The organism is Pseudomonas neuropathica (genome assembly GCF_051174785.1).
Taxonomy (GTDB): Bacteria; Pseudomonadota; Gammaproteobacteria; order Pseudomonadales; family Pseudomonadaceae; genus Aquipseudomonas; species Aquipseudomonas neuropathica_A.
Genome location: NZ_CP195111.1, coordinates 5,509,710 through 5,740,395, shown reverse-complemented (window position 1 = coordinate 5,740,395; position 230,686 = coordinate 5,509,710). Strand labels below are relative to the sequence as shown.

The following is a 230,686-nucleotide window of genomic DNA, read 5'->3' as shown; positions in this document are numbered from 1 at the left end:
CCAGCTCCTGCATCTGCCCGGCGCACAACGCCGGGACGGCACTGACGCCCAGACCGCTGGCGACCATCCGCCCGACCGTTGCCAATTGATGGCTTTCAAACTCCACCGGCAACTTCATGCCGCGCGCCTGCAAGTGCTCTTCGAGCATCACCCGTACCGTCGAGGGTCGCTGCAAGGTGATGAACGGCTGCTGCAGCAGCGTCTGCCAATCGATCTCACCGCGCTGCGTCAGCGGCGAATCCTTCGGCACCACCGCGACGAAGCGATCCATGTACAACGGCGTGAATACCATTGAGGTGTTTTGCATCGGCTCGAACGCGACGCCCAGTTCGACTTGGCGATCACGAACCATCTCCAGCACTTGCTCGTTGATCACGTCGTTGACCGTGACATTGACGTTCGGATAGCGCGCGCGAAAGGTCTTGAGGATGGGCGGCAGCAGGTTGCCAGCGAACGACGGCATCGCCGCCAGCGTCACCCGCCCGCGCTGCAGGCTGAAGCGTTGGCGCATTTCGTCTTCGGCATTGTCCCAGTCAGCAATCAGGCGCCGGGCCAGCGGCAGCAGCGATTCGCCTTCCGCTGTCAGCGCGACATTGCGGGTGTTGCGGCTGAACAGGCGCCCGCCCAGGCCCTCTTCCAGCGCTTTGATGGTCAGGCTCAACGCCGATTGCGACAGGTGCAGGCGCTCGCAAGCCACGGCGAAACTCAAGCTCTGGGCCACGGCGAGGAATGCGCGGATCTGTTTGATGGTCATACTCAAACCTCAGGACATGAAACTCGGTCAGGTAGGAGCTGCCGCAGGCTGCGATCTTTTAATGTCGGTTTTATAAGATCAAAAGATCGCAGCCTTCGGCAGCTCCTACAGGGGATGAATACCTTTGTTGAGTTTTATCTATCAATCAACCTTAAAAATCAACTTAACAAATATATCTTCCAGCGAGACACTCCAACCATTCGGCTAGCCAGCCGCCCGCAAATAATAAAAGAGGTGCATATGGCAGGTTTCGACAAGCGCGTGAGTTCCTACGAGGAAGCCCTGGCCGGGCTTGAGGACGGCATGACCGTCATCGCCGGCGGCTTCGGTCTGTGCGGCATTCCGGAAAACCTGATCGCCGAGATCAAGCGCAAAGGCACCCGCGACCTCACCGTCGTTTCCAACAACTGTGGCGTCGACGGATTTGGCCTCGGCGTACTGCTCACTGATCGTCAGATCAGCAAAGTCATCGCCTCCTACGTTGGCGAAAACAAGCTGTTCGAAGAGCAACTGCTCAAAGGCGACATCGAAGTCATCCTGACCCCGCAAGGCACCTTGGCCGAGAAGATGCGCGCAGGCGGCGCCGGCATTCCGGCCTTCTTCACTGCCACCGGCGTCGGCACCCCGGTTGCCGAAGGCAAGGAAGTGCGCGAATTCAAAGGGCGCAAGTACCTGATGGAAGAATCCATCACCGGCGACTTCGCCATCGTCAAAGGCTGGAAAGCCGACCACTTCGGCAACGTCGTCTACCGTCACACCGCGCAGAACTTCAACCCGCTGGCCGCCACCGCCGGCAAGATCACCGTGGTTGAAGTCGAAGAAATCGTCGAACCCGGCGAACTCGACCCCTCGCAGATCCACACCCCGGGCATCTACGTCGATCGGGTCATTTGCGGCACGTTCGAAAAACGCATCGAACAGCGCACCATCCGCAAATAATTCAGGCTGACGGAGAACAAGAACATGGCACTTACCCGCGAACAAATGGCTCAGCGCGTCGCCCGCGAAATGCAGGACGGCTTTTATGTGAACCTCGGCATCGGCATTCCGACCCTGGTCGCCAACTACATCCCCGAAGGCATGGAAGTCATGCTGCAATCGGAAAACGGCCTGCTCGGCATGGGCCCGTTTCCGACTGAAGAGACCATCGATGCCGACATGATCAACGCTGGCAAACAGACCGTGACCGCGCGCATCGGCGCGTCGATTTTCAACTCCGCCGAATCCTTCGCGATGATCCGTGGTGGCCACGTCGACCTGACCGTGCTCGGCGCGTTCGAAGTCGACGTCGAAGGCAACATCGCCTCGTGGATGATCCCCGGCAAACTGGTCAAGGGCATGGGCGGCGCGATGGATCTGGTGGCCGGCGCCGACAACATCATCGTGATCATGACCCACGCATCGAAGGATGGTGAGTCCAAGCTACTCGCCAAATGCAGCCTGCCGCTGACCGGCGCCGGTTGCATCAAACGTGTGCTGACCGACCTCGCCTACCTGGAAATCGAAAATGGCGCTTTTGTCCTCAAGGAACGCGCACCTGGCGTCAGCGTCGAGGAAATCGTCGCCAAAACCGCTGGTAAACTGATCGTCCCGGATCACGTACCGGAAATGCAGTTCGCTGCCCAGTGAGGAATTCGAAAATGCAAGACGTCGTAATTGTTGCCGCCACGCGTACCGCGATCGGCAGTTTCCAGGGTTCGCTGGCCAGCGTGTCCGCCGTTGATCTGGGCGCGGCGGTGATCCGCCAGTTGCTCGAGCAGACCGGTCTGGACGGTGCGCAGGTCGATGAAGTGATCATGGGCCAGGTCCTCACGGCCGGCGCCGGCCAGAACCCGGCGCGTCAAGCGGCGATCAAGGCCGGCCTGCCCCACGCCGTACCGGCGCTGACCCTGAACAAGGTCTGCGGTTCGGGCCTGAAAGCCCTGCACCTCGGCGCGCAGGCGATCCGTTGCGGCGACGCTGACGTGATCATCGCCGGTGGCCAGGAAAACATGAGCCTGTCCAACTATGTCATGCCGGGCGCTCGCACCGGTCTGCGCATGGGCCACGCACAGATCGTCGACACCATGATCAGCGATGGTCTGTGGGATGCGTTCAATGATTACCACATGGGTATCACCGCCGAGAATCTGGTCGACAAGTACGAGATCAGCCGTGAGCAGCAAGATGCTTTTGCCGCCGCTTCCCAGCAGAAAGCCGCCGCTGCGATTGAAGCCGGTCGCTTTGTCGATGAGATCACGCCGATCCTGATTCCACAGCGCAAGGGCGATCCGGTGGCGTTCAAGGTTGACGAACAACCGCGTGGCGACACCACTGCCGAATCCCTGGCGAAACTGCGTCCGGCTTTTAAAAAGGACGGCAGCGTCACGGCTGGCAACGCTTCGTCGCTGAATGACGGCGCCGCTGCGGTCATTCTGATGAGCGCCGAGAAAGCCAAAGCCCTCGGCCTGCCAGTTTTGGCGACCATCGCCGCTTATGCCAACGCTGGTGTTGATCCAGCAATCATGGGTATTGGCCCGGTGTCGGCCACCCGCCGCTGCCTCGACAAGGCCGGCTGGGACATCGGCCAGCTCGACCTGATCGAAGCCAACGAAGCGTTCGCCGCGCAATCGCTGGCGGTGGCCAAGGATCTGCAATGGGATCTGGACAAGGTCAACGTCAATGGCGGCGCCATCGCCCTCGGTCACCCGATCGGTGCATCGGGTTGCCGCGTGCTGGTGACCCTGCTGCATGAAATGATCAAGCGTGATGCGAAAAAGGGTCTGGCGACCCTGTGCATCGGCGGCGGTCAGGGTGTGGCGCTGGCGCTGGAACGCGCATAACCAGAGTTCAACAGTGAATGGTGGATCCACGACATCCGCCGCTTGCTGGCAACAAAAACCCGGTGCGACTTACGTTGCACCGGGTGTTTTTTTGCATGTTCGAAATGTGCGTTGAATGTTCCGACGCCTTCGCGAGCAGGCTCGCTCCCACAGGGAAATGCATTTCAAAATGTGGGAGCGACGGTGCGACGATTCGACCTGCTCGCGAAGAGGCCCTCCCAGTCAGCGAAAATCTAGGGCTTGCGCAGCAAATACGTATCCATGATCCACCCATGCTCCGCCCGCGCCTTCTTGCGCACCCGCTCGATCTCATCCGCGACATCCGCCAGCCTGCCGCTGATCAAAATCTCGTCCGGCGTGCCGAGGTAAGCCCCCCAGTAAATCTCGGTCTGCTGATCGGCGACTTGGTGATACGAATCCTCAGCATCAAGCATCACCACCAGACTGTCCGTATCACTCACCTGCCCTGCCGCCAAACGCCGCCCGGTGGTGATTTCGATGGAACGACCGATCGTATTCAACGGCACTTTGTGCTGCGCCGCGAGCGCCTGCACGCTGGTAATCCCAGGGATCACTTCAAACTCGAAGGCACATGCACCCGAGGCCAGAATCGCCTGAAGGATGCGCACGGTGCTGTCGTACAACGCCGGATCGCCCCACACCAGGAAACCGCCGCACTGGCCGTCAGACAATTCGTCATTGATCAGGCGTTCGAAGGTCTGCTGCTTGGCACGGTTCAGGTCATCGATACTGGCCGTGTAGTCGACATCACCGCGTTCGCGCTCCGGGCTGTGGGCTTCGACGAAGCGATAGTCGGGGTCGCTGATGTAGCGTTCACAGATCTCGCGGCGCAGGTCGATCAGTTTGTCTTTGCTCTGGCCTTTATCCATCAAAAAGAACACATCGACGCGATTCAGCGCCTTCACGGCCTGCATCGTGATGTAGTCGGGATTCCCGGCACCGATGCCGATCACCAGCAGTTGTTTCATCAAAGTGCTCCTTTAACGTCCAGGCCTGGCAGACGCAGACGCCAGCGCCCGGTGAAGCGTAGTTCGACCATCGACAACGGTTCGACATCAATGTCATGAAACGCCGCGCCGCCCATCGTGTGGCTCAGCGCAGCGCGGATAACAAAGGGATGCGTCACCGCTACCACATGTCCCGGCGTGGTTTGCAGGCTGCTCAGCCAAATCGCCACGCGCTCGCATAACTGCGCCACCGACTCACCGCCGTGAGGTGTCGCGCAGGGATCTTCGAGCCAGGCGTGCAGCGCTGCGCCTTCAGAGTTTTGCAGGGATTTGATCGATACCCCGTGCCAGCGTCCCCAGTCACAATCGCGCAGCGCCTCATCAACCTGCGCATCCGTACCAAACCACGCCGCTGTCTGTTGCGTGCGCAATTCCGGCGCGCAAATCAAGCGTCGCGCGGCATCGAAACGCTCGGCCAGTGCGCCTGACGCCAGGTCGATATTTTCAACGGGTTCATTCGTAGGAAAACACGCCAATTTCTGTGCGACGGTTCGAGCATGGCAAATCAATGTCAAACGAGTGGTTTGCACAGGCATGGCTCCGATAGACCCTGATGAAAATCAACGGCGCAAAGCCGCTCTGTGGGCAATTGTGCCGCAAACCGAGGGTTGCGGGGCCGTCGGATAGCCACCGACGAAAACCGACTACGCCAGGAATACGGCAATATCTGACAGCGTTGTGGGCGATGGACTACAAGGCCGGTCGAAATCCGTGTAGCCCTTGTTACACGGGCACCGCGCCCCATTTTGGCGCCGTTTCAACACGCTGAAAAATTCACTAGACATGTAACGTCAGTTACATAAATACTGTTTTAACGGATTATGAAGCGAATTCAACACCCTCATCCAGCAGGAGCCCGGATGCCCCCTCTCAGAGACCTGATCACCGATCCCGGCCTGGATCTTACGCCGTCGGAGCGCAAAGTCGTTCGCGCCTTGCTTGATCAGTACCCACGCAACGGTCTGGGGCCGATGGCGCGTCTGGCCGAACATGCCGGCGTCAGCGATCCGACCATTGTGCGGCTGGTGAAAAAACTCGGTTTCGGCGGTTATGCCGAATTCCAGGATGCCCTGCTCAGCGACATGGACCACCGCCTGCGCTCGCCGCGCACGCTGCTGCAACCGCGCGCTCATCAACACAAGGACGACGCCTGGAGCCACTACCTGGGCGACAGCCATCGCCTGCTGGTCGAAACCCAATCGCTGACCCAACCCGAAGATGTGCGCATTCTCACCGACTGGCTGCTCGACGCACGGCATCAGGTGTATTGCTTTGGCGGGCGCTTTAGCAGCCTGATGGCCACTTACCTGCTCAATCACCTGCGCCTGTTGCGCCCCGGATGCTTCGCCCTGGAAGACAACGCGCAACTGCCTGATCGACTGTTTGATCTGCAACGTCAGGACGTGGTGCTGCTGTTCGACTACCGCCGCTACCAGACTCAGGCCCTGCGGGTCGCCAGTGCGGCGAAGAACAACAACGCCCGCGTGGTGCTGTTCACCGACATCTACGCCTCGCCGCTGCGCGAACTGGCCGACTTGATCATCAGCGCCCCGGTGGAATCGGCCTCGCCGTTCGACACCATGGTGCCGGCGCTGGCGCAGGTCGAAGCGCTGATTGCCTGCCTGACCTTGCGCACCGAAAACCTCGCCGATCGCCTGGAAGGCATCGATGCCCTGCGCAATGACTTCAACACCCACCTGCTGGAGGATAAATAAGGATGTTCAGCCTTCCCCACCGCTCGCCGCGGGATTTGCCGTATGTCACCGATCACACCGCGCTGTTGCTGGTGGACATGCAGCGTGCCTGGCTCGAACCGCAGTTCGACGCGCACCTTAATGGTCCTGAAGCCGAATATTTCCTGACCCGCGCGCACATGCAGGTGGTACCCAACCAACGTCGCCTGCTCAGTGCCTTTCGCGAAGCGCGGCAGAACGTGCTGCACACCATTATTGAAAGCCTTACCGCCGATGGTCGCGACCGCTCGCTCGATCACAAACTCTCGGACATGCACCTGCCCAAAGGCAGTGTGCAGGCCAGGATCATTGAAGACCTGACCCCGGTAGAAAACGAAATCGTCCTGCCGAAGACGTCGTCCGGGGTGTTCAACTCGACCAACATCGACTACGTGCTGCGCAACCTGCAAACCCGTCATCTGATCATCGCCGGCATCGTCACCGACCAGTGCGTGGACATGGCCGTGCGCGACGCTGCTGATCGCGGCTATCTGGTCACGCTGGTCGAAGATGCCTGCGCCACCTACAGCGCCGAACGCCATCACGCCTGCCTGAATGCGATCAAGGGTTACTGCTGGATCACCGACACCGACACCGTGCTCGGCCGCTTGCAGGAGATGCGGCCATGAGCACGCGCCTTACGCCACTGCCGATGACCACTCTGGTCACCACTGATTTGATCGGCATCACCCGTGGCCGCTCGTTTCCCACCGATGAGCTGGAGCATTATCAGGCCGCCGGTTGCGGCTGGGTACCGGCCAACAGCGCGTTGACGCCGCAGGACATCATTGCCTCGACCAATCCCTGGGGCGCTTATGGCGATTTGCGGCTGATTCCCGATCTGGGCAGCCGCGTCACTGTCGGCAACGGCCCGGATGCCGATGCCCCGGCGCTGGATTTCATCCACGGCGATATCCGCGAAACCGATGGCCGGCCGTGGGGCGCCTGCCCGCGCACACTGTTGCGCGATGAAATCGAACGATATCGCGATGGGTTGGGCTTGCAGGTCAACGCCGCGTTCGAGCACGAATTCAACCTGCACGCTGGCTTCGCCGAGCATCTGGCGTTCTCCCTCGAAGCCCAGCGCCAAGGCGCCGCGTTCGGCGGCTGGCTGCTCAGCGCCCTGCGCGCCGGCGGTGTCGAGCCGGAAATGTTTCTGCCCGAATACGGCAAGCACCAGTACGAAATCACCTGCCGCCCGACACTCGGCGTGGCGGCGGCCGATCGCGCCGTCAACGTGCGCGAGATCAGCCGCGAGATCGCCCGGCAAATGGGCCTCGACCTGAGCTTCGCGCCGAAGACCGCCGCCGACGCAGTGTGCAACGGCGTGCACCTGCATGTCAGCCTGCTTGATCTGGGCGGTCAGCCGATGCTTTACGACGCTGGCACCAGCAATGGACTGTCGAGCCTCGGCCAGCATTGGGCAGCGGGAATCCTGCATTACTTGCCGGCGCTGTGTGCGTTCACCGCACCGACGCCGGTGTCGTACGAGCGCTTGCAGCCGCATCACTGGAGCGCGTCTTACGCCTGCCTGGGCCAGCAGAACCGCGAGGCGGCGCTGCGCATCTGCCCGACGGTGACCCTTGGCGGCAAGTCCGTGGCCAACCAGTTCAACCTCGAATTCCGCGCCATGGACGCCACCGCTTCGCCGCATCTGGCCATGGCCGCGCTGCTGATTGCCGGACGGCTGGGCATCGAACAACGCTTGGCGCTGAACGCGATCACCAACGAAATTCCCGATTCACTCAACGACGAGCAACGCCAGGCCCGGGGCATCGTTGCCCTGCCCGCCTCGCTGGCCCAGGCGCTGGATTGCCTGCGCAACAGTGGTGCCTTCACTGCATGGCTGCCCAAGCCGCTGCTCGACACCTATTACGCCCTGAAAACCGAGGAACTGGCGCTGACGGAACAGCTCTCGCCCGCTGACTTGTGTGAGCACTATGCACGCCTGTACTGAATCCGCCGAACTGGGGTTATACACCCGCCCGGCCTACAACCTGAGCCGCGCCGATTCGACGCACCCGGTGATTCTGGTGTGCGAACACGCCAGCCGCTACATCCCCGAAGCCCTGAACAATCTGGGCCTGGACGCTGCCGCCGCCGCTGAACACATCGCCTGGGACATTGGCGCGTTGCAACTGGCTGAACAGCTATCGGAGAGGCTCGGCGCCACCCTGTTGAGCGCCAATTATTCGCGGCTGCTGATCGATCTGAACCGGCCACGCCACGCCCCGGACAGCATTCCGGCGCAGAGCGAGATTTATCAGGTGCCGGGCAACCGCGAGCTGGACGAAGCCACCCGCGAATACCGCCGTCAGACCCTGTTCAAGCCGTTTCACGCGCGCTTGCAAACGTTGATCGACGAACGTGTTGCTAAAGGCCAAGCAGTGCGTGTGGTGGGGATTCACAGTTTCACTCCGGTGTATTACGGCCAGCCGCGACCGCTGGAAGCCGGCGTGCTGTTCGGTCAGGCCAAGGCTTACGCGCAACGTTTGCTCGATGGCCTCGGCGAACATCCGCTGAAAGTGGCCGGCAATCAGCCGTACAAGATCGATCCGCTGGGCGACATGACCGTGCCGGTGCACGGCGATGCCCGTGGCCTCGACTCGGTGCTGATCGAGGTGCGCAATGACTTGCTGCGCAGCCCCGAAGCCGTATCGCGCTGGGCTGGATACCTCGCGCCATTGCTGTAATGAATGAAAGACTGCTGACGCTGTAAACGATGGACCGATAACAACTAAAACGACCGACTGGCTGACAAGGAGTTGCGCTTCATGGAAATTGAAGAATTCGGCTACAAGCAAGAGTTGAAACGTAGCCTGACGCTGACCGACCTGGTGGTGTACGGGATGATCTTCATGATCCCCATCGCCCCGTTCGGTGTGTATGGCTACGTCAACGCCGAGGCCCCGGGGATGGTGCCGCTGGCGTACATCATCGGCATGGTCGCGATGCTGTTCACCGCGCTGAGCTACGGCAGCATGGCCAAGGCTTTTCCGATCGCAGGTTCGGTGTATTCCTACGCGCAGCGCGGCCTCAATCAACACGTCGGCTTTATCGCCGGCTGGCTGATGCTGCTCGATTACCTGCTGATTCCACCACTGCTTTACGTCTACGCGGCGATGGCGCTCAACCATTTGTACCCGGACATCCCGAAAGTCGGCTTCATTCTGGCGTTTCTGGTCAGCGCGACCTTCGTCAACTTGCGCGGCATCACTTTCACCGCACGGATGAACATCATCTTTCTGCTGGCGCAACTGGTGGTACTCGGCCTTTTCCTGTTCTACGCCTGGAATGCCCTGCACAACGGTGGCGGTAACGGCGAGCTGACCCTGGCGCCGCTGTATCACCCGGAAACCTTCAACTTCGCCCTGCTGATGCAAGCGGTGTCGATTGCCGTGCTGTCATTCCTCGGCTTCGATGCGATCTCCACCCTCGCTGAAGAAATCAAGGGCGATCCGGGCAAAAGCGTCGGCAAAGCTGCGTTGATCACTCTGGTCGTCATGGGGGTGATTTTCGTTGCACAAACCTGGATCGCCACCGATCTGGCGGCAGGCATGGGCTTCAAATCCGCCGACACCGCGTTCTATGAAATCGCCGAAATCGCCGCCGGCAGCTGGCTGGCAACCCTGACCGCTGTCGCGACGGCACTGGCCTGGGGCGTGGCTGTAGCGATCACCTCGCAAGCCGCTGTCTCGCGTCTGCTGTTCGGCATGGCCCGCGACGGCAAATTGCCGAAAGTGCTGGCCAAGGTGCACCCGAAACACAACACGCCGTACCTGAGCATTTATCTGGTGGCGGTGCTGTCGCTGGTGATCTGCTACCTGTTCATCAACTCGGTCGACACCCTGACCTCGCTGGTCAACTTCGGCGCGCTCAGTGGTTTCATGCTGCTGCACCTGACAGTGATCAACTACTACTGGCGTCGGCAGAAGTCCGGTCAGGTCGTGCGTCACCTGATCTGCCCGCTGATCGGCTTCATCATCGTCGCGGCCATTATGTACAACATGGGCGTCGATGCGCAGAAACTCGGCCTGATCTGGATTGCCCTGGGTCTGGTGTACCTGTTCTTCCTCAACAAACTCGGCGCCAGTACCGCGCTGCCTGACCCGAGCAAAGGCTGACAAGAAAAAGAGCGGCGTCTGACAACAAATCAGGCGACCGCCGATTTATCGCGTGGAAACCGACAGTGATAGTCAGGTTCGGCGACTTTGCCGAACCTTTTGATACAGGAGTACATCCATGCTGGTCTTACGCCCAGTCGAACAGACTGATCTGCCCCAGCTCCAACAATTGGCCCGCGACAGTCTGGTGGGCGTGACCTCCCTGCCGGATGACAGCGAACGCCTGCGCGAGAAAATCGCCGGTTCCTGCGCCTCGTTCGCCAGCGCGGCAGAGGCTAACGGCCCGGAGAACTACTTCTTTGTGCTGGAAGATCTGGATGATCATAGCCTGCGCGGCTGCTCGGAGATTCTTGCCACTGCCGGGTTCAACGAGCCGTTCTACAGCCTGCGCAACCGCCACTTCACCAGTGCGTCCCGCGAGCTGAACATTGAACACGGCGTGCCAGCGCTGTCGCTGTGCCACGACCTCAATGACCATACGCTGCTGCGCGGTTTCCACATCAACGCTGAGCTGGTGCGTACACCGTTTGCCGAGTTGCTGTCCCGCGCGCGGTTGTTGTTCATCGCTGCCCACGCGCCGCGCTTCGCCGAGGCGGTGATTACCGAAATCGTCGGCTACAGCGACGAGGAAGGCCATTCGCCGTTCTGGGATGCACTGGGCAAACACTTCTTCGACCTGCCCTACGCGGAAGCCGAACGCCTCTGCGGGTTGCAGAGCCGCACCTTTCTCGCCGAACTGATGCCGCAATACCCGATTTACGTGCCAATGCTGCCGCAAGCAGCGCAAGACTGTATCGGTCGGATCCATCCGGACGGTCAGGAAGCATTCGATATCCTTGCGCGCGAAGGCTTTGAAACCAACAGCTACATCGATCTGTTCGATGCTGGCCCGACCCTGTATGCGCGTACCTCGAATATCCGTTCGATTGCCCGCAGCCAGACGGCAACGGTGCAGCAACGGCCACACATCGATGCCCGTGGCCGTTATCTGTTGAGCAACGACGCACTGCACGGCTTTCGCGCGATCATGGCCGAACTCGATTATCAACCCGATCAACCGCTGGCCCTCACCCCCGCAATGTGTGCGGCGCTGAACGTGACCGATGGCAGCCCGATCCGGCTGATTGCCCTGTGAAACCCGCGCGGTTGCGCAGCCAACGACAGTGCCCGAACAGGCGCGCAGAAGGAGTTCCAGCATGATTGTCCGCCCGGTCAAAGTCAGCGACCTGCCAGCCTTGATGGCGCTTGTGCAACAGGCCGGCCCGGGGTTCACCACCCTGCCGGCCAACGAAGATCGCCTGTCCCACCGGGTCCGCTGGGCGCAACGGGCGTTCGCCGAACAGGTGGAACGGGCCGATGCGGATTATCTGTTTGTGCTCGAAGACGACGACATGCGCGTGGTCGGCGTCAGCGCCCTGGCCGGGGCGGTCGGCCTGCGCGAGCCGTGGTACAACTATCGGGTCGGGTTGACCGTCAGTTCGGCGCCGGATCTGGGTATTCAACGGCAGATCCCGACGCTGTTCCTCAACAACGAACTGACCGGCCAATCGGAGCTGTGCTCGTTGTTTCTTGGCCATGATCAGCGCCACGGCAGCAACGGTCGTTTGTTGTCGCTGGGACGTTTGCTGTTCGTTGCCGAGTTCCCGCACCTGTTCGGCGAGAAGATGATTGCCGAACTGCGCGGCAGTGCCGATGAACACGGTTGTTCGCCGTTCTGGGACAGTCTGGGCCGGCATTTCTTTCAAATGGACTTCAGCCATGCCGATCACTTGTCGGGGCTGGGTAACAAATCGTTCATCGCCGAACTGATGCCGCGCCAGCCGCTGTACACCTGCATGCTCACCGAACAAGCCCAAGCGGCAATCGGCCAGGCCCACCCGAATACCGAGCCGGCGCTGAAAATCCTTCAGGCCGAAGGTTTTACCCACAAAGGCTACATCGACATCTTTGACGGCGGCCCGGTGATCGAGGCGCCGGTGCGCAATATCCGCACCGTACGCGAAAGCGTCGAACTGACCCTGAGCCTCGGCAGCCCCGATGAACAGGCGCCACTCTGGCTGATTCACAACCGGCGTCTGGAAAACTGCCGCATCACCGTCGCCCGCGCCCGCCGGGTCGGCAGCAGCCTGTTGATCGACCGCCTCACCGCCAAGCGCCTGCAACTGCAACCGGGCAATTCGGTGCGTGCGGCGATGCTGCCCAATCAACAGCAACAGGCGGTGGCGGCCTGACGGTCATCACCGCAAAAAGGTAAATCCTTTCAGCAAAAGAGTCCGCGACAACCTGTCCCTTGCAAATTCGTCATGATCATTGACCCATTCGCGTGATAGCCTTTTCATTCTTCGGCGTTGACACCTTTGTTCAAGCCTTTCCATTCCTTTGTATTGGTGGAACTCGTATGACCAGGCTTTCCCATCAAGATTTGCGCCGTAACTTCCGTCAACTGCTGGCTTCCGACACCTGTTATCACACGGCTTCGGTGTTTGACCCGATGTCCGCGCGCATTGCCGCGGACCTCGGTTTTGAAGTGGGGATCCTCGGCGGTTCCGTGGCCTCGTTGCAGGTGCTGGGTGCACCGGACTTTGCCCTGATCACCCTGAGCGAGTTCGCCGAACAAGCCACCCGCATCGGCCGCGTCGCCCAATTACCAGTGATCGCCGACGCCGACCACGGCTACGGCAACGCCCTCAACGTGATGCGCACCATCGTTGAACTGGAACGCGCCGGCGTCGCCGCCCTGACCATCGAAGACACCTTGCTGCCGGCGCAATTCGGCCGCAAATCCACCGACCTGATCACCGTTGCCGAAGGCGTCGGCAAGATCCGCGCAGCGCTGGAAGCCCGGGTTGATACGGAAATGGCGATCATCGCCCGTACCAATGCCGGCATTCTGCCGAATCAGGAAATCATCAGCCGCACTCGCCAGTATCAGGCGGCCGGGGCTGACGGCATCTGCATGGTCGGGATTCAGGATTTCGATCAGCTTGAGCAAATCGCCGAACACCTGACTGTGCCGCTGATGCTGGTGACCTACGGCAACCCGGCGCTGCGCGACGACAAACGTCTGGCCGAACTCGGTGTGCGTGTGACCATCGATGGGCATGGCGCTTACTTTGCGGCGATCAAAGCGACGTATGACAGCTTGCGTGAACAGCGGCAGATCTTTACCCAGGCGTCCGATTTGAGCGCGACCGAGTTGACGCATACCTATACCCAACCGGAGGAATACATTCTCTGGGCCAAGGAATACATGAGCGTCAAGGAGTGATGCACACGCTTCACCGGCCCTTTCGCGAGCAGGCTCGCTCCCACATTTGATCGGTGTCGAACACGAATATTGTGTTCACACAAGATCCACTGTGGGAGCGAGCCTGCTCGCGAAGGCGTCGGCCGCTACACCGCTAAACCGGCGTCTTGTAAGCCTCCTCCCGCTGCACCGCCCGCGCCTGAATCACATTCAGAATCGCACAGCCCTCACGCATCAACAGATACCAACTTTTCCCACAAAAGCCCCTCACCCTAGCCCTCTCCCAGAGGGAGAGGGAACCGAGTGGGGGTTGCTCGAGAGCTACGCCGACTTGTGATACCGCGCCGAATCCGATCTTGAGTTCAAAATTGATCTTTCAGGCCGCCGCGTTAACCCCAAACAACACAGTCAGTCCTCTACCAGAGGGAGAGGGAACTGATTGGGGGTTGCTCTGGATCTACGCCGACATGTAACACCGCGCTGAATCCGATCTTGAATTCAAATGGATCTTTCAGGTCGCCGTATTCATCACAAACAACGCGGTCAGTCCCCTCTCCCTCTGGGAGAGGGTTAGGGTGAGGGCAAATGCACCTGACACCCACCCGCATCAGTCACACCACAAACCCACTCACCGCGGCTTGGCCAACTCCATGATCATCCGCGACAACAGATAAATCCGCGGCGCCACACTCGCCACTTCGGCGTACTCCTCCGGTGTGTGAATATTGCCGCCAACAATCCCGAAACCATCCAGCGTCGGCGTGCCAACCCCGGCAGACAAACTCGCATCCGCCGCGCCGCCACTGCCCTCCTCGGTCAACTTGCGGCCAATCTCGCCGTAAATCCCCTGGGCCATGGCCATCAGGCGATCCGACTCGGGCGTCTGCGGCATCGGTGGCAGCCCGCGTTGCAACGAAGTCTTCACTTCCGTCTCAGCAATCAATTTGTCCTGCGACACCCGCGCCAGATCCTTCTCGATCCGGTCAAATTCCTCCGGCACCGCCGCGCGCACGTCAGCCTTGGCCGTGGCTTGATCGGGAATCACGTTGGTGCGGTCGCCGGCCTTGAGCACGGTGAAGTTGATGGTGGTTTTCTTCGCCTCATCGCCGAGTTTGCCCAGTTGCAGAATCTGATGCGCCGCTTCCATCGCGGCATTGCGTCCCAACTCCGGCGCGACACCGGCGTGTGCGGCTTTACCCTTGACCTCGACCAGCGCTGTCGCGCTGCCCTTGCGCCACACCACCAGGCCATCGGCCGGACGGCCCGGCTCCAGATTGAGGGTCACGTCGTGCTGTTTGGCGGTTTTCTTGATCAGGTCGGTGGCGACGTCCGAGCCGGTTTCTTCGCTGGCGTCAAGCAGGAAGGTGATTTGCGCGTAGTCCTTGAAGTCGAGGTTTTTCAAGACTTTCAGTGCATAGATCCCGGCGACGATGCCGCCCTTGTCATCCATCACCCCCGGCCCGTAGGCGCGGCCATCCTTGATGTGAAACGGCCGCTCGGCCGCCGAACCTTCCTTGAACACCGTGTCCATGTGCGCCATCAGCAGGATTTTCGCCTTGCCGGTGCCTTTCAGCGTCGCGAGTACATGGTTGGATTTTTCCGGCGTATTGGGCACCAGTTCGATGGTCGCACCGAGTTTTTTCAGCTCATCGATGGCGATGTCGCTGACTTGCTTGAGGCCTGGCTCATAACCGGAACCGGAGTCGATATTGACCAGCCGTTCCAGCAATTTCAGCGCTTCTGGCTGGTACTGCTCGGCATCAGCGAGTACTTGTTTGTGCGGCTCGGCAAACGCGTGGGCAGCGGAGAAAGCGAGAGACAGACCGAGGCTGGCGGCCAGCAGGGAGCGAGAAAATGAGAACGTCATGAAGCGATCCTTGTTTCGCGTCGGGGGGATTTAACCGTACCCGACATCGGCGCGCAGCTCTACACCGAATGCGACACTGATCTAACCGACAACACAAAACCCTGTGGGAGCGAGCTTGCTCGCGAAAGCGGTGGATCAGTCAACATTGATATCGTCTGGCAGGACGCCTTCGCGAGCAAGCTCGCTCCCACAGGGGATCTATGGTGTAGCAGTCAGACCGAATCCAGCAACGTCCGCCGCGGCTTGCCATCGCAATTGCAGATCACCCGGTTACGCCCGCCTGCCTTGGCTTCATACAACGCCTGATCAGCATCATTGAGCCAGCGTGTCGCGTCAGCATGCGCCGGATCGTACGCCGCCAGGCCAATACTCAAGCTAACCTTCAACGCCGGATTCTGCTCATAGCCCAGAATCGCGAAGCGCTCACGCAACGCCTCCATCGCCTGCGCAGCATTGAACAGCGGCAGATCCGGCAAAATCACGCAGAACTCATCACCGCCATAACGCCCGGCAACGTCTGTCGCCCGCAGGTTTTGTTTAAGCAACTTGCTCAGCTGGCGCAACACGATGTCACCCGCGACATGGCCGTAGGTATCGTTGATTGCCTTGAAGTGATCAATGTCGATCAACGCAATCGCCGCGCCCTGCTTCTGCCGCTTGCAGCGCTGAAAAGCGATCTCCAGTTGATCCTTCCAGGCGCCGTGATTGAGCAACCCGGTCAGGCTGTCGGTACGGCTCAGGGCAAGCAATTCGCGTTTATGCCGACCCAAGGTGTAAGCCTGGCGAAAGCAAATCCAGCCCAGCGCCAACGGGTACAGCAGCAGTAACGGGAAACAGGCATACATTTGCGCCGGCGTGGTCTGCGGAACGAATGCCGGAGCAAACACCACCAGCCCAACGCCGACCCCGAGCAGCTGCGCCGCCGAGCCGGCCAATAGAAAACGTGAACCACCGATAGCGACGTTGTTCATCGCCATCATCGAAATGGTCGTCGCCGTGGGCAACGGATTGAAATGCATGGCGGCAAGCCAAAAGCCGCCGAAAAAGGCGTCGATCAACAGATTGCGATGTTCAGCGTGGTAAGGAACCCGGGCGCGGCGCGCCCATTGAAACGCCAGATGCGGCCAGACCAGGCCGTTGAAGAACATCAGTGCCCAGACCCACAGCGGCGGATCGAGCGAGTACATCGCCACGCTCACGCACACGAGCCCGAGAATCAACCCGAGGATGCGCGATGTATAAAGCCTCCTGGCCAATGAAAGTCCCTTTCCTCCGGTATTTCCCATAAGGACCTCGATCACGCACACCGCAGGACGGATGTGCTGGAAGTCTAACAGGGCGACGTTAAATAGCCATCACCGGCCAGCGGGCTGAATAGAGCGACATCAGGGCCACACGCCGTGCAAATATTTGGCTATACATGAAAGGAGCAAAATGGAAAAACAACTATAAGAAGGAGGCCCATGCACACCTACCACGTGTTGATCATCGGCAGCGGTTTTGGCGGTCAATGTGCTGCGGTCAACCTGCTCAAGGCCGGGATCGACGATTTCCGCCTGCTGGAGCGACGGGACTTCTTTGGCGGCACCTGGTGCCAGAACACCTACCCCGGCGCGGCGGTTGACGTGCCGTCGCCGCTGTATTCGCTGTCGTTTGCGCCGTACCGCTGGTCGCAGATGTTCGCCGGACAGGCCGAACTGCAGCGCTACACCGAGCATGTCATCGAGCAGTTCGGTTTGCGTGACCGCGTGGAGCTGGAGGCCAATGTCGAGCGCGTCGAATGGGACGACACGGAAAAACGCTGGGCCGTGTATACCGCCAGCAAAGGCACCTTTTATGCGCAGTTCCTGATCAATGCCACCGGGCCATTGAGCCAACCGGTTATCCCGCACTTTCCCGGCCTGGATCGCTTTCAAGGCAAGACTTTTCATACAAACAATTGGGATCACCGCTACGACTACCGCGCTAAACGCGTGGCGATTGTCGGCAGTGGTGCCAGTGCGGTGCAGGTGATTCCGGCGATTGCGCCGCAGGTCGAGCAACTGCACGTGTTTCAACGCACGCCCCATTGGGTGCTGCCCCGCGCCGATCGCCAGTTCGGGCCGTTGCAACGCTGGCTGCTTGGCCGCAAACCCGCCTACAAACTATTGCGCTGGCTGATTTACTGGCAATTCGAAACCCGGGTCATCGCCTTCAAATACTCGAAAGCGGCGATTCACATGGTCCAGCAGCACGCCCTGCGTTTTCTCAAACGCCAGGTGCCGGACCCGGTGCTGCGAGAAAAACTCACCCCGGACTTCACCATTGGCTGCAAACGGGTGCTGGTGTCCAGCACCTATTACCCGGCGCTGAGTCGCGCCAACGTCACCTTGCACACCCGCGAGCAAGGCATCGCTTCCATCGACGAAACCGGGATCAACACCGAAGACGGCCAACACATCGATGTTGACCTGATCGTCTGGTCGACCGGTTACGACGCCACCGACGGGGTGATTTCCTACCCGGTCAGCGGAAAAAACGCCGTGCAACTCAGAGATGTCTGGGCGCAATACCCGCGCGCCTATCTGGGCACCAGCCTGCCGGACTTCCCCAACCTGTTTATCGTCACCGGCCCCAACACCGGCATCGGCCACACCTCGGCGCTGTTCATCATCGAATCGCAGATGAACTACATCCTCGACTGCATTCGCACCGTGCAAGCCAAAGGCCTGCGCAGCATTGAAGTGCGCCGTGAAGCGGAACGTACCTACACTGAGATGATTCATCGGGAAATGCAGCGCACGGTCTGGAAGTCCGGCGGCTGCCACAGTTGGTATCAAAGCAAGAGCGGTCATGTGATCGCGATGTTTCCCGGCTTCAGTTTCAGCTATCACGGCTTGACCCGGGCGCTGAAACCGGCCGACCACATTCTGTCCTGAATACGTAAAAGGAAGACGTCGATGCTTTTGCTGTTTGTCGCCCTCGCGGTTTTCGTGGCCTGGAGCTGGTTGAGTTATCCGGCGGTCGGTCATTGGCTGTACGACCTGAACATGGCCATCGAGGCCAAGTTGTACAAATTGCACAAGATCGAAGTGCCGATCGCCGAGATGACCGTCTCGACCTGGCAGGGCGGGCCGTACGAAGCGGCCAGCGCGATTCTGATGCTGCATGGTTACAGCGGCGACAAGAACCTGTGGCTGCGCTTTTCCCGGCACTTCGTGCGTGAGTATCGGGTGATCATCCCGGACCTCGCCGGCCACGGTGAAACCGGCTTCAAGGCTGGCGGCGGGTACGACATCCCGCTGCAAGCCAAACGCATGATCCAGTTGCTCGACGTCTGTGGTGTGGAAAAAGTGCATGTGATCGGCAACTCGATGGGCGGCTACATCGCCGCGTGGCTGGCGGCGACGTATCCGGAGCGGATCGCCTCGCTGGCACTGATCGACCCGGCGGGCGTCACCGCGCCCGAGGTCAGCGACATGGAGCGGCATCTGGCGCGCGGGCATAACCCGTTTCTGATCAACTCTCGGGAAGAGTTTCGCCGCTTTTATGCAATGACCATGGAGTCGCCGCCGTGGGTGCCGAACCTGGTACTGGACGCCATCGCCCAGCGCTACGAGCAACAACGCGATGAACTGGAAGAAATCTTCCGTGATTTCCGCGCCAGCCCGCCGATGGAGCCGAAACTGCCCGACATCAAATGCCCGGCGCTGTTGCTCTGGGGGCGCAAGGATCGGCTGATCGATGTCAGCAGCGTACCGGTGTGGAGCAAGGGCATCGCCGATTTGCGGGTGGATGTCTGGGATCATGTCGGGCATATGCCGATGGTTGAACAGCCGGGGAATACTGCGCGGCTGTATCGGGAATTCCTGGGCACCCAGCAATGAACTTCTGTACATCCCCTGCAAGAGATGTGAGGCGCAGATGAACATTCTTTATGACGAACGCCTCGACGGTCCGTTGCCGCAGGTGAACAAGGCCGAATTCCTCAAGGCATTGCAGCAAGCGCTGCCTGACCTCGACATCTTGTGGCGAGACGAAGAACTCAAACCCTACGAATGCGACGGCCTCTCCGCCTACCGCACCACGCCAATGCTGGTCGCCCTGCCCCGTCGACTCGAGCAAGTGCAAACCCTGCTCAAACTCTGCCATGAGAAAAACGTCCCGGTGGTTGCCCGCGGTGCCGGCACCGGCTTGTCCGGCGGCGCCTTGCCGCTGGAACAGGGCCTGCTGCTGGTAATGGCGCGCTTCAATAATATCCTGCACATCGACCCGGCCGCCCGCACCGCGCGGGTTCAACCGGGAGTGCGCAATCTGGCGATCTCCCAGGCGGCCGCACCGTTCGGTCTGTATTACGCGCCGGATCCATCGTCGCAGATCGCCTGCTCGATCGGCGGCAACGTCGCCGAAAACGCTGGCGGCGTGCATTGCCTCAAGTACGGCCTGACCGTGCACAACCTGCTGAAAATCGAAGTGCTGACCATCGAAGGCGAACGCCTGACCCTCGGTTCGGATGCCCTCGACTCAGCCGGTTTCGATTTGCTCGCCCTGTTCACCGGCTCCGAAGGTCTGCTGGGGATCATCACCGAAGTCACGGTCAAACTGCTGCCCAAACCGCAAGTCGCGAAAGTCCTGCTGGCCAGTTTCGATTCAGTGGAAAAGGCTGGTCGGGCGGTCGCCGAAATCATCGCGGCGGGGATCATTCCCGGCGGCCTGGAAATGATGGACAACCTCGCCATTCGCGCCGCTGAAGATTTCATTCACGCCGGTTACCCGGTCGATGCCGAGGCGATTCTGCTGTGCGAACTCGATGGCGTCGAAGCCGATGTCCACGACGATTGCCAACGGGTGCGCGAGGTCATGACCGCGGCCGGCGCCACCGAAGTGCGTCAGGCCCGCGACGAAGCCGAGCGCGTGCGCTTCTGGGCCGGGCGCAAAAATGCCTTTCCGGCCATCGGCCGTCTATCACCTGACTATTACTGCATGGACGGCACCATCCCGCGCCGCGAATTGCCCGGTGTCCTGCAAGGCATCGCCCGCCTCGGCGAAGAATATGGATTGCGCGTGGCCAACGTTTTCCATGCCGGCGACGGCAACATGCACCCGCTGATTTTGTTCGACGCCAATCAACCGGGCGAACTGCACCGCGCCGAAGCCTTGGGCGGCAAGATCCTCGAACTGTGCGTGCAGGTCGGCGGCAGCATCACCGGTGAACACGGTGTCGGCCGCGAGAAAATCAACCAGATGTGCGCGCAGTTCAACAGCGATGAGTTGAGTCTGTTTCACGCAGTAAAAGCCGCGTTCGACCCGCAAGGCTTGCTCAATCCCGGCAAGAACATTCCGACCCTGCATCGCTGCGCCGAATTCGGCGCGATGCACATTCACGCCGGGCAATTGCCGTTCCCCGAACTGGAGCGTTTCTGATGGCTGACGTCGACGCCGCCCGCGCCCTGCTCGATCAGGTCAACGAGGCGCGGGCCAATGCCACGCCGCTGAAAATTCAGGGTGGCAACAGCAAAGCGTTTCTCGGCCGCGAGGTGGCCGGCGAAGTGCTCGACACCCGCGCCCACTGCGGCATCGTCCGTTACGAGCCGACCGAACTGGTGGTCACGGCGCGCGCCGGTACGCCGCTGTCCGAACTGCTGGCGGCGCTGGATGCTGCCGGACAGATGTTGCCGTGCGAACCGCCAGCATTCGGTGAAGGCGCCACTGTCGGCGGCATGATCGCCACGGGTCTGTCCGGGCCTCGGCGGCCGTGGTCTGGCTCGGTGCGCGACTTCGTCCTCGGCACGCGGGTGATCACTGGCCTTGGGCAGCACCTGCGTTTCGGCGGCGAAGTGATGAAAAACGTCGCCGGCTATGACCTGTCGCGGCTGATGGCCGGCAGTTATGGCTGCCTCGGCGTGCTCACCGAGGTCTCGCTGAAAGTCCTTCCAAAACCGCGCCAGTGCCTGAGCATTCGCCTCGACATGGACTGCGCGCGGGCACTGGCCAAGCTTGCCGAATGGGGCCAGCAACCGTTACCAATCAGCGCCGCGTGTCACGATGGCCAGAGCCTGTATTTGCGTCTCGAGGGCGGCGAAGGCTCGGTGACGGCGGCGCATCAACGACTCGGTGGTGAGCCGCTGGATTCAGGGTTCTGGCGGGATCTGAATGAGCAGCGTCTAGGGTTTTTCAACGAAGGTCTGCCGCTGTGGCGCTTGTCGTTGCCGAACAATCTCGGGCCACTGGATCTTCCCGGCGAGCAACTGATCGACTGGGCCGGTGCACAACGCTGGCTGAAATCCGACGCGGCGCACATTCATATTCTTGCTCAGGAACTCGGCGGCCATGCCACCTGCTTCACCCACGGCGCCAGCTCTTCGCCGTTCCAGCCGCTGGCCTGGACACTGCTGCGTTATCACCGGCAACTCAAAGCGCAACTCGACCCGCAAGGGCTGTTCAATCCCGGTCGCATGTACGCGGAGTTTTAGTCATGCAAACCACTCTCAGCGAACAATCGCGACAACTGCCCCGCGCCGCCGAGGCGGAGAAGATTCTGCGCACCTGCGTGCATTGCGGCTTTTGCAATGCGACCTGCCCGACCTATCAGTTGCTCGGCGATGAACTCGATGGCCCGCGCGGGCGCATCTACCTGATCAAGCAAGTGCTCGAAGGCGCACCCGCGACGGCGCAGACGCAACTGCATCTGGACCGCTGCCTGTCGTGCCGCAACTGCGAAACCACCTGCCCGTCCGGCGTCGACTATCACAACCTGCTCGACATTGGCCGCGCGGTGGTCGATCACGCGGTGCCGCGTCCGGCGGCGCAGCGCCTGTTACGTGAGGGCTTGCGCGCATTGGCGCCGAATCCAGGGTTGTTCAAAGGCTTGCTGCAGGTGGGCGCGACGTTTCGCCCGCTGCTACCGCGCTTGCTTGAAAGCAAACTGCCGCAGCATCTGTCGTTTTCCGGTTTGCGCCCCGCCCCGCGCCATGCCCGGCAAGTGCTGCTGCTTGAAGGCTGCGTACAACCGGGATTGTCGCCAAACACCAATGACGCGACGGCACGGGTGCTGGATCGCTTGGGCATCAGTGTCACTCCGGTGGCCGAGGCCGGGTGCTGCGGCGCGCTGGATTATCACCTCGATGCGCAAGCCAAAGGCCTCGACCGCGCCCGGCAGAACATCGATGCCTGGTGGCCGCACTTGCAAAACGGTGCCGAAGCGATTGTGCAGACCGCCAGCGGTTGCGGCGCATTCATCAAGGATTACGGGCATTTGCTGGCAGACGATCCGGTGTATGCGGCCAAGGCCCGGGAAATCAGCGAGCGGACGCTGGATCTGGTGCAGATACTCGCGCAGGAACCGCTCGAACAGATCTGCGCCGCCGCTGAACGACGGATTGCTGTGCATTGCCCGTGTACCTTGCAGCACGCTTTGAAACTGGGCGGCGCGGTGGAAGCCGTGCTGACACGCCTCGGTTTCAATCTCACCGCCGTGCCCGACGGCCATTTGTGCTGCGGCTCGGCGGGTACGTATTCGTTGACGCAACCGGTGCTGGCTCGGCAACTGCGCGACCACCGCCTGAATGCGCTGGAGAGTGGCCGCCCTGAGCTGATCGTCACTTCCAACGTCGGCTGCCAGAGCCATCTGGCCAGTGCCGGACGCACGCGGGTGATGCACTGGATCGAACTGGTGGATCAGTCGTTGGCAGAATGAAGTTCGTAGGATTCTTCGTTTGCCCGCGTGCGAGAAGGCTGCGATCTTTTCTCTCATCCATTCCGTGACCGTGGCAGGAATTTTTTTCATGACCGTGCAGCCGTTCGTCAGCCCCGACCTGATCCGTCAACGCTTCTCCAAAGCGATGTCCGACATGTACCGCGAAGAAGTGCCGCTGTACGGCGCGCTGATGGAGTTGGTGGAACAGACCAACCGCGAAGTGCTTGCACGTCAGCCGGACATCGCCCGGCAACTCGACAGCACCGGCGAAATCCAACGGTTGGACATGGAGCGCCATGGCGCCATTCGCGTCGGCACCGCCACCGAACTGGCCACCCTCGCCCGCCTGTTTGCGGTGATGGGCATGCAACCGGTGGGTTATTACGACCTGACCCCGGCGGGGGTGCCGGTGCATTCCACAGCGTTTCGCGCGGTGCATGAGCAGGCGCTGCAAGTCAGCCCGTTTCGGGTGTTTACGTCGTTGTTGCGCCTCGAGTTGATTGAGGATGCGCAACTGCGCGCCTTTGCCGAATCCGTGCTGGCCAAGCGTTCGATCTTTACCCCGGAGGCGATGCGCCTGATCGCGCAAGCTGAAAACGCGGGTGGACTGAATGAAAGCGAGGCCGAGACATTCGTCCTGCAGGCACTGGAAACTTTTCGCTGGCATCACAGCGCTACGGTGACCGCTGCGCAATATCAGACGTTGAGCGCGCAACATCGCTTGATCGCCGACGTGGTGGCGTTCAAAGGCCCGCACATCAATCACCTGACACCGCGCACGCTGGACATCGACCGCGTGCAGGAGCAAATGCCAGCCCATGGCATCACCCCGAAAGCGGTCATCGAAGGCCCGCCGCGCCGGCGATGCCCGATCCTGTTGCGCCAGACCAGTTTCAAGGCGCTGGATGAGCCGATCGCCTTCACCGATCAGAACCAAACCCGTGGCAGTCACAGCGCGCGCTTCGGCGAAATCGAACAGCGCGGCGCGGCCCTCACACCCAAGGGTCGGGCGCTGTACGACCGCTTGCTGAATGCCGCGCGCGATGAACTCGGTGACTTCCCCAACGAGGCCAACGCCACACGCTACAACGCGCTGATGACTCAGCACTTTGGCGAATTTCCTGACAGTGTCGAAGGCATGCGTGAACAAGGGTTGGCGTACTTTCGCTATTTCGCCACGGAAAAAGGACTGGCTGCGGAAGGGCTTGGGCAGTCGTCTCTGGAGGACTTGTTGCGCGATGGTTATGTGAAAGCGGAACCGTTGGTGTACGAAGATTTCCTGCCGGTGAGTGCTGCGGGGATTTTTCAGTCGAACCTCGGCGATGCCGCGCAGGCGCATTATGGCGAGCATTCCAATCGGCAATCCTTCGAGCAGGCGCTGGGGCGCACGACCATTGATGAGTTGGGGTTGTATGCGGCGACGCAGCAGCGTTCGATTGATGAATGTCTGACACAGCTCACGCGTTGAAAAATCAAAAGATCGCAGCCTTCGGCAGCTCCTACAGGGGAAATGCATTCCAAATGTAGGAGCTGCCGCAGGCTGCGATCTTTTGATCTGAAAGCTCTGAGATAGCCATCTCAACCAAATGAAGGCATCTGGCCACTGTGCGCAAGAAGTTGCGCACTTGATTTGCAAAACAGACCGATAAAACAGCTGGAAGCTGCGCCGTACAAGGCCTGCAGCCAAGTGCGCAAGAAGTTGCGCAGTACTGCGCAACTTCTTGCGCACTTTTGCATTGGGCGAGCGCTTTTTTTCGCACAAACAGCTGAAAAATCAGACAAACACCCCGGCCCGCATGGCCTGCACAATTGTTGGCACGCTCCTTGATAACAGTCAGGCACCCACCGGGCGATTTCGCCTCCCGGGCACCTTAAATTATTCCGCAAGGAGAGCACCCCATGGCAACACCAGCGTACATGTCGGTTACCGGCGAAAAACAAGGCCTGATCACTGCAGGCGCTTTCACCGCTGACTCCGTAGGCAACACCTACCAGGAAGGCCACGAAGACCAGGTTATGGTTCAGGCTTTCAGCCACGACGTGATCATCCCGCGTGACCCACAATCCGGTCAGCCAACCGGTCAGCGCGTGCACAAGCCAGTTGTGATCACCAAGGTCTACGACAAGGCTTCGCCTCTGCTGCAAGCCGCTCTGACCTCCGGCGAGCGCATGAGCGAAATCGTTATCCAGTGGTTCCGTACTTCTGCTCAGGGCACCCAAGAGCACTACTACACCACCAAACTGGAAGACGCGATCATCGTCGCCATCAACAACAAAATGCACAACTGCCAGGATCCAGGCAACTCGCACTTCACCCACCTGGAAGAAGTGCAGTTCACCTACCGTAAAATCACCTGGACCCACGAAGTATCCGGTACTTCGGGTTCCGATGACTGGCGTGCTCCAGTCGTTTAATTACGGCTGATCGTTACAAGCATCGGCCAGCTCTGCTGGTCGATGTTGTTTTCGCCCTCCAGAATTTCGCGTAAGTTGAGCCGCTTTGCGGTCGTCGACGTACGCCGCTGTACAGCACGAGGAACAAGGGATGTTCGCGCCGGCCAATGAAACCCACTTTGCCCTGACCATCGAAGGTCTTTCTGCTGACTTTCAGGTATTCACCCTGCAAGGTCGCGAAGCCATCAGCCAGCCTTTTGTCTTCGAGGTGGAGCTGGTCAGTGAGCAGCCGTCGCTGGACCTCGAAACCCTGCTGCACAAACCGGCCTTCCTGCAACTGTCGCCCGACGGCAGCGGCATCCACGGCCAGATCTACCGCGCCGCGCAAGGTGATTCCGGCAAACGCCTGACCCGTTACTCGGTGACCCTGCGCCCGCAATTGTCCTACCTTGCGCATCGCGTCAATCAGCGCATCTTCCAGAACCTCACCGTGCCAAAAATCATCGGTATGGTCCTCGAAGAGCACGGCATTCAAAGCAACGCCTACGAATTCAAGACCGGTTCGATTTATCCCGAGCGCATCTATTGCGTGCAATACGATGAATCGGACCTGCATTTCATCCAGCGCCTGTGCGAGGAAGAAGGTATTCACTACCACTTCCAGCACACGGCGACGGCGCACAAACTGGTATTCGGCGACGACCAGACGGTGTTCCCGAAACTCAAGCCAGTGGCCTACCAGCAAGACTCCGGCATGGTCGCCAGCGACCCGGTGATCAAGCGCTTCGACCTGCGCCTGGAAACCCGCACCAGCCGCACCACCCGCCGCGATTACGATTTCGAAAAACCACGCCTTACTCTCGAAAGCGAAAACCGTGGCGACGCCCTGCCCGACCTTGAAGACTACGATTACCCCGGTCGCTTCATCGACCGCGAGCGCGGCAAACACTTGGCCAAACGCGCCCTCGAACGTCATCGCAGCGACTTCCAGTTGGCCGAAGGCAAAAGCGATCAGCCGTTGCTGGTCAGCGGCCACTTCCTCGCCCTGACCGCGCACCCGAAAGCCAAGTGGAATGACCTCTGGTTGCTGACCGAAGTCCTCCACGAAGGCAAGCAACCGCAAGTCCTCGAAGAGTCGGTGACCAGCGACACCACCGCACTGAAAGACGATTTCCACCAGGGCTACCGCAACCGCTTCCAGGCCACGCCGTGGGACGTGCCCAACCGCCCGCCCCTGCGCCATCCAAAACCGCGCATCCTCGGCAGCCAAAGTGCCGTGATCACGGGCCCGAAAGGTGAAGAGATCCATTGCGACCAGTACGGCCGCGTCAAAGTCCAATTCCACTGGGACCGCGAAGGCCAGGCCGATGACAAAACCAGCTGCTGGCTGCGCGTCTCCAGCGCCTGGGCCGGCGCCCAGTACGGCGGCATTGCCATCCCGCGTATCGGCATGGAAGTGCTGGTCACCTTCCTTGAAGGCGATCCCGATCAACCGTTGATCAGCGGCTGCCTGTACCACAAGGAAAACACCGTCCCGTATGAGCTGCCGGCGAACAAGACCCGCAGCACCTTCAAGACCCTGAGTTCGATGGGCGGTGGCGGCTACAACGAACTGCGCATCGAAGACAAAAAAGGTCAGGAACAGATCTACCTGCACGCCCAGCGCGACTGGGACGAAAACATCGAGCACGACCAGAAAATCCGCGTCGGCAACGAACGCCACGACACCGTCGAAAAGAACAGCTACAGCGAGTTCAAGGCCGAAGAACACCACACCGTCTACGCCGACCGCAAAGTCGAAGCGCGCGCCAACGACCACCTCACCGTCGGCGTCAATCAGCACATCAAGATCGGCACCGGCCAGTTCATCGACGCAGGGCAGGAAATCCACCTCAGCAGCGGCATGAAAGTGGTAATGGAAGCCGGTGCGGAGCTGACCCTGATCGGCGGCGGCAGCTTCATCAAGATCGACGCTGGCGGCGTGACCATGAGCGGCCCGGTGATCAACATGAACTCCGGCGGCAGCCCCGGCAGCGGCACCGGCGCCGCCCCGCTGATGCCTGGCATCCTGAAACAGGCCGACGCCGACAAGGCCGGCCAGGTCCTGACCCCGGCCCAGATCAACACCCTCAAACGTAACGCGCCGTTCTGCGAAGAATGCGAAAAATGCAAGGCAGGTGCCTGTGCCATCTGATCGAATTACGCCCAAGGATTGGCTGGCGCAACAGCCGTTGCAGACTGGTGAGCGTTTGTATCTGGTGATCAGTGCGGCGAGTGATTCCGACGCGCTGAAAAATCTCTACCTGACCGAACCCACCGCCCAGCTCCTACCGATCTGGGGCGGCACGCCCTACTCCACCTGGCAACCGGTGATGCCCTACGTCACCGAACTCAAAGCCAACTCGGCATTCTTGCCGTGGATCGCTGAAACCGATGCCCTTGATTGGGGCTGGCTGGCGGTGTCGCGTTCCGAGCCGAATGAAGTGTTCGAGCATCTGCGCAGTCTGACGCAGGTGAAGATGCCGGACGGGACCGAGGTGTTTTTCCGGTTTTGGGATGGACGGCATATCTACCCGATTCTGCATGGGCTGGGGGAGAAGGCTGGGGAGGTGATGCCGATGTTTGAGCGGTATCTGATTAACGGGCAGTCGCTGGAGGTTGGGACGCGGGTTGTGCCGAAGGTGAAGGATTGGCCGTGGTGGGAGGTGCCGAAGGATTTGCTGGATGGATTGATGGCGGAAAATCCTTCGACCGTCATCGGCAACATGATGCAGTGGCTGTTGGACGAACATGCCGATCTGTACTTCTCGTTCCCCGAATCAAATCTGAAACAAAAAGTGGCGCGTTTCGTAAAGCGCACGCCGCTCACGGAAGAAAATTTTGCCGGGCTGCTGAAAGCCCATCTGGAAAATGAGGTGGTTGTATGAGCGTTTTGATGGGTGGGATCGTTGGTGGCCTCACGGCAAAACAACCTGATGCTCAGGCGATCATTGCCGACTTCAAGAAGTGTCTGAAAGACTACCGTGAGCATGCCGAAGCCTGGTATGGCGGCATTCTGGACGCCGAGCAGCAGTTCAAGGTCGGGGACGAAGTCGGCACGGCAGACAAGGACAGCAAAAAGGAAAACACCCTTTATGCCAACTGCCCGGCGAACGGCAAGCTCGTACTGGTGCACAGCTTCGAATCCGCACGCTTTGTACCGATCGGTAATACACCGGTCCGTCTGACACCAGTGGTAGATGGCCGCTTTATTGGCAAGAACGAAGTCGGTCCAACCATCAACAAAACCATCGACTCGACCGGCATTCTGGAAGTTTCCGGGCTTACACCCAATCAGCAATACAAAATTACTTTCTTCCCGAATCCCACGCCGGCTCAAATCGATAGTCTGTTCAACTCCTACCAAGGTGTGATCGGCGAGCTCGGTGGCTGGCTGCAAACCGAGTGGAGCACAAGTTTCTTGCCGCTTTGGCAGGCACACACTGATGCATCACTGGGCGGTCGTGCCCTGCAGGAGTTGGAAGCCGCATGGGAAGGCTTCATGAAGGCGATCATGGGTTTGTGGGGCGATATCAAGAGCCTCTACGACCTGGTCGCGCACCCTCGGGAAAACTACGAGAAGCTTAAAAACTTCTTTACTGAGGAGCAGATCAAGAAGATATATGACGCCTCGGCAGAGGCTATCCAGACTGCCCTTCTGATCGCCAGCGATGAGCCACTAATGTGGATCTATGTCGCTGCCATCGTGGCGTGGATACAGATGTTGCCGCCACAGACCTGCACGGAAGTGCTGGCGCAAATGAGCACGGAGTTCTTGCTGAACATCTTGGTCGGTGTGGTCTTGACGGGTGGCCTCGGCTTGGCCGTTCGCCTGGGGACGAAGGCAATCAAAGGTGTGCAAAGCAGCGGCAAGGTCATAAAACTGATCGAAGACTTCACCGGCATGCTGATGAAAGTCAGCAAATCCAAGGCCACGCCGCACACCGAAGCGTCGAAACCTTTGTTGCTTAATGGCGATGCGCCGTTCAACCCGGCGCGTAAGACTGATGTTCAGATTGCCAGCCCAAAACCTGCAGAAACGGCAAAGGTTTCTGAGCCAAAACATCCTGTCAGCGGCGGGAAAGTGAAATCCGACGCGCAGATTCAGGCACGTAAAAAAGATGCGCCTGCCTCACGTATCGAACAAGTGGAACCTGTCGATAACGCGCCAAAACAGTCAAAAAACCCGGCCGACAAGCCCGCCCAATGCGTCGACAAAACCTGCTCAGATGGTGAACCCGTGTCGATGGTGACCGGTGAGGAATTACTCACGCTGACCGATGGTGAAATGGGGGGGGTGCTGCCCTTCGAGTGGACCCGCCTATACCGTAGCAGTGCGGTAGAGATCGACAACCGTCTCGGCCATGGCTGGAGCCATTCGCTTTCTCATCGTTTGCATCTCGATGATGAAGGTGTGCTGTGGACAGACAACGAGAACCGGCAGACCCGATTCCCGATGCCCACTGAACAGCGCCCCGCCATTACCAATAGTCTGGCGCAAGCGGCGATTTATCTAGGCGATGCTCCCGGTGAACTTGTCCTGACTCAGGCCGGGGCAAAAACACGCTTCTACCATTTCCGAGCCGGTCGCCTAACCACGATCAGCGACGCCTACGAAAACCGCTTACATATCAGTTATGACTTCGTTGACCGTATCCAGCGCATCGATAACGGTGCAGGCCGTGCCCTGCTAATGCGTTACGACGACCGACACATTGTGGCCGTCGATCAGCAGCAACAACGCCAGGAATACAATGACCGCGGTGAACGTCAGGATCCATGGCTGACCATTCAGACGCTCGTCACCTACCAATACAACGCACGCAATCAACTGGTGTCCTCTACCAATGCGGCGGGTGAAGCCGAGCATTACCGATACAACGATCAGCATGTCATCCTCGAACGACAAATGGCCGGCGGCGCCAGTTTCTTCTGGGAATGGGAACGTGAAGGCAAACACTCCCGCTGCATACGCCACTGGGCCAATTACGCGCAAATGGAAGCGCGTTACGAGTGGGACGACAAAGGCACGGTGACCGTCTACAACGCCGACGGCAGTGAGCTGGTCTACGTGCATGACGAAAATGCGCGTTTGGTCTCGGAGACCGCGCCCGACGGCGGTGAAACGCAAAATGCATACGACGATCAGGGACGTCTGGTCGCCGTAAAAGATCCGATGGGCGCGATCACTGAGTATCAGTACAGCGAAGCTGGACGTTTGATCGCCGTTATTCCGCCAGAAGGTGTACCGACCCGTTACAACTATTTCAACGGTCAACTCATTGATGTCCAGCGCGGCAAAGCCCGCTGGAAATACGAGCGCAACCGTCAGGGCGACATCACCCAACAAACCGACCCGGACGGCAACGAAACCTACTACAGCTATGACCGTCAGGGTCGACTGCTGGAAATTCGTCATCCCGATGGCAGCCGCCATCAATTGGGCTGGAACAATCTCGGCCAACTGCTGGAAGAGCGCCTGCCCGATGGCGGCCAACGCAGATATCGCTACGATGCTTTGGGTCGGCAGATTACCCGCCAGGATGAATTCGGTGCTATTACCCAATACCAATGGGATGCTGCTGATCGTCTGACCCAAGTAACCCTGCCCGGCGGCGCCTCCCGCGCCTTCAGCTACAACCCATATGGCCGCGTCACCGCCGAACGCGACGAGCTTGGGCGAATCACTCGTTACGAGTACGCCGACAACCTGCACCTGGTCAGCCGCCGCATTAATCCTGACGGCAGCCAACTGCGTTATCGCTACGACAACTCGCAACTCAACCTCACCGAGATCGAGAACGAGCGCGGCGAACGCTACCAACTCGACTACTACTCGAATGGCCTGATCCAGCAGGAAACTGGTTTTGACGGTCGCCGCACTGCCTACGAGTACGACCTCAACGGCCAGTTGCTGAAGAAAATCGAGTTCGGCGATGACGGCAGTGAACTGGTCAGCGAATACCAGCGCGATGCGTCCGGACGTCTGCTGGTCAAAACCTTGCCAGACGGCGAAGAAATCCACTACAGCTACGACGCATTGGGGCGCCTGGTAAACGTCGACGACGGTCACTGGCCGCTCGCGTATGAATACGACGTGCAGGACCGCCTGATCACCGAACACCAGGGCTGGGGCACTACACGTTACGAATACGACAGCGTCGGCCAACTGAGCCGCTGCCGCCTTCCAGATGGCAGCACACTCGATTACCGTCATCTACCCGGCGGACGCCTGAGCAGCATCGACCTGAACGGCTCACGCCTGACCTCTCACCAGTTCAGCGCCGGTCGCGAGCAACAGCGACAACAGGGTTTGCTCCTAAGCCAATACCAGTACGACGAACAAGGTCGCCTGCAGGCGCATAGCGTTAGCCAACGCGACAAAAATCTGTTCCAGCGACGCTACAACTACGACGCGAATGGCAACCTAGCCGGCGTAGATGACACCCGCAAAGGTAATCGCAGCTATCACTACGACCCGTTGGATCGACTGATCAGTGTGCGTGGTGCGACACCGGAAAGCTTCGCCCACGATCCAGCAGGCAACCTCCTCGGTCAGAATGACCTGCCCGCAGCCAATTTGGCTAACGTCAAAGGCAACCGCCTGCTGATGCAGGGCGACCGCCATTATGATTACGACGCTTACGGTAATTTGAGCCGCGAACGTCGTGGCACCGGCCAGAAACTCGTTACCGAATATCGCTACGACTGTCAGCATCGTCTAATCGGCGTCAGCCTGCCGGGCGGCAGCACTGCAACTTACAAGTACGACGCCTTCGGCCGTCGTATAGAAAAAACCGTCGACGGCTACACCACTGAGTTCCTGTGGCAAGGCGAGCGCTTGATCGCTGAAAGCGCCGAGAACCGCTACCGCAGTTACATCTATGAACCGGGCAGCTTCCGTCCGTTGGCCATGCTCGACGGCGAAGGCCCACGTAAAGCCACCCCGTTTTACTACCAACTCGACCACCTCGGCACACCGCAGGAACTCACCGATTACAGCGGCGAGATTATGTGGTCGGCCAGATACCGAGCTTATGGCAACCTGGCGGCACTCGATGTCAGCGAAATCGATAACCCGTTGCGGTTCCAAGGTCAGTATTTCGACGCCGAGACGGGGTTACATTACAACCGCCACCGCTACTACAATCCAGGCACTGGGCGGTTTTTGACACCGGATCCGATCAAGCTTGCGGGTGGGTTGAATAATTACCTGTACGTATCAAACCCTACAGGTTGGGTGGATCCTCTTGGGCTTCAGCAGTGTCCGGGTAGCGATTCGGCCAAACCTGCCACGCCTGTCAAAACTGGGAATTACCTAGACAAGCCCGCAAATGCTGATGGTTCCTTAAACATTGGTGCTGGTACGAACCCGATTGAAGGCTATTACAATATCGATATTGACCCTAAAGCTCCGGGCGTACACGCTGGCAATGCAACGGATTTATCGAGTATAAAATCAGGATCGCAAAGTCATATCAACATGGATAACCCATACGGTTACGACCCTTTAAACCCAGAAATATTAAGGGTATTAGCCGACAATGGACAAATCACCCTTACAGGCAGCGCATTCGCGAACAAATACATAAAAAAATCATTGAAAAAAATAGAAGAGCTAGGATTAAGAATAGTCTCGCAAACAAAAGTCGACCCAAAAGGTTTTAAAACCATTGACGGCAATCAAATAGAATCAAAACAACTTGATCAATTTATAATCGAGAGAGCAAAATGAATTTTTTAATTGACATTACAAAATCCTTTGGCGCTATCGATTTCGACAATGCCGGCGGAGTCATATCCTATATAAATATCCCTCCTACTGAAAACATTCATAATAGCTTTCAACTCGAAATTTTTAATGTCGTTCTTAACTTAATAGACGAACCAGTAGTCTCTTCAATAAAACTTCAGAATTCAAAATTCCTAGACAACATGGACGAGGACGGCTTCCTAATACTCAAGAAAGCAATCATTACATTTGAGAAGATGAAGGGTCATGAAAAACTAATACGCCTATTAAATCAAGATGACGGTTACTTGACGCACGAGTCTTACGGTCCCAAATTAGCGAACGAAGATAAAATCTACGACGTCGGAGGGAGATCATTCTCAACACCACAGTTATTGATCAATCTTGCCATAATCTCACCAAAAAAAGTAACTATCGAGTTCACCCCTTCGAACCACACTTATATAGCAACATACGAAGAACTTCAGAACTCAGTAGAACTCTTAAATTTACAAGCAAATCGTGTCCAACCTCCAATTCAGGGAATATTCGACACAACCTACAGCAATATGCACACCGTTAGCGATTTTGATGCGGGTTATCGAGTATACAAACACTAGAGCAATGGTAAGTGGGGGCAGTCCATATCTACCCTGAACAGCCAAAAAGATTTTTTCACTTCACCTAACAAATATTTAAAAATAGAAGCCCTAACGCGTAAACGTGACCAGGAACATTACGTTTCTTTTCCATAAAAAAAAAAGACTAAAAAAAGGGACAGATTTGTTTTCTGTGGGGTAACGATCCAAGCGTTCCACCCGGAGACAAAGTGAAAGTCACATGCAAAACAAACAAGATAGGCGAAAACTTCTCGGCAGAAACAGCATCAAGACTAAAGCGCTACATTTCAATTGGCGACGATGAACTGGAAATCGAAATCGGAAAAGAATATGTAGTTTATGGCATTGAGCTTTGGGATAACAGCCCCTGGCTTTACATTTGCGCAGAACCCTATGACGAATATCCGAAACCGTTTGCCCTGGATTTTTTTGAGATCTCCGACAAGAAACTTTCATCTCACTGGATTTTGAAATCCAAGGAGACTCAAAACAATAAAAACAAAACTCAATTTGTTTTTCAAGAGTGGGCTGAAGACGACAGCTTTTATGAAAACCTAGTTAACGAAGATCAAACCTGCATAACTATATTCAACCGATACAAAAAACTCATTGATACAGAATAAGATCAAAAACGATATATGAGCAACCTTTTCACTTGCGAGCTCCGCGCAATAGGAGACAGGCTATATTTTTCCGTTTCGCACTTTAAACGTGGTCCGGCCCTGATTAATTACTTTAAGAAAGAATAATCATGAGAACTTTTTACATATGCGAGTCAGGAGTTAAGCTTTGCGAGCAACCCGAGTACACGCTTTCTCCTGACTTTGTGAGTTTTACACTTATCTCGGCGTCTTTGCAGGACATTTGGTCAAATTGGGAAAAAATCAGCCATTCTCTGGCGCAGGAATGGCCTACAACTATAAAGTGGCGGACTGTTGGCTACTCCCTGGAAGATCAAAAAATCCAGGAGATTCGTCTACGCAAGGACATTGAATCTACTCTAGGCGCTAATGGAGTAATAAAGAAAAATGAAAATACAAAAATATACTCTTACTTAGACCCGACCGACACTCTTCAAAACAAACTTAGGCCAGACGAACTAACACAACACAGAAATACTTTTCTAGTTCTAAAAAAAATCGAACCAGATAAATACCTCCTATGGGATAAACTAAGCAAAGGCGACAAGGCTGTCACTTCAAAAAGCGTTTTTGATTTTATGACCATTGACAAAGAGACGCTTATCGCTCGATTTTTAGAAAGCGACACTCATTCAACCTTACAACTTATAGCGCCAGCAGAAAGCCTAAACAAAATCACATCACTACTTGAAAATCTAAAAATCAAGAAAATTAAACACACCGAACTCTCCCAAACAATAAACAACCTTTGACATTACGCAAGACAACGGCGTGAACGGGGACAGACCACGGTTTCTTTTTTGTATCTATAATCTACCCTCTAGAAACTCACCTCTTCCTCGCTATTTATAGTGGTCTGTCCCTGAATAACAATCCAAGTTCAGGATAACAATCGTGTCTACGTGGAACCTGCCAACAAAAAGCCATTGAGCCAACTAGACGCTGAATATAAGTATCAAATTGGCAGAGGACGTGGCAGAGACTACATTGAAACAGACGTGCCGGACTCTCAACTTGAATGGGTAAAAAACCCTAGATACGGCACAATGGAGCTTACGATCAAAGGAAATGTGAAGCTAGAGAATCCAACATTCAACCGGCGGAAATGATGCTAGAAAAAAACAAACAGATAGTTCTTAATGGAAAGGATGCACTCGAAGTTCTAGCAGACATCGAGTTCATCCTAATTTCACTACACAAAATGGGAAGCTACTACGCGGATAAACCCGTCGAAGATTACCGGAAGGCCACCACTGACTTTATTGATAATGAAAAGGTTACTCAGCGCCTTGCCAAAGTAAGGAAAATCATCAGCAAGAACTTTGACTCAACACTTGGAGATGATGACATGGATGATATAGAGCGCCACCTGGAAGAAATTAAATTCTGGAAGCCCTAAAAGCCATAATCGGTCGCAATCGGGGAAAAACCCTGTTGGTTCCCCACAAATCCACTACAGGTTCTGCGGCTGATGATGCACCTCATCGCGCAGAGCTTTCTTCAATCTTCCCCCAGTCTTCGCTGCCTCCGTAAGACGGGGACAGACCACGAGAAAACGGCGACAGACCACGGTTTCTTTTTTGCATCTATAATCTGCCCTCTAGAAACCCTCCTATTTATCGCTATTTATAGTGGCCTGCCTCTTAACAACACAAGATATATGTTTTATAGATCAGAAACCCCCGTTGGCTACAATAATGGCGAGCTAACAAACTGGGTTAGGATTGAACTTTCAAAAGCTGGCGAACCTGTCATACACAGCTTTCCAGCCTCACCCGAACAAGTTAAAAAATACATGGGTAATGTAAAATGAGACCCAAGCTTAAGTACGAACTTCAACCAATTCGAGTACCAAGCGGTTGGACGATAACAATCAACAACTTTTTTGAGGTTGAGTTAACCCCAGAAACTAACGACTGGTTCACCTCCTCAGTACTATTAGGGGGCGTAAGGCGTAGTAGTGGGCACTGCTTCGATTCTAGAGTAGAGCCAGAGGGAGACCCCGACGGAGAGTTTGTAATTGATTTCCTAAAAATCGAATATGATCACAAAGGAAAACCGGTGAAAAACTCCGAAGTTTTTCTCGGCGAATTCAGAACTAAAAGCAAGATTGAATTCATTAAGCAGATCGAATCATTCATGATCGAAGCATAAAATACAGATAGAGAAAAAAGGGGATCACAAAGGGACAGATTTATTTTCTACTGATAAAAATCTGCCCTTTTTTTTAATTCAAGATGAAAGCTTAGGGCTGGATGAGAAATTCAGTCACCAACTGAAATAGTAAAAGTGTAACAGGGGGAGCAGGCCACGTTTTATTTTTTCTGAAGGTGGTCTACCCGAACTGCCATCAATCTTTCCGCGCTCTAAACGTGGTTTTTTCTGATTAATTACTTATGCAAATCCATCTCAACATCGAAGGCCTACCGGCCTACCCATACCCTACAAACTTCCTCCATTTTGCATCCACTGACCCAGAAACAGACATCGAACCTTGGTGGCTGCTGGTATACAACGAAGGTAAAATCAACAACTGGTACAAAACACTCAAACAGCTTTATCCAAAACGCACATTGATCCCCTTCGCCAAATTCAACGCGAATGATGACATCGCCTGTTTTGATGGAGAGGATTTTTCTGGGCAGCCCCATGTATTGATAATTCATGCCTATGCGTCAGAGGGCTGGGAACTTCACGCCACCTACGCTAGCTTCGATAAGTGGCTAGAAGAAGCCATGATGCAAAATTCCGAGTGGCTCAACGAGGACTAAAAACTTTAATCCCGACAAGCCTGGTATTTGCTTTAGAAAAAATGAGAGAACCGCAGGCAGCCCCTGAGAAATCTCGTTGTTTAACCTCTACTCCCCCGGACTGAACAATCAAAGGACTGTAGCCTTGAAACGCCTGAATCGCCCATTTTCCATCCTCCTCGCCCTCACCTTCTCCCTTAATGCGACTGCACTGTCCCTTCGCTCCGAACAACGCCCCGACGGCACCACTGCCCTGTTACTTTCAAACGAACCCGCCGCAGAACGCGCGCCAAAGCTCAATCAGGATCCCGCGGTGCGCTCTGCACTGGTCGATTTTTTTGGCTATCAGACCGGTAGCTACACCAACGACAACACAATGATTGTGCAGCAAGTTCTGGAAGCGCTTGATTCGGAAATGTCGACGTTTGCGGACGGTGTGCCGGCCGGCAGCAAAATGATTACTGCCATGGATGATGGCAACAATGGGTTTGAGCGCGGCGCATTGTTGCTTAACGACAAAGGCCAGTTGGTCGCTGTCGGGTTGGTCAATGGCCACTGCACGGTCAAGTCGCGTGAGGAGGCTTTGACCTGTAACGATGCCCCGCAAACCGTGCTGACCATTTTCCAACCGCAAGGCGCTAAACAAGCTGATGCCGAATCTTTGATTGGCTGGAGTAAACAACTGCCTCCGATGATGGCGATATGGGCGGAAAGTGATGACCCGGAACGCCGAGCCAACGCGCAGAAAATTGCCAGCGTTGAATACGCTGCAACCAAACCGGAAGAGGGAGCGTGGACAGCGGCACAGTTACCTTCCGACTTTCCCAAAGCCATGCTGGCGATGCTTCCGCAGCGGGCTCACCTGATAGGTGCTGGCGCCCACGGTGTTTTCACGACGCCGGGGATGGAGGGCACGCCGATTGAAGGTGATTGGGACAAAATAGCCGGCCGTCCACAACATGAATTCGAAGTCATTCTCCGGACTTTTACAGAGTACGCGGACGTCATCGACTTCTATCAGCAGCATGCGAAGGATGCCGAAATCAGCGGCAACCAGAGAAAGGCACTCGTTGAAGGCTATATTGGTGGCGGCACCTACAAGATTGAAATCAGTAATAGAAAAGACGAAGGCACAGTGATCACGCTCTCTGCTTGGCGACAAGAAGTCTGATTTATCCAAATAAAAAAAGGGCGATACCACGATCGCCCTCTTTCAAATCAAGATACCCTTCCTTTGCACATTAAAGCTTTTGCAGCTCTTCTTTAGCTCCCGGGGCACTGCGGTCAATTGCTTTGAGTATCCAGTATTTGGCCTTGGATTTGCTCTTGGGCAAGCCGCCGCGCCCTTGTGCGTACATTTTCCCAAGTGCCAGTTGCGCCGTGCCAAGATCTGCATCCGCTGACTTGCGGTAAAGCTTGGCCGCGTCACGCTCGTTCCGCGCCGTACCACGTCCCTGCTCCAGCATTTGCGCCATTTCGAACTGCGCGTATTTATCGCCTTGAGCTGCTGATTTACCGAACCAGCTAAACGCCTGGGCCTCGTCCTGGCTTATGCCACGCCCTGCAGCGAGCATCTTGGCGAAGTAAAACTGCCCTGATTTATCACCAGTCTCAGCGTATTTTCGATACCACTTCGCCGCAGCTACATCATCCTGCGCAACCCCATCGCCTTCTTCATAGATGCTTGCGAGCAGCATGTAGGCCAGGGCATACCCACCCTCTGCGGACTGATGGTAATACGCTAATGCCTTGTCCATATCCTTCAGATTCTTAATTGATTGACCACCTCTGTGGTAAAGCTGCGCCAAGCTGAACTGCGCTTTGGCGTTCCCCTGCTCCGCAGCTTTCAGATCCCAGTAAACACCTGCGTCTTCACCCTCAACGCTTCGATCCCAACGAAGTTCCTCAGCCAGTCCGACTTGCGCTTCAGCATTACCTTGCTCTGCAGCTTTGCGGAACCACACTTCCGGCATGCCTGGCGACCATTGCTCAACCACCCCGCAGAGGTTCTCCTGAATGGCTTTGCCAAACTGAGTCTGCGCGTCAAGATCGCCCGCAACTGCTTGCTCATGCAGACGTTCCGAGTTCGGTGCGCATTTGCCTGCCTTCATGCCGTCATACAAGTCGCGCGGCGCTTGTGCCCATGTGTTGCAAGCGATGACCATTGAAAACAACGCAGCACCCGCCGCACCGACGGTTTTGAAACAGTTACTCATTTTTTACTTCCTTGTGGCTTAAGAATTCCAACAAAAAATATGGCGAAAAATACTACTTCGTTTCTAACATCTGTTCTTCAACTTCGTACTTAACCACCACCCGATTCCGATACAACCTAACCCTCTCGACCAATTCCCCAACCTGCCCCTTCTCCCGCACCTCTCGCCAAATCTCATTCTCCCGATACACCCGCGCACCCTCCCTTACAAACCGATGCGCCTCTTGAAACACGTGATAGCGATATTCCCTCACCCGATCACACAACAACTCCCCTTCGAGTTGTGTCTCACCGACGTTCAACTTCAGCTGAAAGCTCCGATCCGTTGGGTTGTGCAGCACCAGATCAACGTAGTTATAGAAAATCGCCGCCCCGGACCCGAACGGCAGTACCCGCCCTTCATCCGGAAACGGGTCGAAGCTGTGGTTGGAACGCTCTACCACTACCAGCGGTGAATGAATGGCCATCCAGTGAATCAGGTTGCTCAGTTGGCAGATGCCACCGCCTACCCCGCGTCGAGCCTCGCCAAAGGACAGTTCCATGCCTTCAACGTAGCCGCGCTTCAAGGTCGGGCGGCCGACCAGGCGGCAGAAGGAGAAGTGTTCGCCGGGGGCGATGATGACGCTGTCGATGGCGGCGACGGCGAGTTTGAGGTTGGTGACTTTGTTGTGTTGCAGGGCGAGGTCGGAGTCGCCGAGTTTGCGGATGAGTTTCGAGGTGTGTTTGAGGTAGCGAAATGGCAGGCGCTCAGCCATGGCGACGGGGCGTGCGTAGCGTTTGCTGGAACAGCGCCAGGCGATCTGGCGGAACAGTCTTTTTTGCCACACGCGCAGCCAGTACAAGGCCGGGTGGTAGAGGGAAAGTGGTTTCATCCGTGACACAACGGCGTGCGCCGTTTCTTCCTTGAACCGTGAGAGGGGCGCGCATTTTATCCGGTAATGACCGGCTGCACCCTATGCATTTCATAAGACCAGCGGTCTCAATTCGACACACTCTGCCTGCCACCCCATTCGCAAATTAAGGTTCGACTAAGGTTGCCTCGCTACGATCGCTGCCAAGAAACCTTGTTGCCTTTGAATCGCAGATGAGTCCTTCCGACATGAAAGCGTTTGATTTACCAACCCAGCCAGCGTCGAATTTCAGCCTTGTCTTGGTAAATTACAAAACCCCGGACATCACCAGAATGTGCCTCGAGCTTTTGCGTGAGCACGTCCAGGAGCAACGCATTCCGGTGTGGGTGGTCGATAACGATTCGGCCGATGCCAGCCTGGATTACTTGCGCTCGCTCGACTGGATCAACTTGATCGAACGGCCTTCGCCGGGCAAGGAAGCCGGGCATATTGCGCATGGCAAAGCACTGGATCTGGCGCTGGAAAAAGTCGACACCGATTATCTGTTTCTGTTGCACACCGATACCTTTGTCTACGACAAGGAGGTGTTTGCCATGATGATGCGCGAGTGCACGAAAACTCCGGACATGGCTGCAGTCGGTTGTGTCGAACAACTCAATCGAGGAGTTTTGCGTGATACGTGGCGACTAACTTCGCGCTTTTGCAAGCACTATGTTCGTAAAGCGAAAGTGCGTCTGGGCCTACGCTCGAAAATGCCAAGACCTTACAAAGAAACCCATCTGAAAAGTTTCTGTACATTGTGGAATGCGCGTTTGATGAAGTCCCAAGGCTTGCACTTCTGCATGGATGAGCAGGTGCCGGGTTATGCGCTGCAAGATCGAATGAGCAGCCTGGGCTATGGCATCAAGTTTTTGTCGCCGCGCAAGATTTTCAGTTATCTGGACCACATCCAGTCAGGAACCGTCGCCGCTGCAGGCACCTACGGGAAAAATCACCGCAGGACGAAAATGTATCAGGCGACGTTGAAGCGCTTTCAAGGCCAGCAGGCCTGACGGACAGACCTCGGTTTAATTCACTGCAAACAAAAAGGGCGACTATACAGTCGCCCTTTTTGTTTGCAGAAATTGTATACAACTAGTCCGAAGAGGTGTTCGCCCAGTGTAATGGCCTGGCAATCCATGCACCGGTAAAGAGCCCTGACACTGGGCGAACGGGGAGGATTTTAATTGAAGTTGGCAGATATGTCCTCATGCTTAAACATGAAATTTTTGTACTGAAAAGTTAAAAAGTGTTGCCCACCGATATTTACCGGGAAACTTCCTACAGTTTCTTTTATATGATTGTTCTCATACATAAACCTGTACAAGAACAATCATTCTGTAGAGCTAATGCTCAACTTTCGTGTTGACTAGTCACTTTCAAGATATCGGTGTAAGTGACAATAACGCTCTGCCCTTCTTTCAGATCTTTCAGCTTGGCTTGAATTTCAGGCTTTTTCACGTCGAGAACTTTCGATACGCCCGCCGGGTTTTGCAGGGTCACCTGATTGGTCTTCAAATCAATTTTGGTGATTTTCAGTTGCACCTGAACCTGACGGTACGCTTCGCCACCGGGGTTATCGCTGCCCGGGGCCTTACGCAGCTCACCGGTACGTTCGGTGGTGCCAGGCAGACCTTTATCCACATCGGTGTCGAGGTAAGCGGCGACGGATCGCTGCACTTCGATCTTCACCTGATCGCCGGTCTTGAGATTGGCGAGGTTTTTCGCCTTGTCGCTGAGCTGAACATGAACCGGCTTGCCTTCAGCGCCTTCGAGCACAACCTGATGGTTGGCGGCATCGACGGAGATCACTTTGGTGGTGACCTCATCTGCTTCAACAGTGGCAGACAGCGGAATATCTTCAGCCAGAGCGCCGAAGCTGGTGGCGGACAGTACGGTTGCGAGGGTGATGGCCTTGGCCAGTGCGTCGAGCTTCATAAGCAATACTTTCCCTGTGATGAATATGGCAGCACCCGACGCCAACGTGCAGTCGACGCCGAATGTGCCACTGAGCATAGACGCTGTTCAGGGCTTGGCTTTGGTTTGTGTCGAGGCGGTCTGCTGTTTGGCGGTGTCCTGCGCGGTGGATTCGCCGCTGGGCGTGCCTTTGCCACTGTGTTCACGCTGTTTCGGGTCGGTGGGCCGCAGGGCGTCGTTGTCACGTTCGGTTTCGCCCGCTGGACGGGGTTCGTCGGGGTGTTCGCCTTGGGTAATCGGTTTCATGGGGGTAGTCCTCAGGCTTCGGGGTCGTCGAGTTCACGGGTGACATTGATGGCGGGGGAATCCTTGTGCAGATCGTCGGCTTTGGCACGCAGGATCTGCCATTGCTCAAGGTCGATGGCGCCTTGGCCGAGCAGGTCATCGGCGATGCGTTGCAGGTCGAAGTAATGCGCATCGGGGGATTGCTGCCAGTAGGTCTGGTCGTCGAATAGGCGTTGCCAGGAATTCAGGTCTGGGGGTTTCAGGTCGTCGCTCATGGCTAATCCTCGGCAGATTTTTCTGTAGAGGACAACACACCAACCCAAGTTCAAACCGATCCATTGTAGGAGCTGCCGAAGGCTGCGATCTTTTGATTTTGCTTTTAAAAAACAAGATCAAAAGATCGCAGCCTTCGGCAGCTCCTACAGGGATTTGCGGATACCTTTCAGTACCCGGTCATTTCCAGATAGCCCCGGCCGGGATGGCTGCCGCTGATGTGCACCGGGCCTTCCCAGTACGGGATGCGCAGGTTCATCCAGGCATTCGGGTTGAGCGCGCCGAGGGTGATGTCGAGGCGTTTGTCGGGGATGCTGATCGACCATTTCACCGGCATCGCCCGACCGGCGACTTTTGCGGTGGCTTGCGGGGTGAGCTGGATCTGCGAACGGCGCAGGGTTTGCGTCTGGCCATCGGCGGCTATCCACGTGCCGGTGAGATACGGCGCGCCCTCTTTCTGGCGCATGCGGTACAGCATCACGTGTTCGCCGCTGTCCAGATGCAGGGAAAACCAGTCCCAACCGGTTTGATTGGCGGTCAGTGGCTGGCTGCTCCATTCGCGATCGAGCCATGCGGGGCCGCTGACGGTGTAGCTCTGACCGTCGATCTGCAACGTGCCGCTGGCCTGAAAAAACGGCTGACTGTAGTAATACGACGCCTGACCTTCTTCGGATTTCTGGCTGAAACCCCTGTCGCCCTGCAACACCAGCGGGCGGCTGGAAGTCAGGTGCAGTTGATAGGCGAAATCCTTGTCGCGAGCGCTGAGTTGTAAATCGCTCATGGGATCCTGCGCCTGACTGGCAAACCGCCAATCATCAATCCACGCCTCGAACGGCGCCAGCCGCACACCGGCCTGCCCTACTCCACCTCGGGCGTAACGTTCGGCGGCGTGGTGCACCGTGCTGGAAGTTACCGCCGCATGCCCCAGCCAGATCGTCTGATCAGCCCACCCGGCCTGCTCCGCCACAGGTTTCAAAGCGCTGCGAAACAGCGTCCACTGCACACCGAATTCATTGCCCTGCTGATCCTTGAGATTGGCGGTGACGTACCACCACTCGATACGAAACCCGTCATGCGCAGCGTGATCCGCCGGAAAACTGAACACTCGCCCCGGCACCACCGGCGTAAACGCCAACGCCTGATCGCCCATCCCGGCGAAGCCCTTTTGCTCCGGCGCCGATTGATCGCAACCGCCGAGCAGCAACAAAACCATGAGCACAATGAAGTTAATCCTCATGGGCAAACGTCCTCAGCAGATCCGCCGGTTGCGTGCGGTACAGCGAATACAGCGGCCATGCCGACGCCAGCAACGTCGCCAGCAACGCCAACCCCATCAGTTGCAGCAATTGCCACGGAAACACCCGCAACGGCAGCCGCCAGCCAAACGCTTGCACGTTGATCACCGCGTCCAGACACCACGCCAGCGCGATTCCCAGCGGCAACGCCAACACCAGAGTCAGTACCGCCAGCAGCCAGGTCTGACCGAGATTGAGCAGCATCAGTTGCCGTCGCGTCACGCCCAACGCCCATAGCGGTGCAAGTTGGCCGAGGCGACTTTGACTCTGGGTCAGCAGGCTGATGAACAGCGCCACACCCGCCACCGCCAGGGTCAGGCTGTTCAACGCCGCCGTCGCCGCAAAGGTGCGTTCGAAAACCTGCACCGACCAGCCCTTGAGCCGCGCCTGATCAACGATGCGGCTGTCATCCAGTTGAAAGCGCGCCTGCAAGCCATTCAACAACGCCGCAATGTGCTGCGGCTCGATACGCAGATTGAAACGGTTCGGCGTCAGTTGCGGCCAGCCGCGCAGCAGGTGGTTGATGTTGACCAGCAAGTGCCCCTTGGGATTGCCGTAGTCGGCGTAGATGCCGACGATGCGCGGCGACCACGCACCATTCGGCGCAGGAATCGTCAGTCGATCACCCGCCCGCACCTTCAGCCGACGCGCCAGTTGTTCGCTGAGCATCACCGCATCGTCGGTAGCCAGATGCGCCCACGGGTCGCTGCCACTGACATCGAGCAACGGCCAGTGCTGGCGATAATGCGCGTGATCGATGATGCCGAACACCTCCGCCGGCCAGCCTTGCAACGTCACCGCGACCTGCCAGTTGGGCAGAATCGCCGCGATATTCGGCTGCTGCTTGAGCCAGCTGTACATTTCCCGCGACTGCGCCGGATTGCTCGGGTTGATATACAGCTCGGCGCTCAAGCGTTGTTCGAGCCAGTCATCAAAGGTCTGGCGAAAACCGGCGGTCATGCTGCCCGCACCTATGTTGGCGGCGAGCGCCAGAAGCAACGCCATCAGCGCCAGACTCAGCGCTGGCAATTGCTGACGGCAGTCGGCGAGAAACCATTGACCGAGCACCGAGCGACTGCGTCCGAGCAACTGATTCAACAGCGCGCTGAGCAACACCGGCAGCGCTAATGCGGCGCCGATCAGCAATCCGGCCATCAGGACAAAACCGCTGGCCAGACTGTCGCCCCAGATCAACGCCGCCAACGCAATCAAGCCCAATACCGCCGCCAGCCAACCTTGTCGGCGCAACCAGCGCGCATATTGCTGATGCCAGGCTTGCGGATCGGCCACCGCCAGCAACGGCAAGCGTGCCGCGCGCAGCAGACTGTTGGCCCCGGCGAGCAAGGCGCCGAGCAGGCTCAAGCCGATGCCACTGAACCACCACCAGGGACTGAGGCGCAACTGCCCCGCCACTTCCGCGCCGTACAAACCGCGCAAGCTGGCGGCGACATCCGGCAGCAAGACACTCGCCAGCCAATAGCCGCTGATCACGCCGAACAGCCCGCCGATCAGCGCCAGCACACCCAGCTCAACGATCAAGCACAAGATCAACATCCGCGCGCTGACCCCGCAGGCGCGCAGCGTGCGCAACAAGCCGCGCCGTTGCTCCAGTGCGAGGCCGATAGCGGCGTGGACGATGAACAATCCGACCAGAAAGGAAAGAAATCCCAAGGCATCAAGATTGAGGTGAAAACTCTCGGTCAGACGCGCCAGGTTGTTTTCTTCGCCGCTGCTTTTGAGCTGCAACTGACCTTTGAATAAGGCTGGCAATTCACCGTGAAAATCCTTCGGCAGCAACAGACGCGAGAGTTGGCCAGGCTGCTCGAGCAGGTTTTGCGCGACGCCGATATCCACCAGCAACACACCCGGCGCCATGTCCTTTTGCGCCAGCAGCGGCGGCATACGCAGCCCATTGGTCGTCTGCGGCGTGGCGCCCTCACGTAACCCTAACGCCTGCAAGGTTTCCGGAGAGATCCACGTAGTGCCCGGTGGCGTGAAAAACTCGACGATCCGTTCGATCGGCATCGCCTGCCCGGCCACCGCAGAATCAGCCGGCAGCGACACCGGTTCGATGCCCATCAATTGCAGCCGCTGATTTTCCTGGCCCTTGAGAGTCAAGCGGCCCTGCAACAGCGGCGACACCGGCCAGCCCTGCCGACGCAGATCAACGAACCATTGCTGCGCAAAAGTCGCACCGTTCGGCGTGCTGAGACTGGCCTGCGGTTCGCCGCCGATCAATTGGCTGGCCCGCGCGTAACTGTCGCGCGCCTGACTGTTCAGCGCTTCAACACCGGTCAATAGACTGGTCGCCAGCCACAACCCGGTCAGCACACTGAAAAACTGCACCGGATGGCGCCGCCAATGGCTGAGCAGCGCACGCAGGGTCTGACGGAAAACGTTCACGTCAGCCGCCCGTTGGACAACACCACCCGCTGGGCTAAACGGGCCGCGACCCGTTGGCTGTGGGTGACCATCAACAACGTGGTCGGTGTGTCGTCGAGCAACTCCAGCAACAGGCGCAGCACTTCATCACTGGTCGCCTCATCGAGGCTACCGGTGGGCTCATCGGCCAGCAGTAATTTCGGCTGCGACGCCAATGCCCGGCCCAACGCCACCCGCTGCTGCTGACCACCGGAAAGCTGCTCGGGATAGCGCTTGAGCAAATCGCCGAGCCCCAGACGCTGCACCAGATGCGCCTGCCAACGCGGCTCATGGCGCCCGGCCAGACGCGCCTGAAAAGCCAGGTTGTCTTCGACGCGCAAGCTACCGATCAGGTTGAACTGCTGGAACACCAGACCGATTTCTGTGCGCCGCCAGTTCGCCAGTTGCGCTTCGTTCATGTTTTCCAGCCGATGCTCGCCACTGCGAATGCTGCCGCTATCAACTTTGTCGAGACCGGCCACCAAGTGCAGCAAGGTGCTTTTGCCACTGCCGGATTCGCCCATCAGCGCTAGGCTGCCGCCGGATTCGAGCGTCAGGTCGATGCCTTGCAGCACCGGCAATGGGCCTTGCGGGGTGAGATAGCTTTTGAAGACGTTTTCAACACGAAGCATGCCGCCACCTGATCGGTCAGTGTGGGGCAAGGATAGCGGATGGCGATGACAGACTTGAACTCAGCGTTGAATTGGCCGCCCCCTTCGCGAGCAGGCTCACTCCCACAGTTAGAGCGCGTTCCAAATGTGGGAGCGAGCCTGCTCGCGAAAGCGTCAGCCCAGCCAACTCAGAACTTACTGCCCGACAGCCACACTCGCCGGCGACTGCGACGGCGTGACAATGCTGCCCAGATCAATGTGCTTCCACTCAGGCTTGGCCCCCAACCGCGCGTTGAAGCGGTAGTTGAACGTAAATTCATCCGCCGTCGCGACACTCAGTGGCTTGCCATAAACAGCCTCGATCCCCGCCAGGTCGTAGCCCATCAACTGCAGCAGGGTCGGAAAGATGTTGTAGTGACTGGAACGATCCTTGTTCGCCGCCAGTTGCGCCGACCAGTCCAGCGTCTTCAACTCGCTGCCGGAAATCACCACCAACGGCACCAGCCCTTCCTCCTCCACCGGATCGCCACCGCAGTGAGTGTTCAGCCCCGGATTACCGCGCTCGTGCAAATCCTGGCCATGATCAGACGTATAGATCAGCAACGCATTGTTCAGATTGCCCTGAGCGAAGACCCGCGCAAAAAACTCGCCGACATTCCACAACACGGTGTTCTTGTAGGCATTGCGGTACAGCACCCAATCATCCGGTTGACCGTTGAAACCGTTGCGCTCGCCGGTATCGGCCACCTCGGTGAATTGCCCGCGCGGCAAGGTCGGGCGGTAGGCCATGAACGCATCCGGGTATTTGTCATGCACCGGAAAGTGCGCGCCGACCTTGTTGATCACCACCAGCTCTGACTTGTCGTCGTTGAGCAATTCGATCAGCTTCGCCGCTGCCGCCATATCGCGATCGCGCACGCTGGTCTGGTCGAATTGCACGAACTGATCGATGTCCTTCTTCTCAGTATCGGTCATCAGATTCTGCAGATTGCCGGCGGTGCGTTGGGCGTCGATGTAGACGGTGCGCAGCCCAGCCTTCTTCGCGTACTGCCAGATCGACGGCAACGTAGTGTTGATGCGCATGTAGTCGGCACGGGTGCCGCCGTAACGCAGGGTCACGTTGGTGTCGGCGCTGCAATTGGCGATCGACGCCGCGTAGCCGTAATTGAAGATATCGACGCCGGGACGCGCCTGTTTGAGATTGCTGTGCACACCGAACGGCGCGTTGATGTCCAGATAATTGCCGGAGATGCTTTCGTCGATGATCAGCACGATGTCATGCCCAACCGCTTGCGAGGTACGCGCCAGCGTTACCGGTTCACGCGGGCCAACCGTGTTGTGCAGCGCTTCATAAGCAAACAGGTTCAGATAGGCCAGCGGCGTGTACATGATCGGCAAACCGCGAGCACCCTCACCCGCACGCAAAAACAGCACGGCACTGAGCAGCAGCACACCACACAGTGGCGCCGCCACACGCAAAGCGTTGGGAATCGCCAGCCCGTGGCGGGGTTTCAGGCCGATGCCGAACAGCAACAGCAAACCGCTGAGCACGCCACGCAGGATCGCGTCCCGGTACTGGTACGCCGCCTCCTGGATGAAACCGCCGGAGTAAACCATTGAGACGAAACCGCTGTAGGTCAGGTAATCCGCTGTGACCCGGGTATAGACATCGAAAAATACTGCCGAGACAAACATTGCCAATGCGAACACGTGGCGAATGAGAGTCTGCCTTATATACGCCATTAGATATAACGCAAAAGTAAGCGCCAAAAACATCGCGCCAAAAAGAAGTACAGCAAAACTGAGGCCGATAGCATTTAACCGATCAATGTAATATTCGGAATAAATCAACAAATAAACAATTAAGAACATTTCTTTGGCATATCTGAACATGGCGATACCGATCGGGCAAAACGGCAGGGAGTCAAAGGTTTGTCAGTCAGAACCTGACACTAGCACCCGGCCATCAAAGCGCAAGAATTGACTGTTTTTTGTAGAAAGCGTCAAAAAAACGGTGACTCAAATCTGACACAGCCAAGACGCTATAAGCCTTTAAATTAGCGGCTTACGACCGTTTATCGCTTATTTAAAATCTGAACAAATCTGCACAAAAGCAACAAATTCAATCGCAGCAATGACTTGATGGCCAATCGCCAAAAAACACTCAAGTGTTATACCGATGCAACATGTCATTTTGCTGACACGCTTTTCAAACGCTGCGCTATACCCCTTTAACAATCTCATTCCGTAGTTAACTTTTGGTGTTATTGAGGTGCGCAGATGGACGTGAGCGTATTTGGCACTGGCTATGTCGGACTTATACAAGCCGCCGCACTTGCAGATGTCGGTCATCGCGTTTTATGCGTGGACATTGACCCAAACAAAATTAAACAACTGCAACAAGCGGTGCCGCCAATCAGTGAGCCCGGTTTATCCAGCACGCTCGAAGAAAACATCAAGGCCGGCCGTCTGCTGTTCAGTACTCAGGCCAGCGACGCGGTCGAGCATGCCGAGCTGATCTTCATCGCCGTCGGCACCCCGGCCGACGAGGATGGCTCTGCCGACCTCAGTCACGTACTCAACGTTGCCCGCCAAATCGCCTCGCACATGGAAGCCGATCGCACATTGATCATCAAATCCACGGTGCCGGTCGGCACGGCGGATCAGGTGCTTGCCACCGCCACCAGCGAACTGCTGCGCCGCGGCAAGGCTCATCTGCAAGTGCGGGTGGTGTCCAACCCGGAATTCCTCAAGGAAGGCAGCGCCCTCGCCGACTGCATGCGCCCGGACCGGATCATCGTCGGTACCGGCGACGACGCCGCCCGCGAGCAGATGAGCGAGTTGTACGCGCCGTTCTGCCGCAACCGCGAAAAACTGATGTTCATGGACAATCGCAGCGCCGAGCTGACCAAGTACGCCGCCAACGCCATGCTCGCCACGCGCATCAGCTTCATGAACGAGTTGGCCAATCTCACCGAACTGCTTGGCGCCGACATCGAAGCGGTGCGCAAAGGCATCGGCTCCGACCCGCGCATTGGCTACCATTTCATCTATCCGGGCTGCGGCTTCGGTGGCTCGTGCTTTCCCAAAGACTTGCGCGCCCTGCTGCACACCGCCGAACACAACGGCATGCCGCTGAAACTGCTGCGCAGCGTCACCGACGTCAACGACCTGCAGCGGCACATCCTCTTCAGCAAACTCAAAGCACAGTTCCCGCAAGGTCTGGCGGGTAAATCGATTGCTGTGTGGGGTCTGGCGTTCAAACCGAACACCGATGACATGCGCGAAGCACCGAGCCGTTATCTGATGGATGCGCTGTGGGCAGAGGGTGCCAGTGTGCAGGCCTACGACCCGGAAGCCATGTCCGAATGCCGGCGCCTCTACGGCTACCGCAACGATCTGCACCTGTGTGCGACCCGCGACGACACCCTTGAAGACGCCGATGCGCTGGTGATCTGCACCGAGTGGAAAAACTTCCGTGTGGTCGATTTCGAGTTGCTCGCCGAAAAGCTGCGCTCGAAGGTAATCATCGACGGACGCAATTTGTACAACCCGGAACAGGTGGCGGCCGCCGGCCTGCATTACAGCGGCATCGGCCTGCGCCACATTGCCCCTGATGAAGGGCTGCGGCCATGAAGATCCTGGTCACCGGTGCGGCCGGTTTCATTGGTGCCCATTGCGTGCTGCGGTTGCTGCGCGACGGGCACTCGGTGGTCGGTCTGGACAATTTCAACGCCTACTACGACCCGCAACTCAAGCACGACCGCGTGCAGTGGGTGCGCGAGCAGGCCGGTGATTTCCAGCTCGATACGGTTGACCTGGCCGATGCCTCGGCCATCGAAGCGCTGTTCGTCCGCGAACGTCCGCAAGTGGTGGTTCACCTTGGCGCGCAAGCCGGGGTGCGCTACTCGCTGGAAAATCCACGGGCGTATCTGGACAGCAACCTCAACGGGTTCCTGAATATTCTGGAAAGCTGCCGGCATCACCCGGTCGAGCACCTGATTTACGCCTCGTCGAGCTCAGTCTACGGCGCCAACCAGCACACACCTTACTCGGTGCAGGACGGCGTCAATCACCCGCTGTCGCTGTACGCCGCAACGAAGAAAGCCAATGAACTGATGGCGCACAGTTACAGCCATCTGTTCGGCATTCCCTGCACCGGCCTGCGTTTTTTCACCGTGTACGGGCCATGGGGCCGGCCAGACATGTCGCCGATCCAGTTCGCCCGGGCGATCAGCGAAGGCACGCCGCTGAAGCTGTTCAACTACGGCGAGCACCAGCGCGATTTCACCTACATCGACGACATCATCGAAAGCATCGCCCGCCTTATCGAGCAGCCACCGCAGGTCAATCCGCAGTGGGATCGCGAGCAGCCCGACCCGGCCAGCAGCATGGCGCCGTGGCGCCTGTTCAATATCGGCGGGCAGCACCCGGTCGAGCTGAAAACCTATCTGGCGCTGATGGAAAAACACCTTGGCCAGAAGGCCATTGTCGAGTTGCTGCCGCTGCAACCGGGCGACGTGCTCAACACTTGCGCCGAGGCCAGCGATCTGGCCCAGGCCACCGGATTTCAGCCCCGGATAGAGCTGGATGAGGGACTCGGGCGCTTTATCGCCTGGTTCCGCGACTACTACCCCACTGCCTATCGCCCACGCGCCGTACGCGGCTGAATTCATGTGGAGGACTCCATGACTGGACATGAGAAAGGTGTACCGATCCTAGAAATGCGCCGCGACAAGCGCGTGGATCCCGAGCACCGAATGCGTCTCGACGCGGCGATTCATCGCCAGGGTCGCGGCTGGTTCACCGGTCGCGACGGCGGTCGGCCATGGCAACTGTCACGCACCAATCGCGTGGTCGCCTGCCTCGGCGCCTTACTGATTCTGTTGCTGATTTCGCCGTTGTTGATCGGCCTGGCGCTGACCATCAAATTCACCAGCGAAGGCCCGGTGATGTTCGTGCAGAAACGCACCGGTTATCGCGGGCGCAAATTCGGCATGTACAAATTCCGCACGATGGTGGCCAACGCCGAAGACTTGAAAGAATCGCTGCGCCACCTCAACAAGCACGGTGCCGACGCGATCGATTTCAAAATCGACCACGACCCGCGTATCACCCGCATCGGCGGTTTCCTGCGGCGCACCAGTCTTGATGAGCTGCCCAACCTGATCAATGTAGTGACCGGCGACATGCGCCTGGTCGGCCCGCGTCCGACCTCGTTCAACGCCTATCGCTACAAGGACAATCACCTCGCGCGTCTGGCGATCTACCCCGGCATGACCGGCCTGTGGCAGATCTCCGGACGCAGCAATATCGACTTCGACCAGCGCGTTGAGTTGGACCTCAGCTACATCGCCGAGCAGAGCCTTCTGCTTGATCTGAAGATTCTGTTGAAAACCCCCTTCAAAGTATTCAGCGGCCACGGAGCAAGCTAATGGACGGTTCAACCAACAAAAGCCTGAGCATCGCCACCCCCAGCGAATCGAACCTGACCTCGACCGTGCTGGATCTCGATCTGCGGATCCTGTTCCTGACCGCCGCCAACCCCGGCTCAGGCACCACCACCAGTGCGCTGGCGCTGGCCGGCCAACTGGCACAAATGAGCAGCGGCCAAGTGCTGCTGGTCGATGCCAGTCAGTCGGCGAGCAATCTCACCCAGCAGTTGAACCTGAGCAAGGAGCGCGGCCTGCGCGACTTGCTGTTCAACCCCGACAAACCGCCGCTGTTGCAGGACTGCGTAGTGCAGGTCTCGAGCCTGCCATTCCACGTGCTGCCCAACGGCCGGCCGATCCGCACCCTGGAGCACCTGACCGCCGAGCGTCTGAGCCCGTTGCTTGATCAATTGGGCAGCCAGTACCGCTTTGTGGTGATCGACGGCGACGCGGTGTACTCCGACGCCGACACGCTGGTGATCAGCACGCAAGTCGATGGCGTGGTGCTTGTCGTACGCGCCGAAGATACCCGCTGGGAAGTCGCCCAGGCCGCCGTGCAACGCCTGACTCAGGCCGGGGCAAAGGTGGTCGGTAGCGTGTTCAACCGGCGCAAGTACTACATGCCCAAATGGCTTTACAAAAACCTGTAAGCAAACGCAAAGGATGACGCCATGAACGCCAAAATGCTTGTCCTGCTGTTGCTGCCGCTTGCAGGCTGCTCCAGCAATTCCGACACCCGCAACATGCCGGTGAATATCCTCACCGCCACACCGGCCAATGCGCAAGCCACCGACATGCCGAGGGTCGAGCAGACCCTGCGCCCGAAAGACGTGCTGGATGTGATTTTCCACATCAGCACCAGTGGCTCGGACGCTTACCGCGTGCAGTCGGGTGACCAGATCGGCCTGAACTTCACCGCCGCCAGTCAGCTCAACGGCACGCAACTGGTGCTGCCTGACGGCACCATCGAACTGCCGGGCGCCAACACCTCAGTGAAAATCGCCGGACTGACCAGCGACGAGGCGCGGCAGGAAATCCAGCGCGCCTATCAACGCAAGCAACTGTTCCAGCCCAACCGCAATCAGCTCTCGGTGCAGATTCTGAGCCCGCTGAGCAACGAGCAAAACCTCAAAAGCGCGCTGAACCACCCGGCCACCGGCATGAGCCGCGAAATCACCGTCGGCACCGATGGTTATGCGAGTTTTCCGGAAATCGGCGCCGTGCCGCTGCAAGGCATGACCGTCAATCAACTGGAAACCTTCCTCAACAGCAAATACGCGCAACTGCCAGGACGGATGACTGTGGATGTGCTGCTGAAATCCACCGCCGGCAACGAGATCTACGTGCTCGGCGAAGTCGCTCAGCCGGGCTCGTACCCGATCCGCCGGCCAGTGTCGGTGCTTGAGGCGCTGACCCTGGCGCGCGGTACCAATGTCAAGGCGCGTCTCGATTCGGTAGTGATCATGCGGCGCAACGGCAATCAGGTGCAGGCCATGAACTACGACGTGGAGAAAGCACTGTCGGGCGATGCCCCACAGATCGCCTACCTGCAACCGGACGACATGCTCTACGTGCCAAAAACCAAACTGGCCAGCGCCGGCGAACTCGCCCGCCAACTGGCCGACGTGGTGCTGTTCCAGGGCGTGGGTTTCAGCTTCGGCTACCGCGTCGACAACAAAGGCAGTGACAACTGACTCTCAGGTGAACGACATGAACCCAAAAGAAAATTACCTGCACGAGTTCTTCAGGATTTTCTTCGCCAACAAGCAACTGGTGAAGCGCATCTTCCTGATCTTTGCAGTGATCGCGCTGTTGCTGCCGCTGTTGCTCAAACAGAGCTTCGATATCACCGCGCAGGTGATCGTGCAGTCGAAAAAACTCTCCCAGGGCGATGCGACCACCTCGCTGACCCAGGACAACGCCACCTTCATTCCGCCATCGCTGGCGGACATGGAAACCGAAAGCAATATTCTCCGTTCGCCGGCGCTGATTCGTCAGACCATCAGCGAACTGCGCGATCAGGGTCAGTACAACCCGCCGCCGGGGATGCTCAGCAAACTGGCCGAACCGTTCAAGCGTTACGTCAGCACGCCACTGCGCGAATATGTAATCAATCCGCTGCGTGATGCACTGAGCATGGAAACCGATCCGGTGCGCGACACGGTGCTGGATGGCTTGACCCAGGAGGCCATCGACAATCTGAAGATCGAAACCCTGCCGGGGTCCAATGTCATTTCGATCGTCTACAGCTTCCCTGATCCCGCCCAGGGCACGACGTTCGTTGCCACGCTGCTGCGCAACTATCTGGTCGATCGTCAGGCGTTGCAATCGATCGAGCTGCCGCAATCGTTCTACGAGACCAAGAAGCATCAGTATCAGGTCCGCCTCGATGGTCTGGAAGGCGCGCGCCTGAGCCTGCTGGAAAGCGTCGGTTCGTCCGATCCGAAAGAGGAAATCACCTTTCGCCTCAACGCGATCAACACCGAAGAGCAGGCACTCAACCTGTATCGCGACCGCTTGCTGCAAAGCCAGCGCTGGCTCGATTACCTGAAAACCAGCCTGGCCACCGCCAACACCAACAAGCTTAACGACTACACCTTTCCGTTCACCTTCACCACGACGGTGGACAACATCGCGTTCGAAGACCGCGAAATCCGGCAGATGGGCGAGGCGCTGACCACTCAGGTCAGCCGCTATATGAATGACCTGGCGATATTTCAGCCCAGCAGCGAACCGATGTTGCTGGCCCGCGAGCAAATTGCCCGCACACGCCAGCAGTTCCTCAAAGTGGTCAACAACCGCATCCAGGAACGCACGATCGACCTGTCGGTGGTCAGCCAGGTCATCGAGCAGAAAACCGCGCGCATTGCCGAGTTCAAGAATCGCATCCATCAATTGCAGCAAACCCAAAGCAAGCTGCGCCAGATGGACACTGAAATCGGCGCATTGCACGCAGCGTTTTCAACCTATGCGCAACGCTTTGCCGAAAGCAGCACGACCCGCGCGCTGGATAACGACTTGTCCAACGCCCGTGTCCTGAGTCCGCCGTATGAACCGACCGAGGCGGCGTTTCCCAAGCCGATGCTGATCATTCCGTTTGGTCTGCTCACCGGTCTGCTGCTGGCCATCGCCTTCGTCTATGTACGTGAGTTCTTCGATCATCGCTTCAAGCATCCTGCGCAAATCAGTCATGAACTGGGCCTGCCGGTGCTGTTGGTGCTCAACGAAGAAACGTCGCAGCCGGGTAATCCGCACAAGAACTGGACCGTGCCGAGCCTGGTTCACTGGGTGCGCAATTGAACGCGGCGTCCACCCCGTGCGTCGCCCTGCCGATCATTCATTTGCTCAGCAGCGGCGGCTTCTACGGAGCCGAGCGGATGTTGCTGGATCATTGCCTGGCGACGCCGGGGCAGCACCAGGTGCTGTTCCTCGACGCGCCAGCCGAGCTGATCGAGCGCTTTCGCGAGGCCGGGGTGGACGCTCGCGCCTGTGCCGGGCTCGGCGGGCTGCTGAGGCATTTGCATCAGCGCCGTGGTGACAAGCCGTTGCTCAACACACACAACTTCAAAGGGCTACTGTTCGGCTGGGTCGGCGCCACTGTGTCGAGCCTGCCGCTGGTGGTCACTCAGCACGGTTTCACCCCGCGCAGTCGCAAGCAGAAGTTCTACACCTGGCTAAGCCTGCAACTGTGCCGCACGGCCTCAGTGAAACGGGTGGTCTGCGTCGCGCAAAGCATCGCTGTGTTGCACCGTCAGGCCGGCGTCCGTGCAGAGAAGTTGCAGGTGATTGCCAACGGTTTGCCAGCGGCGCCAGCGCTGCCGCCGGCACTGGAACGACAACGCTGGCTGGTCGGTTACGTCGGCCGGTTGAGCAGCGAGAAAGGCCCGGATCTGTTTCTCGATGCGCTGATTGCGTTGTGTCACCAGCATCCGCAACTGGACGCCGTGATGCTCGGTGACGGTCCGGAACGTGAGGCCTTGCAGGCGCGTATCGACGCTGCCGGTTTGCAACAGCGGATTCGCTTGCCGGGCTATCAGACGGCGATGCAAGGCTGGTGGCAGCGACTCGATGCGCTGGTGATCAGCTCGCGCACCGAGGGCACGCCGATGATTCTGCTCGAAGCGATGCAGGCCGGTGTGCCGGTGGTGGCGTTCGCCGTCGGTGGCATTCCCGATGTCTTGCAGGATCGCCACAACGGCCTGCTCGCCGCACCGACCGATACCGCCGCCCTCGCCCGTCAGCTCGACACATTGCTGGCCGAACCGCAGCTGGCCGCACAACTACGCGACAACGCCAGACGCACACAACAGGAACGCTACGACCTCAAGGCTTTGGCTGAACGCTGGTCGCAGCTGTACATCCACACGGCACGGGAGGCACGCGCATGATTTTCCCGCTCTCGATCGTCAGCCTGCTGGCACTGGTCTGCATGGCTTTGCTGGTCAGCCCTTATCCGTATCTGGCGCCGGGGGCAGTGCTGGGGCTGCTGGGTTTCACGGTGCTGTACCGCAAACCGTCGTGGGGCCTGCTTGGTATTGCCGCGCTGGTGCCGTTTGAAGGGTTCTTCAAGGACAGCATGTTTTCCGGGAGCAAATTGCTCGGTGCTTCGCTGGCGCTGATCCTGGCGTTGCAACTGGCATTGCATCAGATTCCATCGCAGCGCCTGCGCAGTAATCTGTGGCGCTACCTGATCGGCTTCATGGCGCTGTACCTGCTGAGTCTGCTCGCCACCGACAACATGGGCATGTCACAGAGTCATTTGCGTGAACTGAGCGTGGGCCTGATTCTGTTCGTGATCACCTTGTTGATCGGCCGCGAGCTGAACCTCGATCTGTTCGCCCGGCTGGTCACGCTCAGCGTCAGCGCGACCTGCGCGATGGCGATGTTTTCCAGCAGATTCCAGGACAAGGGCCGCGCCGCCGGCCTGCTCGAAGACCCGAATGCCTTTGCTCTGCTGATCGCCTTCGCCGTGCCGCTGGGCCTGCTGCTGGTGATTCGCAGCCCGAACCTGCTGCAGCGTTTGTTCTGGGCGGGCTGCTGCCTTTTGCTGCTCGGCGGCATGACCAAAACGGAGTCGCGCTCAGGGCTGGTGGTACTGGCCTTGAGTCTGGCGATCGGGGTCTGGCATTACCGCCAGCACCTCAACCGCATCCGTCCGCGGCATTTCGGATTCGCCATGCTCGGCGCCGCCATCGTGCTGCCATTGGCGATCTATGCGATGCCTGCCGGTTATCTGGCGCGCATTCAGTCGCTGAGTATCTTGAGCGCCGGGGCCAAGGCTCAGGATGAATCCCTCGGCCGTCGCGCCTCGTACATTGTCGTCGGCAGCCAGATCATCCGCGAGCATCCGCTGCTCGGCTCGGGCCCCGGGACCTTCCCGTTGCACTATGCGACCACCGGTTATGCCAAGGCATTCTCGGCCAACCGCAAGATCGGCGACCTGTATCGCCGGGCGCATAACACTTATCTGGAGATTTTCAGCGAGTTGGGGATTCCCGCCGGCCTGCTGTTTGTCGGCATGCTCGTGCAGGGTTTCTACAACCTGATCCGCGCACGACGCGAATGGCTGCAACGGCGCGAGTGGCAGCACGCCGACCTGATCACCCATCTGGGAATGAGTTTTCTGTCGTTGACGTTGTTTCTGATGTTTCTCAGCGCGCCGAACCTGAAATACCTGTGGATCATGCTTGCACTGACCTGGGTGCTGCGCCTGAAAGCCGAACAAGCGCCGCTGACGGAGGCCAGAGCATGAGCCGGATCAGCGTCGTCATTCCGATGTACAACGAGGCACGGCACATCGGCCGCACCCTCCTGGCCGCTCGCAAAGCTGCGAACGCCGCCGACATCGACTGTGAACTGATTGTCGTCGACAACGGCTCCACTGATGACGGGCCACAGATCGCCCGCGCATTCGGCGCTCAGGTGCTGGTGCTGCCCGGCCTGCTGATCGGCGCCTTGCGCAATCGTGGCGCAACGGTTGCCAGCGGTGAATGGCTGGCGTTCATTGATGCCGATATCGAAATGCCCGAAGACTGGCTGAGCGAGTTGTTCGCTCTCGAAGCGCAGAATCAGGGCGACATTTTTGGCCTGGACCTGCACACCCCCGCCGCCGCGCCGTGGTACGCGACCGCCTGGCAACGGCGCATGTTGCGTCCATCAGCGCACGCCAGTCGCACCGTGGACTGGCTGCCCAGCGCCAACCTGTTGATGCGCAAACGCTGGTTTGACGTCGTCGGCGGATTCAACGAAACCCTGCGCACCGGCGAAGACAAGGAATACACCTTGCGTCTGAGCACACAGGGCGCTCGGCTGCTGTCGACCAGTAACAGCATCGCCCTGCATTGGGGCTACGAAATGAACTGGCGCGAGTGGATGGGCAAGGAGCTGTGGCGCCAGGGCAGCCACCTGCAGTTGCTGCGCACCCATGGCATGAGCCTGCGCCTGCTACGTTTTCCGCTGCTGTCGTTGCTGGTCTGGATGACGGATTTTCTACTGATCGTTGCCTTGCTCGCCGGCCTCGCGCAGCTCGCGGTGATCCTGCTGGTGCTGACCCTGCTGCCGAGTCTGATGCTCAGCGTGCGGCAGAGTATCAAGCACCACAATGCTCGCCTCACCTTGCAACTGTGGGGTCTGCACTGGTTACGCCTGCACCTGCCCAGCGCGGCACTTATTCTCAGTCTGTGTCATTGGAACGCCAGGAGGCCCGCCCGTGGCTGAATTCATTTTTTGCCTGTGCCTTGTGCTGCCGGCGTACGCCTACATCGGCTATCCGCTGCTGCTGACCTTGCTGGCGCCGCTGTTCCCGGCCTGGCGGCACGCGCCGGCGCCGCCGCTGAACGTCAGCATCGTCATCGCCGCGCACAACGAGGCGCGGCACATCGAGCACAAGTTGCGCACCCTGCTGGCCCAGGATTATCAACCGGCGACGCTGCAGATCATTCTCGCCAGCGACGGTTCAAGCGATGACACCGTGGCCTGCGCGCGCAAAGTGATCGATCCGCGCATCACCGTGCTCGACCTGCCGCGCCAGGGCAAAGCCGCCACGCTGAACGCCGGCGTCGCCGTGAGCAGCGGCGACATTCTGGTGTTCACCGACGCCGACAACCAATGGTCGCGCGACACCCTCGGCCATTTGCTCGCACCGTTGAGCGATCCGCAGGTCGGTGCCTGCGCCGGGCACATGGTGATCCCGGTCACCGGTGGTGGCCTGAGTATTGGCGACAGCCTCTATCGGCATTACGAAGGCTGGTTGCGCCGGGTCGAGAATCGCACCGGCTGCATGGTCTCCGCCGACGGCGCCCTGCTCGCCTTGCGCCGCGAGCTGTTCCAGAACGTACCGGCCGAGGTCAACGACGACTTCTTTATCAGTACCTGCGCGCCGGTCGCGCACAAACGCATCGTTTACGTACCCCAGGCGCAGGTGATCGACCAGGGCGTCGACGAAGCGGGCAAGCAGTGGCGCCGCCGCCAGCGGGTCACCGTCGGCGGCCTGCAAAGCCTGGCGCAACGCAGCGCCCTGCTGAACCCATTCAAGTACGGCCTGTATTCCATCGCCCTGATCAGCCACAAACTGATCCGCCGCCTCGCGCCGATTCTCTTGCTGCCGCTGCTGCTGAGCAATTTCTGGCTGTGGAACGAACACGGTTTCTATCGCCTGAGCCTGGTTGCGCAATTGCTCGGTTACGCGGTTGCCATCGCCGGCCTGCTGGATTCGCAACACCGTTTGCCCAAACCGTTCCGCCTCGCAGCATTCCTGCTGGTGACGCTGGCCGGCATGAGCGTAGGTCTGTGGCAGTTCCTGCGCGGGCAACGCTACGCACAGTGGAATCCTGACCAGAATCGTTGAGAGGACTCATGCCATGGCGATCAAACAACTGCTGAAACGCACCAGCGGCTGGCTCTATCTCAACTCGTCAGTGGGCCGCAACCAGTTGCACGGTGCCGGGGTCATTCTGATGCTGCACCGGGTGCTGGCCAACGACCGTGCCGCCAACCTGCCGCACCGCAATGAATTGTGCGTCGGGCCCAAGGCCTTCGAGCATTTACTGCTGTGGCTGCGTCGGCATTTCGATTGCGTGCCGCTGATGGAAATCCTCCAGCCCAATTCGCTGCGCAGTGAGCGCCCACGGGTGGCGTTGACCTTTGATGACGGCTGGCGCGACAACGCCGTCAACGCCTTCCCGCTGCTGCGGAAACATCAGGTGCCGGCGAGCATTTTCCTCTCTACCGATTTCATCGGCAGCCGCCAGCGTTTCTGGTGGGAAAGCCTTGGCGAAACCCTGTGGGGCAGCCACGGTGAAAAAGCGCGGATGCACTTGATCGAGTGCCTGCAGTTCATGCATCACCCATTGCCGGTACTGCTCGATGACATCGATGTCGACCGCCGCAGCCTGGCGCTGCTGCATTTCCTCCAAGGGTTGAAGACGCTTGACCCGCAGGAACTGGAAAAACTCACCGATGAGTGCCCAGCCGAATCACAGCCGCAAGCGCTGGACTGGCATCAAGTGCGCGCGCTGGAGGCTTCCGGTCTGGTGCGCTTTGGCCCGCACGGTGCCAGCCACGCCATTCTCACCGGCCTTGATGATCAGCGCCTGAACGAAGAAATCAGTCGCAGCCGCGATGCCTTGTACAACGGCTGCAACCGCCCGCTGCCGGTGTATTGCTACCCCAACGGCGACAACGATGAACGCGTGCGCGAGCAGATCGCCAATCACGATTATCCGTTCGCCCTCGGCACCGGCACCGGCATCTATCGCGGCGCAGGCGACCCGCTGAACCTGCCGCGCTTCGGCGTCAGTCAGCGCATCGCGTGCAATCCGGCATTGTTGTCGTGGCGCATTTATCGCGGGGCACGGCCATGAGTCGCGGCAGCTACCTCAAGCATCTGGCCCTGAGCATGGGCACCAAACTGGCAATGATTGCCTTGCGCCTGCTGCGCAATGTGTTGCTGGCGCGGATTCTCGGCCCGAGTGAACGCGGTTTGTTCGCCCTGCTCAGCACTCTGCCGGATCTGATCAGCGCGGCGACTAGCGGCGGTTTGAATTCGGCAGTTGGTTATCAAGCGGCCAATCAGCGGCCGATGGGTTTGTTGCTCGCTCAGGTGTTGGTGTTCGGCTGTCTTCTGGCCGGGCTGCTGACCCTGCTGGTGGTCGCGCTGGCACGAGAATTTGGTAGCGAACTCGATGTGACGATGCAGCTCGGTCTGCTGGCGTGGCTGTTGCTGCTAGCGGTGCCGTTGACCGTCCTTAAGAGCGGCTTGCTGACCTTGCACAACGCGTCGGGCGGCGTGGTCGCCTTCAATGTTCTGCGTCTGATCGAATCCCTCGCGCCGCTGTTGTTGTTTGTTGGGCTGTTCTGGATGTGGAAAGAGGCAGCACTCGAAGCCGCGCTGATCAGTTGGCTGGCCGGCATCAGTCTGGTGGTGCTGGTGGGCTGGATGTGGCTCAAACGCGCGCAACCGCTGCAACTGCAATGGGATCGTGCGAGCCAGAACGAGCTGCTGCGATTCAGTGCACGCAGCCATCCGGACCTGCTGTTTCAACAGATCATTCTGCGCTCCGACTACCTGTTCATCGGCGCCCTGCTCGGCAGTACCGCACTCGGCCACTACGCCATGGCCAGTGCCGCCGCCGAACTGTTGCTGATCGTTCCGGAGGCAGTCACCACACCGCTGATGAAGCGACTGCTGCAACAGGACAAAGGCATGGACAAGGTCACGCCGCTGGCGCTGCGCCTGACCGCCACGGTGATGCTCGGCGCTTGCCTGACCATGGCAGTGATCGGCGAATGGTTGATCGTCACACTGTTCGGCGCGGCGTATCAACCGGCGTATCCGGCGCTGCTCGCGTTGCTGCCCGGCCTGCTGGGCCTGTGCTATGCGAGCATTCTGCGCCTGGATCTGATTGGCAAGGATCGCCCCGGCACGGTGTCGTTGCTGATGGGCATCGGCGCGCTGTTCAACCTGGCGCTGAATCTGCTGTTGATTCCTGCCTTCGGCATTGTCGGTGCAGCGGCGGCTTCATCAATCGCCTATCTGGCGGTGACGGTGGCGATGCTGGTGCTTTACTGCCGCTTGAGCAACGTGCCGTTCTGGCAAACCTTGATCATCCTGCCAAGCGACATCACCCCGATGTGGTTGATGCTGCAACGTCGGAAGACAGCATGAAACGCCTGGGCCTGCTGTTCGGACTCGGCCTGACGCTGAACGCCTACGCGGCGTCGATGCGCTGGGGCGATATCCGCGACGGCAGTTTGTATCTGCAGGCCGATCGCGCGGACACCGTGACCGTCAGCTGGGTGCCGGCGTGGCAGGCAGAGGCTAACGAAGAGCATCTTTACCTGCTCGACGGTCAGGGCAATTTGCAGGGCGAACGGTTGATCAAGGCCAATGAAACCCGTGGCAGCCAGAGCTGGCCGCTGGCACCTGGCGCTGCGAGTTATCAACTGGAGATTCCCGGCTACAGTTTCCGCGGTTACCGGATCGAACATGACGAAAAAACCGTGGCGCTGTTTGCCCCGGCCAAGGTGCATTTCAGCGCGGAAGTACGTAACACCACTGAGCTGTATTTCAGAGTCGCACCCGGCGAACACGCGGTGCTGGCCGGCAAATTCCATGGCGGCGTCAGCGGTTTACAGGCACAGCGGGTTGGCGATGGACAGCAACTGTCATTGGCACTGAAACCCTATCGTGCCTATTGGCAGTTCGATCAAGTCGCGCTGCCCGTCAGCGAACAACCGCAGGTCTGGCGCCTGCTTCTGCAAGGTAGGGGCAAAGCAGCATTCTGGCTCGATGGCACGGCGAATCTGTTTGCGCAGAATCCGCAGCAGCTCAAACCCTTGCAGTCAGAACCGGGGCAGACGCGTCTGACCCTGCACGACAAAGTCCTCGGACGCACGCCGGATCTGGGCATTGCTTTGCCGTACCTCGTGCCGCCACCCGCCAGTCATGCCTTACTTGATGCGCTGAGGCCGGCGGCAGCGAGTTACTACAGCTTCGTTGACGTCACCTCGAAGAATCCACATTTCGAAGACGCGTTCCGACAGCTTTATCAAAATCGCTTCGGCATTCGCCAGGACATCACCCTGCTCGCCGGCACCGGGCGTCAGGCCGATCTGCGTGCCGATGGACAAAGCAACAGCGGCCTCGACGCCTGGCTCGCCGGCACCCGCGCCCTGGGAGGCAAAGGCACGCATTACATCGGTTTCGCCGACGAGCCTAATCTCAACTATTCAAGCTACGAACAATACCGGGCGATCTTCAGCAGCATGGCGCGGCAGGTGCGCAGCGACCCGGCCAACGCCAAGGCCGGCGTGCGCATCGCAATGCCGGCCAGCTCGCGGCTGGTCAACGGGCCGTTCACCGAAAACGCAGCGGACAAGCGCGGCATCGATTGGGCGCGGCGTCTACTCAGTGAATCCGCCGATCAAGTCGATGCATTGGCCTGGCACGAATGGATGATTCGCGACTTGCTGGCGACCCGGGTCTACCGCGACAGCGTACGCCGCGCAGCGGATCTGGTGGGGCTGGACGCTAGAGGTCAACCACACAAAGCGTTGCTGCTGGATCAGACCAATCTGTCCAGTGGCTCAGCCCTGAGCCCCTACGATCAGGAAACCCATTACACCTCTCTGTGGTGGGCCTCGGTGGTCATCAACGCTTCTCAGGATGGCCTGCTGAGCATGCTCAACTGGTTTCAGGCCGCCGACGAACCGCCCTACGGCAAGGGCATGGTGCGCATACATGACGATGGTCGCTTCGAGCTGAAACCGGTGGGTCTTGCCCAGCAATTCATCGCCCGGCATTGGCTGCCGCAAGTGCTGCAACTGGATAACGACGCTTTTGAGGTGGATGTCCTGGCGATGGCCGGCGACGAGCAGCGCGCACTGCTCGGGGTGAACAAAGGCACGCGCCTGCAACGGGTTGATCTGAGCGGCGCCCGGTGCCCGCTGAACCAAAGCGCCCTGCGTTTCTTCGGCGCTGACAATCGTAGCCGCGACGCATCGTTTTCCTGTGAAAACGGGCGCGTGCGTTTTGAATTGCCGGGGCAAACCCTGTTTGCCCTGAACTGGAGCGCTTCATGAACCGCCCTTCGATGTTCTGCCCCGCGAGCTTCTTGCTGTGCGTGGGATCCTCAACAGGAGAAGAGACCATGGATGTATTGCGAAGACTCAGCGGACATATCCGTCGTAAAGGCCTGCGAGCGACCTTGGCGAAGATCCGCAGAATGTACATTTTTGCCCATCAGGAACTGCTGTGGATGGAGCGCGATCTGGTCAGCCCCGTGCCGCCGCACAGCCTCAAACCCTACCCGCCACTGCGCATGCTGAAGATCACCACAAACAACGTCAGCGCCTTTACCCGCTACTTCGGCAACCGCGTCGGTGTCATGGCCGATTTGGCCAGTGACGGTCACACCGGGCATATGCATGTCGACGACAAAGGCGATGCCGTGGCGTTTATCTGGGGCACGCCGCGCGACTATTTCGATCGGCATTACTACCGTTGCCGGTTCCCGGTTAAACCCGGCGAGTTTTTCGAGTTCGGCGGCGAACTGACCCGTGCCTACTGGGGCACCGAATTGTCGGTAGATCTGCAACTGCTTCTGTGGAAAGCCATGGCCGCCCAAGGCTGCCGCAAAGTGGTCGATGTCTGTGACTCGAGCAACATCCCTGCACTCAAGCTGCACCTGCGCATGGGCTATACCGAACAACAGCGGATCATGAATATCTACACGCTGTTCGGCCGCTGGCGCTTCTATCGCGAAACCCGCTACAGCGACTCGCGTCTGGCGGCGCTGGGTAAAACTTCCCGTCCACCTGTCAAAGCAACGGCGGCCTGAACCCATGGTGATGCGATTCGAATGGCGCACGTCCCTGTGCGCTGCAGACTTCCCGGCGACGGCCTACGAGACACTGCGCCTGCGCGTGGCCGACCACACGCCGTTCAACAACCTTGGCTGGTTGTGCGCGGCAGAGCAGGCCCTGGACGAGGATCAGCGCCTGCACATTCTGCTCGGCTGGGAAGCAGAGCAATTGCTGCTGTGCCTGCCACTGGTGGCCAGCCGCGAACGCTTCGCTGGCGTACCGTTTCGCGTTTTGCATCACTTGGGTTATCCAATGGCCGATCGCCTGGCCCTGCTGTCGTTGCTCGGCAGCGAAGACATGCACAAGGCACTGGTGCTGATCCGTAAGCATCTGCCCCATGCGCTGCTGCAACTCAATGAACTGTCGGAACCTGCCGGTGAAGAAAGTGCGCTCACCGAATGGATGGCGCGCAGTTCCACGGCCGAACGACGCCTGAGTTGCCGAGTGCCGGTGCATCTGATCAGCGACGCCGATCATCAGGAGATCTCCGGCGACCCGCGCTACAAGTTGCGTCGGGCACGCAAACGGATTGCCGCATGCGGTGCGCAAGTGCGGCGAATCACTCCCGATGCGCTGTCGATGCCTACGATTTTGCAAGCGCTGCAGGAAGTCGAGTCGGTCAGTTGGAAAGGCGATGAAGGCGTGGGGATTTTCGCCACCGAATGCAGTCGTCAGTGGATGCAAAGCGCTTTCACCGCCCTCGCCGCTCAAGGCCTGGTGCGGGTCGTGACGCTGGAGCTGAACGGCCGCTGCATCAGCTATCGCCTCGGCCTGCTCGAACAGGGCCGGCTCTACGATTACAACCTGGCATTTTTGCCGCAATACGCCGACCTCGGTAGCGGCCGGGTATTGCTGGAGGAATGGATTCGTTGGGGGCTGGATGAACACTGGCGCTGGATCGATGCGTCGCGGGTCAGCCTGGAAAACTCCAGCCATCAACTACACGAACGCATGACCGGGCAACTGGAACACTGGCGCTGGAGTTTCTACTCGTGGCGCCCGAGCGGTCTGCTGCTGGGCCTGGGGCTACGCCTTTGGCACCACATCAAACCGGCCCTGCAAAAATGGCGCGCACCGCGTGCCGGAAACTCGACGGCGGCGAACACATCCGAAATTCAACCGGCAACACCATCCAACACACCTGGGCTAGCGCCTCGGAGGGCATCATGAGCGTCATCGAAAAACTGCTTCTGCGCATCAAACAAAAAGGCCTGCGCCGCACCCTTGGCGCGCTGTGGAAACGTTACGTCTTCGCTCACCGTGAACTGCTGTGGATGGAGCGCGATCTGGTTACGCCGATTGCCCCGAACAAACTGCGCCCCTGCGAAGGTTTGCGCAGAGTCGACATCACCGAGGACAACGCCAAGGCATTCGCCAAGTACTTTGGTGACCGCGTGGAGACCATGGCCGAATTGGCCGCTGAAGGGCATACGGGGCATATGTACCTGGACCAGGACGGTCACACCGTCGGGTTCGTCTGGGCCAGCACTCAAGACTATTACGACCGCCATTTCTACCGCTGCACGTTCCCGGTCAAGCCCGGTGAATACTTTCAGTTCGGTGCAGAAATTACCCGGCACTATTTCGGCAGTAGCTTGACCGTCGATGCACAGACCGCACTGTGGCAAGTCATGTCTGCCCGAGGCTTCAAAAAAGTCGTGGATATCTGCGACAACGCCAATGTACAGGCGCTGAAGATGCATATTCGCCTGGGCTATCAGGAACAAGGGCATATCACGCATGTTTACGACCTGTTCGGGCACTGGCGTTTCTTCCGCGAATCGGACTACAGCAACTCGAGACTGGAGGCGCTGCGCAAGCCGGAAAGACCGGCAGTGACGGTGGCGGCGCAGGCTTGATTCAATCTCAGGATTTGTAGCGGTGGCGAGGCCGCCTTCGCGAGCAGGCTCGCTCCCACACTGGATATGTGCAGTACACAAAACCAATGTGGGAGTGAGCCTGCTCGCGATGAGGCCGGTTGCCGCACCGATCAATCACGCCTTGGTGGCGACCAGGGTAAAACACATCGGCATCTGCGCATCCCGATTCAGATACCGGTCATAAACCTCTTCCCGATTCGAATGCGCATACTCCTTGAAGTGCGCAATGTTCAGCCCCGCCGCAATGGCACCACTGAAAATCGCCCCCAGCGTATGCACAAACCAATACGACTTTGCCGACTGCAGCTCAACCTTGCCGACATAGACAATCGGCTCTTCCTGCACAAACGGCTCGGCGCGGAAGTACGAACTGGCGAGGCAGTAGGGATCTTCCGCATCCGGATCGACCATTTCCAGAAACGGATGGGTTTCGTAGATCACCAGTTTCCCACCCGGTTTAAGGGTCGAAGCGACATGGCGGAAGAACTCGCCGATGTCCGGCATCCAGTTCAAAACACCAATGGTGATCAGCGCCACATCGAAGCGGTTCTGCAACGACGCCGGCAAATGATGGATATCGCTTTCGATGAACTCGGCGCTGTGCGGTGAACGCTTGTTCAGCTCACGCGCCTGCTCGAGAAACGCCGCCGACTGATCGACACCGACCACGCTGCGTGCACCGAGGGCAAACAACGACAGACTCTCGCGACCATTGTTGCAACCCAGTTGAATCACCTCTTTGCCGTCAACCTCCAGCAACCCGCTCAATGTCTCATCAAGGCAAGAGAAATCCGCCTCCGCGACCTCGTTGAGCAAAGCCTGCCAGTCAGGCGAGTCCTGGTGATGGCGTGCGGAATCGTTCCACGCCTGTCGATTGCTCTCGATGGCGGTTTTATTGTTGGGCACTTCCATGGCGCGCTCCGGACGATGCTCGTGATTGAGCGGATCCGAGTCTAGATCAGCCTGCCAATTCTGGTTGTTGCAAACTTGTAAGCCAAACCCTGCGGCAACTCCTACAAAAGTGGAAACTCTTGCCTACAAATACCGAAGATTTTTCAAGGTTTATAGAAGACTTGGCTGACTGCTCACCTGTATCTACTTGGATACAGTCGAGCAATGAATTATCTTATTCGACAAACAGCCGTCTTCCAGGCTTGGCACCAATCGGTTCGAGACCTGCGGGCCAAGGTGGCCATCGCCCGCCGCATTGATCGTGCCTCAACAGGAAATCTCGGCGATGTTAAATCGGTGGGTGATGGCGTATCTGAAATGCGCGTAGATGTGGGTGCAGGCTATCGGGTGTATTTCACGATGCGTAACGGTGCAGTCATCGTTCTATTGGCTGGAGGCGACAAGTCTTCACAAAGAGCAGACATCCGACGCGCACAAAAAATGGCTAAGGAGGTTTAACCATGAGCCAGACATTAACGAATTTCGACGTGGCAGCACTGCTGGACAGTGACGAAGCCATCAGCGAATACCTGTCCCAGGTTCTTGCAGACGGGGATAACGAAGAGTTTCTTCGCGCAATCGGCTATGTGCTCAAGGCGCGCGGGATGACGCAGGTAGCCAAAACTTCTGGCATGGGTCGCGAAAGTCTGTACAAGGCGTTCGCGCCCGGCGCAAAGCCGCGCTTCGAAACGGTTTTGAAAGTTATGCATGCCCTCGGCATCGATCTTTACGCACAACCGGGGCACGTGATCCATCCGGTTTCCTGAACGGAGGAGCAGCCTTCGGCAGCTCCCGTATCGATTCGTGTTGGGCATCCATAAACGGCAATCGCGAGCCAGCAAAGACCTATAGTTTGATTGGCTTGGAATCAGAGCGCGACGTGGCTCTCGTTCAGGCGTTCACGCAAAAACTCGACCAGCGCCTGCACCGGCCTTGAGGCCTGGCGATGCTGTGGGTAAACGGCTGAAAGTGTCAGCGGTTCCGGGCGCAGGTCATCCAGCACCGGCACCAGCCGGCCATCTTTCAACGCCGCGCCAACGATGAAGGTCGGCAGATAAGTAATGCCCATCCCCTGCACTGCCGCATCCCTGAGCAACTCGCCGTTGTTCACGCGCATACGCCCGGTGACATTGACCAACAGCGGCTTGCCCTGCCCCGCATTGAAGCGCCATTGCACCGAACGCCCATGCCCATACGGCAGGCAGTCATGGCTGTGCAGGTCTTCGGGTTGCTGCGGCGTGCCGCGCTCGGCGAGATACGCCGGGCTGGCGCAATACACCCGTTCGATCGACGCGATGCGCCGGGCTATCAGCGTCGAGTCTTCAAGCACGCCGATGCGCAGTGCCAGATCGTAGCCTTCTCCGAGCAAATCCACCGGGCGATCACTCAAGTCCACCTCGACCGTGACCTCGCGATAACGCTGCAAGAACAGCGGCAGCAAACAGCCCAGATGCGCCACGGCAAACGACAGCGGCGCACTCAAGCGAATCGTACCGCGCGGCTCGGCAGTCTGCCCGGCGATGCCTTGCTCGACCTGTTCGACTTCGCCGAGCAGGCGCAACGCCGATTCGTAATAACTCTGCCCCAGCGGGGTGACGTCGAGGCGCCGCGTCGAGCGGTTCAACAAGCGCACGCCGAGGCGCTCCTCCAGTTGCATCAAGCGCCGACTGACGAACTGCTTGGACAGGCCCAGTTGATCGGCCGCTGAGGTGAAGCTGCCGGAGTCCATGACCTGGCAAAAAATACGCATGTCTTCGAACGGGTTCATTGTCACTCTCTGGTGGACAGTTAAACGCTTTATAGCCGCTTTTTCACTTTCAAGCAGCTCATTAATCTGTGCTCACGGTGTTGCTGAGGCCTGAAACCCGGCGCCACAGCAGCCCGCAACTCAGGCAAAAATCAAAATTATTCAAAAGGATTTCCACCCATGAACATCGTCAAAAAAACCCTCGCCGCGTCCCTCCTCGCTCTTTCCGTCAGCAGCGCTTTTGCCGCCGGCAGCCCTGGTGTGGAACACAACACTCAGGCGTTCCTCGATGCCCTCGCCGCTGGCGGTGGTCGCCCCCTGGAGCAACTCAGCCCGAAAGACGCCCGTGCAGTGCTGACCGGCGCGCAGGCTTCGGTGAAGGTGGACTTGTCCGGTGTTGAAGTCAGCGACAAGGCGATCAAGGTCGATGGCCAGACCATCAACCTGAAAGTGGTGCGTCCGGCCAAGGTCAAAGGCGAGTTGCCGGTGTTCATGTTCTTCCACGGTGGCGGCTGGGTGCTCGGTGATTACCCGACGCACCAACGCTTGATTCGTGATTTGGTGGTGGGCTCGGGCGCCGTCGCGGTGTATGTCGATTACACGCCGTCGCCGGAAGCGCAGTACCCGACCGCAATCAACCAGGCCTACGCCGCGACGAAATGGGTAGCCGAGCACGGCAAAGATATCGGTGTCGACGGCAAGCGTCTGGCGGTAGCGGGCAACAGCGTCGGCGGCAACATGGCGGCGGTCGTGGCGCTGATGGCCAAGGAACAGAAAGCTCCGGCGCTGCGCTTCCAGTTGCTGATGTGGCCGGTGACCAACGCGCAGTTCGACGACGGTTCGTACCAGCAATTTGCCGAGGGCCATTTCCTCACCAAAGGCATGATGCAGTGGTTCTGGGACAACTACACCACCAACCCGGCCGAACGTGCGCAGATCCACGCTTCGCCGCTCAACGCCAGCGCCGAACAACTCAAAGGTTTGCCCGCCGCACTGGTGCAGACCGCCGAATTCGACGTACTGCGTGACGAAGGCGAAGGTTATGCGCGGCACCTTGATGCGGCGGGTGTAGCGGTGACCTCGGTGCGCTACAACGGGATGATTCATGACTTCGGTTTGCTTAATCCGCTGAGTCAGATTCCTGAGGTGAAAGCGGCAGTGCGTCAAGCGGCGGCTGAGCTGAAAACCCACTTGCAGCCTTAACAGCAAAAGATCGCAGTCTTCGGCAGCGCCTGCATTGGAATACGTTCTTCTGTAGGAGCTGCCGCAGGCTGCGATCTTTTTATTGGCAGACACTTCGGAGCACCGGCCATGACCCTTTTCTACACTCACTTGTTGTCGTGGAGCGCCGCCCTGCTGCTGCTCGACGCTGTGCTCTGGCACTTCTCGCCCTTCAGCCATCGCGCCCCAAGAGTCGGTGTTCGTTTGGCGCTGTTTCTGGCGTTCACGGCGCTGGTGATCAACGCCGGCGTCAGTCCGTTGCAAGCACCACAATTTACCGATGATCGCGTGGCGCAGTTGGGTGCGACGGCGTTGGGGATTCTCTGGTGGCTGTACGCGGCGCGGGTGCTGACCGAAGTCATCGGTTTGGCACTGATGCGCCGCATCGGCCACAGCGGTCGTTTGCTGCAGGACGTGATCGGCGCTCTGGTGTTTCTGGTCGCCACCGTCGCCGCGGCCGGTTACGTGCTGGAGTTGCCGGTGAAAGGCTTGCTGGCAACCTCGGGCGTGGTGGCGATCGTTGTCGGTCTGGCGCTGCAAAGCACCTTGGCCGACGTGTTTTCCGGGATCGTGCTCAACACCACCAAGCCGTACCAGGTGGATGATTTTGTGGTGATCGACGGCGTCGAAGGCAAAGTCTTCGACATCGACTGGCGCGCCACGCACCTGCTGACCAGCGCCGGGACCATGGCGGTGGTGCCGAACTCGGTCGCGGCCAAGGCGAAGATCGTCAACCTCAGCCGCCCGAACAACATGCACGGCGTGTCGATCAGCATCAAAGTGCCGAATCACATCCGCCCGCGTCGGGTACTCGATGCGCTTGATCGCACCTTGCAGGGCAGCAGTTCTCTGCTGCTGACGCCAGCGCCGAAAGCCGTGTTGAAAGAGGCCGGTGAAACCATGTCGGAGTACGTCGCCAGCGGTTTCATCGCCGAGCTGGGCAAAAAAAGCGAAGTGCGCAATCAACTGTTCGACCTCGCCCATCGGCATCTCGAAGCGGCAGGTATTTCGCGGCATCCGGACGGGGTGATCGAACCGTCGACCCGCGCCCGCGCGTTGCTGGATGAAGTGAAAATCTTCCGCTCGCTGAGCAGCGAAGAACGTGATCGTCTGGCGGAATCGATGGTTGCGCAGCAATACACCGCAGGCCAAGTGGTGCTGGATCTGGATGAAGTGCCGGACAGTCTGTTCGTGATTGCCACCGGCGTGGTCAGTGCGACCGTGGCGGACGGTGACAGCAAGGTCGAGGCCGGGCGAATGGGGCCGAGTGAGGTCATGGGTGAACAGAGCATTCTGGCCGATACACCGTCGCAGGCGACGTTCACGGCGTTGACGTCGAGCATCATTTATCGTCTCGACAAGAGCCTGACTCGTGAGTGCATGGAACAGCGCACGGAGGTGGGTCGGGCGTTGAATAAATTGCAGGCAGTGCGTCAGCAGAACAGTCGCCTCGCGTTGATGGGCAAACCGGTGGCGGTGAGGAAAGGTGGTTTTCTCGGTTGGTTGCAAAAGCGGTGATGCGAAGATTTCAAGATCAAAAGCCTACCCCCTCACCCCAGCCCTCTCCCCCAAGGGGGGCGAGGGGGAAAGGGAGCCGATCTCCGTATGCTTCAAGTCCGGAGTTCGGCTCGATTTCCCCAGGTCGGTGTATCCCGAAAAACCCCTCGGTCAGTCCCCTCTCCCCAAGATCTCAGAGGGAAAGGGAGCCGATCTTCAAGCTGTTCAAAACTGAAGTTCGGCTCGGTATTGCACGTCGGCGTACCTCGAAAGAACCCCTCGGTCAGTCCCCTCTCCCCTAGACCTCGAAGGAAAAGGGAGCCGATCTTCAAGCTGTTCAAAACTGAAGTTCGGCTCGGTATTGCTGATCTGGTCAAACGATACTGGACAAAGTTATAGGGTTTAGGTCATTTCTCATGCTGCCAAGGCTTCCATTGCTACCGGAGTCCGATATCCGTTGTAACTGTGCAGCCTGATCCGATTGTAATAATGGGTCAGGTAGCGCAACACATCGGTACTGGCCTCATCTTCGTTTCGGTAGCCAGCCTTGGGTATCCATTCAGATTTCAAACTGCCAAAGAAACGCTCCATCGGGGCGTTATCCCAGCAGTTTCCTCGTCGACTCATGCTTTGTTTTATGCGCATGTCCGCCAGCGTTTCACGAAACATTTTACTGCTGTAATGACAGCCCTGATCCGAATGGAACATTAGGTTTTCAGGGCGTCCTCGCGACTCGAAAGCCATCTTTAACGCTCGACAGGTCAGAGCTGAATCCGGACTTCTGGACATCGCCCAGCCGACGATGCGGCGGGCATGCAGATCAAGTACAGCAGCCAGATAAACCCAGTAAGTACCGGCCCAAATGTAAGTCACGTCGCCACACCACACTCGATTGGGGGCCTCGACATTGAATTTACGCTCCAGATGATTGGGGGCGTATTGAGCCTCCGCGCCGCTAGGTTTGTAACGATGCCTGCGCCGTTGCTGGCTCTTCAAACCGAGCTCGCGCATCAGGCTACGAGCCATGTAACGACCTACCGACTCTTTTTCGTTACACAGCGCTTTTGACAGGCTGCGCGCGCCCATTGAGCCGCGACTTTGCTCATGTAATTCAGCAGCCTTGATCTTTAGGCGATCGCGCTCGACATCCACTTTCGCCCGCTGTTTCAGACGCTCGTAATAACTGCTGCGGCTGATTCCAAATACGACGCACAACTCGGATCTTGGATATTGCTCGCTTAACTCCTCGACCAGCCTTACCGATCGAGGGAATCCGACATCAAGAGAGCTGTAGCCTTTTTTAAAATTTCCTTTTCGCGCTCAATCCGTCGGATTGTTGTTTCCAGCTCCTGAATGCGTTGTTGGTCAACGGTCATGGCCTTGGACTTCTCAGGCGTCTTGCCGCTGCGCTCCGCACGCAGTTGCTCAACCCAGCGGCGCAGAGCTGTAGGGCCCACGCCCATTGCTTCACAGGCTTCGCTCACCGAATAGTCTTTATCCAAAACCAGGCAAGCCGCGTCCCGTTTGAAATCTGTCGAAAAATAGCGTCTGGTCAAATCACACCTCGTCGTTGGGCGTAGATTACCGCCCTTTAGGGGTGTCCAGAATCATTAAGCCAGATCATGCACGTCGGCGTACCTCGAAAGAGCCCCTCGGTCAGTCCCCTCTCCCTCCGGGAGAGGGTTAGGGTGAGGGGCTTTTCAAACTCACACCGAATTACTTGGCAGTGAACTTGGTATAGCTGTTGATCAGGTTGCGATAGTTGGGCAGACGCTCCGACAGCAGATGCGCCAAACCTTCCATATCGTTGCGCCAGTCGCCCTGCAGCTCGCACGCCACCGAGAACCAGTTCAGCAGATGAGCACCCGCCGCCGACATCCGCGCCCACGCCGCTTGCTGCACGGTAGTGTTGAAGGTGCCGGACGAGTCAGTCACCACAAACACTTCATAACCTTCAGCAATCGCCGACAAGGTCGGGAACGCCACGCAAACGTCCGTCACCACACCGGCGATGATCAGTTGCTTGCGACCGGTGGCCTTGATCGCTTTGACGAAATCTTCGTTGTCCCAGGCATTGATCTGCCCCGGACGCTGAATGAACGGTGCATCCGGGAACTGCTCACGCAGCTCAGGCACGATCGGGCCGTTGGGACCTGCGTCGAAACTGGTGGTCAGAATGGTCGGCAGCTTGAAGAACTTGGCGATGTCGCCCAGCGCCAGCACGTTATTCTTGAATTCGTTCGGGGTGAAATCCTGGACCAGCGAGATCAGACCTGTCTGGTGATCGACCAGCAGTACGACCGCATCATCTTTGTTCAGACGTGTGTAAGGAACGCTCATGGGAAAACTCCTGATGGACGGATGGATGAAGCGTTGAGCGCCGACCGGATGGCCGGCGCTTCAGGGGAAATCAGAAAGCGAAGCAGGAACAGCCAAACGCGCCCCAGAAACCGGCGAAGTCGCTGACCGGTGCGTTCGACATCCGCGCCTTTTCATGGCTGTGGGTGTGCACCGCGCACGGGCCGCTACACTGGTGAACCTGCGCCTGCAACGGCGAATTCGGCCGCCAGTGGCCTGGGACTTTCACCACCGGTGACCAGTCCGGCAGCACAGGAATCGAGCGCGGGCCGAGGTCTTCGAAATCGCCGGCGGCGTAGACAATTTTGCCGCCGACCACGGTCATGACCGATTCGATCCACTTGATCGCTTCTTCCTCGACATGGAAGAAGTCCGCGCTCAGCGCCGCCAGATCCGCCAGTTGCCCAACCTTGATCTGGCCCTTCTTGCCCTGCTCCGAGGAGAACCAGGCGCTGCCATGGGTGAACAACTCCAGCGCGGTGGCGCGCGGCAAACCTTCTTCGTATAAAGCCAGGCCGCCGACGGTGCGACCGCTGACCATCCAGTACAGAGAAGTCCACGGGTTGTAGCTGGACACCCGCGTCGCATCGGTGCCGGCGCCGACCGGTACGCCTTCGGCGAGCATACGTTTGATCGGTGGCGTGGCTTCGGCAGCTTGCTTGCCGTAGCGATCGACAAAGTACTCACCCTGGAACGCCATGCGATCCTGGATCGCAATGCCGCCGCCCAGCGCTTTCACCCGCTCGATGTTTTGCGGAGTGATGGTTTCGGCATGGTCGAAAAACCAAGGCAAACCGTTGAACGGAATGTCCCGATTGACCTTCTCGAACACGTCGAGCATACGGCTGATCGATTCGTTGTAAGTGGCGTGCAAACGGAACGGCCAGCGTTGCTCGACCAAGTGGCGCACCACCGGCTCCAGCTCTTCTTCCATGGTTTGCGGCAGATCGGGGCGCGGTTCAAGGAAGTCTTCAAAGTCCGCCGCCGAGAACACCAGCATTTCGCCGGCGCCGTTGTGGCGGAGGAAGTCATCGCCCTGATGCAACTTGACGCTGCCGGTCCAGTTCTGGAAGTCGGTCAGCTCTTCTTTCGGCTTCTGGGTGAACAGGTTGTAGGCGATGCGCACGGTCAACTGGTCGTCTTTGGCCAGTTGCTCGATCACCTGATAATCGTCCGGGTAGTTCTGGAAACCACCGCCGGCATCGATCGCACTGGTCAGGCCGAGGCGATTGAGTTCGCGCATGAACTGGCGGGTCGAGTTGACCTGATATTCCAGCGGCAGCTTCGGTCCTTTGGCCAGCGTCGAGTAGAGGATCATCGCGTTCGGCCGCGCAACGAGCATGCCGGTCGGGTTGCCGTTGGCATCGCGGACGATCTCGCCACCCGGCGGGTTCGGCGTGTCGCGGGTATAGCCGGCCACGCGCAGCGCGGCGCGATTGAGCAGCGCACGGTCATACAAGTGCAGGATGAACACCGGGGTGTCCGGCGCGGCCTGGTTGATTTCTTCGAGGGTCGGCATGCGTTTTTCGGCGAACTGGAATTCGTTCCAGCCACCGACCACGCGCACCCATTGCGGGGTCGGCGTGCGGTCGGCCTGATCCTTGAGCATGCGCAGCGCGTCGGCGAGCGACGGCACGCCTTCCCAGCGCAGTTCGAGGTTGTAGTTCAAACCACCACGGATCAGGTGCAAGTGCGAGTCGTTGAGACCGGGGATGACGCAGCGGCCGTGCATATCGACCACTTGCGTGTTTGGCCCGCGCAGGGCCATGGCCTGGTTGTCGTTACCGACGACCACGAAGCGGCCGTCGGTGATCGCCACGGCACTGGCCAGTGGTTTGGTGCGGTCTACGGTATGAAACTGGCCATTGAATAAAATCAGATCGGCGCTCATCGCAGTTCCTCAAGCAAAGTGAAAAGGAGCAAACCTCGCGCGCTCAGCGTGGCGAGGTTTCTTGGGAATCGAGGTGTTCATGGGCCTGGCTGGCTTCGAGCCACGGCGTAAACAAACGGGTGACCGGTGGCATCACCACGTACACCACCGACAGAACGATGGTCAGGGTGATCAGGAACGTGGCGATCACGTAATTGGAAAGGAGCGGATGCAACGCCAGCAGCGGCCCCCAGATCAGCGGCACGAGCAAGGTGTGCGGCAGAATCACCAGCAGCGAGACCACGGCCTGCTTCCAGCGTGGCGGCGGCGAAGCGGCATCGGCCAGTGGCGAGAACCAGAATTCATTGATCGGCGCGACTTCAGTCTGATCGCCGTCAGCCAGCATCGGCGCGGCTTCGGCGACCAGTGCCTGACGCTGCGGCGACTCCAGCCAGCCTTGCATCGCTTCGGTGCTGCTGAAGCGCAGCACGCAGGTATAGAAATCGAGACGGCCGCGCTTGCCACGCACCACGTCCACGCCCAAATGCCCTTCACGCTGCCCCGCCACCCGCACGATATTGCGCAGCCAGGCTTCATACGCCGACTCGAAACCGGCCTTGACCCGGTGTTTGATGATCAATGTGACCGTCTCATCGGCCCCCGGTGACTGTGGATTGAGGACTTCAGGCATAACGCAACACTCCGGGCAAACGAACAGAAATCGCCAGCCGTCCCGGCCCGGCGATCAACACAGTGGTAAACAGGATCAGCAGCAACCAGCCGAACTGCCCCTCGGCCACACTCCATTGCGGATGCACGACCAGCAACGCCACCAGCAGCACAAAGAGAATAGGCAAGCACGCCAATCGCGCCAGCACCCCGGCGACAATCAGTAGTGGGCAGAGGACTTCGGCGAAGATCGCCAGGATCAAGGTGAGGTGAGAACCGAGGTGAAACGGGTCTTCGATCAGTTGCAGCTGCGCGGTGAAGTCGAGCAGCTTGGGCAAGCCGTGCACCCACAGCAGAAACAACCCGCCGCTGACCCGCAGGAACAGCAAACCGATGTCGCGCGCCTGTTCATCTGTTGAGGCATTCATGACCCGACCCTTGAAATGTCATTGGCTGGAATCATGCCAATGATGGTCGGGAGGAAATTGGATGGGTGTGCTCAGTTCCACGGTGTTCCGGGATTCGTGAAACACCGCAGAACACTGTGGGAGCGAGCCTGCTCGCGAAGGCGTCGGGTCAGTTGATAAATGCTTTGAATGACACACCGCTTTCGCGAGCAGGCTCGCTCCCACAGGGGGTGTGCTTAGGCCGGTGGCTCGAGGTTATCCAGCACCCGGTTCACCGCCAGCTCACCGAGCATGATCAACTGCGCAATCCCCATCAACGCCCGGCGCTGCGGGGCGGGTAACAGGTGGGCGACGTCCTGGGCGATGGTCTTGGCCGAGGCGAGTGTTTCGCTGGCGTCGGTCAGCAGTTCTTCGTTTTTGGTGTCGGAGGTCACGGCATACATGCCACGGGTTCTGCGTGGCGGTGGCGTGGAACCGGGTGGAAGGAGGTAATGGTCGAGGGCGCGGTCGGCGGCTTCGTGGAGCTTTCTCGAATCGATGGATTCGTAGGGGGATGTGGGGTCGATGTCTGGCGGGTTGGGTGTGACTTTGAACATGGTGAATCTCCTTTTTAGAGCCGAGATCACCACGTCCTGTCGCTAAACAGGATGGGTGGCGACCGTATGCAGGTTAGCGAACCGGAAAAAAGGCAACCCGGTAGACCCCGAAGGTCTCCCGCATACAGCCGCCATAGCGAAGTGCAGACGATAGCCTGCAACGAAGCATGGGGCGCTGATGCACTTTTTTGGTCCGAGTCGCTAAACCCGATCGCTGAGTTTTCAACGACCACCAAACGATAGAGACCCGACCACAAGCGCACAAGCCGGCGGATTCTGGCGTAGCTGTAGGCAACGGCGCAAGGTTGCGTAGCCTGAAAGAGTGTCTGAGGGTGTTGCTTAAACAGCGGCGTTTAAACCACCAAAAACTCAAGAATCACACCGTCCCAATGTGGGAGCGAGCTTGCTCGCGAAAGCGGTGAGTCATTCGAAGTATTTATCGACTGACACGACGCCTTCGCGAGCAAGCTCGCTCCCACAGGGGATCAGTGCTGTATTTGAGATTTGCGCAGGGATTCAAATCACCGGGATATTCAGCGGCGCCGCCATGAACTGGCTGATCCGCGCTCTGAGCCATTTCTCCGCCGGATCGTTGTCATGCACCCCGCTCCACGCCATCGACAGTTGCGCTGCATCGATCGGGAACGGTGGATCTTCGGCGCGCAACGCACACCCTTCAACCAGTGCACAGGCGGCGTAATCCGGCACCGTGGCGATCATCTCGGTGCCGGCGAGCAAGGCGCGCAAACCGCTGAACTGCGGCACTCCCAAGACCACGCGGCGCGTACGGCCGACCTTGGCCAGATCCATGTCGATATTGCCGCTCAAGTCGCCGGAGAACGACACCATCGCATGTGGACGCTCGCAGTATTCGTCAAGCGTCAGCGGCCCCGGTCGGTCATCGCCGCGCAAGACTTTGCAGGGAATATCGCGCAACGTCTTGCGCTTGGCGTTGGCCGGCAGATCGGTGGTGTAGCTGACGCCAACGGAGATTTCTCCGGAGGCCAACAGTGCCGGCATCAGCAGGTAGTTGGCACGGCGTACGACCACGACGATCCCCGGCGCCTCTTGCTGAAGCTGACGTAGCAACGGCGGAAACAGACCAAATTCGGCGTCGTCCGACAGGCCGATGCGAAACACATCACAACTGCTTGCCGGTTCGAACTCCTTGGCCCGGCTGACCGCACCGGAGATGACATCCATCGCCGGCTGCAACTCCTTGAGAATCGCCAGTGCCCGTGCGGTCGGCTCCATGCCGCGACCGTTGCGCAGCAGTAACGGATCGTCGAACAGATCGCGCAAACGGCCCAACGCAGCGCTGACGGCCGGTTGCCCCATGAACAGTTTTTCGGCGACGCGGGTCAGGTTTTTTTCGAACATCAGCGCTTCGAAAATCACCAGCAGGTTCATGTCGACGCGACGCAGATCGTTACGGTTCATGGGCACGTTTTCCTTTTCGGTGTCAGCTGCTTTGGCGAGTGGGCGCTGCGCACTTTACTCGATTAACGGCACTTTGGCCGCGCGCTTGTACGGACCGTATTCCACGGGTACCCATTGAAAATGTTTGCCCTGCGCGGTGATGTGACCGATACCCGGGAACGGCAGGTGCGCCGCCGTCACCCACGTTTTGCTCGCGACCGCCGCGCTGAAGACCGCCTGACGAGCGTTGATCGCTTGTGCACTGTTGACGTCAAAGCCGATTGACACTTCCGGATGCTCAAACTGCACAGCGAGGTTATGCACCAGATCGCCCATGAAGACGATGCTCTGGTTCTGCGAGGTGAAACGGTAGGTGGTGCTGCCCGGCGTATGGCCGGCTTCGAGTGTCGCTTCGACTAATCCCGGCAACGGTGACTGGCCAGCGGCGAAGGTCTTGAAGCGCCCGGCGGCGACGTAGGCCGCAGTGGAGTCCTGGGCGATCTTGAAAAACTCTTTGGCGCCGGCCGGCGCTTTGGCCAGCGCGGCCGGATCGAGCCAGTAATCCGCTTCTGCCTTGGCGGCGTACACCGTGGCATTGGTGAACAACGCTTGCTTGTGTGCATCGACCAGACCACAGACATGATCGAGGTGCAGGTGCGTCAGCAAGATCGTATCGACCTGCTCTGGCTGGTAGCCGGCCGCCCGCATGTTCGCCAGGAGCTGCCCGGCGGTTTCGCCAATGCATTGCCCGGCACCGCTGTCGACCAGAATCAGTTGCTTGCCGGTATTGACCAGAAACGCATTGAACGCCGTTTGAACACCCGGAGTTTCAATCGAACGGCGTGCCAGCAGTGCGCGGATCTGGCCCTGACTCATGCCCTGCAACAGCTTCGGCGACAGGTCGTTGTAACCATCGAACAACGCGGTGACTTCGTAATCGCCCAGGGCCAGGCGGAAATAGCCCGGCACCTGAGTGCCCTGCTGTGGTGCCTGTGCCATCGCGCTGGACGTTACCAGTGCGAACGTCAGCGCCGCCGCTGCTTTGGAAATGCCTGTCATTTGATTCCCCTTGGACTTGCCGATTGCGGCGCCCCATCGGTTCGCCACGCTAGCAGTCATCGTGCCGCAAACTGCGGAGCGCAGACTTGCAGGGATGTGCTGAGTTCAGGTCGATGCGCTGGAATTAACAACGATTAACTCGTCAGCCTCGCGCCCTCGGCCAACAATGAAACCCTCTGCGCAGCTTGTTTTTTTGACCTGAGGGGATGCGCCGACCGTGCATTCCCCATCGACACGGACTTTGGCCATGGCTCACTTACAGCACAGCGTCGCCCTCGCCCCTGCCAACGAACCACGCAAGACCGGGGTCGGCGGACTCAGTCCGCAACGTGAACGACAGGTCAAACAACTGATCCTCGAACGCCTCGGCGAGAGCCTTGAGGTCACCGAACTGGCCCGCGCCTGTTCACTGTCACGCAGCCATTTTTCCCGCGCTTTCAAATGCAGCACCGGATTGTCGCCGCAGGACTGGATTCGCACCCAGCGCCTCGCGCGGGCCAAGCTGCTGATCCAGCACACCGACCTGAGCCTGACGCAAATCAGTCTGGAATGCGGGTTCTGCGATCAGGCGCATTTCTGCCATATGTTCACCCGCAGTGAAGGCATCAATCCGTTTGCCTGGCGCTGCCAGATCATGCGCGAACCCAAAGCTCACCGTGCACAGCTCGCCGTGTTTTGATCGCGGCCCCCGTTGCACTGACGCTCAAACCTGAGGATTATGCCGGGACACCCCGGAATAGAAGGCCTGCGCACGCGCTCGGCGCTACTCCGCTCTGTCCGTCGCTGCACCGCAGGAGTGAGCTGTTGAGTCTTTCCCCGAATCAGGCCCTCGGGTTTGGCCCCTATCGGATTCATCCCGGACAACGACGGGTGCTCGAAGGTGAGCAGCCGTTGCGCCTCGGTCGACGGGCGATGGACATCCTCCTGATCCTGCTGGCCCATGCCGGCGAAGTGGTGAGCAAGCAGCAACTGATGGCCGGGGTCTGGCCGGACAGCGTGGTTGAAGACATCAACCTGCGGGTGCACATGGCGGCGCTGCGCAAGGCGCTCGGTGACGGTCAGGCCGGCCAGCGTTACATCATCACCGTGGCGCAACGCGGTTACAGTTTTGTCGCGCCGGTATTAATGGAATCCATGGAGGAGCGTCCTGTGGGCGATGCTGGCGGTCGGCACAATCTGCCCTTGCGGCGCACGCGTATGATCGGCCGCCAGCCGCTGGTCGACAGTTTGATGACGCAGTTGCCGCGCCAACGCTGCATCACCCTGGTCGGTCCTGGCGGGATCGGCAAAACCACGCTGGCCCTGCGCGTGGCCGAGCAGTTGATCGGACAGTACCGCGACGGCATTCGACTGGTGGACCTGGCACCGCTTAACGATCCCCGGTTGATTTACTCGCACCTGGCTGCCCTGCTCGACCTGGCGTTACTCGAGGGTGATCCACTGGCGGCGCTGGTCAATGGTCTGCAGCAGCGACAAATGCTGTTGCTGCTCGACAACTGCGAGCACCTGATCGATGCCGTCGCGGTGCTCAGCGAAAGCATTCTGCGCGGCGCACCGAAAGTGCATATCCTCGCCACCAGCCGTGAGAGCCTGCGGGCCGAAGGCGAATTTGTGCAGCGCCTCGATTCCCTCGAATACCCACAAGTGAGTGCAATGCTGAATCGTGAGCAGGCGCTGAAATATTCGGCGCTGCAACTGTTCATCGAACGAGCCACGGCCGTGCAGGAGAGTTTCGAACCGGGCGACGCGCAGTTGCCGCAAGTGATCGAGATCTGCCACCGACTGGACGGCATTCCCCTGGCATTGGAGCTGGCAGCAGCGCAAGTCGCCGAACTGGGTCTGGACGGTCTGTTGAGCCAGTTACAGGGCCGCTTGCCGCCGCTGGCAGCGGGCAATCAAAACAGTCTTGAGCGCCATATCACCCTGCGCGCCACGCTGGACTGGAGTTTCAATCTGCTCGACCGTTGCGAGCAAACCTGCCTGCGCCGTCTGGGCGTGTTTCGCGGAGGTTTTACCCTGGAGTCGGCAGCGGCCGTCATCATCGGGCAACAGATCGACCCCGGCGTAGTGTTTGTGTCGATCACCCGGCTGGTGGCGAAATCCCTGCTCAGCGTCGAGGTCGGTGACGAAGAGGTGTTCTATCGCCTGCTCGACACGACCCGCCGCTACGCCCTGGAAAAACTCGAGCACGCCGCTGAATGCGCGCAAACCCGCGAACGCCATGCCGAACGCTGCCTGGCGTTGATGCAGCAGGCGCAAAACGAATGGGAAAACACCCCCACGGCGTTGTGGATCGAGCGCTATGCCCGAGGCCTGGAAGATTTGCGCGCGGCACTGGACTGGAGCCTCAACGGTGTCGGCCCGGGCGGCTTGGGAATTCGCCTGGCGGCGGCGTCGGCACCCTTGTGGCAAGAGTTGTCGCTGCTCAAGGAGTACGGCAGCTATGTACGGCGGGCGCTGAGCCTGTTTGACGAACTGGGCGAACCCTGTCCGCGTCTGAAAATCTCCCTGAAACTGGCCCTCGGCAGTGCTTGCTATCACACCTGGGGCGGCACACCGGAAACCATCGAAGCGTTCGCCGAAGCTCGTCAGTTGGCCCATGAACACGACGACGTCGCCGGGCAATTGCGCGCGGTGTCCGGGCATATGGCGGTCAACCTCAGTTGCGGCCACTACCGCATGGCGCTGGCACAGAGCGAGCACTTTGACCGCCTCGGTCTGCACGGCGACCCACTGCTGTCGCTGAGCACCCACCGCTTGCGGGTTCTGGCCCTGCACTATGCCGGCGACCAACCGCAGGCGCGCCTGCATGCCGAACAGGTGCTGCAGCGCATGGCGCACAGCGGCCACGTCAATCGCTTCACTCACGGTTTTGGCGTGCAGTACGACCAGAGTGTCGCGTCGCTGACAGTGCTGGCGCGCGTGCTATGGCTGCAGGGCTTGCCGGAGCAAGCGTGGCATACGGCGCGTCTGGCATTGGATATCGCCGTGCAGATCGACCATGGCACCTCTATTTGTTACACCCTGGCGCTGGCCAGCTGCCTGATCGCCCATTACAACGGCGATCAGCAGAACGCCCGGACACTGCTGCAACTGTTGCTGGAGCAATCGCAGAAGCATTCGGTGCTGCTGTTCAACAACTGGGCGCGCCACTATGCACAGGTGATCGAACCGCAAGCCAGTGCGCCGGTGTCGACGAACAGCGGCGGGCTGATTGGTGAAATCATGGTGACGCTGGATGACCGCTTTGTGAACGAAGCGCTGCTTGAGCGAGCGCTGAGTGGTGATGCAGGGTGGAGCACGGCGGAGATTCTGCGGGCTCGGGCGAATGCGTTACTGAGTGAGGATCCGAGTTGTCTGATCGGCCCCCTTCGCGAGCAAGCTCGCTCCCACAGGGATTTTGGGTGTACGCAGACCCCATGTGGGAGCGAGCCTGCTCGCGAAGGGGCCATTCAGGAAGCCGAAGAACTCCTGCAACAATCCCTGACCATCGCTCGCGCCCAAGGCGCACTTGCCTGGGAACTGCGCAGTGCCACGTCACTGGCGCAACTCTGGCAGCGCCAGTCATGCAGCCATGAGGCGTTGGATTTGCTCATGCCGATCTATCAGCGCTTCACCGAGGGTTATGCGACCCCGGACTTGCGCAAGGTGCGCTTGTTGATCGACGAACTACGCGAGCACGTGCACACCTGAGGCCTGGCGAATCCGGTTGATGTAACGCGTGTGCCGACGTTCAAGATCAACCCCTTCACCGCTGCGTTCGAGCTGCTCGCGGGCATAGCATCGAGTGGTATTGAGCATGCGGTAGCGGCCCGCACTGGCGCCCCGCTCTACCGTCAACAATGACTTTTGCACCAGCCCTTCAATGAGCGCAGCAAGCCGCGACGACGCCAGTTGCGGGCAACTGATCACCGCCAGCGCCGCCTCCAGCGTAAATGCCATTTTGAATACCGATAAGCGCTGCAGCACGATTTGTTCCTGCTCACTCAAGCGCTGATAGCTCCAGTCGAGGGCCGCCTGCATGGATTGGTGCCGCGGCACAGCCGTGCGCCGGCCATGGCTGAGCACTTGCAGACCGTTGGCCATTTGCGCCTGCAAGCCGACCAGCGCCAGTGCATCGATCTGCGCCGCCGCCAGTTCGATCGCCAAGGGTAAACCGTCGAGTTGGCGACAGATTTCAAGAACAGCTTTGACATCCTGCTCACGCAAGCGGAAATCATGCTGTCGAGCCCGCGAACGGCTGACGAACAACTGCACCGCAGAATGGCTCATGACCGCAGTGATGCAATCGTCTGCCGAGCGTTTCGGGATCGCCAGCGGTGGCACGCACTGAAGGGTTTCCAGACTGACCTGCAAGGCCTCGCGACTGGTGGCGATAATCGACAGCCGAGGCGCCGCCTCAAGCAACGTATCAATCGCTGCTCTGCAGGCATCGCGCCGGAGGTCTGTGTTATCCAGTATCAGTAATGCATGGCGAGTCGACAGCCCGGTAAAGTCGCTTTTCAGGGTGCGCAGCACATGATCGAGCAGTGGCACGTCGTCATCGATCATGCTCAGATCGAGCCACCACACACCGTCTCGGTAGTACTGCAACAGCAGCTCCGCCACGCGCAGCGCCACGGTGGATTTACCCACACCGGCCGCCCCCGTGACGGTCATCAGCCGACACAGCGGCATTTGCCGCACCAGCCCGCCGACCAGCGAGTCGCGTCCGGCGACCGGTGTCAGTCGCGCAGGCAAATTATGCTGGGGCGTTTGCAGGCCCTCGAGGACCACTTGCGCGGCACTGTCGCAACGAACCGGGGCAATAAAGCTGTAACCGCATTGCGGCACGTTAACGATGTAACGCTGACCGTTTTCACCATCACCCAAGGCGCGCCTGAGCGCGGCGATGTGCACGCGCAGATTGATCTCTTCGACCACCGACGTCGGCCACACCAGAGCGATCAACTGCTCTTTGCTGACCACTCGACCGGCACGCTCGACCAGCACTTGCAGAATGTCCAGCGCGCGCCCGCCCATGCGCAATGGCCGATCTCCATCGAGTATCAGCCGCTGGCGCAGGTGGAACGCGTAAGGGCCGAAATGCAGCACCGACGCCGTGTTCAAATCATTGAGGCTATCCATGCCAACTATCTTGGCAGCCTCAGATGACGCGACAACCGCTCCACGGGGCGCAGCACGGACATACGGGTGCGCCAGACGGACACAAGCGCTCTAGCTGAACTGTTCGCGGTATTGCACGGGGGTCAGGCCGAGCTTTTCCGCGAACAGCGAACGCATGTGCCGCACACTGCCGAAACCACTTTTGTAAGCCACGGTTTTAAGCGGCAGATCGCTGGTTTCCAGCAGATTGCGCGCGCAGTCGATGCGCGCACTTTGCAGAAACTCCATCGGCGTCATATTGATGTCGCGGGTAAACACCCGCGCGAAGTGCCGCGCGCTCATGTTGGCAATGGCCGCCATGCGCTCGACCGTAAAGGCTTCATCGAGGTGTTCCAGCACGTAACTCTGCGCGCGGGTGATCGGCGTTTCCTGCGGTGCCACGGCAGCCATCAGCGGACTGAACTGCGCCTGCCCGCCCTGCCGCTTCATCACCACCAGCAGGACTTTGGCCACATCCTGGGCGAGTTTCTTCCCGTGATCGCGGGCAATAACGGCCAGCGCCATATCGATGCCGGCAGTGACTCCACCCGAGGTGATCAGGTTGCGATCCTCGACATAGATCTGATCGGTCGTGACCTGGGCTTTCGGGAATCCCTTGATCAGGCGCTCGGTGTAGTTCCAATGCGTGGTCACACGATAACCATCAAGCAAACCGGCATGCCCCAGGACAAAGGCGCCGGTGCAGATCGAACCGTAATAGTCAACGCGCTGAACAGCACCCTTGAGCCAGGCAAACAACGATGGAAATTGTTGGTTGTAGGCACCTGGGCCGCCCGGTACCAACAGCAGATCATAATGTTCACTGTTGCCGTCGATAGTCCGGTCGGCCTGCACCATCACACCATTGGACGCCCGCAGCGGGCCATCTTCGGTGCCAAGGGTGATCAATTGATAATGCGCATCGGGTTTCAGGTAGCGATTGGCAACCGAAAAAACCTCCAACGGCCCGGCCATGTCGAGCAAAAGAAAGTCGGGAAACAGCACCATTGCCACGGTTTTCATGGGAAGACATCACTTAAATCAGAGAGACATGATACAGACCAGACATTATGGCCAACTGTAGCCGTTTGAGCGCAAAAGTTTTGTGTGACAGCTATCGCAAAACTGTCAACTTGAAAGGGACAGTCTTTCAATTTTCATCTACTTATTGCGCAATCCAGTAAACAGTAACCTTCTCCTCACTCGGACGAATTCACGTCCCGCAAGGAGATTTCATCATGCTGACCCTTCGCAAAGCCTCCGATCGTGGCCTCGCCAATCATGGCTGGTTGAAGTCCTTTCACACCTTTTCCTTCGCCAGCTATCGCAACCCTCGCGAACAGGGTTTTTCCGACCTGCTGGTCATTAACGACGACCGCGTTGCCGCCGGTAAAGGCTTCGGCCAGCACCCGCATCGCGACATGGAGATTTTTTCCTACGTGCTGGAAGGTGCGCTGGAGCACAAGGACACACTGGGCACGGGTTCGGTTATCCGCCCGGGTGACGTGCAATTGATGAGCGCCGGCAGCGGCGTGGCGCACAGCGAGTTCAACCATTCGGCGAGCAAACCAGTGCATTTCCTGCAGATATGGATTGTGCCGGAGGTTGCCGGTGCCAAACCGCGCTATCAACAGGAGCATTTCAGCGCCGAGAAAAAACGCGGTCGTCTGCAATTGATCATTTCGCCGGACGGAAAGCACGGCTCGCTAAAGGTGCGTCAGGATGCACGCGTCTTCGCCGGGTTGTTCGACGGCAAGGAAAGCGCCACGCTGGAACTGCCGACCAACCGCTATGCCTATGTGCATGTCGCACGTGGCAGCGTTGAGCTCAATGGCCAGCCACTGCGCGAAGGTGACGGCGTGCGGGTTCGCGAAGAACAGTTGCTGACCTTGAGCAACGGTGTCGATGCCGAGGTGCTGGTGTTCGACTTGCGGCCGCAGGAATTGCCAGAGATGCCATGACGCGGTGTTTCAATGCTCACCAAAAACGGCCTTCCTTGAAGGCCGTTTTTTACTGTGGAGATTCGGGCGCGTGTGGCGGCGCCGGTCTTGGCGCGCTTATATCCTTGCCTATCTGGATCGCAGCGAGTGTCGTCTGCAAAGTGGTTAACACCGCTGCTTGATTGGCGAAGTGCGCCCCCACGACGACGGTGATCATTCCGAGAAAATGGACAGCGGTCGTCGCCCAGTAATGCGCCTTTATTGTCGAGGCATGTTTGATGGCTTCTTTTGATTCTTCGGCGATTCGTTGTACACCGTCCCACATCAGATCGTATCGTTTATCCCTCTCCACTTGAGTCTTTTCTCGCTCAGCCTGAGTCAACAGGTAAGCATCGATTCTCGCCGACACACCCTCGACCCGAGCGTCCATCCTGGTCTCGATGGTTTCGATCCTGGCATTGAACTCTTCACGACTTATAGCGTTCATGGCTTTGGCATTCCGACTTTTACTCGACAGATCACTGACTGGACTTTGACTGAACTCCGTGGTTTTCAACTCGACACCTTCCTGGCTCTGCCCCTACCGTCCCTGGTATTAACATCAGTGAAAACCTGACGTCCTTCACCGAGCTGACGAAAACAATAGGCCCCATCAAGTATGCTGGCAAGCCGGGAGATTCTGCCTCTGGTGTAGGCCGTTTCGTCAGAGGTTGTAGCCCTGCAAAAAGAATGTCTGCCTAGTGATTCTCCGACGCGAAAACGTCGACAATCTGCTCAATCACCGCCCTCACCCGCGCGGTATGCCGCAGATCCGCGTGGGTCACCAACCACACTTCGTACGGCAGTGGTCGAGTGCGTTGTGGCCAGAGCCTGACCAAACCATCGCGCTCGCCCATGTACACCGGGATTTCTCCTACACCCAACCCCGCTGCAATCGAACGGCGCACCAGGAGGCTGGAACTGAGGCTGGCAACGATGCGTCCGCGACTCAACGGCTCCGATACCAGGGTCAGGTCCTTTTTGCTTTGCAGATAGGGTTGATAGACCACCAGATCATGCCCCTCGAACGCCGTGTCGGGCTGCGGCGCGCCATTGGTGTCTATGTATGTGTGAGCGGCGAACAGTCCCACCGGCCATCGGGCAATGCGCCGGGCGATCAGGTCAGGGTTGTCCGGCCGCGTGTTGCGCACGGCGATATCCGCCTCGCGCTTGGCCAGGCTGAGGATCTGCGTGGACGCATCCAGTTGCACTCGTACGTCCGGGTGCTGTTCGTGCAGACGAGCGATGGCCGGGATCAAAAAATCGATGGCCAGCGAATCGGTGGTACTGACGCGCACCGTGCCGGTCAGGCGATCGTCCAGGCCCTGAATCTGCCGCTCCAGCTCCAGTGCCGAATGCTCCATTTTCTCCACACTCTTGAGCGCCGCCTCACCGACAGCGGTCAACGCGTAGCCATCGGAAGTGCGCAGGAACAACGTTGCGCTCAGGGACTTTTCCAGCGCTGTGATCCGTCGCCCGACGGTGGCCTGATCCACCCCTAAAACCCGTGCTGCGCCGCGCAGCGTCAACTCGCGGCAAACGGCTAAAAATACCCGTGCGTCATCCCAATTCATGCTGCCTCCCCGGTGATGCATATTCGCATCGAAGTGCCGCTTAATCGCTGCATTAACGCTGCAACGATAGCCGATATGCTGGGCGGCATAAACCTTCTGTGAGATCGCTATCATGCGTACTTCAACATCTACCGGTATCTGGCTGCCGATCCTGGCCGGCCTCTGCGCCAGCCTGGTCAGCATCGGGCTGGCGCGTTTCGCTTACACCCCGTTGATTCCTTCGCTGATTGAGGCGCAGTGGTTCAGCGCCAATGATGTGGTCTACCTCGGCGCCGCCAATCTGGTGGGCTATCTGATCGGCGCCCTGCTTGGCCGGCCGACAGCGCGCCAGCTCGGCAATAAAAATGCCTTGCGGCTGATGATGCTGGTGGTCACCGCGGCATTTTTTGCCTGCGCGTTTCCGTTGTCGGTGAGCTGGTTCTTTGGCTGGCGACTGCTGTCGGGAATTGCCGGTGGCGCGATCATGGTGCTGGTGGCCGCGACGGTATTGCCGCATGTCCCGGCGGCGCGTAAAGGGCTGGCCAGCGGCGCGATTTTTCTGGGCATCGGCCTCGGCATTGCCGGTTCCGGGACGCTGGTGCCGCCGCTGTTGAGCCTCGGTTTGCAGGCAACGTGGCTGGGCCTGGGGGCTTTGGCGTTGTTGCTGACGGCGATGAGCTGGTTTGCCTGGCCGTCTGATTTCCTGCACCCGGTCGTTGCACAAGAAACGGTGTCCGCAGAACCGACACCGCGCGGTGTCTACTTGCTGTTCGCTCAATATGCCTTTATGGCCGCCGGCCTGGTGCCCGCCATGGTGTTTCTGGTGGATTACGTGGCACGTGGACTCGGTGCCGGGGCGCATATCGGCGCGTTGATCTGGGTGATGTACGGCTTGGGCGCGATTGTCGGCCCGGTGAGTTATGGCTTTCTCGCCGATCAACTGGGCGCGCGGTCCGGCATTCGCCTGGTGTTAGTGGTACAGGCAATTGCCCTTGGGCTACTGGCGCTGACACAGTCTTTTCTGGCGCTGGCGTTGCTGGCGGTGATACTCGGTTCGTTTCCGCCCGGCATCGTGCCGCTGGCGCTGGCTCGGGTACATGAACTGGTGCCGGAGCACCATCGCCAGCAAATCGCCTGGAGCCGGGCCACGGTGTCATTCGCCACCTTTCAGGCGCTGGCTGGATTTGCCTATTCGGCGCTGTTCAATGCCAGCGGCGGTCACCACGCGCTGTTGTTCGTGATTGCCGCTGGCGCGATCGTCGTGGCGCTGCTGCTGGAGCAAGTCATGAAATGGCTGCCTGCCCCTATCGAGCCGCGCTGCTGTGCAAACTGAAGGGAATCATTGCTTGCGCAGCACGCTCCCATCTACAGAACTTATGCCAAGAGGAATCGATATGTCCCTGCCCAACGAAATGACCCGAATCGAAATTACTGAACCCGGTGGCCCCGACGTCTTGCGACCCAAACGCGTGCCGCTTCCAACTGTCGCGGAAGGCGAAGTGCTCATCCGTGTTCACGCCGCCGGAATCAACCGGCCGGACGCCTTGCAGCGTGCCGGCAAATACCCGATGAAACCCGGCATGAACCCGATTCCCGGGCTGGAGGTCGCCGGTGAAGTCGTGGCGCTCGGGGCCGGTGTCAGTCAGTTCAGCCTGGGCGACAAAGTCTGCGCGCTGACCAACGGCGGCGGTTATGCCGAATACTGCGCAGTCCCGGCCGGCCAGACCCTGCCGATTCCTGATGGCGTGGACTGGGTCCAGGCGGCCGCGATCCCGGAAACGTTTTTCACCGTGTGGGCCAACCTGTTCGGCCTCGGTGGCGCCAGCCGTGGCCAACGCGCGCTGATTCACGGTGGCACCAGCGGCATCGGCACAACCGCACTGATGCTGTGCCGCGAATTCGGTATAGAAGCGTTCGCCACCGCTGGCAGCCCGGACAAATGCGCAGCGATCAGCAAGCTTGGCGGCTTGCCGATCAACTATCGAGAGGAGGAGTTTGCCCCAGTCATCGCCGAAAAAACCGCAGGACAGGGCGTCAATGTGATCCTCGACATAATGGGCGGTTCGTACCTCAACGCTAACGTCAGCGCTTTGGCAATGGATGGCCGTCTGGTCATGCTCGGTTTCCTCGGCGGCGCACGGGCCAACGACTTTGATCTGCTGGCAATGATGGCCAAGCGCGCGGTGATCACTGGCTCCCTCTTGCGCGCCCGTACCGCTGCTGAAAAAGCCCAGATCGCCGCTCAACTGCGCGAGCACGTGTGGCCGGCGCTGGCAGCCGGGAGGTGTCTGCCGATCATCGACAAGGTCTACCCACTCGCCGACGCCGCTCAGGCTCACGCGCACATGGAGGCTGGCGACCATATCGGCAAGATCGTGCTGCGGGTCGTGTGAGTCTTTGCAGCATTTGGTAATCGTTGCGCCGGGGTGGTGGTCGAAAAACTCACGCGCAGACCGAGGCATCTGGTAAAAAGCGTTCTTTGTCTGTGCCTTGGTGAAACGTTTAATGTTCCTGACCTTCATGACGCGTCTGCGCCGCCGCCGTTTGGCGTTCGCCTGTATGGCCGCGCTGATAATCGGCGTGCCGACCAGTTGTGCCGTACTGGAACACACCGAACGCAAATTGCTGTTTCGCATCGAACCGGGCACCGCCGGCTGGTATCACGGCTTGCCCGGCAGCGTGCAGGAACTCGATCTGCAACCAAAGAGTTTCAAGGCTGGGGAAAACATTCATGCCTGGTGGTGGCCGGCAGAAAAGGCCAATGCGCCGGCCATTCTCTATCTGCATGGCGTGCGCTGGAACCTCACCGGGCAGTTGTTCCGCATCGAACAATTGCGCGCGGCGGGTTATTCCGTGTTGGCCATCGACTACCGTGGTTTCGGCAAGAGTCACGGTGATCTGCCATCGGAAAGCAGTGTCTACGAAGACGCGCGGGTGGCGTGGGAGCGCTTTAAGCTGCTGCAGCCGGATCCGGCCAAACGTCTGATCTATGGACACTCCCTCGGTGGCGCTGTGGCCATCGATCTGGCCGCAGAACTCGGGCAAACCGCCGCTCGGGATCATTCCGCGTTACCGGTGCGCGGACTGGTGATCGAGTCGACTTTCACCACGCTGGCGGATGTTGCCGCGTCCGTGGCCAACACTTCGCTGCCGGTGCGCTGGCTGCTGTCGCAAAAATTCGATTCGATCGACAAGATTGCCGACATTCACATGCCGCTGCTGGTGGTGCACGGTCTGGCTGACGCTTTCGTTCCACCGCGTTTCAGCGAGCAACTGTTCAACGCCGCGCAACAACCCAAGCGCCTGTTGCTGGTGCCGGGCGCGACGCACAACAACAGCATGGCGCTCGGCGGGCAGAATTACCGCAAGGCGCTCGACAGCCTGATGCAAAGCAAGCCCGCACCTCGGGTGGCCGGGCCGGCAACCGTGCGCAGCGGGCGGGACACTTAACGGTAACCGCGAGCCTGCAAATCGAACAGTTGCGCATAATGCCCCGCAGCAGCAATCAGTTGATCGTGGCCACCCTGCTCGAGAATCCGGCCTTGTTGCAGGACGATGATGTGATCGGCATTGCGCACGCTGGAAAAACGATGGGAAATCAACAACGTCATGCGTTCTTCGCTGTGCTGGCTGAAATGCTCGAACACCGCCGCTTCGGCCGCCGGATCAAGGGCGGAGGTCGGCTCATCGAGGATCAGAATGTCGGCCTCACGGCGCATGTACGCTCGGGACAAGGCAATCTTCTGCCACTGCCCACCGGACAATTCCTGGCCACCGGCAAACCAGCGCCCCAACTGCGTGGCATAACCCTTGTCGAGCCCTTCGATGAAGGGCGCCGCCATGCCTTGGGCGGCGGCCTCTTGCCACCGCTGATGGTCGTTGAACGCCAGGGTATCGCCAACGCCGATGTTTTCTCCGACGCTGAACTGGTAGCGGATGTAATCCTGAAAAATCACGCCAATTCGCCGACGTAACGCGGTCTCCTGCCAATCCTGCAAATCGCTGCCGTCGAGCAGGATGCGCCCTTGATCGGGGCGATAGAGCCGGGTCAGTAACTTGATCAGCGTGGTCTTGCCTGAACCGTTCTCGCCGACCAGCGCCATGCTCTTGCCTGGCACCAGTTGCAGATCAATGTTTTCCAGCGCTGGCCGACTGGCACCCGGATAACGGAAACCGACGTTCTCGAAACGCAAACCATCGCCCGGGCACGCTCCAACGGTCAGGTGGCCGGTATCCAACTGCACCGGTTCGGCCAGATATTCATACAGACTGGTCAGGTAAAGACCGTCTTCGTACAGGCCGCTGATCGCACTCAGACTACTGCTCACGGCGCTTTGGCCTTGTTTGAACAGCACCAGATACATGGTCATCTGGCCGAGGCTGATCTGGCCATGCACGGCATCGATCACCACCCAGGCATAGGCCGCGTAAAAAGCCGCAGTACCGAGCAGGCCGAGGCCGAACCCCCAGCCGTCGCGCCGCAACGTCAGACGCCGGTCTTCGGCATACAACCTAGCGAACGTGTCACGGTAGCGTTGCAGCAACAGCGGAGCAAAGCCGAACAGTTTGACCTCTTTGATATACGTTTCGTGGGACAGCAAGGTTTCGATGTAATTCTGCTGCCGACTCTCCGGCGCGCGACGGGTGAACAGACGAAAGGCGTCACCGGAAAAATGCGCCTCGGCAAAGAACACCGGCAACGCGCCGACCACCAACAGCACCAGCGCCCAAGGGGAAAAGTGCACCAGCAGCACACCAAAGCTGATCAGCATGATCAGGTTTTGAATCAGTCCCAACGACTTCATGACCAGCGCCAGGGGCCGGGTCGAAGCCTCGCGACGCACACGCACCAGTTTGTCGTAGAACTCGGAGTTTTCGAACTGCACAAGTGACAGGGTCTGTGCTTTCTGCAAAATCAGCGTATTGACCTTCTGCCCCAGTTGCACCCGCAACAGCGACTGCTGCACCGACAGTGCCCGTTGTGTGCCGGACAACAACGCCAACACCCCGGCCTCCAACAAAACGTAACGCAACACTGGCCACAGCGGCGCGCTGCCGTGTTGCGCGTGCAACTGCATCGCGGCAACCACGGCATCGACAATCCGCTGCCCCAGCCATGCCGCCAGTGCCGGCAGCAAACCGGCCACCAACGTTGCCAGCACCAGCCCCAGAAACAGGCCACGCGATGTCCCCCAAACCAAACGCAAGGCGCGCTGCGCCTGATCGAACAAAGAGCTGAAACGCGATAGATCAGGCATGGGTGAATTGAACTCGGCTGGCGATGGCGGTGCGTTATGGTACTCCAGCGCTACGACTGAATTTCACACGACGACCGCGTTATCGTCGACACGCTTTTCAGAACAAAAACATCTGGAAGACTCTGGCCTTTCCTGCGTCCAACGCTCTGCTATGTTTTAACCGCCCAACGCGGAACCCGGCGAACACCCGCCACGCTCCGCGCCTGACTGCCGGGAGCAGAGACATGAGAATCGACCCGTACCTGATCTTCAATGGTGACTGCCGCGAGGCGTTCACCTTTTACGAGCAAGCCTTGCAAGGGAAGCTTGAGGCGATGATGACGTTCGGCGAGACGCCCGCCGCCGAGCATGTGCCCAAAGAGCATCACTCTCTGATCATCCATACCTGTCTGAAGGTCGGAGACCAGATGATCATGGCCTCGGACACCACACCCGACCGTCCGACCCAAGGCATGAGCGGCTGCTCGATCTCGCTGAACGTCGACAGCATTGCCGAGGCCGAGCGAGTGTTCAACGCACTGGCCAAGGATGGTCGCGTCGATATGCCGCTGGAGGTGACTTTCTGGGCGGTACGTTTTGGCATGCTGGTGGATCGCTTCGGCGTGTCGTGGATGGTCAATTGCGAGAGCGAAAAGCAACCCTGACATTTCCTCAGGCATGAAAAAGCCCAACCTGAAAAGATTGGGCTTTTTGCGTTATCGCTGGGCCAATTCGTGGCGTACGCATTGTTCGTAATAGGTCTGCTTGACCGCCGCCGGCTTGAGCTTCGACGTGCTGTTGTAGGTTTGCTCGGTAATCCCCATCGCGGTCATGCGCATCCACGGTTGCTGGAAGCGGCGCACCTGCAATTGTTTGCGTGCGCCGTACAGCGAGACGCCCGACAACTTCGATTGCTGGGCACCGGCAGCAATGTCCGAGCCCCAGGTGCAGGCAAAGCGATGGCTTTTGCTCAGTTCTTTCGCCTGCACTCCCACCGCGAAAACAGCCAGGGAAAGCGTTGCAACGGTGATGACAATCGTCCGCATAGAGCCAACCTAACCTTTTGAAAAAAGGCGATTTTGCCGGGGAAGCAAAATTCCGGGGGCCAGCAATTTGCCGCCTTTCGCGAGTTTTTTGCGGACGTAAAAAAGGGCGATGGGATTTCCTGATGAAATCCCACCGCCCTTGGCCTGACGATCAGTGAGCGATGACCTCAATGCGCAATCGATCAGCGCCCTCCTCCCGACAATCAATGCGAACCGGTAAAAACAACTCGATCACCGCGATATTGCTGTGCAGATGCTCGGTCATGCGTGGCGTGGTGAACGAGCCGCCACCGGCCAGCGCCATCGGCAACAGCAACTGATCGGCAAGGTGCTCGGCCACCGCAGCACCACTGCGCAACCAGTCGGCGGCCTGATTGATCGCGGCGTCGGCGACCTTTTCAGCCCGCAGCGACACTTGGCCAAACGCGCTGAATACCTCGGTGACGTGCTCGAATGCATACTCCAGCAACAACACATTGCCCGGCCCCCGCGCCGGATCGAGCGTGACATGTTGCAGCGCTGCAGGCGGCAGACTCAAGCGCTTGGCCACTTGGCTCAACTCACGTTCGGCCACCGTCGGTGCCAGCCCAGCGGTCAGCGCAGATGCGTGTTGCGAAATGGCCTCGCCGCGTTCACACAGGTCCAGCCGCGTCAGGCTCGACGGTTGCACGTTCACTTCAATCTCGCCACCGCCTGCCGGGACAAATCCATGTCGCAGCAAGTCCAGCTCGACGTTGGCGCCCATACGCCGCAACAGCGGCAGCCAACTGCGCACGAGGAAATCGGTCGGCGGCGCCAGCGGGTTATGCGTGCCACCCGAGATGCGCACCCGACTCGCCTGCGGTGCCCGCAACAGGGCCGGCAACAAGGTCTGCAACACCAGCGTGCAACTGCCGGCGGTGCCGATGGCGAACTGGTAATCGCCAGAGCGAATCGCGCCGGGTTCAAAACTCAACGCTTGCGAGCCCAATTGCGCACCGGAAACCGTCGCGCCGCAGACCTCAGCCGCCGCCATGACGGCCGTCAAATGTTGCCTCAGCAGTCCCGGACGGCTGCGTTTGGCGCGAATCTGTTTAATGCGAAACGCCCGGCCTGTCACCATCGACAGGCTCAAGGCACTGCGCAATACCTGGCCGCCACCGATGGCGCCGTCCAGTTCTATCACTTCCTGTTTCATTGCATTCCTTACGCGTATCGCCCGACGGTATCCCTGAGGTACCGATCCAGACGTCGCGAGTCTTCCTGAGTTCTGAGTAATGTGGGCACTTCGCGCTCAAGCTCGGCGGCGATGAACCCGTGCAGCGCCGGACGACGCGGCCCGTAGGCGCTCTCGTCGGCATTGCGTTTAAGGGCCAGCAATTCGTCGACTTCGGCGAGCAGCGCGCGGTCGTCGACCGTGGTCAGCAGGTCGGCGAACGTCATCGGCGGCCGGCCGCGGCCCTGGTCGATCCAGCGCACCGCCAGCAGTGGTCGTAGCACGTAGAAGTACTTCTTGAAACGTACGGTTTCCCCTTGCAGGTAACCGCGAAAGTTCTTCTTCGCCATCGACAGATAGTGATTGCGCGCCGCTGGCGGGCTGTAGAACGCTTCGGCGAGTTCGCGCAGCTGTGCCACTTGCGCGGTTTCACTGCGATAAACCAGCGGCGAGTCGAGCCACTCCAGCAAGGTCGGATTGGATTTGCGCAACAACCCGAGAGTCTTGCGCAGTTCCCAGCCACTGACGTCGAGTTCATCGTCCAGCGGACGCTCGATCACATCACGCGGCGTATCGACCTGAACGAACCAATCTGGCTTCTCCACGTAGACAAACCGCACATCGTAGTCGCTGTCGGTCGAGGCAAAACCCCAGGCCCGGCTGCCGGACTCACAGGCATACAACACCGTGACATTGCGTTCACGCTCTATGCGCGCCAGCTCTTCCATTACCCGCGCACGCATCGTGGCGCACAGCGGATGACGCTCTTGCAGTTCCATGACTTGCTTTTCCTTTTATCCTTTGACGCACACCACCTGACGCAAGGTGTGCAGCACTTCCACCAGCTCACGCTGGGCGTGCATGACTTTGTCGATGTCCTTGTAAGCCATCGGAATTTCGTCGATCACCGCTTCGTCCTTGCGGCACTCCACATGGGCAGTGGCGCGAATCTGATCCTCAACGGTAAACGTGTTCTTGGCCTTGGTGCGGCTCATGGTGCGGCCGGCGCCGTGGCTGCAGGAGCTGAACGACTCTTCGTTGCCCAGACCGCGAACGATGAAACTCTTGGCGCCCATCGAGCCCGGAATAATCCCCAACTCGCCCTTCTTTGCCGACACCGCGCCTTTGCGGGTAACCAGCACCTCTTCACCAAAATGCCGCTCTTTCTGCACATAGTTGTGATGGCAGTTGACCGCTTCCAGCGCCACTTCGAACGGCTTGCGAATAATCTGCCGTGTCGCCTGAATTACCGCGCGCATCATCAGTTCGCGGTTCTGTTTGGCGAAGTCCTGCGCCCAACCCACCGCTTCCACATAATCATCAAAGTGCTGGCTACCCTCTTCGAAGTAGGCCAGGTCACGGTCCGGCAGGTTGGCGATGTGCTGACGCATGTCCGCCTGAGCCATCTGGATGAACAGGTTGCCGATGGCGTTGCCGACACCGCGCGAGCCACTGTGCAACATGAACCAGACCCGATTGGCCTCATCCAGGCACACTTCGATGAAGTGGTTGCCGCTGCCGAGCGTGCCGAGGTGCCCACGGTTGTTGGTGTTGGCGAGTTTCGGGTACTTGTCGGTGATCAACTTGAACCGTGGCTGCAACCCCGCCCAGGCCTGATCGGCTTGCTGAGGGATTTCATCCCAGGCGCCCTTGTCGCGCCGCGACCGGTTCGAACTGCGGCCATGCGGCACCGCTTGCTCGATAGCGCTGCGCAGCCCGTGCAGGTTGTCCGGCAAATCAGCAGCCGTCAGTGACGTGCGCGCGGCGATCATGCCGCAACCGATGTCGACGCCCACCGCCGCCGGAATGATTGCGCCGACCGTTGGGATCACACTGCCGATGGTCGAGCCCTTGCCCAGGTGAACGTCGGGCATGACCGCCAGATGCTTGAAGATGAACGGCATTTTTGCAGTGTTCATCAACTGCTCGCGAGCCTCGTTTTCCACGGGCACGCCTTCGGTCCAGAGTTTGATCGGTTTGCCGTTGGCGACTTCGAGCAGTTGGTAAGTGTGTTCTTTCATGTCTTCATTCTTTATTCATTGGCCGATGATTCGGCGTTGTTCTGTAAGTTGCAGCGACAAAAACCCAGACACTCTGGCTCTGCCAGTTGAGCCCCCGTTGCCGGGGCGGGAGTCGAATCCGCGTTCCGATGTAGTGCCTGTCGCATTCGCTGCCAATCACTGCAAAAAAGTGGCACGACAAAAGTTGATGACTGTTGCGCGTTGCCGCGCTCCGGACTTAACCGGCCTAAGATGTACAGCCATCAGGCATTCGTGCCGTCACTGGCGCTGACAAGGGTTTGATGAGACGTCTTGGATGTAGTCCCATCGGCATTCAGCGCCGGTGATCAATCAATTCATGACGCGCTTTCGATCGCCTCGACCCAGTGCTGCGCACTGTATTGGCCACCGGTAAACTGCTCGATCACATCGAACACCGCATCGCTGAAACCGCCGACATTCAAAATGTCATCGCGATCCGCCGCCTGTGTTGCATGGCCTGGCTGGATGTCGATGCACACCAGCCGTGCCTGTGGGTTGAGCTTCTTGATCCGCTCCCATTGGCGCATCGTCTCGCTGGCACCGTAACGCTGCGAATCGATCCACGACTCGTTGTCCGAGACCATGATCAACGTATCGACCCTGGCCTTGCTGTCCGCCAACCTCTTCAGCGGTGCCGAGCAGTTGGTGCCGCCACCAAAAATTCCGGCGAGCTTCTCGGCGTTGCTGATCACACTGTCACGCGGGTTGAGTTGGATATCCACCACGTTGATCTCGAACGGCATCACCCGCGCAGCCGGCTGCTTGCGCAATACCGCTGCGGCCACCAACGCCGCCACGTCGATGCAGCGCACCTGCGAGGTCGCACCAGGGCGATAACCGGTTACCGGGCTGCCCATCGAACCCGACACATCCGGGCAAACCACCACCGCGCCCTCAAGCGTGGGCACGTTGGCCAGCGACAACTCCAGCGCCTCCTGCAAGGCGTCGCGGATCGCTGCCGGGGTGTTTTCTCCCATCATCCGATAAGCCGATAACAACTGGTACGGATACACCCGCGCCTTCGCCACTTCCTGTGGATCGGCCAACCGCGCCGCGACATATTCGATGCAACCGGGCACTTCAAATGCACCGTGGCGCGCCAATGTGTTGAGATTGATGCGCAGACCCTGCCAACCCATGTTGCGGGCTTGATTGGCCCATTGCTCCTTGCTCAGTGTTTCGTTGCCGAGCAACTGAAACGGCACCGCCGGCACTTCATCACTCGCGCCGCTGCGAAACGCCAGCAAATCGCGGGTCAACTCCGGCAAGGCCTTTGCCTCCACCGGTTTACCGATCAACCAGGCGAAAAAAGCTTCGCGCCACGCTTCGGCAGGTTTGGGGTGAACCATCTTCACCACGTCCGCCAACGACGGTTGATTGCCGATCGACGCTTGCAGCAGTTGCCGCTCGGTCGCGCTGTTCAGCCAGTTCTGCAGCAGACGCTTGGGTTGCGAGCCAAGGGATTTACGCCCGGTGGCACCACTACGGAGGATCTGTACAAAGTTGCGCAGCATCTTGCCGCTGTCGATCACTTGCTCGAAAACCTCTGGTACCAGACTTGAACGCTGCGCGGTCAATGCCGCCAGCAACAATGCCGGCATGTCCTTCATGTGACCTTTCTTGCGAGCGTAGATCGCGGCTTTCGCCACGAAGCGACTGTCCAGTTCAGCTACCAGCTTCAACACTTGATCCAGCTGGCTTTCTGCGGAGGCGTAAAAGGTCTGGTTCAGGCAACCGGTGACAGCCAATTGCGCCAGTTGGTGCTTCGGGCTGTAGGCATAAGCGCTGGCACCGGAAGCATTCAAGGTGTCGCAAGCCGGCAGGTGATTCGATTGCGTGTTGAAGAGAGTTGAGTTGGCCATCTTGGCGTCTCGCTGTGTTGTCCTGTTCGTTGAAAGAGGTATTGCAGCGGCTGTGCCAGTTTTTGATTTCCCTCGAATAAAATTTCTATCTTATTGATTTGTATAGTTTTTATTTATTATTTTGCTTTTCGTCGAATGAACTGACGACAACCCCCCCGCCGAATAACTATCATTGGATATCGTCTTTTATCTTCTGAGATAAACATGCCAAACAAGCAAACCGTCGCTATCGGTTTTATCGGCGCTACCCTTGATCGCGTCGGCAAAGGCGCCAATCGCTGGAGCCATTGGCGTCCCAGCGTTGGCTTGTGCCAACAGCAGGACGTGTTGATCAACCGGCTTGAGCTAATTCACGGCGTCGACGCCCGCGACGTCAGCCTCGCCGAGCGGGTGCGCGCCGACATCCAGCAGGTTTCGCCGGAAACCGAAGTGCGCCTGCACCCGATGTCACTGCGCAACCCGTGGGATTTCGAAGAGGTCTACGGCGCGCTGCACGACTTCACCACCGCCTACGATTTCGACACCGAGCGCGAGGACTACCTCGTCCACATCACCACCGGCACCCACGTCGCGCAGATTTGCTGGTTCCTGCTGACCGAGGCGCGCTACCTGCCGGCGCGGCTGATCCAGACCTCCCCGGCCAAGCGCAACAGCGAAAGCGATCACGCCATCGGCACTCATGCCCTGATCGATCTCGACCTGTCGCGCTACGATCGCATCGCTTCGCGCTTCGCCAACAAGCGCCTCGAAGGCCTGGAGTTCTTGAAGTCCGGCATCGCCACACGCAACGCCGCCTTCAACCGCTCAATCGAACAGATCGAGCGCGTGGCCGTGCGCTCGAAGGCACCGATGTTGCTGATCGGCCCGACCGGCGCCGGCAAATCCTTCCTCGCCCGACGCATCTACGAACTCAAACGCAGTCGCCATCAGATGCAGGGGCGTTTTGTCGAGGTGAACTGCGCCACCCTGCGTGGCGATGGCGCAATGTCGGCGTTGTTCGGCCATGTCAAAGGCGCCTTCACCGGTGCGCAGAACGCTCGTGACGGCCTGTTACGCGCCGCCGATGGTGGAATGCTGTTTCTCGATGAGATCGGCGAGCTGGGCGCAGACGAACAAGCGATGCTGCTCAAGGCGATTGAAGAAAAACGCTTCTTTCCGCTGGGCTCGGACAAGGAGGTCGAAAGTGATTTCCTGATCATCGCCGGCACCCACCGCGACCTGCGCAGCCGAGTGGCTGACGGCTTGTTCCGCGAAGATTTGTACGCGCGCATCAACCTGTGGACGTTCGACCTGCCCGGCCTCGCCGGCCGCCGCGAGGACATCGAACCGAACATTGATTTCGAGCTGGAACGCCACGCCCGCGAACACGGGCAACTGGTGCGCTTCAATCTGGAAGCCCGGCGCAGTTATCTGGCGTTCGCCAGCTCTCGCGAAGCGGCGTGGCTGGGTAACTTCCGCGAATTGTCGGCGTCGATTACACGCATGGCGACACTGGCCGACAGCGGACGTATCGACGAGGCACAGGTGCAGGAGGAAATTGATCGGCTGCGCTACGCGTGGGGCTTGGCGCAACCGCAGGCGATTTCAGGAGAATTGCCGGGAGACGCCGAAAGCATGGATCTGTTCGACCGCTTGCAATTGAAGGCAGTGATTGAGGTGTGCCGACAGGCGGACAGCTTGTCCGATGCCGGCCGCCGGCTGTTCGGAATATCGCGCCAGGCCAAGGCACAAGCCAACGATGCCGATCGACTGAGGAAATACCTCGGCCGGTTCGGGCTTGATTGGAGCCAAATCGTCGACCCTACGTGATGAGAACGGCAGCGATTGACCGCCCGTCCAGCAGCAGGCACCTTCGCTTGCCGGGCGCTTCCAATGAATCACCATCCGCTTAGACCGGAAGACGACCATCATGAACAGCAAAATTGCAGCGATCACCCTAGCCGGCCTGCTCGCGGCCTGCCCCCTTTTCGCCTCGGCAGCCGGGCAGTCAGCTGACGAGTCTGCCGCGCCACCGACCGCGCTTCCCGGCGTGAATCAGGCCGGTAAAGCTCAGTCCAACGCAGACAAGGCCGACAAGAAAGGTGAAGAGGCGTCGGGTTCAAACTCCGGCGCCGAGTCGCATGAAACGGCAAAAGATGCTGCTACTTCGAGCGACTCGGAAGACCTCGGTAAATCACCGAAACCTTGATCTGGTTCTGCAAGGGTGGCGGCTGCACATCCTTGAACGTCAGTCCGACACTCCCGGTGACTTGCCACGGGTTGGCAGCGCCGTGCTGACTGAACGACAAATGGTCGAACAGCGACTCCTTCAGCCCGTCGATCTGTGCCTGACCCGACAGACGCCTCAAGGCGAAGAACACTACCGCCAGGTATCAGGTCCACTGGATTAATGTTTGGGCGATATTGCGTATTGCCCTGACACGCACAGCGACTGTAACGTCGAAAGTCAGTTACCGAGGAAATCTCATTGCACGACTCTAAACTTCTCGAAGATCTACGCGCTCGCTTCAACGCTGGAGAGCCTTTGGATTTCACTTTTTTCTGGGGACACCAGCGAAGCAAAGACGCCGTCACGGCCTCGTGCTTCAGCCAGTGGTATGAAGCCGAATTCGTTGTCGAGGGGCTACGCTACCCGACAGCCGAACACTTCATGATGGCCGAGAAGGCAGCCTTGTTCGACGATCAGGAAATTCGTGCACAAGTACTGCAGGCCCCGACCCCGAACGCCGCCAAAGCCCTCGGCCGCAAGGTGCGCGGATTCAACGATCTACTCTGGCTGCAACACCGATACGACATCGTCGTCCGGGCAAACCAAGCCAAATTTTCCCAAAACCCGGAGCTGGACGAATACCTGACGCGCACTGGATCTCGGGTCATTGTCGAAGCGAGCCCGGTTGATGACATTTGGGGAATCGGACTCGCGCAAGATCACGCAGATGTGAATGATCCGAATCTGTGGAAAGGCCTGAATCTTTTGGGATTTGCACTGATGCAGGTTCGGGGCGGCAGGGTCGGATCGTCCTGAGTTTTATCGGCGGTGGCGTCAGCAACGAAAAAGCCTTGGCGCATGCCAGGGCTTTCCTAGGGGGGGGTACACCGCTTTAGGTTGCACTACCCGCAAGTCATAAATTGCAGGTGTATTGATATTCGAAGGGGAAGAATACGGTATCGACCACCAATGAAAATGGCGTGTCGATCAGTAAAAAGGGAATCAATTGCCTCTGGATGTACCGACCCCACGTAGAGTCCTACGCCGACCACCGAGGCCGATCGTAAGAACAATGAGAAATCTCAACCAGATTGGAACTGGCAAGATGCATGGAGCATGCAGGCGAGGATGCAGATCTGATGGATTTTATTGATTTCGTGGGAAACCTTTGCAGCGCATTCAGTAACTATCAAGGCTATGAAAAGCCTCGCCGGGTGTTTACCCGAGGATTCGTTGCGCTCTGCGTATTTGTGGCTGTGTTTGAGCTGATTGCGCTGAACCTCTACTACGCATAGATGGGATGGAATCAGATAATGAAGACATCAATTCTCGCGCGTAGGGCGATGCATGGTTTTTAATGGTGTTTCACGCTTGCTGAATGCCAGCAAAGATCGTCGGGCCGGGGTGAATCCAGGCCCTCTCAACGAAATTACCGGGTAGTTTTTCGCAGGTACAAAAAAGCGGATCTTGGGGAGAAAAACGGGATGAACCCCGCAAAAGTCCCCACGCATGAAAAAGCCCAACCTTTTCAGATTGGGCTAAGTCATTGAAAAATATGGTCGGGACGGAGTGATTCGAACACTCGACCCCTAGCACCCCATGCTAGTGCGCTACCGGACTGCGCTACGCCCCGACTGGTCTTGCAACTCGCTCTTCACCTCGAAGAACGCACAAGAATATAGCGCAAGCTTTTGAAAACTGGAAGTATTCAAACGCTGCTTTTTATTTCTTGAGAACCACCAGCACATCTTCCAATTCGGCAATCATCTGCCGAATCATCTGCTTGTACTGAGTCGTGTCGTCTTTGGCTTCATCGCCGGACAGACGCAAGCGTGCGCCGCCGATGGTGAAACCTTGATCGTAAAGGAGTGCGCGGATCTGCCGGATCATCAGCACGTCCTGGCGCTGATAATACCGGCGGTTTCCGCGGCGTTTGACGGGGTTGAGCTGAGGAAACTCCTGCTCCCAGTAGCGCAGCACGTGTGGCTTTACGGCACACAGCTCGCTGACTTCACCGATGGTGAAGTAGCGTTTGCCCGGGATGACGGGTAGTTCGTCGTTATGACTTGGTTCCAGCATAAGCCTCAACTCGGGCCTTCAACTTCTGCCCTGGACGAAAGGTGACCACACGGCGAGCCGTGATCGGGATTTCTTCCCCCGTTTTCGGGTTGCGGCCAGGCCGCTGGCGTTTGTCCCGAAGGTCGAAATTGCCGAAACCGGACAATTTGACCTGCTCGTTGTCTTCAAGAGCGTGCCTGATTTCCTCGAAAAACAGTTCGACCAATTCCTTGGCTTCCCGCTTGTTCAGGCCCAGCTCTTCATACAGACGTTCCGCCATCTCAGCTTTCGTCAAAGCCCCCATACGTCACTTCCTTAACGTGGCGTTCAACCTTTGTTCGAGCGAGGTGAGGATATTTTGCGTCGTCGAATTCACCTCATCGTCATTAAGAGTGCGCGATGGATGCTGCCAGGTCAAGCCAACTGCAAGGCTTTTTCTATCAGGATCAATACCTTTACCCTGATACACGTCAAACAGCCTGAGATCTGTGAGCCATTCGCCTGCATTTTCACGGATTACGTCCAGTACGGCTGCGGACGCGACGTCTTTGTGCGCAATCAATGCAAGGTCACGACGCACTTCAGGAAAGCGCGACAACTCGTGGAATTTCGGCATTTTACCGAGTGCCACTTCAGCCAGAACCAGCTCGAAAACGAAGACTGGACGATCCAGACCCAAGGCTTTCGACAATTCCGGGTGGATTGCGCCGATGAAACCGACTTCACGCCCTTCCCGCTCGATGCGCGCGGTTTGCCCCGGGTGCAACGCCGGGTGTTTGCCCGGTGCGAAAGTGAACGAATCCAGTGCACCGGCAAAGCCCAGCACCGCTTCCACGTCAGCTTTGACGTCGAAGAAATCGACAGTGTCGCGACCTTGCGCCCAGCCTTCCGGCAGACGGCTACCGCAAACCACACCGGACAGCATCGGCTCTTGCTTCAGGCCTTCCAGCTGACCAACGAAGCGCAGACCGCTTTCGAACAGACGCACGCGATCTTGCTGACGGTTGAGGTTGTGCTGCAGCGCCTTCACCAGACCCGGCCACAGCGACGAACGCATGGCAGCCATGTCATTGGAGATCGGATTGGCCAGCAACAACGGCTCGACGCCCGGATTGAACAGTTCGAACTGACGCGGATCGATGAAGCTGTAAGTGATCGCTTCCTGATAACCACGCGCCACCAGCAGACGGCGCAGCTCCGGCAGATCGCTACGCGCTTCAGCTTTGGCTTGCGGCGCCAGACGCGCTTGCGGATACCGAACCGGCAGACGGTTGTAACCGTACAGACGGGCCAGCTCTTCGATCAGATCAACTTCCAGGCTGATGTCGAAGCGATGGCTTGGCACTTCTACGCGCCACTGGCCTTCACCGTCGGCGGTAATGCCCAGACCCAGGCCGCCGAGCAAACGCTCAACCTGGGCGGAATCCATTTCCATACCGAGCATCTGAGTGATGCGCTGGGAACGCAGAGTGATCGGCGCGATCGACGGCAGATGCTGCTCGCTGACGGTCTCGATGATCGGGCCGGCTTCGCCGCCAGTGATTTCCAGCAGCAGGCCAGTGGCGCGCTCCATGGCTTCACGGGCCAGTTGCCAGTCAACGCCACGCTCGTAGCGGTGCGAAGCATCGGTGTGCAGGCCGTAGGAGCGAGCCTTGCCAGCGACAGCGATCTGATCGAAGAATGCGGATTCCAGGAATACGTCGCGAGTGGTCGCGGACACACCGCTGTGCTCACCACCCATGACACCGGCAATCGCCAGCGCGCGGGTGTGGTCGGCGATCACCAGCGTATCGCTACGCAGACTGACTTCCTGACCGTCGAGCAGCACCAGCTTCTCGCCCTCTTCCGCCATGCGCACACGGATGCCGCCATTGATTTCGGCGAGATCGAAGGCGTGCAGCGGCTGACCCAGTTCGAGCATCACGTAGTTGGTGATGTCGACGGCAGCGTCGATGCTGCGTACGTCGGCACGGCGCAGACGTTCAACCATCCACAGCGGCGTCGGCTTGGACAGATCAACGTTTCGGATAACGCGACCCAGGTAACGCGGGCATGCCGCTGGCGCCAGCACTTCTACCGAACGCACTTCATCGTGCACGGCAGGAATGGCCATGACCACCGGACGGGTAACCGGTGCGTCGTACAGCGCGCCGACTTCACGGGCCAGACCGGCCAGGGAGAGGCAGTCGCCGCGGTTCGGGGTCAGGTCGACCTCGATGCTGGCGTCTTCCAGATCCAGGTACACACGGAAATCTTCGCCCACCGGCGCATCGGCCGGCAGCTCCATCAGACCGTCATTGCCTTCACCGACCTGCAGCTCGGACTGCGAGCAGAGCATGCCGTTGGACTCAACGCCGCGCAGTTTGGCTTTCTTGATCTTGAAATCGCCTGGCAGTTCAGCGCCAATCATGGCGAACGGAATCTTCAGGCCCGGACGCACGTTTGGCGCTCCGCACACGACCTGGAAGGTTTCCGCGCCATTGCTGACCTGGCACACGCGCAACTTGTCGGCATCAGGATGTTGCTCGGTGCTCAGCACCTCGCCCACCACTACGCCACTGAATACACCGGCGGCCGGGGTCACGCTATCGACCTCAAGACCGGCCATCGACAGACGAGCAACCAGCTCGTCGCGATTTACCTGCGGGCTAACCCAGCCACGCAGCCATTGTTCACTGAATTTCATCCTGCTCTCCTAAGAATTCGTTACGACTAGCGAAATTGCGCGAGGAACCGCAAGTCGTTGTCGAAGAACAGACGCAAGTCGTTCACGCCGTAACGGAGCATGGCCAGACGCTCGACGCCCATGCCGAAGGCAAAACCGGAGAACTCTTCCGGATCGATGCCGGACATACGCAGCACGTTCGGGTGAACCATGCCGCAGCCCATCACTTCCAGCCAGCCGGTCTGCTTGCAGACGCGGCAGCCTTTACCGCTGCACATCACGCACTCCATATCGACTTCAGCGGATGGCTCGGTGAACGGGAAGTACGAAGGACGGAAACGTACGGCCAGCTCTTTTTCGAAGAACACCCGCAGGAATTCTTCGATGGTGCCTTTGAGATCGGCAAAATTGATGTCGCGATCAACCAGCAGGCCTTCGACCTGGTGGAACATCGGCGAGTGGGTAATATCGGAGTCGCTGCGATACACGCGGCCTGGGCAGACGATGCGGATCGGCGGCTGCTTCGATTCCATGGTGCGGACCTGTACCGGCGAGGTATGGGTGCGCAGCAGCATGTTGGCGTTGAAATAGAAGGTGTCATGCATCGACCGGGCCGGGTGATGGCCTGGGATGTTGAGCGCTTCGAAGTTGTGATAGTCATCTTCAACCTCAGGGCCTTCGGCAATGCCGTAACCGATGCGGGTGAAGAACTGCTCCACACGTTCCAGAGTCCGGGTCACCGGATGCAGACCACCGGAGGTCTGGCCACGGCCCGGCAATGTCACGTCAATGGATTCGGCAGACAGTTTGGCAGCCAGTTCGGCTTCTTCAAACACAGCCATGCGCGCATTGAGAACGCCTGTAACACGTTCCTTGGCAACGTTGATCAGCGCACCGACTTGCGGACGCTCTTCTGCCGGCAAATTCCCCAGGGTCTTCATCACCTGAGTCAATTCACCCTTTTTGCCAAGGTATTGAACCCGGATTTGCTCCAGGGCATTGATATCTTCAGCGCTTTGCACAGCCTCTAGTGCTTGAGAGACCAGCGCATCCAGGTTTTCCATGTACAGACTCCAGATACAAAATAGGGGAAGAGCTTGAAGGCTCTTCCCCTATTTAAGACGTTTACCACCTGGCCCCACGGAAGTGAGGCCGGGTGATTGTCGGGGGTACTTAAGCCAAGGTGGCTTTAGCTTTCTCGACAATCGCAGCAAACACCGCTTTTTCGTTCACTGCCAGATCAGCCAGAACCTTACGGTCGATCTCGATGGACGCTTTTTTCAGGCCAGCGATGAAACGGCTGTAGGACAGACCGTTAACACGAGCACCAGCGTTGATACGAGCGATCCACAGAGCGCGGAACTGACGTTTTTTCTGACGACGGTCACGGTAGGCGTATTGGCCTGCCTTGATTACCGCTTGCTTGGCAACACGGAATACGCGGGAGCGTGCGCCGTAGTAGCCTTTAGCAAGTTTCAGAATTTTTTTGTGACGCTTACGGGCAATGACGCCACGCTTTACACGAGCCATGAGTTACTTCCTCTATTCTTGACTAAAATTAACGAAGGCGCAGCATGCGCTCGACTTTTGCCACGTCAGACGGATGCAGCAAGCTGCTACCGCGCAGTTGACGCTTACGCTTGGTCGACATTTTAGTCAGGATGTGGCTCTTGAAAGCGTGCTTGTGCTTGATACCGTTAGCAGTTTTCAGAAACCGCTTAGCAGCACCACTTTTGGTTTTCATTTTTGGCATGTTCGGATACTCCGCATTCAGTTGATAAACATAATCAGAAGGCCTGCCGTGCCCTGTTGATTACTTCTTCTTTTTCGGGGCGATGACCATGATCAGCTGGCGTCCTTCCATCTTAGGATGCTGTTCGACCGAACCGTACTCGAGCAGGTCAGCTTCAACCCGCTTGAGGAGTTCCATCCCCAGCTCCTGGTGGGCCATCTCACGGCCGCGGAATCGCAAGGATACCTTGGCCCTGTCCCCATCACTCAGGAAACGTACCAGGTTGCGCAGTTTTACCTGGTAATCCCCTTCCTCCGTCCCTGGACGAAACTTGATTTCTTTTACCTGAATCTGCTTCTGGTTCTTCTTCGCCGCGGCAACCTGCTTCTTCTTTTCGAAGATCGATTTGCCGTAATCCATCACACGGCAAACCGGTGGGATTGCGTCTGCGGAGATTTCTACCAGATCAAGCTTTGCTTCTTCAGCAATACGAAGCGCTTCATCAATCGAGACGATGCCAATCTGCTCGCCATCAGCGCCAATTAACCGAACCTCGCGTGCCGAGATATTCTCGTTGATCGGGGCTTTCGGTGCAGCTCGTTTATCTTGTCTCATTTCACGCTTAATAATAATTACTCCGAATCTGGGCGACCACGCCGGGAAACCGCTTGCGCGAGAAACTCAGCGAACTGGGCGACGGGCATCGAGCCCAGGTCAGCACCTTCACGAGTACGCACAGCGACAGTCTGCATCTCGACTTCCTTATCTCCGATAACCAAAAGATAGGGAACCTTGAGCAAAGTATGCTCGCGGATTTTAAAGCCGATCTTTTCATTTCTCAAGTCGGACTTGGCACGAAATCCGCTTTCGTTGAGAGTTTTTTCAACTTCTGCAACAAAATCTGCCTGCTTATCAGTGATATTCATGATCACCGCCTGGGTTGGCGCGAGCCAGGCAGGGAACGCACCTTCGTAGTGCTCGATCAGAATCCCGACGAAACGCTCGAAGGAACCGAGGATCGCACGGTGCAACATCACTGGGTGTTTGCGGCTGTTGTCTTCAGAGACGTATTCAGCGCCCAAACGGACAGGCAGGTTAAAATCGAGCTGCAGAGTACCACATTGCCAGACCCGACCAAGGCAGTCTTTCAGCGAGAATTCGATCTTCGGACCGTAGAAAGCACCCTCACCCGGCTGCAGATCGTACGGCAGGCCCGCAGAATCAAGGGCTGCAGCCAGTGCGGCTTCAGCGCGATCCCACAGCTCATCGGAACCGACGCGTTTTTCCGGACGAGTGGACAGTTTCATCTCGACATCGGTAAAGCCGAAGTCGCGGTACACGTCCATGGTCAGCTTGATGAATGCTGCGGATTCGGCCTGCATCTGCTCTTCGGTGCAGAAGATGTGGGCGTCGTCCTGAGTGAAAGCACGTACGCGCATGATCCCGTGCAGCGCACCCGACGGCTCGTTACGGTGGCAGGCGCCGAACTCGGCCAGACGCATCGGCAGCTCGCGGTAGCTTTTCAGGCCTTGATTGAACACCTGCACGTGGCACGGGCAGTTCATCGGCTTGATGGCGTAGTCGCGGTTTTCCGACTGCGTGGTGAACATGTTGTCGGCGTAGTTGGCCCAGTGCCCGGATTTCTCCCACAGACTGCGGTCAACGACTTGAGGGGTCTTGATTTCAAGGTAGCCGTTATCGCGCTGAATCTTGCGCATGTACTGCTCGAGCACCTGGTACAGAGTCCAGCCGTTCGGGTGCCAGAACACCATGCCCGGGGATTCTTCCTGAGTGTGGAACAGACCAAGACGCTTGCCGATCTTGCGGTGATCGCGCTTTTCAGCTTCTTCGATGCGCTGGATGTAAGCCGCCAGCTGCTTCTTGTCTGCCCAAGCGGTGCCGTAAACGCGCTGCAATTGCTCGTTCTTGGCGTCGCCGCGCCAGTAGGCACCCGACAGTTTGGTCAGCTTGAAGGATTTCAGGAAGCGGGTGTTCGGCACATGCGGACCGCGGCACATGTCGACGTATTCTTCGTGATAGTACAGACCCATGGCCTGCTCGTTCGGCATGTCCTCGACCAGGCGCAACTTGTAGTCTTCGCCACGGGCCTTGAACACTTCGATCACTTCGGCGCGCGGAGTGACTTTCTTGATGACGTCGTAATCTTTTTCGATCAGCTGCTGCATGCGCTGTTCGATAGCGGCCATGTCGTCCGGAGTGAAAGGACGTTCGAAGGCGATGTCGTAATAGAAGCCTTCGTCGATGACCGGCCCGATGACCATTTTCGCTGTCGGGTACAGCTGCTTGACCGCATGCCCCACCAAGTGAGCGCAAGAGTGGCGAATGATCTCCAGCCCCTCTTCATCCTTAGGCGTGATGATTTGCAGGGTCGCGTCGCTGCTGATGATGTCGCTGGCGTCGACCAGTTGACCATTGACCTTGCCGGCCAGAGTGGCTTTGGCCAGACCGGCACCAATGGATGCGGCGACCTCGGCTACGGAAACCGGGTGATCGAATGAACGTTGACTGCCGTCGGGAAGAGTAATAGTTGGCATGGCGCCTCCTCTCCTAGTGGTGACCCCTACCAAAGGTCACGTGGGTTGGGATGAGCCAGTACAAGATCCGATCCAGGCCATTCAATGACGAACGCCTGCCTTACAGCGGCAGGAGCCTTGCGGCCAACCGGAAAACCGAACCAGAGTGACTGGGATTCAAATCGAAATATTCGCACGTTGACCGCTGCCGGGACTGAAGGTCATCGGAGCCTGAGAACGCTTGAGCCCGGCATGCTAGCACAGATGAGCGGTCACTTATGCCTCTGTTTGAACAGAAGGCAAATCGTCTGTTTTTATGCCAGAGTGCTGAACTTGATTGGCCTTTCAGCCCTCAGATAACAAGACATTGACCCACAAGGAGCATCCTCGCATGCGTCTGAATACCCTGTTCGCCGTAGTCGCCCCCCTCGTTATGCTGCTGCCGCTGAGCGCCCACGCCGATTGGCCGAAGGGCGAGCGCGAGAAGTACATGGCGCAGTGCACCCAGGCGGCTACTCCGCAAATTGGTGCCGCCGCGGCCAAATCGCACTGCGCTTGTGGGGCTGATGCCATCAAGTCCTATCCTGCTGCTGACATTCAGGCCCTGATGGACAACAAGGCCTCCCCTGAATTGCAACAGAAAGCGTTGGGCCAAATTGCCAAATGCAAAGCAAATACCCCGGCTAAAAAGTGATCAAAAAGGTCTTTTGAATCGGCTCAGCGCCTCTAAAAAGGGCTGAATTTGAGCCTTTTCAAACCATTTATGCAGGTTTTACAGGTTTTTTTATTGTCTTTACGTTCTGCTAAAAGCCTTGTAAACCGGGGCTTTCAGCCGAACAAGGCAGTAAAGAAAACACGACTGATTGGCAAACAGCACGTCCGGGGGGCTACCAAAGCGAACATTTCGACTATGATATCCGGGTGTGCCCAGTTGGCCTGAGCAGCACAGTACTGAAAAATATATGTTTCTTGGAGATACACCATGTCTAATCGCCAAACCGGCACCGTTAAGTGGTTCAACGATGAAAAAGGCTTCGGCTTCATCACTCCTCAAGGTGGCGGTGACGACCTGTTCGTACACTTCAAAGCTATCGAATCCGACGGTTTCAAAAGCCTGAAAGAAGGCCAGACCGTCTCCTTCGTGGCTGAGAAAGGCCAAAAGGGTATGCAAGCTGCACAGGTTCGCCCAGAGTAATTTCTCGGCGCACTAAAAAAACCCCGTCCATGTGACGGGGTTTTTTATGCCTGCAACAAAAGGGCTGCCTGATTAGCCGCAGTTGACGCGAGTAATCACCAGATTGTTGTCGGTGTTCAGATTCAAGCGATCAGAGCGGTACTCGAGCGTGATCATGTCGTTCGGCTTGAGGAAGCGGGCATTTTGCGCCCCGGCTTTGTTGCGTGCCTGCTCCAGCAACTCTGGCGAAGCTTTCTTGCCGATGGCGAACTCCGCCGCCGTTGCTTCACAGCGGCTGTGACCGGCTTCGGTCGCCGCAGATTCCTTTGCCGACTCGCTGGAGGTCGTGCTGCAACCGGCCAACATGGCAGCGGCCATAAGTGCACCCAGTGTCGCGAACTTCAAAGGCATGAAGCCTCCTTGTTTTCAAAATGGTTAAGCTGAGATCGTGCGACCGCCGTTCCGGCATTTGGTTTCACGGCCAAGGCCATCACCCTGTCCCACGATTGGAAAAACGCCGAGTGTGCCTGAGCGGCATGCGTCACTTCATCAATCAATCGTGACTGAATATTAACGGCGCTCAGTAGACGTCAATGTAGTCATACGGCGGATTCGGCCAGTTATCCTTCAGCGCGTTGAAAATCTGCATCACCCACACCTCGTCACTGGCCGCGACATTGCCCACGTAGCCCGAACCCTTGGCCCAGGTTTCCAGGCGAAACAGCAGGCCGTCGATATCCTGCCCACCGGTAACGCCGGAAGAAATGTAAGCGATACCGCCCTTGGTCACGCGCAGCTGCGTGTGTTCGTCATCACTGGCTGAGGCAAGCAACTGGCGCACTGCGTCGAGCGTGAGGCCGTCAGGGGTGTTCAAATCGATCTGCACAGCACGATCCTTGAAAAGCCTTAAAAGACCAAGTGTCGCATAGCGCTCCGCTCATGCCTAAGTCGCAGTGCCAAATGCCCGACAAAATGGTTAACTCGAATCCTGGATCTTCCGACTTTTCGAGCGCTCTCATGACCACCATCAGCATCGACGCCGCCATTAATGCCAAATGGGCAGACGGACACAGCTCTTACAGCCCAGGAACCACCGAGGAGCTTGCGCTGATTGGTATCGATCTATTGGTCAAAGAGTTGGGCACGGAAGCGGCCAAGCAATTCATCAAGCAGATTTTCGAACGCTACCCGACCGAACAAGCCGAGAGCCCTGAGAGGGTGTAAAACCCGCAGGCTGGCACCTGCGGGCGCATGATTTACTTCAGACGCTTCAAACGCTCGGTCAGCAAGTCAAAGAAACCCTGAGCATCGCCATTTTCAACCCAGAAGGCGTTCTTGGGTGCCTTCAGGCCGTCGTACCAATCGACAATGGTCTGGCCGAAAGTCGGCCCTTCGCGGCTATCAACAACGACATTCACCGAACGGCCGGTGAACAGCTCCGGCTTGAGCAAGTAAGCCACGACAGTCGCGTCATGCACCGGGCCACCCGGAATACCGTAGTGCTCCATGTCGCCCTTGATGTACTCGTTGAGAATGTCGCCGACAATCTTGCTCGCGTTATTGTTCAGCGCAGCGATCTGCTTCAGGCGCGCGTCACTGGTGAGAATCTTGTGGGTCACGTCCAGCGGCAGGTAAGTCAGTTTCACGCCGCTTTTCAGCACGACTTCAGCCGCTTGCGGGTCAGCAAACAGGTTGAATTCGGCCACCGGAGTGATGTTGCCACCGTTGAAGTGCGCACCACCCATGATCACCACTTCCTTGATGCCCTGAACGATTTCAGGCTCCTGGATCAGCGCCAGCGCCAGGTTGGTCTGCGGACCGAGCATGGCGATAGTAATGCTGTGCGGCTTGGCTTTTTTCAGCGTATCGATCAGGTAGTTGACCGCATTGCCTTCAGCCAGACCCTTTTTCGGTTCGTGCACAGTGACACCCGACAGGCCTTCCTTGCCATGGATGTTCTCGGCGTAGATAGGGGTGCGCATCAGCGGCTTCGGCGCACCGGCATAAACCGGTACGTCCTCGCGCCCTGCCCACTCGCGCGCCAGTCGTGCGTTACGCGAGGTCTTGTCGAGACGCACGTTGCCGGCCACGGTGGTCAGCGCGCGAATACTCAGTTCGTCCGGCGAGGCCAGCGCGAACAGCAAAGCGACTACGTCGTCGGCCCCCGGGTCGGTGTCGATGATCAGGTCGATTTTTTCCGCCGCGTGAGCGCCGGTGGCAGAGATAAAGGACAAAAGCAGCAGGCTCCGGAGCAGTTGGTGCAGTTTCTGAGCATAGCGTTGCATGGCGCATTCCTTGTGCTTGTGAAATCAAAAGTTAAAAGGTGACCCCAGCGACCAGCACGATGTTGCAGTACGGCTGACATTCGCCTGTACGAACAATCGCCCGAGCCTGTCGGCTGAGCACCTTGAATTGCTCATGACTGAGCAGATCGCGACGCCCCAAAGCGCCCTCTTCATGCAACTCGCCCAGCGCAGTCAGTGCGGTCGGTTGCTTGTCGAAGATTTCTTTGGCCAACGCATGGCTTTCCACCTGCATCTCGCTGAGCACGACTTTCAGGGTGCTGACGAAATCCGGCACACCGTGGGTCAGCGCCAGATCAATCAACTCAACACCTGGCGGCACTGGCAGCCCGGCATCACCAATGACCACCATGTCGCCATGGCCCAGGGATGCGATCAGCCGCGACAGTGCGACGTTAAGCAGAGGAGTCTTTTTCATGCGGGTTTAAAGGCCTGTACGTCGGATTGAGTTGGAATGGACGGTTGCGCACCGGCGCGGGTTACCGACAGCGCGGCGGCAATCTGTCCGTAGCGAATCGCCTGGGCCTCGGACTTGCCATTGGCCAGCGCCGCCGCAAAGCCACCGACAAAAGTGTCTCCGGCGGCAGTGGTGTCGACAGCCTTCACTTTCGGCGCCGCGAAATGCTCAAAGCGCTGGCCATTGGCGAACAGCGAACCTTGAGCACCGAGGGTAATGATGACTTTCCCCGCCCCCATGGTGATCAATTGGCTGGCGGCACTTTCTGCGCTTTCCAGCGAGTCCACTGGCAATCCGCTCAACACGGTCGCTTCGCTCTCGTTGGGGATCAGGTAATCGACTGCGGCAAACCAGTCTGCCGGCAGTGCACGACTGGCCGGTGCCGGATTGAGAATGACGATTTTACCCAGTGCGCGCGCACGTTTGAGCGCATGTCCCACTGTGGCATCGGGAATTTCGAGCTGGCAGATGATCACGTCGGCGGCTTGCAGTACTGCGTCAAATTGATCGATCACAGCGGGCGTCATTGCTCCGTTGGCACCAGCGACGATGACAATGGCGTTCTGACTGTTGTCATCGACCACGATCAGCGCAACGCCGCTGGAGTCATTGACTGTACTCACTGCCTGACAATCGATCTGCTCGGCCAACAAGGCATTACGCAATTGCACGCCATAGTCGTCATTGCCAACGCAACCGACCATCGCCACCTGCGCCCCTAACCGCGCCGCGGCCACTGCCTGATTGGCGCCCTTGCCACCGGAAACCGTGGCAAAGGAATGACCGATCAGCGTTTCACCGCCTACCGGAAGCCGCGGCGCCCGGGTCACCAGATCCATGTTCAGGCTGCCTATTACCACTACATTTGCTGGCATACATCATTACTCGTCAATTCGGTTTCAGCGGTATTCGGTGAACACGCCGGACAACGGTGCGGTCGATTCGCGCAAGACAATACTCGGGGTCACGATTCGCTGATCAGTGCCCAGGTTCGGCGTAGCGATCCTGCGCAACAGTACTTCGGCGGCCATCTCTCCCAACTGCAGGATCGATTGCCCCACGGTGGTAAGTGCCGGATACACGTAACGACTCATCTGGATATCGTCGAAGCCGATCACCGACAGCTCGCTCGGCACGCGAACATTTCGCTCCGCCGCCGCACGCAGCACGCCGATACCGATCATGTCGTTACCGGCGAAGATCGCGCTCGGCGGATTGCTTTCAAGCAGCGTCGCCGCCGCGTTGTACCCGCCAGTACTGGTGAAATCACTTTCCAGCATGCGCTCCGGGCGGACTTCAACGCCCGCCTCTTTCAGCGCACGGCAATATCCCGCCAGACGCATCTGCGCCACGCTGGTACTGGCCGGACCGCCGATGGTGGCAATGTCGCGGTGACCCAATTCCAGCAAGTGCCGGGTTGCCAGGTAAGCGCCGTACTCGTGATCGATGCGCACCAGATCCGCGTCGACACCGTCCAGACCACGGTCGACGATAACCATCGGCGTTTTCACGCCAGCCAGCCCTTGCGCCAGACCGCTGTCACCGCCAGCAGAAGCAACGATCAGACCGTCGATGCGCTTCTCCAGCAATACGCGTAAATAGCTGCGCTGCTTGTCAGGGTTATCGTCGGAGTTGCAGAGGATCACGCAGTAGCCATTACGCTCGCAATAATCCTCGATGCCCCGCGCCAGTTCCGCAAAGTACGGGTTGAGACTGTTCGGCACCAGCAGGCCGATGGTTGCAGTGGTCTTGGCCTTCAGCGAGCGCGCCACCGCGCTCGGCACATAGTCGAGGCTTTTGATCGCAGCCTCGACTTTCAGCCGCACTTCCTGACTGACCGGCCGGGTGTTGTTCACCACATGCGACACCGTCGTGTAGGAAATCCCCGCGAGGGCTGCCACGTCCTTGATCGTTGCCATGTCTTAGCCCCGGCGACTGGCGCGCTGACTGCGATAAGTGTCGAGCACCACCGCGATCACGATAACGGCGCCGGTAATGATTCGTTTGGTCGGTTCGGTTGCACCGATCTGCGCCAGACCCGCCGCCAGTACCGAGATGATCAATACGCCAAAGAACGTGCTGATCACTGAACCGCGTCCGCCCATCAGGCTGGTACCACCGATCACCACCGCGGCGATCACTTGCAGCTCCAGACCGGAACCGGCATTCGGGTCAGCAGCTTCCAGACGAGAAATCTGAAACAGCGCGGCGACACCGGCCAGCAGGCCCATCAGGCTGAATACCAGAATCTTGTAGGGTTTCGGATTGATCCCCGCCAGACGCACCGCCTCTTCGTTGGTGCCGATGCCGATCAGGTAGCGACCGAATACGGTGCGGGTCAAAACCGCTTGAGCAATGATGATCACCAGCAAGGCAATGATGAACGATGGCGAGATGCCGAACGCGATCGGGTTCGACAGCCAAGCGAACGAATCACCAATATACGCGGTGCGCGATCCGGTCATCTGATACGCCAGACCCCGAGCCATTTCCAGCACACCAAGAGAGACGATGAACGATGGAATCCGCCAGGCGACGGTGATCGACCCGGTGACCGTACCGGCCAAAGCCGCCACCGCCATACCGAGCAAGGCTGACGGCAAAACGCCCCAGCCCCAACCGAGAATGGCGACGCTGACCGTCGAAGCGGCCAGTGCCAGTACCGAACCCACCGAAAGGTCGATGCCGCCGATGATCAAGACGAAGGTCATGCCGACCGCCAGCACCATCAGATCAGGAATCTGATTGGCCAACGTGCTGAAGGTGTTATAGGACAGAAAGTGGCTGCTCAAGACCGAGAACAGCGCAATCATCGCCAGCAAGGCACCGGCCAGGCCCAGATAAGTGCCCAGACCATAGAAGTTGCCACTACGTTTGCCGGCAGGAGATGCAGTTTTCATGGGAGATCCCTAGGCGCCGCTTCATTGAGCAACGCATCACGTTTTTGGTAGCCGGCGAACGCGGCGGCAAGCAAATCATCCTGGGTCCAACTGTCACGTTCGAAGGTGTCGATCAAGCGCCCGGCCGACAGCACGCCGATGCGGTCGCAGATCAGCATCAGCTCACGCAGGTCACTGGACACCACCACCAACGCTTTGCCCTGGCGCGTCAGCTCGCCGAGCAGGGCATAAATGTCAAACTTGGCGCCGACGTCGATGCCGCGGGTCGGTTCGTCGAACAGCAGCACCGAACAGTCACGTTCCAGCCAGCGGCCAATCACGACCTTCTGCTGGTTGCCACCGGACAACTCTGAAACCAGTTGCGTCGGACTTGAACTGCGGATGCGCATGGCGTCGATCTGACGCTGCGCCAATGCGATCTCGTCGCCGTTGTTGACGACACCGCCACTGGAGATTTCCGGCATGTTGCCGAGCGCGATGTTGGCGCTGATCGACTGACTCAGCAGCAGTCCTTCACCCTTGCGATCCTCGGTGATCAACGCAATACCGTTGCGCACGGCATCGACTGGCGAGCGCACACTGACGACTTTGGCTGGCGAGCCGAGGGCAATGCTGCCGCTGTCGGCAATGTCTGCGCCGAAAATCAGTCGCAGCAACTCTGTGCGCCCTGCCCCGATCAATCCGGAAATCCCGAAGATCTCACCGGCACGGACTTCGAAGGAGACATCGCGCACTTTGTCGGAGCGAGTCAAACCCGTGACAGTCAGTGCCGGGGCACCGATCTTGCGCGGGCCCATGTCGATATGCTCGCCCAGTTCACGACCGACCATCAGCGTAACCAGTTGCTCGCTGTTGTAATTGGCCATCGGTTCGACACAGACCAGATTGCCGTCACGCAGCACGGCAATGCGCTGTGCGACGCGGGCCAGCTCTTCGAGGCGGTGGGAAATATAAATGATCGAAACGCCACGCGCCTGCAACCGGGTGATCTGCTCAAAGAGCATTTCGACTTCACGCGCCGTAAGCATCGCGGTCGGCTCATCGAGAATCAGCACATGGCAGTCGCCGATCAGGTTGCGGGCGATTTCGACCATCTGCTGATGCCCGATACCCAACTCGCCGACCAGCGTATCCGGATCGATCGCATCAAGACCGACTTGCGCCATGGCTTCGATCGCGGCTTTGCGCAACTGCTTGCGGCTGATCCAGCCACCGTTGCTCGGCAGGTTGTCGAGAAACAGGTTCTCCGCTACCGACAGGGTCGGCAACAGATTGAGTTCTTGCATGACCATACGCACGCCGAGGTCTTCAGCCTGGGTGCGACTGCCCGGTCGATAGTCCTTGCCCTGGAATTGCATCTGGCCGGTGGTCGGGGTGACCAGTCCGCCAATGATCTTCGACAGGGTACTTTTGCCGGCACCATTCTCGCCGGTCAGCGCCAGTACTTCACCGCGCATCAGCGTCAGATCGATGCCGGTGAGCACCGGTTGCGCATAGGTCTTACCGATACCGCTGACCGAGAGGACAGCGTTCGGGGCGGAAACTGACATAAAAACTCTCCATGCGCTCGCCCGGACGGACGAGCGCCGTTGTGTCGCCAGAAGACTTACTTGGTGACCAGCTCGACCGGGGTTTCGATCACGCCGTTGGCGCCGCTGTCGACTTTCTCGCCCTTGATGATTTTCAGCGCGGTTTCGATGCCGAACACAGCCTGCTTGGCAGCGAACTGGTCAGCCGTGGCCAGCACGCGGCCGTCCTTCAACATTGGCTTGATGGCATTGATGTTGTCGTAACCGACGACCTGTACCTGACCGGCTTTGCCCGCGGCACGCACTGCGGAAACGGCACCAACGGCCATGCTGTCGTTGCCGGCCAGCAGCGCTTTGACATCCGGGTATTCACTGAGGATCGAAGCGGCAACCTTGTTGCCCTTGTCGATTTCCCAGTCACCGGATTGCAGGGAAACGATCTTGATCTGCGCAGCATCCATCGCATCCTTGAAGCCAGCGGTACGTTGCTGAGCGTTGGTCGTGGTGGACACGCCTTCAATGATGCCCACTTCGTCACCGGCCTTGAGCTGCTTGGCCAGGTATTCACCGACCAGACGCGCGCCTTTACGGTTGTCCGGGCCTACGAAGGGCACGCTGATGTTTTTGCTTTTGACGATGGCCGGATCGAGCTGGTTGTCGATGTTGATCACGGTGATGCCGGCATCGACGGCTTTCTTGATCACCGGCACCATGGCCTTGGAATCAGATGGCGCGATCACCAGTGCATTGACCTTGGCCAGGATCATTTGCTCGACGATGCGGGTCTGGCCAGCAGTATCGGTTTCATCCTTGATGCCGTTGGAGATCAGGTCGAAATCGGCGGAGTGTTCTTTCTGGTAGGCCTTGGCGCCATCTTCCATGGTCAGGAAGAATTCGTTGGCCAGAGACTTCATGACCAGCGCGACTTTAGGTTTTTCGGCGGATTCGGCGAATGCCGAGGAGACAGGTAGTGCGGCGGCTGTGGCAGCCAGCATAGCGACAGCAAGAAGACGTCCAGCGAATGGCAGCTTCATGGGTTCACTCCGATCTTATGATTATTGTGAGCAACGTTTGCGCTGGCGTAAGCTACATCGCTCTCTTCCGGGCCATACAATGCCGGGAGAGCCGCGCAAACGTTTGCGTAGACCGAACTATGCGAATCCCGCCGACATTTGTCAACAATCAGAAATCGTCATTTATTGTAGGGCGAATCGGTCCGACTCACCCCTTCGCTACTTATGCCGTGGTGCTGACCAGATTCCCGCTGGTGGAACTCTTCGTCATTTCCTTGACCAGTGCACCGGCCACTTCTGCCATCGCAGCGCTGGTTTGCGCGATTTGCCCCTGAATGGACATCACCGCTTGCGATTTGGCCTCTGGCGTCGGATAGGTCTTGGCTTGTGCGGCCGCCAGTTGTTGTTGCTGCTCCTGAAGTTGCTTCTGCAATTCCTGCATGCGCTTGAGCAGCATCTTGACGGTAACGCTCAGGTTACTGCCGCTTTCAGCCTTGCTGTCTTCTTGCGCAGCACCACCGGTCCTGACCTGATTGCTCTCATCTTTTTCGGTGCCCAACGCCTTGGTTGAAGCATCCGCTTCCGCCTCGCTCATTGCATTGATGGTCGCTGCGGTTTTGCCGCCGATCGTGACTGCGCCAGGATTTGAAAAACCGACCGTCAGTGACATGTGAACTCCCTAAAATTCAGTTTCCTTGAACACCCATCGGCCCGCGCGAGGGTTTCTTTAGCAGAAAAGCCGAAACCGGCAACTCGAATCACTCGACAAAAGCAGTAGTCCCTTTCGGAGAGCCGAACGCGAAAGCATCCATTGTTCGGAAACCCGGATAAACGATTCACCCAACAATTTTCCAACTTATAAAATCTTGATGTAAATCATCAAGTTAAACATTTCTCTGACGCAAAGTACGGCTGGTACAGATCCTGCTCCCTCCATCGCACTCCGGGCATCCAGATCGGCTTGGGGTGCATCTAGATGAACCTGCATCAGCACCGTCTCACTACTAGAGAGAAAAATAATGAAATCTGCTTTCAACACTTTGGTTCCGGGCGCTTTGGCCCTCCTCCTGCTCCTGCCCGCCGCCCTTCAGGCAAAAGAAGTCGAAACCCAGACCAAGCTCGCGAACGTCGTGGTCCTTGCCACGGGCGGTACCATTGCCGGTGCCGGCGCAAGTGCCGCAAACAGCGCCACCTATCAGGCGGCCAAGGTTGGCGTCGAACAATTGATTGCCGGCATTCCCGAACTGAGCAAACTGGCGAACGTGCGTGGCGAGCAAGTCATGCAGATTGCCTCGGAAAGCATCACCAACGAAAACCTGCTGCAACTGGGTCGCCGCGTGGCAGAACTGGCTGATAGCAAAGACGTCGACGGCATCGTCATCACCCATGGCACCGACACCCTGGAGGAAACCGCTTACTTCCTCAATCTGGTGGAAAAAACCGACAAGCCGATCATCGTCGTCGGCTCGATGCGTCCGGGTACCGCCATGTCTGCCGATGGCATGCTCAACCTGTACAACGCCGTGGCCGTGGCCAGCAGCAAAGAAGCGCATGGCAAAGGCGTACTGGTGACCATGAACGATGAAATCCAGTCCGGTCGCGACGTCAGCAAAATGATCAACATCAAGACCGAGGCCTTCAAAAGTGCCTGGGGGCCACTGGGCATGGTGGTTGAAGGCAAATCCTACTGGTTCCGCTTGCCAGCCAAGCGTCACACCATGGATTCGGAATTCGACATCAAAAACATCAAGAGCCTTCCTGACGTAGAAATCGCTTATTCCTACGGCAACGTCAGCGATACTGCCTACAAGGCTCTCGCCCAATCCGGTGCCAAGGCCATCATCCATGCCGGCACCGGCAACGGCTCGGTATCCTCCCGCGTTGTGCCGACCCTGCAAGCGCTGCGCAAGGATGGCGTGCAAATCATTCGTTCGTCCCACGTCAACGCTGGCGGCTTCGTTCTGCGTAACGCCGAACAGCCAGACGACAAGTACGACTGGGTTGTGGCTCACGACCTGAACCCGCAAAAAGCCCGCATCCTGGCGATGGTCGCACTGACCAAAACCAACGACAGCAAAGAGCTGCAACGGATGTTCTGGGAATACTGATTCGCCTCCGCCCGATCAATTCTCGATCGGGCACCCTGCGCACCACTCGCCCCTTAGGCGGGTGGTGCGTCGCTTACAGCGATCTCGCATTTTTCCTACAAAAAAATCGACACGGCCCACACCAAAATCTGAAAACCGCTGTCAGAGGATTTTCTTGAATTTTAAGCAGTTGCGAAAATGCTTACAGTTAAATACTGTATGCACGTACAGCTTAATAAGGATAACCTCGTGGCCACCTCCCCTGATGCTCCTGACGCTTACGAACGCATGGGCATGCGCGTTCAGAAAATCATCAATTCCCCCACCGCACAGAAAGCCAAAGCCGCACTGATCTTCCGTCTGCCGGACGAGCCGATGGACGAGTGGGAGCGCCTGCTCGAGGAAATCGACGAGAACGACAACGTCACCCTCGCCTATCGCGACGACGGTGGCGTGCAGATTTTTTGGGTTGTACCGAAGGAAGATTGATTCAATGAGTGTCCGCTGTTTTGCTTTGCTGCTTTTGTTCATTGCCATGGGTGCCCAGGCTGGCGCACCCCGCACCTTTACCGAAGCCAAGAAGGTCGCCTGGAAGCTGTATGCGCCGCAGTCCACAGAGTTTTATTGCGGGTGCAAGTACACCGGCAACAAGGTTGATCTGAAGGCCTGCGGTTATGTACCGCGCAAGAATGCCAAGCGTGCGTCACGCATTGAATGGGAACACATCGTGCCGGCCTGGCAGTTCGGCCATCAGCGGCAGTGCTGGCAGGACGGTGGACGCAAGAACTGCACGCGTTACGACCCAAGTTATCAGAAGGCCGAAGCCGATCTGCATAACCTGGTGCCGAGTATTGGCGAGGTCAACGGAGACCGCAGCAACTTCAGCTACGGTTGGCTGCCGGTGCAATCCGGGCAGTATGGCTCATGCCTGACCCAAGTCGACTTCAAGGCGAAGAAGGTCATGCCTCGCCCGTCGATTCGCGGCATGATCGCCCGGACTTACTTCTACATGAGCAAGCAATATGGCTTGCGCCTGTCGAAGCAGGATCGACAATTGTACGAGGCCTGGGACAAGACCTACCCGGTGCAAGACTGGGAGCGTCAACGCAATCAAAGCGTGGCGTGTGTGATGGGGCGCGGTAATGAATTCGTCGGCCCGGTGAACATGAAAGCCTGCGGCTGATCGACCACTTGGAAAAAAGGCCTCGAACGTCATGTCCGAGGCCTTTTTTGTGGCTAGCTGCCCGCCTTGTTGTAGCGCCAGTACCCCATGAGGTTGAGCGACTGCCGCGCGATTCCGCATTCTCTGATCAGGTACCTGCGCAGGCTCATCACCGCAGCGCTTTCTCCAGCGATCCAGCCATAGCAACCCTCACTGGCTGTCTCGGCTATCTCCCAAAGAATCTCTTTGTCGATATCGACCTCGGCCAACTCGTCAGCCTCACCGATGGATGAGGCATGAATGGCTGGAACGGCTTTCTGTACCGCCGCCACCATCAACGTACCGGCGCTGGCCTGATCCCGGATCAGCCACTGCACCGTCAGCCCGGGCCAATCGGGAACTGTCAGCATATCCTCAGCACTGTCGACTTCGAAAAACGCCTGCGTCAGCGGTGGCTCGGCCATAGCGGCCAACTCATCGAGAATACCCATGGCCGCAGGTAGCGCCGTGCCGTCGGCGACCAGTAGAACCTGTTTGAGAGCCTGCGGCGGCTTCCATTCGAATCCTCCGGCGTCGTGCGCTGAAAAGCGGCGATCCGGAGCGAGAATCTGCATCGAATCACCGGGCTGGGCCCGAAGCGCCCAACGCGAAGCCGGTCCGGTTTCACCGTGCAGGACGAAATCGATATCCACTTCGCCTTGTTCGGCCCGCAAATGGCGAATGGTGTAAGTGCGCATGGCCGGACGCCGATCGGCAATCATTGCCTTGAAGCGGGCGTACCAACCCTCGCCCTGAGCAAGCCTGGCAGGCGAACCATCAGCCGCAGGAAAAAACAGTTTCACCCTTTGATCCGGCGCCCAGGTGGCCATTTCTTTAACAGCAGGACTGGCCAGCGTGATCCGCATCATGTGCGGGCTGAGTAAGGTTTTGCGATGCAGGATGACGTCGAACAGCTTGTAAGGATTGGCGGAGGCCATGCGGAGCTCCTTCGGAAAATCGTGACTGACTCGTATAAGACGAGCCACATCCGAGGTCCTTTAGGTTGCTCCGCTGAAACGCAGCGCTTACGGCGTGAGCGGGTGCTCGATCACCACCGATTCAATATTCTGCTTCTTGGCTTTCACCAGAGCAGCATCCACTTGTACTTTTCGGGCTTCAGCTTCGGCTTGCGAGTTGAAAGGACCAATCAGAATTCGCGCTTTGCCACTGCTGTCCTTGATCACCGTAGGTACGAAGGCGTGCTCGATCAACCAGCCACTCAGGTCGCTGACAGCCTGCGGGGTTTCGCCGCGCACTTCGAGATCCCATTGTGGTGCAGCGGCCGCAGCCGGCGCCGTCACTACAGCCGATTGTGGTTTTGCTGCGTCTGCATTCTTGCCTTCACCACACCCAGTCAATACCAGTGCCGCGACCAACCAAACCAATTTGCGCACAACGCTTCCCTCGAAATTCTCAAAGCCGCGATCTTATCATTCATAAATACTTCGCGAGGCCCGCAAAATGGGCACAAAACAACGAGATTGATGGTTGCAGCCTCTGTATAGTTACGCCCTGGGAATTAATGCCGCTTCTGCGCGTCAGAAAGAGGCACCCAAACCGTGAGACTTCGCACTAATCTATACGTACCACCGACCTCTGCACTGTCTGAATCAGGTGCCCTACAAAGCAATCAAGGAGAAGACCATGCTGATACTCACCCGCAAAGTCGGTGAAAGCATAAACATCGGTGATGACATTACTATCACCATTCTGGGCGTAAGCGGCCAACAGGTTCGCATTGGTATCAACGCTCCGAAAAACGTTGCAGTGCACCGTGAAGAGATTTACCAGCGCATTCAGGCTGGCCTGACCGCCCCGGACAAGCCACAAACTCCCTGAGCCGCCTCGCAGTCAGTAGCCAGTCCGTTTACCTTGTGGAATGACTGGCTAGAGATTCACGCGCCGTTTTGCCATCCGCTCCCCAAGCTCCTTGGGCACGGCGCCTGACACATGATCCTTCCGCGTTACCCTCCCGCCCTTTCTGCTGATCGATACTACCGAGCATTCTCAAGGCTGGCTGTCGGACATTTCCGATAGAGCGAAGGGAATTCGCCTTCCTACCCGAACGTCACACCACGTGCCATGCCTGTAGCTGCAACCATCATCAGCACCAGCAGCAGCGCTTCGACGTGACTGATGCGTGCAAACAACTTTGCTCTCCCGGTATCGAGTACCGCCCCCCGCGCCTTGGCGATCCGCCATTTGATCAGCGTGATCATCGGCGCAAGCTCCATCAACAGAATCAGAACGAACAACGTCATCTTCAGATGAAACAGCGGCTGATGAAGATAATAGTCAGTGCCTTTTTCGTAACCACCAAAGGCACGCATCCCGCCGGTGATCAACAAGATCAGCGCGCAAATTCCCCAGAGATTGTCAGCCAGCAGAACCCGCCCGGCCTCCCCCGTCCCGGCCGCCAGGCGACTGAACGCCGTCCCACGCGTCAGCACCGCCCAAAAACCCAAGGCAAATGCCAAGAGATGAATAGCTGCTAGAAACCAGTGAACCAGCATCGATACCCCCATCAGAAAGAGTTGAAAATCGGCCAGTCAGTAGTAGTCGAAAAAACAAGGATTTGCCTGCGAGTAATCGCCAGGCAATTACGAAGCATCGAGAGGGAAATGAAGCGGAAAAGCCAAATCGCAGGCAAAAAAAATCCCAAGCAGCTGATGGAAGCTTGGGATTTAAAAATGCATAAACCGTGGTGGTGAACGCGGGGCGGATCTTACTGAATCAAGCTGCACCTAACAACTTATTTTTGATAACCGGTCGGTTAAAAATCATCGTAAGTCATTAAATATCCACAACATTTCAAAGTACGATGGCGACAGACGGTTACTCTTCGGCCGCCACAAAGCATCAGAATTGGCAACAACCACTTCCGCCCGGCCTGAAGATTCGTGCGCAAATCAGTAACGATCGCAAATCAACAGCGCGCCACGAAAACACCATCCAGATTCAGTCAATAAAAAAGATGTAACAATTGTTAACCATGATTCGAAATAGTAGGATCTTCTGCGTACGAACTTACATGGACGGTTCAACTTGATGCACTTTAATCCTATGGACAGGTTCCTCCCTGCCGGCGCCCGCTCCCCGCCGCTTCCCGCACCGCCCAAACATTTCATAAAGACTCCATGGATAGCTCGCATCGTCGAATTCAGCGACAGCCTGCCAGCACCCGCCTGAAACGTTGAAAAGGAATTTCCCATGAGTGGCAAACCCGCAGCTCGCGTAACAGATCCCACCAACTGCCCTCTGCCGGGACATGGCACGAATCCGATTGCCAGTGGTTCACCCAATGTAAACTTCGATGGCTTGGCTGCTGCTCGAATGACCGACAAATCAGCGTGCGGCAGCCCCATTACCGGCGGTGTAAGCGCGACGGTTTTCATCAACGGACTGAATGCGGCAACTAAAGACAGCACTGGTGCCCACGGCAATGTGGTGATTGGCGGATCCGGCACAGTGATTATTGGCGACACCGTGGTCACAGCACCGTTTAGTGGCTTGATGCCAATGCCCGTGCACTTCAGCGACAAGTTTCAACTGATCGATGAAGATTCTGGCGATCCCCTGCCGGATCACGTCTACGCCTTCCAGCGCGCCAATGGCAGCATCGAACACGGCGTCAGCGACAAGAATGGCTACACACACGTTGTCAACTCGCACCTTGCGGAAACCATCACGCTCTTTTTAGAAGACTGAGTTATCGCCGAACCCACAAATCAACATTTTTGAGCGAGCATCAACGTGACAGACGTGATCAGCCCCAATGGCAAAAAAATGTCGCCCAGACTCACAAGAGCGGTGACCCCGATAAAAGACACCACCGCGAAAACGATGTTGCTGTCAGTCAAGCAAGAGAAAAGACGGGCGGAAAATGAAGAGTATCTGAAGAACAAGAACGTGAAGGCTTTTCTGGATACCATTTCAGAGGCCGAGGGCGGTGACTACCATGCCAAGTTTGGTTATGGATGGGCTCGCGGAGACTGGAAGTTTACGGATGAATCAACGCACCCTGGAGCAGGGTTTGGCGGATCGACCACAGCGTCAGGCAGGTATCAGATCACCAAGTCCACATGGAAATTGCAATGCACCACAGCAATGGGCTTGACTGATTTTTCACCCCACACTCAGGATTTAACTGCAATCGAGATCCTTCGATCAGTAAAGGCAATTGATCCAATCATAAATGGCGACATCAAAGATGCAATTCACAAGGCATCTGGCCAGTGGGAAGCCTTACCCATGGGCCCAGGCCAAACTAACCGCCCGCTGAATGGAAAGCCCTCCGGCCAAAAGTACATGCCCTATGACGACGTCGTGTCGACTTACAAGAAATTTGGCGGGACTGCTAAATGAGAACACATCTGTTCGTATCTTTATTGCTGTGCTTTAGCTGCACCTTTGCCAGCGCAACAGAAATCCCGATAAAAGAAGGCATGCCTTTTTTGTCAGCGAGGAAAGAACTCCTTAAAAAAGGCTGGAAACCAAGCATCTCTAAAGAGATGCAGCCTGTTGGAACGGCTATAGAACTTAAAAGCAGGGGAATCATTGAAATCGAACGATGCACTCAAGGCGTGCAGTATTGCGTGTTCCACTACAAGAAAAACAAGCAATGTTTGGGCGTCACCACAACTGGCGAAGAGGTAGAGGAACTTGTTATTGATGCCTGGGATTTTAAGTGCCAATGACCCTTTCAGATTTTTGATGCGCGCTTAAGGCGAACCTTAACGGACTCCGAAAAATGCAACCTTATGCGATCACCTGTGTTCTTCTCGCCTGCATCAGCTTCTTTGCCAGTGCCACTGAGCTCCCCATAACGAAGGGGATGCCATTTCTGAGCGCGCGAAAGGCGTTGATCAAGCAGGGTTGGATTCCGGATCCAACGGATGAAACGGCCCCCGACGGCGCCATGAAAACGAAGTAGAGCGATGCACGGAAGGCGTTCAATACTGCGAGTTCAACTATAAGAAAAACGATGCATACCTGGTCGTCAGCACGATAGGTGAGAAGGCAAAAGACATGAGAGTCGACGCTTGGAATATTGAATGCCAATAATCCCTACAGGCACAACAGCACTCCCGGCGCCCAAATGAACAAGCTCGAGACCTTTTGGGCACTCCGCACAAACCGCAGACAACAAAAAAGGGCCCACCGTTCGGTGAGCCCTTCCAGACCGCCCAGCAGAGCGGATTTTGTTTGGTAGGCGCGATTGGACTCGAACCAACGACCCCCATGTCAAGGTCTGCTTGCGCAAGCTGCATGCCTTGCTGGTCTTGGATTTCACAGAACGCCCATTCACATCATGAGGCGTAAAAAATGGTCAATATTCGCTTACTTCCGTCCGGTAACTGGAACGCTCAGGTACGCGTAAAGGTAAATATCCCCAGTCGAAAACCTTCAATACCAAAGCTGAAGCAGAGTCATGGGTAAACCATACCCTGTATGTACCGTGAAGGTATTCCAGCGGCGTTTCCATTGAAATGATCTGTAAGCTACTGAACCATTCCAGTCCAGCTATCACAATGGGTACATCGGTATCACTCAAGATCAGGTTGAGGCCACCTACCATGAATTTGTTATATGAGTTACCTGACTTTCTGTAATCAATTCTAGGTAGCAATAAACGCCGTACACGCACAAAAACTATCGCTCAGCCTAAACATCCTATACGCAAGTCTCAGCAGCCTCAGACTACTCACCGACATCACTACTGGATTTCGTGATTATAAACCACCAAACCGCCCCTGATTGCCCTACAGGCTGGATATGCCTGATCAATACCCATATTGCCCCCGCCAATGTCACCACGTGATTGAATACTAACTGCCAACTGTGTTTCTCGCGGGGCGAGAGTCAAAACACAGTTCTTTAAATAAACCAGTAAAGTTAACCATTAAAATGGTTTAATATAAAAAACCGCCAAGGAACAACCATAACAATTCTCTAAATCTGCGCTACCTACCATGAACGTTGCGCACTCAAAAACTTCAACACCCCATCAAATTATATAATAACCCGCCGGTACAAAGTGAATGCACCACATATAACAATTAGAAATTTACCTTTGTTAACTTACAAACTCGAAGGCTAATAGCTCATCGAACAAAATAATGCTGATTCTTTTCCCAGTCACTATATATAGGGGAAATCAAAAGCTGACGATCACAGCGAGTCTCTATAAAAAAATGGTCTAAATTATCAACAATCAACACATAAGCATTTAAATTTTTATCCAGCTTAGGACAACCTAGCACATAAATGAAAAATGGATTATTAGGATACCTTTCTGCGGCTTTAGCAGCTGCCACTATTTTCTCAATCAACCGTCGATAATATGGAGACTTCGTCTCCAGCGATGAACTAATTACCGGCCGTGCAACCTTTACATAAACATCAACCAAACGACTTCGAACATTGAATGACCGCCCAAATAGAAACGTGTAATATTCATCATTAGTAACTATATTTTTTGCCAACCCACAGTATATATACCGCCGATACATATCTGGCAAATTATTATCTACAGGAATAAAAGCAGATTTAACTGTCCCGCTATAACCATCTAGTACAAGCCTGCGCCTGCTATGCCACTCCCCATTCAACAGAATTTCTACCGAATAACACTTCGGATTGGAAGCCCCTGCATTCGCTTCGGAGTAATCATTCGGGATATACTTGAGAGGCTTTGTTACATCTATCTCCACCCCATTAAATTTCCGGGGTACCGTAAAGTACTTTTTAGGTCGAGCATTTTCAAATATAATCTCAGCATCATCATTTAGCGAAAGTCGTGATCTTTTTTTCCGCCCTACCCTAAAGATTACCGGATTTTTATACTCAACTTCATAAGCGCACCCATCAGCATGCCCGCGCTCCGAGTTTATAGCTGTTTTAAAATGCGGACTAACTTTAAAAGTCGACCTCCCTAGATTTACACAAACATACCCAGCCCTGCACTCTGGGTCGAGACAGGCAAAGTCTCCCCTACCAGCAATCAAGCCTTGCCGATACAACTCCCCTACCTCATTAATCTCCACTTCTCTTTGGAGACTTACGCAGTACGCACGATCCCTCAGAATCACCAGAAGCCAAATTTATTATTAATTAATTACCCCAACAAAATAACTCTACCCTTAAACCATTACCTTCAATGAAACTCTCGAAATCGCGCTTCGAGAACGACAACGAAGAAATAGTTAATTATTTATTCGCGTGAGTATGTTGCATGGAGAAATTTCTATCGAGCCTGATCCAGAAAACCAAAGCTCCTCATTTCTAACTGGATCAATCACCAACCCAACACTATATTTTTGATTAAAAAAATCGCGCTGTGTTTTTCTGTCAGTGCCACTGAAAAACGCTCCTAAATTTGGATGACTATGATACCAACCCACCACGAAGCTACTGGAACTTTTGGCCGCATTCGCACATTGCCAAACAGTGGAGTCCATGCTTAGCGATACAGAAGTAGAATCAAACTCTAAGCTTTCTATTGAGTCTTCAATATTGACGACAGCGACCCCAGCCTCTAAATCATGTGAGCTTACAACGCTCCCGAGCAACAGCCCACCGAGCTCGACGCAGTCGGAATTTAAATGTCTAAGTATTTTACTTCGCGTCTCATCAGAAACCGTAACAATCGGAAAGTGTTTTGACGCACTAATCAACCTAAGCAAATCAAAACAGGTCCATCCAAGCGTTATCTGCTTGAGTTGAACCGCAGATATATCTGATTTTACATTATTCCATTTCATGATTAAGTTTCTATATAAAATTTAGCGTTGCATTTAGGGCATGCAAGATTTCCTTTTCTTCCCTTTGGTACACGAAGAGAACTGCGACATGAAGGGCACGAGACTAAAGCCTTTTCTTCAGAACCAACGCTGACATTACTCCAACCAATCTTGCTGGCTGCTTGCTCTTTAATAATTAATTTATCTGTCGGGAAAGCCCCGGGATTGGTCTTAATAGCCGACCGGTACCAGAGCAGTGCATCCCGATTCGCTGGCGAGGCTTCATTCAAAATATTGCTTTCAAAAGTTATTATTTGAATTATTCGTTTCACCAGCAAATCAAGCCCTTGAGTGGGAAGCCACTTGGCACCTAAGCAAACTCTGCCTGAACTGTACACATTAGGGTGATATATAGGAGTCGTAATAGTTGCTAACGGCTCCTGAAAAGGATAACGACTAAGAAGCTCTATCTTCACTAATGTCTTTTTCTGTACTTGGCTCGGATACGTTGATGAGGGAGCAGTTGGAAAATTCAACTCAAGGTTGACTACATTAATTGGGTTTCCAGCTGTACTTTTAATGACAACTCGGCCAGCAACCGCCTTTGATAGCTCTTCAATTTTACGAAGATCTTGTAATACTCGCTCGGCGAATGCGCTCATAATAAATCACCCCGCAACCAAAACTGGTTGAACTTCGAGAACATCGCCGCTTTTTATCCCACTATCCCCAAGACTCGAGTTTGGTGTGAGGGTTTTACCAGATGTTGTATTAACCAAGCTGTAGTCTGTATCCGTCGGAAGCGTCCAATTATCTACGGAGGCTTGAATTATATCCGCACCTGTATTGCTACTATCCAACGTAACTTCAGCCTTTCTTGTTTGATCCGCAGTTCTGATAATCACATGTATATCCGACACTTTTATCTCTCCATCTCTACGACAAATGTTTGATTATTGGCATTGAAGGTAATATATTTACACGGAAATTCTCTACCTTGAAAAACCTGTTCAAGGTCCGATAGCGAGATTGAGTCTTTAATCACAACCTCTACAGACTCCTGCCCACATTGATTGCAAGTATTAATCGACGAATCGTACTTAGACGCCTTATCGAAAATAATAGTCGCAGATTCCAATGTAGGATTGCAGCTAGTGCAGCGAGTGGATATTAAAATCGGATCACTGGTAATAACACAGTCATCGGGGCATCCTGAAGGTAAATTAAAAACACCTTGAATTAACGCCGTACCTTTCAGTACCGAAATACTCTCACTTAGAGATGAGCATCCCGGGCAGGTGCAACTTTCCTCGATTGTACTAACCGTAGACTTACCAGAAAACGAGTCAACCAATATTCTTTTTGATACCGCTACTTCTACTTCCTTCAGCATCTCAAGCGCATTCGAGGCGGCAAGTGCCCCAGTAAGGCTTGATGTAACTATTGTGGTTGGGATTTTTTTTTCGATAAACGATATTTTTTTTAACCAGCCACAAGAATAGCGCTGCTGCATGCGCTCGTAGGCACTATTTGGAAGATTGCATTCATAGCACGCGATGCAATCAGTGGACTTAAACGGAAATACCTCAACCTGACAGAATCTACTATCAATCCCGGTATTTATGAGGTTGGTTTTTGTGATTAAGCAGAGCTGGTTTAGCCTGATACGAGCTTCAAAGTTATCAACACAACAAACTATACAGTTATAAGATGCGGCTTTATCTAGCGACATCTCTTCCCAGACGTCACCAACAAATGCACTCACATTAATGTTGGGATCAAGCTCTTTTATTCTCTCTGCTGCTACTTCCGCCTTTAATCCTCCAACATCCTTCTCTCTAAACAACACGCTTCTCGTTAGATTATGAATCTCTATAGAGTCAAAATCGTATAAATCAATATGCCCAGCGCCTAACAATGCTAAGTTTTTTGCGACTTCATTTCCAACAGCACCACAACCAACAATGGCAAATTTTGATGCTTTTACAGCTTCCTGAGAAAACCAGTCAATCAAAGAATGGCGCTGATAGCGATCACTATTCATGACGCATTTTCCTGTTTTATTTTTTCTAACGCCTGATTGAGAAGCTTAATAACTTCAGTGGCATGTTTTTCCATAAAACAATCAGCCCTATCTGGGTGGTATAGCTTTACCTTTTTCCGATAGGCTTTTTTAATTTCTTCCATAGTTGCCCCAACCTCTACTCCAAGGCGCTCGTAGGGAGTTTGTTTCTTGATTAAATCAAGTTGATCTTTATACCCATTATCGAGGTTGGTCCATTTCATCATTTGACACTCAATATCATTGATTTTTCTGACACAATGATTTCATATCCGAACTTAGGATGCTTGACAATTAAGCCTCGAACCCGGATCGTTTTTCCTTGCAGGCTATGGACATAGTTATTGCCACCGACTTTTCTAACAGCACCACGGAAAAACACCAACTTAAACCCGCTAACCCATGATTTCCCTTCAAACATAACAGCAAAATCACTACCACGACGACTTTCATTTACTTTATAAACTTGACCTTCGAAGGTAACTACCGAGCCAACATACTCCTTGTAGTTACTTAGAGTCACAACCGTAGGAGCGTAATCTTTCCCGCTTGCAGCGCCTGCACCAACAACAACCGAAATGATATTTACAGATTGGCAAGACACGCACTTAGAATCATTGACCTCAACTAAAACCTGAAGGCTTTCGGTGTGATAATAAACTTTGCATGACTGGCATTGATGCAATCCGAGAGCACTATCTAAAGGTGCTCCAGTAAACGCATCATGCAACCCAGCTAAATCAACACTAAAACTTGATGATTTATTACTAACCGATGACGCCACCGCTGACTCATTAAACTTTATTTTAGGCTTAGTTGTAGGGCGCGCGGAAGGTCTAAATACCTCTGGACTTGTATGCTTGGCGGTAGTAACCGTACGTGCTACAGGGCGAACAGGAGTGACTGGCGTGTTGCTGCCCTGTCGCTGCTGAGTCTTCTTACTGTTTACAGATTGCCATTTATTGTATAAGGCTCCTGCCAACAAAACACCCACAATCACCAATAAAGTACCCATTGCATTCCTTTTCTTCAAGCAAACCCAGAACTACAACTTAAAAACTCAACTACAATAATTCGCATCAACCAATTAATATCTTCTAACTTTTTAAATCTAACCTAAAGACGAATAGTCTGTCCAGCAGTACAAACCCAGCTCGTTGTACTGCATCCAATGCCAAGCCAACTCTAAAATATCGATCAACCGAGCATAAAAAACCTGCTTTCATTATGACTCTCTTGGTGTGCCGAAAGTGGTCTGATTATGCTGCCTTGGGAAGGTCGACAGGCTTTTTCGAGTTATCAGCATCATCGCACTGAGCCTCGAAGATTGTAGCGAGTCTTGCTTCTGCTGCTTCTGTTGCGGTGATTCGGTCAGCCGCATGATCATCGTCTATCTGATTGAGCCTGTTTCTGATCGTCCACATGCTAGCGACTGTCGTTTGAATTCCTGCCCCCTTCAGTTCGGCTCGAAACGATTCGTATCCGGTGTAACCGCCGTAACCACTCTTGGCATTCATCTGCCCATAGATGTGCTTTTGCTGCCAATCAAGTTTGACGTCTTTAAACAGCACTGCATCTGGGTCTGGGTCTTTGTACCTCTCCGCAATACTCTTCTTGGCTGCATTGGCGGGCGTTAGCAGACGTTGCTCTTCTGACTCCTGGCATCCCGTGAGTGTCAGCAAGCAGGTAGTGATTGCAATAAGCGTCTTCATATCGCGTTCCGATGCGAGTAGGTGCGTCATATTAGCGGGAGCTATGGCTGACTGCCATCACATCAGTCGATTGACCTGGAGCTAAATCTTGGGATTTCCAGTGTGATCGCCGTAGGCATAGCCCATCCGTGACGATTCACGTTCACGCTCCCGGCTGTACATCTCACTCAACGTCCACTTCAGGCGCTCATGTTCAACCTTCAGCGATGCCAACTTGGTAGAGCTATCCCGGTACATGATGATCAGGGTGGCGATGTTCTGGTGTGCCTTTCGCAAGTCTCTAAGTTTCGTTTCCAGTTCCGCACACAAGAGGGCGCAGTGATACTTCAGCATCTCCGTGTCGGACAGCATGCCCAGCTCAAAACCGTTGTCATCGATCAAATCGTCTTCCATCCCGCATACACCATGAACTGTATATCCAAGCAGTATCGCTGACGCTCGCGAGCCTCAAAATTTGTGTTCCTTGCAGGTGCGCCTGTGGTTGGCTTTCGGACGGATGACTCAGTTAACATCCGAAAAATCGGGCGGGTACAGGTGATGAGATGCAAGCCAACGGCGCAAAACGAACCGCTAGATTGAATACGGTGAAGAAGGTGTTTTGGTGGGTACTAGGGACAATGGTCGCAGTACCGATAACAAAATGGGTAGAGACACAACTGAATTTATCGTTCATCAGTCCAGCCATTGCCGGGCTATGGAACTGCATATCCGCGCTCGAAGCATGGTTTATGCGAGACGTCTCCCTACCAATCTGGGCCATCTCGCTACTGCTATTGCTTGCGTGCTTGCTGTTGATACCGCTGCTGATACTCATATACGCCGGATATGAGGCAGACACGAACGAAGTCGATTCCTACCCCTTGAGTAACGATCAGGTGCAGGTGTTCCTGTGCATAGGAAGATCGGTCAATAGCGGGAACAACATCACGTTCAGTGGCTTGGTTGAGCTTACACGCTTGTCGAGAATTGCCACCCATAACGCCCTTGACGTACTCATGGCCTTTCAATTGATCACCGGTGCTTCAGACAACATGGGCTACGAATACATCGACCTTACTCGACGAGGGCGAGAGTTTTACATGGATTTACAGCGCGGTACGGCACCTGCTGGCACGTAATTCCCCACCATCAACGCCCATCTATTGTCCGTTCACATTGCCCAGTGTGAACGAAGCCTTTATTTTGTGAACGTTCTGCATGAAATTTGAAGCACAAAAAAGGGCCCACCTTTCGGTGAGCCCTTCCAGACCGCCCAGCAGAGCGGATTTTGTTTGGTAGGCGCGATTGGACTCGAACCAACGACCCCCACCATGTCAAGGTGGTGCTCTAACCAACTGAGCTACGTGCCTGCTGTGAGGCGGCATTCTACGGAATTCCGGAGGGGTGTCAACACCTTTTTTTCACCTAACCCTATGAATATGCAAAATATTTAATTTCGGGTCGGCAACGGAGATTTTCCGGTGGCTGGCGGAGGTTTTTCAACTCGGGTAGGATCGACGTACTCGTAAAATATATTAAACAGAGGCTGCAGGATGGCGAACACCCCTTACCCAGAGTCCTATTACGCTGCGTCGGCCAATGCCGTACCGCCCCGCCCTGCCTTGCAGGATGATGTGGAGACGGACGTCTGTGTGATCGGCGCCGGGTATACCGGATTGTCCTCTGCCTTGTTTCTGCTGGAAAACGGTTTTCGCGTCACCGTCCTGGAAGCGGCCAAGGTCGGCTTCGGCGCCTCGGGGCGCAATGGCGGGCAGATCGTCAACAGCTACAGCCGTGACATCGACGTCATCGAGCGTAGCGTCGGCCCCAAGCAAGCGCAACTGCTCGGGCAGATGGCGTTCGAGGGCGGTCGGATCATTCGCGAGCGCGTGGCCAAGTACAACATTCAGTGCGACCTGAAGGACGGTGGCGTGTTCGCCGCGCTGACGGCCAAGCAGATGGCTCATCTGGAATCGCAGAAGCGTCTCTGGGAGCGTTTTGGTCATACGCAGCTTGAACTGCTCGATCAACGCCGTATCCGCGAAGTGGTTGCCTGCGATCAGTACGTCGGCGGCATGCTCGACATGAGCGGCGGCCACATTCATCCGCTGAACCTCGCGCTTGGCGAAGCAGCAGCGGTCGAGTCCCTCGGCGGCACAATCTATGAACAGTCGCCCGCCGTACGTATCGAGCGCGGCGCCAACCCGGTGGTGCATACACCGCAAGGCAAGGTCAGGGCCAAGTTCATCATTGTCGCGGGCAATGCCTACCTCGGTAACCTGGTGCCGGAGCTTGCGGCGAAATCGATGCCATGCGGTACGCAGGTGATCACCACCGAGCCGCTGGGTGACGAGTTGGCGAAAGCGTTGCTGCCGCAGGACTATTGCGTTGAAGACTGCAACTACTTGCTCGATTACTACCGCCTGACCGGGGACAAACGCCTGATCTTCGGCGGTGGTGTGGTGTATGGCGCGCGCGACCCGGCGAACATCGAAGCGATCATTCGCCCGAAGATGCTCAAGGCTTTCCCACAACTCAAGGATGTGAAGATTGATTACGCCTGGACCGGAAATTTCCTGCTGACCCTGTCGCGCTTGCCGCAGGTCGGGCGCCTCGGCGGCAACATTTATTACTCGCAAGGTTGCAGCGGCCATGGCGTGACCTACACGCATTTGGCAGGCAAAGTCCTCGCCGAAGCGTTGCGCGGGCAGGCCGAGCGCTTTGATGCGTTTGCCGATTTGCCGCACTACCCGTTCCCCGGCGGACAGCTGCTGCGTACGCCATTTGCTGCGTTAGGTGCCTGGTATTACGGCTTGCGCGACAAATTCGGGATGTAAAAAAGGGCCGCTGAACAGCGGCCCTTTTTTATTCAACATTGAACGGTTTCAGAGCTGATCCCGAGCAATCCCGCTACGGATCCGCAGGATATCAGCCAGCACCGCCAAGGCAATTTCCGCCGGCGTCTTGCTGCCGAGGTTAAGCCCGATCGGCGCATGAATCCGCGCCAACTCGCCCTCCCCCAGCCCGCCAATCCGGCGCAATCGCTCAAAGCGTTTCTGCGAAGTCTGCAGCGACCCCATCACGCCAATGTAGAACGCTTCGGTGCGCACCGCTTCCATCATCGCCAAATCGTCGATGCGCGGATCATGCGTCAGCGCCACCACCGCCGTATCTCGATGACAGCCGCCGTCAGCAATAAACACCGACGGCAATTGCCGACGAATCTCCACGCCATCCAGCACCACGCCTTCCAGCACTTCAGCGCGTGGATCACAGAGAATCACTTCAAAGCCAAGGCCAACGGCAAACTCGGCACAGGCCTGCGCCACACTGGAATACCCGGCGAGCAACAAACGCTGGGCCGCGCCAACACGAATGCGCACCCGATCAATCTCACGCTCGATCCGCGCACCCTGCTCGCGATCAGCGAACAGACTGCGCGCGCCGCTGGCCAGATCGACCTCGCGAATCAAGCGCCGCTGACCGATCAGCGCCGACTCCAATTCACGCAGATGCGCCTGCACCTCGCAGCCGGCGTCAAATTTCTCTACCAGCACATCAAGAATGCCGCCACAAGGCAGGCTGACCCGCGAGTGCGGATCGTCGCCTTCGCCGTAACGCACGACATTGACGGCATCGAGAAAAGCACCCTCGGCAACGCGTTCGAGAAAATCCTCTTCAACGCAGCCACCCGACAGCGAGCCGATCCACTGTCCGCCGTCATTCACCGCCAGCAGCGAACCCGGCGCACGTGGTGCCGAACCGTAGGTGGTCAACACGGTGCAGAGCCAGATGCGCTGCCCCGCCACCGACCACTCCAGCGCACGGCGCAGCACTTGTAGATCGAGATGCTGCATGTCAGTGCGCCTTGTGCTCGATGGACGGTGCGTCAGCTTGCAGCTTCTGCACGTCGCTCACCGCCAGTTCAGCCGACTGACCGCCCCAACCTTGACGCAGGTAGTTGAGCAGATCAGTCAGTTGATCAGGACTGAGCTTGTCGGCAAAACCCGGCATCGGTTGCATGTGCTCGAAGCCGGAGAACTTCTGCTCGCCGATCCCATCTTCGATCACCCGCAACAGGTTGCGTGGATCTTCCAGGCGCAACGTGGTGTTGCCGCGCATGGCCACCGCGATGTGCGGCTTGCCCTCGCCACCGACCGCGTGGCAACCGGCGCAGACGTTCAGGTATTCCTGACGACCGCGCTGGGCGCTGGCGCTGAGTTTCTCCACGGGCACTTCAACGAGGACTTTGGCTGCCGGCGGTTTATCGCCGAGCAGGAAGGTCGCCATTGCTGCCAGATCTACATCGCTCAGGCCCTGGGTGCTGTTGTGGAACACCGGGAACATCTCGTTGAACATCGTCCCTTGCGCACTCATACCGTGCTTGAGGAACGTGCCGAGATCCTGCTCGTTCCAGCCGCGAGCCGCCAGATCAGTGGCCAGCAGGCTCGGCGCCAGATAACCATTGAGGATGCCGCCAGTCAGGCGTTTATCCAGCTGCATCGCCCCCGGCAGGCCACGCGGTGTATGGCATTCGCCGCAGTGACCGAGCACCTCGACCATGTATTGGCCACGCTTCCAGGCCTCACTTTTGCCTTCGGCCGGCTCCAGTTTCAGCGCTTTGCCGTACATCATGTTCCAGCCGATCAGGCCCGGACGCACGTTGAACGGAAAGCTCAGACTGGTGACCGGTGCTGCGCGCTCGATCGGCTCGATGGTTTTCAGATACGCATGGATCGCATCCGAATCTTCACGTGGCATCAGGTGATACGAGGTGTACGGCATCGCCGGATAGAGGTTCGCCCCGTCTCGACGCTTGCCTTCAGTCAGCGCAGCGAAAAACTCGTCATCGTTGTACAAACCGATGCCATGCTCCTTGCTCGGCGTAATGTTGGTGCCGTAGATCGTGCCGAACGGCGAGACGATCGGCAGACCACCGGCAAACGGCGCGCCGCCCGCTGCGGTGTGGCAAGCCATGCAGTCGGCGGCGCGGGCGAGGTATTCGCCGCGCTTGACCTGATCATCGGCGTGAGCAAACAACACTGGCGCAGCGAGGCCGACCGCCAGGGTCAGGCGGGTCAGAAAAAGCTTCATGCTTAACCCTCCTTGACCAGGCCGAGATCGGTCAGAACGTTGCGGGTGGCGTTGTAATAACGCACGTACCCGGTGCAACGGCAGACGTGGTGGCCGAGGCTGTCCTCGATGACTTGTTCGAGCTTGCTCTGCACGATCGGCTGGCGCTGCAGCTTTTCAACCAGCACGGTCGCGGCGTTGACGAAGCCCGGCGCGCAGTAGCTGCACTGGAAAGCGAACTCATCGACGAAGCGTTGCTGGATCGGATTCAGCTCAGTGACCTGGCCCGACTCGTCGCGCTTGGCGTGGGATTCGATGGTGCGGACTTTTTTGCCTTCGAAGTAATGCGCGCCAGTGATGCAGGTGCGCACTTCTTCGCTGGTGCCGTCCGGGTTGTCGACGATCACCACGCAGGCGTGGCAGATACCCTGGCCGCAGCCCAGACGCGAACCGGTGAGATTTTTGTATTCGTGCAGGTAATCGATCATCGGCAGGTCATCAGGGATGTCCACCGGGCCGACGGATTGACCGTTGAGGGTCAGTTGAAGCGGACGGTTAGCCATTGAGGGCCTCCTTGATGCGCGCAGCAGTGATGGGCAGGTCGCGAACACGTTTACCGATGGCGTGCGCCACGGCGTTACCGATGGCACCGACAATCGGGATCATCACCACTTCGGCGATGCCTTTGGACGGGTCGCTTGGCGACAGCGGCGGCAGAATCTCCGACGTCTGTTTCCACACCGCAACGTGGCGCGCCATCGGCAGACGGTAACGGTTGAAGTTCCAGTCACCCTCCCCCGGCCCGCCTTCGTACAGCGGCATCTCTTCCATCAACGCGTGGCCGATGCCCATGGCGATACCGCCTTCCATCTGGCCCTTGACCAGCTCTTCGACCAGCACACGACCGCACTCGACCCAAGAATGGTGGTTGAGCACTTCAACTTCCGCCGAGCCTTTGTTGACCTTCAGCTCGACCAGCGTGGCGACCGGGCTGTAATAGGTCACCGCGGCGTTGTTCAGTTGAACCACCGGATAGTTGATGTTCTGGCGATCCAACAGGTGGAAACCAGACGTGGCCATCAACGCTTTCTTCGCTTTCGGTGCGCCGTCACCGTATTTCACGGCCAGACCATCGAGTGGCAGACGCTCGCGCACGCCGTCAATGCTGTATTCGGCCTCGGCCCAGCTCCAGCGGTTGAACGCGTGAACGGTGGCACCGGTGACCAGTCCACGCTCGTGAGCGTGTTTGGCCAGCTCTTCGAAGGTCAACGGCTGCATGCCGTTGGCGGTGAGCTTGCCGTCGACCCAGTGCGCATCTTCGCGACGTACAACGTAAGGGTTGGCTTGACCGCCGTAAGGACCCTGACGCCAGATTTCCATGGCCGCCGGCCACAAACCGTTGTTGAACAGCACGCGTGCCGCTTCACGGGTGGCGTGACTGAAGTAGTAAGCCGAGTTGGTCGCGGAAGAGGCCGAGGCCAATTTGCCGACCCAGCGCGGATTGCGCAGCAAGTTGTTCTGCTCGGCCTGGCTCATGATGTAAGGGTTGCCGCTGGTGATCAGCTGCATTTCCTTCCATTCGGTTTCGCCGGTCTTCACTTCGTGCGCCGGACTGCCGAGGAAATCGGCCACGACCAAGGCTTGCGAGGTGGACATGCCGGTGCCGATTTCAATACCGATATGGCGCAGGGTGATGCGGCCGTCTGCGGTGAATTCAATGCTCGCCATCGGCGCTTCGGAACCGGTGCCGAAGTCTTTCTGGCAAATGGCAAAACCAACGCCGTACCAGTTGTCCGGGTCGGCGGCTTCGCGTTGTTTCTTGATCGCGTCGCGGTTTTTCCAGACTTCGTGTACCGAGGCCTTGTCGAGAATCTCATGCAAGCGCAGCGCACCGGCCGGGATCGCGCCCTGGGTGTTTTTCATGCCCGAGCGCAAAGCGTTCTTGCGGCGCAAGTCGATGGCATCGACACCCAGGCGATTGGCGATTTCGTCGACCATCATCTCGGTCGCCGCCATGCTCTGCAGCGTGCCGTAACCGCGCATGGAACCTGCCTCGACACCACGCGAGTGATAGGCGGTGACTTGCAGGTCGTTCTGCGGCATGTAGTAGATCGACTGCGCCGCCGTGGCGCCAACCGCAGCTACCGATGGGCTGTAGTTGATCCGGCCACCACCGTCGACGCTCATTTCGGCGCGGAAAATCTTGAAGCTGTAGTCGTTCTTGTCCACGGCCAACTGGTAGCGGATGTCAAACGGGTGACGTTTGATGCCGCTCTGGAACTGCTCGTATCGGTCGTTGGCCAGACGCACTGGCACACCAGCGCCGTACAACGCGGCAAGAGCTGCGTAGTAGACGAAAATGTTGTGGTCTTTGGAACCGTAACCGACGGTGTAACCCGGGTGCATGTTCAGGTTGTCGAGACCGAAACGCGACGGCGAGATCATCTTTGCGGTCTCGGTCGCAGCTTCCAGCGGGCACTGGGTGGCCACTACGAAATGCAGGGTCTTGGTTTTCGGGTCATACCAGCCGTTGCCGTTGTCCGGCTCCATTGCCGCCGGCTCGATCGACGGGGTTTTATAGCGCTCGTCGAACACCAACCAGTTGTCCGGCGGCGTATCGATCTCGCTCTTCATGCGGTCAGCGTAGAACAGGCCGCGCTCGGTCAGGTTGCCGTGCAGGTTCGGTTGGGAATTCCACACCGGACGACGGTTTTTCAGCATCGGGAACAGGATCGAGTCCTTGAGGCTGGCGAATTCGTCTTCGTCGGCCGAGGTCGCGCCGCCGACGCGCACGTAGCGGAAGCTGCCGTAGGGGTCGCCTTCGTAGAACGGCACTTTGGCACCGTAACGAATCGCTTTGTCATTGAATTTGAGTTTGTTCTTGGCCTGACGGAAACGTTCGAAGTCGTTCCAGATCAGGATCGCCACCGGGTGACCGATGAACATCGGCACCTTGCCTTCCGGCAGCAACGGATCCGGGGCGTGTTCTTCGGGGAAGACGATGCCGTCCTTGTCCAGATCGGCGGCGGTGACGATACGGTCAGGCTGCAAGTCAGCGCCGAGCCACGACAGGTCGTAGCCGTCGTAGATTCGATCGGCCTTGATGGTTTTCAGCAGCATGGCGTGGCCTTGCTGCTCGGGCCAGCCCGGCATGTCCTTGGAGCGGATGTCGCGGGCAAACACTTTGCTGCCGCAGACTTTGGACAGGGCATCGTTTCGCTGACGCGCCTTGCCGTTATTGCCGAGCCATTTCTCGGACGGCACGGTGACGCTGTTTTCCATCAAGGCAGCCAGCGCCTGACTGCTGAGCGGCGTGAGCGTGACGCTCACACCCGCCACCAGCCCGCCCTGGAGGAACGAGCGCCGGGATATATCACGGTTGGACATGGATCATCCTCTGGGCGGTTATGTGTCCGCCCTTCTGGTTATCTACTGGGGAATCTCGAGTCTTGCAGAAGCCCTTTCTGGCGAAACGAAGGGCGTGTTGACAGTGCAAAGCTGACCGAAAGGTTAACTTTAAAGGTTTCTGCGCTCGCAGCAAACAACCAGTTACAAAAATTTGACTAAAGAATCAAAAAATCAATGCGACGTGAGACCGCATCTACACCGCAGAGATAACTGGGCATGCCCATGTGGGAGCGAGCTTGCTCGCGAAAGCGTTCTTCCAGCCGATGCAGATTTTGAATGTGCCGACGCCTTCGCGAGCAGGCTCGCTTGTATGGTAGGACTTGAAGGGAGGAGGAGGGACAAGGCTCGATTCTGGCTGTTGACGCAGCACAGACCGTGGGAGATTTCGCCCCTCCTCCTTTCACCCAAGCGCCGATAAAGAATGCATCTGGCTAGACCGACGATAGGAACAAGCCTGCGCCTCTGGGTGAGCCCTTCAAGTGCTCAAACCTTATCCCGGAGGAAATCCTGTGGCAATGCCGGTCGCTCTATCAAATCCGATCGTTGGCGTGGATGTCGCCAAAAATGAACTGGTGATTTATCAGGCCGATAGCGATCTGCTTGAAGCGATCCCCAACACCAAAACATCCATCAAGCAGTGGCTGAAGGCCTTGCTCAACCCCGTGTCTATTGCCATTGAGGCAACCAACATCTACCACCTGGAATTCGCTGATTTGGCCTATGCGGCCGGTTGCACGATTTACATGGTGGGCGGCTATGAACTCAAACATTACCGCGAAGGCGTGAAGATCCGCGCCAAAACCGACGCCTTGGACGCCAAGTTGCTGGCCCGTTACCTGAAGAACGAAGCCGAGGAGTTGCGCCCCTGGACCCCGCCATCACCGCTGTACCGCCAGCTCCTGAGCCTTTTCCGCCGCCGCGCGGCTTTGGTCCAGGCAAGGGTCGGCCTGGTGCAGAGCTGGTCGAATGAGCCGCTGTTGAAGGCAGCTTTTGCTGAACAAATAAAATCCATGCAGCGGCTTGAAACGATGATCGAAAAGACGATCAACGATCAGCTCAAACAAGCCGGTTTACTCGGCCAATTGAAGCGTTGCCTGAAAGTTGAGGGCATTGGATTTCTGACCGGAGCGCGCCTGCTCACGGCGTTTCAGCGGGGGGAATTTAGCAACGCGGATGCGTTTATCGCCTTCCTGGGCATGGATTTAAGGGTATCGAAATCGGGGCAAAAGGACGGTCGCCGCAGCTTGACCAAGCGCGGAGATCCCGAGGCCCGACGACTTTTGCACAACGCAGCGATGTCGGCTAGCCGTACGATAGCCTGGAAAGGGTTTTACGAAGCCCAAAGAGCACGGGGTTTCAGCACCACGCAGGCGTTGGTGATGCTGGCTCGCAAACTTGCTCGGGTGGTATTCGCCTTGCTGAAAGGGCAAAGCGAATATCAGACAAAAGTCAGTTGAGGGCTTCCCCTCAACCATAGAATCTCCCACAGGGATTAGTGCCGGATTCAGGAGAGAAGAAAAGGAATAGTCAAATTTCAGACACAAAAAACCCCGGTCTTTCGACCAGGGTCTTTGCTATCGATTCCGAATCAGCCAATAGCTGCTTTCGGTGCTTCAAGGCGTTCAGTGGTCCTTGGAGCAGATATGGCGCAGCGGACGGGACTCGAACCCGCGACCCCCGGCGTGACAGGCCGGTATTCTAACCGACTGAACTACCGCTGCGTATCGCTTTGAGCTTGCGCTCAAGTAACTCGTTTTGACTGCTAGCTTCGGTGCTTTGCAATCGCGAACCAGACAAGTCTGATTCGTAAAATATGGCGCAGCGGACGGGACTCGAACCCGCGACCCCCGGCGTGACAGGCCGGTATTCTAACCGACTGAACTACCGCTGCGCGTCGGTGCAGGCACTTTCAGCCTACGTTCTTGCTTACGCAAGTTTCTCGGGGAGTGGTGGGTGATGACGGGATCGAACCGCCGACATTCTGCTTGTAAGGCAGACGCTCTCCCAGCTGAGCTAATCACCCGTTTGCATCTCCGAGGCCGCGAAATTTACGCAGGTAGCGAACCTAAGTCAATAGCAGGATTGAAGTTTTTCTAAAAAAGACGAAATTGTTTCCATCCTGCAAGACCGCCTTCGCGAGCAAGCTCGCTCCCACAAGGGATTGCATTCCAAATGTGGGAGCGAGCTTGCTCGCGAAGGCGTCAGCTCATTCAACGCAAATCGGGTAGAAAAAGGCGATCTACTCGCTGTAGATCATCTTTTTCGTCATACCACCATCGACGACGAATTCCTGCCCGGTGACAAACCCGGCATTCCTCGACAGCAACCAGGCGACCATCGCCGCCACGTCCTCTACCGTCCCTACCCTGCCCGCCGGATGCTGAGCATGATCGGCATCGGCCAAAGGCTCGGCTCGACGCGCAGAAGGATCGCGCGCATCGATCCAGCCCGGACTGACCGCGTTGACGCGAATCTCCGGCCCCAGGCTGATCGCCAGCGCATGCGTGAGCGCCAGCAGTCCGCCCTTGCTCGCCGCATACGCTTCGGAGTCGGCCTCCGACTGCCGCGCACGGGTCGAGGCCAGATTGACGATCGAACCGTTGTGAGCGCGCAGATACGGCGCACAGTGCTTGGCCAACAGCATCGGTCCGCTGAGATTCACCGCCAGTACGCGATTCCAATAAGCCAGATCGAGACTTTCCAGAGTAATGTTGTGCGGATCAGCCACCGCCGCGTTGCACACCAGCGCATCGAGACGACCAAACTGCCCCAGCACTTCAGCAACGCCAAGTGCCACCTGCCCTTCCTCCGCGACGTCCATGGCGATAAACCAGGCGTTCTCGCCCAGCACCTTCGCCACTTTCGAGCCACGCGCCCGATCCAGATCGGTCAGCACCACTTGCCAACCCTCGCTGATCAGCCAGGCAGCGATGCCCAGACCGATACCGCGCGCAGCCCCCGTGACCAGTGCAACGCGGCCATGGGTACCCGCTGTCGGAGTGGACAACTCGATCACAGCGCCGCCAGACCGCGCGCCAGGTCGGCTTGCAGGTCAGCCACATCTTCCAGACCGACCGCAATGCGGATCAGGCTGTCACGGATGCCCGCCGCTTCACGCTCCTGCGGCGCCAGACGGCCATGGGAAGTGGTGCTCGGATGGGTGATCGTGGTCTTGCTATCGCCGAGGTTGGCGGTGATCGAAATCAGGCGAGTCGCATCGATGAAGCGCCACGCGCCCTCCTTGCCACCCTTGACCTCGAAACTCACTACCGCACCGAAGCCTTTCTGCTGACGCTGAGCCAGTTCGTGCTGCGGATGACTCTTCAGACCGGCGTAATGCACCTTCTCAATGCCGTCCTGCTGCTCCAGCCATTCGGCCAGTTCCTGAGCATTTGCGCAGTGCGCCTTCATTCGCAGGTTCAGGGTTTCCAGACCTTTGAGGAAGATCCACGCGTTGAACGGGCTAAGAGTCGGCCCGGCAGTACGCAGGAAGCCGACGATTTCTTTCATCTGCTCACTGCGACCAGCGACCACGCCGCCCATGCAACGGCCCTGGCCGTCGATGAACTTGGTCGCCGAGTGCACAACGATGTCAGCCCCCATTTTCAGCGGCTGCTGCAAGGCTGGCGTGCAGAAGCAGTTGTCGACCACCAGCATCGCGCCTTTGGCGTGAGCAATTTCAGCCAGTGCGGTGATATCGACCAGTTCCGCCAAAGGATTGGATGGCGATTCGACGAAGAGCAGTTTGGTGTTCGACTTGATCGCCGCATCCCAGGCCGACAGATCGGCCAACGGTACGTAATCGACTTCAACGCCAAAACGCTTGAAGTACTTCTCGAACAGGCTGATGGTCGAACCGAACACACTGCGCGAAACCAGCACATGATCGCCGGCACTGCACAGACTCATCACCACCGCCATGATCGCGGCCATGCCGGTTGCGGTGGCAACGGCTTGCTCGGCGCTTTCCAGCGCAGCAATGCGCTCTTCGAACGCGCGCACGGTCGGGTTGGTGTAACGCGAGTAAACGTTGCCCGGCACTTCGCCGGCAAACCGCGCGGCCGCATCGGCGGCAGTGCGGAACACGTAGCTGGAGGTGAAGAACATCGGATCACCGTGCTCGCCTTCCGGCGTACGGTGCTGACCGGCACGTACGGCCAGGGTATCGAACGCTACGCCTTCAAGGTCGCTGTCCAGCCGACCGGCATCCCATTCCTGACTCATGCTGTCACTCCTTGCCCTGTTCTCGAAAATTGAAAGTCAGATACAAAACCGGCCCCTCAGGGCCGGTAGAAACTCAGTTGTTGTACAGATCGATGATCGCACTGACCGCCTGGGTCTTGACCTTCGAGGCATCGTTGCGTGCCTGTTCGATCTTGTCCAGATAAGCCTCGTCGACGTCGCCGGTGACGTACTTGCCGTCGAACACCGCGCAATCGAAGTTCTCGATCTTGATCTTGCCGCCACCGACCGCTTCGATCAAGTCAGGCAGGTCCTGATAGATCAGCCAGTCAGCGCCGATCAGATCTGCGACGTCCTGAGTCGAACGGTTGTGTGCGATCAGCTCGTGCGCGCTCGGCATGTCGATGCCGTACACATTCGGGAAGCGTACCGCTGGAGCCGCCGAGCAGAAGTAGACGTTTTTCGCGCCGGCTTCGCGGGCCATCTGAATGATCTGCTTGCAAGTGGTGCCGCGCACGATCGAGTCGTCGACCAGCATCACGTTCTTGCCGCGGAATTCCAGCTCGATGGCGTTGAGTTTCTGGCGAACCGACTTCTTGCGCGCGGCTTGGCCCGGCATGATGAAGGTCCGGCCGATGTAACGGTTCTTGACGAAACCTTCGCGGAATTTCACGCCCAGGTGGTTGGCCAGCTCCAGTGCCGCGGTACGGCTGGTGTCCGGAATCGGGATAACCACGTCGATGTCGTGCTCAGGACGCTCGCGCAGGATCTTCTCGGCGAGCTTCTCACCCATGCGCAGACGGGCCTTGTAGACCGACACTCCGTCGATGATCGAATCGGGACGCGCCAGGTAGACGTGTTCGAAGATGCACGGAGTCAGGGATGGGTTGGTCGCGCACTGACGGGTGTGCAGCTTGCCGTCTTCAGTGATGTAGACCGCTTCGCCCGGGGCCAGGTCGCGAATCAGGGTGAAACCCAGCACGTCCAGCGAAACGCTTTCGGACGCGATCATGTACTCGACGCCTTCGTCAGTGTGACGCTGGCCGAACACGATTGGACGGATGCCGTGCGGATCGCGGAAACCGACGATACCGTAACCGGTCACCATCGCCACGACGGCGTAACCACCAACGCAACGGTTGTGCACGTCGGTCACGGCGGCAAACACGTCTTCTTCGGTCGGCTGCAGCTTGCCGCGCTGGGCCAGCTCATGCGCGAACACGTTCAGCAGCACTTCCGAGTCGGAACTGGTATTGACGTGACGCAGATCGGATTCGTAGATCTCTTTGGCCAACTGCTCAACGTTGGTCAGGTTACCGTTATGCGCCAGAGTAATGCCGTAAGGCGAGTTGACGTAAAACGGCTGGGCTTCGGCCGAAGTCGAGCTGCCCGCAGTCGGGTAACGGACGTGGCCGATACCCATGTGGCCGACCAGGCGCTGCATGTGACGCTGTTGAAACACGTCACGCACCAGGCCATTGTCCTTGCGCAGGAACAACCGGCCATCATGGCTGGTCACGATACCGGCAGCGTCCTGGCCGCGGTGCTGGAGCACGGTTAGCGCGTCATACAGCGCCTGATTGACGTTCGACTTACCGACGATACCGACGATGCCACACATGCGACGCAACCCCTACTTAATGGATCTGAACTGAACAACACTCACTGAGGCGTTTTCGCCGACGGCAAGAGTTGCTCCTTGAACGGAATATCAGCGGGTACGCTGATTCCGCTGGCAAGCCACTGACTGCTCCACCCGAGAATCAGGTTTTTGGACCAATCAGCGACCAATAGAAATTTTGGTACGAGCTGTGATTCTTTCCACCACCCGTCCTGCTGTACCGGCCCCAGGCTCAACAGCCCGACCGCCACGACCACCAGCAACACGCCACGCGCTGCGCCGAAGGCCATGCCGAGGAATCGATCGGTCCCGGACAACCCGGTGACGCGAACCAACTCGCCGATAAGATAATTGATCATTGCGCCCACGATCAGTGTGGCGACAAACATGATGGCACAGCCCGCGATCACGCGAGCCGATGGGGTTTCGATGTATCCGGCGAGGTACTCGGACAATGAGCCACCGAACATCCAGGCGACGACTCCTGCGATGATCCAGGTCACCAGCGATAATGCTTCCTTGACGAAGCCGCGGCTCAAACTGATCAAAGCGGAGATGGCGACGATTGCAACGATCGCCCAGTCAACCCAGGTAAATGGCACAGTGCAGCCTACAGACGGATAAGGCGGCGCATTTTAGCAGAGCGCATGCCTCTCGGTAAGCTGCGATTGTCAGTGCATTTCAATCGAGGCGATAGTTTTTAGCCGCGCTCAGGCTGGAAGCGCACAACAAAACCCTTGAGGTTCTGCTGACGACCCAACAGATCCCGCAGACGATCGGCTTCGGCACGCTCGATCAGCGGCCCGACAAACACTCGATTCTTGCCGTCGGCAGAACGGATATAGGCGTTATAACCCTGGCTGCGCAGGGTCTTTTGCAGGCTTTCGGCACTGGCGCGGCTCGACAGGCTGGCCAGTTGCACCGACCAGCTCACCGACAGACCATTGGCATCGACGCGGCTTTGCGTGGTGTCCGGCTTGCTCGATGCCGAGGTAATCGGCTGCGCAGGCGCAGGAATCGGCTTGGCCACCGCGGGCGGCGCAACAGGCTTGGTGATCATAATGGGAGCCGTCGGCGTCGGCGCGACGGGCGCAGCAGGCGCCATGTCTTCGGCGACTTCTTCATCGGTCGGCACCGGCTCTTGCGGCAAGGCTTGCGGCTCGGGAACGGCCACTGTCTCCATCTGCACTTGCGGCACGGCAGGCGCTTGCGGGGCAGCAGGTGCCTCAACGGTGACCTGACGCTGCTCATCCTGACGGGAAAACAGCATCGGCAGGAAGATCACCGCCAGCGCTACCAGCACCAACGCGCCAACCATGCGCTGCTTGTACGCTTTATCCAGCAAAGCCATTTGCCGCTTCCTCCGTGGAGCGCCGGGCCAACCATTCAAGGGCCTCGGCGACACAATAAAATGATCCGAACAACAGAATCTCGTCGTCGCTTGTAGCCACTGCGCACTGCCCTTCCAGAGCGGCGGCGACACTGTCGTAAGACGTGACCGCAGCGCCAAGGTTCTGCAATGCAGCGCTTAATTCAGCCACTGGACGTGCGCGCGGCGAATCCAGCGGCGCAACGGCCCAATGCTCGACACTAGCATTCAATTCGCTGACAACACCATCCAGATCCTTGTCCGCCAGCAAACCAAATACCGCCAGTCGCTTGCCGACCGGTGGCCGCGAGGCCAGACGACGAGCCAGGTACTCGGCGGCATGCGGGTTGTGGCCCACATCCAGCAACAGATTCAGACGCTTGCCGTTCCACTCGAACGAGCGGCGATCCAGCCGCCCGACCACGCGAGTGGCCTGCAACGCCGCGACGATCTGCTGCGCATTCCACGGCAAACCGAGCAGCAGATACGCCTGCAACGCCAGCGCTGCGTTTTCCATTGGCAGATCAAGCAGCGGCAAATCACGCAGCTCAACCACCTGACCCTGCGCATCAGTACCGCGCCATTGCCAGTGCAGATCGGTAATGCCGAGGTCGAAATCCCGCCCACGCAGGAAGAATGGACAAGCCAGCTCTCGTGCCTTGTCGAGCAGCGGTTGCGGAGGATTCAGATCGCCGCACAAGGCAGGCTTGCCCTGGCGGAAAATTCCGGCCTTTTCGAAGGCCACGGATTCGCGGGTATCACCGAGATAATCGGCATGATCGACACCGATGCTGGTGACCAGCGCAATGTCGGCATCGACCACGTTGACCGTGTCCAGACGCCCGCCCAGCCCGACTTCCAGCACCACCGCATCGAGCCCGGCCTGTTGAAACAGCCAGAACGCCGCGAGGGTGCCCATTTCGAAATAAGTCAGGGAAGTGTCGCCGCGCCCGGCCTCGACTGCAGCGAAGGCTTCACACAGCTGCGCGTCAGTGGCTTCGACGCCATTGAGCTGCACCCGCTCGTTGTAACGCAGCAGGTGCGGAGAATTGTAGACACCAACGCTCAGACCCTGCGCGCGCAGCAATGAAGCCACGAAAGCGCAGGTCGAACCCTTGCCGTTGGTGCCGGTGACCGTAATCACCCGAGGCGCCGGCTGGCCCAGCCCCATGCGGGACGCTACCTGTTGTGAACGCTCCAGGCCCATGTCGATGGCCGAAGGATGCAACTGCTCAAGGTAGGCGAGCCATTCGCCAAGGGTGCGCTCGGTCATAGGCCAGCAGGGACCGGTGGAACCACGATCGGCTCGATTGGCGCGGCGACGAATTTCGGCGTCGGCTTGCCAGTCATCTGTGCTAGCAGGTTACCCAGACGCGGGCGCAGTTCCTGACGATGGATGATCATGTCGATCGCGCCGTGTTCCAGCAGGAATTCACTGCGCTGGAAGCCTTCCGGCAGTTTTTCACGCACGGTTTGCTCGATAACACGCGGACCGGCGAAGCCGATCAGGGCTTTCGGCTCACCGACGATGACGTCGCCGAGCATCGCCAGACTTGCCGAAACACCACCGTAGACCGGGTCGGTCAGCACGGAGATGAACGGGATGCCTTCTTCACGCAGACGCGCCAGCACAGCCGAGGTCTTGGCCATTTGCATCAGCGAGATCAGCGCTTCCTGCATGCGCGCACCACCGGAGGCGGCGAAGCAGATCATCGGGCAGCGATTTTCCAGCGCGTAGTTGGCAGCGCGGACGAAGCGCTCACCGACGATAGCGCCCATCGAACCACCCATGAAGCTGAATTCGAATGCCGAAACCACCACCGGCATGCCCAGCAAAGTGCCGCTGACGGAGATCAGCGCGTCTTTCTCGCCAGTCTGCTTCTGGGCAGCGGTCAGGCGATCCTTGTACTTCTTGCCGTCGCGGAATTTCAGACGGTCAACCGGCTCCAGATCGGCACCCAGTTCGTTGCGACCTTCAGCATCGAGGAAGATGTCGATGCGTGCACGTGCGCCGATGCGCATGTGGTGGTTGCACTTGGGACAAACGTCCAGGGTCTTTTCCAGCTCCGGACGATACAGCACCGCCTCGCAGGACGGGCATTTGTGCCACAGACCTTCAGGCACCGAGCTCTTCTTGACCTCGGAACGCATGATCGAAGGGATCAGTTTGTCTACTAACCAGTTGCTCATGCTTTCTTTCTCCAGTACCGGCGGCCCGAACGCTCTGGTTCGCAGCCCCGCGTATGCCCTTCAGCTAAATTCATGTGTGTGGCGATGGTTGATGGACAGCCACGGTCAGCGCGAAACATGACCTGCGTGCGATCCAGAAACCCTCAGCCGCGCCTGCTTTGTGCAAGTGCATTGATGGACGGCGGCAGACTGCCAGCCGTCACATCAATATGGCGCTTTGCGTACAGCATCAATGAACGCGCGAATCTTTGCGTGATCCTTGACGCCCTTGCTCGCCTCTACCCCACCGCTGACGTCTACCGCGTAGGGTTTTACCCGAGCCACGGCGCCTGCAACGTTCTCTGGGGTCAAACCGCCCGCGAGAATCAACGGCTTGCTCAGACCCTGCGGAATCAATGACCAGTCGAAGGCCTCACCGGTTCCGCCGGGCACGCCCTCGACATAAGTGTCGAGCAGCACGCCACTGGCGCCTGGATAGGCATCAACCGCTGCCGCGATATCATCACCGGCCTTGACCCGCAGCGCCTTGATATACGGGCGATGCCAGCCTTCGCAATCATCAGCGACTTCATCGCCGTGGAACTGCAACAGATCCAGCGGCACGGCATCGAGGATTTCCCCCAACTCGCAGCGGCTGGCGTTGACGAACAGGCCCACGGTGGTCACGAACGGCGGCAATGCCTGGATGATCGCGCGCGCCTGTTGCACGGTTACTGCCCGTGGACTCTTGGCGTAGAACACGAACCCGATCGCATCCGCCCCGGCCTCAACGGCGGCCAGCGCATCTTCTATGCGGGTAATCCCGCAGATCTTGCTGCGAACGGCTGACATATCGAGAAAAACTCCGAGGCAAAAACCGGGAAAGTCCCGGATGGTAACAAAAGCGTTCGAGGGCGTCAGCCGTCAAGTTCGGAGAAACCCGTAAGGAAATGTGGCCCGATAAAACGCTCGGGCAACGGGAATTCGTCGTGATACTCGACCTGCACCAGATACAAGCCATACGGATGCGCTGTGACGCCGCCGGAACGGCGCTCGCGGCTTTCCAGCACTTCCTTCATCCACTCAACCGGGCGCTCGCCGGCACCAATGGTCATTAGCACGCCGGCGATATTGCGCACCATGTGATGCAGGAATGCGTTGGCGCGGATGTCGAGCACGATCATCTTGCCGTGGCGCGTCACGCGCAGGTGATGCATCTTCTTGATCGGCGATTTGGCCTGACACTGACCAGCGCGGAACGCACTGAAATCATGGGTGCCGATCAAGTATTGCGCGGCCTCGGCCATACGCTCGACGTCCAGCGGACGATGGTTCCAGGTGATTTCTTCGTTGAGATGCGCCGGGCGGATCTGATCGTTGTAGATCACGTAACGATAGCGCCGGGCGATGGCTTTGAACCGCGCATGAAAATGCGCTGGCATCACCCGCGCCCAGCTGACGCTGATGTCATGGGGCAGATTGATGTTGGCGCCCATGACCCAGGCTTTCAGCGAACGATCAACGGTTGTATCGAAATGCACCACTTGCCCGCAGGCATGCACGCCCGCGTCGGTGCGCCCGGCGCACTGCAGTGAAACCGGTGAGTTGGCGACTTTCGACAAGGCCTTTTCGAGCTCTTCCTGCACCGTCGCCACACCCGTCAACTGACGCTGCCAGCCGCTGTAGCGCGAGCCTTTGTACTCAACGCCCAGCGCGACGCGGTAAAAGCCGTCGGGGGCCATTTCGGCGACCGGGTTATCTATGTTTGCCAAGGTGGGACAGCCTGCTGTTTGTGCAAAGGCGGGCATTATAAGGCTGTGGACCGGGGATGCCAGAGTTCTCTATCAGCAGTGCCGCCCGCTTCGCGAGCAGGCCCGCTCCCACAGGGAATGCATTGCAAAGGTGGGAGCGAGCCTGCTCGCAAAGACGGCAAATCAGACAACACATAATCCAACCGAAACAAAAACGGCAGCCTCAATGGGCTGCCGCTTTCGTTTATCGCTGGACTTACTACAAGCTAGACAGCATGTCCTTGGCTTCGCCACGCTGCTTCTCGTCACCCTCGGTCAACACTTCGTTGAGGATGTCGCGTGCGCCATCGCTGTCGCCCATGTCGATGTAGGCCTGAGCCAGATCAAGCTTGGTCGCGGCTTCGTCGGTGCCGGCGAGGAAGTCGAAATCATCTTCGCCAAGATCGTCACCCTTCATCGCATCAGCTTCGGTGAAGGTCGGTTCGGCGATGCTTTGCGACAGACGATCCAGCTCGGCGTTGACGTCGTCCAGTTCGGCCGCGAACGTATCCGGTTCTGCTGCTGGGTTGATGTCCATTTCATCGGCCAGCGAAAGATCGAAATCAGCCGGCAGTTCCAGATCATCCTGTGGCACGTCAGCCACCACCGGCGCCTCGACCGGCGGCAGATCCTTCACGCCTTCGTCCAGATCCAGCAGGAAATCATCGTCCGCCAGATCAACCGCAGGCGCCGGCTCGGCCCCCAGGTCCATATCCAGGTCAAAGTCCGACAGGTCGTCCAGGTTTTCTTTGATCTCGGTCTGCTGTTGCAGCACCGATTCGAAGCTCAGGTCATCGTCAGACGGGAATTCGTCCAGCTCGACCGGCGCTTCTGCTTCAACCACCGGCGCAGGCTCGACCGGCGTGATGTTGTCGAGATCGTCCAGGCTTAGATCAAATGCGCTGTCGAGGTCGTCTTCCACTGGCGCCGGCGCGGGTGCTTCAGGCTCATCCAGCAGCAGATCCTTTACGTATTGCGCGTCCAGCTCGGCAGCCACGGCAGCAGCGGCCAGACCACTGGCAGCGACGACGGCCATGGCCGGGAAGCGGCTTTTCAGCTCTTCGACCTTGGCGAAGTTGTCGCCATTGGCCACCAGCTGACGCTCCTGACCAACGAAAGCATCGCGATCGCCCTGCTGACCGTAGACTTCCATCAGCTTCAGACGCAGATCACTGCGCTGCGGCTCCAGGCTGACGCCCTCTTCCAACAGCGCGGCAGCCTGATTCAGGCGACCGGCGTTAATGTGCGATTGTGCCTTGTCGAGCACATCATCGGAACGCTCGGCGGCCGGTGCCACCAGCGGCGCGGCAATCGGCTCAGCCATAACGATCGGCGCCACTACCGGAGCCACGACGGAAGCAGGAGCAGGCGCCGGGGTGTTGAGCTTGACGCTCGCCGCTGGGGTCTCGAGACCTTCGAAGCTGCTTTCCGGCAGATCCTGCTCAGCGGAGAACTCTTGCTCTTCAGACAGCGCACGGGCCATGCGCAGATGTTTCTCGGCTTCCTGCTGGGCTTTGCGGCGACGCGCCAGCAGCAACAGCAGAAGCAGCAGAACGACTGCGCCACCACCGACCAGACCCAGCAGGATCGGATTGGTCAGCAGTTCGTTGAAGGTCTTTTCATCATCGGCGGCAGGCGTGGTTTCGACAACCGGTTCGACCACAGGCTCAACCGGCGTCTCGGCAGGCGGCGCAATGGCAGATTCTGGAGTCGGCGCTGCTTCTGCAGGAGTAGCCGGCGGTGTGGCAGCCAGCTCAGCAGTGATCGCCGGAACTGGTGCGACTGCGCCGTTCGCGGCCGGCGCAGCGCCCGCGCCTTCGGCCTGCAGTTTCGCCAGTTGATTGTTCTTCAGCTCGATGAGCTTTTGCAGCTTGTCCATCTGGCTTTGCAGATCGGACATGCGGCTTTTCAGTTCTTCGTTGTCACGACGGGTCGTGTCGAGGTTTTCCTGAGTCACCGCAAGCTTGTTGCTCAAAGCCTGGGCGTCACCTGCCGGGCCTTTGCCGCGCGCCTTGGCGCTTTCGGCGGAGACCAGGCTCAGATTGTCCTGGGCGTTCTGTGCACCAGCGGTATTGCCGCGACCACGGCTGGTCGCATCGAGCTGTTGCTGACCGCTGCCGGGCTTGGCCACATAGCGACGGCCCGTGCGCCAGGCTTCGTTCTGCGCCGCGACCTCGGCAATCGCTTTCGATTGCGGCAGCGCAGTGCTTTGCACCGAATCCGGCAGACGCAGCACCTGACCGGTTTTCAGACGATTGATGTTGCCGCCAATGAACGCATCCGGATTCAGTGCCTGAATAGCCAGCATGGTCTGCTGCACCGAACCACCATTGCGCGCCTTCGCGGCAATTTCCCACAAGGTGTCGCGCGGCGTGGTGGTGTACTGCGTCGGGTGCGTAGCGCCAGTGGTGGGCGCGGTAATGGTCTGCGACGGCGCCGGTTGTGCGGCGGCGTCAGCGGTCTGCGGCGAGAATTTCGACGGATCGAGCAGCACGCTGTAATCGCGCAGCAGACGGCCGTTCGGCCACATCACCTGCACGAGGAACTTCACCATCGGCTCCGACAACGGTTGGCTCGAGGTCACGCGCAGCACGCTTTTGCCGCTGGCGTTGAGCACCGGGGTGAAGGTCAGATCGTTGAGGAAGGCCTGGCGATCAACACCGGCCTTGGCAAAGTCTTCAGGGGAAGCCAGGCTCGGCACCACTTCGGCAGCGGTGAGATCCTTGACGTCGAGCAGCTCGATCTCGGCCACCAGCGGCTGGTTCAGGGTCGACTTCAGGGTCAGCTCCCCGAGCCCGAGGGCATGCGCCATACCGGAGGACAGCGCCGAGGCGGCCGCTATTGCTAACACCAGTTTGCGAACTTGAACCATAGCCTCATCCTTTGTTTGAACGTTCCTCGGCCAGCGAGAAGATGTTGAATACCGCTGCCGTAAGGCATTGCGCGCGACGACGACAGATGTCGCGCGCGATCATTTCTTTGATGCCCCGGAATGTCCCGGAGGGTGACACGTTATCAAGCAACCCGGGCAAGCATAGCGCTCACCTAGAATCAGTCGACAAATTGTTGCCAAGTATCTTTTACAGCAGGTCTTTTATCAACAACTCAGCCACCTGCACAGCGTTAAGGGCCGCGCCTTTGCGTACGTTATCTGACGTCAGCCACAGATTTAGTTCCGCCGGGTCGTCGACGCCACTGCGCACGCGACCGACATAGACAACATCCTGCCCTACCGCATCACCGACAGCAGTCGGGTAATCACCGGCCTCGACCAGCTCGATACCCGGCGCATCTTCAAGCGCAGCGTTGACCTTTACCAGGTCAACGGCCTTGGTTGACTGCAAGGTCACGCTAAAGCTATCGCCAAAAAACACCGGGGCTTGAACGCAAGTTGCGGAAATCTTTAATAAAGGCTTGGCCAGCACCTGACGCAACTCGCGCACCAGGCGTTTTTCCAGCAGCGTGTGGCCCTGCGCGTCGGGCGTGCCGACCTGCGCCAGCAGGTTAAAGGCCATCTGCCGATCGAAGAAAGTCGGCTCCAGCGGGCGCATGTTCAGCAGCTCGGCGGTCTGTCGCGCCAGCTCGGTCACGGCTTCACGACCCTGAGCGGAAACGGCCAGATTGGCGGTGACGTTGACATATTGCAGGTCGAGCAGGTCGAGCAGCGGCGCCAGCACCACGGCCAGCGAAGTGGCCGACGGGCTTGGGCTGCTGACCTGGAACGGCGCCTTCAATCCGGCGAGCACTTCGGCATTGGCTTCCGGCACGATTTGCGGCGCCTGATCGGCCGGCAAGGCGCCGGACAAGTCGATCAGCGAGCAACCGGCGGCGTGGGCACGGGCGGCGTAGCTAAGGGTAATCGCCGGGCCGGCGGCGAAAAACACCAGTTTGACCTTGCTGAAGTCGAACTCATCGACTTCGCGTACGCGCACGTTCTTGTTGCGGAACAGCACCGAGCTGCCGGAGGATTCGCTGCTCGCCAGCAGGTGCAGGTTGCCGACCGGGAAGTCGCGTTCGTCGAGAATCTGCACGAGGGTTTCGCCGACAGTACCGGTGGCGCCGATCACGGCAATATCTAGGGTCTGGGTCATGGTGCGAGCCTCTGGCGAAACGGGGGGAGCGGCACTTTACCGGGTGACTGGCGCACAGGCAATTTCTGTCCAACCGGATCGTTCCCACGCTCTGCGTGGGAATGCCGCATCGGACGCTCTGCGTTCGGCTTGTAAAGGGACGCGGAGCGTCCCGGGATGCATTCCCACGCAGAGCGTGGGAACGATCGGCATAAAAAAACCCGCACCTCTCACAAGGCACGGGTTCTTTCATTACCTCAAGCAATCAACGCTCAAGCAAAATCCGCAGCATGCGACGCAGCGGTTCGGCCGCGCCCCACAGCAGTTGGTCGCCGACAGTAAAGGCACCGACGAATTGCGAACCCATGTTCAGCTTGCGCAGACGACCCACCGGAACATTCAGGGTGCCAGTGACCTTGGTCGGGCTCAGCTCTTGCATGCTGATTTCGCGCTGGTTAGGCACCAGTTTGACCCAAGGGTTGTGCTGGCTGATCAGCCCTTCGATATCAGCGATCGGCACGTCTTTGTTCAGCTTGATGGTCAGCGCCTGGCTGTGGCAACGCATCGCGCCGATGCGCACGCAGATGCCGTCGACCGGGATCGGGCTCTTGAAGCGACCGAGGATCTTGTTGGTCTCGGCCTGAGCTTTCCACTCTTCACGGCTCTGGCCGTTCGGCAGTTCCTTGTCGATCCACGGGATCAGGCTGCCGGCCAGCGGCACGCCGAAGTTTTCCGTTGGGTAGGCTTCGCTGCGCATGGCATCAGCCACGCGACGGTCGATGTCGAGGATCGCACTGGCCGGGTCGGCCAGTTGATCGGCAACAGCGGCGTGGGTTGCACCCATTTGCTTGATCAGTTCACGCATGTTCTGCGCGCCGGCACCGGAGGCCGCCTGATAAGTCATGGCGCTCATCCACTCGACCAGACCGGCCTCGAACAGACCGCCCAGGCCCATCAGCATCAGGCTGACGGTGCAGTTGCCGCCGATGTAGTTCTTGGTGCCCGCGTCGAGTTGCTGGTCGATGACCTTGCGGTTGACCGGATCGAGAATGATCACCGCGTCATCGTTCATGCGCAGGCTCGAGGCCGCGTCGATCCAGTAACCCTGCCAGCCGGCTTCGCGCAGCTTGGGGAACACTTCGCTGGTGTAGTCGCCGCCCTGGCAGGTCAGAATCACGTCGAGGGTCTTCAGCTCGTCAATGCTGTAAGCATCCTTGAGCGGAGCAATGTCCTTGCCCACGGACGGGCCTTGGCCACCGACGTTGGACGTGGTGAAAAACACCGGCTCGATTAGATCGAAATCCTGCTCTTCCAGCATCCGCTGCATGAGCACGGAACCGACCATCCCGCGCCAACCGATCAGACCTACACGTTTCATCGCAACTACACCTTCTTGAAAAGTGGGCCGCTGCTTTGTATTGAATTTCGCAGCGGGCCCGAGAGATTACAGATTCCGCAGCGCGGCGACTACTGCGTCGCCCATTTCCTGCGTACCGACTTTGCTGCAACCGGCCGAATGGATGTCACCGGTACGCAGGCCTTGATCCAGCACAACGCTAACGGCTTTTTCAATGGCATCGGCCGCGTCATGCAGATTGAAGCTGTAACGCAGCATCATCGACACCGACAGAATGGTCGCCAACGGGTTGGCAATGCCTTTGCCAGCGATGTCCGGAGCGGAACCGTGGCAAGGCTCGTACATGCCCTTGTTGTTGGAGTCCAGCGAGGCCGACGGCAGCATGCCGATGGAACCGGTGAGCATCGACGCTTCGTCGGACAGAATGTCGCCGAACATATTGTCGGTGACAATCACATCGAACTGCTTTGGTGCACGCACCAGTTGCATGGCGGCGTTGTCGACGTACATGTGGCTCAGTTCGACTTCTGGATAGTCTTTGGCCACTTGCTCGACCACTTCACGCCACAGTTGGCTGGAGGCCAGCACGTTGGCCTTGTCCACCGAGCAAAGCTTCTTGCCACGGACCATGGCCATGTCGAAACCGACGCGGGCGATGCGGCGGATTTCGCTTTCGCTGTACGGCAGGGTGTCGTAGGACTGACGTTCGCCGTTTTCCAGGGTACGGGTGCCGCGCGGCGCGCCGAAGTAGATACCGCCGGTCAGCTCGCGAACGATGAGGATGTCCAGACCGGCAACGATTTCCGGCTTCAGGCTCGACGCGTCGGCCAGTTGCGGGTACAGAATCGCCGGACGCAGGTTGCCGAACAGGCCCAGTTGCGCACGGATTTTCAGCAGGCCGCGCTCAGGGCGGATATCACGCTCGATAGTGTCCCATTTCGGGCCACCGACAGCGCCCAGCAACACGGCGTCAGCAGCGCGGGCACGGTCGAGGGTTTCATCGGCCAGCGGCACGCCGTGCTTGTCGATGGCGGCGCCACCGATCACGTCATGGCTCAGCTCGAAACCCAGGCTGTACTTGTCGTTGGCCAGCTCCAGCACCTTGACCGCTTCGGCCATGATTTCCGGACCAATACCGTCACCTGGGAGAATCAGAATCTGCTTGCTCATGCTTTCCTCGTGTTTTCAGTCGGTGCGCCTTTACCGGCACGCCCGGAAAAATTCTTATCGCTCGGCCATCAGTACGATCACATCGGTACTGAACGAGCCGTCGGCATCAATCTCAAAATATTCGCGCACTTCGTTGCCCATCGACTGCTGCAACTGGCGGATCGCCGCGCGCATCACGTCGGGCGTGCGCATGCGCTCAACCCAACTGCTGTACTCCAGACGCAGGCGCTGACGCGTGGTGCTGCGCACATGCAAACCGGCCTCGCTGACCTGACGCAACCACTCGGCGCCTGAATAATCGCGCACATGGCTGGTGTCGCGCAGCACTTCGACGCTTTGCAGGTAAGTGTCGAACAACGGGCTGCCCGGTGACAACACATCCACGAACGCCGCCACACCGCCCGGCTTCAGCACACGACGCACTTCGCGCAGGGCCACACCAAGATCGCTCCAGTGATGCGCCGAATAACGGCTGAACACGAAGTCGAACTCGCCATCGGCAAACGGCAGGCGCTCGGCGGCGCCGCTGACCGTGGCAATGTTGGTGAAACCGCGATCAACGGCCGCGGCGGCGACCACATCAAGCATCTGCTGCGACAGGTCGTAGGCGACCACTTCCCTGACCAGCGGTGCGACGTGGAAACTTACGTGACCGGCGCCGCAGCCCAAGTCCAGCACTCGGGCCTCGCCCTGCCCGGCCAGCTCAGCTTGTAGCAGAGCGAATTCGGTGCCTTGCGCGTGTACGGCGCTGCTCAGGTAGGCGGCGGCCTGTTCACCGAATTGCTTTTGTACGACCTGGGTGTGCTGGGCGGTGCTGGTCATGGTCACATCCTTCTGGGTTTTAGCCTTGTATTGCCTGGACTACCGCCTTCGCGAGCAAGCTCGCTCCCACACTTGAAATGCATTCCCCTGTGGGAGCGAGCTTGCTCGCGAAGAGGCCAGCCTGAACTGCATCAATTTAAAACTTGCTTATGCGTCGCGGAACAACCACGGCTGACTAACCCGATGCCTGGCCTCAAACGTCGCAATCGCATCACCGTCCTGCAAGGTCAACCCGATATCGTCCAGACCGTTCAACAGGCAGTGCTTGCGGAACGCATCGATCTCGAAGCTGTACACCTTGCCATCCGGACGGGTCACGGTCTGCTCTTGCAGATCGACCTGCAATTGATAGCCCGGCTCAGCCTCGACCTGCTTGAACAACTCGTCGACTTCCGCATCGCTCAAGATGATCGGCAGCAAGCCATTCTTGAAGCTGTTGTTGAAGAAGATGTCGGCGTAGCTTGGCGCGATGATGCTGCGGAAACCGTATTCTTCCAGCGCCCATGGCGCGTGTTCACGACTGGAACCGCAACCGAAGTTCTCGCGGGCCAGCAACACACTGGCGCCTTGATAACGCTCGGCGTTGAGCACGAAGTCCTTGTTCAGCGGACGCTTGGAGTTGTCCTGATACGGCTGCCCCACATCAAGGTAACGCCATTCGTCGAACAGGTTCGGGCCGAAGCCGGTGCGCTTGATCGACTTCAAGAACTGCTTCGGAATGATCTGGTCGGTGTCGACGTTGGCACGATCCAGAGGCGCGACAAGACCAGTGTGCTGGGTAAAAGCTTTCATGCTGCGCTCCTTTAAATCAATTCACGAACGTCGATGAAACGACCGTTCACCGCTGCCGCAGCTGCCATGGCCGGGCTGACGAGGTGGGTACGGCCACCGGCGCCCTGACGGCCTTCGAAGTTACGGTTGGAGGTCGAGGCGCAATGTTCGCCGGACTCCAAACGGTCCGGGTTCATCGCCAGGCACATCGAGCAACCCGGTTCACGCCATTCAAAACCGGCTTCGAGGAAAATCTTGTCGAGACCTTCAGCTTCAGCCTGCGCTTTGACCAGACCCGAGCCCGGCACCACGATCGCTTGCTTGATGGTCGAAGCGACTTTGCGGCCCTTGGCGATGACCGCCGCAGCGCGCAAGTCTTCGATCCGCGAGTTGGTGCAGGAACCGATGAACACGCGATCCAGCTGAATGTCGGTGATCGCCTGATTGGCAGTCAAACCCATGTATTTCAAGGCGCGGACGATCGAGTCGCGCTTGACCAGATCCATTTCTTTGGCCGGGTCCGGCACGTTTTGGTCAACGGCCAAAACCATTTCCGGAGAAGTGCCCCAGCTGACTTGCGGCTTGATCTGGGCGGCGTCGAGCTCAACCACGGTGTCGAATTTGGCGTCGGCGTCGGAGACCAGATCTTTCCAGGCCTCGACGGCCATGTCCCACTGCTCACCTTTCGGTGCGAATGGACGGCCCTTCACGTAGTCGACGGTTTTCTGATCCGCTGCCACCAGGCCAACACGGGCACCGGCTTCGATGGACATGTTGCAGATAGTCATGCGGCCTTCAACGGACAAATCGCGGATCGCGCTGCCGGCAAACTCGATGGCGTGGCCGTTCCCGCCGGCGGTGCCGATCTTGCCGATCACCGCGAGGACGATGTCCTTGGCGGTCACACCGAACGGCAATTGCCCTTCAACGCGCACCAGCATGTTCTTCATTTTCTTCGCGACCAGGCACTGGGTGGCGAGCACGTGCTCGACCTCGGAAGTGCCGATACCGTGAGCCAGTGCACCGAAAGCGCCGTGAGTCGAGGTGTGCGAGTCGCCGCAGACCACGGTCATGCCCGGCAAGGTCGCGCCCTGCTCCGGACTGATGACGTGGACGATGCCCTGGCGCACGTCGTTCATCTTGAACTCGACGATGCCGTATTCATCACAGTTGTCATCGAGGGTCTGAACCTGCAAACGCGAGACCTGATCGGCAATGGCTGCGATGCCGCCCTTGCGCTCCGGGGTGGTCGGTACGTTGTGGTCCGGGGTCGCGATGTTGGCATCGATACGCCAAGGCTTGCGCCCGGCCAGACGCAGACCTTCGAAGGCTTGCGGCGAGGTCACTTCGTGGATGATGTGACGATCGATATAGATCAGCGCCGAGCCATCGTCGCGCTGCTTGACCAAATGCGAATCCCAGAGCTTGTCGTAGAGCGTTTTGCCGGCCATCAGACGGTTCCTCATCAGCTTGTTTCTATGCCCTGGGCTTATCAATAACCCTTTGGCTTGTGAGGCCGATCCTATGGGGTTAGATTAAATAACTCAAATTCATATTTTTTATGCTTTGGATAACCAACTGGAATACGAACATGGATCTGGCCAACCTCAACGCTTTTATCGCGATTGCCGAGACCGGCAGTTTCTCCGGCGCCGGCGAACGGCTGCACCTGACGCAGCCGGCGATCAGCAAACGCATCGCCGGGCTGGAGCAGCAATTGAAGGTGCGCCTGTTCGATCGGCTAGGCCGTGAAGTCGGCCTGACCGAGGCTGGCCGCGCCCTGCTGCCCCGGGCTTATCAGATTCTCAACGTGCTCGACGACACCCGCCGCGCCCTGACCAATCTCACCGGCGAAGTCAGCGGGCGCCTGACCCTGGCCACCAGTCACCACATCGGTTTGCACCGTTTGCCGCCGCTGTTGCGGGAATTCACCCGTCGCTACCCACAGGTGGCGCTGGATATTCAGTTTCTCGATTCGGAAGTGGCCTACGAAGAAATTCTCCATGGCCGCGCAGAACTGGCGGTCATCACCCTGGCGCCGGAGCCTCACGCACTGGTCAAAGCCACGCCGGTATGGGACGACCCACTGGATTTCGTGGTCGCACCGGAGCATTCGCTGATCAGCAACGGCCCCGTCAATCTGGCCGACATTGCCGGTCATCCGGCCGTGTTCCCCGGCGGCAACACCTTCACTCACCACATTGTCCAACGCTTGTTCGAGGCCCAAGGCCTGACGCCGAACATCGCCATGAGCACCAACTATCTGGAAACCATCAAGATGATGGTCTCGATCGGTCTGGCCTGGAGCGTTTTGCCGCGCACCATGCTCGACGATCAGGTGGCAAGCATCGCTTTGCCGGGCATACAGCTCAGTCGCCAGCTAGGCTATATCCTGCACACCGAACGGACGCTCTCGAATGCGGCGCGGGCCTTTATGGCCTTACTGGATGCACAAATCGATCTGCCAGGGACTTGAGGCCAACTTGTGCTACTCCTATAGAGCCGCCGCCCCTGTGCCTAACGCCACCATCAGCTCAAGGCCTGTCCACGATGCCGAAATCTGTTGACCGAATTCCGCCGATGCCGCGTATTCAGGCGATTGACCCGCGACATTCCGAGCAGAGCTGGGAGAGCGCGCCGCAATTGCTGGCGGCGCTCAACGGCGCGCGGCTCGGCGCCTGGTATTGGGACATCGAGCGCGGGCAGATCAGTTGGTCGCGCGGCACCCAGGCCTTGTTCGGTTTCGATCCACGGCAACCCCTGCCGGCGGACCTTGAATACCTTGATTTGCTACCCCCGGAAGATCGCGCAAAAACAATTCGCGCCTTCCACGCGGTGATCGCCGGCGCACCGCTGGAGCAAGCGATGCACCACCGCATCCGCTGGCCTGACGGCAGCCTGCACTGGCTGGAGATCAGCGGTAGCCTGCTGCCGGATAAAAACGGCCGCCCCCGAATGATCGGGGTGATTCGTGAAATCACCCACCAACGCCAGCGCGAACAGGCGCTGAGCAGTTCGGAGAAACGTTTCGCGACACTTTTTCACCTGTGTCCCAACATGGTCTTGCTGACCCGACAGGAAGACGGCCTGATCAGCGAAGCCAATCAGTATTTTGAAAGCCTGTTTGGCTGGCCGGTACAAAGCGCCATTGGTCGCACCACGCTGGAACTGGGTCTGTGGGTGCACCCGGAACAACGCGCAGAGCTGGTGAAAAAGACCAAAGCCAAAGGCGAGCTGATCGCCATGGAAGTGCAGTTCTGCGCCAGCAACGGGCAGATCCACGACGGTATTCTCAGTGCGCAGAAAGTCGAACTCGAAGGCCAGCCGTATCTGCTCAGCACATTCCTCGACACCACCGAACGCAAAGCCGCCGAACACGCCTTGAAGGACAGCCAGGAACGCCTTGATCTGGCACTGGACTCGGCACAGCTCGGCACCTGGGACTGGCACATCCCCAGCGGTATGCTCTACGGCTCGGCGCGGGCCGCGCAATTGCACGGGCTCGAACCGATACCGTTTCATGAATCGTTTGACGAGTTTTTCGAAGGCGTGCCCGGCGAAGAGCGCGACAGCATGCGCGATGCCTACCGCAGTCTGCGCGAAGGCCCGGCGGGCAATTATCAACTGACCTATCGCGTGCAACTGCCGGACGGCAGCTCGCGCTATCTGGAAAGCCGCGCCCGCCTCTACCGTGACGACAACGGCGCGCCGCTGCGCATGGCCGGCACGCTGCTCGACATCACCGATCAGGTCGAGCGCGAGCAACGGCTGGTGGCCTCGGAAGAGAAATTCGCCACGCTGTTCCAGGTCAGCCCCGACCCGATCTGCGTCACCCGCCAGGACAGTGGCGAGTTCATCGAAATCAATAACAGCTTTACCCAGACCTTCGGCTGGAGCGCCACCGACGTGATTGGCCACACCGCCGAAGAAATCGGCCTGTGGGACGCATCGGCAAAAAGTCTGCAACGCATCGAAAGGGTGATTCGCGAACAGGGTTTGAGCAACGTCGCGATCATCGTCCAGCACAAGGACGGCCAGTCGCTGACCTGTGTGATTTCCAGCCGGCAGATCAGCGTCGGCGATCAGCCCTGCATCGTCACCACCCTGCGCGATATCACTCAGCAGCAGCGCTCGGAAGCGGCGCTGAAAGCCAGTGAAGAGAAATTCGCCAAGGCGTTCCACTCCAGCCCCGACGCGATCACCATCACCGAACGCGACACCGGACGTTATCTGGAGGTCAACGACGGTTTTTGCCGTCTCACTGGCTATCGCGCTGAAGAAGTCGTGGGCAAAACGGTTTATCAGGTGGGTATCTGGGCCGAAGAAAAGCAGCGCTCGGCATTACTCGCCGAGCTGCAGATCAAGGGCCGCGTGCACCATCAGGAAATGCTCGGCCGCAACAAGCGCGGCGAGTTGCTGACGGTGGAGGTTTCGATCGAGCCGATCACCCTCAATGAAACCGCGTGCCTGCTGCTGACCGCGCGGGACGTCAGCCTGCTGAAAAACGCCGAGGCGCAGATTCGGCACCTGGCCTATCACGACCCATTGACCAACCTGCCCAACCGCGCCTTGCTGATGGATCGCCTGAGCCAGCAGATCGCCCTGCTCAGACGCCACAACCTGCGCGGGGCCTTGCTGTTTCTCGATCTCGATCATTTCAAGCACATCAACGATTCTCTCGGTCACCCGGTCGGCGACACGGTACTGAAGATCATCACCGCGCGACTTGAAGCCAGTGTGCGCATGGAAGATACCGTCGCGCGCCTCGGTGGCGATGAGTTCGTCGTGCTGCTCAGCGGCCTCGAAGGCTCGCGCAACGAAGTCAGCGCGCAGGTGCGCGATCTGGCCGACACCCTGCGCGAATTGCTCTCGGAACCGATGTTCCTCGACGGCCAACGCCTGCAAGTGACCCCGAGTATTGGTGTGGCGCTGATTCCCGACCACGGCTCGACGCCGACCGATCTGCTCAAACGCGCCGACATCGCCCTGTACCGAGCCAAGGATTCCGGGCGCAACACCACGCAGATGTATCACAACACCATGCAGAAAGCCGCCAGCGAGCGGCTGCGCATGGAAACCGACCTGCGGCTGGCGCTGTCGCGCGGTGAATTCAATGTGCACTTCCAGCCGCAGGTCGACGCGCAGGACAACCGCATCATCGGCGCCGAAGCCCTGGTGCGCTGGAATCACCCGGAGCTGGGTGCGCAGTCGCCCACCGAGTTCATCAAGGTGCTGGAAGACAGCGGTCTGATTCTCGAAGTCGGCACGTGGATCCTCGACGAAGCCTGCAATGCCTTCAAACAACTGATTGCGCTGAAGCTGGTCGATCCGCTGAATTTCAGCCTGTGCGTGAACATCAGCCCGCGACAGTTCCGCCAGAACGATTTCGTCGAGCGCATCGAACACAGCATGAGCAGCCATGGCCTGCCTTGCTCGCTGCTGAAACTGGAGATCACCGAAGGCATCGTCATCCAGAATCTGGAAGACACCATCAGCAAAATGCGCCGGCTGAAAAAGCTCGGCGTGAGTTTCGCCATGGATGACTTTGGCACTGGTTATTCGTCGCTGACTTACCTCAAGCGTCTGCCGGTCGACACGCTGAAAATCGACCAGTCGTTTATCCGCGATGCGACAACCGATCCGAACGATGCCGAGATTATTCGCGCGATTGTCGCCATGGCGCGCAGCCTTGAGCTGGAGGTGATTGCCGAAGGCGTGGAAACCCCGGAGCAGCTGGCGTTCCTGCAAGGTCTGGGTTGCCATTTGTATCAGGGTTATCTGCACAGTCGACCGGTCGCGCTGGAGGATCTGAAAAAGCTCCTGCCATAACCGGTGCACGTTGCAACAGACGCGCAATTGCCACGATTTGCGGCAACCTGTAGGGTCGCGTTTTTTGCGCCGTTTCGAGATCTGTCATGCAGGATGCAACCCTCCCCCGCCCGGCTCTGCTGGGCATCGACCTTGGCACCACCAACAGCCTGATCGCCGTCTGGCAGGACGGTCAGGCCCGGCTGATTCCCAACGCTCTGGGCGAGATTCTGACGCCATCGGTGGTCAGCCTCGATGAAGACGACACGATTCTGGTCGGCAAAGCCGCCCGCGCTCGCTTGACCACGCACCCGGATCGCAGCGCTGCAGCGTTCAAGCGTTTCATGGGCAGCGATAAACAAGTCCAGCTCGGTGCACGCCAGTTCAGTCCGGAAGAGTTGTCGGCGCTGGTGCTCGGCTCACTCAAGCAGGACGCCGAAGCCTTTCTCGGCCACCCGGTGTCGGAAGCGGTGATTTCCGTGCCGGCATATTTCAGTGACGAACAACGCAAACGCACGCTGTTTGCCGCTGAACTGGCCGGGCTCTCGGTGACGCGTCTGATCAACGAACCGACCGCCGCCGCCATGGCTTACGGACTGCATGAGCAGAAGTTCGAACGCACGCTGATCTTCGATCTTGGCGGCGGTACGTTCGACGTCACGGTGCTGGAATACGCTTTGCCGCTGATCGAAGTGCACGCCTCCACCGGCGACAACTTTCTCGGCGGCGAGGACTTCACGACCGCCCTGTTGCAGGCCTGCCTGAAACACTGGCAACTGACCCCGGCAATGGTCGATGCGCAAAGCATGGCCAGCCTCGGTGATGCCCTTGAGCAGCTCAAATGCAAACTTGGCGAAGGCACTCAACACCTGAGCTGGCGCCACGCCGACAAGACCTTCGAATGGTCACTGGACGAAGCGGCGGCGGTAAAAATCTGGGAACCGTTGCTGGCGCGTTTGCGCGCGCCAATCGAACAGGCGCTGCGTGATGCTCGCCTCAAGCCCCGCGACCTCGACAGCCTGGTGCTGGTCGGCGGCGCCACGCGCATGCCGGCGGTGCAGCAAATGGTCGCCACGCTGTTCGGGCGCCTGCCTTACCGGCATCTTGATCCGGATACCATTGTTGCGCTGGGGGCAGCGACGCAAGCGGCGTGCAAGGCGCGTGACGGGGCGGTTGAAGAGTTGATTCTGACGGATGTCTGCCCGTATACGCTGGGGATTGCGACCATGCGTGGCGAAGACATCAAAGGTGCCTTCTCGCCCATCATCGAACGTAACACCATCATTCCGACGTCAAGGGTGGAGCGCTATTACACCACCCAGCCTAAGCAATCGCTGCTGCGCATCGCCGTCTATCAGGGTGAACGGCCGTGGGTTTGCGACAACATTCTGATTGATGCTTTCGATGTGACGTTGACGCCCACTGAACACATCCAGGAGCTGGACGTACGCTTCAGCTATGACATCAACGGTTTGCTCGAAGTCGACGTCACCCTGCTCGAAACCGGTGAGCGCCACAGTCACAGCATCGACCGCAGCCCCACCGGTCTGGACGAGCAAGCGCGCCGAGACAGCCATAACCGCCTGTCCACACTGAAAGTCCATCCACGCGACGCGTTGCCCAACCGCACGTTGCTCGCCCGCCTGGAGCGGGCATGGATGCAAAGCCTCGGCACGCAACGCGAGCACATTGCCGAATGGCTGCACAACTTCACCAGCGTGCTCGGCGGCCAGCACCCCTCAGAAATAGCCAGCCATCGCTCAGAGCTGAACAAGGCGCTGGATCAACTGCGTCTCTAACCGTTGAGCCGCCGCAAGGCAGCCTGCAAGCCGCCGGACAGCATTTCGGAATCGCCGCTGTCCGACGGCACACCATAGCGGTTGGGCAACTTGTCACCGGGCATTCCGAACAGCACCAATGGCAGGAATGGCAGAACCGGCGTCAGCGCCATGAAGATCAGCAACGTCGGAATGCCCCGGCCCATGTCGTGCAAGCGGCGCAAAATCGCGCCGAACACCAGCAGGACGCCCAGTAACAGGATAAGAATGCCAGCGCCCGTGGTGCCACTGATCAGCCCGGCCACCGGCGCAATCACCACGCAGGCCAAGACCTGAGCGATAAACGCCTTACGCCCCAATCTCGATCCCAGACGCCAGATTGCGGTCGCGGGTACCGGCTGCGCATCGCTGTTCGCCAACAGCAAACGCTCTGACCAGGACAGCAAGGCGCACAGCGCCAGGCGCAGGCCGATGCTGTTCTGCACATCGTCCTTGCCCTGCTGCAACTGCCGCAACACCCGGGATTTCGGCACCCCGGCAGCAGCATAACGAATCAAGCCCTTGAGCGAGTCCAGTGCCTCGTAAGCGAGCAATTTGTCGACGCCAAAATCCGTAAGCACTTTGCGCGGCGGCCATACCGGTTCGCCCTTGATCAAGCCGTCGCGAAAGCCTTCGAACCAGGCGTCCTCACAACTGACCGCCGCGATTGACTGCAGCAATGCACGATGCTGCTCGGCACTCAGGCTTGGGTCGTGATAGAGCACGCTCCAGAACATCATCAGCCCCAGCAAATCGTCGCCGCAGGCAGCACGATCGCTTTCGAGGCAGGTGTAAAGCAGCGTATTGGCAGGCAACCGCGCGCTGTCCAGAGCCTGCTGTACGCTGAACAATCGCTGCACCAGCAAACCGTGCACCGGATCATTGCCTTGCAGCCATCCCAGCAGACCGGCGCAATGACCATGTTCGCGTTGCAAGCGCCGTAACAGAGGTTGCAGGCGACTCAACGGATGGGCCGGATTGAATGCCAGGCGCTCCAGGCACGGCGCATCAATCATTTGCAACCAGCGCTCGGGTTGCTCCAGCAGCGCCAGTAAAAACAAGGTCTGAGCATGCCACTCCCATGTGGCTTCCCCCAGCCCGACCGGCGGCAGCTGAATCCCGCGACGGCTCAACTGGAGCATCAAGTCGAGTTCGGTCAAGTCGCAGTCGTCTTTGACCGCTCCCAGCTTGAACGCTTCGCCCACGCGCTCCAGCGCAGCCTCGCTGTAGGGCCGCAAGCGCCGCAACCACAGCCGGCAGACCTTGTGCAGCTCGCCTGCAGTCAGCTCCGACGGCAATGGCCGCGGACTTGAATCCGCGCCACTGAAAGCACTCATGGCCTGTGCAATCGGTGCCCTGCTCAACCAGCGCAAGTGTTGCTCAGCCTGATATTTGAAGCCGCTCATCACCAGGTTTTCGAGGGCATCGATCGGCAGCGGCGCATCCACAATCTGCTGCAGCAACGCCGAATCTCCCCGATGCAATGCCCAGGCGTGCCGGTACAGATGCAGCAATCGGCTGTCGGCGTTTTCGCCCAGCAACTGCGCGAGCAACGGGAGTTCATCACCGGTCATCTGCCACTCGACAAAGCTATGCGCAAGGCTATCAAGCTTTAGCCTGCCGACACCCAGCCAACGATTCAGCGTCTCGGGATGTTGTGACGGGCTGCCATATACCTGGCAGTGATCACCGAGATTCTTCGACCAGTCAGAGCAGTCCTCCAGACGATCAAATGCCTGAATCAGCAGCGGGAGAAAAGTCGGCTGTCGCTTGGCACACAACTCCAGCAGGCGGCTTTCCGCCATCGGATGACGATGTTCGTTCCACAGTCGGATCCAGCACGGCAATGCCTGATCATCCCGGCCCAGCAGACTGCTATGAGACGCCAACAGGTAAAGCCAGTCCACATCATCCGGCGCTGCGAGCTGCTGTTCGACGCAGCACTGGAAAAATATCGGCACGCCGATTCCCGCCTGAGTGAACTGCACCAACACACGCTTGAAGAACGCGGCATCATCCGGCAACGGTATACACGTGTGCCGACCCGCGAAGTCGGCGAACTCATGAAGCGGGCGCTGGGCGAAGATGAAGTCGAGACTCCGGGCGTACCACAGCGATTCGGTCTGCGCCGCCTCTGACCATGTGCTGATCAGATCCGTATCGAACGGGTCAGGTGTTTCGATTCGCTGCAGAAAGGATTCCACCTGATGGGCGTCTTCGTACTGCAGATCCAGCAGCTGTTGAGCCCAGGCCATACGTTTGGCCAGCAGATTCGCGCAGCGGTACGACAGCGGGCCGGCGTCAGCCAGCCGGTGGTAAAGCCCCCAGCTGAGGTCATCGAGCACCTCCAGCGGCAGCTCATCCAGACCCCGGACAAATGCCTGCCACGCGGCGAAATTGAACCGGCGAGCGGGATCATCCAGCAACTCGCAGAAATCCACGAACGTGCGCGGAACCTCAACCACCTGCCGCTCTGACGCTACGGGATCTTCCTCGTACGCTTCTTCCTCGTGCTCTTCCTCTCGCGCCAGTCGCAGGGCGTTTTCATAGGCCATGCGCAACGCCTGGAAGCCTTGCGGATCGGTCTCCGGGTGATGCGCCGGCAAGCGTGCGCGGTAGGCATTGCGAATCAGGGTTTCGTCAGTCGTGGGCTCGATGCCCAAGCGGATCCAGCAACTCATGACCAGTCGAACTCCTTGAGCGATGCTGGACGTGGCGGCAGGTCAATTTCCATGTGCCATGGCAAATCAGCCAGAAACCGAGGGATGTTCTCGGCAAGGCCACGGGCAATCCGCACGTTAAGGGCGTTGGCCCCTTGCCGATCCAGCTCGCGCGCCAGCTCATCGTCACTGGCGCTCAGGCACGACCAAAACGTCCGGCCCACCACGAAACCATCGAAATAAGCCATCCAGCTACCGTAGTGAAATTGCGCTCTGAGGGCCAAACGACTGTGCAGCCAGTTACTTTCGTCCAGATCAATCCACTGATTGCGCACGGCGCAACGCAAGAGAAAGCCCATGCGGCCATAGTCCCAGGACAATATCCCGCCCGGCCCGCAACTGCCGAAGGTGCGGCTGGCAAACTCATGCAGAATGCGTTCACGCGCCGGGAGATTTTCCAGCAAGGTCTGCCATTCACTCGGCAGACAACGCTGCCAGGCCCGATAGGCCGCGCTGAGGTGTTTGGCATGGCCGTCGTCGGTCATCCGTTCGAGCATGTCGAACAGTTGCCCACGATCATCGATACCCCAACTGTCCTGCAGATCGATGTAGCGATCGTCGCAGAACGCGGGGTCGTCGTAACTGGCGCCGGTATTGATTGCCGCCATGGGGGCAGACAGGGCGCACAGCCAGCGCTGTTGAATATCGTCCATGAAGAAAGGCTCCAGGCCGACCGGTGAGGAATGGGGTCGGCAAAACTGCGGCGGATTGTAGAGAAACCGCCGCCAGCGGCAAAGTCGAACAGCGGTTTTATTGCGCACACAAAAAAGGCCCCGACGTATCGGGGCCTTCATTCAGCGGCTCATCGTCCGTTCAGACGATTGTGTTGCGACACATGACTCAGTGCTGCAACGCCGGCTTCTGCGTCCCGTTGATCGGGATGCGTTTGGCTTTCGCCTCTTCCGGGATCACCCGCAACAGATCGATGCTCAGCAGACCGTTGCTCAGATCGGCAGCCTTGATCTCGATGTGATCGGCCAGGCGGAAGGACAGCTTGAACGCACGCTGGGCGATGCCCTGGTGCAGGAAGGTCACGCCTTCGTTGGCATCACGCTTGCCACCACTGATGGTCAGCACACCCTTCTCGACTTGCAGCTCCAGATCTTCTTCCTGGAAACCGGCGGCGGCAACGACGATACGGTACTGGTCATCACCGTGTTTTTCGACGTTGTAAGGTGGGTAGCTGCTGCCTGGCTCGTTGCGCAGGGCGGTTTCGAACAGGTCGTTGAAACGGTCGAAACCTACCGAGGAACGGAACAGTGGCGCGAGGGAAAATGCAGTACTCATGATTCAAATCTCCTGAAAACAATCAGCAAGGTTTTTTGACTCCGCGACCCGAATCCGGCATCGCGTAACCCTTAGATAGGGACCGCTGAAATGATTTCAAGAGATTATTTGCAGATTTTTTTCAGGCCGCTTCGGCAACCGGCAGACCGAGCAAACGCGAGACTTGATCCGGCTCCGTCTCACGGCGCAGCACGGTAAACAGCTCGGTGGCCTCGGGATAATTGCGCGTTAGCATGGCCAGCCATTGCTTCAAACGGCCCGGCGATTGGCGTGCGGTCATCTGCGCCTTGGCTTGCAACCAGAAGTCCTGGATCAGCGGCATCAGCTCGGCCCAGGTCATCTCGACGACTTCTTCACCAGCGCGGGCGGCGGCGATCTGCTTGGCCAGATCCGGGCGCGAGACCAGACCGCGACCGAGCATGATGTCTTCCACGCCACTGATTTCGCGGCAACGCCGCCAGTCTTCGACGCTCCAGATATCGCCGTTGGCGAACACCGGGACTTTGACCACGTCCTGTACGCGTGGAATCCACTCCCAGTGTGCTGGTGGTTTGTAGCCGTCCATTTTGGTTCTGGCGTGAACCACGATGTGCTCGGCGCCACCTTCGGCCAACGCCGTGGCGCAGACCAGCGAACCGTCCGGGCTGTCGAAACCCAAGCGCATTTTCGCGGTCACGGGAATGTGTGCAGGCACAGCGCGACGGACGTGCTCGACGATCTGGTTGAGCAGTTCCGGCTCCTTGAGCAGGACCGCGCCGCCACGGGATTTGTTGACGGTCTTGGCCGGGCAGCCGAAGTTCAGATCGATGACTTCGGAGCCGAGTTCACAGGCTAACGCAGCGTTTTCCGCCAGGCATACCGGGTCGGAACCGAGCAATTGCACACGCAATGGCACGCCGGATGCGGTACGGGCGCCGTTGAGCAACTCCGGACCGAACTTATGGAAATAGGCCGGCGTGAGCAACTGGTCGTTGACCCGAATGAATTCGGTCACGCACCAGTCGATGCCGCCAACGCGGGTCAGCACGTCGCGGAGGATGTCGTCGACCAACCCCTCCATGGGCGCCAGAGCAATTTGCATGGGAAAACACTACTTGAAGAAAAACGTGCGGCAGTTTACTGGATATCGCGGGAATTCGCAGAAACCTTGTGGGAGCGAGCCTGCTCGCGACAGCGGTGTGTCAGGTATGCATATATCAACTGACAGACGGCTTTCGCGAGCAGGCTCGCTCCCACACTTTAGATTTGAGCGGTATCGGGGATTTGGATCGCCGGGCCGTAGCCTTCGATGAACTCTGCCGGCATGCGCTTTGGCTTGCCCGTGGACAGTTCGATGCAGACAAACGTGGTTTGCGCACGCAACAACGTGGTGTTGTCGCTCGGACGCTTGAGCTGGAAATGCCGGGTCATTTTCAGGCGCTGATCCCAATCGACAATCCAGGTCGCCAATTGCAGTTCGTCGCCTTCATAGGCCGCAGCGAGATAATCGATCTCGTGGCGCACCACCGCCATCGCCCGATCCAGTCGGCGATATTCGACCAGATCCAGGCCCAGACGCTGCGAGTGGCGCCAGGCGCAACGCTCGAGCCAAGTGACGTATACCGCGTTGTTCGCGTGGCCCAGCCCGTCGATGTCCTCGGCGCTTACTTGCAGATCAATGGTAAACGGCGTTGCCCGATCCCAGCCCATACCCACTCCCGGTCAATGATTCAACCGGGGCAGTGTAACGGAGCTCACGCCGATTGGCGCGCCTGAAGGCTGCGGCCAGCCAGCAGTGATAACACACCATCAATCACCCGAGGGTCGGCCAGCACGCGCTGATGACCACCGCCTTCAAGGCGCAGCAGGCGACTGTCGAACCAGGATTCGTGAATCAGTTGCGACTCTTTGACCGAGACGAAGTTGTCGTCCTCGGCGTGCACGATCAGGCCGGGCATATCCAGTTGATAGTGAGCAACGTCGAGCGTGGCGGCGCGCATGCCGACGTCTTGCTCAACCTGACGAATGAAGGCGGAACGGGCTCGAGGCGGCATGCCGACGTATCGAGCGAAGCCACGCAACACGCCAAGAATTCGCGCAGGCGCGGCGATGCTGACGAGGGTTTCGGTGCGCAAGCCCAATTGCACGGCGAGCATGGCGCTAGCGCCGCCCATCGAGTGGCCGATGACCGCTTGCAGTGGCGGCAACTCGGCAGCCGCTTCGAGCATTGCCCGGGCGAACAATACGACATTGGCTTCACGCCCCGGCGAACGCCCGTGGGCCGGACCATCGAGCGCGACGACGGTATAACCGGAATCGACCAGTGCCGTGATCAGCGCGGCGAACTGGGTCGGGCGCCCTTCCCAGCCGTGCATCAGCAATACCGTCGGGCCCTGACCCCAGCGCAGCGCCGAGAGGCCGAAGCGCAAAGTGATCCGTTCGGAACTGGCCAGCAGCGGCAACTCCCAATCCCGCAGAGGCAGCGATCGCGGCGTCATGAATGCCAGACGCATTTTGCTCGCAACCCGTTTCGGTGCAATCCAGCCCAAGGTGCCATTAACGCCACGAATCCACTTCAACGTGTTCATCGCTCTCTCCTCAGGCCTGTTGCCTTCAGGTCAACGCACCGCCGACTTGGCAGCGCGCAGCAATCGATCGGATAAATCTCCCGGACCCAGAGCCCTTGCGAGCGCCAGACCACCCACCATCAAGGCCACATCGGCCAGGGCTTTGTCGGTGTCCTCGGGGCTGGACGCCAACTGCGCAATCATCAACTCCAGGTGTTCGTTCAGCGCGATTCGGAACGATTCCGGCAAACGACCCAACTCGCCAATCGAAGCCGGAATCGGGCATGCCGCGTCACTGGAATCACGGTGCTTGCGCGACAGGTAGAACGCGGCGACCAGGGCGCGACGCTCTTCACCGGTCAGCTCGGCATCCATGTCGGCAATCAGGTCGCGGCGGCGACCGAGTAGCTGCTTGAACGCTTCGAGCATCATTGCGTCCTTGCTTTCGAAGTGCGCGTAGAAGCCACCGACGGTGAGGCCGGCTGCGCCCATCACTTCGCCCACGCTAGGGTCCGCCGGGCCGCGCTGAATCAGTGCAGCGCTGGCAGCCTTGAGGATGCGTTCGCGGGTTTGAGCTTTTTTATCGTTCATCGTTGCCTCCGAATATTACGACTAGAATATTATTCGCATAATAATATTCTGCAAGTCAAGGATATGACCGCTGGTCTGAAGCACAGTGTAAGGAAAAAGGAGAATTGGCCAAACGCCAGACAAACAAAAGGGCCATTCAATAATTGAATGACCCTTATAAAATCCCGCAGAGCGGGTAATCGTGGCGTCCCCTAGGGGACTCGAACCCCTGTTACCGCCGTGAAAGGGCGGTGTCCTAGGCCACTAGACGAAGGGGACACAAACCTTCTATACAACTGATCAGCGCTGAGAACTGATCGATTCAAGGCCGGTGTGGCCAGACCTTGAACGTGTAAAATTGGTGGAGCTTAGCGGGATCGAACCGCTGACCTCCTGCATGCCATGCAGGCGCTCTCCCAGCTGAGCTAAAGCCCCGGATTTTTCGCCTCGCGGCGGAGCGACATCTTGCAACATCGCTTCTGTAAAACTGGCGTCCCCTAGGGGACTCGAACCCCTGTTACCGCCGTGAAAGGGCGGTGTCCTAGGCCACTAGACGAAGGGGACGCAAACCCTTCTATACAACTGATCAACGCTGAGTGTTGATCGCTTCGGAGCCGGTGTGGCCAGGCTTCGAAGTGTAAATTGGTGGAGCTAAACGGGATCGAACCGTTGACCTCTTGCATGCCATGCAAGCGCTCTCCCAGCTGAGCTATAGCCCCTCATCGTTGATGTCATCGCTGAGGACGGGGCGAATCTTAAGGGCGTATCGAAAGCCTGTCAAACTTATTTTTGAAATTTTTCAAAGTTTTTCGTCGGCATAACAATCACTTACCGCCCTCCCCCGTAAATTCGGGGGGAAAACGCCGAAGGCCGGAATCAAAAGATCCCGGCCTTCGGTCGTTCCTGCAGAGTCAGGTGTGCTTAAGCGATCGCGCCCAGCAGCTTTTCCCACTCTTTGTTTTCTTTCTTCGACACGCCGCCCAGCAGGTCGATCGCCTGGCGCAGACGATAACGGGTCAGGTCCGGGCCAAGGATTTCCATCGCATCGAGTACCGACACCGAACTCGCCTGCCCCGTGATTGCAGCAAACATCAGCGGCATTGCATCGCGCAATTTCAGCTCAAGGGATTCAACCACCGCCTGAATCGTCGCAGTGATGTTGTCCTTCTCCCACTGACGCAGGCTTTCCAGCTTCCAAAGGATCAACTGCATCAACTGCCGAACCTGATCGCCGGAGAGCTTCTTCGATTCGAACAGCTTGGCATCCGGGTTAACGCCGCCGGCGAAGAAGAAGCCGCCCAGCGGTGCAACCTGACTGAAGGTTTCAACGCGGCCCTGCACCAGCGGCGCGATCTTCATCATGTATTCGGGGTTCAACGCCCAGGTCTGCAGGCGGCTGGCAAACTCTTCCACCGGCAGATCGCGCAGCCACTGGCCGTTGAGCCACGACAGCTTCTCGATATCGAAGATCGGCCCGCCCAGCGAGACACGCTTGAGGTCGAAATTGTCGACCATTTCCTGCAGCGAGAACTTCTCGCGCTCGTCCGGCATCGACCAGCCCATGCGGCCGAGGTAGTTGAGCATCGCTTCCGGCATGAAGCCCATGCGCTCGTAGAACGTCACCGAGGTCGGGTTCTTGCGCTTGGACAGCTTGCTCTTGTCCGGGTTACGCAACAGCGGCATGTAGCACAGCTCTGGCTGCTCCCAGCCGAAGTATTCGTACAGCAGAATCAGTTTCGGCGCCGAGGGCAGCCACTCTTCGCCACGCAGCACGTGAGTGATACCCATCAGGTGATCGTCGACGACGTTGGCGAGGAAGTACGTCGGCAGGCCGTCGGTCTTCATCAGCACTTGCATGTCCATGCGATCCCACGGGATCTCGACGTCGCCACGGAGCATGTCCGGCACCACGCAAACGCCTTCGCTCGGCACTTTCATGCGGATTACGTGGGGTTCGCCGGCAGCCAGACGGGCGGCGACCTCTTCTTTCGACAGCAGCAGTGCGCGGCCGTCGTAACGTGGAGTTTCGCCGCGAGCCATTTGCTCGGCGCGCATCTGATCGAGTTCTTCAGCGGTGCAGAAGCATGGGAACGCGTGGCCCATGTCGACCAGTTGCTGGCAGTACTTCTGATAGATGTCGCCACGCTCGCTCTGCCGGTACGGGCCGTGCGGGCCGCCAACGTCCGGGCCTTCGCTCCAGTCGATACCCAGCCAGCGCAGGGCGTCGAAGATCTGCTGTTCGGACTCGCGGGTCGAACGCAACTGATCGGTGTCTTCGATGCGCAGGATGAACTCACCGCCATGCTGCTTGGCAAAGCAGTAGTTGAACAATGCGATGTAAGCGGTACCTACGTGGGGGTCCCCGGTAGGCGATGGCGCGATGCGAGTGCGGACGGTGGTCATGGCATGTCTCGAAAAGAATGAAAAGCAAAACAATCAAGCGGCGAATGGTAACAGGCGACACCCGCCCCGCTCCAGCAGGCAGGGCATTTAAGCCAAGTTTGCCTCTGGAACGCCCGTAAGCCGTGGTGAATGGGCAAATATCAGCGGACGGCATTTACCGCTTATCGGCTGTATGCCAGATTCGCCTGCTGATAACTTTCCTTACAATTCCTCGACTACAGTTTGCCCATGCCTGCCCAACTCAAGCGTCGCCTGTTGATTTTCCTGTTGCTCGTCCTGCTGATCGCCGGGGGCTTTTTCGCCCATTGGTTTTTCAAGGGACGCTTTTATGAAAGCACTGACAACGCCTATGTCCAGGGCGAAATCACCCGTGTGTCGAGCCAGTTGAGCGCGCGCATCGATGAAGTGCTGGTGCAGGACAATCAACACGTGGAAAAAGGCCAGTTACTGGTACGCCTTGAACCGAATGATTTCCGTCTGGCCATCGATCGCGCCAATGCCGCCCTCGCCACCCGCGAAGCCGAACGCCTGCAGGCGCAAAGCAAATTGACTCAGCAAGCCAGCCTGATTGCCTCCAGCGACGCGCAAGTGGCGACCACGCAAGCTACCCTCGGCCGTTCGCAGATGGACTTGTCGCGAGCAGAAACCCTGCGCAAACCCGGTTACGTTTCCGAAGAACGGGTGACCACCCTCTCCGCCGACGCCCACATTGCTCGTTCACAAGTGGCCAAGGCGCAAGCCGACGCGCAGGGCCAGCGCCAGCAGGTCAACGCCTTGAACGCGGAAATCAAACGCCTCGACGCACAGATCGCCAACGCCCGCGCCGATCTCGCGCAAGCCGAACTCAATCTGACCCGCAGCGAAATCCACGCGCCGATCAGCGGCCTGGTCGGCCAACGCGCTGCCCGTAACGGTCAAGTGGTGCAGGCTGGCGCCTATCTGCTGTCGATCGTCCCGGATGAAGACATCTGGGTGCAGGCCAACTTCAAGGAAACCCAGATCGGTCATATGCAACCCGGCCAGAAAGCCGAGCTGACCTTCGATGCCTATGGCGACACGCCAATCGAAGCGCGAGTCGATAGCCTGTTCGCCGCGTCCGGCGCGCAGTTCAGCTTGCTGCCACCGGACAACGCCACCGGCAACTTCACCAAAGTCGTGCAACGGATTCCGGTGAAACTGACCTTCAAGGCCGACAACCCGCTGCACGGCAAGATCCGCCCGGGCATGTCCGTCACCGCCAAAGTGAACATCAAAGACGCCCCGGACAATGGCCGGTGATTCGCTGATCCGCCCGGTCGGCGAGCCGACCCGGCGCGACTGGATTGCGGTGATGAGCGTGATGCTCGGCGCCTTCATGGCGGTGCTCGACATCCAGATCACCAACTCGTCGCTGAAAGATATTCAAGGTGCGCTGTCGGCGACACTGGAAGAAGGCTCGTGGATTTCCACCTCGTATCTCGTCGCGGAAATCATCATGATCCCGCTGACTGCGTGGCTGGTGCAGCTGCTCTCGGCGCGACGCTTGGCGGTGTGGGTGTCGCTGGGGTTTCTGGTTTCTTCACTGCTGTGCTCGATGGCCTGGAGCCTGGAAAGCATGATCGTCTTTCGCGCCATGCAAGGCTTCACCGGTGGCGCGCTGATCCCGCTGGCGTTCACCCTGACCCTGATCAAACTCCCGGAACACCATCGTGCCAAAGGCATGGCGATGTTCGCCATGACCGCCACGTTTGCGCCGTCCATCGGCCCGACGCTGGGCGGCTGGCTCACGGAAAACTGGGGTTGGGAATACATCTTCTACATCAACATTCCGCCGGGCCTGATCATGATTGCCGGGTTGATGTACGGACTGGAGAAGAAAGAGGCGCACTGGGAACTGCTGAAAAGCACCGACTACACCGGCATCCTCACGCTGGGGATTGGCCTCGGTTGCTTGCAGGTTTTTTTGGAAGAAGGCCATCGCAAGGACTGGCTCGAATCGAGCCTGATCGTGATGCTGGGCAGCATTGCCCTGGTGAGTCTGATCACTTTTGTGATCGTGCAGATCTCCAAACCCAATCCGCTGATCAACCTCGGCATTCTGCGTAATCGCAACTTCGGTTTATCGAGCATTTCCAGCCTGGGCATGGGTGTCGGGTTGTACGGCTCGATCTATCTGTTGCCGCTGTATCTGGCGCAGATCCAGAACTACAACGCCCTGCAGATCGGCGAAGTGATCATGTGGATGGGCGTGCCGCAGCTGTTCCTGATTCCGCTGGTGCCGAAGCTGATGAAGTTTGTCTCGCCGAAATGGCTATGCACGATTGGATTTGGCCTGTTCGGCTTGGCGAGTTTTTCTTCGGGGGTGCTCAACCCGGATTTCGCCGGGCCGCAGTTCAATCAGATCCAGATCATTCGCGCGCTGGGCCAGCCGTTGATCATGGTGACCATTTCGCTGATCGCCACGGCGTACATCCTGCCGCAGGACGCGGGGTCGGCGTCGAGTCTGTTCAATATTCTGCGCAATCTGGGCGGCGCGATTGGCATTGCCCTGTTGGCGACGCTTCTGGATGCGCGCACCAAGACTTACTTCGATTATTTGCGCGAGGCGGTGGTGCCGACCAATCCGCAGGTGGCGGAACGGTTGGCGTCGATGACCGATCGGTTTGGCAATGACACGGCGGCGCTGGGCAAGTTGAGTGAGATCGTCCATCAGCAGGCGGCGATCATGGCTTACAACGATGCGTTTCACTTTGTCGGGATTGCGCTGGGGATCAGCATGTTGGCGATTTTGTTGACCAAGAAATTGCCACAAGGGTTGAAGGCTGGGGAGTCTCATTAAGACTGAGTCGCCCCATTCGCGAGCAGGCTCGCTCCCACAGAAGTTTTGTGAACGACACAGATCCAAAGTGGGAGCGAGCCTGCTCGCGAAGAGGCCCGCTCAGGCAATGAAGATCAAACCGCTAAAAGCCGCTCGCGCAGTTTGGCAATCTCATCACGCATCTGCGCCGCCGCTTCAAACTCCAGATCCCGCGCCAGCTGATACATTTTCTCTTCCAGCGCACGAATACGCTTGGTGATCTCGCTCGGCGAGCGCAGTTCGGCTTCGTACTTGGCGTTCTCTTCGGCGGCTTTGGCCATGCCTTTGCGCTTCTTGCTGCGCGAGCCCGGCACGGTGGCGCCTTCCATGATATCGGCGACGTCTTTGATCACACCGCGCGGGGTGATGCCGTTTTCCAGGTTGAAGGCGATCTGTTTGTCGCGACGCCGCTCGGTCTCGCCAATCGCGCGCTCCATCGAACCGGTCATGCGATCGGCGTAAAGAATCGCTCGGCCATTGAGGTTCCGCGCGGCGCGGCCAATGGTCTGAATCAGCGAGCGTTCGGAACGCAGGAAGCCCTCCTTGTCCGCATCGAGGATCGCCACCAGCGACACTTCCGGCATGTCCAGACCTTCACGCAGCAAGTTGATCCCGACCAACACATCGAACGTGCCTAGGCGCAGATCGCGGATGATCTCGACCCGCTCAACGGTGTCGATGTCCGAGTGCAGATAGCGCACGCGCACGCCGTGGTCGGCAAGGTAATCGGTGAGGTCTTCGGCCATGCGCTTGGTCAGCGTGGTGACCAGCACCCGCTCCTCAACCGCCACGCGCTTGGTGATTTCCGAGAGCAGATCGTCGACCTGAGTCAGCGCCGGGCGCACTTCAACCTGCGGGTCGACCAGACCCGTCGGCCGCACCACTTGCTCAACCACGCGCCCGGCGTGTTCGGCTTCGTAGTTGCCCGGGGTCGCCGAGACAAAAATGGTCTGCGGGCTGACCCCTTCCCACTCGTCGAAACGCATTGGCCGGTTGTCCAGCGCCGACGGCAGACGGAAGCCGTATTCGACGAGGGTTTCCTTACGCGAACGGTCGCCCTTATACATCGCACCGACCTGCGGCACGCTGACGTGGGATTCGTCGATCACCAGCAAGGCGTCCGCCGGCAGGTAGTCGTAAAGGGTTGGCGGCGCGGCACCGGCCGGACGCCCGGACAGATAGCGCGAGTAGTTTTCGATGCCGTTGCAGTAACCCAGTTCGAGGATCATTTCCAGGTCGAAACGGGTGCGCTGCTCCAGCCGCTGAGCCTCGACCAGTTTGTTGTTGCTGCGCAGGTATTCGAGGCGTTCCTGCAATTCGACCTTGATGTGCTCTATGGCGTCGAGCAGGGTTTCCCGAGGCGTCACATAGTGGCTCTTCGGGTAGAAGGTGAAACGCGGCATCTTGCGGATGACTTCGCCGGTCAGCGGGTCGAACGCGGAAATGCTTTCGACCTCGTCATCGAACAGCTCGATACGGATCGCTTCCAGATCGGATTCCGCCGGGTAGATGTCGATCACATCGCCGCGCACGCGAAAGGTCGCGCGGGCAAAATCCATGTCGTTGCGGGTGTATTGCAGGTCGGCCAGACGCCGCAGCAGCGCACGCTGATCGAGTTTGTCGCCGCGATCGACGTGCAAGACCATCTTCAAATAGGTTTCCGGGCTACCCAGACCGTAGATGCACGACACCGTGGTGACGATGATCGCGTCCTTGCGCTCGAGCAGCGCTTTGGTCGCGGACAAACGCATCTGCTCGATGTGGTCGTTGATCGACGCATCCTTCTCGATGAAAGTGTCGGACGACGGCACGTAGGCTTCGGGCTGGTAGTAGTCGTAGTAGGAGACGAAATACTCGACCGCGTTATTCGGGAAGAACGCCTTGAACTCACCGTACAACTGCGCGGCGAGGGTCTTGTTCGGCGCCAGCACCAGCGTCGGGCGCTGTATCTGCGAGATGACATTGGCGATGCTGAAGGTCTTGCCCGAGCCGGTCACACCGAGCAGCGTCTGGTGCGCCAGCCCGGCTTCGATGCCCTCGACCAATTGGCGAATGGCTTCCGGCTGATCGCCGGCGGGCTCAAAGCGGGTGACGAGCTGGAATTCGGACATATATACCTCTGGGATCGCGGCATTCCGAGCAAAGCGGAGCACCACGGGGACGACCGCAAACGACCGGTGTCGCGCAAGAAAAAACCTGGATTGTGCTCAATGTGGTGGCGATTGCCTCACCTTTCAAGGCAAACGTCCTACATCCGGTAAAGACTCTGACACTAGCAGTCGACTAACGGTCAAGAAATAATCGGAAAAACTTACTCTAAAAGCCGAATCGCCTGTCGCCATTGTTCCGTAATGGCCTCTATACTAGCTCCCCGTTTGTGCACCGCTCTAGTGCATCCGGCTGGAGCGCGACACGTCCCTCATTCTCCATTCAGAGCCGCCGCAATAATGAGCCTGTTCTCCGCTGTCGAAATGGCACCCCGCGATCCAATCCTGGGCCTCAACGAAGCATTCAACGCCGATACCCGGACCACCAAGGTCAACCTGGGCGTGGGTGTTTACTGCAACGAAGAGGGGCGAATTCCACTTCTGCGCGCCGTGATCGAAGCCGAGACGATTCGCGTCGCTCAACACGCTTCGCGCGGTTACCTGCCAATCGATGGCATCGCTGCCTACGACCAGGCCGTGCAAAAGCTGCTGTTCGGCAACGATTCGCCGCTGATCAGCGCCGGTCGCGTCATCACCACTCAGGCTGTCGGCGGTACTGGCGCCCTGAAGATCGGTGCCGACTTCCTCAAGCAACTGCTACCGAACGCCGTTGTGGCGATCAGCGACCCAAGCTGGGAAAACCATCGCGCGCTGTTCGAAACCGCTGGTTTCCCGGTGCAGAACTACCGTTACTACGACGCTGCAACCCACGACGTAAACCGTACCGGCATGCTCGAAGACCTCAACGCCTTGCCGAACGGCTCGATCGTTATCCTCCACGCCTGCTGCCACAACCCGACCGGCGTCGACCTGACCCCGGCGGACTGGAACAACGTGCTGGACGTGGTCAAGGCCAAAGGTCACGTGCCGTTCCTCGACATGGCGTACCAGGGTTTTGGCGACGGTATCGACGAAGACGCCGCTGCCGTGCGTCTGTTCGCCGAGTCCGGTCTGACCTTCTTCGTCTCGAGCTCGTTCTCCAAGTCGTTCTCGCTGTACGGCGAGCGCGTTGGCGCCCTGTCGATCATCAGCGAATCGAAAGAAGAAAGCGCGCGCGTGCTGTCGCAAGTCAAACGCGTGATCCGCACCAACTACTCCAACCCGCCGACCCACGGTGCAAGCATCGTTGCTGCGGTGTTGAACAGCCCGGAACTGCGCGCCCAGTGGGAAGCCGAGCTGGCGGAAATGCGCCTGCGCATTCGCGGCATGCGAACGCAGATGGTTGATCTGCTGGCCGAGAAAGCCCCGGGCCGCGACTTCAGCTTCGTCGGTCGCCAGCGCGGCATGTTCTCCTACTCGGGCCTGACCACTGAACAAGTGCATCGCCTGCGTAACGAGTTCGGCATTTACGCACTGGATACCGGCCGTATCTGTGTGGCAGCGCTGAACCAGAGCAACATCAAGGCTGTGACGGATGCGATTGTTCAGGTCATCTGATTTCGCCGCGTGATGAAAAACGGGAAGCCTTGGGGCTTCCCGTTTTTTATTTGTCCGAAGGAATGCAACATTCCCTCTAAACTGCACACAAATCCAATTGTGGGAGCGAGCCTGCTCGCGAATACGGTCTGTTAGCCAACAACGATGGCGACTGACCCACCGCATTCGCGAGCAGGCTCGCTCCCACATTAGTGATGAGTTAACCCAAGAATTCTGCGAGAACCCTAATGAAAAACGACAACCTGCGCGCCGACCGTGACGATCTGGATGATTTCATCCCTCGCGCCTCGGCCAAACGCGAAAAAAGCCTGGTGCTGCAAGTAGCGGCCGGGGTGTTTCTCGGTGGTCTGGCGCTGTGGCTGGTGCAGCTGGCGGCCACCGCGGCCTACGCCAAACTGATGATGGGCACCATCACCTTCGGCAGTTAAGCCAGCTCAGTCGCGCGCTGAGTCGCGGCGTCGTCATAGACGACGTACAGCGATTCAGCGATCTGGCTTTTGATCGCCTTGGTGCTTTCCAGCCCAAGGACGAACCCTTCAGCCTTGCCACCGGCGCGATTGAGTTCTTCAGCGTTGCTGGCCTGGGTAATTGCGTCGAAGAGTTTTTCGGCGTGGGGACCGACACCCTTGGGCAGGCTGATTTGCGCGATGCTCATGCGAGCACCTCATTATTGCGGTTTGAATGATTCATGGCGCGTACCTTGTTCGGCGAATGGCCGGCAGCGCGTGTGACCACTTCCGGGCGGCCATGGTAGACCTCTGCTACGGTTCTGGTAACCGCCAATCGCTGACAAACCACCGTCCGTCCCGAAGATTCACTCAATTTTGCAACCTACGCTTGACTTCTCTTTTTGAATCAGTAACATACGCACCAATTCCGCAATAGCTCAGTTGGTAGAGCAAATGACTGTTAATCATTGGGTCCCTGGTTCGAGTCCAGGTTGTGGAGCCAAATAGCAAAGCCCCTGAATTGAAAGATTCAGGGGCTTTTTTGTGGGCGCTCGAAAAGATCATTCTGATCCACAAAAGAAAAGGGCCGATCTGCGCTTAACAGATCGGCCCTTTTCTATTCAGTCACAGCGGTCAGACATGCTCGCTGCTTTTCACCTGCACTTTCGGCACACCGTGCCCATGATCGTGATCATCCGGCTCGATCACCGGCACTTCCTTGCCATCGCAGTCATGCAGCTTGCCGTCGCTGAAGTAATCGCCTTCACGCAGCGCCGCCAGATCGCGATAACGCAAAGTCCGCTCCTCCGCTGCCGCAAACACCGATTGCTGATCCGAGTTACCAGCGGTGAAGTGGTTGAACGCCAGGTTGAGCAGGATCGCCATGATCGCCGACGAACTGATGCCCGAGTGGAAGATGGTCGCAAACCAGCTTGGGAAGTGATCGTAGAAGTTCGGTGCAGCAATCGGGATCATACCGAAACCGATTGAAGTAGCAACGATGATCAGGTTGACGTTGTTGCGGTAATCAACTTTCGACAGCGTACGGATGCCGCTTGCCGCTACGGTACCGAACAGTACGATACCGGCGCCGCCGAGTACCGACGTCGGCACGGCTGCGATGACCCGACCCATGAACGGCAGCAGGCCAAGGATCACCAGAAAGATGCCGCCAGTAGCGACCACGTAACGGCTCTTGATGCCGGTCACCGCCACCAGACCGACGTTCTGGGCGAAGGCGCTCTGGGTGAACGAACCGAAAATCGGCGCAAACATGCTCGACAGCATGTCCGCGCGCAGGCCGTTGCCCAGGCGCTTGGAATCGACCTTGGTGCCGATGATTTCACCGACCGCCAGAATGTCTGCCGACGTTTCTACCAGCGTCACCATCACCACGATGCACATCGACAGGATCGCGGCGAAGTGGAAGGTCGGCATACCGAAATGGAACGGCGTTGGGAAGCCGAACATCGGCCCCGTGGTGACGCTGGAGAAGTCCGCCATGCCGAGGAACACCGCCAGCACCGTGCCGATCACCATGGCCAGCAGAATCGACAGACGCGAGATGGTCGAACTGCCGACTTTGCTCAGCAACAGCACCAATACCAGCGTGACCGCCGCCAGACCGATGTTCTGCATGCTGCCGAAGTCCGGCGCATGGCTGTTACCGCCCATCGCCCAGCGTGCGGCCACCGGCATCAGCGTCAGGCCGATGGTGGTGATCACGATGCCGGTGACCAAGGGCGGAAAGAACTTGGTGATGCGTGAGAACACCGGCGTGATAAGCAGCCCTATCAAGGAGGCGGCAATCACCGCACCCAGCACCGACTGAAAGCCACCCTCCCCGCCACTGCTGACGATCGCGACCATGGTCGCCACACCGGAGAACGACACGCCCTGCACCAGCGGCAACTGGCAGCCAAAAAACGGCAGACCCAGGGTTTGCAGCAGTGTCGCCAGCCCCCCCGCAAACAATGAAGCAGCAATCAGCAAACCGATGTCCGCCGGCGACAAGCCGGCCGCCTGGCCGATGATCAGTGGCACCGCAACGATACCGCCGTACATGGTCAGAACATGTTGCAGGCCGTAAGCCATATTCGCGCCGACCCCGAGATTCTCGTCCTCGGGCCGTTGGTGTGAAACATGGGGCGTTTTCATGGTGGGGGGTTCCCTGGTTTTTGTTATGCGCACACTGTATTCAATACTCGTGACAAATGTCCATAGAGTTGTATACAACTTATCAGTCACATAATGGATAGGTAGCCACCCAACCTTCTATCCCGCCGGTTCCATTCCCCACAAATCCGGCAACACATCCCTTCCTGCACCTGCCCGCGTGCGCACTAGGCTGAATTGTTCATGGCGACCGACGGCACCGTCGCACTCTTTTTTATACATATAAAGTATGCATAATGAAGTCAATTGAAATTCAGTACGACAAAAGCAAGAACGCAGCCAACAAACTCAAGCACAAGGGCGTCAGCCTCGCTGAAACCGAACCGGTATTTCACGACGAACGAGCACTGACGATCGAGGACAACGACCATGACGAACAACGCTGGATCACTATTGGCCTCGACGGCAAAGGGCGACTTTTGGTCGTTGCATACAGTTACCGGGACGCGAATGTCGTTCGAATCATTTCTGCACGTGTCGCTACACCGAGCGAGCGTTGCGCTTATTTTCTGGAGGCTTGACCGATGAAAGACGAATATGACTTTTCTCAGGGCAAACGCGGCGCAGTGGCGTCAAACAAGGGCAAAACCCGCATCACCATCATGCTCGACGATGCCGTCATCGAAGCTGCGCGTACGGTCGCGGAGAACGAAGGGTTCGGTTACCAAACGGTGATCAATAACACCCTGCGTCATGCGTTGCTGGATGCCGCTGCAAAACCGGAACAAGTCGAATCGAGCGGACAGTTCAAGAAGGGCATCACCGCCGCCGACCTCAAGAGCCTCGAGAAAAAGCTGTCGGCAGCGGTCGGGGAAATCCGTCGAGTGCTGGAGCCCGACGCCAAACCCTAGACGGAAACAGGCGCGATCACCCGCGCCAAAGAATGCCGCACGTGAGGTAGATCATGCAGGTGCAGACCAAACTCGCGCGCCAGCAAATCAATCAATTCATCGACTTGCGCCACCTCGCGCCGCTCACTGCTGGCACCCATGCGATGGATAGCGAAACTGCCGTTGTTCAGGGTCTTGCGCCAGCCATCCCCGGTGCGCGCCACCATCAGGCGCTGTGCAAACGGTGACTCAGGGTGAGTCGAGACATACCAGTTGCCAATGGTGTAATCGATGTCTTCCTGGCGCTGCAGATCAAACAGGTACATCGACCGCCACTCCCCCGCCACCTTGGCCTGCAACATGTAACCGTCGGCTTGTTTTTCAATGCGATAAGGTTCGTGCGGGGTCGCTTGCTCGGCTTCGGTATCGAGGATCAGCGGCGCGGTCGGCACCATGCCACCGAAGCCGACATCACTGATGTAACGCACGTCGTCGATAGTCACCAGACTCAAACGGTGGGTGCGCGCTGTCCAGCTGCCTTCGGGCTGATTCATCACCACGCGCCCGCTGATGGAACGGGCATCGAAGCCCAATTCAAGCAACAGGGCAAAAAACAGGTTGTTGAGTTCGTAGCAATAACCACCACGGCCACCGACGAGGATTTTTTCTTCGATGGACGGCAGATCGATCAACACTGGCGCCCCGGCAATCGTCGCCAGATTTTCGAAAGGAAACACGCCGGTGTGGCGCCACTGCAATTGGCGCAGCGTTGCCAGCGTTGGTGCCGGCGGCGCATCGAAACCCAGACGCAGCAGGTACAGCTTCAGATTCGTCAGGCGAGGCTCACTCATTGCTCGGTCCTTATGCATGGGGCCGCAGTTCACTGCGTTGATGGTCGCCATGTATACGGGATCGAGCACTGGTTTCGACAATTGATTTCGCCAATCGCCCGCTAGCGTTTTTTCCGTGAACCGATACGAATCCACGTCGGCGCATGGTCACTGGCGTGGGGTTCGTTGCGCACCCAGGCGTCTACCCCGGCTTCGTGCAAATACGGACTCAGTGCCGGGTTGAGCAATAGATGATCGATGCGCAAACCGGAGTTGGTTTGCCAATGCTGGCGGAAGTAATCCCAAAACGTATAGAGCCGATCCTCGGGATACAGATGGCGCAGCGAGTCCGTCCAGCCTTGATCGAGCAAGCGTTGATAACACTCGCGGCTCTCGGGTTGCAGCAGCGCATCCTTGAGCCAGGAGCGGGTGTTGTAGATGTCCATGTCGGTGGGCACGACGTTGTAGTCACCGGCCAGCACCACCGGATGATCGCTGCTTTGCAGGTCCTTCGCGTAGCTGATCAGCCGTTCGAACCAGGCCAGTTTGTAATCGAACTTCGGCCCCGGCTGCGGATTGCCGTTAGGCAAATACAGACACCCGACCAGTACGCCGTGCACCGCCGCTTCCAGATAACGGCTGTGCTGGTCATCGGGATCGCCCGGCAGACCGCGCCGGCTCTCCAGCGGTTGCGCGTCGCGGGCGAGAATCGCCACGCCGTTCCATGAGGCTTGCCCCTGCCAGATTGCGCCATAACCGGCAGCTTCCAGTTCTGCTGCGGGAAAGGCCGTGTCGACAGATTTGAGTTCTTGCAGGCAGGCGATGTCCGGCTGCTCGCGCTTGAGCCAGTCCAGCAGGTTGGGCAAGCGTGCGCGTAAACCGTTGACGTTATAGGTGGCGATTCGCAGGTTTTTCATCGGCTGAGGCTCCTGCCTGTGGGCTGTAAAAAATCTGACCCTGCGATCATCGCGGCGGTTGCATCGGATCCGCCCGGTGCGGCGTAATAGGCGCTCGCCATTCGCCCGTACTGCCGAGACCTGAATCCCATGCAAACCACGCTGCAAGGTCAGCGCATCCTTCTGCGCCCGCTTCAGTATTCAGATGCCGCCGCCCTGCTCCACGCTGCCGCCGATGGTGAGCTGTGGAATCTCACCGTCACCGTGGTGCCTTCGCCCAGCACTGTCGACAGCTACCTGAAAAAAGCACTCGATGGCCGTGACGCCGGCACGGTGATGCCGTTTGTCATTGTGCTTAAAGACAGCGGCGAGGTGATCGGCTCAACGCGCTTCTGGAAGATCGACCCGCTCAATCGCAAGCTGGAAATCGGCAGCAGCTGGATCGCGGCGAGCTGGCAGAAATCCTTCGTTAATACCGAAGCCAAATACCTGATGCTGCGCCACGCCTTCGACGTGCTCGATTGCGTGCGCGTGCAGTTCACCACCGACGAGAACAACCAGAAGTCACGCAACGCGATTCTGCGCCTTGGCGCGCAACAGGAAGGCATCGTCCGCCATGAGCGGATCATGCCGGACGGACGCAAGCGCAACTCGGTACGTTTCAGCATCATCGACGACGAGTGGCCGCAGGTGCGCCTGCACCTGGAGCAGAAACTCGGCGCCTGACCCTTCAGGCGCGATTGCGCAGCCACTGCAGAAAGCCTCTTTTCGGTACCACCGCCGGCGCTTCCTCGGTCAGGGATTGCGCCTTGTGCAGGCGGTAATCGAGCAGTGTCTGCATCGCGTCGTGAATGTCATGACGCGCATCGAGGCACGGCTTGAGGTACGACTTCTCGATGCGATACAACGCGCAAAAGGTCTTCGCCGAAAAGTCCGCCGGCAACGCGGTATCGGCCAAGATCCCGGCCTCGCCAATCACTTCGCCCGGCCCCATGCGCCCGGACTCGAATGGTGTGCCGTGGCGCTTCAGGGTCACCGAAACCACGCCGGACTCAATAATGAACAGGTGATCACTGACCTCGCCGCCCGCAAGAATGATTTCACCGGCGCGGAAGGTTTGCAGGCTCATGTTCTGGCTGAAGGTGTCTTTTTCTTCCTGGCGCAGGGTCGAGAAGATCGGCGAACTGTCGAGCAGCGCCCGTGGTCGCGACAAATTGGTCGGCGCAGTGCTTTCATCACTCGACAGCAGGTTGACCCCGGACGCCTGCAAGTGCCGATACGCCAGGTCAAACAGTTGATTGCGCACCACGCGCTTCTCGCCCATCGATGCAACGAACCCGCTGATCTCGTATTCCGCCCCACTGCTGCCGGAGCTTTTCAGGGCGACGCTCGGCGCCGGCGTGTCGAGCAGTTGCCGGCAGCCCTGCATCGCCCGCTCCAGCGCATCGATCACCGAACTGGGCCGGGCATGCGGGCTGACCTGCACGCTGACCGCGACGCCGAACATATTGCTTGGCCGACTGAAGTTGATGATTTTGGCCTTGGCCGCCAGCGAGTTGGGAATCACCGCCATGCTGCCCTGACTGGTTTGCAAACGTGTGGCGCGCCAGTCGATGTCGGTGACCCGGCCTTCGGTGCCGTCGATGGAGATCCAGTCATCGAGTTGATAAGGCTTGGTGGTATTGAGGACGATCCCGGAGAACACATCGCTGAGCGTGCTCTGCAAGGCCAGACCGACGATGATCGCCAACGCCCCGGAAGTCGCCAGCACACCTTTGACCGGCAGATCCAGCACATAGGCCAGCGCCGCAATAATCGCGATAAGGAAAATCACTGCGCCGAGCAGATCCTGCAACAGCCGTCCGGTGTGGCCGACCCGTTGCATCATCACCGCACCGATCAACACCGTCAGGGTGCGCGCGCCGAACAGCCACCAGCCAATCTGCAACCCGGTCGCAGCCAGGTGCAGCGGCACGTTATCGGCCCACGGCGCCGGCTCCATCGGGTTGAGACCTTCGTTGAACAGCAGCACGCTGAACAGCGTGAAAATCAGCACCCGCACCAGCAGTTTCCACTCACTGCCATGGGAACTGATCAGACGCCACAAGCCCAGATCGAGGAGGATCAGTATCAACGCGCAAAACAACGGATGTTCAGTGAGCAGAGACAGCATCAAACAACTCCGACGGGGGCCAATCGCGAGAAGATCGCACAGATTGAGCAAGTGTAGGAGCAATTGATTTCAGAGCATGAACCCGCCCCCAAAAACACCACAAAACCAAATATGTGAGCGAGCCTGCTCGCGAATGCGATCGACCAGTCAAAGGTGCATCGACTGACATGACGCCTTCGCGAGCAGGCTCGCTCCCACAGGGGTTTAGTGGTGTGGTGAGAGTTATTTACCGTTAGTCAGGATGCTGTAGCGGGTGATCAGGTTGATCCTGTGTTGAGCGGAGTGGTTGTGCGTTAAGCGTGCATCTGGCCGAAGCGGCCGGACTGGAAGTCGGCGAACGCCTGGTGGATTTCCTGCTCGGTGTTCATCACGAACGGGCCGTGGCCGACGATCGGTTCGTCGATCGGCTCGCCACTGAGCAGCAACACCACCGCGTCCTGGCTGGCTTCGAGCGTCATCTGATGGCCGTCACGCTCGAACAGCGCCAACTGCCCTTCGCGCACCGACTCCACGCCGTTGACCTGCACCGTGCCTTTCAACACCACCAGCGCCGTGTTGCGACCTTCATGCAGATCAAGCGTCAGCGACTTGCCGGCGGTCAGGCGCAGATCCCACACGTCGATCGGCGTAAAGGTGCGCGACGGGCCGGTGTGGCCATCGAATTCACCGGCGATCAGGCGCAGGTGGCCCGCGTTGTCCTTGAGTGCGATGCTCGGGATGTCACGGTCGAGAATGGTCTGGTAGCCCGGCGCGGCCATTTTGTCTTTGGCCGGCAGGTTGACCCACAACTGCACCATTTCCAGTTTGCCGCCGGTTCTGGCGAAGTTTTCCGAGTGGAACTCCTCGTGGAGGATCCCGGAAGCCGCGGTCATCCATTGCACATCGCCCGGACCAATCACGCCGCCACTGCCGGTCGAGTCGCGGTGCTGAACCTCGCCTTCATAAACGATAGTCACGGTTTCGAAACCACGGTGCGGATGCTGACCAACGCCACGCCGTTCGGTGGTCGGGGTGAAATCGGCAGGGCCGGCGTGATCGAGCAGCAGGAACGGGCTGATGTGTTTGCCCAGGTTGTCGTAGGAAAACAGCGTGCGAACCGGGAAACCATCGCCGACCCAATGGCCGCGCGGGCTGGTGTAGATACCGATGATGTTTTTCATGGTTGTCTCCAATTGGGGTGAATGATGCGATGGATTAAGCTTAAATCCATGACCATTAATGCACTAGACTGCAAAAATCAGCCTTAGCGTTCTATCTGGGGAACGATGGGTGGTGCAGCCATCGCTGGCAGGTCTTGAGGTGGACAGGTAATTCATCTCCCGCCAGGATCTTTGTGGGAGCTGGCTTGCCAGCGATGAGGCCAGCCCAGCCAATGCACAATGAACATTTGATTCATGACTTCTGATCAATAGTGCTTTGACCCAGTCGCGGTTTTTCTCAACGATTCACACATGGATACTCCTGCCCATTCCCACCGCAACTCTGGAGTCTTTCATGTCTGTTCCCGCTTTCGGTCTTGGTACGTTTCGCCTGCAAGGCCAGGTGGTCATCGCTTCGGTCAGTACCGCCCTCGAACTCGGCTACCGGGTCATCGACACCGCGCAAATCTACGACAACGAAGCCGATGTCGGCGCGGCCATTGCGGCCAGCGGCATCCCGCGCGACAAGCTGTTCATCACCAGCAAGATCTGGGTCGCCAACTTCGCCAAAGATCGCCTGATCGACAGCCTCAAGGAAAGCCTGGAAAAACTGCAGACCGACTACCTCGACCTGACCTTGATTCACTGGCCGTCGCCGGAAAACCAGGTACCGGTCGAAGAATTCATGGGCGCCCTGCTGGAGGCCAAGCGTCTGGGCCTGACCCGGCAGATCGGCGTGTCCAACTTCACCATTGAGCTGATGCAACAAGCGATCGCCGCGGTCGGTGCCGACAACATCGCAACCAACCAGATTGAACTGCACCCGTACCTGCAGAACCGCACAGTGGTCGAGTTCGCCCGCAGCCAAGGCATCCACATCACTTCGTACATGACCCTCGCTTACGGTGAAGTGCTGAAAGATCCGTTGCTCCAGCAGATCGCCGAACGCCTGCAGGCGACGCCGGCACAAGTCACCCTGGCCTGGGCCATGCAGTCGGGTTACGCCGTGATCCCGTCGTCGACCAAACGTGACAACCTGCAAAGCAACCTTGCCGCCACCGCACTGACACTAAGCGATGCCGATATGGCGCTGATTGCCACGCTTGATCGCGGCCAGCGCCTGACCAGCCCGAAAGGCATCGCACCGCACTGGGACTGATCCGACACGCATCAGATTTGCAGACGTTGCGCGAGGCTGGCCATGGCCTCGCGCAACGTTTCGCTCGCGACGTCCAGCGGCGCCGCGTGTGTCTCGCGGCACGCCTGCTCCAGCGCGACACACGTTGCCACTACCTGCGCCGCACCGACCATCTGCGCCCCGCCCTTGATGTGATGCGCCAGTTCACGCAGCCCTGCGCGATCCTGCTCTCGCTGCAATACTTCCAAACGTTGCAGATCGAGCTGCAAGCTGTTCAACACTTCCTTGCGCAACTGCCCGATCAAGGCACGATCATCCCCGGCCATTTGCTCCAATGTGCTCAGGTCGATTTCCACCAGCGCCGGCACCTCGCCAGGGTTTAGCGTCACTTCGCAATGACTGGCAGCCGTCAACGCCTGCGCGAGGTCGTGCAAGCGGATCGGTTTGAACAGACATTCGTCCATGCCGGCATTCAGGCAACGCGTCCGCTCCTCGGTCTGCGCGTTGGCGGTAAAGCCAAGAATCAGACAGGGTTGGCGGCCGGCAAGCGCTTCCTCATCACGGATCGCCCGTGCCAGTTGATAACCGTTACGCCGCGGCATGTTGCAATCGGTGATCACCACATCGAATGCCTGCGTGCGCCATCGCTCCAGGCCCTGATCACCGTTCTCGGTGTCGACCGTGCGATGGCCGAGTTCACTCAACTGCCAGCACAGCAGCAAGCGGTTGACCGGGTGATCGTCCACCACCAGCACAGTCAGTGCACAGCTCGCAGCCACCACGGCTTGCGCGGTTGCAGCGGGTAGAGCAAGGGCGGCCAACAGCGGCAGTTCAAGACTCACCTCAACTTGCGTTCCTTTACCCGGCGCACTGTCGAGTCGCAGCGTACCGCCCATCATTTCGCAGAGGCTGCGACTGATCACCAGGCCCAGTCCGGAACCGCTGCGGGCCGACTGCGAGTGATTGCTCGCCTGCACGAACGGGCTGAACAGCCGTCGCCGGTCATCGTCGCTGATCCCTACCCCACTGTCTTCAATGAGCACCTTCACGGCCAGTCGCTCGGCCGTCGCTGCAGTCACTACCAGCCGCAGACTGACCTCGCCCTCCTCGGTGAACTTGATTGCATTGCTCAGCAGATTCGACAGCACTTGTTTGCAGCGCGTCGGATCGATCAGCACATCAACGTTGCTGCGGACATCCAGTTCGATATGCCACAGCAAACGCTTCTGCCGTGCCAGCCCTTCGAACACCCGGCACACCGACACTACCAGTTCGCGCAGATTGGCGCGCTCCGGCGCGAGGGACAAATGCCCGGCCTCGATCCGCGCGATGTCGAGAATGTCGCCGATCAGCGCGAGCAATTGTTGCCCAGCGTTGGACGCCACCTGAATCGCCAAGCGGTCGGTCACGCCCTCCTCGGCCCTTTTCAGTGCCAGCTCAAGCATGCCGATCAAGGCATTCATCGGTGTGCGGATTTCATGGCTCATGGTCGCCAGAAACGTGGTTTTCGCCCGATTGGCGTCGTCCGCCGCGTTCTTGGCTTCCTGCAATTGCTGCAACCACTGCTGGCGCCGGCGAATCTGCTGGCGCTGAAAAACGATCCAGGCCAGTGCCAGCGCCAGCAGAACCGCTGCCCCGGCAAAGCCCAGCAGAATCTCGCGACGATGCCGTAGCCAGTAACTGTCATCGACCACCACATCGTGGCTCCAACGCTCAACCAGTTCGTCCATCTGTTGTGGGGCGATGCTCAGCAAGGCCTTGTTCAGGATCGAATGCAGGGCCGGCATGTGCGGCGCCGTCGCCAGCGCAATGCGCGCCGGTTGATCGCCGACCGTGCCGCTGATGCGCAGACGCTCGCGGTAGTGACGGGCGATCAGAAAGCGCGCTACCAGCAACGAGCTGACCGTAGCGTCGACCTGGCCTTTGGCAATCAACGCCATGCCTTCGGCGGGGCTTTTGACTTCGATCAGACGGATGCGCGGCACCCGTTCCAATAGATATCCGCGCAACGGATGGCCGCGATAAATCGCCAGCCGTTTATCGTTCAGATCATCAAGGTCGAGCGGGCCCTGCGCAGTGATTGGACTGACCAGCACAAACGGATTGTTCAGATAGGCGCGGGTAAATTGCAGTTCGGTTTCGCGCTCGCTGCTCGGCGTCACCACCGGCAATACATCCAGTTCGCCGGCCTTGAGCTGTTCGATCTGGCGATCCAGCGACGTGCCGCGCACAACTTCGAAGTTCAGCCCGCTGCGCTGACTGATCAAGCTCAACAGTTGCGCCGACAACCCGCTGAAGCGGCCATCGGCATCAAAAAACGTCAGCGGCGCGAAATCTTCGATGGCACCGACGTGCACCACCGGATGCTGATCCAGCCACTCCTGCTCGCTGGCACTGAGTTGCACCCGCGACTGTTCAGCCATTTCGGCAAGGCCTGCGCTCCAGCGTTGCTCGATACGTTGCCGGCGCTCCATGGGGATGGCCGTCAACGCTTTATCGACGATGCGTTTGAGGCGCGCGTCGCTGCGCAACAGGGCAAAGGCGAACGCATTGGCGTCCAGCCCTGCGGGGCCGGCCAGTTGCAGGTCGTTACGATAATTGGTGTTGATCAGATAGTTGGCACTGATGAAGTCGCCTAGATAAACATCATCCGCGCCGAACGCCACCGCTCCGAGCGCATCCATCGCCGAAGGGTAACGCTGCACGCTGGCCAGGGGATAAAACGCTTGCACGCTCGCCAGTGGCAGATAGTCCTCGACCATGGCCAGGCGCTTGCCGGCCAGATCGCTCGGCAATTGCTCTTCGAGCCGGGACACCAGCATCGGCTGATCTTCGGCGTAGGGTCGGGACAGAATGAAGTCCGGGTCGGCGGCCTCAAAACTGTTAGAGGTCCCCAGCAGATCGAGATCGCCGCGTTTGAGTGCCGCCATCACGGCATCGCGGTTGGCAAAACGCTGCACTTCGATGCGCACACCAAGCAACTGCGCCAGCAGATCAGCGTAATCGGCGGTCAGCCCTTCGAGCTCATGCTGATTGCGGGTGATTTCGAACGGTGGGTAATCCGGACCGGAAACACCCATGCGCAGAACCGGGTGCTGACGCAGCCATTGCCGGTCCTGTTCGTCCAGGCGCAACCGAACGCTTTCTGGCCCGGTGCGGGTCAGCACTTGCAGCACTTGTGGCGTGTCACTCGCCCAGCAGGTGGCTATCAGGCTCAGCCACAGCCAGAAAACCTGCCATCCCTGCTTCATGTCCGCTCGCTCAGATCACATGATTGCGCTTGGCGAAATCGCGCAAGTGCACTGCTGAACCGACGCCGAGTTTTTTCATCAGACGGGTTTTATAGGTGCTGACGGTTTTGTGGCTCAGGTGCATGGCCACAGCAATCGACTTGTTGGACTTGCCCTGCCCCAGTTGCTCGAAAATGCTCAACTCACGGTCGGAAAGTTGATCGATCATCTGTTTTTCCGTGGTTTGCACGGCATTCAGCGTGCTGAAACTGTCCGGGAGCGAGGAAAAATAGGTATGCCCCGACATCACCGCCCGAATGGCGTTGCGCAGTTGCTCCAGTTGATTGGTTTTGGTTACGTAAGCCATGGCCCCGGCACGCACGCAGCGATCCTGATAGAACATGGGTTCGTGTGTGCTGAACACCAGCACGCGGCAAGCAAAATCATTGGCCTTGATCCGGGCAAGAACCTCCAGCCCGCCGAGTACCGGCAAATTCAGATCGAGTATCACCAATCGAGGATTGTGTTCCCTGATGAGCGAAACCACCTCGTTGCCCTGAGAGGCCTCGTATATCTGCTTGAATCCCAAGGCTTGCAACACGATCCGGATGGCGGCGCGCACCACTGGATGATCGTCGACGATCAGCGCTGACTTCATGGCCACTCCCGGTGCAAAGTCTGACGAACAGGCCACCGATGGGGGCTGATCCAGACTCAGTGGCTGCACCGGGACTGTTACATGGAACGGCGAGCGAATCACCTGTCAGACCTGACAGTTGCAGCCAGTGAGTTTTTATGCATGAGCAACGATTTTCACCGACGAGTACGGCTGGCCGGCTGACAAAAGCTGCCGCCTCGCGGGTGTATCGACCAGCGCCATCAGCTGACTGATCGACTGTTTTGAGGGCAGAGCCAAATGGCTGACTTGCACATTTTCCTGAGCGAAACCCGGGGCCTGTTGCAACGGCGCCGTGGGTTCGTTGTAGATCAGCGCCTGACGAACCAGCGGGTTATCCAGGAAAAACCCCAACAGATCCAGCGAACCTGCGGCCAGTTCGGCATTGATCACTACCACATCGAACGGCTCGCAACCGTAGTCCACCAGCGTCAGCAGTTCGGTGAGGCTCTGTGCCGGAGCCACGCGGTAGTAATCGAGGCTGTTGAACAGACGCTCGATTTTCATCCGGTGGAAATGCTGCGTGTCGGCGATCAGGATGCGCAGGGCTTTATTGATCATGGTCAGTCTCCCGGGGTCACGGTTTCTGGGTGCGGCAAGACTACGCAAGCTACGTGGCGGGTTCTGTAGGACTTTTCCGAAAAAAACAGCTATCCATCGCAGGGTCAGGCGGTTTATTCGGTAGTGCTCGGACTCCAGAACGCCTGCACCACCAGCGCCGATGTCGAGATCCGCGCCACCAGTGCGTCGAGTTCATCACCGTCGACCGACGTTGTCGCCAGCGTCGCTTCGATTTCGATTTCATCGGCGCCGAATGCATGCACATCCACGTCGCTGGCCGGGTAGTTGCTGCGCTCCAGTTCGGCTTCGAGCAAGGCGAACACGGCGGTTTGCTGTGAGCGCCGAGCGATGACGTAGACGATGTTGGTGACTTCCGCCGAAACCACGTCCAATGGCTGACGGTTGATGTTGTTGACGATCGGCCGCAGCAAGGTATTGGCGGCGAGAATGAACAGCGTGCCGAGCACCGCTTCGGCAAGCAGATCGGCGCCGGCACAGGCGCCGACCGCTGCAGACGTCCACAGGGTCGCGGCGGTGTTCAGGCCGCGCACGTTGCCCTCTTCGCGCATGATCACCCCGGCGCCGAGAAAGCCGATGCCGGAGACCACGTAGGCAACCACACGCACCGCGCCTTCGGCACCGGCGAGACGGTTGGCCATGTCGACGAAAATTGCCGCGCCGACCGCGACCAGGACGTTGGTGCGCAGACCCGCAGTGCGTTGCCGGTACTGGCGCTCGAAACCGATCAGACCGCCGAGGATGAAAGCAGCGCTGAGGCTGACGAGGGTGTCGAGCAGTGAATCGAGGTTAAGGTTGTTGATGGCTTGCATAGTCTTGTCCTTGAAAACACCCAAATCCCCTGTAGGAGCTGCCGAAGGCTGCGATCTTTTGATTTTGTTTTTAAAAGACAAGATCAAGAGATCGCAGCCTTCGGCAGCTCCTACAGGGGAGAGCAATCCTGCGGTTATTGCCAGCCGAACCGGCGGATGTAGAAACCTTTTACTGCCTGGGTCAGCGCCATGTACGCCAACAAAATCACCGGCAGGAACACGAAATACAGCGACGGCAGCGCCTGCAGTTTGAAGTAGTACGCCAGCGGTCCCATCGGCAGGAAGATGCCGACCGCCATGATGATCCCGGTCATCACCAGCAGCGGCATGGCTGCGCGGCTTTGCAGGAACGGAATCTTCGGTGTGCGGATCATGTGCACGATCAGCGTCTGGGTCAGCAACCCGACCACGAACCAGCCGGACTGGAACAGGGTCTGGTGATCCGGGGTGTTGGCATCGAACACGTACCACATCAAGGCGAACGTGGTGATGTCAAAAATCGAGCTGATCGGGCCGAAGAACAGCATGAAGCGCCCGACATCGCCCGGCTGCCAGCGTTGTGGTTTTTTCAGCATCTCCTCGTCGACGTTATCGAACGGAATCGCAATCTGCGAAATGTCGTAGAGCAGGTTCTGCACCAACAGATGCATCGGCAGCATCGGCAGGAACGGAATGAACGCACTGGCGACCAGCACCGAGAACACGTTGCCGAAGTTGGAGCTGGCGGTCATCTTGATGTACTTGAGCATATTGGCGAAGGTGCGCCGCCCTTCGAGCACGCCCTCTTCCAGAACCATCAGGCTCTTTTCCAACAGGATGATGTCGGCCGCTTCCTTGGCGATGTCCACCGCGCTGTCCACGGAAATACCGATGTCGGCGGTACGCAGCGCGGGCGCATCGTTGATGCCGTCCCCCATGAAGCCGACCACGTGGCCATTGCCTTTGAGGATGCGCACGATGCGCTCCTTGTGTGACGGCGTCAGTTTGGCGAAGACGTTGGTTTTTTCTACAGCCACTGCAAGTTCCGCGTCACTCATGCGCTCAATGTCATTGCCCAGCAACAGGCCTTGTTGCGCGAGGCCGACTTCGCGGCAGATTTTCGCCGTCACCAGCTCGTTGTCACCGGTCAGCACCTTCACTGCCACACCGTGTTCAGCCAAAGCCTTGAGCGCTGGCGCGGTGCTTTCCTTCGGCGGATCGAGGAACGCCACATAGCCGATCAGCGTCAGTTCATTTTCATCAGCCAGGCTGTAAGTGTCGCGCCCTTGCGGCATCGAGCGGGCAGCCACCGCCACCACCCGTAAGCCTTCAGCGTTGAATGCTGCGGTGACCTGACGAATCCGGGTCAGCAATTCATCGCTCAAGGCTTCATCGACTTCGCCGTGACGCACGCGGCTGCACACCGCCAGGACTTCTTCCACCGCACCTTTGCAGATCAACTGGTGTGGCTGGCCACGCCCTTCGACCACCACCGACATGCGCCGACGGTTGAAGTCGAACGGGATCTCATCGACCTTGCGAAACGCCGTGCCGACTTTCAATTCACGGTGGATTTCCACGTGTTCCAGCACCGCGACATCCAGCAGGTTTTTCAGCCCGGTCTGGTAGTAGCTGTTCAGATACGCCATCTCCAGCACGTCATCGGAGTCTTGGCCCCAGACATCGACGTTGCGCGCGAGGAAGATTTTGTCCTGGGTCAGTGTGCCGGTCTTGTCGGTGCACAGCACGTCCATGGCGCCGAAGTTCTGAATCGCATCAAGACGTTTGACGATGACTTTTTTGCGCGACAGGAACACCGCGCCTTTGGCCAGCGTCGAGGTGACAATCATCGGCAGCATTTCCGGGGTCAGGCCGACGGCAATCGACAGCGCGAACAGCAGTGCTTCAGTCCAGTCGCCCTTGGTGAAACCGTTGATGAACAGCACCAGCGGCGCCATGACAAACATGAAACGGATCAACAGCCAGCTGACTTTGTTGACGCCTTGCTGGAACGACGTCACTGCGCGATCAGTCGCTCCAACTCGTTGCGCCAACGCACCGAAATAGGTGCTGTTGCCGGTGGTGAGGATCACTGCCACCGCTGTGCCGGACACCACGTTGGTGCCCATGAACAGAATGTTGTCCAGCTCCAGTGGATTGCGCGTATCGCGATCCTGCTGGTGTGGAAACTTCTCCACCGGCATCGATTCGCCGGTCATTGCAGCTTGGCTGACGAACAGGTCCTTGGCGCTGAGCACACGGCAATCGGCAGGAATCATGTCACCGGCCGAGAGCACAATCAGATCGCCCGGCACCAGTTGCTTGATCGGCAATTCGCTGCGCGGCGCGTCACGGCGCATCACCGTGGCGGTGTTGCTGACCATGGCTTTCAGCGCATCGGCGGCTTGGTTGGATTTGCTTTCCTGCCAGAAGCGCAGCAGCGTCGACAGCACCACCATCGAGAAAATCACCACGGCGGCCTTGAGGTCTTCGGTCAGCCACGAGATCACCGCCAACAGGGTCAGCAGCAGGTTGAACGGGTTTTTGTAGCAGTGCCACAGGTGAATCCACCAGGGCAGCGGCTGCTCGTGTTCGACTTCGTTGAGGCCGTATTGCGCACGCAGTGCATCGACTTCGAAATCGGTGAGGCCATCGGAATGCGTGCCGAGTGACGACAGCAACACACCGCTGTCGCAATGCGCGGCATCGACCAGGGTGTTGGCCAGAGTGGGTGGGACTTCACGGCTGACCGTGGTGTCGTTGATCGATTCCAGCAGCGCCAGGCGACGGAAGTGTCGGGCGATGTGGCGGGTCCGCAGAAAACCTGCGAAAAATTCCTTGAGCGTAAGTTTCATGGCTGTTGCCCCTATGGTCAGCCGGGAAACCGTCAAGCAGGTACGGCCGCGCCTCGTCCGCCGGAACAACCGGCACGGCAAGGCCTGGCGCGCCGGTCAGAAAAGACAGGCGTGTCGATAGGGCTGCGATCACGACGATAAAGTCGCAATCACGCTCTGTTCAGCGTCGATGAGAAGGAACGTCCAGACATGGCCCAGGACGGGTCATGCACGGGATGCCGCTGCTCGCTTTTACGGCGAGACAACGGCAGAGAAAGGCTGCGCGTTATCTTGCCGAGAATCTGCCGGTTACCGAGACCGGCCGACAACTGTCACTCGAACAAGTACCCACTGTGGGTCTCCGCTATTGATGAAAACGCGCGAAGCTTACGCCCCGATGATTGGAGAGTAAACCGGCAAAAGGAGGTGTGTCGGGGAATGTGGGGGATGTTCAGGAAGGGTTCAGGAACAGAATGTGTGGCGCTTTGGAGGGCCCCTTCGCGAGCAAGCTCGCTCCCACATTGGATCTTCATCTGACACAAAATCTGTGTTCACTGAAAATCCCCTGTGGGAGCGAGCTTGCTCGCGAAAGCGGTATGTGAGGCGCTAAAAAATCAGCTGGCAGTCGCCAACAACAGATCCGCCATCGAACGATGCGCGCGATTCTTGCCATGTTCATACAACGAGCCGGCAATCTCGTCCGCGCGAATCGGCAACACCGACAGCAGAGTATCGCTCAGACCATGGCTGGCCTGGCAGAAGCCCTGCATGTAGAGGCCGGCCTTGCAGCGCTCGTCGGTGATCAGTTTGTAGTTGCGATCAACTTCGAAGTCACCCAGATATTCTTCCAGCGGCGCCAGCAGTTTGCGGTGCATCTGCCGCTCGTAACCGGTGGCCAGAACAACGGCGTCGTAGTTGCGCACGGTGACTTCGCCAGTAGCGTTGTTGCGCACGGCCAGTTCGATACCGTTTTCGGTGGCGGTGGCCTTTTCGACGGTGGTCAGAGTGCGGAACGCGTGACGGGCAATCCCGGAAACCTTCTGGCGATAGAAGATGCCGTAGATGCGTTCGATCAGATCGATGTCGACCACCGAGTAGTTGGTGTTGTGGTACTCATTGACCAGACGTTCGCGCTCGGCGCTGTTCTGCTGGAACACCAGATCGGTGAACTCCGGCGAGAACACTTCGTTGACGAACGGGCTGTCGTCCGCAGGCTTCAGGGCCGAACCGCGCAGGATCATGTCGACCTGCACCGACGGGAACGAATCGTTCAGGTCGATGAAGGCTTCCGCCGCGCTCTGCCCGCCACCGATGATTGCGATGCTCATCGGCTGATTGTTCACGCACGGCTGTTTGGCCATTTGCGACAGGTATTGCGAATGGTGAAACACGCGAGTGTCGCCCTTCAGCGCCTTGAACGCCTCGGGGATTCGCGGGGTGCCGCCGGCGCTGACGACAACCGAACGGGTGGTGCGCACGAATTGCTGACCATCGGTGCCACGGGAGATGACGCGCAGCGCTTCAACCTGATGGTTGTGCAGCACCGGCTCGATGGTCAGCACTTCTTCGCCGTAACGGCTTTGTTCGGTGAACTGCCCGGCGACCCAACGCAGGTAGTCGTTGTACTCCATGCGGCACGGATAGAAGGTGCCAAGGTTGATAAAGTCGACCAGACGACCGTGGTACTTCAGGTAATTGACGAAGGAATACGGACTGGTCGGATTGCGCAGGGTCACCAGATCCTTGAGGAAGGAAATCTGCAACTCGCTCTGGGTCGACAGGGTGTTGCCGTGCCAGCTGTAATTGGCCTGCTTGTCGAGGAACAGCACATCCAGCTCGCCGTGGGTCGGCCCGCGCTCTTGCAGAGCGATGGCCAGCGCCAGGTTCGAAGGGCCGAAACCGACGCCGATCAGGTCGTGAACGATGGGCGATGCAATTGCCTGAGTCATTTCCAGTGTCCTCTGGATGAACCCCTCAACAAGGGGCAAGGAGAGCCTAAGTGACCTGACTGGCCTTGAGCAGGACAGCAGGTCGTCTGTTGAGTAGGAACGAGGACAGTGAAATAAAATTTAACGCGGACGGCTCAATGGGCATCCCATTGTTTGATGCGCAGACGGCAATGTTTCATGGCATTGACGATGTGCTTTTCCACCAGAGCCTTGGAAATCCCCAGTTGCTGAGCGATTTCCGGGTGCGACAGGCCTTCGATTTTGCGCAGCAGAAAACTTTCGCGGCACAGCGGTGACAACTCGGCCAGCGCGCGCTGAAGCATCTCCAGGCGCTGGCCATGATCGAGGGTGCCGTGGGGTGACGGGGTGAAATAGCGCTCTTCATTATCGAGCACGTCGAGTGATTCGACCTGGCGCAAAGCGTTGCGCCGATGGTCGTCGATGACCAGATTGAGCGCGGTGCGGTAAAGAAAGGCCCGGGGTTGCTCGATCGGTGTGTCGCTGGAACGTTCCAGCACCCGCAGATAGGCGTCATGCACCACATCTTCGGCAACCTGACGGTTGCCGAGCTTGGCGTTCAGGAAACACACCAGCTCGCGATAGTAGTTTTCCAACATGACTCCCGGCCGCAAACCTGCGGGTTCTGTCCTTGAGCTCACCGATTGACCCCTGCGCAAAACGCAGTAGCAAGATAGTGGCAACTTGAGGTGCGTAATTTATAGTAATTCTCATATAGATTTAAAGTGATGTTTGTCGTTGACCGACAAATAGTGCTGTTCTATAGCTGTAACTTCGTGTGTCCGCAGTTAAATTCCCCCACGCTTCTCTCGTTTACAGGACAGCTCCCCGTGTCTGTCGCACCTTGCGACAGCGTTCCGTGCTGCCCGAACCTGTGTGCCAGCCGAACGACGGGCCGATTTCCACTGGCCGGAACCCTGCATGAAACGTCCCCGCCCCGCCCGACGCGCCCTGCTCGTAGTCCTCTGTCTGATCCCCGTTGTCGCGTTCGCCGCGTGGCAGATCCTGCCGCCAGGCCGGGATAAATTCGCCACCGTGCAAGTGACCCGTGGCGACATCGAAAGCAGCGTTACCGCGCTCGGCACCCTGCAACCGCGCCGATACGTGGATGTCGGTGCGCAGGCTTCCGGGCAGATCCAGAAAATCCATGTCGAAGTCGGCGACGTGGTCAAGGAAGGTCAACTGCTGGTGGAAATCGATCCATCGACACAAAAGGCCAAACTTGACGCTGGCCGCTTCTCGATCGAAAACCTCAAGGCGCAATTGCAGGAACAACGTGCCCAGCACCAATTGGCGCAACAGAAGTATCAGCGCCAACAGAATCTGGCCGCCGGCGGTGCAACGCGCGAGGAAGACGTGCAGACCGCCCGCGCCGAACTGAAAGCCACGCAAGCGCGCATCGACATGTTCCAGGCGCAGATCCGCCAAGCCGAAGCCAGCCTGCGCAGCGATCAGGCCGAGCTCGGCTACACGCGGATCTATGCGCCCATGGCCGGCACCGTGGTTGCCCTCGACGCCCGCGAAGGCCAGACCCTCAACGCACAACAACAGACGCCGCTGATTCTGCGTATCGCCAAGCTGTCGCCGATGACCGTGTGGGCCGAGGTTTCCGAGGCGGATATCGGCCATGTCAAACCGGGCATGACCGCTTACTTCACCACCCTCAGCGGCGGCAACCGGCGCTGGAGCAGCACCGTGCGGCAAATCCTGCCGGTGCCGCCAAAACCGCTCGATCAGACCAGTCAGGGCGGCGGCAGCCCTGCCAGCAGCAGTAAAAGCGGTAGCGCCCGCGTGGTGCTCTACACCGTGCTGCTCGACGTCGATAACGCCGATAACGCCTTGATGGCCGAGATGACCACCCAGGTGTTCTTTGTCGCCAGTCAGGCGAAAGACGTTCTCACCGCCCCGATCGCCGCGCTGCAAGGCAGCACCAGCGCCGATCTGCAGACGGCCCAGGTGATTGCCGCCAACGGTGACATCCAGTCCCGCGAAGTACGCACCGGTATCAGCGACCGTTTGAAAGTACAGATTATCGAAGGTCTCAACGAAGGCGATCACTTGCTGATCGGCCCGGCTGTTGGCAGCGGAGGCTGAATGCAAACACCTCTGATCGACCTGCAGGACATCCGCAAATCCTACGGCGGCGGCGACGCGCCTGAAGTTCATGTGCTGCGCGGTATCGACCTGTCGATCCACGCCGGTGAATTCGTGGCGATTGTCGGCGCATCCGGCTCCGGTAAATCGACGCTGATGAACATCCTCGGTTGCCTCGACCGACCGACGTCCGGTGAATACCGTTTCGCCGGGGAAAACGTCGCCGGCCTCGACAGCGACGAACTGGCGTGGCTGCGCCGCGAAGCCTTTGGTTTCGTGTTTCAGGGTTACCACCTGATTCCGTCCGGCTCGGCCCAGGAAAACGTCGAGATGCCAGCGATCTACGCCGGTACGCCAGCGGCCGAACGCCATGCCCGCGCCGCTGCCCTGCTCGATCGTCTCGGCCTCGCCTCACGCACCGGCAACCGTCCGCACCAGCTCTCCGGCGGTCAGCAACAACGGGTGTCGATTGCCCGCGCCTTGATGAACGGCGGCCATATCATTCTCGCCGACGAACCGACCGGCGCCCTCGACAGTCACAGCGGCAAAGAGGTCATGGCGCTGCTCGACGAACTGGCGAGCCAAGGCCATGTGGTGATCCTGATTACCCATGATCGCGAAGTGGCGGCGCGGGCCAAACGCATCATCGAAATCAGCGACGGCCTGATCATCAGCGACAGCTCCACAGACAATCCCCACGCCCAGACCAGCGCCAACCCCGGAGCCCTGCAAGCGGTCGATCTACGCAAGCGTCTGATCGAGGGCGCCGAAGCCACCGGGGCATGGAAAGGTGAATTGGTCGACGCCTTGCACGCCGCATGGCGGGTGATGTGGATCAATCGCTTTCGCACTGCGCTGACCCTGCTCGGCATCATCATCGGCGTGGCCTCGGTGGTGGTGATGCTCGCCGTCGGCGAAGGCAGCAAGCGTCAGGTCATGGCGCAAATGGGCGCGTTTGGCTCGAACATCATTTACCTCAGCGGCTCGGCGCCCAACCCGCGCACACCACCGGGGATCATCACCCTCGACGACGTCCGCGCGCTGGCAAGCCTGCCGCAAGTGCAACGGATCATGCCGGTCAACGGCGCCGAAGCTGGCGTGCGGTTCGGCAATGCCGACCATTTGAGCTACGTCGGCGGCAACGACACCAACTTCCCGGCGATCTTCAACTGGCCGGTGGTGCAAGGCAGCTATTTCACCGAGGCCGACGAGGCGAACGCCGCCGCAGTGGCAGTGATTGGCCATAAAGTGCGGAGCAAACTGCTCAAGGATGTGATCAACCCGATCGGCCAATACATCCTGATCGAAAACGTGCCGTTTCAGGTGGTCGGCGTGCTCGCGGAAAAAGGTGCCAGTTCTGGTGACTCGGACAGTGACAACCGCATCGCCATCCCCTACTCGGCCGCCAGTGTCAGGCTGTTCGGCACCCGCGATCCGGAATACGTGGCCATCGCCGCCACGGACGCGCGCAAGGTCAAGGACGCCGAAGAAGCCATCGAGCAACTGATGCTGCGCCTGCACAACGGCAAGAAGGATTTCGAACTCACCAACAACGCCGCGATGATCCAGGCCGAGGCGCGCACGCAAAACACCCTGTCGCTGATGCTCGGCTCGATTGCTGCGATTTCCCTGCTGGTCGGCGGCATCGGCGTGATGAACATCATGCTGATGACCGTGCGTGAGCGTACCCGCGAGATCGGTATCCGCATGGCCACTGGGGCGCGGCAGCGCGACATTCTGCGCCAGTTTCTCACCGAGGCCGTGATGCTCTCGGTGGTCGGCGGCATTGCCGGGATCGCCTTGGCGTTGATCGTCGGCGGTGTACTGATTCTCAGCGAAGTGGCCGTCGCATTTTCGTTGCTGGCGGTGCTCGGCGCTTTCGGCTGCGCACTCGTGACCGGCGTTGTCTTCGGCTTTATGCCGGCCCGCAAAGCTGCCCGGCTCGACCCGGTCACGGCCCTTACCAGTGAATGATCGATCTATGAAACCGCGCCTCAGTTTGTTGACCGTGTGCCTGATCCTCAGCGCCTGCGGCAGTCCCGTGCAACGCCCCGACAGTGGCGTGCAAGCGCCCGCGACCTGGCAATCGCCGCACAGCGCCAGCAGCGCCCGCAACAACCTGCAGTGGTGGACGCAGTTCGGCAGCCCCGAGCTGGATCGCCTGATCGAACAGGCCCGCGCCGGCAGTTTTGACCTCGCGGCCGCCGTTGCCCGCGTGCGCCAGGCACAGGCCGGCACGGTGATCGCCGGCGGCTCATTGCTGCCGGAGATCAAGGCCGGGCTCAATGCCAATCGGCAGAAACTGCTGCGTGGCAATGGTTACAGCCAGCTCGATGCCAACAGCAGCAACAAAGCCGTGGACTACTTCGACACCAACCTGAGCGCCACTTACGAAATCGATTTCTGGGGTGGCAAACGCGCCTCGCGGGACAGCGCGCAGTTCACCTTGCAGGCCAGCGAATTCGACCGCGCAACCGTCGAGCTGACATTGCTCAGCGGCGTGGCCAGCACGTATGCGCAAACCTTGTCGCTGCGCGAGCAGAGCCGCATCGCCGAACTCAATCTGGCTAACGCACAAAGCGTACTGAAACTGGTGCAGACGCGCTTTGATTCAGGCTCGGCGACCGCGCTGGAACTGGCGCAGCAGAAAAGTCTGGTCGCCGCCCAGCAATGGCAATTGCCGCGCGTGCAACAGGAGGCCCAGGCAGCGTTGATCAGCCTCGCCGCCCTGCTCGGCCGACCGGTGCAGCAACTGTCGCCGACAGAATCCTTCGATCACCTGCAATGGCCTGATATTGCCGCCGGCGTGCCCAGCGAGTTGCTCACTCATCGTCCGGACATCGCGCGCGCCGAAGCACAACTGGCCGCCGCCGAGGCGGACGTAAAAGTCGCCCGTGCAGCGATGTTGCCGGCGCTGACCCTGACCGCCCAGCTCGGTTCCGGCGCCAATCAGTTCGACGATCTGATTCGCAGCCCGTTCTACAACCTGACCGCCGGACTGGTCGCGCCGATCTTCAACAACGGTCGCCTCGGCGCCGAACGCGACAAGGCCACGGCGCGCCAGCAAGAGCTGCTGGAAACCTATCGTGGTGCGATCATCAACGGTTTCGCTGATGTGGAAAAAGCGCTCAACAGCATTCGTCGCCTGGACGAACAGCGGTTGTGGCAGAACGAAGAATTGAATCAGGCGCAGAGCGCTTTCAACATCGCGCAAAGTCGCTATGAGGCCGGCGCCGAAGACTTGCTGACGGTACTGGAAACCCAGCGCACGCTGTACGCCGCGCAAGATCAGAACGCACAACTGCGGCTGTCACGGGTGCAGGCGAGCATTGCGCTGTACAAGGCCCTGGGCGGTGGGTGGACGCAGTAATAGCGTTGCCTGGCAGAGCGCTTTCGCGAGCAGGCTCGCTCCCACAGTGATTGGCGGTGTTTGCGCAATCTGCGATCAACACCTGATCCTGTGGGATCGAGCCCGCTCGCGAATGAACGATGACCCAGCCCTCAAGCCGGGCTGGTTTTAGCCTTCAGATTGCGCGCATACCACGGTCGTTGCGGCACGCGGCGGAACAGTCCGGCGAGTTTTTCTTCGTCGGTGATGAAGGTGATACGCAGGGCCAGCTTCATGGTTTCAGGGTCCATCTCCACCGACTTGCCCACCTGCAGGCCCGGCGTGGTGCTGCACCCGTGAGTGATCGGTCCCAGCCACGGATCATCAACCTCGACCCAACGCCCCGGCGCAAACCACTGCACACCGTTGACCTGCAGGCGGCTGACTTCACCCGGGTGAAAACGCTCATGGGCGCGGAACCAGTCTTCGATGCGATCGTCGATCCAGCCATGGAAATGCCAGAACGCCGGATTGACGTGGGACGAAAACGGATCGCCGAGGAAGTCGTTTTCAGCGTTGTACCAACGCGCGGCGAAGTCCGCCGGATCCCGCGCAAATGGCACCGGTTGCCCATTGGATGGATCGCGCGGCACCGAAGCCCAGCGCATGTGCAGCCAGTCATGCAGGCCCAGTTCTACCTCGGAGCCGAACTGCCCCAGCGTGAGTTTGGCCAGATACGCCGGATCGCGGTATTGCGACTCCCAGACCTGGAAGTTGCTTTCATAGGTTTCGGCGGTCTTGATGTCGCTGACCCACTGACTGAACTCATCGTCGCCCGCCGCCGTCCACGTTGGCGGCAACGCCGTGCCGTCGTGGTTGTCGAAGTAGCGGGCGAAACCGATGCGATCACGGATCAACTCCGGCTGCGGCAGCGGGAAGTACTCCCAGGACGGCAGGTCCTGCATCGAGCGCGCTGTACCGAGCATGTGCCGGTGCATGAAAAAGAAGTCCACCCCTGAACCGTTGCGATCCTTGCGCGGGCCACGGGCATCGCGCTCCTTGTCACGCGGCCCGGGCTGCCAGCCAATCCCGCGCAGCGCCTCGCGCTTGTCCTCGGGCAGTTTGTGCCACTTGTCCCGGGTCGCATGCCACAACTGGTGGAAGAGGCGATGCTCGGGGGAAATCAGCCACGCCAGCAGCGTCGCGTTCAGCGGCGTGCGTTCGCGGGCTTCGGGAAACAGCTGCTTGACCGCGACGAAGCGGTTGTCCTGCGCGGGCAGATTCAACGGTCGGTCGAGGCGCAGCGCTTTGCCGCTGAGGGTACCGCTGCCAGCATTGCCGAAGTCGGCCCAGACCTCATCGAGGATCATTTCCAGCTCATAGCTGATCTGGCCATCAGCGCCGATCAGCCGCCAACTCAGCTTCGCCGCATCGGCCTTGGCCAGATCACCGAGAATTCGGTAACGCGGTGTTTCAGCAGAGCGCAAACGCTCCGGCGTATCGAGAAAACCGCACACGCCCCGGCCTTTATGACCGATGTCGAGAAACACTTGCAGGCCTTTCTGCGGCAAGCCTGCAAGGCCCGCGTCGGCGCCTTCGAAACGGATATCCCAGACCCCGCGCAAGGCGTTCGCCAGGCGCTGACCGGCCATGTCCGCCACATCAAAAGAGGCCTCGCCCGGCGTGATCGTCGGATCCGGCTTCGTCCATTCACGATGCCCGAAATAAGCCGCCGGCACGGCGGCGCCCGTCAGCGCCAGGCCTGCCATGAACCATCGTCGAGAAATCTTCATTGCCCTACCTGTGTCAGCCATGAAGCAGGCTTTATCCAAGCTAGAACGTTTGTTGCCGCGGCAAATTTAAGCGCGCGTTTTCGCCACGGCGCCGCCGGCCTAAATTTCCCTGCTGATCACTCGTTCTTCCCAGATAGCAAAGGCCCCCGCGCCTGCACCTCAATGGCGAACCCGACTGAGATGGCAATGACAAAACCACGTTCGAAAAAGGCTCTATTCATTGGCCTGCCGTTAGCCTTGGCGATCAGCGCCGGCGCAGGCTTTGCCGTATGGCAACACTGGTTCAAGGATGACCTCGGCTACCCGGCCAAAGTCATGAAACAGGCGGATGAGTTGCACGAACGCATGCTCTCTTTCGATAGCCATGTCAGCTTGACGCAAAACTTCGGCACCGATGGCCACGAAGCCGACAAGGACGGTGACGGCCAGTTCGATCTGGCCAAAGCCAATCGCGGTCGCCTGTCCGGCGCGGCACTGACCATCTTCGGCTGGCCGGAAATGTGGAACGGCCCGAACGCACCGCACAAGCCGACCCCCGGTTTCGTTGACGAGGCGCGCAATCAGCAGGAAATTCGCTTCAAGATCATTTCCGGCATGGTCCGCGACTATCCCAATCAAGTCGCCATCGCCTATACCCCGGACGATTTCCGCCGCCTGCACGGCGAAGGCAAATTCGCGATTTTCATCAGTATGCTCAACGCCTACCCGCTGGGCCACGACCTGAGCCTGCTGGACATGTGGACGGCGCGCGGCATGCGCATGTTCGGTTTCAGCTATATCGGCAATAACGACTGGGCCGATTCATCGCGCCCGTTGCCGTTCCTCAACGATTCACCGGATGCCCTCGACGGCCTCTCGGATCTGGGCAAGCAAGCGGTCAAGCGTCTCAACGATCTGGGTGTGATCATCGACGTCTCGCAAATGTCGACCAAGGCTCTCGAGCAGGTCGCGCAACTGAGCCGCACGCCGCTGATCGCCTCGCACTCGGCACCGCGCGCGATGGTCGATATTCCGCGCAACCTCAGCGACAAGGAAATGCAGCTGATCAAGAACAGCGGCGGCGTGGTGCAGATTGTCGCGTTCTCGCAATACTTGCGCCCGCTGACCCAGACCACGCAAGACAAGCTCAATGAAATGCGCAAGGATTTCGATCTGCCGCCCCTGCCAAACCTGGCCATGGCGTTGATGCCCGGCGACCCGATCATTGCAGCGTGGTCCGAGCAGAAGTTCGGCCAGTACGCCAGTCGCCTCTACGGCATCCTCGAAGAAGAACCGAAAGCCAGCCTCAAGGACCTGGGCGACGCCATCGATTACGCGGTACGCAAGATCGGCATCGACCATGTCGGCATCAGCTCCGACTTCAACGAGGGCGGTGGCGTCAAAGGTTTCGAGAACGTTGGCGAGATCCGTAACGTCACCGCCGAGTTGATCTCGCGCGGTTATTCCGAGGCGGATATCGCCAAGCTCTGGGGCGGTAACTTCCTGCGCGTTTGGGATCAGGTCGAAAAAGCCGCGAAACCGGCGGTGGCGGCTGCACCGGGAACTGCCAAGCCATGAGTAACCGCCGGGACTTTCTCAAGCAGGCCGGGATCGTTGCTGCGGCGTTGCCCCTTGGGGCGAGCCTGCCCGATCTCGCCAGTGCTTCAGCCGCGGCACCGCTGCCGCGCAACAAATGGGCGCAGTTGCAGCAGCTGTTCGATCAGGACCCAGACTACCTGCATTTCTCCAATTTCCTGATCACCTCGCACCCCAAACCGGTGCGCAAGGCCATCGAGCAGCATCGCGCGGCTATCGACAAGAATCCCGGCCTGGCGATGGATTGGGACCTCGGCGTGATCGAACAACGCGAGGAAAACGTGCGGGTCTGGGCCGCTCGCTACTTGCAGGCCAACGCCAAACAGATCGCGCTGACCGGCAGCACCACCGAAGGTCTGGCGACGATCTATGGCGGCGTGCATGTGCGCGCCGATCAGGAAATTCTCACCACCGTCCACGAACATTACGCGACCCACACCATCCTCGCCCTGCGCACCGAACGCGATGGCACACGGGTGCGCAAGATCCCTCTGTTCAAGGATGTTTACCACGCCAGCAAAGACGAAATCCTCGCCAATATCGACAACGCCATCCGCCCCGAAACCCGCGTGCTGGGGATGTGCTGGGTACATTCGGGCAGCGGCCTGAAACTGCCCATCGGCGAGATCGGCGCGATCGTCGACAAGCACAATCGCGGCCGCAGCGATGCCGACCGGATCGTCTACGTGGTCGACGGCGTGCACGGCTTCGGTGTGGACAACCTGAACTTCGCGCAAATGAACTGCGACTTCTTCATTGCCGGCACACACAAATGGATGTTTGGCCCACGGGGTACCGGGATCATTTGCAGCCGCTTCGAAGACGTCAGATACGTTACGCCAGTTATTCCGACGTTCTCCGAGGCGACCGCGTTTTCCACCACCATGACCCCCGGTGGCTACCACGCGTTCGAACACCGCTGGGCACTGGACGAGGCGTTCAAGTTGCATCTGCAGCTGGGCAAGGCCGACGTCGAAGCGCGCATTCACGCGCTCAACAGTTACTTGAAACAACGCCTGCAACAACGTCCGCAAATCGAGCTCGTCACGCCATTGAGCCCGGCGCTGTCTGCCGGCTTCTCGTTCTTCCGGGTCAAGGGCAAGGACAGCGACAAGATCGCTGCGCACCTGATGGCCAACCGCGTGGTGGCCGATGCCGTCCACCGCGATGTCGGCCCGGTGATCCGCACCGCACCCGGGCTGCTCAATGACGAAGCACAAATCGACCGTCTGCTGGCCGTGCTCGACCAAGCCCTCTGAGCGCTCCCTTTTCCTTTTAGCGAGACCCGCCATGAACAGTGAACTGCGTCGTTTTCCCCTCAAGACCTTGCCGGCGCTGATGCTCACCGCCCTCGCCGCCGGCCTGCTGCCTGGCGCTGTCCAGGCCGCCACACCGCCGGCGCCGGGCAAGGTGTTCAAGGACTGCAAGGACTGCCCGGAAATGGTCGTCCTGCCCACCGGCACCTTCACCATGGGCACCCCGGACGATGAAGTCGGCCGTGAGCCTGACGAAGGCCCGATGCACCCGGTGACGTTTGCCCAGCCGCTGGCGATCAGCCGCTTTCAGGTACTGCGCGGCGAGTGGGATGCCTACCTCAAGGACAGCGGCTACACAATGCCCGACGGCGACACCCGTCCAGGTCGTGCGTGCAAGGCTGGCATTCCCGACTATCAGGGCAGCGATCCGCGCAAGCAGTACACCGACAAGCATCCAGCGGTGTGCATGGACTTCCCTGAAGCCGAAGCGTACGTGGCGTGGCTGTCGAAAAAAACCGGCAAACAATATCGACTGGTCAGCGAATCCCTGCGCGAATACGCAGCTCGTGCCGGCAACAGCGGGCCGTTCCCCTTCCCCTTCGATGAAGGCAAGGAATACAGCATCGCCAAACACGCCAACACTTACGGCGCCGCCGATGGCTACAACTTCACTGCGCCGGCCGGCAGCTTTCCAGCCAACGCCTTCGGCGTGTACGACATGCACGGCAATATCTATGAATGGACGGCCGACTGCTACAACGAAAACTACCTCGGCGCACCGAGCGACGGCAGCGCCTGGCTGAGCGGCAAATGCGAGATCCGCCGTATTCGTGGCAACGACTGGGGCGAAGCGCCGGTGTTCTCCCGCTCCGGCAACCGCAACGCCACCTACACCGACACGCGCGGCGACTGGATCGGCTTTCGCGTCGCCCGCGATCTGTAACGCCCTCGCCCGGCTAAATTAGCCGTCCTGCCAGTCGTTTTACAGGTGAGCGCGAACCGACACGGTGCGCCACCGCCCTCTACGTCATCCAGGCGAAGTCCGCGAACCATGCCGGCCTTCGCCGCTTTTTCCAGCAGGGAACCTCCATGAGCAAACCAACACGCGGGGTGATCAAAGAATTGTTCGCCCTGCTCAAACCCTTTCGGCTGATCGTGACCGTCTCGACCCTGCTCGGCATGGTCGGTGGTCTGAGTGTCACCGCGCTGCTGGCGACCATCAACAGCGTGCTGCACACCGAAGGCGACCTGAGCAACACCGTGGTCGCGATCTTCGCCGGGTTGTGCCTGCTGGCCCTGACCAGTTCGATTTTCTCTGACATCGGCACCAACTATGTCGGTCAGCACATCATTGCCAGACTGCGTAAGGAGCTAGGCGAGAAAGTCCTCAGCGCCCCCATCGAGCAGATCGAGCGCTACCGCAGCCATCGCCTGATTCCGGTGCTGACCCACGACGTCGACACCATCAGCGACTTCGCTTTCGCTTTCGCCCCGCTGGCGATTTCCATGACCGTCACCCTGGGCTGCATGGGCTATCTGGCGATGCTGTCATGGCCGATGTTTCTGATGGTGGTGGTGGCGATTCTGCTCAGCACGATCATTCAGTACATTGCCCGCGGGCGTGGCATGCAGGGCTTCATGAAAGCCCGCGACTACGAAGACGAGTTGCAGAAGAACTACCACGCCGTGGCTGAAGGCGCGAAAGAACTGCGCATCCACCGCCCGCGCCGGCATCGCATGTTCGTTGCCGGCATTGAAGGAACGGCGAACAAGATCTGCGACACCCAGGTGCGTTCGGTGAACACGTTCGTCATCGCCAAAACCCTCGGTTCGATGCTGTTTTTTGTGGTCATCGGCTTGGCGCTGGGCCTGCAATCGCTGTGGCCGAGCGCCGATAAAGCGGTGATCAGCGGCTTCGTGCTGGTGTTGCTGTACATGAAAGGTCCGCTGGAACACCTGATCAGCACCTTGCCGATTGTCAGCCGCGCGCAGATCGCCTTCCGCCGCATCGCCGATCTTTCGGAGCAGTTTTCCTCGCCTGAACCGCACCTGCTGCTCAGCGATCAAGGCCCGAAAAACAACGTCGTGCACAGCCTCGAACTGACCGACGTGTCGTACAGTTTCCCGACCGTGGAAGGCGCGGCACCGTTCCGTCTCGGCCCGGTGAACCTGAAAATCGAACAGGGCGACATCATTTTCATCGTCGGTGAAAACGGCTGTGGCAAGACCACCCTGATCAAGCTGCTGCTGGGTCTGTACGCGCCGCAACAGGGTGAGATCCGCCTCAACGAGCAGATCATCGACGCCGCGACCCGCGATGATTATCGTCAGTTGTTCACCACGATTTTCGCCGACTATTACTTGTTCGACGACGTGGTACAGGGCGACACGCATATCCCGGAAGACGCCAACAAATACCTGCAGCGTCTGGAGATCGCGCACAAGGTCAGCGTGCGTGACGGCTCGTTCACCACCACCGACCTGTCCACCGGCCAGCGCAAACGCCTGGCACTGATCAATGCGTGGCTGGAAGAGCGCCCGGTGCTGGTGTTCGATGAATGGGCTGCCGACCAGGACCCGACCTTCCGCCGCATTTTCTACACCGAGCTGCTGCCTGACCTGAAGCGTCTGGGCAAAACCATCATCGTTATTTCCCACGATGATCGTTACTTCGACGTCGCCGACCAATTGGTGCGCATGAGCGCCGGCAAGGTGGTCACCGAGCTTCAACCTGCCTGATTGTGAAAATTTTGTAAAAAAAGTGCGTTGAGCCTTTCCGGTTTTCGGAAGGTTCAACGTCTCATTTACAGTTAATAGAAATCGTTCTCAGTCAATACTTTGAAGAGTAGAAGAATAATGCCCGCACCGCACGGACTCCACCCGCTCGCCAAGGCTCTGCTGATCCGCCGCTCCTTGCGTTCCACATTGCCAGCGCTGTGCGCCATGGCCCTCACCCTGCCAATGATCGGCCAGGCGCAGGCTGCGGCGATGGCGATCAATATTCCTGCCCAGTCGCTGGGGAGCGCTTTGCAGGAATTCGGTCGCCAGACCAACCTTCAGGTGCTGTACAGCCCGGATGAAGTGAGTGGTCTGCGCAGCAGCGCGGTCAGCGGCAACCTGGAACCGACTGCAGCCATCGCGCAGTTGCTCAGCGGCACCGACATTGCCTACAGCGTTGAAGGCAATAACGTCGCTTTGCGCTCGCGCAGCAACAGCGGCGCCAGCCTCGATCTGGCACCGACCAACATCTCCGCCACTGCGGAATCGGCCTGGGGTCCGGTTGACGGGATCGTCGCCAAACGCAGCGCCACGGGTTCGAAGACCGATACGGCGATCAAGGTTATCCCGCAGACAATCAACGTCGTCACCCAAGACGAAATCAAGATGCGCGGTTCGCAATCGGTCACCGAGGCCCTGCGTTACACCCCGGGCATTACCGGTGGCGGTTTTGCCGACCGCGTGAAGATTTTTGACGAGCCGACCTCCCGCGGTTTCTCCCCTACTCCGCTGTACCTCGACGGCCTGCACATGCCTTACGGCGGCGGCAGCACCGGCGGTTCGCTGCAGATCGACCCGTACACCCTCGAGCGCATCGAAGTGCTCAAAGGCCCGGCCTCGGTACTCTACGGTCAGAACCAGCCTGGCGGCATCGTCAACATGGTCAGCAAGCGTCCGACCGCGACACCGCTGCACGAAATCAAAATCGGTGGCGGCAGCTATGACCGCGCCTACGGTGCCTTCGACCTCGGCGGCCCGATCGACGATCAGGGTGAATTCCTCTATCGCCTGACCGGTGTGGTCAACGACAGCAACTCGGCCATCGACTACGCCAGCCAGAACCGCATGATGCTGGCGCCGAGCCTGACCTGGCTGCCGAACGACCGCACCACCATCACCGTGTTCGGCCAGTACCAGAAAGACCACGATGTACCGGAAGCCCAGGGCCTGCCAGCGTTCGGCACGGTCAAGAGCACCTCCAACGGTCGTATCAGCCGCAGCCGCTTCATCGGCGAGCCGGACGTGAACAAGTACCATCGCGAGCAGTTTGTCGTCGGCTACGAAATTGCTCACGAATTCAACGACGTCTGGACCTTCAAGCAGAATGCCCGTTACGCCGACGTCAACGACCAGTACGTGGCGCCACTGCACGGCTATACGTTCCCGACCAACCCGGTTACCGGCCTCAACGACAACAGCTTCCAGAGCCGTTACGCCGTGGACTGGTCGCAGCACAACAAGGTCTACGGCCTCGATAACATTGCCCAGGCCAAGTTCAAGACTGCCGATATCGATCACACCGTCCTGTTGGGCGTGGACTACTACCACTTCAACTCGAAGTTCCTCGGCCTGTACGACCGCACCGCTCCGGGTATCGACCTGTACAACCCGGTGTATGGCAGCCAGATCAACTTCCGCCAGCCGTACAAATGGGATAACACCATCACCCAGACCGGTCTGTACGCTCAGGATCAACTGCGCTGGAACCAGTGGTTCCTGACCCTCGGCGGTCGTTACGACTTCGCCGAAACCGACAACAAGCAACCGCTGACCGGCGGTCACAGCAACCAGAAGGACGAGAAGTTCACCGGTCGCGCCGGCCTCGGCTACGAGTTCGAGAACGGCATCACGCCTTATGTGAGCTACGCCGAATCGTTCCTGCCGCAAACCGGTACCGACATGAGCGGTGGAGCGTTCGAACCGACCACCGGCAAGCAGTACGAAGTCGGCATCAAATACGAACCGACCTTCGTCGACGGTTTCATTCAGCTGTCGGCTTACCAGATCGACCAGGACAATATGCTGACCACCGACCTCAACAACCCGGGGTTCAGCGTGCAGAGCGGTACGGTGCGTTCGCGTGGCGTAGAGCTGGAAGGCAAGGTCAATGTCACGCAGAACTTGCGCGTACTGGCCGCCGTGTCGCGTAACCAGACCAAGTGGCACAGCGCCAACGACGGTCGCGAAGGTCGCACCGTAGCTATGGCTCCGCCGTTGACCGCATCGGCGTGGATCAACTACGACTTCGACATCTCCACGGCTCTGGCCGGTTTCGGCATGGGCCTGGGTGCTCGTTACGTGCAACAAAGCTACGGCTCGGACTATGTGGAAGATTCCTTCCAGGTGCCGTCGTACACCGTGTATGACGCGATGGTTTCCTACGATCTGGAAAAATCGCCGCTGCATGTCAAAGGTGTGAAGCTGCAGGCTAACTTGCAGAACCTCACCGACGAGAAGTACGTCGCTGCGTGCAACGGTACGCTCGACTGCTACTACGGTGAAGGCCGTACCATGACTGCTGACGTGACCTACAACTGGTAATACGTTTAGCGCTCACTGAAACGCCGGCATTTGCTGGCGTTTTTTTTGGGGCTGATTTGGGCTTGGCGGCCTGTGGGCCGACCAGGCTCTTGCGGTTTTGGGATCTTGGGTTTTGGGTTTATATCCGTTGCTTCGGGTGCTGCCGCTGGCGGTTTCGCTCTTACAGCGAGTCCCTTTTTCAAACGCCAAAAAGGAACCAAAAGGCTTTGCCCCTGGCGTACGGCACTTCGCTTAGGCTCAGTGTTCCCTCGCTACGGTGTCCATCCGGGGGCATCGCCTACGGTTTGCTTCGCTGCACCTCCTCTCGATGTATGCGGCTGCGCCGCACGGCGCTGCGCGCCTACCCCCGGATGAACACCTACGCTCGGCCTGCCGATGGGGCAAATGATCAAAAACCGAAGCCAAAGCCAGATCACAAGCAAGATCAATAGCCCCTCACCCTAGCCCTCTCCCGGAGGGAGAGGGAACTGATCGAGGTGTTTGGGCGAGGTACGCCGACGTGAAATACCGAGTCGAACTCACGCTTTGAAAAGCCCTCAAATCGGCTGCCTCTCCCAGAGGGAGAGGGACTGATCGCGGCGTTTGGGGGAGGTACGCCGACGTGCGATATCGAGTTGAACTCATATTCTGAAAAGCCCACAAATCGGCTCCCTCTCCCTCGGGAGAGGGCTGGGCGGGCGGCGTTCCGATGAGGGGCAGCCCCAGCACAGATCCGAAGCAGACCACACGCTTTTCACCACTCAACAATGAGCGTTAGCTCGAGTGCTTTTGATCTTGATCTGTAAGGCGACGTCGGAAGGCTGAGTGGAGGGATTGATCCGGGCGTGGGAGCGCAGCGACCGTCTGGCGCAGCCAGACACAGCGGAAGGAGGTGCAGCGAAGCAAACCGGAGCCGCTGCGCCCGGATCGATCCCGCAGCGAAGGAACCCGAGCCTGCGAGGGCCGAACGCAGGAGCAAGCCTTTTTGGGTACTTTTTCGGCGTCTGGAAAAAGTGCCTCGCCGTAAGGGCGAAACCGCCAGCCGCAGCACCGCAAAAACGGATATTCCCCCACCCCGTCAAGCCACAGCAAACACCTCTACCAAGCGCCGAGCAATATGCCCCTGCGCCTCTTCAGCCTCATCAATAATCGCCCCCATGCGCATGAAGTCGTGGGTCATGCCCTCATAAACCTTCAGCTCCACCGCAACCCCCGCCGCCTGCAAATGACGCGCATACGCCACGCCCTCATCGTGCAACGGATCACACTCGGCCAAGACCAACAGCACCGGCGCAACGTTAGCGTTAACCTCAGCCAGCAACGGCGAGAAACGCGGGTCAAGACGATCGCTGGCATCGCGCTGATAGTGCTCATAAAACCACTGCAACGAAGCCTTCTCCAGCAGATACCCTTCGCCAAACTCCTCGATCGAAGGCGTGCCGCGACTGGCATCGGTAACCGGATAGATCAGCACCTGCAGACGCGGTTGCACAGCCGCATCCGTCAGTTGCGCAGCAAGCACCGTGGTCAGGCTGCCACCGACGCTGTCACCGGCAATCGCCAGACGTGTGGCATCGATGCCCAGATCCACAGCACTGGCTACCAGCCAGTCCCAGGCATCGCGGGCATCATCGGCTGCGGTCGGAAAACGAAACTCCGGCGCTAGTCGATACGCGACGGAAAGCACCACACAATCGGCCATCGCAGCCAGTGCGCGGCACAGTGAGTCATGGGAATCGAGACTGCCGACCACATAACCGCCGCCATGAAAATACAGCAGCGCCGGCCGCCCTGCCCCGACGCTCAGAGGCTGATTGCTGTAAAGGCGTGCGTGCAGGCGCGTGCCATCGCGCACAGGCAATTGCAGCTCTTTCACCACTTCCAGCTCTTCGCCACCGGCATCCATCAACAATGACGACTGATCAAATTGTTCGCGGGCCTCTGCCGGGCTCAGCTCATGCATGCCAACGCGCTTGCCACTGGCCCGGCCGTTGCCGACCAGTTGCAGGAACGCGGCGATATCAGGGTTCAACGACATTCGTATCTCTCCAGACAGGTCGAGCGCCATAAAGGCGCCCGACCGTTCTTTTTCAGGTTCAGAACACAGATCAGGACATGGCTACTGATTCAACGAATTCGCCGAGCATTTCTTCAGCCTCAGACAGGAAAGTTTCATCCCGCGGGATCTGGAAGTGCCCGCAATCGAGCCATTCACCGCCCATCCCCGGCTGCGCGAGTTGCGCCGCCAGTTCCACGGCCTCCTCTTCGCGACCCAGCGTCCACCAGCAGATCGGATTGACAGTCAAAGGTGCACAGCGATCCAGTTGCAACGACAGTTGCTTGAGTCGACGGGCCACGCTGAACACATGGGCCAGTTCATCGGCGCCCAGTGCCACGTAGGTCGACGCCCCGCGTTCGGCGCTCATGGCGCGGGCGAACAGCGCCCGCAGGTTCTGCGCGGTTTCCTCGCCGTCGATGCGCAAACCTGGCGCAGCCTCCGGCAGGGTCACCCGCAGGAAGTCGCGCAGATCGGCCTGCCAGTCGTCCACCGCGCCTTCGTTGACCTTGGCCGACGGCACGAAACTGTCCACCAGACCGACGAACTTCACGGCCTGTCCGGCCTGCTCCAGTTGCGCGGCCATCAGCATCGCTAACGTCCCGCCCAGCGACCAGCCCAACAGGTGATACGGTCCGTGTGGCTGTTTCTCGCGGATCTGTGCCACGTAATCGCTGGCCATGCTCTGCAACGAGACATCGTTGAACGCCGGGTCCAGCAGCATCCGCGACTGAATCGCCAAGACCTGCCGACGACCGTTCAAACGGCGCGCCAACGGCTCGTAGTCGAACACCGTGCCGAAACCTGCGTGGATGCAGAACAGCGGCGCAATGCCTTTGACCTCAGCGTTCATCGCCAACAACCCGGTAGATTTTTCGGCGCTGCCCTGCACACTGGCGACCAGTTCGGCGATGCTCGGTTTCTGCATCAGGTCGCGCAGTTTCAGGCTCAGGCCCTGAGCCTTGAGCACGCGACTGCGAGCGACCACTTGCAGACTGAGGATCGAATCACCACCCAGTTCGAAGAAGTTGTCGGTGAGGCCGACGCGTTCGATTTTCAGCACGTCCTGCCAGATCTTCGCCATGGCCTTTTCCAGCTCGGTGCGTGGCGCCTGGTAATCCTGACGCTGCTCGGCATCCGGGTTCGGCAGCGCCTTGCGGTCGAGCTTGCCGTTCGGCGTCAGTGGCATGCGATCGAGCAACATCAGGTGCGCAGGCACCATGTAGTCCGGCAGGCTGGCCTTGAGCTGTTCACGCAGGCGTTCGCACAAACCATCGGTTTGCGTATCGGCATTGGCCAGCACATAACCGAGCAACTGTTTGCCGCTGACGCCCTCGCGAGCCACCACGGCGGCGTCGCGCACGCCCGGTTGCTGCTTGAGGCGCGCCTCGACTTCGCCCAGTTCGATACGGAAACCACGGATCTTCACCTGATGGTCAATCCGCCCCAGGTAGTCGACAGTGCCGTCCTCGCGCTGGCGAACCAGGTCGCCGGTGCGGTACAGACGACTGCCATCGGTGCTGAACGGGTTGGCCACGAAGCGCTCGGCGGTGCCGCCAGCCCGGCCCAGATAACCACGGGCCAGCGCGCCGCCCAGGAACAGCTCACCGGCAAGGCCCACCGGCAGTGGATTGAGATCGGCGTCGAGCACATAACCGCTGCGCTCGCCGACCACACTGCCGATTGGCGCGTAGGCTGCACCGCACTGATCGTCAGCGCCAGCCTTCCAGATCAGCGGCGTGACTACGGTTTCCGTCGGGCCGTAACCGTTGATGATGTACTGCGGCTTGAGTGCGCGTTTGGTCAGTTCGAAACTCGCCACCGGCACCGCATCGCCACCGAAGCAGTAGATGCGCACCGGCGGCGGATTGCCGTGCTGTTCCGCGTGTTCGGCCAGTTGCTGCAAATACACCGGCGGGAACGCGGCCACGGTCACGCCATGCTCGTGCAGAGCATTGTAGGTCTGCTCGGCAGTCCACAGGCTGTCGTCACGGATCAGCAAGCGTGCGCCGTGAGTCAGGGTGGTCAACCAGCGCTCATGCGCGCCGTCGAACGCGAACGACATGAAGTGCAGCTCACAATCGGCCTCACTCATTTCATAACGCTGACCGATCGCCTCGCAGTGCATCGCCAACGGGCCGTGAGCGACACCGACGCCTTTCGGCTGGCCGGTCGAACCGGAGGTGTAGATCACGTAGGCGAGATTGCCCGGTTGCACCGCAACATCCGGCGTGGTGTCGGGCTGGCCGGTCAGGTTCAGTTGATCCAGCTCCAGCACATGCAGGTTGTCTTGTGCCGGCATGATCTGACGCAGACTCGAATCACTGAGCAGCAAGGCAATCCCGGAATCGCGCATCAGATAGCTCAGGCGTTCACGCGGATACGTCGCGTCCAGCGGCACATAAGCGCCACCAGCCTTGAGCACCGCGAGCAGCGCCACGATCATGTTTTCGCTACGCGGCAGTGCCACGCCGACGCGCACTTCCGGACCGACGCCTTCAGCGATCAACGCATGGGCCAGACGGTTGGCGCGGGCGTCGATATGGCCGTAACTGAAGGACTGGCCATTGAAGATCAGCGCCGTCTGCTCGCCACGCTGCGCCGCCCATTGAGCGATACGCTGATGCACGGCCGGTGCTTGCGAAGCGGCCGGCACAACCTGTGCGGTAGCCGCCTGACCAGTCGGCAGACCAATGCGCCCCAGCGGTTGCGCCGCATCCTCGGCCAGCGCCGCGAGCAAGCCTTCCATGTTGCGGCGAATGCCTTCGACGGTCGCCCGATCGAAATGCTCACGCAGGAACATGTACTCGATCACCAGCCCCTCTTCGAGCGTGACCATCAAGTCCATCGGAAAGTTGGTCAGGCCGGCGTTGCTGATCTCGCCAAACTTCAGCGAGTCATCGCGCCACTCGCGCAGCGCCTGGTCGATCGGGTGGTTCTCGAACACGATGATGCTGTCGAACAGCGACTGCCCGGCACGTCCGGCCCAGCGCTGCACGTCGGTGAGCGGGGTGTATTCGCGCTCACGCATTTCCAGGTTGAAGTCCTGCAAGTCGCGCAGCCAGTCGCCGACCGCCTGCTCGGCCGGTACGTCCTTGATCACCGGCAAGGTGTTGATGAACAGACCGAGGATCGACTCCGACGCTGGCAAACTCGCCGGGCGCCCCGCCACCGTCGCGCCGAACGCGACACAGCGCTGGCCGCTGTAACGGCTGAGCAGCATCAGCCACGCGCCCTGCACCAAGGTGTTGAGGGTCACCTGCTGAGCTTGCGCGAAGGCTTTGAGCTGTTCGGTGCGAGCTTCGCCCAAGCGGCTGTACAACGCCTCGTGGCCGCGACCACTGCCGGTACGCGCCACGGCGTCGGCCAGGTAGGTCGGCTCGTCAAGCAGACGCAAATGCTCACGCCAGAAACCTTCGCTGGCGTTGCCATCCTGTTGTTGCAGCCAGTTGATATAGCGGCGGTACGGCACGGCGTCGGCCAATGGCTTGCCGGAGTACTGGCTCAACACCTCGCCGATCAACTGCGAACTGCTCCAGCCGTCGATCAGGATATGGTGATAGGTCCAGATCAGTTGATAACTGTCCTCGCTCACCTGCACCAGGGTCAGGCGTTGCAGCGGCGGCTGATCGAGATCGAAGCCCTTGGCCCGTTCGGCATCGGCCAACGCTTGCAGCGCTTCGGCCGAGTGATCCTGCTCGCGCCAGTCAAGCAGACTGATCGGCAATTGCGGGTCGGCCAGGACGAATTGCAACGGCTCGGCCATGTCCTGCCAGAGGAAACCGGTGCGCAGGATATCGTGGCGTCGACTGACGGTTGCCCAGGCGTCTTTCAAGCGCGCCGGCTCAAGGCCCTGCACCGGAATGCACAACTGGTTGATGTAGAGATCCGCTTCCGGCGAATTGAGGCCAAGGAACAGCATGCCCTGCTGCATCGGCGACAGGCGATAGAGACCGGCCAACTGATCCTGCGCCAACGGCAACTCGGCGACTTGCGCCTCACTCAGACCATGCAGCGGCACCTCAATCAGTGCTGCCACCGGCTTATCGCAGGAGGCTTCGACACGCAGGGCCAATTGCGCAATGGTCGGGTGCTGGAACAGGTCTTTCGGACTCAGTTCCAGGCCTTGCTGACGGGCGCGGCTGACCACTTGAATCGAGATGATCGAATCGCCGCCCAAGGCAAAGAAGCTGTCGCTGGTGCTGACCTGCGCCAGTCCCAGAACATCTTTCCAGATGCCCACCAATGCCTGCTCGGTGGCATTGACCGGTTCGACGTGTTGTTGCGCCGCCGTCAGTTCGAGGGCCGGCAAGCGCTTGCGATCGATCTTGCCGTTGGGGGTCAGCGGCATCTGCGCCAGCCACATGCGGTGGGTCGGCACCATGTAATCCGGCAGCGTTGCGCCCAGCCAGTTACTGAGGCTGTCATGCAACTGACGTTGCTGCTCGGCGCTGGCATCGACTATTGCCGGATCACTCGGCACAAGGTAGGCGATCAACTGCTGGCTGCCCTGCACTTCACTGGCCACCACCACTGCTTCACGCACGGCGACATGGACCACCAGGCGCGCTTCGATTTCGCCGAGTTCGATACGCAAACCGCGAATCTTCACCTGATGGTCGATGCGGCCCATGTATTCCAGCTCACCCTCTTCGCGTTCACGAATCAGGTCGCCGGTGCGGTACATGCGCTCGCCGTTGCTGGCGAGTGGATTGGGCACAAAGCGCTCGGCGGTCATCGCCGCACGGCCCAGATAACCACGGGTGATACCGGCGCCGGACAAGTACAGCTCGGCGGATATCCCTTGCGGCACCGCTTGCAGATCGGCGTCGAGCAAATGGCTGGCGCTGTGATCGAGGGCACGACCGATGCGCGGCTGGCCACCGGCAATGCGGCGGGTCCAGGTCGAATAGGTGGTGTCTTCCGACGGGCCGTACAGGTCGTAAACGTGCTCGACCGTCGACTGCTGATACAGCGCGTCGACCAGGCCTTGCTTGAGTGGTTCGCCAGCCAGATTGATGATGCGCACGCTCGGCGGAATCTGCCCGGCGCGTTGCAGGGCAGCGATCGCCGACGGCACGGTGTTGATCAGGCGGACCTGATCACGCGCCGGCAGGTTCGCCAGCTCCAAAGCGTTACGCGCAATGATCAGCGAACCGCCGTTGGCCAATGTGACAAACAGCTCCCACACCGACAGGTCGAAGCACACCGAAGTCGAGGCCAGCACGCCTTGGATGTCGTCGCGGCTGTAGACCTTGGCCGACCAGTCGATCAGCGCCATGACGTTGCGATGGGCGATGGCCACGCCTTTCGGTTTGCCGGTGGAACCGGAGGTGTAGATCACGTAGGCGAGGTTGTCCGGCGTGACCGATGTTTGAGGTGCGCTAGCCGGATAAGCGTTCAGCGAAACCTGATCCATCAGCAGCA

The 230,686-nt window shown here is 58.6% G+C and carries 202 protein-coding genes and 11 tRNA genes (2 of these 213 only partly in view); 94 read left to right on the top strand and 119 right to left on the bottom strand.

All coding sequences use genetic code 11. The features are described from left to right. A protein-coding gene (locus ACRRSD_RS25855; protein ID WP_435036123.1) for a LysR substrate-binding domain-containing protein crosses the window boundary here: on the bottom strand, positions 1 to 754 show its 5' portion. 134 nt of this gene lie to the left of the window's left edge; the window shows 754 of its 888 coding nt (coding positions 1–754); its start codon is at positions 752 to 754; the stop codon falls past the left edge of the window. Between the two features lie 240 nt (positions 755 to 994). Here ACRRSD_RS25855 and ACRRSD_RS25850 point away from each other — a divergent pair, with 240 nt between their 5' ends. Genes ACRRSD_RS25850 through ACRRSD_RS25840 form a run of 3 tightly spaced genes read left to right on the top strand, consistent with a single transcriptional unit; the run spans position 995 to position 3,576 of the window. Continuing rightward, positions 995 to 1,693: a CoA transferase subunit A gene (locus ACRRSD_RS25850; protein WP_007919568.1), complete on the top strand. Its 699-nt coding sequence runs from the start codon at positions 995 to 997 to the stop codon at positions 1,691 to 1,693. 24 nt (positions 1,694 to 1,717) lie between these two features. Further along, complete coding sequence (locus tag ACRRSD_RS25845) at positions 1,718 to 2,383, top strand: CoA transferase subunit B (RefSeq protein WP_007919566.1); 666 nt, start codon at positions 1,718 to 1,720, stop codon at positions 2,381 to 2,383. A gap of 11 nt (positions 2,384 to 2,394) precedes the next feature. Further along, positions 2,395 to 3,576, top strand: coding sequence for an acetyl-CoA C-acetyltransferase (locus tag ACRRSD_RS25840; RefSeq protein ID WP_435036120.1), 1,182 nt, complete (start codon positions 2,395 to 2,397; stop codon positions 3,574 to 3,576). 233 nt (positions 3,577 to 3,809) lie between these two features. Here the strand turns inward: ACRRSD_RS25840 and cobF are convergent, their stop codons facing one another. Beyond that, entirely contained in the window at positions 3,810 to 4,565 is a 756-nt protein-coding gene (cobF, locus tag ACRRSD_RS25835) for a precorrin-6A synthase (deacetylating) (protein ID WP_435036118.1), read from the bottom strand. After that, positions 4,565 to 5,134 carry a histidine phosphatase family protein gene (locus ACRRSD_RS25830; RefSeq protein ID WP_435036116.1) on the bottom strand — a complete coding sequence of 190 codons (570 nt, stop codon included), beginning with the start codon at positions 5,132 to 5,134 and terminating at the stop codon, positions 4,565 to 4,567. The genes cobF and ACRRSD_RS25830 overlap by 1 nt, the downstream gene beginning before the upstream one ends. Positions 5,135 to 5,464: 330 nt before the next feature. Between ACRRSD_RS25830 and ACRRSD_RS25825 the strand changes: the two genes are divergently transcribed. The 8 genes from ACRRSD_RS25825 (at position 5,465) to ACRRSD_RS25790 (ending at position 13,729) form a co-directional block, all read left to right on the top strand. After that, entirely contained in the window at positions 5,465 to 6,319 is an 855-nt protein-coding gene (locus ACRRSD_RS25825) for a MurR/RpiR family transcriptional regulator (protein WP_034152527.1), read from the top strand. A gap of 2 nt (positions 6,320 to 6,321) precedes the next feature. Further along, complete coding sequence (locus ACRRSD_RS25820; RefSeq protein WP_435036114.1) at positions 6,322 to 6,966, top strand: isochorismatase family cysteine hydrolase; 645 nt, start codon at positions 6,322 to 6,324, stop codon at positions 6,964 to 6,966. Next, on the top strand, positions 6,963 to 8,294 hold the full coding sequence (locus ACRRSD_RS25815) for a glutamine synthetase (protein ID WP_435036112.1): 1,332 nt from the start codon (positions 6,963 to 6,965) through the stop codon (positions 8,292 to 8,294). Before ACRRSD_RS25820 ends, ACRRSD_RS25815 begins: the two co-directional genes overlap by 4 nt. Next, positions 8,278 to 9,030, top strand: a complete 753-nt coding sequence (locus ACRRSD_RS25810) for an N-formylglutamate amidohydrolase (protein ID WP_435036110.1) — start codon at positions 8,278 to 8,280, stop codon at positions 9,028 to 9,030. The genes ACRRSD_RS25815 and ACRRSD_RS25810 overlap by 17 nt, the downstream gene beginning before the upstream one ends. Before the next feature lie 81 nt (positions 9,031 to 9,111). Next, positions 9,112 to 10,461: an APC family permease gene (locus ACRRSD_RS25805; RefSeq protein WP_435036109.1), complete on the top strand. Its 1,350-nt coding sequence runs from the start codon at positions 9,112 to 9,114 to the stop codon at positions 10,459 to 10,461. A gap of 118 nt (positions 10,462 to 10,579) precedes the next feature. Then, positions 10,580 to 11,596, top strand: a complete 1,017-nt coding sequence (locus tag ACRRSD_RS25800; protein ID WP_435036107.1) for an arginine N-succinyltransferase — start codon at positions 10,580 to 10,582, stop codon at positions 11,594 to 11,596. A gap of 61 nt (positions 11,597 to 11,657) precedes the next feature. Then, positions 11,658 to 12,692, top strand: coding sequence for an arginine N-succinyltransferase (gene astA / locus ACRRSD_RS25795; protein WP_435036105.1), 1,035 nt, complete (start codon positions 11,658 to 11,660; stop codon positions 12,690 to 12,692). A gap of 167 nt (positions 12,693 to 12,859) precedes the next feature. Then, complete coding sequence (locus ACRRSD_RS25790) at positions 12,860 to 13,729, top strand: isocitrate lyase/PEP mutase family protein (RefSeq protein ID WP_007919546.1); 870 nt, start codon at positions 12,860 to 12,862, stop codon at positions 13,727 to 13,729. A 607-nt stretch (positions 13,730 to 14,336) separates the two neighbouring features. Here the strand turns inward: ACRRSD_RS25790 and ACRRSD_RS25785 are convergent. Together ACRRSD_RS25785 and ACRRSD_RS25780 are read right to left on the bottom strand one after the other, a co-directional pair. After that, positions 14,337 to 15,575, bottom strand: coding sequence for a M20/M25/M40 family metallo-hydrolase (locus ACRRSD_RS25785; protein WP_095120225.1), 1,239 nt, complete (start codon positions 15,573 to 15,575; stop codon positions 14,337 to 14,339). A 212-nt stretch (positions 15,576 to 15,787) separates the two neighbouring features. Beyond that, positions 15,788 to 16,861, bottom strand: coding sequence for a diguanylate cyclase (locus tag ACRRSD_RS25780; protein ID WP_123593960.1), 1,074 nt, complete (start codon positions 16,859 to 16,861; stop codon positions 15,788 to 15,790). 177 nt (positions 16,862 to 17,038) lie between these two features. Between ACRRSD_RS25780 and ACRRSD_RS25775 the strand changes: the two genes are divergently transcribed. The 18 genes from ACRRSD_RS25775 (at position 17,039) to ACRRSD_RS25690 (ending at position 38,597) form a co-directional block, all read left to right on the top strand. Next, complete coding sequence (locus tag ACRRSD_RS25775) at positions 17,039 to 18,493, top strand: flavin-containing monooxygenase (protein WP_435036102.1); 1,455 nt, start codon at positions 17,039 to 17,041, stop codon at positions 18,491 to 18,493. A gap of 21 nt (positions 18,494 to 18,514) precedes the next feature. Next, a complete protein-coding gene (locus ACRRSD_RS25770) occupies positions 18,515 to 19,441 on the top strand; it encodes an alpha/beta fold hydrolase (RefSeq protein ID WP_435036100.1) in 927 nt (308 codons plus the stop codon). Positions 19,442 to 19,478: 37 nt separating this feature from the next. Continuing rightward, on the top strand, positions 19,479 to 20,978 hold the full coding sequence (gene glcD / locus ACRRSD_RS25765) for a glycolate oxidase subunit GlcD (protein ID WP_435036098.1): 1,500 nt from the start codon (positions 19,479 to 19,481) through the stop codon (positions 20,976 to 20,978). Continuing rightward, positions 20,978 to 22,027 (top strand): glycolate oxidase subunit GlcE, encoded by a 1,050-nt coding sequence (gene glcE / locus ACRRSD_RS25760; RefSeq protein ID WP_435036097.1) that lies wholly within the window; start codon positions 20,978 to 20,980, stop codon positions 22,025 to 22,027. The genes glcD and glcE overlap by 1 nt, the downstream gene beginning before the upstream one ends. Before the next feature lie 2 nt (positions 22,028 to 22,029). Further along, entirely contained in the window at positions 22,030 to 23,250 is a 1,221-nt protein-coding gene (glcF, locus tag ACRRSD_RS25755; RefSeq protein ID WP_435036095.1) for a glycolate oxidase subunit GlcF, read from the top strand. 88 nt (positions 23,251 to 23,338) lie between these two features. Further along, positions 23,339 to 24,718, top strand: a complete 1,380-nt coding sequence (hglS, locus tag ACRRSD_RS25750) for a 2-oxoadipate dioxygenase/decarboxylase HglS (protein WP_435036093.1) — start codon at positions 23,339 to 23,341, stop codon at positions 24,716 to 24,718. Positions 24,719 to 25,149: 431 nt separating this feature from the next. Next, positions 25,150 to 25,665, top strand: a complete 516-nt coding sequence (locus ACRRSD_RS25745) for an Hcp family type VI secretion system effector (RefSeq protein WP_007919523.1) — start codon at positions 25,150 to 25,152, stop codon at positions 25,663 to 25,665. Between the two features lie 130 nt (positions 25,666 to 25,795). After that, positions 25,796 to 27,838: a type VI secretion system tip protein TssI/VgrG gene (tssI, locus tag ACRRSD_RS25740; RefSeq protein WP_435036092.1), complete on the top strand. Its 2,043-nt coding sequence runs from the start codon at positions 25,796 to 25,798 to the stop codon at positions 27,836 to 27,838. Beyond that, positions 27,828 to 28,571 (top strand): DUF4123 domain-containing protein, encoded by a 744-nt coding sequence (locus ACRRSD_RS25735; RefSeq protein ID WP_435036090.1) that lies wholly within the window; start codon positions 27,828 to 27,830, stop codon positions 28,569 to 28,571. The genes tssI and ACRRSD_RS25735 overlap by 11 nt, the downstream gene beginning before the upstream one ends. Continuing rightward, positions 28,568 to 33,418, top strand: a complete 4,851-nt coding sequence (locus ACRRSD_RS25730) for an RHS repeat-associated core domain-containing protein (RefSeq protein ID WP_435036088.1) — start codon at positions 28,568 to 28,570, stop codon at positions 33,416 to 33,418. The genes ACRRSD_RS25735 and ACRRSD_RS25730 overlap by 4 nt, the downstream gene beginning before the upstream one ends. Further along, complete coding sequence (locus ACRRSD_RS25725) at positions 33,415 to 34,035, top strand: hypothetical protein (RefSeq protein WP_435036086.1); 621 nt, start codon at positions 33,415 to 33,417, stop codon at positions 34,033 to 34,035. The genes ACRRSD_RS25730 and ACRRSD_RS25725 overlap by 4 nt, the downstream gene beginning before the upstream one ends. 209 nt (positions 34,036 to 34,244) lie before the next feature. Beyond that, the gene (locus tag ACRRSD_RS25720; RefSeq protein ID WP_435036084.1) at positions 34,245 to 34,658 is read left to right on the top strand and encodes a hypothetical protein; all 414 of its coding nucleotides are present in this window, start codon (positions 34,245 to 34,247) and stop codon (positions 34,656 to 34,658) included. A 128-nt stretch (positions 34,659 to 34,786) separates the two neighbouring features. Continuing rightward, positions 34,787 to 35,428, top strand: a complete 642-nt coding sequence (locus tag ACRRSD_RS25715) for a hypothetical protein (protein ID WP_435036082.1) — start codon at positions 34,787 to 34,789, stop codon at positions 35,426 to 35,428. Positions 35,429 to 35,542: 114 nt separating this feature from the next. After that, positions 35,543 to 35,785 (top strand): HYD1 signature containing ADP-ribosyltransferase family protein, encoded by a 243-nt coding sequence (locus ACRRSD_RS25710; protein ID WP_435038542.1) that lies wholly within the window; start codon positions 35,543 to 35,545, stop codon positions 35,783 to 35,785. Continuing rightward, positions 35,785 to 36,075, top strand: a complete 291-nt coding sequence (locus tag ACRRSD_RS25705; RefSeq protein ID WP_150650776.1) for a hypothetical protein — start codon at positions 35,785 to 35,787, stop codon at positions 36,073 to 36,075. The genes ACRRSD_RS25710 and ACRRSD_RS25705 overlap by 1 nt, the downstream gene beginning before the upstream one ends. Before the next feature lie 410 nt (positions 36,076 to 36,485). Further along, positions 36,486 to 36,830: a hypothetical protein gene (locus tag ACRRSD_RS25700; RefSeq protein WP_128614901.1), complete on the top strand. Its 345-nt coding sequence runs from the start codon at positions 36,486 to 36,488 to the stop codon at positions 36,828 to 36,830. Between the two features lie 242 nt (positions 36,831 to 37,072). Beyond that, positions 37,073 to 37,447: a hypothetical protein gene (locus ACRRSD_RS25695; protein ID WP_435036080.1), complete on the top strand. Its 375-nt coding sequence runs from the start codon at positions 37,073 to 37,075 to the stop codon at positions 37,445 to 37,447. A gap of 124 nt (positions 37,448 to 37,571) precedes the next feature. Then, the gene (locus tag ACRRSD_RS25690; RefSeq protein ID WP_435036078.1) at positions 37,572 to 38,597 is read left to right on the top strand and encodes a hypothetical protein; all 1,026 of its coding nucleotides are present in this window, start codon (positions 37,572 to 37,574) and stop codon (positions 38,595 to 38,597) included. A gap of 70 nt (positions 38,598 to 38,667) precedes the next feature. On the opposite strand, the gene ACRRSD_RS25685 is transcribed toward ACRRSD_RS25690, so the two are convergent. Both ACRRSD_RS25685 and ACRRSD_RS25680 read right to left on the bottom strand, forming a co-directional pair. Then, a complete protein-coding gene (locus ACRRSD_RS25685) occupies positions 38,668 to 39,642 on the bottom strand; it encodes a tetratricopeptide repeat protein (protein ID WP_150774479.1) in 975 nt (324 codons plus the stop codon). Positions 39,643 to 39,694: 52 nt separating this feature from the next. Beyond that, positions 39,695 to 40,513: a VanW family protein gene (locus tag ACRRSD_RS25680; protein ID WP_435036076.1), complete on the bottom strand. Its 819-nt coding sequence runs from the start codon at positions 40,511 to 40,513 to the stop codon at positions 39,695 to 39,697. Between the two features lie 227 nt (positions 40,514 to 40,740). Here ACRRSD_RS25680 and ACRRSD_RS25675 point away from each other — a divergent pair, with 227 nt between their 5' ends. Then, entirely contained in the window at positions 40,741 to 41,544 is an 804-nt protein-coding gene (locus ACRRSD_RS25675) for a glycosyltransferase family 2 protein (protein ID WP_435036074.1), read from the top strand. Between the two features lie 340 nt (positions 41,545 to 41,884). Here ACRRSD_RS25675 and ACRRSD_RS25670 read toward each other — a convergent pair whose 3' ends face one another. The 7 genes from ACRRSD_RS25670 to ACRRSD_RS25640 all read right to left on the bottom strand — a co-directional run bounded on the left by ACRRSD_RS25670 (position 41,885) and on the right by ACRRSD_RS25640 (position 49,226). Continuing rightward, a complete protein-coding gene (locus ACRRSD_RS25670) occupies positions 41,885 to 42,469 on the bottom strand; it encodes a hypothetical protein (RefSeq protein ID WP_435036072.1) in 585 nt (194 codons plus the stop codon). Between the two features lie 87 nt (positions 42,470 to 42,556). Further along, entirely contained in the window at positions 42,557 to 42,754 is a 198-nt protein-coding gene (locus ACRRSD_RS25665) for a hypothetical protein (RefSeq protein WP_435036070.1), read from the bottom strand. A gap of 11 nt (positions 42,755 to 42,765) precedes the next feature. Then, positions 42,766 to 43,008, bottom strand: a complete 243-nt coding sequence (locus tag ACRRSD_RS25660) for a hypothetical protein (protein WP_435036069.1) — start codon at positions 43,006 to 43,008, stop codon at positions 42,766 to 42,768. Positions 43,009 to 43,175: 167 nt separating this feature from the next. Beyond that, positions 43,176 to 44,243: a lipocalin-like domain-containing protein gene (locus ACRRSD_RS25655; protein ID WP_435036067.1), complete on the bottom strand. Its 1,068-nt coding sequence runs from the start codon at positions 44,241 to 44,243 to the stop codon at positions 43,176 to 43,178. Continuing rightward, entirely contained in the window at positions 44,233 to 46,704 is a 2,472-nt protein-coding gene (locus tag ACRRSD_RS25650; RefSeq protein ID WP_435036065.1) for an FtsX-like permease family protein, read from the bottom strand. The genes ACRRSD_RS25655 and ACRRSD_RS25650 overlap by 11 nt, the downstream gene beginning before the upstream one ends. Then, positions 46,701 to 47,354, bottom strand: a complete 654-nt coding sequence (locus ACRRSD_RS25645) for an ABC transporter ATP-binding protein (RefSeq protein ID WP_435036064.1) — start codon at positions 47,352 to 47,354, stop codon at positions 46,701 to 46,703. Before ACRRSD_RS25645 ends, ACRRSD_RS25650 begins: the two co-directional genes overlap by 4 nt. A 174-nt stretch (positions 47,355 to 47,528) precedes the next feature. Continuing rightward, complete coding sequence (locus tag ACRRSD_RS25640; protein ID WP_435036062.1) at positions 47,529 to 49,226, bottom strand: sulfatase-like hydrolase/transferase; 1,698 nt, start codon at positions 49,224 to 49,226, stop codon at positions 47,529 to 47,531. 387 nt (positions 49,227 to 49,613) lie between these two features. On the opposite strand from ACRRSD_RS25640, the gene ACRRSD_RS25635 reads away from it, so the two are divergent. From ACRRSD_RS25635 to ACRRSD_RS25560, 16 genes are all read left to right on the top strand, one after another. Continuing rightward, positions 49,614 to 50,969 carry a UDP-glucose dehydrogenase family protein gene (locus tag ACRRSD_RS25635; RefSeq protein ID WP_435036060.1) on the top strand — a complete coding sequence of 452 codons (1,356 nt, stop codon included), beginning with the start codon at positions 49,614 to 49,616 and terminating at the stop codon, positions 50,967 to 50,969. Next, the gene (locus ACRRSD_RS25630; RefSeq protein WP_435036058.1) at positions 50,966 to 52,003 is read left to right on the top strand and encodes an NAD-dependent epimerase; all 1,038 of its coding nucleotides are present in this window, start codon (positions 50,966 to 50,968) and stop codon (positions 52,001 to 52,003) included. Before ACRRSD_RS25635 ends, ACRRSD_RS25630 begins: the two co-directional genes overlap by 4 nt. An 18-nt stretch (positions 52,004 to 52,021) precedes the next feature. Beyond that, positions 52,022 to 52,768: a sugar transferase gene (locus ACRRSD_RS25625; protein ID WP_137217212.1), complete on the top strand. Its 747-nt coding sequence runs from the start codon at positions 52,022 to 52,024 to the stop codon at positions 52,766 to 52,768. Continuing rightward, positions 52,768 to 53,415 carry a CpsD/CapB family tyrosine-protein kinase gene (locus ACRRSD_RS25620; protein WP_435036056.1) on the top strand — a complete coding sequence of 216 codons (648 nt, stop codon included), beginning with the start codon at positions 52,768 to 52,770 and terminating at the stop codon, positions 53,413 to 53,415. The genes ACRRSD_RS25625 and ACRRSD_RS25620 overlap by 1 nt, the downstream gene beginning before the upstream one ends. Positions 53,416 to 53,436: 21 nt before the next feature. Continuing rightward, positions 53,437 to 54,459 carry a polysaccharide biosynthesis/export family protein gene (locus tag ACRRSD_RS25615; RefSeq protein ID WP_038369600.1) on the top strand — a complete coding sequence of 341 codons (1,023 nt, stop codon included), beginning with the start codon at positions 53,437 to 53,439 and terminating at the stop codon, positions 54,457 to 54,459. A gap of 16 nt (positions 54,460 to 54,475) precedes the next feature. Then, positions 54,476 to 56,065: a GumC family protein gene (locus ACRRSD_RS25610; RefSeq protein ID WP_127926683.1), complete on the top strand. Its 1,590-nt coding sequence runs from the start codon at positions 54,476 to 54,478 to the stop codon at positions 56,063 to 56,065. Beyond that, a complete protein-coding gene (locus tag ACRRSD_RS25605; protein ID WP_435036053.1) occupies positions 56,062 to 57,153 on the top strand; it encodes a glycosyltransferase family 4 protein in 1,092 nt (363 codons plus the stop codon). Before ACRRSD_RS25610 ends, ACRRSD_RS25605 begins: the two co-directional genes overlap by 4 nt. Further along, a complete protein-coding gene (locus tag ACRRSD_RS25600) occupies positions 57,150 to 58,517 on the top strand; it encodes an O-antigen ligase family protein (protein ID WP_435036051.1) in 1,368 nt (455 codons plus the stop codon). Before ACRRSD_RS25605 ends, ACRRSD_RS25600 begins: the two co-directional genes overlap by 4 nt. After that, positions 58,514 to 59,482 (top strand): glycosyltransferase, encoded by a 969-nt coding sequence (locus ACRRSD_RS25595; protein WP_435036050.1) that lies wholly within the window; start codon positions 58,514 to 58,516, stop codon positions 59,480 to 59,482. The genes ACRRSD_RS25600 and ACRRSD_RS25595 overlap by 4 nt, the downstream gene beginning before the upstream one ends. Beyond that, on the top strand, positions 59,475 to 60,611 hold the full coding sequence (locus tag ACRRSD_RS25590; protein WP_435036048.1) for a glycosyltransferase: 1,137 nt from the start codon (positions 59,475 to 59,477) through the stop codon (positions 60,609 to 60,611). The genes ACRRSD_RS25595 and ACRRSD_RS25590 overlap by 8 nt, the downstream gene beginning before the upstream one ends. A 13-nt stretch (positions 60,612 to 60,624) precedes the next feature. After that, complete coding sequence (locus ACRRSD_RS25585) at positions 60,625 to 61,626, top strand: polysaccharide deacetylase family protein (RefSeq protein WP_435036046.1); 1,002 nt, start codon at positions 60,625 to 60,627, stop codon at positions 61,624 to 61,626. Next, on the top strand, positions 61,623 to 62,930 hold the full coding sequence (locus ACRRSD_RS25580; RefSeq protein WP_435036044.1) for an oligosaccharide flippase family protein: 1,308 nt from the start codon (positions 61,623 to 61,625) through the stop codon (positions 62,928 to 62,930). Before ACRRSD_RS25585 ends, ACRRSD_RS25580 begins: the two co-directional genes overlap by 4 nt. Beyond that, positions 62,927 to 64,846 carry a hypothetical protein gene (locus ACRRSD_RS25575; protein ID WP_435036042.1) on the top strand — a complete coding sequence of 640 codons (1,920 nt, stop codon included), beginning with the start codon at positions 62,927 to 62,929 and terminating at the stop codon, positions 64,844 to 64,846. Before ACRRSD_RS25580 ends, ACRRSD_RS25575 begins: the two co-directional genes overlap by 4 nt. A 68-nt stretch (positions 64,847 to 64,914) precedes the next feature. Then, positions 64,915 to 65,604, top strand: a complete 690-nt coding sequence (locus ACRRSD_RS25570) for an N-acetyltransferase (RefSeq protein WP_435036040.1) — start codon at positions 64,915 to 64,917, stop codon at positions 65,602 to 65,604. 4 nt (positions 65,605 to 65,608) lie between these two features. Next, positions 65,609 to 66,799 carry a GNAT family N-acetyltransferase gene (locus ACRRSD_RS25565; protein WP_435036038.1) on the top strand — a complete coding sequence of 397 codons (1,191 nt, stop codon included), beginning with the start codon at positions 65,609 to 65,611 and terminating at the stop codon, positions 66,797 to 66,799. Next, a complete protein-coding gene (locus ACRRSD_RS25560; RefSeq protein ID WP_435036036.1) occupies positions 66,796 to 67,488 on the top strand; it encodes an N-acetyltransferase in 693 nt (230 codons plus the stop codon). The genes ACRRSD_RS25565 and ACRRSD_RS25560 overlap by 4 nt, the downstream gene beginning before the upstream one ends. Positions 67,489 to 67,623: 135 nt before the next feature. On the opposite strand, the gene ACRRSD_RS25555 is transcribed toward ACRRSD_RS25560, so the two are convergent. Beyond that, positions 67,624 to 68,421: a class I SAM-dependent methyltransferase gene (locus ACRRSD_RS25555; RefSeq protein WP_435036035.1), complete on the bottom strand. Its 798-nt coding sequence runs from the start codon at positions 68,419 to 68,421 to the stop codon at positions 67,624 to 67,626. A gap of 204 nt (positions 68,422 to 68,625) precedes the next feature. On the opposite strand from ACRRSD_RS25555, the gene ACRRSD_RS25550 reads away from it, so the two are divergent. Next, complete coding sequence (locus ACRRSD_RS25550) at positions 68,626 to 68,919, top strand: type II toxin-antitoxin system RelE/ParE family toxin (protein ID WP_435036033.1); 294 nt, start codon at positions 68,626 to 68,628, stop codon at positions 68,917 to 68,919. A gap of 2 nt (positions 68,920 to 68,921) precedes the next feature. Continuing rightward, a complete protein-coding gene (locus tag ACRRSD_RS25545) occupies positions 68,922 to 69,227 on the top strand; it encodes an addiction module antidote protein (protein ID WP_435036031.1) in 306 nt (101 codons plus the stop codon). A 101-nt stretch (positions 69,228 to 69,328) separates the two neighbouring features. Here ACRRSD_RS25545 and ACRRSD_RS25540 read toward each other — a convergent pair whose 3' ends face one another. Further along, positions 69,329 to 70,228: a LysR family transcriptional regulator gene (locus ACRRSD_RS25540; RefSeq protein WP_435036029.1), complete on the bottom strand. Its 900-nt coding sequence runs from the start codon at positions 70,226 to 70,228 to the stop codon at positions 69,329 to 69,331. A gap of 159 nt (positions 70,229 to 70,387) precedes the next feature. On the opposite strand from ACRRSD_RS25540, the gene ACRRSD_RS25535 reads away from it, so the two are divergent. Both ACRRSD_RS25535 and ACRRSD_RS25530 read left to right on the top strand, forming a co-directional pair. Then, on the top strand, positions 70,388 to 71,410 hold the full coding sequence (locus ACRRSD_RS25535; protein ID WP_435036027.1) for an alpha/beta hydrolase: 1,023 nt from the start codon (positions 70,388 to 70,390) through the stop codon (positions 71,408 to 71,410). 108 nt (positions 71,411 to 71,518) lie between these two features. Further along, entirely contained in the window at positions 71,519 to 72,946 is a 1,428-nt protein-coding gene (locus tag ACRRSD_RS25530) for a mechanosensitive ion channel domain-containing protein (protein ID WP_435036025.1), read from the top strand. 393 nt (positions 72,947 to 73,339) lie between these two features. On the opposite strand, the gene ACRRSD_RS25525 is transcribed toward ACRRSD_RS25530, so the two are convergent. The 8 genes from ACRRSD_RS25525 to ACRRSD_RS25490 all read right to left on the bottom strand — a co-directional run bounded on the left by ACRRSD_RS25525 (position 73,340) and on the right by ACRRSD_RS25490 (position 81,303). Then, positions 73,340 to 74,481, bottom strand: a protein-coding gene (locus tag ACRRSD_RS25525; protein WP_435034309.1) for an IS3 family transposase whose coding sequence is annotated in 2 segments (ribosomal slippage) — positions 73,340 to 74,220 and positions 74,220 to 74,481 — 1,143 coding nt in all. Because the reading frame shifts where the segments join, the coding sequence is not laid out codon by codon here. A 160-nt stretch (positions 74,482 to 74,641) separates the two neighbouring features. Then, positions 74,642 to 75,265, bottom strand: a complete 624-nt coding sequence (ycaC, locus tag ACRRSD_RS25520; protein ID WP_007913541.1) for an isochorismate family cysteine hydrolase YcaC — start codon at positions 75,263 to 75,265, stop codon at positions 74,642 to 74,644. A gap of 70 nt (positions 75,266 to 75,335) precedes the next feature. Next, positions 75,336 to 77,174, bottom strand: coding sequence for an amidohydrolase (locus ACRRSD_RS25515; RefSeq protein WP_435036023.1), 1,839 nt, complete (start codon positions 77,172 to 77,174; stop codon positions 75,336 to 75,338). Between the two features lie 43 nt (positions 77,175 to 77,217). Further along, the gene (locus ACRRSD_RS25510) at positions 77,218 to 77,844 is read right to left on the bottom strand and encodes an antibiotic biosynthesis monooxygenase (protein WP_435036021.1); all 627 of its coding nucleotides are present in this window, start codon (positions 77,842 to 77,844) and stop codon (positions 77,218 to 77,220) included. Further along, positions 77,837 to 78,250 carry a DoxX family protein gene (locus ACRRSD_RS25505; protein ID WP_435036019.1) on the bottom strand — a complete coding sequence of 138 codons (414 nt, stop codon included), beginning with the start codon at positions 78,248 to 78,250 and terminating at the stop codon, positions 77,837 to 77,839. The genes ACRRSD_RS25510 and ACRRSD_RS25505 overlap by 8 nt, the downstream gene beginning before the upstream one ends. 215 nt (positions 78,251 to 78,465) lie before the next feature. Beyond that, entirely contained in the window at positions 78,466 to 78,825 is a 360-nt protein-coding gene (locus ACRRSD_RS25500; protein WP_435036018.1) for a DUF6124 family protein, read from the bottom strand. 516 nt (positions 78,826 to 79,341) lie between these two features. After that, positions 79,342 to 80,265, bottom strand: coding sequence for a LysR substrate-binding domain-containing protein (locus ACRRSD_RS25495; protein WP_435036016.1), 924 nt, complete (start codon positions 80,263 to 80,265; stop codon positions 79,342 to 79,344). Positions 80,266 to 80,319: 54 nt separating this feature from the next. Further along, on the bottom strand, positions 80,320 to 81,303 hold the full coding sequence (locus ACRRSD_RS25490; RefSeq protein WP_435036014.1) for an MBL fold metallo-hydrolase: 984 nt from the start codon (positions 81,301 to 81,303) through the stop codon (positions 80,320 to 80,322). 247 nt (positions 81,304 to 81,550) lie between these two features. Here ACRRSD_RS25490 and ACRRSD_RS25485 point away from each other — a divergent pair, with 247 nt between their 5' ends. Together ACRRSD_RS25485 and ACRRSD_RS25480 are read left to right on the top strand one after the other, a co-directional pair. Further along, entirely contained in the window at positions 81,551 to 81,982 is a 432-nt protein-coding gene (locus tag ACRRSD_RS25485) for a helix-turn-helix domain-containing protein (RefSeq protein ID WP_435036012.1), read from the top strand. A gap of 125 nt (positions 81,983 to 82,107) precedes the next feature. Beyond that, positions 82,108 to 84,996 carry an ATP-binding protein gene (locus ACRRSD_RS25480; protein ID WP_435036011.1) on the top strand — a complete coding sequence of 963 codons (2,889 nt, stop codon included), beginning with the start codon at positions 82,108 to 82,110 and terminating at the stop codon, positions 84,994 to 84,996. Here the strand turns inward: ACRRSD_RS25480 and ACRRSD_RS25475 are convergent. Then, positions 84,973 to 86,430, bottom strand: coding sequence for an ATP-binding protein (locus ACRRSD_RS25475; protein ID WP_435036009.1), 1,458 nt, complete (start codon positions 86,428 to 86,430; stop codon positions 84,973 to 84,975). The two genes, ACRRSD_RS25480 and ACRRSD_RS25475, sit on opposite strands and share 24 nt — an antisense overlap. A 90-nt stretch (positions 86,431 to 86,520) precedes the next feature. Next, complete coding sequence (locus ACRRSD_RS25470; protein WP_435036007.1) at positions 86,521 to 87,471, bottom strand: GlxA family transcriptional regulator; 951 nt, start codon at positions 87,469 to 87,471, stop codon at positions 86,521 to 86,523. 215 nt (positions 87,472 to 87,686) lie between these two features. Here ACRRSD_RS25470 and ACRRSD_RS25465 point away from each other — a divergent pair, with 215 nt between their 5' ends. Continuing rightward, complete coding sequence (locus ACRRSD_RS25465; RefSeq protein WP_435036005.1) at positions 87,687 to 88,409, top strand: pirin family protein; 723 nt, start codon at positions 87,687 to 87,689, stop codon at positions 88,407 to 88,409. Positions 88,410 to 88,458: 49 nt separating this feature from the next. Here ACRRSD_RS25465 and ACRRSD_RS25460 read toward each other — a convergent pair whose 3' ends face one another. Together ACRRSD_RS25460 and ACRRSD_RS25455 are read right to left on the bottom strand one after the other, a co-directional pair. Then, positions 88,459 to 88,944 (bottom strand): hypothetical protein, encoded by a 486-nt coding sequence (locus tag ACRRSD_RS25460; protein ID WP_435036003.1) that lies wholly within the window; start codon positions 88,942 to 88,944, stop codon positions 88,459 to 88,461. Positions 88,945 to 89,125: 181 nt separating this feature from the next. Then, on the bottom strand, positions 89,126 to 90,001 hold the full coding sequence (locus tag ACRRSD_RS25455; RefSeq protein ID WP_435036001.1) for a LysR family transcriptional regulator: 876 nt from the start codon (positions 89,999 to 90,001) through the stop codon (positions 89,126 to 89,128). 112 nt (positions 90,002 to 90,113) lie between these two features. Between ACRRSD_RS25455 and ACRRSD_RS25450 the strand changes: the two genes are divergently transcribed. The 3 genes from ACRRSD_RS25450 to ACRRSD_RS25440 all read left to right on the top strand — a co-directional run bounded on the left by ACRRSD_RS25450 (position 90,114) and on the right by ACRRSD_RS25440 (position 93,430). Beyond that, entirely contained in the window at positions 90,114 to 91,313 is a 1,200-nt protein-coding gene (locus ACRRSD_RS25450) for a YbfB/YjiJ family MFS transporter (RefSeq protein WP_435036000.1), read from the top strand. A 61-nt stretch (positions 91,314 to 91,374) separates the two neighbouring features. Next, positions 91,375 to 92,373, top strand: coding sequence for an NAD(P)H-quinone oxidoreductase (locus ACRRSD_RS25445; RefSeq protein ID WP_435035998.1), 999 nt, complete (start codon positions 91,375 to 91,377; stop codon positions 92,371 to 92,373). Between the two features lie 112 nt (positions 92,374 to 92,485). Continuing rightward, the gene (locus ACRRSD_RS25440) at positions 92,486 to 93,430 is read left to right on the top strand and encodes an alpha/beta hydrolase (protein WP_435035996.1); all 945 of its coding nucleotides are present in this window, start codon (positions 92,486 to 92,488) and stop codon (positions 93,428 to 93,430) included. Here the strand turns inward: ACRRSD_RS25440 and ACRRSD_RS25435 are convergent. Next, positions 93,427 to 95,238 carry an ABC transporter ATP-binding protein gene (locus ACRRSD_RS25435; protein ID WP_435035994.1) on the bottom strand — a complete coding sequence of 604 codons (1,812 nt, stop codon included), beginning with the start codon at positions 95,236 to 95,238 and terminating at the stop codon, positions 93,427 to 93,429. The two genes, ACRRSD_RS25440 and ACRRSD_RS25435, sit on opposite strands and share 4 nt — an antisense overlap. Before the next feature lie 224 nt (positions 95,239 to 95,462). Here ACRRSD_RS25435 and ACRRSD_RS25430 point away from each other — a divergent pair, with 224 nt between their 5' ends. Next, positions 95,463 to 95,882 (top strand): VOC family protein, encoded by a 420-nt coding sequence (locus tag ACRRSD_RS25430; RefSeq protein WP_186613521.1) that lies wholly within the window; start codon positions 95,463 to 95,465, stop codon positions 95,880 to 95,882. Between the two features lie 51 nt (positions 95,883 to 95,933). On the opposite strand, the gene ACRRSD_RS25425 is transcribed toward ACRRSD_RS25430, so the two are convergent. From ACRRSD_RS25425 to ACRRSD_RS25405, 5 genes are all read right to left on the bottom strand, one after another. Further along, positions 95,934 to 96,263 carry a hypothetical protein gene (locus ACRRSD_RS25425; RefSeq protein ID WP_016987808.1) on the bottom strand — a complete coding sequence of 110 codons (330 nt, stop codon included), beginning with the start codon at positions 96,261 to 96,263 and terminating at the stop codon, positions 95,934 to 95,936. 151 nt (positions 96,264 to 96,414) lie between these two features. Then, positions 96,415 to 97,440 (bottom strand): RNA 3'-terminal phosphate cyclase, encoded by a 1,026-nt coding sequence (rtcA, locus tag ACRRSD_RS25420; protein WP_435035992.1) that lies wholly within the window; start codon positions 97,438 to 97,440, stop codon positions 96,415 to 96,417. A gap of 8 nt (positions 97,441 to 97,448) precedes the next feature. Beyond that, on the bottom strand, positions 97,449 to 98,237 hold the full coding sequence (locus tag ACRRSD_RS25415; RefSeq protein WP_435035990.1) for a nucleotidyltransferase domain-containing protein: 789 nt from the start codon (positions 98,235 to 98,237) through the stop codon (positions 97,449 to 97,451). A gap of 15 nt (positions 98,238 to 98,252) precedes the next feature. Further along, the gene (locus ACRRSD_RS25410; protein WP_311886429.1) at positions 98,253 to 99,479 is read right to left on the bottom strand and encodes an RtcB family protein; all 1,227 of its coding nucleotides are present in this window, start codon (positions 99,477 to 99,479) and stop codon (positions 98,253 to 98,255) included. A 335-nt stretch (positions 99,480 to 99,814) separates the two neighbouring features. Further along, positions 99,815 to 101,362, bottom strand: coding sequence for an RNA-binding protein (locus ACRRSD_RS25405; RefSeq protein ID WP_435035988.1), 1,548 nt, complete (start codon positions 101,360 to 101,362; stop codon positions 99,815 to 99,817). 204 nt (positions 101,363 to 101,566) lie between these two features. Here ACRRSD_RS25405 and rtcR point away from each other — a divergent pair, with 204 nt between their 5' ends. The 3 genes from rtcR to ACRRSD_RS25390 all read left to right on the top strand — a co-directional run bounded on the left by rtcR (position 101,567) and on the right by ACRRSD_RS25390 (position 104,387). Further along, entirely contained in the window at positions 101,567 to 103,171 is a 1,605-nt protein-coding gene (gene rtcR / locus ACRRSD_RS25400) for an RNA repair transcriptional activator RtcR (RefSeq protein WP_435035986.1), read from the top strand. 100 nt (positions 103,172 to 103,271) lie between these two features. Next, complete coding sequence (locus ACRRSD_RS25395; protein ID WP_435035984.1) at positions 103,272 to 103,550, top strand: hypothetical protein; 279 nt, start codon at positions 103,272 to 103,274, stop codon at positions 103,548 to 103,550. 279 nt (positions 103,551 to 103,829) lie between these two features. Beyond that, the gene (locus tag ACRRSD_RS25390) at positions 103,830 to 104,387 is read left to right on the top strand and encodes an NADAR family protein (protein ID WP_435035982.1); all 558 of its coding nucleotides are present in this window, start codon (positions 103,830 to 103,832) and stop codon (positions 104,385 to 104,387) included. A 97-nt stretch (positions 104,388 to 104,484) separates the two neighbouring features. Here ACRRSD_RS25390 and ACRRSD_RS25385 read toward each other — a convergent pair whose 3' ends face one another. Further along, a complete protein-coding gene (locus ACRRSD_RS25385) occupies positions 104,485 to 104,577 on the bottom strand; it encodes a YceK/YidQ family lipoprotein (RefSeq protein ID WP_435035981.1) in 93 nt (30 codons plus the stop codon). A 103-nt stretch (positions 104,578 to 104,680) separates the two neighbouring features. Here ACRRSD_RS25385 and ACRRSD_RS25380 point away from each other — a divergent pair, with 103 nt between their 5' ends. Continuing rightward, the gene (locus tag ACRRSD_RS25380) at positions 104,681 to 104,866 is read left to right on the top strand and encodes a hypothetical protein (protein ID WP_435035979.1); all 186 of its coding nucleotides are present in this window, start codon (positions 104,681 to 104,683) and stop codon (positions 104,864 to 104,866) included. Positions 104,867 to 105,127: 261 nt separating this feature from the next. Here the strand turns inward: ACRRSD_RS25380 and ACRRSD_RS25375 are convergent. The 9 genes from ACRRSD_RS25375 to thrS all read right to left on the bottom strand — a co-directional run bounded on the left by ACRRSD_RS25375 (position 105,128) and on the right by thrS (position 112,581). After that, positions 105,128 to 105,204, bottom strand: a tRNA-Pro gene (locus ACRRSD_RS25375). An 89-nt stretch (positions 105,205 to 105,293) separates the two neighbouring features. Continuing rightward, the gene (locus ACRRSD_RS25370; RefSeq protein WP_003179985.1) at positions 105,294 to 105,650 is read right to left on the bottom strand and encodes a MerR family transcriptional regulator; all 357 of its coding nucleotides are present in this window, start codon (positions 105,648 to 105,650) and stop codon (positions 105,294 to 105,296) included. Then, positions 105,631 to 105,933, bottom strand: coding sequence for an integration host factor subunit alpha (gene ihfA, locus ACRRSD_RS25365; protein ID WP_002553164.1), 303 nt, complete (start codon positions 105,931 to 105,933; stop codon positions 105,631 to 105,633). The genes ACRRSD_RS25370 and ihfA overlap by 20 nt, the downstream gene beginning before the upstream one ends. 3 nt (positions 105,934 to 105,936) lie before the next feature. Continuing rightward, complete coding sequence (pheT, locus tag ACRRSD_RS25360; protein WP_435035977.1) at positions 105,937 to 108,315, bottom strand: phenylalanine--tRNA ligase subunit beta; 2,379 nt, start codon at positions 108,313 to 108,315, stop codon at positions 105,937 to 105,939. Positions 108,316 to 108,341: 26 nt separating this feature from the next. After that, positions 108,342 to 109,358, bottom strand: coding sequence for a phenylalanine--tRNA ligase subunit alpha (pheS, locus tag ACRRSD_RS25355; protein WP_127926600.1), 1,017 nt, complete (start codon positions 109,356 to 109,358; stop codon positions 108,342 to 108,344). A gap of 109 nt (positions 109,359 to 109,467) precedes the next feature. Further along, entirely contained in the window at positions 109,468 to 109,824 is a 357-nt protein-coding gene (rplT, locus tag ACRRSD_RS25350; RefSeq protein WP_007913489.1) for a 50S ribosomal protein L20, read from the bottom strand. Positions 109,825 to 109,852: 28 nt separating this feature from the next. Continuing rightward, complete coding sequence (rpmI, locus tag ACRRSD_RS25345; protein ID WP_002553160.1) at positions 109,853 to 110,047, bottom strand: 50S ribosomal protein L35; 195 nt, start codon at positions 110,045 to 110,047, stop codon at positions 109,853 to 109,855. A gap of 60 nt (positions 110,048 to 110,107) precedes the next feature. Continuing rightward, positions 110,108 to 110,659 (bottom strand): translation initiation factor IF-3, encoded by a 552-nt coding sequence (infC, locus tag ACRRSD_RS25340; protein ID WP_171057393.1) that lies wholly within the window; start codon positions 110,657 to 110,659, stop codon positions 110,108 to 110,110. Next, positions 110,659 to 112,581, bottom strand: coding sequence for a threonine--tRNA ligase (gene thrS / locus ACRRSD_RS25335; RefSeq protein ID WP_007913488.1), 1,923 nt, complete (start codon positions 112,579 to 112,581; stop codon positions 110,659 to 110,661). Before thrS ends, infC begins: the two co-directional genes overlap by 1 nt. 370 nt (positions 112,582 to 112,951) lie before the next feature. On the opposite strand from thrS, the gene ACRRSD_RS25330 reads away from it, so the two are divergent. Then, entirely contained in the window at positions 112,952 to 113,254 is a 303-nt protein-coding gene (locus ACRRSD_RS25330) for a hypothetical protein (protein WP_435035975.1), read from the top strand. A 288-nt stretch (positions 113,255 to 113,542) separates the two neighbouring features. After that, positions 113,543 to 113,755, top strand: a complete 213-nt coding sequence (locus ACRRSD_RS25325) for a cold-shock protein (RefSeq protein WP_003179963.1) — start codon at positions 113,543 to 113,545, stop codon at positions 113,753 to 113,755. 72 nt (positions 113,756 to 113,827) lie between these two features. Here ACRRSD_RS25325 and ACRRSD_RS25320 read toward each other — a convergent pair whose 3' ends face one another. Both ACRRSD_RS25320 and ACRRSD_RS25315 read right to left on the bottom strand, forming a co-directional pair. Then, positions 113,828 to 114,145, bottom strand: coding sequence for an I78 family peptidase inhibitor (locus tag ACRRSD_RS25320; RefSeq protein WP_007913486.1), 318 nt, complete (start codon positions 114,143 to 114,145; stop codon positions 113,828 to 113,830). Positions 114,146 to 114,314: 169 nt separating this feature from the next. Then, complete coding sequence (locus ACRRSD_RS25315) at positions 114,315 to 114,620, bottom strand: hypothetical protein (protein WP_007913485.1); 306 nt, start codon at positions 114,618 to 114,620, stop codon at positions 114,315 to 114,317. 131 nt (positions 114,621 to 114,751) lie between these two features. On the opposite strand from ACRRSD_RS25315, the gene ACRRSD_RS25310 reads away from it, so the two are divergent. Further along, positions 114,752 to 114,958, top strand: coding sequence for a hypothetical protein (locus ACRRSD_RS25310; RefSeq protein WP_435035973.1), 207 nt, complete (start codon positions 114,752 to 114,754; stop codon positions 114,956 to 114,958). 32 nt (positions 114,959 to 114,990) lie between these two features. On the opposite strand, the gene ACRRSD_RS25305 is transcribed toward ACRRSD_RS25310, so the two are convergent. From ACRRSD_RS25305 to ACRRSD_RS25270, 8 genes are all read right to left on the bottom strand, one after another. Beyond that, complete coding sequence (locus ACRRSD_RS25305; protein WP_435035972.1) at positions 114,991 to 116,019, bottom strand: nucleoside hydrolase; 1,029 nt, start codon at positions 116,017 to 116,019, stop codon at positions 114,991 to 114,993. A 31-nt stretch (positions 116,020 to 116,050) separates the two neighbouring features. After that, entirely contained in the window at positions 116,051 to 116,455 is a 405-nt protein-coding gene (gene rbsD, locus ACRRSD_RS25300) for a D-ribose pyranase (protein ID WP_435035970.1), read from the bottom strand. After that, on the bottom strand, positions 116,452 to 117,369 hold the full coding sequence (gene rbsK / locus ACRRSD_RS25295; RefSeq protein ID WP_435035969.1) for a ribokinase: 918 nt from the start codon (positions 117,367 to 117,369) through the stop codon (positions 116,452 to 116,454). Before rbsK ends, rbsD begins: the two co-directional genes overlap by 4 nt. Positions 117,370 to 117,393: 24 nt before the next feature. Next, positions 117,394 to 118,413 carry a LacI family DNA-binding transcriptional regulator gene (locus ACRRSD_RS25290; protein ID WP_435035967.1) on the bottom strand — a complete coding sequence of 340 codons (1,020 nt, stop codon included), beginning with the start codon at positions 118,411 to 118,413 and terminating at the stop codon, positions 117,394 to 117,396. Positions 118,414 to 118,416: 3 nt separating this feature from the next. Next, positions 118,417 to 119,394 carry an ABC transporter permease gene (locus ACRRSD_RS25285; protein WP_077571945.1) on the bottom strand — a complete coding sequence of 326 codons (978 nt, stop codon included), beginning with the start codon at positions 119,392 to 119,394 and terminating at the stop codon, positions 118,417 to 118,419. After that, on the bottom strand, positions 119,391 to 120,944 hold the full coding sequence (locus ACRRSD_RS25280) for a sugar ABC transporter ATP-binding protein (protein ID WP_435035965.1): 1,554 nt from the start codon (positions 120,942 to 120,944) through the stop codon (positions 119,391 to 119,393). The genes ACRRSD_RS25285 and ACRRSD_RS25280 overlap by 4 nt, the downstream gene beginning before the upstream one ends. A gap of 56 nt (positions 120,945 to 121,000) precedes the next feature. Continuing rightward, positions 121,001 to 121,957, bottom strand: a complete 957-nt coding sequence (locus ACRRSD_RS25275; protein WP_016984936.1) for a sugar ABC transporter substrate-binding protein — start codon at positions 121,955 to 121,957, stop codon at positions 121,001 to 121,003. A 202-nt stretch (positions 121,958 to 122,159) separates the two neighbouring features. Then, on the bottom strand, positions 122,160 to 122,606 hold the full coding sequence (locus tag ACRRSD_RS25270) for a hypothetical protein (protein WP_435035963.1): 447 nt from the start codon (positions 122,604 to 122,606) through the stop codon (positions 122,160 to 122,162). Between the two features lie 349 nt (positions 122,607 to 122,955). Here ACRRSD_RS25270 and ACRRSD_RS25265 point away from each other — a divergent pair, with 349 nt between their 5' ends. The 3 genes from ACRRSD_RS25265 to ACRRSD_RS25255 all read left to right on the top strand — a co-directional run bounded on the left by ACRRSD_RS25265 (position 122,956) and on the right by ACRRSD_RS25255 (position 125,206). Continuing rightward, on the top strand, positions 122,956 to 124,044 hold the full coding sequence (locus ACRRSD_RS25265; protein WP_435035961.1) for an asparaginase: 1,089 nt from the start codon (positions 122,956 to 122,958) through the stop codon (positions 124,042 to 124,044). Between the two features lie 198 nt (positions 124,045 to 124,242). Next, positions 124,243 to 124,512 carry a DUF1654 domain-containing protein gene (locus ACRRSD_RS25260; RefSeq protein ID WP_166219800.1) on the top strand — a complete coding sequence of 90 codons (270 nt, stop codon included), beginning with the start codon at positions 124,243 to 124,245 and terminating at the stop codon, positions 124,510 to 124,512. A 4-nt stretch (positions 124,513 to 124,516) separates the two neighbouring features. Beyond that, the gene (locus ACRRSD_RS25255; RefSeq protein ID WP_110719686.1) at positions 124,517 to 125,206 is read left to right on the top strand and encodes an endonuclease; all 690 of its coding nucleotides are present in this window, start codon (positions 124,517 to 124,519) and stop codon (positions 125,204 to 125,206) included. Positions 125,207 to 125,259: 53 nt separating this feature from the next. On the opposite strand, the gene ACRRSD_RS25250 is transcribed toward ACRRSD_RS25255, so the two are convergent. Together ACRRSD_RS25250 and ACRRSD_RS25245 are read right to left on the bottom strand one after the other, a co-directional pair. Beyond that, positions 125,260 to 126,162, bottom strand: coding sequence for a siderophore-interacting protein (locus tag ACRRSD_RS25250; RefSeq protein ID WP_435035959.1), 903 nt, complete (start codon positions 126,160 to 126,162; stop codon positions 125,260 to 125,262). Positions 126,163 to 126,249: 87 nt separating this feature from the next. Next, on the bottom strand, positions 126,250 to 126,618 hold the full coding sequence (locus tag ACRRSD_RS25245; protein ID WP_095123139.1) for a penicillin-binding protein activator LpoB: 369 nt from the start codon (positions 126,616 to 126,618) through the stop codon (positions 126,250 to 126,252). 250 nt (positions 126,619 to 126,868) lie between these two features. Between ACRRSD_RS25245 and csrA the strand changes: the two genes are divergently transcribed. Beyond that, a complete protein-coding gene (gene csrA / locus ACRRSD_RS25240) occupies positions 126,869 to 127,063 on the top strand; it encodes a carbon storage regulator CsrA (protein ID WP_003179932.1) in 195 nt (64 codons plus the stop codon). A 218-nt stretch (positions 127,064 to 127,281) separates the two neighbouring features. Here the strand turns inward: csrA and ACRRSD_RS25235 are convergent, their stop codons facing one another. Then, positions 127,282 to 127,737, bottom strand: coding sequence for a DUF2214 family protein (locus ACRRSD_RS25235; RefSeq protein WP_435035957.1), 456 nt, complete (start codon positions 127,735 to 127,737; stop codon positions 127,282 to 127,284). A 697-nt stretch (positions 127,738 to 128,434) separates the two neighbouring features. Between ACRRSD_RS25235 and ACRRSD_RS25230 the strand changes: the two genes are divergently transcribed. The 3 genes from ACRRSD_RS25230 to ACRRSD_RS25220 are packed head-to-tail and all read left to right on the top strand — an operon-like array spanning position 128,435 to position 129,921. Continuing rightward, complete coding sequence (locus tag ACRRSD_RS25230; RefSeq protein WP_435035956.1) at positions 128,435 to 128,932, top strand: PAAR domain-containing protein; 498 nt, start codon at positions 128,435 to 128,437, stop codon at positions 128,930 to 128,932. Between the two features lie 45 nt (positions 128,933 to 128,977). Next, complete coding sequence (locus ACRRSD_RS25225) at positions 128,978 to 129,589, top strand: hypothetical protein (RefSeq protein WP_435035954.1); 612 nt, start codon at positions 128,978 to 128,980, stop codon at positions 129,587 to 129,589. Next, on the top strand, positions 129,586 to 129,921 hold the full coding sequence (locus ACRRSD_RS25220) for a hypothetical protein (protein ID WP_435035952.1): 336 nt from the start codon (positions 129,586 to 129,588) through the stop codon (positions 129,919 to 129,921). Before ACRRSD_RS25225 ends, ACRRSD_RS25220 begins: the two co-directional genes overlap by 4 nt. Positions 129,922 to 130,430: 509 nt before the next feature. On the opposite strand, the gene ACRRSD_RS25215 is transcribed toward ACRRSD_RS25220, so the two are convergent. The 9 genes from ACRRSD_RS25215 to ACRRSD_RS25175 form a co-directional block, all read right to left on the bottom strand. Continuing rightward, positions 130,431 to 130,498: transfer RNA gene (locus tag ACRRSD_RS25215), tRNA-Val, on the bottom strand. Positions 130,499 to 131,328: 830 nt separating this feature from the next. Continuing rightward, positions 131,329 to 132,246: a hypothetical protein gene (locus ACRRSD_RS25210; protein WP_435035951.1), complete on the bottom strand. Its 918-nt coding sequence runs from the start codon at positions 132,244 to 132,246 to the stop codon at positions 131,329 to 131,331. Positions 132,247 to 132,429: 183 nt separating this feature from the next. Next, entirely contained in the window at positions 132,430 to 132,987 is a 558-nt protein-coding gene (locus ACRRSD_RS25205; RefSeq protein WP_435035949.1) for a Mov34/MPN/PAD-1 family protein, read from the bottom strand. A gap of 2 nt (positions 132,988 to 132,989) precedes the next feature. Further along, positions 132,990 to 133,628: a ubiquitin-conjugating enzyme E2 gene (locus tag ACRRSD_RS25200; RefSeq protein ID WP_435035947.1), complete on the bottom strand. Its 639-nt coding sequence runs from the start codon at positions 133,626 to 133,628 to the stop codon at positions 132,990 to 132,992. A gap of 260 nt (positions 133,629 to 133,888) precedes the next feature. Next, a complete protein-coding gene (locus tag ACRRSD_RS25195) occupies positions 133,889 to 135,010 on the bottom strand; it encodes a HesA/MoeB/ThiF family protein (protein ID WP_435035946.1) in 1,122 nt (373 codons plus the stop codon). Then, positions 135,007 to 135,252: a J domain-containing protein gene (locus ACRRSD_RS25190; protein WP_435035944.1), complete on the bottom strand. Its 246-nt coding sequence runs from the start codon at positions 135,250 to 135,252 to the stop codon at positions 135,007 to 135,009. The genes ACRRSD_RS25195 and ACRRSD_RS25190 overlap by 4 nt, the downstream gene beginning before the upstream one ends. Further along, positions 135,252 to 136,043 carry a hypothetical protein gene (locus ACRRSD_RS25185; protein ID WP_435035942.1) on the bottom strand — a complete coding sequence of 264 codons (792 nt, stop codon included), beginning with the start codon at positions 136,041 to 136,043 and terminating at the stop codon, positions 135,252 to 135,254. The genes ACRRSD_RS25190 and ACRRSD_RS25185 overlap by 1 nt, the downstream gene beginning before the upstream one ends. A 244-nt stretch (positions 136,044 to 136,287) precedes the next feature. Next, the gene (locus ACRRSD_RS25180) at positions 136,288 to 136,740 is read right to left on the bottom strand and encodes a hypothetical protein (RefSeq protein ID WP_435035940.1); all 453 of its coding nucleotides are present in this window, start codon (positions 136,738 to 136,740) and stop codon (positions 136,288 to 136,290) included. Positions 136,741 to 136,821: 81 nt separating this feature from the next. Then, positions 136,822 to 137,133, bottom strand: coding sequence for a hypothetical protein (locus tag ACRRSD_RS25175; RefSeq protein ID WP_435035939.1), 312 nt, complete (start codon positions 137,131 to 137,133; stop codon positions 136,822 to 136,824). A gap of 149 nt (positions 137,134 to 137,282) precedes the next feature. On the opposite strand from ACRRSD_RS25175, the gene ACRRSD_RS25170 reads away from it, so the two are divergent. Then, a complete protein-coding gene (locus ACRRSD_RS25170; RefSeq protein WP_435035937.1) occupies positions 137,283 to 137,858 on the top strand; it encodes a hypothetical protein in 576 nt (191 codons plus the stop codon). Positions 137,859 to 138,012: 154 nt separating this feature from the next. Here ACRRSD_RS25170 and ACRRSD_RS25165 read toward each other — a convergent pair. After that, positions 138,013 to 138,089: transfer RNA gene (locus ACRRSD_RS25165), tRNA-Val, on the bottom strand. 183 nt (positions 138,090 to 138,272) lie between these two features. Between ACRRSD_RS25165 and ACRRSD_RS25160 the strand changes: the two genes are divergently transcribed. Beyond that, positions 138,273 to 139,556, top strand: coding sequence for an NAD(P)/FAD-dependent oxidoreductase (locus tag ACRRSD_RS25160; RefSeq protein ID WP_435035936.1), 1,284 nt, complete (start codon positions 138,273 to 138,275; stop codon positions 139,554 to 139,556). Between the two features lie 48 nt (positions 139,557 to 139,604). Here ACRRSD_RS25160 and ACRRSD_RS25155 read toward each other — a convergent pair whose 3' ends face one another. Genes ACRRSD_RS25155 through ACRRSD_RS25140 form a run of 4 tightly spaced genes read right to left on the bottom strand, consistent with a single transcriptional unit; the run spans position 139,605 to position 145,179 of the window. Next, positions 139,605 to 140,576, bottom strand: a complete 972-nt coding sequence (locus ACRRSD_RS25155; protein WP_435035934.1) for an XdhC family protein — start codon at positions 140,574 to 140,576, stop codon at positions 139,605 to 139,607. Between the two features lies 1 nt (position 140,577). After that, positions 140,578 to 141,813 carry a c-type cytochrome gene (locus ACRRSD_RS25150; protein WP_435035932.1) on the bottom strand — a complete coding sequence of 412 codons (1,236 nt, stop codon included), beginning with the start codon at positions 141,811 to 141,813 and terminating at the stop codon, positions 140,578 to 140,580. A gap of 2 nt (positions 141,814 to 141,815) precedes the next feature. Then, complete coding sequence (locus ACRRSD_RS25145) at positions 141,816 to 142,355, bottom strand: (2Fe-2S)-binding protein (RefSeq protein WP_102901229.1); 540 nt, start codon at positions 142,353 to 142,355, stop codon at positions 141,816 to 141,818. Next, complete coding sequence (locus tag ACRRSD_RS25140; protein WP_435035930.1) at positions 142,348 to 145,179, bottom strand: xanthine dehydrogenase family protein molybdopterin-binding subunit; 2,832 nt, start codon at positions 145,177 to 145,179, stop codon at positions 142,348 to 142,350. Before ACRRSD_RS25140 ends, ACRRSD_RS25145 begins: the two co-directional genes overlap by 8 nt. Positions 145,180 to 145,715: 536 nt before the next feature. Between ACRRSD_RS25140 and ACRRSD_RS25135 the strand changes: the two genes are divergently transcribed. Further along, complete coding sequence (locus ACRRSD_RS25135) at positions 145,716 to 146,657, top strand: IS110 family transposase (protein ID WP_435038541.1); 942 nt, start codon at positions 145,716 to 145,718, stop codon at positions 146,655 to 146,657. 187 nt (positions 146,658 to 146,844) lie between these two features. Here ACRRSD_RS25135 and ACRRSD_RS25130 read toward each other — a convergent pair. The 19 genes from ACRRSD_RS25130 to leuC all read right to left on the bottom strand — a co-directional run bounded on the left by ACRRSD_RS25130 (position 146,845) and on the right by leuC (position 165,972). Next, a tRNA-Asp gene (locus tag ACRRSD_RS25130) sits at positions 146,845 to 146,921 on the bottom strand. A gap of 93 nt (positions 146,922 to 147,014) precedes the next feature. After that, positions 147,015 to 147,091: transfer RNA gene (locus ACRRSD_RS25125), tRNA-Asp, on the bottom strand. Positions 147,092 to 147,147: 56 nt separating this feature from the next. Then, a tRNA-Val gene (locus ACRRSD_RS25120) sits at positions 147,148 to 147,223 on the bottom strand. 216 nt (positions 147,224 to 147,439) lie between these two features. Further along, complete coding sequence (locus tag ACRRSD_RS25115) at positions 147,440 to 148,216, bottom strand: SDR family oxidoreductase (RefSeq protein WP_122597522.1); 777 nt, start codon at positions 148,214 to 148,216, stop codon at positions 147,440 to 147,442. After that, a complete protein-coding gene (locus ACRRSD_RS25110; protein ID WP_122597523.1) occupies positions 148,213 to 149,424 on the bottom strand; it encodes an O-succinylhomoserine sulfhydrylase in 1,212 nt (403 codons plus the stop codon). Before ACRRSD_RS25110 ends, ACRRSD_RS25115 begins: the two co-directional genes overlap by 4 nt. Positions 149,425 to 149,497: 73 nt before the next feature. Further along, positions 149,498 to 151,003 (bottom strand): amidophosphoribosyltransferase, encoded by a 1,506-nt coding sequence (gene purF / locus ACRRSD_RS25105; protein WP_016984539.1) that lies wholly within the window; start codon positions 151,001 to 151,003, stop codon positions 149,498 to 149,500. Between the two features lie 41 nt (positions 151,004 to 151,044). After that, positions 151,045 to 151,605, bottom strand: a complete 561-nt coding sequence (locus ACRRSD_RS25100; protein WP_016984538.1) for a CvpA family protein — start codon at positions 151,603 to 151,605, stop codon at positions 151,045 to 151,047. A gap of 98 nt (positions 151,606 to 151,703) precedes the next feature. Next, positions 151,704 to 152,354 carry an SPOR domain-containing protein gene (locus ACRRSD_RS25095; protein ID WP_435035929.1) on the bottom strand — a complete coding sequence of 217 codons (651 nt, stop codon included), beginning with the start codon at positions 152,352 to 152,354 and terminating at the stop codon, positions 151,704 to 151,706. After that, positions 152,338 to 153,645 carry a bifunctional tetrahydrofolate synthase/dihydrofolate synthase gene (gene folC / locus ACRRSD_RS25090; protein ID WP_435035927.1) on the bottom strand — a complete coding sequence of 436 codons (1,308 nt, stop codon included), beginning with the start codon at positions 153,643 to 153,645 and terminating at the stop codon, positions 152,338 to 152,340. The genes ACRRSD_RS25095 and folC overlap by 17 nt, the downstream gene beginning before the upstream one ends. After that, entirely contained in the window at positions 153,642 to 154,562 is a 921-nt protein-coding gene (gene accD, locus ACRRSD_RS25085; RefSeq protein ID WP_016984535.1) for an acetyl-CoA carboxylase, carboxyltransferase subunit beta, read from the bottom strand. Before accD ends, folC begins: the two co-directional genes overlap by 4 nt. 204 nt (positions 154,563 to 154,766) lie before the next feature. Continuing rightward, a complete protein-coding gene (locus ACRRSD_RS25080) occupies positions 154,767 to 155,393 on the bottom strand; it encodes a phosphoribosylanthranilate isomerase (RefSeq protein ID WP_435035924.1) in 627 nt (208 codons plus the stop codon). Between the two features lie 65 nt (positions 155,394 to 155,458). Further along, positions 155,459 to 156,283, bottom strand: a complete 825-nt coding sequence (gene truA / locus ACRRSD_RS25075) for a tRNA pseudouridine(38-40) synthase TruA (protein ID WP_034152768.1) — start codon at positions 156,281 to 156,283, stop codon at positions 155,459 to 155,461. Positions 156,284 to 156,551: 268 nt separating this feature from the next. Next, positions 156,552 to 159,203 (bottom strand): FimV/HubP family polar landmark protein, encoded by a 2,652-nt coding sequence (locus ACRRSD_RS25070; RefSeq protein ID WP_435035923.1) that lies wholly within the window; start codon positions 159,201 to 159,203, stop codon positions 156,552 to 156,554. Positions 159,204 to 159,411: 208 nt separating this feature from the next. Further along, entirely contained in the window at positions 159,412 to 160,422 is a 1,011-nt protein-coding gene (locus tag ACRRSD_RS25065; protein ID WP_435035921.1) for an aspartate-semialdehyde dehydrogenase, read from the bottom strand. A gap of 244 nt (positions 160,423 to 160,666) precedes the next feature. Then, positions 160,667 to 161,779 (bottom strand): aspartate-semialdehyde dehydrogenase, encoded by a 1,113-nt coding sequence (asd, locus tag ACRRSD_RS25060; RefSeq protein WP_007913448.1) that lies wholly within the window; start codon positions 161,777 to 161,779, stop codon positions 160,667 to 160,669. A gap of 66 nt (positions 161,780 to 161,845) precedes the next feature. Beyond that, on the bottom strand, positions 161,846 to 162,928 hold the full coding sequence (gene leuB / locus ACRRSD_RS25055; RefSeq protein ID WP_123592837.1) for a 3-isopropylmalate dehydrogenase: 1,083 nt from the start codon (positions 162,926 to 162,928) through the stop codon (positions 161,846 to 161,848). A 54-nt stretch (positions 162,929 to 162,982) separates the two neighbouring features. After that, positions 162,983 to 163,750, bottom strand: a complete 768-nt coding sequence (locus ACRRSD_RS25050; protein WP_435035919.1) for a class I SAM-dependent methyltransferase — start codon at positions 163,748 to 163,750, stop codon at positions 162,983 to 162,985. A 147-nt stretch (positions 163,751 to 163,897) separates the two neighbouring features. After that, on the bottom strand, positions 163,898 to 164,542 hold the full coding sequence (leuD, locus tag ACRRSD_RS25045) for a 3-isopropylmalate dehydratase small subunit (protein ID WP_435035917.1): 645 nt from the start codon (positions 164,540 to 164,542) through the stop codon (positions 163,898 to 163,900). A gap of 11 nt (positions 164,543 to 164,553) precedes the next feature. Then, positions 164,554 to 165,972 (bottom strand): 3-isopropylmalate dehydratase large subunit, encoded by a 1,419-nt coding sequence (gene leuC, locus ACRRSD_RS25040; protein WP_007913443.1) that lies wholly within the window; start codon positions 165,970 to 165,972, stop codon positions 164,554 to 164,556. A gap of 140 nt (positions 165,973 to 166,112) precedes the next feature. On the opposite strand from leuC, the gene ACRRSD_RS25035 reads away from it, so the two are divergent. From ACRRSD_RS25035 to ACRRSD_RS25025, 3 genes are all read left to right on the top strand, one after another. Further along, complete coding sequence (locus ACRRSD_RS25035) at positions 166,113 to 166,997, top strand: LysR family transcriptional regulator (protein ID WP_435035915.1); 885 nt, start codon at positions 166,113 to 166,115, stop codon at positions 166,995 to 166,997. A gap of 74 nt (positions 166,998 to 167,071) precedes the next feature. Next, positions 167,072 to 170,350 carry a sensor domain-containing protein gene (locus ACRRSD_RS25030; protein WP_435035913.1) on the top strand — a complete coding sequence of 1,093 codons (3,279 nt, stop codon included), beginning with the start codon at positions 167,072 to 167,074 and terminating at the stop codon, positions 170,348 to 170,350. Positions 170,351 to 170,436: 86 nt separating this feature from the next. After that, entirely contained in the window at positions 170,437 to 172,128 is a 1,692-nt protein-coding gene (locus tag ACRRSD_RS25025) for an Hsp70 family protein (RefSeq protein ID WP_435035911.1), read from the top strand. On the opposite strand, the gene ACRRSD_RS25020 is transcribed toward ACRRSD_RS25025, so the two are convergent. From ACRRSD_RS25020 to gltX, 12 genes are all read right to left on the bottom strand, one after another. Beyond that, entirely contained in the window at positions 172,125 to 174,827 is a 2,703-nt protein-coding gene (locus tag ACRRSD_RS25020) for a DUF805 domain-containing protein (RefSeq protein WP_435035909.1), read from the bottom strand. The genes ACRRSD_RS25025 and ACRRSD_RS25020 overlap by 4 nt on opposite strands. Further along, positions 174,824 to 175,519, bottom strand: coding sequence for a DUF1266 domain-containing protein (locus tag ACRRSD_RS25015; RefSeq protein ID WP_435035908.1), 696 nt, complete (start codon positions 175,517 to 175,519; stop codon positions 174,824 to 174,826). Before ACRRSD_RS25015 ends, ACRRSD_RS25020 begins: the two co-directional genes overlap by 4 nt. 187 nt (positions 175,520 to 175,706) lie before the next feature. After that, complete coding sequence (locus ACRRSD_RS25010) at positions 175,707 to 176,153, bottom strand: Hsp20 family protein (RefSeq protein ID WP_007913433.1); 447 nt, start codon at positions 176,151 to 176,153, stop codon at positions 175,707 to 175,709. Between the two features lie 121 nt (positions 176,154 to 176,274). Next, positions 176,275 to 177,234, bottom strand: coding sequence for a tRNA dihydrouridine synthase (locus ACRRSD_RS25005; RefSeq protein WP_085711993.1), 960 nt, complete (start codon positions 177,232 to 177,234; stop codon positions 176,275 to 176,277). A gap of 158 nt (positions 177,235 to 177,392) precedes the next feature. Beyond that, positions 177,393 to 177,842 carry an acyl-CoA thioesterase gene (locus ACRRSD_RS25000; protein WP_435035906.1) on the bottom strand — a complete coding sequence of 150 codons (450 nt, stop codon included), beginning with the start codon at positions 177,840 to 177,842 and terminating at the stop codon, positions 177,393 to 177,395. A 44-nt stretch (positions 177,843 to 177,886) separates the two neighbouring features. Continuing rightward, complete coding sequence (locus tag ACRRSD_RS24995) at positions 177,887 to 178,720, bottom strand: alpha/beta fold hydrolase (protein WP_435035905.1); 834 nt, start codon at positions 178,718 to 178,720, stop codon at positions 177,887 to 177,889. A 30-nt stretch (positions 178,721 to 178,750) separates the two neighbouring features. Continuing rightward, positions 178,751 to 179,290, bottom strand: a complete 540-nt coding sequence (locus ACRRSD_RS24990) for a TetR/AcrR family transcriptional regulator (protein WP_007913421.1) — start codon at positions 179,288 to 179,290, stop codon at positions 178,751 to 178,753. A gap of 182 nt (positions 179,291 to 179,472) precedes the next feature. Then, positions 179,473 to 179,548, bottom strand: a tRNA-Glu gene (locus ACRRSD_RS24985). A gap of 80 nt (positions 179,549 to 179,628) precedes the next feature. Next, a tRNA-Ala gene (locus tag ACRRSD_RS24980) sits at positions 179,629 to 179,704 on the bottom strand. Positions 179,705 to 179,757: 53 nt separating this feature from the next. After that, positions 179,758 to 179,833 (bottom strand) — tRNA-Glu (locus tag ACRRSD_RS24975). Positions 179,834 to 179,912: 79 nt separating this feature from the next. Continuing rightward, a tRNA-Ala gene (locus tag ACRRSD_RS24970) sits at positions 179,913 to 179,988 on the bottom strand. Positions 179,989 to 180,190: 202 nt separating this feature from the next. Next, complete coding sequence (gene gltX / locus ACRRSD_RS24965; RefSeq protein WP_099758525.1) at positions 180,191 to 181,672, bottom strand: glutamate--tRNA ligase; 1,482 nt, start codon at positions 181,670 to 181,672, stop codon at positions 180,191 to 180,193. Positions 181,673 to 181,900: 228 nt separating this feature from the next. Here gltX and ACRRSD_RS24960 point away from each other — a divergent pair, with 228 nt between their 5' ends. Both ACRRSD_RS24960 and ACRRSD_RS24955 read left to right on the top strand, forming a co-directional pair. After that, complete coding sequence (locus tag ACRRSD_RS24960; protein WP_435035903.1) at positions 181,901 to 182,950, top strand: HlyD family secretion protein; 1,050 nt, start codon at positions 181,901 to 181,903, stop codon at positions 182,948 to 182,950. Between the two features lie 49 nt (positions 182,951 to 182,999). Continuing rightward, complete coding sequence (locus ACRRSD_RS24955; RefSeq protein WP_435038540.1) at positions 183,000 to 184,490, top strand: MDR family MFS transporter; 1,491 nt, start codon at positions 183,000 to 183,002, stop codon at positions 184,488 to 184,490. Between the two features lie 113 nt (positions 184,491 to 184,603). Here the strand turns inward: ACRRSD_RS24955 and uvrB are convergent, their stop codons facing one another. Then, a complete protein-coding gene (gene uvrB / locus ACRRSD_RS24950; protein ID WP_095123435.1) occupies positions 184,604 to 186,619 on the bottom strand; it encodes an excinuclease ABC subunit UvrB in 2,016 nt (671 codons plus the stop codon). Positions 186,620 to 186,955: 336 nt separating this feature from the next. On the opposite strand from uvrB, the gene ACRRSD_RS24945 reads away from it, so the two are divergent. Together ACRRSD_RS24945 and ACRRSD_RS24940 are read left to right on the top strand one after the other, a co-directional pair. Further along, positions 186,956 to 188,152: an amino acid aminotransferase gene (locus tag ACRRSD_RS24945; protein ID WP_435035902.1), complete on the top strand. Its 1,197-nt coding sequence runs from the start codon at positions 186,956 to 186,958 to the stop codon at positions 188,150 to 188,152. Between the two features lie 227 nt (positions 188,153 to 188,379). Beyond that, complete coding sequence (locus ACRRSD_RS24940) at positions 188,380 to 188,580, top strand: hypothetical protein (RefSeq protein ID WP_038363595.1); 201 nt, start codon at positions 188,380 to 188,382, stop codon at positions 188,578 to 188,580. On the opposite strand, the gene ACRRSD_RS24935 is transcribed toward ACRRSD_RS24940, so the two are convergent. After that, positions 188,577 to 188,807 carry a hypothetical protein gene (locus ACRRSD_RS24935; protein WP_435035901.1) on the bottom strand — a complete coding sequence of 77 codons (231 nt, stop codon included), beginning with the start codon at positions 188,805 to 188,807 and terminating at the stop codon, positions 188,577 to 188,579. The genes ACRRSD_RS24940 and ACRRSD_RS24935 overlap by 4 nt on opposite strands. Positions 188,808 to 189,027: 220 nt before the next feature. Between ACRRSD_RS24935 and ACRRSD_RS24930 the strand changes: the two genes are divergently transcribed. Beyond that, positions 189,028 to 189,103 (top strand) — tRNA-Asn (locus ACRRSD_RS24930). Positions 189,104 to 189,234: 131 nt separating this feature from the next. Here ACRRSD_RS24930 and ACRRSD_RS24925 read toward each other — a convergent pair. After that, positions 189,235 to 190,758 carry a nucleobase:cation symporter-2 family protein gene (locus ACRRSD_RS24925; RefSeq protein WP_435035899.1) on the bottom strand — a complete coding sequence of 508 codons (1,524 nt, stop codon included), beginning with the start codon at positions 190,756 to 190,758 and terminating at the stop codon, positions 189,235 to 189,237. 254 nt (positions 190,759 to 191,012) lie between these two features. Between ACRRSD_RS24925 and ACRRSD_RS24920 the strand changes: the two genes are divergently transcribed. Together ACRRSD_RS24920 and ACRRSD_RS24915 are read left to right on the top strand one after the other, a co-directional pair. Then, a complete protein-coding gene (locus ACRRSD_RS24920) occupies positions 191,013 to 191,297 on the top strand; it encodes a BrnT family toxin (RefSeq protein WP_435035897.1) in 285 nt (94 codons plus the stop codon). 3 nt (positions 191,298 to 191,300) lie between these two features. Next, entirely contained in the window at positions 191,301 to 191,627 is a 327-nt protein-coding gene (locus ACRRSD_RS24915; RefSeq protein WP_122609056.1) for a BrnA antitoxin family protein, read from the top strand. Here ACRRSD_RS24915 and ACRRSD_RS24910 read toward each other — a convergent pair. Then, entirely contained in the window at positions 191,624 to 192,457 is an 834-nt protein-coding gene (locus ACRRSD_RS24910; protein WP_435035896.1) for an arylamine N-acetyltransferase family protein, read from the bottom strand. The two genes, ACRRSD_RS24915 and ACRRSD_RS24910, sit on opposite strands and share 4 nt — an antisense overlap. Positions 192,458 to 192,558: 101 nt before the next feature. After that, the gene (gene xth, locus ACRRSD_RS24905; protein ID WP_401045657.1) at positions 192,559 to 193,353 is read right to left on the bottom strand and encodes an exodeoxyribonuclease III; all 795 of its coding nucleotides are present in this window, start codon (positions 193,351 to 193,353) and stop codon (positions 192,559 to 192,561) included. A 129-nt stretch (positions 193,354 to 193,482) separates the two neighbouring features. Here xth and ACRRSD_RS24900 point away from each other — a divergent pair, with 129 nt between their 5' ends. Next, positions 193,483 to 194,058 (top strand): GNAT family N-acetyltransferase, encoded by a 576-nt coding sequence (locus tag ACRRSD_RS24900; protein WP_435035894.1) that lies wholly within the window; start codon positions 193,483 to 193,485, stop codon positions 194,056 to 194,058. 4 nt (positions 194,059 to 194,062) lie between these two features. Here ACRRSD_RS24900 and ACRRSD_RS24895 read toward each other — a convergent pair whose 3' ends face one another. Both ACRRSD_RS24895 and ACRRSD_RS24890 read right to left on the bottom strand, forming a co-directional pair. After that, a complete protein-coding gene (locus ACRRSD_RS24895) occupies positions 194,063 to 195,505 on the bottom strand; it encodes a mechanosensitive ion channel family protein (protein WP_150650992.1) in 1,443 nt (480 codons plus the stop codon). Between the two features lie 293 nt (positions 195,506 to 195,798). Continuing rightward, complete coding sequence (locus tag ACRRSD_RS24890; RefSeq protein ID WP_435035893.1) at positions 195,799 to 196,665, bottom strand: pirin family protein; 867 nt, start codon at positions 196,663 to 196,665, stop codon at positions 195,799 to 195,801. 334 nt (positions 196,666 to 196,999) lie between these two features. On the opposite strand from ACRRSD_RS24890, the gene dkgB reads away from it, so the two are divergent. Then, a complete protein-coding gene (gene dkgB, locus ACRRSD_RS24885; protein WP_435035890.1) occupies positions 197,000 to 197,803 on the top strand; it encodes a 2,5-didehydrogluconate reductase DkgB in 804 nt (267 codons plus the stop codon). An 11-nt stretch (positions 197,804 to 197,814) separates the two neighbouring features. Here the strand turns inward: dkgB and ACRRSD_RS24880 are convergent, their stop codons facing one another. From ACRRSD_RS24880 to ACRRSD_RS24850, 7 genes are all read right to left on the bottom strand, one after another. Next, on the bottom strand, positions 197,815 to 201,033 hold the full coding sequence (locus ACRRSD_RS24880; protein ID WP_435035889.1) for a transporter substrate-binding domain-containing protein: 3,219 nt from the start codon (positions 201,031 to 201,033) through the stop codon (positions 197,815 to 197,817). A gap of 10 nt (positions 201,034 to 201,043) precedes the next feature. Beyond that, positions 201,044 to 201,670, bottom strand: coding sequence for a response regulator (locus ACRRSD_RS24875; RefSeq protein ID WP_435035887.1), 627 nt, complete (start codon positions 201,668 to 201,670; stop codon positions 201,044 to 201,046). 135 nt (positions 201,671 to 201,805) lie between these two features. Beyond that, positions 201,806 to 202,249, bottom strand: coding sequence for a chemotaxis protein CheY (locus ACRRSD_RS24870; RefSeq protein WP_435035886.1), 444 nt, complete (start codon positions 202,247 to 202,249; stop codon positions 201,806 to 201,808). Between the two features lie 113 nt (positions 202,250 to 202,362). Next, a complete protein-coding gene (locus ACRRSD_RS24865; protein ID WP_007913384.1) occupies positions 202,363 to 203,079 on the bottom strand; it encodes an MgtC/SapB family protein in 717 nt (238 codons plus the stop codon). Between the two features lie 134 nt (positions 203,080 to 203,213). Next, positions 203,214 to 205,913: a magnesium-translocating P-type ATPase gene (mgtA, locus tag ACRRSD_RS24860; protein ID WP_435035884.1), complete on the bottom strand. Its 2,700-nt coding sequence runs from the start codon at positions 205,911 to 205,913 to the stop codon at positions 203,214 to 203,216. A 593-nt stretch (positions 205,914 to 206,506) separates the two neighbouring features. Beyond that, positions 206,507 to 207,841, bottom strand: coding sequence for a lysine N(6)-hydroxylase/L-ornithine N(5)-oxygenase family protein (locus ACRRSD_RS24855; protein WP_435035883.1), 1,335 nt, complete (start codon positions 207,839 to 207,841; stop codon positions 206,507 to 206,509). A 134-nt stretch (positions 207,842 to 207,975) separates the two neighbouring features. After that, positions 207,976 to 208,458 (bottom strand): sigma-70 family RNA polymerase sigma factor, encoded by a 483-nt coding sequence (locus ACRRSD_RS24850; protein WP_435035881.1) that lies wholly within the window; start codon positions 208,456 to 208,458, stop codon positions 207,976 to 207,978. Between the two features lie 322 nt (positions 208,459 to 208,780). On the opposite strand from ACRRSD_RS24850, the gene ACRRSD_RS24845 reads away from it, so the two are divergent. The 3 genes from ACRRSD_RS24845 to ACRRSD_RS24835 are packed head-to-tail and all read left to right on the top strand — an operon-like array spanning position 208,781 to position 213,323. Next, positions 208,781 to 209,953 carry an efflux RND transporter periplasmic adaptor subunit gene (locus ACRRSD_RS24845; RefSeq protein WP_435035880.1) on the top strand — a complete coding sequence of 391 codons (1,173 nt, stop codon included), beginning with the start codon at positions 208,781 to 208,783 and terminating at the stop codon, positions 209,951 to 209,953. Next, a complete protein-coding gene (locus ACRRSD_RS24840) occupies positions 209,954 to 211,927 on the top strand; it encodes a MacB family efflux pump subunit (protein ID WP_435035879.1) in 1,974 nt (657 codons plus the stop codon). It abuts the gene before it with no gap. A gap of 7 nt (positions 211,928 to 211,934) precedes the next feature. Further along, entirely contained in the window at positions 211,935 to 213,323 is a 1,389-nt protein-coding gene (locus ACRRSD_RS24835; protein WP_435035877.1) for an efflux transporter outer membrane subunit, read from the top strand. Between the two features lie 131 nt (positions 213,324 to 213,454). Here the strand turns inward: ACRRSD_RS24835 and pvdP are convergent, their stop codons facing one another. Further along, a complete protein-coding gene (gene pvdP, locus ACRRSD_RS24830; protein WP_435035875.1) occupies positions 213,455 to 215,074 on the bottom strand; it encodes a pyoverdine maturation tyrosinase PvdP in 1,620 nt (539 codons plus the stop codon). A gap of 186 nt (positions 215,075 to 215,260) precedes the next feature. Between pvdP and pvdM the strand changes: the two genes are divergently transcribed. The 5 genes from pvdM (at position 215,261) to ACRRSD_RS24805 (ending at position 223,224) form a co-directional block, all read left to right on the top strand. Beyond that, on the top strand, positions 215,261 to 216,631 hold the full coding sequence (pvdM, locus tag ACRRSD_RS24825; protein WP_435035874.1) for a pyoverdine-tailoring dipeptidase-like protein PvdM: 1,371 nt from the start codon (positions 215,261 to 215,263) through the stop codon (positions 216,629 to 216,631). Beyond that, positions 216,628 to 217,908, top strand: coding sequence for a pyoverdine-tailoring periplasmic protein PvdN (gene pvdN, locus ACRRSD_RS24820; protein WP_435035872.1), 1,281 nt, complete (start codon positions 216,628 to 216,630; stop codon positions 217,906 to 217,908). The genes pvdM and pvdN overlap by 4 nt, the downstream gene beginning before the upstream one ends. Positions 217,909 to 217,939: 31 nt before the next feature. After that, positions 217,940 to 218,848: a dihydropyoverdine dehydrogenase gene (gene pvdO / locus ACRRSD_RS24815; protein WP_435035870.1), complete on the top strand. Its 909-nt coding sequence runs from the start codon at positions 217,940 to 217,942 to the stop codon at positions 218,846 to 218,848. Positions 218,849 to 218,994: 146 nt separating this feature from the next. Then, positions 218,995 to 220,644: a cyclic peptide export ABC transporter gene (locus tag ACRRSD_RS24810; protein ID WP_435035868.1), complete on the top strand. Its 1,650-nt coding sequence runs from the start codon at positions 218,995 to 218,997 to the stop codon at positions 220,642 to 220,644. Positions 220,645 to 220,761: 117 nt separating this feature from the next. After that, positions 220,762 to 223,224 (top strand): TonB-dependent siderophore receptor, encoded by a 2,463-nt coding sequence (locus ACRRSD_RS24805; protein ID WP_435035866.1) that lies wholly within the window; start codon positions 220,762 to 220,764, stop codon positions 223,222 to 223,224. Between the two features lie 1,057 nt (positions 223,225 to 224,281). Here ACRRSD_RS24805 and ACRRSD_RS24800 read toward each other — a convergent pair. Continuing rightward, complete coding sequence (locus ACRRSD_RS24800) at positions 224,282 to 225,241, bottom strand: alpha/beta hydrolase (protein WP_435035865.1); 960 nt, start codon at positions 225,239 to 225,241, stop codon at positions 224,282 to 224,284. 70 nt (positions 225,242 to 225,311) lie between these two features. Continuing rightward, positions 225,312 to 230,686, bottom strand: partial view of a non-ribosomal peptide synthase/polyketide synthase gene (locus ACRRSD_RS24795; RefSeq protein WP_435035863.1) — the end only. 9,613 nt of this gene lie beyond the right edge of the window; 5,375 of the gene's 14,988 nt are visible here — the last part of the coding sequence; its start codon lies off the right edge, out of view; its stop codon occupies positions 225,312 to 225,314.

What these genes read in the sequence shown, in the direction of transcription:
- ACRRSD_RS24995 (WP_435035905.1), bottom strand. Translation starts at nt 178,720, where the DNA reads ATGAACACGTTGAAGTGGATTCGTGGCGTTAATGGCACCTTGGGCTGG.
- ACRRSD_RS24850 (WP_435035881.1), bottom strand. Translation starts at nt 208,458, where the DNA reads ATGTTGGAAAACTACTATCGCGAGCTGGTGTGTTTCCTGAACGCCAAG.
- ACRRSD_RS25080 (WP_435035924.1), bottom strand. Translation starts at nt 155,393, where the DNA reads ATGTCAGCCGTTCGCAGCAAGATCTGCGGGATTACCCGCATAGAAGAT.
- ACRRSD_RS25515 (WP_435036023.1), bottom strand. Translation starts at nt 77,174, where the DNA reads ATGAGCGCCGATCTGATTTTATTCAATGGCCAGTTTCATACCGTAGAC.
- ycaC (WP_007913541.1), bottom strand. Translation starts at nt 75,265, where the DNA reads ATGAGCGTTCCTTACACACGTCTGAACAAAGATGATGCGGTCGTACTG.
- rplT (WP_007913489.1), bottom strand. Translation starts at nt 109,824, where the DNA reads ATGGCTCGTGTAAAGCGTGGCGTCATTGCCCGTAAGCGTCACAAAAAA.
- ACRRSD_RS25810 (WP_435036110.1), top strand. Translation starts at nt 8,278, where the DNA reads ATGCACGCCTGTACTGAATCCGCCGAACTGGGGTTATACACCCGCCCG.
- ACRRSD_RS25680 (WP_435036076.1), bottom strand. Translation starts at nt 40,513, where the DNA reads ATGAAACCACTTTCCCTCTACCACCCGGCCTTGTACTGGCTGCGCGTG.
- ACRRSD_RS25495 (WP_435036016.1), bottom strand. Translation starts at nt 80,265, where the DNA reads ATGAACCGTAACGATCTGCGTCGCGTCGACATGAACCTGCTGGTGATT.
- ACRRSD_RS25070 (WP_435035923.1), bottom strand. Translation starts at nt 159,203, where the DNA reads ATGGTTCAAGTTCGCAAACTGGTGTTAGCAATAGCGGCCGCCTCGGCG.
- ACRRSD_RS25150 (WP_435035932.1), bottom strand. Translation starts at nt 141,813, where the DNA reads ATGAAGCTTTTTCTGACCCGCCTGACCCTGGCGGTCGGCCTCGCTGCG.
- leuB (WP_123592837.1), bottom strand. Translation starts at nt 162,928, where the DNA reads ATGAGCAAGCAGATTCTGATTCTCCCAGGTGACGGTATTGGTCCGGAA.
- ACRRSD_RS25325 (WP_003179963.1), top strand. Translation starts at nt 113,543, where the DNA reads ATGTCTAATCGCCAAACCGGCACCGTTAAGTGGTTCAACGATGAAAAA.
- ACRRSD_RS25425 (WP_016987808.1), bottom strand. Translation starts at nt 96,263, where the DNA reads ATGCGGACGATTGTCATCACCGTTGCAACGCTTTCCCTGGCTGTTTTC.
- ACRRSD_RS25850 (WP_007919568.1), top strand. Translation starts at nt 995, where the DNA reads ATGGCAGGTTTCGACAAGCGCGTGAGTTCCTACGAGGAAGCCCTGGCC.
- astA (WP_435036105.1), top strand. Translation starts at nt 11,658, where the DNA reads ATGATTGTCCGCCCGGTCAAAGTCAGCGACCTGCCAGCCTTGATGGCG.
- ihfA (WP_002553164.1), bottom strand. Translation starts at nt 105,933, where the DNA reads ATGGGGGCTTTGACGAAAGCTGAGATGGCGGAACGTCTGTATGAAGAG.
- ACRRSD_RS25370 (WP_003179985.1), bottom strand. Translation starts at nt 105,650, where the DNA reads ATGCTGGAACCAAGTCATAACGACGAACTACCCGTCATCCCGGGCAAA.
- ACRRSD_RS25785 (WP_095120225.1), bottom strand. Translation starts at nt 15,575, where the DNA reads ATGACGTTCTCATTTTCTCGCTCCCTGCTGGCCGCCAGCCTCGGTCTG.
- ACRRSD_RS25010 (WP_007913433.1), bottom strand. Translation starts at nt 176,153, where the DNA reads ATGAGTACTGCATTTTCCCTCGCGCCACTGTTCCGTTCCTCGGTAGGT.
- ACRRSD_RS24800 (WP_435035865.1), bottom strand. Translation starts at nt 225,241, where the DNA reads ATGTCGTTGAACCCTGATATCGCCGCGTTCCTGCAACTGGTCGGCAAC.
- ACRRSD_RS25705 (WP_150650776.1), top strand. Translation starts at nt 35,785, where the DNA reads ATGCTAGAAAAAAACAAACAGATAGTTCTTAATGGAAAGGATGCACTC.
- ACRRSD_RS25310 (WP_435035973.1), top strand. Translation starts at nt 114,752, where the DNA reads ATGACCACCATCAGCATCGACGCCGCCATTAATGCCAAATGGGCAGAC.
- ACRRSD_RS25430 (WP_186613521.1), top strand. Translation starts at nt 95,463, where the DNA reads ATGAGAATCGACCCGTACCTGATCTTCAATGGTGACTGCCGCGAGGCG.
- ACRRSD_RS25695 (WP_435036080.1), top strand. Translation starts at nt 37,073, where the DNA reads ATGCAAATCCATCTCAACATCGAAGGCCTACCGGCCTACCCATACCCT.
- ACRRSD_RS25140 (WP_435035930.1), bottom strand. Translation starts at nt 145,179, where the DNA reads ATGTCCAACCGTGATATATCCCGGCGCTCGTTCCTCCAGGGCGGGCTG.
- thrS (WP_007913488.1), bottom strand. Translation starts at nt 112,581, where the DNA reads ATGCCAACTATTACTCTTCCCGACGGCAGTCAACGTTCATTCGATCAC.
- ACRRSD_RS24920 (WP_435035897.1), top strand. Translation starts at nt 191,013, where the DNA reads ATGAAGTCAATTGAAATTCAGTACGACAAAAGCAAGAACGCAGCCAAC.
- pvdO (WP_435035870.1), top strand. Translation starts at nt 217,940, where the DNA reads ATGAACAGTGAACTGCGTCGTTTTCCCCTCAAGACCTTGCCGGCGCTG.
- ACRRSD_RS25450 (WP_435036000.1), top strand. Translation starts at nt 90,114, where the DNA reads ATGCGTACTTCAACATCTACCGGTATCTGGCTGCCGATCCTGGCCGGC.
- ACRRSD_RS25445 (WP_435035998.1), top strand. Translation starts at nt 91,375, where the DNA reads ATGTCCCTGCCCAACGAAATGACCCGAATCGAAATTACTGAACCCGGT.
- ACRRSD_RS25485 (WP_435036012.1), top strand. Translation starts at nt 81,551, where the DNA reads ATGGCTCACTTACAGCACAGCGTCGCCCTCGCCCCTGCCAACGAACCA.
- ACRRSD_RS25790 (WP_007919546.1), top strand. Translation starts at nt 12,860, where the DNA reads ATGACCAGGCTTTCCCATCAAGATTTGCGCCGTAACTTCCGTCAACTG.
- pheS (WP_127926600.1), bottom strand. Translation starts at nt 109,358, where the DNA reads ATGGAAAACCTGGATGCGCTGGTCTCTCAAGCACTAGAGGCTGTGCAA.
- pvdP (WP_435035875.1), bottom strand. Translation starts at nt 215,074, where the DNA reads ATGAAGATTTCTCGACGATGGTTCATGGCAGGCCTGGCGCTGACGGGC.
- rbsD (WP_435035970.1), bottom strand. Translation starts at nt 116,455, where the DNA reads ATGAAAAAGACTCCTCTGCTTAACGTCGCACTGTCGCGGCTGATCGCA.
- ACRRSD_RS25020 (WP_435035909.1), bottom strand. Translation starts at nt 174,827, where the DNA reads ATGAGTTGCTGGATCCGCTTGGGCATCGAGCCCACGACTGACGAAACC.
- ACRRSD_RS25575 (WP_435036042.1), top strand. Translation starts at nt 62,927, where the DNA reads ATGAAACGCCTGGGCCTGCTGTTCGGACTCGGCCTGACGCTGAACGCC.
- ACRRSD_RS25715 (WP_435036082.1), top strand. Translation starts at nt 34,787, where the DNA reads ATGAGAACTTTTTACATATGCGAGTCAGGAGTTAAGCTTTGCGAGCAA.
- ACRRSD_RS25435 (WP_435035994.1), bottom strand. Translation starts at nt 95,238, where the DNA reads ATGCCTGATCTATCGCGTTTCAGCTCTTTGTTCGATCAGGCGCAGCGC.
- ACRRSD_RS25405 (WP_435035988.1), bottom strand. Translation starts at nt 101,362, where the DNA reads ATGGCCAACTCAACTCTCTTCAACACGCAATCGAATCACCTGCCGGCT.
- ACRRSD_RS25000 (WP_435035906.1), bottom strand. Translation starts at nt 177,842, where the DNA reads ATGGGCTGGGATCGGGCAACGCCGTTTACCATTGATCTGCAAGTAAGC.
- ACRRSD_RS25255 (WP_110719686.1), top strand. Translation starts at nt 124,517, where the DNA reads ATGAGTGTCCGCTGTTTTGCTTTGCTGCTTTTGTTCATTGCCATGGGT.
- ACRRSD_RS25195 (WP_435035946.1), bottom strand. Translation starts at nt 135,010, where the DNA reads ATGAATAGTGATCGCTATCAGCGCCATTCTTTGATTGACTGGTTTTCT.
- ACRRSD_RS25180 (WP_435035940.1), bottom strand. Translation starts at nt 136,740, where the DNA reads ATGAAGACGCTTATTGCAATCACTACCTGCTTGCTGACACTCACGGGA.
- folC (WP_435035927.1), bottom strand. Translation starts at nt 153,645, where the DNA reads ATGACCGAGCGCACCCTTGGCGAATGGCTCGCCTACCTTGAGCAGTTG.
- ACRRSD_RS24960 (WP_435035903.1), top strand. Translation starts at nt 181,901, where the DNA reads ATGCCTGCCCAACTCAAGCGTCGCCTGTTGATTTTCCTGTTGCTCGTC.
- pvdN (WP_435035872.1), top strand. Translation starts at nt 216,628, where the DNA reads ATGAGTAACCGCCGGGACTTTCTCAAGCAGGCCGGGATCGTTGCTGCG.
- ACRRSD_RS25220 (WP_435035952.1), top strand. Translation starts at nt 129,586, where the DNA reads ATGAGAACACATCTGTTCGTATCTTTATTGCTGTGCTTTAGCTGCACC.
- ACRRSD_RS25565 (WP_435036038.1), top strand. Translation starts at nt 65,609, where the DNA reads ATGGTGATGCGATTCGAATGGCGCACGTCCCTGTGCGCTGCAGACTTC.
- ACRRSD_RS25170 (WP_435035937.1), top strand. Translation starts at nt 137,283, where the DNA reads ATGCAAGCCAACGGCGCAAAACGAACCGCTAGATTGAATACGGTGAAG.
- csrA (WP_003179932.1), top strand. Translation starts at nt 126,869, where the DNA reads ATGCTGATACTCACCCGCAAAGTCGGTGAAAGCATAAACATCGGTGAT.
- ACRRSD_RS25845 (WP_007919566.1), top strand. Translation starts at nt 1,718, where the DNA reads ATGGCACTTACCCGCGAACAAATGGCTCAGCGCGTCGCCCGCGAAATG.
- ACRRSD_RS25530 (WP_435036025.1), top strand. Translation starts at nt 71,519, where the DNA reads ATGACCCTTTTCTACACTCACTTGTTGTCGTGGAGCGCCGCCCTGCTG.
- ACRRSD_RS25800 (WP_435036107.1), top strand. Translation starts at nt 10,580, where the DNA reads ATGCTGGTCTTACGCCCAGTCGAACAGACTGATCTGCCCCAGCTCCAA.
- asd (WP_007913448.1), bottom strand. Translation starts at nt 161,779, where the DNA reads ATGAAACGTGTAGGTCTGATCGGTTGGCGCGGGATGGTCGGTTCCGTG.
- ACRRSD_RS25805 (WP_435036109.1), top strand. Translation starts at nt 9,112, where the DNA reads ATGGAAATTGAAGAATTCGGCTACAAGCAAGAGTTGAAACGTAGCCTG.
- ACRRSD_RS24855 (WP_435035883.1), bottom strand. Translation starts at nt 207,841, where the DNA reads ATGACTCAGGCAATTGCATCGCCCATCGTTCACGACCTGATCGGCGTC.
- ACRRSD_RS25635 (WP_435036060.1), top strand. Translation starts at nt 49,614, where the DNA reads ATGGACGTGAGCGTATTTGGCACTGGCTATGTCGGACTTATACAAGCC.
- ACRRSD_RS24940 (WP_038363595.1), top strand. Translation starts at nt 188,380, where the DNA reads ATGAAAAACGACAACCTGCGCGCCGACCGTGACGATCTGGATGATTTC.
- ACRRSD_RS25640 (WP_435036062.1), bottom strand. Translation starts at nt 49,226, where the DNA reads ATGTTCAGATATGCCAAAGAAATGTTCTTAATTGTTTATTTGTTGATT.
- mgtA (WP_435035884.1), bottom strand. Translation starts at nt 205,913, where the DNA reads ATGAAACTTACGCTCAAGGAATTTTTCGCAGGTTTTCTGCGGACCCGC.
- ACRRSD_RS25305 (WP_435035972.1), bottom strand. Translation starts at nt 116,019, where the DNA reads ATGCAACGCTATGCTCAGAAACTGCACCAACTGCTCCGGAGCCTGCTG.
- ACRRSD_RS25025 (WP_435035911.1), top strand. Translation starts at nt 170,437, where the DNA reads ATGCAGGATGCAACCCTCCCCCGCCCGGCTCTGCTGGGCATCGACCTT.
- purF (WP_016984539.1), bottom strand. Translation starts at nt 151,003, where the DNA reads ATGTGTGGCATCGTCGGTATCGTCGGTAAGTCGAACGTCAATCAGGCG.
- ACRRSD_RS25660 (WP_435036069.1), bottom strand. Translation starts at nt 43,008, where the DNA reads ATGAGCGACGACCTGAAACCCCCAGACCTGAATTCCTGGCAACGCCTA.
- glcD (WP_435036098.1), top strand. Translation starts at nt 19,479, where the DNA reads ATGAACATTCTTTATGACGAACGCCTCGACGGTCCGTTGCCGCAGGTG.
- ACRRSD_RS25065 (WP_435035921.1), bottom strand. Translation starts at nt 160,422, where the DNA reads ATGACCCAGACCCTAGATATTGCCGTGATCGGCGCCACCGGTACTGTC.
- ACRRSD_RS24840 (WP_435035879.1), top strand. Translation starts at nt 209,954, where the DNA reads ATGCAAACACCTCTGATCGACCTGCAGGACATCCGCAAATCCTACGGC.
- ACRRSD_RS25455 (WP_435036001.1), bottom strand. Translation starts at nt 90,001, where the DNA reads ATGAATTGGGATGACGCACGGGTATTTTTAGCCGTTTGCCGCGAGTTG.
- ACRRSD_RS25110 (WP_122597523.1), bottom strand. Translation starts at nt 149,424, where the DNA reads ATGAGTCAGGAATGGGATGCCGGTCGGCTGGACAGCGACCTTGAAGGC.
- ACRRSD_RS24935 (WP_435035901.1), bottom strand. Translation starts at nt 188,807, where the DNA reads ATGAGCATCGCGCAAATCAGCCTGCCCAAGGGTGTCGGTCCCCACGCC.
- ACRRSD_RS25840 (WP_435036120.1), top strand. Translation starts at nt 2,395, where the DNA reads ATGCAAGACGTCGTAATTGTTGCCGCCACGCGTACCGCGATCGGCAGT.
- ACRRSD_RS25825 (WP_034152527.1), top strand. Translation starts at nt 5,465, where the DNA reads ATGCCCCCTCTCAGAGACCTGATCACCGATCCCGGCCTGGATCTTACG.
- ACRRSD_RS25580 (WP_435036044.1), top strand. Translation starts at nt 61,623, where the DNA reads ATGAGTCGCGGCAGCTACCTCAAGCATCTGGCCCTGAGCATGGGCACC.
- ACRRSD_RS25620 (WP_435036056.1), top strand. Translation starts at nt 52,768, where the DNA reads ATGGACGGTTCAACCAACAAAAGCCTGAGCATCGCCACCCCCAGCGAA.
- ACRRSD_RS24880 (WP_435035889.1), bottom strand. Translation starts at nt 201,033, where the DNA reads ATGAAGCAGGGATGGCAGGTTTTCTGGCTGTGGCTGAGCCTGATAGCC.
- rbsK (WP_435035969.1), bottom strand. Translation starts at nt 117,369, where the DNA reads ATGCCAGCAAATGTAGTGGTAATAGGCAGCCTGAACATGGATCTGGTG.
- glcF (WP_435036095.1), top strand. Translation starts at nt 22,030, where the DNA reads ATGCAAACCACTCTCAGCGAACAATCGCGACAACTGCCCCGCGCCGCC.
- ACRRSD_RS25645 (WP_435036064.1), bottom strand. Translation starts at nt 47,354, where the DNA reads ATGCTTCGTGTTGAAAACGTCTTCAAAAGCTATCTCACCCCGCAAGGC.
- ACRRSD_RS25470 (WP_435036007.1), bottom strand. Translation starts at nt 87,471, where the DNA reads ATGAAAACCGTGGCAATGGTGCTGTTTCCCGACTTTCTTTTGCTCGAC.
- ACRRSD_RS25330 (WP_435035975.1), top strand. Translation starts at nt 112,952, where the DNA reads ATGCGTCTGAATACCCTGTTCGCCGTAGTCGCCCCCCTCGTTATGCTG.
- ACRRSD_RS25625 (WP_137217212.1), top strand. Translation starts at nt 52,022, where the DNA reads ATGACTGGACATGAGAAAGGTGTACCGATCCTAGAAATGCGCCGCGAC.
- ACRRSD_RS25290 (WP_435035967.1), bottom strand. Translation starts at nt 118,413, where the DNA reads ATGGCAACGATCAAGGACGTGGCAGCCCTCGCGGGGATTTCCTACACG.
- ACRRSD_RS25145 (WP_102901229.1), bottom strand. Translation starts at nt 142,355, where the DNA reads ATGGCTAACCGTCCGCTTCAACTGACCCTCAACGGTCAATCCGTCGGC.
- ACRRSD_RS25775 (WP_435036102.1), top strand. Translation starts at nt 17,039, where the DNA reads ATGCACACCTACCACGTGTTGATCATCGGCAGCGGTTTTGGCGGTCAA.
- gltX (WP_099758525.1), bottom strand. Translation starts at nt 181,672, where the DNA reads ATGACCACCGTCCGCACTCGCATCGCGCCATCGCCTACCGGGGACCCC.
- ACRRSD_RS25610 (WP_127926683.1), top strand. Translation starts at nt 54,476, where the DNA reads ATGAACCCAAAAGAAAATTACCTGCACGAGTTCTTCAGGATTTTCTTC.
- ACRRSD_RS25015 (WP_435035908.1), bottom strand. Translation starts at nt 175,519, where the DNA reads ATGGACGATATTCAACAGCGCTGGCTGTGCGCCCTGTCTGCCCCCATG.
- ACRRSD_RS25490 (WP_435036014.1), bottom strand. Translation starts at nt 81,303, where the DNA reads ATGACAGGCATTTCCAAAGCAGCGGCGGCGCTGACGTTCGCACTGGTA.
- rtcR (WP_435035986.1), top strand. Translation starts at nt 101,567, where the DNA reads ATGCCAAACAAGCAAACCGTCGCTATCGGTTTTATCGGCGCTACCCTT.
- ACRRSD_RS25675 (WP_435036074.1), top strand. Translation starts at nt 40,741, where the DNA reads ATGAAAGCGTTTGATTTACCAACCCAGCCAGCGTCGAATTTCAGCCTT.
- ACRRSD_RS24875 (WP_435035887.1), bottom strand. Translation starts at nt 201,670, where the DNA reads ATGAAGTCAGCGCTGATCGTCGACGATCATCCAGTGGTGCGCGCCGCC.
- ACRRSD_RS25665 (WP_435036070.1), bottom strand. Translation starts at nt 42,754, where the DNA reads ATGAAACCGATTACCCAAGGCGAACACCCCGACGAACCCCGTCCAGCG.
- ACRRSD_RS25600 (WP_435036051.1), top strand. Translation starts at nt 57,150, where the DNA reads ATGATTTTCCCGCTCTCGATCGTCAGCCTGCTGGCACTGGTCTGCATG.
- ACRRSD_RS25265 (WP_435035961.1), top strand. Translation starts at nt 122,956, where the DNA reads ATGAAATCTGCTTTCAACACTTTGGTTCCGGGCGCTTTGGCCCTCCTC.
- pheT (WP_435035977.1), bottom strand. Translation starts at nt 108,315, where the DNA reads ATGAAATTCAGTGAACAATGGCTGCGTGGCTGGGTTAGCCCGCAGGTA.
- cobF (WP_435036118.1), bottom strand. Translation starts at nt 4,565, where the DNA reads ATGAAACAACTGCTGGTGATCGGCATCGGTGCCGGGAATCCCGACTAC.
- ACRRSD_RS25205 (WP_435035949.1), bottom strand. Translation starts at nt 132,987, where the DNA reads ATGAAATGGAATAATGTAAAATCAGATATATCTGCGGTTCAACTCAAG.
- ACRRSD_RS25235 (WP_435035957.1), bottom strand. Translation starts at nt 127,737, where the DNA reads ATGCTGGTTCACTGGTTTCTAGCAGCTATTCATCTCTTGGCATTTGCC.
- ACRRSD_RS25380 (WP_435035979.1), top strand. Translation starts at nt 104,681, where the DNA reads ATGGAGCATGCAGGCGAGGATGCAGATCTGATGGATTTTATTGATTTC.
- ACRRSD_RS25630 (WP_435036058.1), top strand. Translation starts at nt 50,966, where the DNA reads ATGAAGATCCTGGTCACCGGTGCGGCCGGTTTCATTGGTGCCCATTGC.
- leuD (WP_435035917.1), bottom strand. Translation starts at nt 164,542, where the DNA reads ATGAAAGCTTTTACCCAGCACACTGGTCTTGTCGCGCCTCTGGATCGT.
- ACRRSD_RS25595 (WP_435036050.1), top strand. Translation starts at nt 58,514, where the DNA reads ATGAGCCGGATCAGCGTCGTCATTCCGATGTACAACGAGGCACGGCAC.
- ACRRSD_RS25815 (WP_435036112.1), top strand. Translation starts at nt 6,963, where the DNA reads ATGAGCACGCGCCTTACGCCACTGCCGATGACCACTCTGGTCACCACT.
- ACRRSD_RS24900 (WP_435035894.1), top strand. Translation starts at nt 193,483, where the DNA reads ATGCAAACCACGCTGCAAGGTCAGCGCATCCTTCTGCGCCCGCTTCAG.
- ACRRSD_RS25250 (WP_435035959.1), bottom strand. Translation starts at nt 126,162, where the DNA reads ATGGCCTCCGCCAATCCTTACAAGCTGTTCGACGTCATCCTGCATCGC.
- ACRRSD_RS25260 (WP_166219800.1), top strand. Translation starts at nt 124,243, where the DNA reads ATGCACGTACAGCTTAATAAGGATAACCTCGTGGCCACCTCCCCTGAT.
- ACRRSD_RS25320 (WP_007913486.1), bottom strand. Translation starts at nt 114,145, where the DNA reads ATGCCTTTGAAGTTCGCGACACTGGGTGCACTTATGGCCGCTGCCATG.
- glcE (WP_435036097.1), top strand. Translation starts at nt 20,978, where the DNA reads ATGGCTGACGTCGACGCCGCCCGCGCCCTGCTCGATCAGGTCAACGAG.
- ACRRSD_RS25555 (WP_435036035.1), bottom strand. Translation starts at nt 68,421, where the DNA reads ATGGAAGTGCCCAACAATAAAACCGCCATCGAGAGCAATCGACAGGCG.
- ACRRSD_RS25155 (WP_435035934.1), bottom strand. Translation starts at nt 140,576, where the DNA reads ATGCAGCATCTCGATCTACAAGTGCTGCGCCGTGCGCTGGAGTGGTCG.
- leuC (WP_007913443.1), bottom strand. Translation starts at nt 165,972, where the DNA reads ATGGCCGGCAAAACGCTCTACGACAAGCTCTGGGATTCGCATTTGGTC.
- ACRRSD_RS25200 (WP_435035947.1), bottom strand. Translation starts at nt 133,628, where the DNA reads ATGAGCGCATTCGCCGAGCGAGTATTACAAGATCTTCGTAAAATTGAA.
- ACRRSD_RS25615 (WP_038369600.1), top strand. Translation starts at nt 53,437, where the DNA reads ATGAACGCCAAAATGCTTGTCCTGCTGTTGCTGCCGCTTGCAGGCTGC.
- ACRRSD_RS25185 (WP_435035942.1), bottom strand. Translation starts at nt 136,043, where the DNA reads ATGGGTACTTTATTGGTGATTGTGGGTGTTTTGTTGGCAGGAGCCTTA.
- ACRRSD_RS25730 (WP_435036088.1), top strand. Translation starts at nt 28,568, where the DNA reads ATGAGCGTTTTGATGGGTGGGATCGTTGGTGGCCTCACGGCAAAACAA.
- ACRRSD_RS24990 (WP_007913421.1), bottom strand. Translation starts at nt 179,290, where the DNA reads ATGAACGATAAAAAAGCTCAAACCCGCGAACGCATCCTCAAGGCTGCC.
- ACRRSD_RS25005 (WP_085711993.1), bottom strand. Translation starts at nt 177,234, where the DNA reads ATGCAAATTGCTCTGGCGCCCATGGAGGGGTTGGTCGACGACATCCTC.
- ACRRSD_RS25095 (WP_435035929.1), bottom strand. Translation starts at nt 152,354, where the DNA reads ATGGCTTTGCTGGATAAAGCGTACAAGCAGCGCATGGTTGGCGCGTTG.
- ACRRSD_RS24890 (WP_435035893.1), bottom strand. Translation starts at nt 196,665, where the DNA reads ATGAAAAACATCATCGGTATCTACACCAGCCCGCGCGGCCATTGGGTC.
- ACRRSD_RS25415 (WP_435035990.1), bottom strand. Translation starts at nt 98,237, where the DNA reads ATGGAACTGCAAGAGCGTCATCCGCTGTGCGCCACGATGCGTGCGCGG.
- ACRRSD_RS25570 (WP_435036040.1), top strand. Translation starts at nt 64,915, where the DNA reads ATGGATGTATTGCGAAGACTCAGCGGACATATCCGTCGTAAAGGCCTG.
- truA (WP_034152768.1), bottom strand. Translation starts at nt 156,283, where the DNA reads ATGGCCCCCGACGGCTTTTACCGCGTCGCGCTGGGCGTTGAGTACAAA.
- ACRRSD_RS25030 (WP_435035913.1), top strand. Translation starts at nt 167,072, where the DNA reads ATGCCGAAATCTGTTGACCGAATTCCGCCGATGCCGCGTATTCAGGCG.
- ACRRSD_RS24925 (WP_435035899.1), bottom strand. Translation starts at nt 190,758, where the DNA reads ATGAAAACGCCCCATGTTTCACACCAACGGCCCGAGGACGAGAATCTC.
- rpmI (WP_002553160.1), bottom strand. Translation starts at nt 110,047, where the DNA reads ATGCCAAAAATGAAAACCAAAAGTGGTGCTGCTAAGCGGTTTCTGAAA.
- ACRRSD_RS25725 (WP_435036086.1), top strand. Translation starts at nt 33,415, where the DNA reads ATGAATTTTTTAATTGACATTACAAAATCCTTTGGCGCTATCGATTTC.
- ACRRSD_RS25685 (WP_150774479.1), bottom strand. Translation starts at nt 39,642, where the DNA reads ATGAGTAACTGTTTCAAAACCGTCGGTGCGGCGGGTGCTGCGTTGTTT.
- uvrB (WP_095123435.1), bottom strand. Translation starts at nt 186,619, where the DNA reads ATGTCCGAATTCCAGCTCGTCACCCGCTTTGAGCCCGCCGGCGATCAG.
- ACRRSD_RS25160 (WP_435035936.1), top strand. Translation starts at nt 138,273, where the DNA reads ATGGCGAACACCCCTTACCCAGAGTCCTATTACGCTGCGTCGGCCAAT.
- ACRRSD_RS25545 (WP_435036031.1), top strand. Translation starts at nt 68,922, where the DNA reads ATGAGCCAGACATTAACGAATTTCGACGTGGCAGCACTGCTGGACAGT.
- ACRRSD_RS25535 (WP_435036027.1), top strand. Translation starts at nt 70,388, where the DNA reads ATGAACATCGTCAAAAAAACCCTCGCCGCGTCCCTCCTCGCTCTTTCC.
- dkgB (WP_435035890.1), top strand. Translation starts at nt 197,000, where the DNA reads ATGTCTGTTCCCGCTTTCGGTCTTGGTACGTTTCGCCTGCAAGGCCAG.
- ACRRSD_RS25585 (WP_435036046.1), top strand. Translation starts at nt 60,625, where the DNA reads ATGGCGATCAAACAACTGCTGAAACGCACCAGCGGCTGGCTCTATCTC.
- ACRRSD_RS24895 (WP_150650992.1), bottom strand. Translation starts at nt 195,505, where the DNA reads ATGCTGTCTCTGCTCACTGAACATCCGTTGTTTTGCGCGTTGATACTG.
- ACRRSD_RS24835 (WP_435035877.1), top strand. Translation starts at nt 211,935, where the DNA reads ATGAAACCGCGCCTCAGTTTGTTGACCGTGTGCCTGATCCTCAGCGCC.
- ACRRSD_RS25275 (WP_016984936.1), bottom strand. Translation starts at nt 121,957, where the DNA reads ATGAAGCTGCCATTCGCTGGACGTCTTCTTGCTGTCGCTATGCTGGCT.
- ACRRSD_RS24915 (WP_122609056.1), top strand. Translation starts at nt 191,301, where the DNA reads ATGAAAGACGAATATGACTTTTCTCAGGGCAAACGCGGCGCAGTGGCG.
- ACRRSD_RS24865 (WP_007913384.1), bottom strand. Translation starts at nt 203,079, where the DNA reads ATGCAAGCCATCAACAACCTTAACCTCGATTCACTGCTCGACACCCTC.
- ACRRSD_RS24910 (WP_435035896.1), bottom strand. Translation starts at nt 192,457, where the DNA reads ATGAGTGAGCCTCGCCTGACGAATCTGAAGCTGTACCTGCTGCGTCTG.
- ACRRSD_RS25505 (WP_435036019.1), bottom strand. Translation starts at nt 78,250, where the DNA reads ATGAATGCCTCAACAGATGAACAGGCGCGCGACATCGGTTTGCTGTTC.
- ACRRSD_RS25510 (WP_435036021.1), bottom strand. Translation starts at nt 77,844, where the DNA reads ATGCCTGAAGTCCTCAATCCACAGTCACCGGGGGCCGATGAGACGGTC.
- ACRRSD_RS25190 (WP_435035944.1), bottom strand. Translation starts at nt 135,252, where the DNA reads ATGAAATGGACCAACCTCGATAATGGGTATAAAGATCAACTTGATTTA.
- ACRRSD_RS25175 (WP_435035939.1), bottom strand. Translation starts at nt 137,133, where the DNA reads ATGGAAGACGATTTGATCGATGACAACGGTTTTGAGCTGGGCATGCTG.
- ACRRSD_RS25270 (WP_435035963.1), bottom strand. Translation starts at nt 122,606, where the DNA reads ATGTCACTGACGGTCGGTTTTTCAAATCCTGGCGCAGTCACGATCGGC.
- ACRRSD_RS24945 (WP_435035902.1), top strand. Translation starts at nt 186,956, where the DNA reads ATGAGCCTGTTCTCCGCTGTCGAAATGGCACCCCGCGATCCAATCCTG.
- ACRRSD_RS25745 (WP_007919523.1), top strand. Translation starts at nt 25,150, where the DNA reads ATGGCAACACCAGCGTACATGTCGGTTACCGGCGAAAAACAAGGCCTG.
- ACRRSD_RS25670 (WP_435036072.1), bottom strand. Translation starts at nt 42,469, where the DNA reads ATGAAGCTCGACGCACTGGCCAAGGCCATCACCCTCGCAACCGTACTG.
- ACRRSD_RS25655 (WP_435036067.1), bottom strand. Translation starts at nt 44,243, where the DNA reads ATGAGGATTAACTTCATTGTGCTCATGGTTTTGTTGCTGCTCGGCGGT.
- ACRRSD_RS25410 (WP_311886429.1), bottom strand. Translation starts at nt 99,479, where the DNA reads ATGAAAGAACACACTTACCAACTGCTCGAAGTCGCCAACGGCAAACCG.
- ACRRSD_RS25280 (WP_435035965.1), bottom strand. Translation starts at nt 120,944, where the DNA reads ATGTCAGTTTCCGCCCCGAACGCTGTCCTCTCGGTCAGCGGTATCGGT.
- ACRRSD_RS25540 (WP_435036029.1), bottom strand. Translation starts at nt 70,228, where the DNA reads ATGAACCCGTTCGAAGACATGCGTATTTTTTGCCAGGTCATGGACTCC.
- ACRRSD_RS25050 (WP_435035919.1), bottom strand. Translation starts at nt 163,750, where the DNA reads ATGACCAGCACCGCCCAGCACACCCAGGTCGTACAAAAGCAATTCGGT.
- ACRRSD_RS25230 (WP_435035956.1), top strand. Translation starts at nt 128,435, where the DNA reads ATGAGTGGCAAACCCGCAGCTCGCGTAACAGATCCCACCAACTGCCCT.
- ACRRSD_RS25035 (WP_435035915.1), top strand. Translation starts at nt 166,113, where the DNA reads ATGGATCTGGCCAACCTCAACGCTTTTATCGCGATTGCCGAGACCGGC.
- ACRRSD_RS24805 (WP_435035866.1), top strand. Translation starts at nt 220,762, where the DNA reads ATGCCCGCACCGCACGGACTCCACCCGCTCGCCAAGGCTCTGCTGATC.
- ACRRSD_RS25395 (WP_435035984.1), top strand. Translation starts at nt 103,272, where the DNA reads ATGAACAGCAAAATTGCAGCGATCACCCTAGCCGGCCTGCTCGCGGCC.
- ACRRSD_RS25560 (WP_435036036.1), top strand. Translation starts at nt 66,796, where the DNA reads ATGAGCGTCATCGAAAAACTGCTTCTGCGCATCAAACAAAAAGGCCTG.
- ACRRSD_RS25780 (WP_123593960.1), bottom strand. Translation starts at nt 16,861, where the DNA reads ATGGGAAATACCGGAGGAAAGGGACTTTCATTGGCCAGGAGGCTTTAT.
- hglS (WP_435036093.1), top strand. Translation starts at nt 23,339, where the DNA reads ATGACCGTGCAGCCGTTCGTCAGCCCCGACCTGATCCGTCAACGCTTC.
- pvdM (WP_435035874.1), top strand. Translation starts at nt 215,261, where the DNA reads ATGACAAAACCACGTTCGAAAAAGGCTCTATTCATTGGCCTGCCGTTA.
- ACRRSD_RS25700 (WP_128614901.1), top strand. Translation starts at nt 36,486, where the DNA reads ATGAGACCCAAGCTTAAGTACGAACTTCAACCAATTCGAGTACCAAGC.
- ACRRSD_RS24870 (WP_435035886.1), bottom strand. Translation starts at nt 202,249, where the DNA reads ATGATCAATAAAGCCCTGCGCATCCTGATCGCCGACACGCAGCATTTC.
- ACRRSD_RS25440 (WP_435035996.1), top strand. Translation starts at nt 92,486, where the DNA reads ATGTTCCTGACCTTCATGACGCGTCTGCGCCGCCGCCGTTTGGCGTTC.
- ACRRSD_RS25770 (WP_435036100.1), top strand. Translation starts at nt 18,515, where the DNA reads ATGCTTTTGCTGTTTGTCGCCCTCGCGGTTTTCGTGGCCTGGAGCTGG.
- ACRRSD_RS25550 (WP_435036033.1), top strand. Translation starts at nt 68,626, where the DNA reads ATGAATTATCTTATTCGACAAACAGCCGTCTTCCAGGCTTGGCACCAA.
- ACRRSD_RS25475 (WP_435036009.1), bottom strand. Translation starts at nt 86,430, where the DNA reads ATGGATAGCCTCAATGATTTGAACACGGCGTCGGTGCTGCATTTCGGC.
- tssI (WP_435036092.1), top strand. Translation starts at nt 25,796, where the DNA reads ATGTTCGCGCCGGCCAATGAAACCCACTTTGCCCTGACCATCGAAGGT.
- ACRRSD_RS25135 (WP_435038541.1), top strand. Translation starts at nt 145,716, where the DNA reads ATGCCGGTCGCTCTATCAAATCCGATCGTTGGCGTGGATGTCGCCAAA.
- ACRRSD_RS24810 (WP_435035868.1), top strand. Translation starts at nt 218,995, where the DNA reads ATGAGCAAACCAACACGCGGGGTGATCAAAGAATTGTTCGCCCTGCTC.
- ACRRSD_RS25285 (WP_077571945.1), bottom strand. Translation starts at nt 119,394, where the DNA reads ATGAAAACTGCATCTCCTGCCGGCAAACGTAGTGGCAACTTCTATGGT.
- xth (WP_401045657.1), bottom strand. Translation starts at nt 193,353, where the DNA reads ATGAAAAACCTGCGAATCGCCACCTATAACGTCAACGGTTTACGCGCA.
- accD (WP_016984535.1), bottom strand. Translation starts at nt 154,562, where the DNA reads ATGAGCAACTGGTTAGTAGACAAACTGATCCCTTCGATCATGCGTTCC.
- ACRRSD_RS25465 (WP_435036005.1), top strand. Translation starts at nt 87,687, where the DNA reads ATGCTGACCCTTCGCAAAGCCTCCGATCGTGGCCTCGCCAATCATGGC.
- ACRRSD_RS25500 (WP_435036018.1), bottom strand. Translation starts at nt 78,825, where the DNA reads ATGTTCAAAGTCACACCCAACCCGCCAGACATCGACCCCACATCCCCC.
- ACRRSD_RS24845 (WP_435035880.1), top strand. Translation starts at nt 208,781, where the DNA reads ATGAAACGTCCCCGCCCCGCCCGACGCGCCCTGCTCGTAGTCCTCTGT.
- ACRRSD_RS25820 (WP_435036114.1), top strand. Translation starts at nt 6,322, where the DNA reads ATGTTCAGCCTTCCCCACCGCTCGCCGCGGGATTTGCCGTATGTCACC.
- rtcA (WP_435035992.1), bottom strand. Translation starts at nt 97,440, where the DNA reads ATGAAACAGGAAGTGATAGAACTGGACGGCGCCATCGGTGGCGGCCAG.